This window comes from Pantoea sp. X-Soil-YNGN-775, from assembly GCF_059730575.1.
On the sequence record NZ_AP035946.1, the window covers coordinates 340,803 to 568,785 of the forward strand.

The following is a 227,983-nucleotide window of genomic DNA, read 5'->3' on the forward strand; positions in this document are numbered from 1 at the left end:
GCCTCGGTTCGCTGCATAAGCGCATTATCACCTCTAAAGGCAGGATAAAATGAAAATGAACGCGATTAACTGGCCGGAAGGTTTTGTACCGGGCTATACCGATAATTTTTGCTCAAATGAAGTGATTGTCGCCGACCTGTCGGTGCAGGAAATCTGGCGCTTGTTGAGTGAACCCGCACGCTGGTCTGACTATTACGCCAACTCAGCCAATGCGCGCTTTTACGACAACAAAGGTCCGGTACTGGAGCAGGGAGTACGCTTCTATTTCGAGACCTTTGGCTTCCCGGTTGAGGCTCAGGTGACAGAGTGTATTGCACCGGCAGAAGGCGAGGCTGCACGCCTGGCCTGGCACGGTTGGGCGGGTGAAGCGGGTGCCGCCGATCGCCTTGATGTTCTGCATGCCTGGCTGATTGAGGCTCTGCCGGGTAACCGGGTACGTATCCTGACTCAGGAGACGCAAAACGGACAACCGGCTCGCGAGCTGGCGGTCACCAAACCGAATCCGATGATCAATGGTCATCAGGACTGGCTGGATGGGCTGGTGGCAGCAGCGAAAGCGGCCAGAGTTTGAGGCGAATGGTCTGGCACTCTGCGCGGTGCCAGACCGTCAGACATTACTCCGTCCAGTCACTACGCGCTGGGCTGATCTTTGCCACGCGCAATGAACTCGTCATAATAATGCTCCATCATTTGCCGTAAGGCTTTACCAATGGCCGCATACTCATATTCGTTGAGGTTAGCCAGTGAGATCCGGCCCGCAGGTTTTTGTGTGCCGAATCCGGTGCCGGGCAACATCACGATGCCGGTCTCTTCCGCAATACGGAACAGCAGGTCGGTGGGATTAAGGGTAGCGTTGACCCAGTTAGCAAACTCATCGCCGTACACCTGACGCGAAATCGCCCCTAGATCCAGCAGGGTATAGTAGTCAACCGCCTCTTCAGTTTCATGATGAGGAATGCCGAGTTCACGATAAAGCACCGCCTGACGACGGCGAATGATCTCTGAGACGGCAGACTTATAGCCATTTTCGCCATCCATCAGGGCAAACAGGCTGAACAGCACCATCTGTACCTGCTGGGGCGTAGAGAGGCCCGCCGTATGATTAAGCGCCACGCTGCGGCTATCCGCGACCACGCGATCGAGGAAACTCAGGCCCGGCACGTCTGGCGTCAGTGAGCCATAACGCAGCTCAAGACGCTGCTTCTCTTCCGCACTCAGGTCACTCAGCTGCTGCTCCAGAATATTTTGCTGATGGGTAGCGATCACCCCCAGCCGCCAGCCGGTAGCACCAAAATATTTTGAAAAGGAGTAGACCAGAATGGTGTTCTTCGGGCAGGTCGCAAACAGCGATTTGAAATCGTGCGCAAAGGTGCCGTAAACATCGTCGGTCAGAATAATCAAATCGGGCCGCTGCTCGATAATTTTGACCATCTTGTCCAGCGAACGCTGGTCCATTTTTACCGATGCCGGATTACTCGGATTGACGCAGAAAAAGATCTTAACCGCCGGATCGAGCAGCTTATCCAGTTCGTGGTCCGGATACTGCCAGTTTTCCTCGGGAGAAGCGTTAATCATCACGCTTTCAAGCCGGTAATCCTCCAGATGGGGAATTTCGATGTACGGGGTGAAAATTGGCGCGCCCATTGCCACTTTGTCACCGGCGGTCACCAGGCCGTTGGTGCGTAAGGTGTTAAACAGATAGGTCATTGCCGCCGTGCCGCCCTCCACCGCAAACAGGTCAACATCTTCTGCCGATATCAGGCCGCCAATCATCTCTTTAACAATGTATTCACGGGTGATTTTCTCGCTCAGATGGAGCATGCGTGGCGGAACCGGATAGTTGGCGCCAAGGATTCCTTCTACCATCTCATGTAAAAATGCCGAGGCCGAAAGGCCCAACTGATCGCGAACATAGCTCACCGCACGCGATAAAAAGGCGACGCCAGGCTGCTGATGCTCACGGGAGAGAAAGGCGTCAAAACGTGCCTCAATCCCTTCAATGCGCGGCAGACCACCGATACCGTGCGGCAGGTAGGAATATGAAAGCTCGGCTTCTTCAGTGGCAAACAGTCCCAGCCGCCAGAAAGCACGGCGCGGCAGGGTGGCGAGAAAATTGGGATTGCCGCGTCCGGCATTTAGCATCATGCGGTCTGGTTTGCCTGAAGCCAGCGTAATCAGCGCATCTTTCAGTTCAAACGGACTCAGCGCGGCGTATTTTTCGTAAGGATTCGACATAGGAATAGTTCTCCGGATAAGGACGCATCGATTAGCAGGTCGCTATCAGACCAGCGCGACAATCAGCGGGCCCAGTAGGGTAAGAAATACATTGGCCAGACCGTAGGTCACCGCGAACGGTGCGGTCGGGATGGCATTACCTGCTTTGTCGAGGATTTCCCCAAAGGCAGGGTTCGCACTGCGGGTGCCAGACAGGGCGCCCGCAAAAATAGCGGTGTTGTCGTAACGCAACAGGTAACGTCCAATCAGCAAGGTCAGCATTAAAGGGACCACGGTGACGACGATACCGATCAGGAAAATAGAGAGACCGTTCTGGCGCACCGTTTCGACGGCCTGCAATCCCGACTGCAGACCGACCACGGCGACAAAGCCGGCCAGTCCCAGATCGCGCAGCAGGCCGGAGGCTGCCAGCGGCATGTTTCCACTCAGCGGTTTACGGGCCTGATACCAGCCGAACAGCAGGCCGGAAAGCAGCGCGCCACCGCCGCTGCCAAGCGTCAGTGGGACGGAACCGATACGCAGCACCAGCAGGCCGATCAGCAAACCGAAGGAGAGGCCGAGGCCGTGAAACATCAGGTCGGTTTTCAGGCTTTTAATCAGCACCGGACCGGCCAGCGCGGCCGCTCGCTGGATATCCTGCTCACTGCCGTACAGGGTGACCACATCATTGTGCTGAATGACCGTGTCATCGGTGACGGGCACCGGCAGATCGCCACGCTTCAGGGTGGCGATGTAAATGCCATGACGCACGTCACCTGAAATTTCCTTACGGAGCGCATCAATGCGCTTACCGACCAGCGCCGGGTTGGTTAGCAGCACCTCGGTGGTCTGCATCGTCATTTCCGGCCCTTCCGCAGCATCAAGTTCCTTACCGAGTGATGCGGCCAGCGCGATGATGCCCTTACGACGACCAACCAGCAGCAGCGCATCGTTTTCGTTAAGCTGCATCTCCGGGGTGACGGCGATCACTTTGTCGTCACGTTTAAGCCGCTCGACGGTGACCGGGAAATGCGGATCGGCACCGGCTTCAACCTCGGCAACGCGTTTACCGGCCGCCGGTCCGGCCAGAAACACCCGCCCGACCAGACCCGGCAGCGCGGGTTGCTGTCCTGGCGCCAGCACCGGCGCGCCCCGCATCTGCTCCAGCTCAGCTTTAATCGCATCTTCACGAATCGAACGGCCCATGATTTTAGGCAGGATATTGACGCAGATGATGATGGCGCCGAGTGAACCAAAAATGTAGGTCACGGCGTAACCAACGGCGACGTTCCCCTGCATTTGCTGTAATTGGGCGGGATCAAGGTTGAGTTTGGCGATCGCCGCGCTGGCGGTACCGATTATCGCCGACTGGGTCAGCGCACCCGCGGCGATCCCGGCCGCGATTCCCTTATCCAGCGAGAACAGCCGCGCCATCACCAACAGCGTTGCCAGCGAAGTAACCACCAGAATCAGCGCCAGGGCGATCTCGCGCAACGTGCGCCGCCCTAGCGAGGAGAAAAATTTAGGTCCGCTTTCAAAACCAACTGCATAAATAAATACTGCGAACAGCACGTTTTTAATTCCGCTGTCAATTGTAACGCCGACCTGACTAATAATGACGGCAATCAGCAGCGCGCCTGCGACACCGCCAAGCTGGAACGCACCCAGTTTGAATTTACCAATCCAGGTCCCTATAGCGAGAGAAAGAAACAGAGCCAGTTCAGGCGAGAGTCGGAAAAGTTCATGAAGCAAATCCATAGAAACGTATCCTGAAGTCAGGTTGAACGGACAGCAACAGCAAAGGCAGCTGCATCAGAGTAAAAAATATGGCGGAGCCCGTTATGGAAAAAGCATAAAAAAGTCTGGTCGCAATCAGGATTAATGCAAATTATATTTTTATCTCTATGATTTATAATAATTAATTATGTAGTAGGGTGGCGAAGATGGTCAGCAATGTAAAATCGTTGTTAACAGTAAAAATATTACACAACTCTTAAAAAACAAGATGTTGTAAATGTATTGCGCCTTGCAGAGTGTGTGTGAAGAAATAATCTGACAACTGTATTTTTACGCTTTTATCGGTTTCGAATGGCAAAAAAAAAATCCTGGTCCATATTAATTACTCCGGTCCGGACAGCCCGTTTTATGACTTATGCCTGTTTCTTTCCTGTTATTTTCTAAATACCTGATGATGTAAAGGACTAATATGACCACTGAATCTGTCAACGATATATCCAACGATTTATCACAGTTTGTCGGTACACATTTTGTTTATACCTATGATAATGGCTGGAAATATGAATGGTATGCGCGTAACGAAACCACCTGCGATTACCGCATTCATCAGGGGCTGGTAGGGGGGCGCTGGGTCACTAATCAGAAAATGAACGCGGTACAGTTTGCACCGGGCATTTATAAGGTCGACTGGCACGAACCCACCGGAACCTGCGTCAGCCTGCTGTTTGATCTGTCACGTAAAATCCTCCACGGCACCATCTTCTTCCCGCAGTGGATTGCCGGTGAAGGCCAGCATCCGGAGAAGACGATTTGCTATCAGAACGATTTTATCGAGGATATGCATCGCTTCCGTGATGAAGGACCGGCCTATCCGTACGTCATCATTCCTGAATTCGCCCAGGTCACTTATATGAAAAATGAGGGTGCGGATAACGACGCGGTAATCGATAAAGCGCCGGGCCAGTTGCCCAGCGACTTTTTTGACGGAAAATAACCGCTCAGGTTATCCGCCCTGCTGTGGGCGGGTAACCTGTTGCTGGCGTGCCAGGGTACGGGCGAGGATTGAAGAATAGAGCGGTTTGCCACCCAGAAACTGGGCCAGCAGCGTGGCACCGAGGCAGGTAATGATCATCGGCAGGATCAGCTGATAATTATCGGTCATCTCCAGCACCAGTACGATGCCGGTCAGTGGCGCCCGCACCGATGCCGCAAACAGCGCCCCCATACCGGCGATAGCGAAGGTGCCTGGATCAAGTTGATAGAGCGGAAAAAGCTGGGTCATCGCCACGCCAAATGCGGTACCGAGCAGCGTGCCAAGTGCCAGCATCGGCGCAAATATACCGCCAGGCGCACCGGAGCCGAAGCAAAGCAGGGTGGTTATCAGCCGGACGATAAAGATCAGCAGTAGCAGAGCGAGAGGGAACATCCCGTGTACCGCCTGCGGTATCAGTTCTGACCCGCCGCCCGCTCCGGGCGCAAACACCAGCGACAGCACCCCACATCCACCGCCGAGCAGGGCGCCTGCCAGTACCACGCGAGCCGTTTTACCGGCATACAGGCGGGCAAACAGATCCTGAGTCAGGAATATCAGACGGTTAAACAGCACCCCTACCAGGCCAATAATCATCCCCAGCACCAGATAAAGCCACAGCGTCTGCACCGGTGCATCAGCCAGTTTACCAACCGAAATAACCGCCTGCTCACCGTTGAAACAGCGATAGACGATGCTCGCCATGATCACGCCGGTGAACACCGCTTTTATTGAAATCAGGTTGTAGCGGAATTGGGGACGCATCTCTTCAATGATAAACAGGATACCGGCCAGCGGCGCATTAAATGCCGCGGCCAGCCCGGCGGCGGCCCCGGTCGCCAGCAGCGTATGGCGCGACTCGTTGCTGCGCAAGCCGATGATATCAATCACCATGCGGCCAATATTCCCGCCCAGCTGAACGGTAGGACCTTCCCGCCCCAGCACCATACCGGCCCCGAGCGTGCCCATGCCGCCAAAAAACTTAACCGGAATCACCCGCCACCAGCGCACCGGCCGCAGCTCTTCCAGTGCGCCTTCGATTTCCGGAATCCCTGAGCCGCCCGCTTCAGGCGCGAAGCGCTTCACCAGCAGATAGCCGACCATCGCCAGCAGGGCAGAGACAGCAAACGCAGCAGCATAAAGCGGCCAGCCCTCGATTATCGCCGGAGAAATTTTGGTGGCACGCCACTGCTGGATCGCCTCAACGGCGCGGGCAAACGCCACACCAGCCAGGCCAACCAGCGTCCCGACCAGTGCAGCACACAACAGCACCGCCAGCGGGGTTTTATCACGATAGAGGAGCGCACGGAACATTCGGCTGCGCGCAGCCAGCGTGCGGGGAACATACACCGATTGCGGTGATTCTTCATTCATGCGGGAGAGTTCTTGTTTGAATCGAGCCAGGCCTGACAGTTTACTGAGGCAGGCCTGGAAAACAAAATCTCATATCAATGAATATGTAAATGCTCAGGCGCTGAAGACTAGCCCGCCTGCGGTGGACATACCACTTGCGCCATCCGTTCGCGGTAGGCTGAGTTATCGTTATTTTTGAGCGCCTGTGCCGCAGCAATCAACGGTGCTTTATCATTTTTATCGTTCAGAAAGGTCTGGCGCAGCGCTTCATCTGACAGAGACGGCGGCAGCTGGCATTTTTCACGCAGATCGTCGGTGATCTGCTGCTGTCTGAGGGCAAATTGCAGCGTTTGGTAAGCTGAGTCTGCCAGGGCAAGCGGGCTTAACAGCAGCGAAATAACCAGGGCACTGCGAACCACATTAATCATGATGATCTCCGGCGACCGGTAACCCACAGCGGGCCCTGAGTCGTTTTCAGTTAGAATTAATCGCGATAAATGCGTAGCCTGACAGCTGAATCGTTACCAGCTTACGGCTAAAGCGTCGCGAATCACTGACTAATCATAGCAATACTGGTGCCAGAGGGAGCTGAGATGCAGCCACATTCCACTGAAATTCTCGCCGCAGACTGTTGTATTGTCGGCGGCGGCCCGGCCGGACTGATGCTGGGATATCTGTTCGCCCGGTCAGGCCTGCGGGTGGTCGTCATTGAAAAGCACGGCGATTTTCTGCACGATTTTCGCGGCGATACGATTCATCCTTCGACGCTGGAGATCATGCATCAGCTGGGGCTGCTGGAAGAATTGTTGAAACTGCCGCACCAGCGCGCGGAAAAGCTGGAAGCGGAGATCGCCGGTCAGAGCATTACCATGGCAGATTTTTCGCGGCTGCCGGTGCAGTGCCGGTTTATCGCCTTTATGCCACAGTGGGACTTCCTTAACTTCCTCGCCGGGCAAAGTGCCCGCTATGCTGGCTTTACGCTGCTGCAATCGACGGCGTTTGAAGACTTTATCTACGATAACGACAGCGTCAGCGGGGTTATTGCCACCCGCGGCGACCAGCGACTGCATATCCGCTGCAAAGTAGTGATTGGCGCGGATGGCCGCCACTCGCAGGTCAGAGCGCGCGCCAGCCTCACCAGCCAGACTTTCGGGGTGGCGCGTGATGTTATCTGGTTCCGGCTGAGTAAGCAGCCAGACGATCCGGTGTCAGGCATGGGGCATAAAGGCCCGCGGCAAAATTTCATCGTGATCGATCGCGGTGACTACTGGCAGTGCGGACTGACGATCCCGAAAGGCGAATTCGAGGCGCAGAAAGCGGCAGGGCTTGAGGCTTTTATTGCGCAGGTTGCCGCCGTCTCGCCGTTTGGCGCACCGCGTCTGGAGGAAATCAGCAGCTGGGATCAGTTTAAGCTGCTGTCGATACGCATTGACCGGCTGGATAAATGGGCGAAGCCGGGCGTGCTGTGTATTGGTGATGCTGCCCATGCGATGTCGCCGATTGGCGGCGTCGGGGTCAATCTGGCGATTCAGGATGCGGTGGCGACCGCCAACCTTCTCACCGGGCCGCTGCTGGCCGGTGAGCTGAGCCTGCGCGATCTGGAAAAGGTCCAGCAGCGTCGGCAATTCCCGACGGTGGCAACGCAGTTCCTGCAAATCAAAATGAGCCGTAATAAAGCCAGACGAAAATCACCCGGCGGCAGCAAAATTCCGGCTATTATCCGTCGGCTTCCGTTTCTGCGCTTTGTCTTTGGCCGGCTGATTGGGTTGGGGTTTCGCACCGAATCACCGGTGTTGAATAAGTAACGGAAAGAGGTAAATGATTTCGACAGCGATTAGATATCATGCGACACTGTTTCACGCTGAAATTAATGACAGCCAGCATCGCTACTTATCTGAAATTTGGGCGCTATTTACATCTTTTTAAGCTAAATTATTTTCGGTTTTTGCGCCTGTATAGGGGAGATTTCAGTGCATAACGAACAAAATGGCCGTGACGAGAAACGTCTTAATGCGGTTAAAGCACTCCTGACGCCTGATGAAGCCAGGGATGAAGTGCTGGAGAAGTTTGTGCATCTTGCCAGTCAGGTATTAGGGATCTCGGGCAGTTTTATTTCGATTATTGACGACCATAATCAATATATTAAGGCTTCACGTAACTTCGATCTTAAACAGTCGACCCGCGATGAATCCCTGTGTCGCCACGTGATTGATGGTGAGGGCCATCTGGTGGTGGTAGATACACTGCTGGATTCACGCTTTGCCGTGCACCCGTTTGTTGAAGGCGAACCGCATATTCGTTTTTATGCGGGTGTGTCACTTGAGAACCTCGACGGCGCCGTGCTGGGCACACTCTGCGTGACCGATACCCAGCCGCACGCTTTCTGCTCAGAGAAACTCGCTACCCTGAAGTTGCTGGCCAGACTGGTGACCTCGTTTCTGGATGCCTGGAACAATGCCGGTTTCGCCGATGTGATTACCCATCTGCCCAATCGCCCACGGCTAATCCGCGATATCCAGCAGCTGATGGTCACCGCACCGCACAGCCGTTTCCGTCTGATCCTGATCGACTGCATCGATATTCCGCGCGCTTATGAACTCTCCCGCACCGTCGGCATTGCGCCGATGGAGAAGCTGCTGCGACAGATGGCCGAACAGGTTGCCGCCCGACTCAATCTGCCTGCCGGTGATACGCTTTATTCCTTTGCCCCCGGTCGTTTTGCGCTGATTCAGCCGTGGTCGGGCCGCTACACGGCGCACAATATGATCGACGTGCTGCAGGGAATGAAAGCCGATCTGTCGGAAAACATTACCCTCGATCTGGCTATCTTTACCGGCGAAACCGGGTTCGTGCCCGGCCAGATTAACGCCAATGAGATGGTCCGTCAGGCGGTCAGCGCGCTGCATGAAGCGATAGATGAAAACATCAGCGCGATGTCGTTTGATGAAAGTTACGACACCCGTCGTACCGACGACTTTATGATCATGAACGATCTGGCGCAGGCGCTGAAAAAGGATGAAGGCCTCTATCTGGCGTATCAGCCGAAAGTCTGCCTTAAAACCGGTAAAACTGTCGGGCTGGAGGCGCTGATTCGCTGGCATCATGCCGAACGTGGCGAGCTGTTCCCGTCTGAGTTCGTGCCTTTAGCCGGCAAAACCAACCTGATCTCTGACCTGACTAACTGGGTCATCGATCATCTTATCGAGCAGCTCGCGCGCTGGAATCGCGAGTACAGCCTGATTCCGGTGTCGATTAACGTCAGTGAGCGGGACTTCTCCAAAGTGGAGTTTGCCGATTCGCTGCTGGCGAAACTGCAGGCGGCACAACTGCCAGCTTCGGTGATTGGCATTGAGTGTCTGGAAAATGAGCTGATCACCGAGAGCAACGTCGCTATCCGCGGTCTGGAAGCGCTGAAATCGCACGGGTTTGTTATTTCGCTCGACGATTTTGGTACCGGCTACAGTAACATCAGCTATCTGCAGGATATCCCGCTGGACGTGATCAAAATCGACATGTCGCTGATATCGCGTATGGCTGAAGATGACTCATCAAAAATCATCGTTAAACGGATTATTCAGATGCTGAAAGAGCTGAATTATACCGTGCTGGCGGAAGGGGTGGAGACCGAGGCGACGCTGTCATTACTGAAAGAGTACGGATGCGATCAAATTCAGGGCTACTTCTTCTCTAAACCGCTGCCTGCCAGCGACATCGAACACTGGCTCTATCAGAAACCGTTGTGATACTAAGCCCGCAGCAATCGCTGCGGGCTTAGCCGATCACTGCCCGTCGATAGCGTAACGCTCAACCGGTGTAATCTTTTTAATCAGCCGGGTATCAAACAAAAACTGCTCATAGGCCTGATAACGGGCACGGTCCAGCTTCGCCGGATCGGCAGCAAACAGCGGCAGCGAAGCCTGCCACGCCTGATGGTTCAGCGGCGTATTCAGTTCAGGATGCCGGGCGGCAAAAGTCTGCCAGCTGGCTTCGGGATGGGCCTGCAATTCCGCGTTGCCGCGTTTCAGCGCCCGCAGGAACTTTTTGATTTTCTCTGCCTGCGCTTCATCGCGGTTCGCGACAATAATCAGCTCGTCATAGGCCGGCACGCCATAATCCTCCACCTTAAACACCACCGGATCTTTACCCTGCAACCTGATCTCCAGCGCTTCAATATTTCGATAACCGCCAATCACCGCATCCACCTGGCCGGTCAGCAGGGCACTGGTCAGCTGGAAATTGACGTTAACTAGTTTAACCTCGCTGGCCTTCAGACCGTCATGTTGCAGCATGGCAGCCAGTGTCGCCTGCTCAATACCGCTGACCGAATAGCCGATCCGTTTGCCCTTTAAGTCTGCCGGTTTTTTTACCGTCTTATCCAGCGTAATCAGGGTATTCAGCGGGGTGTTTATCAGGGTGCCGACCCGCATCAGCGGTAATCCCTGATCAGCAAAGAAATGCAGCTGCGGTTGATAGGTAATGGCTAAATCTGCCTGCTTCGCCGCCACCAGCCGCGGGGGCAGTGCTGGATCGGACGGTGGAACCAGCGTGACATCCAGACCTTCCGCCTTAAACGCGCCAATTTGCTGCGCCACCATTATCGGCGCATGGTCTGGGTTGATATACCAGTCGAGCATCAGCGTCAGTTTTTCTGCTGCATGAAGCGGGCTGGCGAGTGCTGCGCTGATGATCAGCGCCGACAGAACAGGTTTACGCATCGGATTTTCTCGCAGGATAGAGGTCATAAGGAATTATCGGGCGCCCAGGCGATCAGGCGGCGAAGCAGGGCATCGACCGCCAGCCACAGCGCCAGCGTCATCAGCACCAGAATAAACAGCGCGGCAAAACAGATATCACTTTGCATCCGGGCGTTGGCGTTAAGCATGACGTAACCCAGACCTTCGGCCGAACCGACCCATTCGCCAATAATCGCGCCGATTGGCGCGATGGCCGCGGCCATCCGCAGCCCCGAGCCGAGCGCTGGCAGGGCGGCCAGCAGCCGGACATGGCGCAGTTGCGATCCTCGTGAAGCGCCCAGCGTGCGAGCCAGATCGAGATAACCCGGACTGACGCGGCGCAGGCCATCATAAAAGGCCGAGGTCACCGGGAAGAAAATCACCAGTACCGCCATCGCCACTTTGGCGCTCATGCCGAAGCCAAACCACAGCACCAGCAGCGGTGCCAGTGCAAAGACCGGAATCGCCTGGCTGGTGAGCACCAGCGGCATCATCCAGCGCTGCAGACGCGGCGAAAACGTCATGCCGAGCGCCAGCAGGCAACCCAGTACTACGCCAATCGCCATTCCACTCAGGATTTCAGTGAAGGTGATCAGGCTGTGATAGCCGAGCCAGCTCTTACTGGTCCAAAGCGCCTGCGCAACGGCCGCCGGTGAAGGCAGCAGAAACGCCGGCACCGGCAGCAACGTCACCAGCCACCACAGCGCAATCAGGCCGCTGCACAGCGTGATGCCACGCCACAGCGGGGCAAAGCGGCTGAGCTGTTTCATAGCGTCACCTTAGCCAGCTGTTGCAGCAAAGCGGCCTGGCTGCGAATCACGCCAGCATCATCAGGCGCGCGCGGCGGCTGACCCGCTAATGGCGGGCAGGGTTCAATGCCTGAGCCGGTCAGCACCCGCATATGATGGCTGAGTCGGCAGGCTTCCGCCGCGTCGTGAGTGATCAGCAACACGGTATGTTGCGCCAGCACCCCGGCGGCCAGGGTCTGAATCTGGCTGCGGGTCAGCGCGTCGAGCGCGGAAAAGGGCTCGTCCATCAGGACAATCGGCTTTCGTGCATATAAGGTGCGCGCCAGTGCGGCCCGCTGCCGCATGCCGCCAGACAGGGTGGCGGGCCGGGCCGTTGCGTAGCGAGTCAAACCAACCCGCGCCAGCAGATGCTGCGCCCAGTCGCGGTCCGGTTTTTCGCCGTGCAGACGACTGGCCAGGCAGACGTTTTGCTCCACGCTCAGCCACGGATAGAGCAAATCCTGCTGGCCCATCCAGGCGATCCGCCCGGCCAGCGGCAGGCCATCACTGCCGCTGACCAGCCCGGATGTCGGCGGCGTCAGGCCAGCAATGACGCGCATCAGGCTACTTTTCCCGACGCCGCTGGCACCCAGCAGCGCAGTGAAGGCCGCGGCGGGGATCTCCAGGTCGAGTGAGTCGAACAACCGATGCGATCCCAAATCCAGCCTGAGCTGACGTACAGAAATGCCCGGCGGTGATAACAGCGTTGAACGGCTCATTGGGATGACGTCAGTTGCGGGTCGAGGCCCATCTGCCAGAAGTCGGATTCCAGCCGGGTGGCGGTAGTGAATATCGTCGCCAGCTGGTCGAATCGCTCAGCCCCGGCGCGCTGTTGGGCCAGCGTTTCAAACAGATTCAACGCCGCGCGAACACCGGCCAGATAATCGGCATCGCCGTAATTCTGAATCCAGGCGCCGTAAGGATTGCCTGCGATCACCGTCGCGGGATGGTGTAACAGCGTCAGGCCGATTTCAGCATAGCCGGCAACGCACGGCATTAGCGCGGTCATCAGCTCAAGCGCATCTCCGCTGTGGCCGACGTCCAGCACGTAACGGGTGTAGTTGATTGTTTCAACGGCTTCGGCCTGGCTGGCCAGCACGGCTTCGCTGATCCCCCACTGCTGGCAGTAAGCCACATGCAATGGCAGTTCATTGACGATGGCGTTGAGAGATGCCGTTGCTGCACGTAACGCTGCCGGGTCGTGCAGTTTACTGACCAGCAGCCCATAGGCGCGGGCAAAGTGCAGCAGAAACAGATAATCCTGGGTGAGGTAATGACGAAAAGCGGCGGGAGGCAACTGGCCCTGGCCGAGCTGCTGCACAAAATCGTGCGACACGTAGGCGTGCCAGTGATCGCCCGCCTGGTGACGCAGGCGGCCATAAAAGCCGGTGTCGAAAAGCGCAAGTGACATAGGATCTCCATTAACGGTTCGTTAACATAAGGAGATCCGGGCATACGATGAAGAACAGGCAAAAACGCAGAAAATGATGCAGAAACGTTGCCGACCCGTCCCTTCGCTGGCATGACCCAGATCAGGTTCAAAGGGTTCGGCTTGTGCCATCTCAGCCCATTACAGGACACCCCTCGGAGACGTTTGTTATACGATAATTATCTGCTGAATACAACGGCACGCCGCAGTCCAGCTCAACCAGCCGCCCGCTTACTGCTGCGGGTCGGCTGACCAGAATAGCCTGTTCTGTCGATACAAGGTGACAGCGTCACTCCAGATCTTCACCATTGCTGGCGATCACTTTTTTATACCACCAGAACGATTTTTTCCGGCTGCGCGCCAGCGTGCCGTTGCCCAGATCGTCACGATCGACATAAACAAATCCGTAACGTTTACTCATTTCGCCGGTCGAGGCGGCAACCAGATCGATGCAGCCCCAACTGGTATAACCCATCACCGGCACACCGTCCGCAATCGCATCGCCCATCGCCCGGATATGTTCACGCAGATAGCTGATGCGGTAATCATCTTCAATCTCACCGGCGTCATTAAAGGTATCCCGTGCGCCCAGACCATTTTCGACCAGAAACAGCGGCTTCTGATAGCGGTCATACATCATATTCATGGTGATGCGTAAGCCAAGCGGATCAATGCCCCAGCCCCATTCACTGCGCGTCAGATGCGGGTTGGTCAGAGATTTCACCACGTTGGCGGCGCTGCTGTTAAGCTCGTTCATCTCTGCTGACGCGCAACGCGAGGCGTAGTAGCTGAACGAGACAAAATCGACGCTGTTTTTCAGAATCTCAGCATCGCCGTCGTCAATCTGCAGGCTGACCCCTTTTTCCCGAAACAGGCGGGCCGCGTAGGCGGGATAGTATCCGCGCGCCTGCACATCAATAAAGAACAGGTTTTCGCGGTCTTTTTCCAGCGCCGCCCAGACATCTTCCGGTTTGCTTGACCATGGATAGAAGTTGCCGCCCGCCAGCATGCAACCGACCTGATTAGCCGGATTTATTTCATGGGCGATTCTGGTCACCAGCGCGCTCGCCACCAGCTCATGATGGGCCGCCTGATACTTAACCTGCTCATGATTTTCACCTGCTTCAAACACCAGCCCGGCACCGGAGAACGGACTGTGCAGCAGAATATTGATCTCATTAAAGGTCAGCCAGTACTTCACCAGACCGTCAAATGCCTCAAAGCAGCTGCGGGCATAGCGGGCAAAAAAGTCGATCATCTTGCGGTTGCGCCACGAGCCATATTCAGTAACCAGATGCATCGGCACGTCAAAGTGACACAGCGTAACCAGCGGTTCGATATTGTATTTACGGCACTCTTCAAACACCGCGCGGTAAAAGGCGATCCCCTGCGGATTCGGCGTCAGCTCATCCCCATTCGGAAAGAGACGGCTCCAGGCGATAGAGGTGCGAAATACGCTGAATCCCATTTCCGCCATCAGCGCAATGTCTTCCGGATAGCGATGATAGAAGTCTATTGCGTCGTGGCTGGGGTAAAACTCATCGTCACGCAGGGTGAAACGTTGCTCCAGGCCTAACTTCACCGGCATCCGGTGCGGACCGTGGGGGATCATGTCAACGGTGGTTAAACCCTTTCCGCCTTCACGATAGCCTCCCTCAGCCTGGTTGGCGGCTAACGCGCCGCCCCATAAAAATCCTTGCGGGAATCTTAATTCAGACATGAAATCCTCTGTTTTGGGTCAGCATTGCCGGTTAGTTGGCGTTAATCGCGTTGGTTCGTTCGGTCACCAAGCCGATGATGGCGCAGCCGCAGCCGTAGAAGCCGGCTCGGTTTCAGGAATGTCCTCGAAACCTAAAATCAGCGTCAGCACAAACGACAGCACTACCGACAGCACCATCACCGCCGCCACCCAGACGATGCTCATCGGATTAGCGGGGTCGAAAAATTGTACGCTGGTGAACAGGCCGGGTGAGGCCATCGAGTGACTGGCCAGCCCGCCAATGCCGGCTACCGCGCCACAGATAAAGCCGCTGATTAAACAGGCGATCAGCGGACGTTTCAGCCGGACCGCCACGCCATACAGCGCCGGTTCTGAGATGCCTGCGATAATCGCTGATGCCGCCGCGGCCAGCGCGGTCTGGCGCAGTTCACGGTTTTTGGTTCTGAACGCCACCGCCAGCGACGAGCCACCCAGCGAAAGGTTGGCGCCGATTTCAGACGGCATGACCATTCCCTCTTTGCCGGTTTCAGCAATGGTCTGGATTATGGTCGGGGTAAATACCCGGTGCATCCCGGTCATCACCAGCAGCGGCCAGATGGCACCCATAATCGCCACTGATAGCCAGCCGAGATAGCCGTGAACGGTATACACCAGCGCCGAAATCCCGCTGCCGATCCAGATACCAATCGGCCCGATCAGGACGATGGCGATCGGTGCAGCAATCAGCACAATCAGCATTGGCTTAAGGAAGTTTTTTGTCACCGCCGGGGTGATGCGATCGACGCCGCGTTCGATGTGCGACAGAATCCAGGTCATCACCAGCGCCGGAATAACCGTGTAGGTATATTTCACCGCGGTCACCGGAATAAAGGCAAATTCCACCGGCTGGCCCTGTGCCGCTTTCGCCATCAGCTCAATGAAATTGGGATGCACCAGTACCCCGGCAATGGCAATCGCCAGCGACATGTTGGTTTTGAATTTCAGCGCAGCCGACGCTGCCACCATCACCGGCAGGAAGAAGAACGCTCCGTCGCCAATTACATTCAGGATCACCAGGGTTGATGACCCTTTTTCAAACACCCCAGCCATATCAAGAATCATCGCCAGCAGCTTGACCATCGATCCGCCGATAATCGCCGGAATTAACGGGGACATGGTGCCAACCAGCGCATCGAGAATCCCTGCGCCAATCCCTTTTAAGGTCAGTTTGCGCTTCACCGGCGCAGCGGTGCCGCCGCCAGGCGAACCTAACGACATCACCGCCTGATAAGCCTGCGAGACATTATTGCCAATGATCACCTGGCACTGGCTGTCGTTATGCACCACACCCATCACGCCATTGATGGCTTTTAATCGCGCAATATCGACCTGCGTCTGATCTTTAACCACAAAGCGCAGGCGCGTCATACAGTGGGTGAGCGCCTCAATATTGGTGAGGCCACCTAACGCGTCAACGATAGCGCGTGAAACCTCGTCATAGTTTCTGGGCATGATGGATCTTCTCTGTAGGGTAATCGGTCAGTGTTATGTTTTGTGCCCTGACTAAGCGGCAAATAGGAAACCGGTTTCACAAAATCATGAAGATGTTTATTGCATGGGACAAGCGTTAAAAATACTCAGTTTTTGATTCTGTGATGTAAGTCACCACCAGCGATAATGAAATGCGATGCCGTGCCGGTGAAAATATTTCCAATAATGAGAGGCTTAGGTAGACTGCTAACAGGCGCAGTGAAGGAGCAGTGAAATGGCAACGATTCAGGAAGTAGCAGCGCGGGCAGGCGTATCAAAAGCCACGGTATCGCGGGTGTTGTCAGGCAACGGCTATGTCGGGCAGGAGAAGCGCGAACGGGTACTGCAGGCGATAGCCGAAACCGACTACCGGCCGAATCTGCTGGCGCGTAACCTGGCGACCAAATCCAGCCAGACCATCGGCCTGGTGATCACCAATACGCTCTATAGCGGCAGTTACTTCACTGAACTGATGGCCCACTCGGCGCGGATGATGGAGCAGCAGGGGCGTCAGCTTATTCTGGCCGACGGCAAGCATACTGCGGAGCAGGAGCAGGCGGCGATCCAGTTCCTGCTCGATCTGCGCTGCGACGGAATTATCATCTACCCGCGGTTTCTCTCAATCGACGCGCTTGATGCCATCATCTCCCAACACCGGCAGCCGATTCTGGTGATTAATCGCCGCTTGCGCATTAACGACAGCTACTGCATTTACATCGATCAGCAGGCCACCAGCACCGATGCTGTCAGTCAGTTGCTGGCTCGCGGACATCGTGAGATCGCCTTTATCACCGGATCGCTGGATTCACCGACCGGCATGGAACGCTTGTCGGGTTATCAGGCCGCGCTAAAGGATGCGAAGATTGCGCCTGAGCCGCAGCGGATTGTGCAAGGGAAGTGGACAGCGCAGAGCGGCATGGCAGCGGTCGATAGCCTGCTGGCGCGCAAGGTGGCGTTCACTGCGATTGTCGCAAGCAACGATGAGATGGCGATCGGTGCCATCAAGCGCCTGACCGAATGCGGCATTGCGGTTCCGCAGCAGGTGTCGGTGCTGGGCTTTGATGATATTCCGCTGGCACCCTATATCACGCCTTCACTGTCGAGCATCAAACTGCCGGTCACCGAAATGATCAACGAAACCATTGGCCGGCTGATAACCATGCTGGATGGCGGTGAGTGGCGACCGCGGCCGCCATTTAACGGCAGCCTGATCCTGCGTGATTCAGTGGCTGACGGCCCTGCGGCGTAAAGCTTAGCCGGTAGTGATCTGAGTCACCTCAACCTGCTGCTCCTTCAGCTGCTGCAGGGTAGCGGCATCGAGCTGATCATCAGTAATGACCCGGCGGATCGGGTAACCTGAGGAGAGCGGATAAGGCTGAATCTGACCAAATTTCGAGCTGTCGGTTAGCGCATAGCTAGCGGCTCCTTTTGCCAGTACCGCATCAACCACATCACAACGCAGCATATTGCGACCGGTAAAACCGCTTTCCGGGTGCCAGCCATCGACCCCGACAAACGCCTTATGGAAATGGGTCTGCTGAATACAGTAACGGGTGAGTGGACCGACCATCGACTCGCTGCTTTTTTGTAGCAGACCGCCCAGTACGATCACTTCGCAGGCGGCTTCGCGCAATAACTGGGCGATGTAGTGACTGACGGTGATCAGGGTGATATCACTGCGTTGTGCCAGCGCGCGCGCCAGCAGAGCATTGGTGCTGCCGCCTTCAATAAATACCGACTCGCCGGCATTGACCAGGCGGGCGGCGTGATCGGCCAGCGCCTGCTTAACCGGATAGCGGGTATTCATCCGGGTGCCCACATTATCGCTGTCGATCGCCAGCGCAGAACCGTGGATCCGCCGCAATAAGCGATCGCGCTCCAGCAGGGTAAGGTCCTGACGCACCGTCACTTCTGACACGCCCGTCAGCTGCGCCAGTTCGCTGACCGCAATGGTGCCGCGGGTATTAACCAGTTGAATAATCTGATGATGTCGTGGATTCATAAGCCAGCTTCGCAGAACAATAGACGCTGCAGTTTAACAGGGAAAACACCGCGCCGGAGCCGACGCGGTGATAATTCAGGCTAAATCCAGCGCCCGCCGGCCATTCTGATTCAGATCGGCCAGCGTGAAGCGCTGCTGCCAGTTCGCTTCGTAATCTTCAGGCGGAAAATCTGCGGGCGAACGCCCCTGTTCCAGCGCCCCGGCAACCTGTCGGGCATAAGCCCGGTTCTTGTCGCACATCGGTGCGGCCGGAATGTACATCACATTGCCCCAGCCCTGCTGATCTTCTACCGGTGCCACCGCGTGAATGACATCGCAATGCCACCAGACGGAATCCCCGGCCTGTAAAGCAGGGATTGAACTGAGTCCGGCGATCAGATGAGGATGCCATTTTTCATTGATCGGCAAGACCCGCCCCGGTTCTACCCCGCACAGTTCATCGTCCGGGACATCGGATAACAGCGGACGCAGCAGCACATAGGCCATCGCCTCCGGTACCGGTACCACATGCAGCAAACCCTGGCCGGGAATCATATCTGACAGGGCGGTCCAGCCCTGGAAAGTGCGGAAAACCGAGCATTTGGTGGTATCAGGCAGATCATATTCATCGACTTCAGTGCGATGCGCGGCATCCCACGGATCGTATGCGGCAAAATCACCGCTAAACAGTTTGCCAAATACCTGCTGATAAGCGGGCAGCAGCCAGCGTTCAAGCGCGCCGGAATCAGTATGCGCACCCAACCCTTTTGAGGTAGTGCCCGGCAGCCGGCGACGGATACGATCGGGATAGATTACGCTGACATCCGGATCAAACCACTGCTGTCCCTGCGAATCGAAAGTCCATAGCCGATTGAGGAAGGATTGCACCTGGGTCATGGCGTCACTCTGACGCGCCTGCATTTGCGCCTGCGACCAGTAGATCGGGTAGATTTCTGGCCGTGACGCTTCCAGGCTGCCAAAGAAGTTATCGCCAGGACCGCGATACTGCTGGTCAAAGTCATTCAGTTCGAGGTAATCAAGCATCGACTTATCCCACGCCAGTGCCTGCTCGCGATCAAAATTCTGTTTGATGACCACGCAGCCGCGTCGTTTGATCTGCGCCCGGGTTTCATCTGAAACCTCACCTCTGGCCAGAGTTTGCATCTCCACGATGGGCCAGGCGCTGCCTGTTCGCTGCTCATCAGCCTTTGCTTCGGCAATCGCCGCTTCAATTTTGTCACACACCTGACGGAACAGCGCTTCCACATCACCAATCTGGCTACGCAACTGCTGTTTCATCTGGCGAATCGCTGCTTTGACGTCAGCAGGCAGCGGGGTAGACCGGGAATTAATTTTCATCTCAGGCTCCTTAACGTGTCAGGGTTGAGTTACGATTGAAATTTATTTAACCTTCATTCGTAAGTTACGGCTAAGATTAACATCCTTGTAACCATGAAAAACGTGCGCTGTAACACAAGTTTCTTACCGGAACGCTCTGAAAGCCGTTAACAAACTCACTATTAACATTCTCAATAATCCACACAGCGAGTAAGCTTTATGAATCAATTCAATCAGCCGAAAGGACACGACGGCGCAGGTATAGGGGCAGGCAAGATGGCGGTTAAGATGATTGCGGTGGATATGGATGGCACCTTTCTGGATGACAACAAGCAGTACAATGTCCAGCGGTTCTCACGTCAGTATGCGTTGCTGAAGCAGAAGGGCATTCGCTTTGTGGTCGCAAGCGGTAATCAGTATTATCAGTTGCAGCGCTATTTTCCCGAGATTAAAGATGAGATTGCCTTTGTGGCGGAAAACGGGGCGTGGGTCTCTGACTGCAACGAAGAGATTTTTTGTGGCGAGTTAGCCAAAGAAAAAGTCCATCAGATCCTCGATATTCTGGCGCACGAACCGGATATTGCGGTGGTGGTCTGTGGTCGTAATGGTGCTTATGTGCATTCATCCGCCTCTGATGAGGTGCTGGCGATGCTGGCGAATCATTATCACCAGCTGGAAAAGCGTGATGATTTATATGACATCGACGACACCATTTTCAAATTCTCCCTTAATCTGGCGCATGAAGACGTCGATGCGCTGCTGCAACGACTGCACAACCAGCTGGGCGAACTGGAGAACATCATGCATCCGGTCTCCAGCGGCTTTGGCTTTATCGATCTGATTATTCCCGGCTGCCACAAGGCGCACGGCATCGCGCTGCTGCAGGAAAAATGGGGCATCAGCGATTGCGAAGTGCTGGCAATTGGTGACAGCGCTAACGACATTGAGATGTTGCGCCAGGCCTGTTTCAGTTTTTCCATGGCGAATGCGGTTGATTCGGTGGCTGCGGTCGCGCGCTATCAGACCCAGAGCAACAATGACGAAGGCGCGCTGAACGTCATTTCCCGGGTTCTGGCCCGCGAATTCCCCTTCGATTGATTCTTCACGCTTAACAGCAGGGCGACGGGCAGATCGTCACCCTGCGGTCTGCTGGCTTTCGCGCGCATGGCGCTCCATCTCATCCAGCGCTGCCTGATTTTCCAGTCCCCACTGATACATCTGTTCAATCGGTTCCGCGAACCGATGACCCAGCGCAGTCAGGCTATATTCCACCTTTGGCGGCACCACCTGATACACCTGACGTGACACCAGCCCTCGCTGCTCCAGTTCCCGCAGCGTCTGAATCAGCATCTTCTTCGAAATACCCTGCAGGCTGCGTTCCAGTTCACCGGTCCTGGCACGATTTTCTGGCCAGTGATAAAGCGCGTGCAGCACCATGGTGCTCCATTTTACCGCAAACAATTCCAGCAGGCGGCGCGGCGGTGAATCGGCATAAAAGCAGAGTTTTCCCTCAACCCAGACCGGCATAACCTTTCTCCCTTTGCATGGTAACCAACGGGTAACTACTACCAAAATGGTGACCTGGTGTCTATAGTGTGCCGCTTTCTTTACCGCTATAAGCCACTACGAGGCGACAGATGAAAATTAATGCACTGGTTGCATCACAGGCCACCCAACCGTTACGAGCCGGGCAGGTTGAGATTCGCGATATACAGGCGAACGACGTCATGATTGAGGTGCTGTACTGTGGCGTTTGTCACTCAGACCTGCACATGGCACGCAATGAATGGGGCGTCAGCCGCTATCCATTAGTTGCTGGCCATGAAATTGTCGGCCGGGTAGCCGCAGTGGGTGACAGCGTCACGCAGTTTACGATGGGGCAGACCGTTGGGGTTGGTGTGATGGTTGACGCCTGCGGGCAATGTCATTTTTGTCAGCAGCAGGAAGAACAGTATTGTGAGACGGGCTTCACGCCGACTTACAACGGCATCGATAAGTATACCGGCGCATCAACCTTTGGCGGTTATGCCAGCCAGGTAATCGCCGACCAGAATTTTGTGGTTTCGGTACCCCATAACCTTGCATTGAACGCGGTGGCTCCGTTACTTTGCGCCGGCGTTACCGTCTGGTCGCCGCTGCGTCATTTCAATGTCAAAGCCGGCGATCGGGTTGGCGTGGTCGGTCTGGGTGGGTTAGGGCACATGGCGGTTAAACTGGCCAGTGCGCTGGGCGCAGAGGTCACTTTATTTACCACTTCGCCTGAGAAAGGAGCTGATGCGCGTCGTCTTGGCGCCAGCCGGGTAGTAGTTTCACGTGATGCCGCCCAGATGGCAGAGTGCCAGGCCTCACTGGATATCATTCTTGATTGTGTTGCGGCTCCGCACGATCTTGATCCTTATCTGGCGACGTTAAAAACCAATGGTCAGCTGGTACTGGTCGGCATTCCCGATCAACCGCATCCCTCACCGAACGTTACACCGATGGTGTTTCGTCGGCTCAGCATCAGCGGCACCTCGATTGGCAGCATTAAAGAGACGCAGGAGATGCTCGATTTCTGCGGCCAGCACAACATTACCGCTGACGTTGAGATGATTAGCGGCGAGGAAGTTGAAACCGCCTTCGCGCGTATGCTGACCAGCGATGTCAAATATCGCTTTGTGATTGATATGCAGAAAACCGGCTGGTAACAGCACCACGGTCTGCCTGTGGGCAGACCGTCAATTTGGGGTCATCAGCTCGCATAGTGGCTTACAGACAAGCACTCGTGAAGGAAAGGGCAGTGAATGGATTTGAATCGTTAGTGCATATAGTTACAACATACTATCAATCAAAGCAGTATCACACACTTCAGCTTCAGTGCGGACATCTTTTCTACAGTAAGACAGGCTGCTCACTGTTATTGATTCAGCACATCAACCGCGGGCAAAATCAAATCTGACCTGCCCGCTCCGCTGCTTACAGGGAAGAAATAAAATTTCGTTCACACTGACATCGTCAGGCTCGTTTATCGCAAATGCGACCATTCGGGCATAAGTCTCTGCGGGAATACCGACTTTACCAACGCAGGCCTGATTTGCCGACTGAACGTCTTTGTCGCTGATAGGGTCAGGCAGTTCTGTAGAAACCGCGCCCGGAGAGAGGAGAGTAGCTCTGAGGTTATGCTCACTGGCTTCTTTACGTAATCCTTCAGTCAGCGCACGAACGGCATATTTAGTCGCCGGGTAAACTGCCGATCTGGGGGAGATGGTGCAGGGTACTAAAACCATCATGCTGACGCTCGATTCGCAGAACGTTATTCACACCGTAGCATTGATGGTGCCTGTTAAACCTGTCAGAGCAGCTCAATCAATCCACTTTCGGTTGATTCACTCGATGACGCAGTGACAGATGCTTTATGTCGTCTGGTCAAACTGCTTGCTGATCCAGCTGGAGACCTTTATTCGCTGATTAGCCAGAAACTTACAGGGTGAATAAGCCTGGGTGATCTCACCCGCAGTCGACTCAGCAAAAAACAGCTACCCGGTGAAAATACCGGATAGCCTGTAGTCAGTCAGCCTGAGGAGGCATTACTCTTTGGATTTTTGCTCTTTTTCCTTCTCCGCATCCGCTTTATCTGCATCATCATTGTCTGCGACGTGGCTGAACGGCTTAAGTAACTGGATATCCAGAATGACGTACACCATAGTGCTGATAAACAGTGAGATCACACTACCGAACACGCCGCTGGTGGTGAAGGTGAGATAGTTGTAGATCACCAGCCAGGTGAGGCAAATAAACAGCGCCAGCGAAATGGTCAGGTTAGCGACGGAATAGTTACTGGTGCCTGCGCCCTGGGTGTGTGTCACTTTAAACAGGTTGCCGATGGAGTATTTTTCCAGCACCAGAATGGTTTTTTCCCAGTTGCGCTGCTTACGGGCGCTGGCGCGGGTCAGAAATACAAACAGAATCGAAATAAAAAAGCCGGAGAAGGCAATCAATACCGGAATCGCCTCCAGAGCATATTCAATGCTTTTATGTCCGCTGCTGCTGCTGAGATCCAGCGTTAACGAGGCACCCAGCGCGGCATAGAGAAAGATAAACAGTAACAGAAAGGTCAGGCTGCGCTTCCAGTCACCTTCGGCTTCGATGTTTTTTTGTTGGATGGCTAACTGCAGTGACTGCTGGATTTGCCCGGCCTGCGGCGAATCAGCGTCCAGAGTCTGGCAGGGCGCAGCAAAGAAGTCGTTCATGAACAGCTCATCTTCTTTGTGGATAGAGATTTTCATCGGATACCTGTGTCAGAAAGGATGTCCGGTTATTCTAATCAGCCTCGCCTGAATTAACAGGAACTTTGTGCTGAAACCCTTTCGCTGATTTTTATTTATCAAGCCAGGCCAGCGGAGCAGGCAGATTTCCACTGGTTATCCGCTCTTATAATCTGAAACTGTATCTCTTTTTTGCTGTGGCTGCCCCTCAGCAGTGTCATTATGACTTAACCGGCTAACTTTCTGTCTGATTTAATAAAAAATCAATCAGCACCTTCACTCTGTTGGTTTTCCCCGCGCTTTTCGGGTAATAAACATACACAGCTGGGTAGGTCTTCCAGTAGCGCTCCATAACGGGAATCAGCTTCTCACGGTCCGGTTGCAACCGGTGAACCGGTTCAAATAGTCTTCCAATCCCCAGTCCGTGACGTATCCCATCCGCCATAACGTCAATATCGTTGCTGATTAACTGGCCGGGCATTTCAACTGTCAGTTGCTCGCCATTATCATTCAGTAGCAGCGGAAGGATACGATTGTTGGTGATGAAGCGATAGCCGATAAGCTTATGCTGATAAAGGTCAGCGGGCACCACAGGCGTACCGTATTCTGCAAGATAGGCCGATGAGGCATATAATCCTTCCCGAAAGGGTTTCATTAGCGGGCGTGCCACTACGCCCCCCTCCAGAATATCGCCAAAACGGATACCCAGATCGAAGCGATCCTCAATGATATTTACGGTGCCATCAAAAACCGAGATTTCGAGCCGGATAGCCGGATACCGTTGGCAAAATGCGGCCATCACCGGCTTAAGTAGCAGCAGATAAGCAAAGCGAGAGAGAGTAATCCGTACCAGACCTGACGGTTCCTGATTCTGCTCCCGAATACTTTCCAGAGATTGCTCCAGCGTTTCCACCGCTCCAGCGGTTTGATCCAGCAACTGTTGCCCGATATCAGTCAGTTCAATGTGCCGTGTAGTGCGGACAAAAAGCGGATACCCGATATGTTTCTCTAACAGCTTCAGGGCGTTGCTGACCGAAGGAGGGGAAATCTCAAGCTTCCGGGCGGCAGCAGTAATGCTGCCTTCACGCGTAATAGTTTGAAAGATACGTATCTGGTTATAAAGGGCGTTATTCATCGCGTCATCCTGAAGCATTATCCGGCTCATTATTAAGTACAGGCTAAATATCCTCAAGTCAACGCCCCCCTGATTTGACTCAAAGGTGAACCTGGCTTTCCGTGGATGCAGCGGACTGCTGAGTTCAGGAGATTAAATGGGCGTTCATGGCTGGGTATAGCCGCTTTCGGCGCCATGCTGAACATAATTGACCCTCTGTCACCTCGGTTTCGCTGCGTTTCGGGCGTTTCCGTCAGGAACATTCGCGAGGATAGTTTCCATCAAAACTGACCGGATGAGGCTTGTCTCGCTGGCGAAGCCTTCAGCACCATCGGCAATTTAGCTGTTACATCAGCCTCGAAGTGAAGTGTGAAGTGATAGCCGCGATTAAATCAGCATCATAAGCTATCCAGTGAAAGGCGAACCGGATTTAGCGTCCATATTTATTCTGACTGGACCGACTCGTCTCTGTCGGCTCTGAAAGATGCCGTTATTAACATGATGATTTTCAGCGGCGTGAAGTACGGCACCAGAATACCAGGTAAAACAGGCGGCGATTGTTAGTTACAGGCTAAAATTTATTAAGCCAGTACTGCTCTAAAATAAATCCTCACACCGACCTATACTGAAGCCACTCAAGTAAAAATATTAAGTCATTGAAAATGAATAATATCCTGATTATCTCCGGCCATCCCGATCTGAATGCATCCATTGCTAATGCCACCATACTGGAAGAACTTGCTGCTGCACTGCCTGAGGCTGAAATCCGGCGTCTGGACGGGCTTTATGCTGACAGTAAGATCGATATCAAATCAGAGCAGGAGAGTCTGTTGAAAGCAGATGTGATTGTCTGGCAGTTCCCATTTTCCTGGTATTCGCTGCCGGGGCTCATGAAGCTTTGGCTTGATGAGGTTTTTATTCACGGTTTCGCGCATGGTTCAACAGCAAAACTTGGCGGTAAAAAGCTGATTCTTTCATTCACAACCGGCGCACCGGATGCACTGTATGCGCCAGAAGGGTTATTCGGGCATCGCGTCGAGGATTACCTCCTGCCGTTAGAAACGACGGCCAGGCTTTGTCATCTGGAACTGCTTGAGCCGGTTTATACCTGCGGCATCAGTTATGTCGGCAGGGACCACCAAAAAATCATGCAGCAAAAAACGCTCGCCCGGCAGCACGCATTAAGGCTGGTAGCAGTCATGAATTCGCTCTCTTCTGATACGCAAGCAGCCAGCTAAATGAGGAACTGAGATGTTCATTATCACGATTACGGTAAGCGACGCGATTTCAGCTGAACAATATGAATCACTTTTCAGCGGGCATGCCAAATGGTTCAGGCATTATTTCCAGACCGGAATATTTGTGGTTGTTGGTCCGTATGCCGATCGTGAAAGATCGGGGGTCATTATTGCGAATGTTGAGAGTCTTGAGGCCCTCACGACAATCCTGAAAGAAGACCCCTTTTATCCCGACCTGGCGACCTATGAGGTACGGCCGTTCATTGCCAAAATGATTGCAGAAAACCTGCATCAGCTTCAGCAAGGGTAAATCAAAGTCTGCCACGGAATGATCAGCGAGGATTTAACATGATGCAGTACACCACTCTGGGTAACAGTGATTTACGCGTATCCCGTATCTGCATGGGATGTATGGGCTTTGGTGATCCTGCCACCGGACAGCATCGCTGGACGCTGGGTGAAGCGGAAAGCCGCGAGATTATCCGTTACGGACTTGAGCAGGGCATCAATTTTTTCGATACCGCCATCGCCTATCAAAACGGATCCAGCGAGCGTTTTGTGGGGCGGGCGTTGCGTGACAGTGTAAAACGCGAGGAGGTAGTGGTAGCAACAAAATTTCTGCCACGAACGCCCGAGCAGATTACCAGCGGCATCAGCGTTAAACAGGCAATGACACAATCGCTCAATCAGAGCCTGCGCAATCTCGGCATGGACTATGTCGACCTCTATATCTACCACATCTGGGATTATAACTCGCCGGTCATTGAGGTGCTGGAAGCGCTGCATGCGGCAATCACCGGCGGTAAAGTGCGCGCCATTGGGATATCAAACTGCTATGCCTGGCAGCTTGCGAAAGCGAACGCGCTTGCCGGGCAGGAAGGGCTGACCCCGTTTGTTTCCGTTCAGAGCCACTATAACCTGATCATGCGTGAAGATGAGCGTGAGCTATTTGGTCTGTGCGCAGAGGACAACATTGCGTTGACGCCTTACAGCTCTCTTGCCAGCGGACGTCTTGCCAGACCGGCTAATACCCTTACGCGACGGGCTGCTGAAGATGATTATGCCAAAGGAAAATACGACAAAACTGCTGAGCAGGATCGGGTGATTATCGATCGGGTGGCTGAACTGGCCAGGCGATATGATGTTTCTATGACCGAAGTGTCGCTGGCATGGCTGCTGACAAAAACAACTGCGCCTGTGGTGGGCGCCACCCAGAAACATCATATTGACGGTGCCGTTAATGCCGTAAAACTGCAGCTTAGCCCGGAGGATATTGATTATCTGGAGGCGTGTTATCAGCCACATGCTTTAACCGGGATTATGGCTCAAAACAGCCCGAAAACTAAAGACACGAAGCAGGTATGGACGCGATAAATAACCGAGCGGCAAATTTGAACAGGAGAGAAAGGGTGAATAAAATAATGCTGGCGGCGCTGGCGACGATGTTGAGCATGACATCCGCGCTGGCGGCAACACCTGCTTTTTATGTCGCAGAGTTTCAGGCGACAGATCGTGAAGCAATAAAACCCTACAGTGCTCAGGTCGAATCGACCTTCAGGCATTACGGCGGGCGTTTCATCGTACGTGGTGGGGAACCTGATGTTAAAGAAGGTTTTGGCGCACAGGGTAGGCTCGTCATTATCCAGTTTGACAGTCTGAAAAACGCTCAGGACTGGTATAATTCGCCTGAATACCAGCAACTGATTCCCATACGCCACCGCGCCGGCAATTCAAGAACCTATATAGTTGAAGGTCTGCCGGGACAGCCGGATGCTAAACCTTAGCGAGGTTAGCCTGCAGGGAACATTACACACCGCAGCGGCAATAAAATTGGTATCAGATATGACAGAAGGAAGGGTTAAAAATATCTATCACCGCAAAGCTTATACGGCTGATATTTATCTCGCCACTTCTCGATTGATATTAAGTTCCGGAGCAAAATAATTACCACGGCGCGCTTCTTGTCTCATCCTGATGATACCCATGCGTTGCAATCAACGCTCACAGGTATCAGGGCAGAACGGCCGAGACGCCTGAAGAGTCATCCTATGATATAAAGGTATTCCGTGAAAAATATAAGCGTAATTTTCGTTAGTCTGATAATGAGCGGGGCCGCCATAGCGAAAAGCCCTTATTTTCCAGACGGCACCATAATGAATATTTTTGAGTTCAGCATCAAAGCTGATAAAAGCCAGCGATATGATGAGATCGCAAAGGAGACCATTACGAAATCAGTTGACCAGGAGGAGGGGACGCTGGCCATGTATTCCCTGAGGCATAAGGAGGATGCGCGACACGCTTATATGATCGAACTGTATAAAAACAATCAAGGTTATCAACAACACATTAATGCCGAACGCTATAATAACTTCGTTGCCCTGGCGCCTGAGATTATTGAGAAGAAAAGGCAGATAAGGGTAATACCACAGTTTCTTGGTGATAAACACGTGGTCCGGAATGCAGAAACCATAAACAATCTGGTGATAGTCGATGTAAAACCTGAATTCCAGCAGGCATTCAAAAAAATCGTCCTGCCGGAAATGGCGGAGTCAATCAAAGTAGAACCGGGCGTGCTGGCTATGTATGCCGCTACTGAGATCAAAAACCCTTTTCGCTGGTACTTCTATGAAATTTACGCCAGTGAGGCCGATTACCAGCGGCACAGAGAAACGCCACACTTCCGGACTTACATCAGGAAAACGGCAGAGATGACCCGCCTGAAATCCGCCATACCAGTAAGGCCGGTCTTGCTCAGGAATAAAGGTGGACTCAACGCGGCGCAATAGCGGGCGGCTCTGGTTAACAACACTTGTTTTGCAACAGCTGGCTGTCACTCCCCGGTTACAGCCAGAGAGGCGTTGGTTAGGTGATGACATAAAATCAACGAAAGTGTTGCCCTGAATGACCGGTCGACCAAAGCGTGTAGTACCCGCCCGGCGTGAGCGACATCCCCCCCGGGATCCGGTTCAATCAGGCTGAAAATGACTTCTCTGTCGGTAAGATACTGATCGAGACCTTCAGCGAACCCAACACGATAGCTACATATTGCGTAATTTAAACTGCTTTATGGCATCGTTAATGTTGTTGGTGTCGAGAGTGGCAATGCATTGATTACCATTGAACACCTCGTAATGGGCGTTGTGTAACTGAAACAGCAAATCTTTGCCGCGAAAATGGATGCGTTTCTGTTTTACGCCTATCCCATGCCGTCGCAACAAAGCCTGCGACAGTCGATCGGTCTCTTTTGCCATAGCCTCAGCTCCCCGGCAGTACGTGGTCACTGCCATTAAACCTGATAAAGATGAGTTTTATATTAAGAGATGTCCTTATTTTTAACAGGGTCAACGCACACATTTCCGGTGAGAATCGCGCTGATATTAACCAGCCCGGCAGGTATAACCTGACCGATAGCGGATTAATGCTAATCAGCCCACTGAAGCAGCCGCGGATGCGGTACACTTGGCCGGTGAATTCACCACTGGACACGATGCTATGAACGACAAGAAGATGATCTCGATTGATCAGTTCAACGCTGATGAACGACTGGCCGTAGAGGAAACGTTCAACGGGCTGGTGCAGAAGTATCGCCAACGGACCGGCAAAGAGCCTGATAGTAAAAAAGAGAAAGAATTCAATACCGAAGCGCGACAGCTCATCATGTCGAACAAGCTTGAGAAAGAAAGAGTACAGGCAGAAAAGGAGAAGAAAAAACCGCTGCGCCGGAAAAAGCCATCATCGCTGGCAGCAAGTGAAGTCGGTGATTTCAACTGGGCAGCCTCAGTGGTTAAAGGCCGCAGATAGCCGCTCTCTGCGTTATCAGGTCAGAATGAGCCTGAGGTATTACCCTCAGGCTGCAGGCTCAGATCGGCGCATAGTCGCCGGTACCCTCGGGCCATGGCGTTAACAAATCAAATCCATCTTCAGTCACCGCCACGGTATGCTCCCATTGTGCTGATAAAGAACGATCTTTGGTCACCACCGTCCAGCCATCCGACAGCACGCTGGTGCCGGCTTTACCGGCATTAATCATCGGCTCGATGGTAAATATCATCCCGGCTTTAAGCGGCATGCCTTCTCCCGGCGTACCGTAATGCAGCACCTGTGGATCGGTATGATAGATTTCGCCCACGCCGTGGCCGCAATATTCACGCACCACCGAGAAGCCAGCCGCTTCCGCCACACGCTGAATTGCCGCACCGATGTCGCCCAGCGTCGCGCCCGGACGAACCGTTTTAATCCCGGCTACCATCGACTGATAAGTGATATCAACCAGGCGCTTAGCGCGTACTGACGGCGTACCGACGAAATACATCCGGCTGGTATCGCCGTACCAGCCATCTTTTACGATCGCTACATCGATATTCACGATATCGCCATCTTTCAATTTTTTGCTGGCGGGAATGCCGTGGCAAACCACGTGGTTAACCGAGGTACAGGTGGTGCGGGTATAACCGTGATAACCGATGTTAGCCGGAACCACCTTCAGCTCATTCACAATGAAATCGTGGCAGATATCATCAAGCTCTTCGGTGGTGATACCGGGACGAACGTGCGGCGTAATCATCGCCAGCACCTGCGCGGCGGCATGTCCGGCCGCGCGGGCCTTTTCAATCTCTTCCGAAGTATGAATTTTAACCGTGTTCATGACACATCTCCTTGTGAAGTGAGACTTTCTTGATGAAGTAAATGTCGGATATCAGAACTGCCTTCCAGTTCTAATCGAATCAGCATCTGTGCGAGCTGCTGCTGAGTGAGTTGCGGATAGAACTCCGCCAGCATTCCCAGCTTGAGCCAGTGCTCTGCCTGCGCATTGATCGATCGACTCATCGCCTGGCTGGCAATGCGCAGATTTTCATGCATCAGGTCGGAAATTTTAACGATGCCCATGTAAACCCTATATGAAACGTATATGTTTTATATATAGCTTAATGACAACGATATGATTTGCAAGGAGACTTTCTCACCGGTGTGGAAATGCCTGGAATTTATATGAAAATCAAGAGTATGTCTTATATCAACAGATATTCATCTGCACATGAATCGGGATGCTGTTTGAACATTGAAAGATTTCTGATTTCATGCAAGGTCGGCGGGGCCGCCTCCTCACTTAAACCGTACTGCGCCTAAGCTCGTGTAAATGCCTGCGTCAGTTTGTCCGAACGCACAGGGCAGGGATAACGCCCGTGACGGTGCATAGCTGAATAAATGAGGTGCTGAGAAAGGTAGTCCTGGCGGCAGATTCCGATGACGTCACTCAGCCTCATAGCGAGTAGAGTATCATCACCTCATCGATGCGTGTGATGAGGCTATTTGCCACTGTTTCAGCAGGCAGAAGTAGACTGGTTCCGAACATTCGATGATTCCGGCGTGTCTGCTGATGCGTAAAGCTGCTGCCCACTACCCCAAAGCAGTTTACTACGGGTTTATCAAAGCGCTGCTGGTGATATGGGATGTGAACAGCCGCTTAAATTTTATAGCAGACACAGGCGGTCATGTCCTGGTGTCAACACAGTGGCGATTAAGACCTGAGACGACCCCACTAAACACTTCAGGGCGCATTCTGGTTTAATTGTTATTGTTTCACCTTTTACTCTGTGACGCCTGAATCAGTCGTGTGTTTTAGGTCGCATGACGATATGAACAATGCCCATCTTTCCGGGTGCATAAAAGTAGATTTTGATAAAGGTTGTCAGGAAGTTATGCCAGGCACGAGAAAAAATCCTATAAAATCCGTTCGTTTCCTGAAATTTTCATCTGCTCTGTCATAATGGCTGTTACATTCAGAAATGGTCCAGCAGAGAGGTTATATGTCTCAACCAAAAATAACAGAGCAAACTCAGCGAAGTAAAATCAATCCTCCGGTGTTTTACAGCTCCGCCATACTGATATTTATTATCGTTGCTTTTGCCGCAATTTTTCCTGAACAAGCTGACAAGCAGCTCAGCGCGCTGCAAAGCGGCATCTTCGCCAATGCCAGCTGGTTTTATATACTGACTGTTGCCCTGATACTGATGAGCGTCGCCTATCTGGGCATGTCCCGGTTTGGTGACATCAAGCTGGGCCCCGACCATTCTGAACCCGATTTCAGCTATGTCTCGTGGTTTGCCATGCTGTTTTCAGCTGGCATGGGCATAGGGCTGATGTTCTTTGGCGTGGCGGAGCCGGTAATGCACTACATGGCACCGCCGTCAGGCACACCGGAAAGTGTGGAGGCCGCCAAGGAGGCCCTCCGCATCACCTTCTTTCACTGGGGGCTGCATGCCTGGTCAATCTACGCCATCGTTGCATTGATACTGGCCTTCTTCAGTTATCGCCACGGCCTGCCGCTGACGCTGCGCTCAGCGCTCTATCCGATTATTGGCGAAAAAATTTATGGGCCGATAGGGCATGCCGTAGATGTTTTTGCGGTTATCGGTACCGTGCTCGGTGTAGCAACCTCGCTGGGTTATGGCGTCCTGCAGGTCAATGCCGGACTCAACCATCTCTTCGGAATTCCGGTTAACCAAACCATACAGGTGATACTGATTGTGGTTATTACCGGCCTCGCCACCTTGTCTGTGGTATCGGGACTGGATAAAGGGATCCGTATCCTTTCAGAAATTAATCTGACGCTGGCGGTGCTGTTGCTGGTTCTGGTTGGTGCGATGGGGCCAACGGTTCTGCTGCTAAAATCGTTTGTTGAAAATACCGGCGGTTACCTTTCAGAAATAGTAAACAAGACCTTTAATCTGTATGCCTATGAGCCTAAATCCAGCAAGTGGCTGGGAGGCTGGACCCTGTTTTACTGGGGTTGGTGGCTGGCCTGGTCACCCTTCGTCGGGATGTTTATTGCCCGCGTTTCGCGTGGACGAACCATCCGTGAGTTCGTTACCGGTGTATTGTTTGTGCCAGCCGGTTTCACATTGCTGTGGATGACGTTTTTCGGTAACAGCGCTATCTGGCTGATCGTGAGTAAAGGCGCCCGCGACCTGGCAGAGACCGTACAGTCCGATCAGACCCTCGCGTTGTTTAACTTTCTTGAGCACTTCCCCTTTAGTTCAGTGCTGTCGTTTATTGCTATGGCCATGGTTGTCGTCTTTTTCGTGACGTCAGCTGATTCCGGCGCGATGGTGGTTGATACCTTAGCGTCAGGAGGCACCGATAATACGCCGGTCTGGCAGCGTATTTTCTGGGCTTCAATGATGGGTGTTGTTGCCATCGTGCTGTTACTGGCAGGCGGCATGAAAGCGCTACAAACGGTCACCATTGCCAGTGCGTTGCCCTTTGCGATTATTCTTCTGGCGTCGATTTACGGGCTTTTCAAAGCGCTGCGAATTGATTATTACAAACGTGAGAGTAAGCAGATCACCACCATAGCCTCACCGGCTTCACGAAATCCTATTTCCTGGCAACGCCGGTTGAGGAACATTGCCTATTTTCCCAAGCGTTCAAATGTAAAACGATTTATGAATGAAGTTATTCAGCCTGCCATGCATATGGTCAGCGGCGAACTGCTCAAGCAAGGCACCGCTTCTCATCTCAATGATAGTGCAGACGACCGGGTACATTTTGAAGTGGATCTGGGAAATGAACTCAACTTTGTTTATGAAGTTCGCCTCCGCTCGTATATCCAGCCGACTTTTGCCCTTGCCGGATTAGGCGATGAGAAAAAAGAAGAGCATCGCTACTACCGTGCCGAGGTATACCTTAAGGAGGGCGGGCAGGATTACGACGTAATGAGCTGGACGCAGGAGCAAATTATCAACGATATTCTGGATCAGTACGAAAAGCATCTGCACTTTCTGCACCTGGTACGTTAATAACCGGGGCCTGGCTCACTGCCTCAGGCCCCGATTATGACGCATCGTGTGTCGATTCAGCCCAGGCATCTTTGCCCGGGCTTTTTTATGGTCAGATGTGTTGTCGCTGTATCCTGCTCAATCCCCGTTCACCTCGCAAAACGCTGCGCGGTGGCGCGATGAGCCGCAATGAAGAAAAAGCGCTTCCAGCCGGAAGCGCCTGTCATTATCAGAAGGACATGGTCAGGCCGGCATAATAAGCCCGGCCCGGCTCATTATAGGTTGAGGCACCTTCGGCTTCACGGTAGATACGCTTATCCAGCAGGTTGTTAATACCGGCATTGGCACGCAAATTTTTAGTGATGTCGTAATTGAGATTCAGCCCAAAGATGGAATAGGCGCCGACTTCACGGGTCGACATCGGCGAACTTGCTTCGGTGCGTGACTCTGCATTTTCACGCGGCTTCTGGCGGCCATACATTGTCCAGTTCAGGTTAGTTGAAAAGTCCTGAGTCACCTGCCAGTCGAGCAGGGTATTGATGGTGTATTCCGGGATGATCGACAGCGGATTACCGGTCTTCTTATCCTTCGACTCAATCATATACGTCGCGTTGGTACGCCATTCCAGCGTATCGCGCACCAGTGGAATGGTCATATTTCCTTCCAGCCCCTCGACCACGGCTTTACCGCCATTGGACCATTGCAGGATATTGTTGCCGTTAGAGGCAAAACCAATACGCTCGGTTCCGGCGACGATCTTGTTCTTATAATCGTTGCGGAACCAGGTAAGCCCTGCGATATAACCGTTCTGACTATACTCAATGCCCAGCTCTTTATTTATGCTGATTTCCGGGTCAAGATTTTCATTACCGAGCAAATAACAGCTGCCGCTGGTTACACCAATCGGACAACCGTTACCGCGAGTAGCCAGTAAATAGCCTTCGGTTGACTGATAGAGGTTAGGGGCTTTAAACGCGCGCGCAATACCGGCTTTCAGCGTGAAGTTATCGCCTAAACCCTGTGAGATATTGAGCGATGGGCTCCAGTTCGCACCGAAACTGTCGTGATAATCAAAACGCAGACCGGGGATCACTTCTGTGCTGTCGGTAGCCGCAATGTTGTCTTCAAAGTAGAGTGAGCTAAGAGTAGCGCTGTTTTTACTGCTGCGCGCGCCAGCATCACCGCTCACATCGCCAATGGACACATTCGGCGCACTGGTGCCATTCATCGAGCTGGGATCGTTCAGTTCATCGCGGTTCCACTCAGCCCCCAGCGTGACGGTCTGTTCACGCACTAACTCCAGCGGGAAACTCACTTCGCCACCGGCCCGGTAACTCTCGAAGCGACTGGTTGAAAAGGTGTTGCTGTTAATCCGTCCTTCACCGCTGCCGGCGGTGCCTTCGTTCAGGCGGGTATTGTTGGTTTTTTCATAATTGAAGGTCAGTTTCGACTGCCCCCAATCCCAGATACCGTTGTGGGCGATGCCGTAGGTCTGGCGGTAGAGGCGGTTAGTTTCTGATCCATCCAGCGATTCAATCAGGGCATTGCCGGCACCGTTGCTGTATTGGGTGTCGCCGGCGTAGATATTTCCCTGACGACTGTAACCGTAGCTGAAATCAATCACCTGTAACGGGGTCAGTTTCCACGACAGCACGCCGTTAATATCTTTGTTGCGCACCCCTTCGCGGCCAGCAGCAGCGGAACCGTTTTGCGACTGGTTTATATCGAACGCATCACTGTCGGTTTTGTTGATGTTGCCGTATAACCGCATGGTCAGCGCGTCACCGGCCAGCGGGCCGCTGAGGTTAAAGTTAGCGCGGCGAGTAGCACCTTCTTTGTCATCTTCCGGCTGATTGGTGAACAGCGACAGCGAACCGTGCCAGTCATTGGTCGGGCGCTTAGTAATAATATTGACCACGCCACCGGCAGCACCAGAGCCGTAGCGGGCAGCCGCCGGACCGCGGATCACTTCGATACGTTCAACCATTTCGGCCGGTACCCAGTTAGAGTCGCCACGGGAATCGCGCTCGCCTCGCCAGCTGTAACGCACTGAATTTCTCGAGGTGGTGGGTACGCCATCAATCAGGATCAGGGTGTTTTCCGGGCCCATGCCGCGAATGTCGATCTGGCGGTTATTCCCGCGTACCCCGTTAGCACTGTTACCGGTCAGGTTAACGCCCGGCATTTTGCGAATGATGTCGGAAAGGTCATTGACCGGCGGACTTTTTTCAATGTCCTGCGCGGTAATCACCGAGACGCCCGGCTGTTGCTTTAACTCCTGTTCAGCAGTGACCAGCATTGTTTGGTCATCAGCCAGCTTTTCTGTTTCAGCCTCGTTAGCTGCAGAGGCGGAGGTGCTCAATATTCCCGCCAGCAGCAGCGCAACGGGGCGCTTCCGGACATGCATAGTTACATTCACTTAGAAAATCTCCCTGAATCGTTAAGGTATGTAAGCAAATGCGTATGATAATGAGAATAATTATCATTGTATATCCGATCTGGATAACTTTACATTCCTTCACGTTAGGCCGTTTAATGTACATTGCGGGGGCTGGTGGGCGGGTGACTGAGCAGAGCAGGTCGTCAGTTCCTGTCGTTCAGCAGGGAAATGCATTTAACATCGTCCCGAAACACAGGCGACGAAAGCTGCCGGCGAACAACAGAAATCGGTGAAAGGGCTGCAACAGACCGCCTCTGCGGCAGACGGGCAGCAAAGCGATCCGGCTGTAAACGCTGGCGGATTCATTCCGTAAGCGCCGCGGAAGTCCTTTTCGCACCGGGTTTTTTAGGTAATATCACGCCCCCGATATTTTCACGATAGTTCACCAGGAACAGGATGGATAATTACAATCAGCTACTGGCTTTCATCTGGGCCTATGAATATGGCAACTTCTCTGCCGCCGCACGGGCTAAAGGATTAACGCCTTCCGCGATGAGTAAACTGATTGGTCGGCTGGAGGCCAGACTGCAGGTCAGGCTGTTCGTTCGTGGGACGCGCGCGTTAAAGCTGACGGAAGAAGGGCATGTCTATCTCAAAAGCGCCCGTGCGGTGGTGGATGCGATGGCCGAAGCTGATTCACTGGCCGAAGAGATGCCTAATCAGATCAGCGGCCAGCTAAAGATACGGACCATGACGACCTTTGCCCGCTACCAGATCCTGCCCTGGCTGCCTGCTTTTATTGCGGCTTATCCCGCGCTGAAAGTGGATATTGAAACCGGGCCGCTTTATCAGGATCAGTTCGACAAAGGTCTGGATCTGGCTATCTATGGTGGCGTGCTGGCCAGCTCGTCACGTATTGCCCGTCGTATCGGCGAAAGTCAGTGGATTACCTGTGCTTCACCGGCATACCTCAGCCGGCACGGCATCCCGTCCCATCCGCGTGAACTGATTGAACATCGCTGTTTTCACTTCAACTTTGAAAGTCACTGGAACCAGTGGGTTTATACTGAAGACGCTCAGAGCCGGATTTTTCCGGTAACGCCGGTGGCTTCACTGTCGCAGGGTGATTTACTGCGCGATCTGGCTATTCAGGGCGAGGGCATTGTCCGGCTGGCTGATTTTCATATCCACCGTGATATCGGGCAGGGAAAATTGGTGCCGCTATTGACCAATTTCCAGTCGCCGATCAGAGAGCCGCTCTATCTGATCTACGCCAAAAGAGAGCATCTCAGCCCACGCATCCGCTGTTTTATCAACTTCATGGAACAGCAACTTGCCCTGCATCCGTGGCACATTGAGACCGTCACCGGTTAACCTTCGCGCTCCTCTTCAAAGCCCACTGTGAATCTTCGTCACAGTGGGTTTGCCTGCGGCTCGAATCCCATCCAGAAGGGGTTGTGATAACGTTCTGTCGACGTTTCACCAATTTCCTGGATAGCAAAACTGATGATCCCGACGACAAAATCCTCACAGGCAGGACTGGCACTGGCGCTGGCCTTTTTTTCAGGCATGCTCAGTAGCAGTCTGCCAACGCCGCTGTATCCGGTTTATGTCAGCTTATACCGGTTCAGCGCCTCACAGATTATGGCGGTATTTGGCGTTTACGCCGCCGGTGTTCTGCTCGCACTGCTGTTTACCGCGAAAGTAAACGTCCGGCCGGAAGCCTATACCCGACCTGTTTATACCGGACTGGGATGCGTATTGATTTCATCGTTGCTGATGATGTTTGCCGATAATATTACGCTGCTGCTGATTGCCCGGTTAATAACCGGTTTAGGTTCAGGTATATTAATGGCCTATATTAACCGCTCGCTGATAAAAATATTCGCAACGGAAGTCAGTAATCATGCTGCGCTGATCGCTTCCGCCGCCTTAATTCTGGGTCAGGCCATCGGTCCGTTTATTACCGGCAATATCGTACAGCATAATTTTTACAGCTTAAAAGCCCCGTTCATTATTTTACTGGTGCTGGTTTTACTCTCCCTTTTCGCCATCTGGCGTTGCCGCGAAATTGTGAATAAACCGCTCCAGCCGGTTGCTCATCCGCAGCAAGCCCTGACGCTCCACCGCCATCGGCCGCTCACTCTCAGAGATGTTTACCTCTGCTGCATGGCGATCTTTCTGTCGTGGGCAATGGCATCAACTCTGATGTCTCAGGGTCCGACACTGGCTCACAACGGCTACGCGATCGGCAGCGTGCAGATGGTCAGTTATTGCCTGTCACTATTCCTGCTTACGGCGGGGATCACCCAGTGGCTGATGCGAAAAAGGCACCATTACTCTTCGCTAAAAATCGGGGTAAGCACGCAACTGGCTGCGATATTACTCGCCCTGGTCAGCGTGCACCTTGTCAGTCCCGCTCTGGTTCTGGTTGCGGTGATTGCTGAAGGCTTTGCTTATGGGGCGATACTGGTCGGTGCGGCAACCATTGTGAATCAGGTTGCCCGCCAGCAACAGCGGGCTCATCTTATCAACCTGCTGTATATCACCGGCTATGTGGGTAACTGGCTGCCCTTTGCGCTGAGCATTATGATGGATCACTATCCGCTGCTAAAAGCCCTGAGCGAATACTTAATAGTCTGTAGCCTGCTAGCATTTTGTATTGCTTTCGCCGCGCAGGTTTCAGCGCGACAATTATATCAATCACCGATGGCTTGACTATCCGCTACGGTGAAAGTGAAAACCATAACCTTCGATAAGCGAAGGATAAAATAATTGCTGCTGTTCCATTTAATAATGATTAACACAGCGATATAACATGGCAGGTGTAATCGTGCCAATGACACCTGCCATAAGCCTGATGAAAAAGATTATATAAGGTCAGGAATGCCTGTTGCAGCAGGCTGATGCAGTATAACGATTAATTATTTTGCGGCATCTGGCAGCAGTTGCCGAATAAAGCTGACCGAGCTTTCCATGGCCTGAACTGCTTCCGGCTGCAGCCCGGTGAAAAAGTGCCACGCATGGAACATTCCCGGCCAGACTTCCAGATTAACCCGGACGCGATGATCACCGAGGTGACATGCCAGTCGCATCGCGTCGCTTAACATCAATTCATTTTCCCCAATCTGTATAAGAATCGGCGGCAAGCCGGTCACGTCGGCAAACACCGGGGATGCCATCGGATGATTTGGTAGTGCGTCACCGAGGAAGGTGCGTGCGAGAAAATCGAGTCCAGCCCTGGTGTTCAGCGGATCAAGGCCCTCTCTGTTTGTCATGGATGCGCCGCTATGTTCAAGATTTGCCCACGGCGAAATAGCGACGCCACCGGCCGGCAGAGGTAATCCTTTATTACGGGCGGCCACCATCACTGTCACCACCATTGCGCCGCCAGCAGATTCACCCACCAGTACGATTTTGCTGGCGTCATAACCCTGTTCTGTCAACCACTTATACGCTTGTAAGGTATCAGTTATCGGCGTCGGAAAAGGATATTCTGGTGCCAGCCGATAATCTGGCATATAGATACGGGCACCCAGCATACTGGCATAGTTACCACTAATGCCGTGATAGCCCGCCGGCTCACCGACGATGTAAGCACCTCCGTGAATATACATCACGACAGCGTCGGTTTTGATGGTCGCTGGCGTAACGAGCGTCCCCGGCACGCCACCCATATCGACGTCACTAAAACTGACGTCTGCCGGTGCCTGATTTTTTGCCAGCATACGGGTATAAGCGGCGCGAATTTCACTCATCGGTGTCGTGACATCTGCACCGGTGATGACAGGCGCAAGACCAGCCAGACTTTCAGACCACGCTTTGACAGCCTGTTTAGTTTGTGGATTCAGCATAATTCTTCCTGTTTTAATTTGTTCAGTTATTTAGCGAAAACTTATAATATCCGAACATTAAGGGAATGTGCTTCCCATATCCGGGTACGGTCACGCCCATTTAACCGGAACAGCAACAATGGAAATTAACAGCATTAATGACATCGCGGCGTTTGTTGCCGCCGTTAAAGCAGGCAGCTATACCCATGCAGCAGGTTCACTTGGCATCACGCGTTCGGCGATAGGAAAGAGCATCGTCAGGCTGGAAACCCGCATGGGTGTCAGACTGCTTAATCGCACTACCCGCAGCCTTAGTCTGACTGACGAAGGTCGGGTCATGTTCGATAGATGCCGTCAGATACTGGACGATCTGGACGAGATAGATGCGGCAATGGCGATGCGCCGCATACAACCGGCTGGAACGCTACGGCTTAGCGCACCCCTGTCTTTTGGTCAGCGACATATTCTGCCACTGTTGGATATTTACCTGAAAAAGTGGCCGCAGCTTCGGGCTGAAGTGTCGTTTAGCGACAGATTTGTTGATCTGATTGAAGAAGGTTTTGATATTGCCGTACGCATAGGCGGGCCACGAGATGATTCACGTATTCTGACCCGAACCATTGCCACACAGAAAATTGTCACCTGTGCCTCACCGGAATATCTCAGCTCGCGGGGGGAACCTGAGACGCCACAGGCGTTAATCGAACACGACACTATCTTTCTGCTGAGCGCAGAAAAAAGACGTAGCTGGCGGTTCGAAACACCGCAGGGCACATTTATCTATGAAGGACCCGGCCGATTAAATCTCGATAGTTCTGAAGCAATAAGAGCCTCGGCGTTATCAGGCTTTGGTATTGTGCATCTGCCTACCTATCTGATCGGTGAGGACCTCCGCAAAGGGCGACTGATCCCCATCCTTCAGGATTATCCCTTTACTGCCGAACCGATACGCCTTATTTATCCCAGTAAACGCCATTTATCACCGCGGATACGCGCGTTTATAGATTTGCTGGTTGAGCGTTGGCAACAACAATTACCCTGGGAGTAGCGGGTCCCGGGGTCTTCTTTTTAAGAGCAATTTATCTCTCAATATCGACCGGGGAAAATCCCCGACAGAAGCCTCAGATTTTGTCAGAACGCGTCATTGTGACTCCAGACTTATTAGGTCTGGAGTCTCATCACAATACGCGTTAAAATTTGCCGCCTTGCAGCGAAGAAGAGAATAGGTAAAGGATCATTGTGACGGTTGCAGAATTACGTTCGCCCCATGTTGGCCGCCATGTGTTGATCTGGCTGGATCAGGTCAGAGCCGCCTCTTTGGGTGAACTGGATAACTTTGGTGATGAAGGCTCGGTTGAGCAGGTGATGAAAGTCTGGGTCAAATTATCACTGCTGGTCAGTCGCCGCCGCCCGGAAATCGCCGTGTCATCATTACTGAAACATGTGCTGCCAAACATCGGATCGCAGCCGCTTAAATCGATCAACCGTTTACGGCTCAACCGCCTGTATAACATTTTGATTGCCGACGGTAAGAAAGAAGAGGCGCGGCGGGTCTTCGCCCTGACTAAACAGTTCCTCGCCTGGGCCGAGATGCAGGGCTATCTGGATCATTCTCCGATCGCCTCAATGAAAAAACGTGATGTCGCCGGACGCGCGACGCCGCCGCGCAGTCGCCAGCTGACCGATGCTGAAATCTGGGTGTTCTGGCACGGACTGGATAACTGGGCTTTGTCTGAGCAGGCGCGCTGGTCGCTGCGCTTGTGTCTGGTCAGTGCGCGTCGTCCCGATGAAATTGTGCAGGCGCAAAAAGCGGAGTTTGATCTGACACTCGGCCTGTGGAAGCAGGGCACCCGCAACAAATCACAACGGGAACATATCCTGCCGATTTCGCCGCTGATGCGTCAGTGCATTGATGCGCTGATGCGCGCCGCCGATCCTGACTCACCCTGGCTGGTGCCGGCACCGCGCGATCCGCAGTTACCGCTGTCGAAAGGTGCGCTGAATCAGGCATTGCGCCGCATGATCCGCGCCCCGCGCGGGCTGGGACTCGACGCCTTTACCCCGCGCGATTTACGCCGCACCGCGCGTTCCAAACTTTCCGCGCTGGATACGCCGAACGACGTCGCCAGAAAAATCATGAACCACGCGCTGGAAGGGATAGATAAGGTGTATGACACGCACGATTATCTGACGCAAATGCGCAGTGCAATGGACGCGTACTCAGCGGCGGTAGAACAGATCATCGGCTGCGAAAGTTACCAGGCGTTACGCCATCGCTTCGACGGTGAAACGCTGACCCTGAATGAACGTTCTATTATGGCCATGTCAGCCTAAGCGTTCAGGCCTTATTTTCATAAATGGTAGCGTAGCCAGGCGAAATAGACGTTGCCATTATTGTGCGTGCCGGGAATATAGGTCATCTGAAAGTCGGGCTTAGCGTATCCTACAGACGCCAGCGGCAATATTGCCGGTAGCGGAATATATTGCCAGTTATGCCTGGCGGTAACACCAGCGGTATATCCGGCCCCCCAGTGGAATTTTTCATCCGCTAATGGCCGCCAGGTCGCTAGCCAGCCATAACCACCAAAGGGTTCCCACTGATTAAAAGAATCCCTGAAGGCCATAGCATAGAGGCCATGCCAGTTACCTTTTTGGTCATAACGAGAAATCCCGCCGCCGGCGCCCCACGGCCTTTCATTATACTTTTCAATGTGTTCACGATCGTAGGTTGCCCGGTTATGCCAGGTAATCGCCGGCAGATAAAAGTCGATGCCGTCTGGCTGCTGCCATGGGGTGGCGACGTTATTACTGAAATTCTCCCAGCTGGCGCTGACACGCTGCGCAACAGAAGCGGCACCCGCTGGCAGGGCACTGCAAACGATCCTGATAGCGGACAGTCTCCGCATATTTTTATATCTGGCGCATAAAACCATCCCGTTAAAATTGAAGTAATGGCAGTTAAAGCTGACTCTGATAGCGGGAATGCTGTCATTCAAACAGACAATTTCAGTTCAGTAAAAAATCATTAGCGGCAACTTTCGGGGCCGGTTTAATTAATAAAACTTTTTTACGCGCCCGACAGATAATTCACGCACTCACCCTCAGGCCGTTCGCCGATCTCAACGCCAGCCAGCAACTCTCGGCGACGCATACCAAGTCCTGAATAAATTCGCATCATTTGCTAACAAATTCTTGCAATGATAATCGCAATGCGTATATTTCTCATTTGTTTTAAATAAACATCACACCCGCGCCCAGGCGCTCAGGGAAGGGTTTTGGTTCCTCAAACCATAAGCAGGGCAGACATGCCAGCAGGAAGCATGGTCGTGAACAGTGGCAGCATAAAAATCATAATAATTTGAGGAATTAACGATGTCTTTTGATGTTCAGCATGCCAGGGAAAGGTGCGTGTCGGCCCGTCAGCGCCCGCTACGCTACTCCTTACTGGCCGCCATGATTGCCACCTCGCTGGCACATAATGCCGCCCGTGCCGCAGAAACGTCTCCGCCAGCCGCCAGCGACAACCAGACCATGACGGTCAGCGCCTCAGCACAAACAGAGGGCGCGGCAGCGTCATCTCCGGCCAGCGATTACAGCGTTCCGGTGACCCGCGCGGGCACCAAAATGCTCGGTACGGTGCGTGATGTGCCGCAGTCTGTCAGTATTGTCAGCAAGCAACGAATGGAAGATCAGCAGCTTCAGTCGCTGAATGATGTGCTCTCTAACACCACCGGCATTCGCGGGATCAGTGGTGACATGGACCGCACCAACTACTATTCGCGCGGCTTCATGATCGACAACTACATGGTTGACGGCATCCCGACCGCATTCGCCGCCCGCTGGAACCTGGGTGACGCCCAGACCGACATGGCGCTGTACCAACGGGTAGAAGTGGTGCGCGGCGCAACCGGCCTGCTGACCGGGCCAGGCAACCCCTCCGCTGCCATCAACATGGTGCGTAAGCACGCCGACAGCAAAGAATTCGGCGGCACCGTCTCCGCCAGTTACGGCAGCTGGAACAAGCAGCGTTATGTGGCCGATCTCTCTGCGCCGCTGAGCGATTCGGGCAACGTGCGTGGCCGACTGATTGCCGGCTGGCAGGATAACAACAGTTTCATTGAGCGCTACGGTGCAAAAAAGCAGTTTGTCTATGGCGTGGTTGACGCCGACCTGACCGATTCGACCACGCTGTCGGTCGGCTATGAGTTCAGCCAGGTGAATACAGACTCCACCATGTGGGGCGGTGCACCACGCTGGTATACCGACGGCAGTCAGATTCACAGCCGTCGCGGCTACAACACCGCGCCGGACTGGGCCTATAACGATAAAGAGAACCGTAAACTGTTTGTGAACCTGAAACAGGACTTCGATAACGGCTGGAACATCACGCTGAATGGCGCGCACAACGAGATGCGGCTCGACAGTAAACAGCTCTATCTTGACGGATTCTTTGATAAGAATACCGGCGTCGGATACTCCTCCTACGCCAACTATCCGGTGGTCGGCGGAACCGGCTACAACACCGGCAAGCGTAAGGTGGATGCGGTTGATGCCTTCGCCAGTGGTCCCTATGAACTGTTTGGCCGCCAGCATGAACTGATGGTCGGCGTGAACTACAGCCGTCAGGACAACAAATACTTCAGCACCTTCGAAAATATCTCTCCTGAGTCGCTGGGTAATTTCAATGATTATAACGGTCAGTATCCGGAATCCGACTGGACGCCACGCTTGCCCGCCAGCGACACCCAGCTGGTGCGCCAGAAATCAACTTACATGGCGACCCGCCTCTCACTCGCCGATCCGTTGCATTTGATCGTCGGTGCCCGTTACACCAACTGGAATCGCGAAACCCCGACCGGCGAGATGGAGAAGAACAACACCACGCCTTACGGCGGGCTGATCTTTGACTTCGCTGAAAACTGGTCCGCTTATGCCAGCTACACCTCAGTGTTCCAGCCGCAGGATTATCGCGACGTCAACGGCGCGTATCTGGCGCCGGTGATCGGTAAAAACTACGAAGCGGGCCTGAAATCTGACTGGATGAACAGCCGTTTTACCACCTCACTGTCGGTGTTCCGTACCGAACTGGATAACGTCGGCGAAGCCACTACCCAGACGGTAAAAGGCTCGGGTGATGTGGCCTACATTGGCCGTAAAGGCGTGGTCAGCCGCGGCGTAGAGTTTGAAGTCAACGGCGCACTGACCGATTACTGGCAGATGACCTTCGGCGGCACGCGCTACATTGCAGAAAACCGCGACGGCAGCACCTTTAATCCGCAACTGCCGCAGACCAGCTTCAACCTGTTCACCAGTTATCGCCTGCCTGCGCTGCAACAGCTGACGCTGGGCGGCGGAGTAAACTGGCAAACCCACGTCTGGAACGACGTCGGTGCACCGGAAGGCAACGGCACCTGGCGCGCCCGTCAGGGAAGCTATGCACTGGTTGATCTGTTTGCCCGCTATCAGGTCAGTAAAAACCTGACGCTGCAGGGCAATCTGAATAACCTGTTTGATAAAGAGTACGACACTAACGTCGCCAGCTCGGTGGTCTATGGCGAACCGCGTAACGTCTCGGTTACTGCCAGCTACACCTTCTGATCATCGCGGTTCATCAACGATAAAACGCCTCAGCAGAGGCGTTTTTTTTGCGATATTCCGCTGGCTGCCGGCCTCAGGTAAAGCGTAAGGCCAGATGAAAACCCTGTCCTGCTTCAACCAGAATCGCCTCCGGCTGTTGTTCAAACCTGACGTCGCCCGCCAGCAGCGCCGTTTTAACTTTGGCCAGATCGTCGCTAACAAAGCCCAGCGCTACCATCCGCGAACTGCCATCATAATCTTCCGGCAGCGGCCCAAAGCGCTGCTGCGCATAGTCTGCCGAAGCAAAACGCACCGTGGCAGCCCCTGCGCGCAACACAAAAGCGCCTTCCGGGCAGGCGATAATTTTTCCGCTGCCAAACAGGTGGCTGTAGACCTGCGCCGACAGGGCCGGGTCCTGCGCCACAATCACGAACTCACTGATATTGCGCACACCGTTTGGATGCGCCTGCCACGCCGGCTGCCACACCGCTTCCGGCGTCAGATGCTGACAAAAAAAACTGCGTCCGTTGGGGATTAAAGACGGGCGCAGCCGCACGGTGCGAAAACGCGCTTCACTCACCGCGCCATCGGGCAGGGTAACCGGCCGGTGAAAGCTGGCGGGGGGATCGCCATCCAGATCCTGCCGCTGCAGATGCTGATATTCACTTTCGGCCTCGCTACTCTTCCACACCAGTCCGCTCAGCCCAGGTGGCGCTTGCCACAGATCGGCACGCCGGGCGGCCTTGCCCGGCTCATAGCCTAATAACTCAAGATAGTTTTCGCCGAACACAGCCAGATGGTTACTAGACCCCAGCGAGTGATGGCCCCGTTCGGTCAGCTGAAACCCGAGGCGACGAAACAGCGCGCTGGCCGCATCCAGCTGATCGGCGACGTTGATCACAGCGTGATCGAGAATCGGTTGTGGGACAGGGACAGACATCAGCAGATTCCTTCTTTTGGTCATTGTGCCGCCACAATCTGCAACGCGCGTGGCGCCAGGCGGGTGAAGTAGTTCACCGCAGGCTCGATCAGCGCTTCATCAGGATCGAAACCCGCATGATGCAATCCATACGTGCTGGCGCTTCCGATACTGACAAATGCCCCAGGCACCTGTTGCAGATAGAAAGCGAAATCTTCGCCGCCCATCTGCGGGGTGGCTGCGCGCTCGGCCAGATAGCCGGTTTCCTGCGCCAGTTCCAGTGCCACATCTACCCAGGCTGGCGTATTGATCAATGCCGGTGGGCCTTCCGTCCATTCCAGTTCAGCGGTGGCACCAAAGCCGGCAGCGATGCCCTGAATTAATGCGCTAATCCGCTGCGGGATCTGCGCCCGAATCTCGCTGTTATGGGTTCGCACCGTGCCTTCCAGCTCGACGCTTTCTGGCAGCACATTCCAGGTGTTGCCGGCGGTAAAGCGCGTCACGCTCAGCACTACCGTCTCGAGCGAACTGAATACCCGGCTCGGCAGCGTCTGCAAAGCGGTCACAATGTGGCTGGCAATCACAATAGAATCGATGCCTTCCTGCGGCCGCGCGGCGTGTGCGCCTTTGCCCTTAACCCGGATGACGAAGCGATCAACGTTAGCGTAGAACGCGCCCGGGCGGGTCCGCAGCGTACCCAGCGGCAGATCAGGCGCATTGTGCAGACCAAAGATGGCCTGCACGCCCTCCAGCGCACCGGCATCGATCAGCTGTCGTGCGCCGTGAAAGGTCTCTTCCGCCGGCTGAAACAGGAACCGCACCCGGCCAGGCAGCGTGGCTTCACGCTGTTTCAGTTGCAGAGCAACACCCAGCATCACCGCAGTATGCAGATCGTGACCGCAGGCGTGCATCACGCCCGGTTGCTGTGAGCGCCACGGCCGGTCAGTGATTTCATCAATTGGCAGCGCATCGATATCGGCACGCAGTGCGATCAGCGCCGGTCCGTCGCCCATTTCCGCCACTACGCCGGTTTTCAGTCCCAGCGGCAGCAGGCGGATGCCCGCCTGTTCCAGCCAGCAGGTGATGCGCTCGGTGGTAGCGAATTCGTGACTGGATAATTCCGGATGCTGATGCAATTCGCGACGCCACTGCACCAGTTGTTCAGTTGAAAACAATGTCATGGTTATCCCTGTTGTTGCGGCAGAAAAGGTTCACCCAGCGTCAGCATCAGGCGGTTCGCCCAGGCAAAAAAGGCACTGGACTGGATCAGATCGAGCAGGGCAAGGGTGTCCAGCCCCTGATCACGCACCGCATCGATATGCTGTTGCGTCAGCCGCACCGGTGTGACCGATAGCGCCGCCGCGAAAGCGATCAGCGCCTGCCAGCGCGGGCTTTGGCCGTGGGACAACACCGCTCCCGGCGCGACGTTCAGCAGTTTCTGAATCGCATCATCCTGCTTCGCTAACTGACTGGCTTTGCGCGCATGGACCGACGCACAATAAATACATCCGTTGACCTTACTCACGACCGTTGCCGCCAGTTCCCGTTCAGCGCGCGGCAGACCGCCAGCGGTGTAGAAAATGCCTTTGTCAGTCAGGGTGCGCTGTTCCAGCAGCGGCAGGTTACGCGCCAGCAGGCGGAAATAATCGGAGTCGCTATGACCAAATTTAGCCAGTGTAGCCTGTTCATCCGCACTGAACTCCGCCAGCGGTTTCGCCGCCAGCCAGGGTTCCCAGCCCAGTTCACGCTGGGTAAAGGCGGTGACGGCCCTCTTGCCACTGGCGGTGTGCGGCGCATCGTGCCAGTGACCAGCCACCACCGGCGACGCGTCTCCCTGTGCCACATCGCCCTGTAATGCACGCAGACCGGCCAGCAACCGGCTCTGGAAACTGATAAAAGCCACCAGCTGCGCCAGCGTGACAATGCCGCGTGGGCTCCAGCCCGCCTGCTGCAATTCGGCAATGTGTGCCGGTGCGGCGCTGACCGGTTCGAAGGTCAGGCGTCGGGCAAACGCTTCGGCGGCCCGATCGCGCTCAGAGACGCCGCCCGGCTGCGACGATCGCAGGTGTAAATAGTGTGCCTGCAGGCCCGGCTGGTCATGCCACTCCGCCAGCTGCGCGGCCAATGCCAGCCGTTCAGGCAGCGGAAAATCATCCTCCTGCTGGCCGAACAGCACCGCATAACTGCCCTGGGTATGCTGGGTGGCGGCGTGGCGGGCCTGGCGCGCTTGTGCCAGGTCAGAATCGGGGGCGATATCGGCCAGTGCGTTTAGCAGATCGTCAGCTTGAGTCATAACGTGCTCCTGTTAGCGAGGTTCGCCAGCCGCACGAAGCGCTGGCGCAAGATGTTCGGCAATCAGTTCGATCGAGCGCAGCGTGTCAGCATGCGACGGCTCAACGGAGTGCACCTGAAAAGAGATATCGGTGACGCGCAATAGCGTGCTGTCCTGTGCCAGCGAGCGCTGAACCGTCGCGACATCCCCGACGTGGGCATCAAACTGCGCCAGCAGATCGTCGAAGCGTTCGCCGCGCAATTGATGTCCGCCCGCGCGATACTGTTGCGCCTGCTGGCGAATGCCCGGCTCGGCCACCTGGCGTGCATACGCCGTCGAGTCCGCGACAAAAGCGGTGCGGGAGGCGAGAATGCGGGGCGTCACGCCCGCCGGTAGCGCCGCCAGATAGGCATCAATCAGCGGGTTTTGCAGCGCATCAAGCGGTAACGCCGGTTGGTCGGCCGGGCGCGGCTGGGTGCGGGACAGCATCAGACCGTGTCCGCCCTGTGCCGCGCGTACCGCACCTTCCACTGAGAATGTGGCGATCCAGACGCGATCGGCCAGTTGTGTCGCTGCCGGATAGAGATGGTTATCAGGATGGCCGAGCGAATCGCCTCGCCAGGCGCTGAGCAGGGTATGCAGATGTTCTGCAAACGCCACGCCTCGCGCGTCAAAACGCTGACCAAATGCGTGAAATGACGACGGCGTACCGCCCGATCCCAGCCCGATTTCCAGCCGGCCATCCGCCAGCTGATCCAGCACCGCAGCATCTTCGGCGACCCGCAGCGCATTCTCCATCGGCAGGGTGATAATGGCGGTACCGAGCCGGATAGAGCGGGTGATCGCTGCAACGTGCGCCAGAAACAGCAGCGGCGACGGCAGCCCGCCTTCATCCTGATGAAAATGGTGCTGCGCCACCCAGGCGTTATCAAAACCACATCGCTCCGCGTGCTGAATCTGTTCGGTTGCCAGCCGGTAACGCTGCTTTGCAGGCACCTTATCCAGCAGGCGGGTAAAAAAGCCGAGGCGACGGGTCATGCTGACTCCTTAGTCTTCAGGGGAAGCGTGTTCAATGGAATAAGAGGAGGGATGGCGTCGATTAATTCACGGGTGTAAGGATGACGCGGGGATGAAAACAGCGTGACAACGTCACCTTGCTCTGCCACCTGTCCGGCTTTTAACACCGTTACGCTGTCGGCAATCTGCCGCACCGTGGCTAAATCGTGGGTAATAAACAGATAGGTCAGCCCCAGATCCGCCTGTAACTGCTGCAACAGATCGAGGATCTGCGCCTGTACCGTGACATCGAGCGCCGAGGTCGCTTCATCCAGCACCAGTATCTGCGGTTCGGCGATCAGCGCGCGCGCCAGCGCTACCCGCTGACGCTGGCCACCGGAGAGCTGATGCGGCCGACGCGACAACAGGCTCAGCGGCAGCGCCACTCTGTCGGTCACCGCCTCGACCCGCTGCCGACGCACTTCGCGGCTCAGGCGCTCAAAGTTACGTAACGGCTCTTCGATGATCTCAAACAGCGTCTGACGCGGATCGAGCGAGGCAAACGGATTCTGATAAACAAACTGGATTTTGCGTCGCAGCTGACGCAGTGCTTCACCGCGCAGTCCGTTGACAATATCGCCGTCCAGCGTCACCGTACCGCTGTCCGCCGTTTCAAATCCCATGACGATGCGCGCCAGCGTGGTTTTACCCGATCCGGATTCCCCGACCAGCGCATGGGTGGTGCCGCGTGCCACCTGAAAACTGACCTGATCCAGCGCCTGTAACCGCTGCTGTTTACCGAGGGCAAAACTTTTTGCGATAGCGGTAACCTGGATGGCGGGGGCAGAAAAATTCGCCCGCAGAGGCTGAGTGCGGGAACGCCGTTGCGGGGTGGCGTCCTGCAGCAACTGTCGGGTATAAGGATGCGTCGGCGCGCTGATCAGACGGGTCGCCGGAGCAGATTCCTGAATTTCACCGTGGCGGAATACCATAATCCGGTCAGCCCGCTGGGCCGCCAGCGCCAGGTCATGCGTTACAAACAACACGGCGGTTCCCGACTCACGCCGCAGCTGATCCAGCAGGTCAAGTATGCGCTTTTGCACCGTTACATCCAGCGCGCTGGTTGGCTCATCAGCGATAATCAACGCCGGCTGCAGGGCAAGCGCAATGGCGATCAATACCCGCTGCTTCATCCCGCCCGACAGCTGATGCGGAAACTGGTGAATGCGCTGTTCCGGATGGCTAAGCCCGACGCGGTTCAGCAACTCAATCACCCGCTGCTGGCGCTCGGCGCTGGAACTCGTCCGGTGCAGACGCAGAATTTCTGCCACCTGCTCGCCGATGGTTTTCACCGGATTAAGGGAATTGCCGGGGTCCTGCGGCACCAGACTGATCTGCGCACCGCGCAGCGAATCGAAACGCTTCTGCGACCACTGGCTGATATCGACGCCGTTGAGCCGGATCTCCCCGTGTTCACGGCGGCCGTTATCCGCCATCAGCCCGATAATGGCCTGCGCGGTGGTGGTTTTGCCCGATCCGGATTCACCCACCAGCGCCACCATCTCCCCGGCGTTAAGCGTAAAGCTGACATTGTGCACTACCGGTTGCCACAGATTGCCGCTGCGATAACTCAGGGTAAGTTGATCGACGGCGAGTAACGGTTGCCTGCTCATCGCTGGCCTCCTGACAGTTGCTGACTGATACGGTTAGCGGCGAGCACGACAGCCACCACCACCACGCCAGGAAAAGTGGTCAGCCACCAGGCGGTGGCCAGATAATTACGGCCTTCGGCGATTAGTAATCCCCATTCCGGGATCGGCGGCGGCGTGCCGTAGCCAAGAAAACTCAGGGTTGAGAGCGCCAGAATGGCCTGCCCAAACTGCAGTGCGGCATAGGCGATGACCGGGCTGAGCGCATTCGGCAAAATGTGACGCCACAGCACGGTGAAAAAGCGGCCGCCGCTGCCATAGGCCGCTTCGACATAGTCGCTGTGGCGGATGCGCACCACTTCAGCGCGCGCCAGCCGGGCGAAGCTGGCGATCGAGGCGGTGCCCACCGCCAGCGCCGCGTTCACCGTGCCGAAACCGAGCAGAATCAGCAGGCTCAGCGAGAGTAACAGCGCCGGAATTGAGAGCAGCACATCGACCAGCCGCATCAGTACCGATTCGGTTTTGCCGCCTGTCGCACCGGCGATCAGGCCGAGCGCGGTGCCGATAACCAACCCAATCGCCACCGCAATAAACGCCGCTGACAGCGAGTGTGACGCGCCGTAAACGATGCGGGCAAACAGGTCGCGTCCCAGCTGATCGGTACCCAGCCAGTGACCGGCCTGCGGCGCCAGACGCTGGGCGCCAGCCACGCCTTCAACCGGGCTGGCATCTGTAAACAGGCCAGGAAACAGCGCCGCCAGCATAGCCAGCAGCATCACCAGCGCCGCCAGCCATAAGCCGGGCTGCCGGCTGACAGCACCTCTCTTCGCCCGTGCCGGGCGTCGCGCCGCGGCATAATCAACCAGACTCATGGTGTGCTTCTCAACAGTTGTAAGCGCGGATCAAGCAGCGGAATCAGCAAATCCACCACCAGGTTAATCACCACAAAGCCCAGCGCTGAAATCACCACCACCGCCTGCAGCACCGCCACGTCCTGATTATTCACCGCCTGCTGTGTGAGCTGGCCAAGGCCGCCCAGACCAAACACCGTCTCGGTGATCAGCGCGCCGGCGATCAGTTCACCCAGCAGTAAACCGGCCACCGTCAGCACCGGCAGCAGGGCGTTACGCAGCACGTGCCGCCACAGCACGTAGCCTTCGCTGGCACCTTTGGCTCTGACTACCGCCACAAACGGTCGGGTTGAGACCTCATCAATACTGCGCAACAGAATCTGCGCCAGCGGCGCGGAGATCGGGATCGCCACGGTGATAATCGGCAGAATCAGTCCCTGCCACGGCGAGGGATTGATCACCGGAATCCAGCGCAGCTGAAATGAGAACAGCTGTATTAAGGCGATCCCCAGCCAGAAGGTCGGAACCGAGATAAACAGCGCTGGCAGCGATTGCAGCAGATTACGCAGGCCGCGCAGCGCCGGGTGGCGCGAGAGCGCCGCCAGCGCAAACGCCAGCAGCGTCGCCAGTAAAAATCCGCACAACGCCAGACGCAGGGTGCCCGGCAGGTTGGCCACCAGCTGCTGGCTGACCGGCACGCCCGCCTGAACCGAATAGCCAAAGTCACCGTGCAGCATGGCGGCCAGCGTATGCAGATATTGCTGCCACAGCGGACTGTCTGCGCCATAAGCCTGACGCATCTCAGCAATCTGCTGTGGGCTGAGGCCGAGATCGGGATTCTGGAACTTAATCAGTACCGCATCGCCCGGCAGCACCTGCAACAGGAAAAATGACAGGGTAAACGCGGCCCACAGGACCAGCAGCCCCAGTCCTGCCCGATGCAACAAGTAGTGGCGCATCATCAACTCCGGTTTAATGTTTTTCCAGCCAGGCGCTATACAGCGCCGGACGGCCTACCGCTTCAAACTTCACCCCTTTCAGCCAGGGTGCACCGGCATAAACCTGTGGCTCTTCGAAGATAGGAATGACGTAGGCCTGATCGAGCAGATAACGCTGCACGTCGCCGGTCAGCTGGAGCCGTTTAGCTGGATCGACCTCGGCTGAGATCGCCACCAGCAGCTGGTTAAGCCGGTCGTCACGGAAGTTTTTGACTTTGTCGCTGGAGCCGCCTTTCTGCAGCAGGTTGTCGCGGTTAGCCGGATAGAAGCTGCTCTTAATCACGTCCGGATCGGCGCGGCCAACTTCGGTGACGTTAAGCGGGGTTTTAAGCGGATCGAGATTATCCAGCGTTTTACTGCCGGCATCACCGGCCTTCACCGTCAGCGCGACACCCACCTGACGCCACTGCTGCGCCACCAGTTGCAGTACCTCTTTGTTCTGCGGCTGCGGTAAGGATTCATACACGGTGAGCGCCAGCCGCTGACCCGCTTTCTGACGAATGCCGTCGGCACCCGGCTGCCAGCCGGCCTGATCCAGCAGTGCCCTGGCTTTCGCCAGATCGAAGGTCAGTTTGTCAGCCAGATTGACGTAACCCGCCGCGCTTTTCGCTACCACCGAGGTGGCCTGCGGATAGTTAGCGGAGAACAGCGTATCCACTACCTGCTTCGCGTTGGTGGCGTGCAATAACGCCTGACGAACCCGGATATCGCTGACCAGCGGATTATCCGGGCGGAAGCTCAGGCTATCGTTGACGCCCCGGGTCGGCGCGGCATAGATCGGAAAGTTCTGTTCGCTGGCCTGTTTCTCATCATAGGCCTGAACCTGGCGGATAAAATCGGCCTGACCGGCCAGCAGCGCACCAATGCGCACGCTATCTTCCGGGGTGACCAGCACTTTAATGCCGTCAAGATTGGCCGGACCCTGCTGCTGACCGTTTACGGGTCCCCAGCGGTAATCTTTACGCGCCACCAGGTCGACTTCGCGCCCCAGCTTTTCATCGCTGATCACAAAGGGTCCGGAGCCGATAATATGGCGGGCGTCGCCCAGCTGATCGAAGCTGCGCGCCAGCGTGCTGAGTGAAACCAGCCCGGAGCCGATAGTGGCAGTGCCCTGCAGGAACCCCGGTGACGGCTGTTTAAAATAGAACTTCACCGTCAGCGGATCGATGACTTCGCTGTGATCGTAATTATTGATCACCTCTGACACCGGCAGGCGCAAAGCTTTGTTACCCAGCCCGTAGGTATCGAAGTTTTTCGCCACCGCATTGGCATCCAATGGCGTGCCATCGGAGAAGGTCACGCCGGGACGAAGTTTAAAGGTGTACTGAGTTTTATCGGCGTTGGTGGTCCAGCTCTCGGCAATCCAGGGTTCCACCTGCAAAGTTTCCGGGTTCTGCCAGGTTAACTTGTCGGTGATCTGATTCAGAATACCGCCATTCGGATAAAAGCCGCCGGCAGGAGGATAGAGATTGGTATGTGCCTGCTGCTCCAGATAAATCAGCGTGCCGCCTTTGACCGGTGCGGCCACGGCATTAACGGCAAAACTGCCGGCGAGTAAACTCAACACCAGCGCAGGCGAACGCGGCGCACGGTGAAAAAACGTCTTCATAATGAATTCCTTTGTTATCAATTGTCTCAGCAGACGGAATCATCATCGAATGACGCAACTCGCAGATAAACTAATGAATTGGTCATAGCTTATCTGAAAAAAATAAATGCCCGGCCGGAGCGATGTGATCAAAAGAATGGCTACTGCCCGCCGGGCGGCCAGGGTGAAGATTATTGCGTCGTGCGCAGCGCCTGGCGGCGCTGATTTTCACGTAAAAAACCGGCTAACAGCGCCAGCCACAGCAGACCGCAGCTGAGATTAACCAGGCTGAAACCCCGGCTGCCGCTGCTGAACCAGGCGGCTTTGGCGGCTTCAATCCCCAGCGCAATCACCAGAATGCTCACCATTCCCAGCATCGCCGCCACGCTGCCTTTGCCGGCATGGCTGGAAAACAGCGTCAGGCGATAGAGTCCGGCACTGACCAGCCCGGTGCCGAAGCCATACAGACTCAGCCCCGCCGTCAGCCAGCCATAGCTCTGCGTGTCGACCAGCACGGCACAGAGGGCGATCGCCAGGCCGCAGACCACCGGCCAGGCCCCCAGCCGCAGCGGTTGCTCAATCGACAGACGGCTGGTCAGGCGGCTTAGCGTCAGGTTACCGGCGATCATCGCCGCGAAAACCGGCAGCTGCAGCAGCGCATAACCCATCCGGCTCAGCCCGGCAGACTGGATCAGAATCACCGGCGATAACGCCACCCACGTCATGCAGGGCACGGTCACCAGGCCAATTGCCAGCGCACCGCGCATCACCTGTCTATCACGCAGCAGCGCAAGGTAGCCTTTGCCTATTGAGGCCAGCGACAGCGAGGCGGTCCGATCGCCCGAGGTTTCCGGCATCGCGTACCACAGGCCCGCCAGCGCCACTGCGGTCAGGGCCGCAAACAGCGCGAACAGGGTGCGCCAGTCACCGACCGACAGAAACGCCGCGCCCGCCAGCGGACCGGCCAGCGGTGCCAGCAGCGCGACATTGGCCATCAGCGCCATGATTCTGACGCTGCGCGCTTCGCTGAAGGTTTCCTGTACGGCGGCGTAGCCAACCGCCCCAATAAAGCACAGGCTGAATCCCTGCAGAAAACGCAGCAACACAAACTGCCCGATACTGTGCGCCCAGTGGGTTGCCAGACAGGCGAGCATAAAAAAGGCCACGCCGGACAGCATCACCGGGCGCCGACCGACACGGTCGGAGAGCGGACCCAACAGCCATTGCAGCATGATGCCCCCGGCGAGATAAGCCGACAGCGAAGCGGAGACCCATTCCGGCCCGACGCCAAACTGCTGGGTCACCAGCAGCATGCCCGGCTGGACCATGTCATGGGCGATATAGGTGGCAAATTCAAACAACACCAGCGATAACGGGAAAATGAACGGGCGGCGCGTCCGGTGGAAAACCGAAGGTAAACAAGCCATGACGTAAAGCGTCCTGAAGTGAAGATTGCTGAAATACAACAACAACGCGGCCACCAAAAGTGACCGCGTCACGTAACCCGAAATCTGCCTGCAGACGATCAGCGCCAGCGGGCAATCGGGTTTTCCAGCGTGCCGGCAAATTTAAGATTTTCAGCCGGATCGGCGAGGTTGATCATCTGCTGATTATTCGCCAGCTGCAGGCGATTCAGGCAGGATCGGGTGAAGGTCGGGGCGAACAGGTCGTAGCGCGAAAACTTGCTGGCTAATTCCGGATGTGCCTGCTGGTAATCTTTGACGCACTGCGCCACTGCCTGCCAGAAATCGTCCTCCGCCAGCGTCGCCGATTGATGCAGGATCGCACTGATGAAGCGGAAGATGCAGTCAAACACGTCGGTAAAGATCGACAGCAACTTGAGGTTTTCCGGCACCTCAACCGCCAGTCGCTGCACCTTGTCCGGCAGTACCGCATCCGGATTCATCACCGCAATCTCCTCGCCAATGTCTTTCATATAAGCACTGACCGGCACGTTATTTTCCAGCAGCATAATCAGGTTCTCGCCGTGGGGCATGAAGACCAGATCGTGCTGATAAAAGCAGTGCAACAGCGGGCTGAGATAGCAGCGCAGATAGCGTTCGATCCACTGCCTTGCCGGCACGCCGGAATCTGCGATCAGCGCCGGCAGTAAAGCCTGCTGATGCTGATCGATGTGCAGGAAAGAGGCCATGGTCATCAGACGCTGGCCGGGTTTAAGGCTGGCCACCGGGTTGTCGCGCCACAGTGCGGCGAACATCTTCTTGTAGGCAGAGTCGCCTTTAATCGCCTGCTCGTAATAACGATTGTGATACCCGACCGCCGCCACTTCCCGCAGGATGCGGAAGTCGCACGCCTGCAGCCATGCATCGTCAGCCACTAATTTTTCCAGCCACTGATTTATGGCGGGTGTGGTCGACATGTAATAGGGCGACAGGCCGCGCATAAAGCCCATGTTAAGCACTGACAGCGCGGTTTTGACGTAGCGCCGGCTCGGCTGGCTGCGGTTAAAGAAGGTACGGATCGACTGCTGCGCCTGGTAGCGATCGTCACCGCTGCCAAGGTAGACAATATCCTGATGAGCAATGTCGGCCGCAAAAACCGTCAGCAGCTTGTTCTGCCACTGCCAGGGGTGAACCGGCATCAGAATATACTCTTCCACCGCCAGCCCTTTGGCGATCAGTTGCTGATGAAAGGCGGACACCGTCGCTTCACCCAGCTCATCGCGCATCAGTTGTTCATAACTCAGATCGCTGATGCTGGAGAAGTGCGCATTGCGCTGATGTACCGCTACCCAGGTCAGCTGGATCGGCGCTGCCGCTTCAGGGGCAAACGCCAGATAGTCGCGGGCGTCAAAACCGATACGGCCATTGTTAGCGACAAAGCAGGGATGTCCTTCGGTCATGGCGGCTTCGACCGTCTGAAAATCTGCCTTCACCAGCGCCTGGCTGTCGGGATTATACTTTTGCAGCTTATACACGCTGCTGCACAGCGTGCTGCTGATCTCTTCCATGTAGGTCGCCAGCAGCGCCTGGCTAATGCCGATCTGCCGATTAAACTCAACGATGAACTGCAAGGCATCCAGCGGCAGCGCATGACCGTTTTGCTGTTTGCTGAGCGAATCCGCCGCGATTTCCCAGTGATCCAGCGCCAGCCGGGCGGCGCGGAAATGATAGCTCGCTTCGCCGCCCGGCACCGCCAGCGCATAGTTGCCCGGACGGGTTTCCGCCGGGGCGATAATTTTTTCATGCGCAAATTCGGCTATCGCTTTGCGGATCAGCAGACGGTTAGCCCGCGCCCAGTGGTCGCCCGTCAGATGCGCACCGTTGAGTAACGAGGGGATGGTATTCATAGTCGGTGACTCCTGCAGTAGCGCATATTGATAATCTTCACGCTGGCAAAACGCCAGCCAGGCGGTCTTGTGACCCATATCGATGGTGTGCTGATAACGGAAACCGGCACGCTGGTTCAGCCGATGGATTTTTTCGTTGCGCACATCCGGCTCAACCACCACCCGACCGACCTCTGGCCGGCTGAACAGATAGTCCATCGCCAGAGTGAAAACCTGCCAGCTAAAGGCCTTAATCGGCTGACTGGCGGGCGCAATCAGGATGTGCATGCCGTAATCATCCGGTGCGGCCGGATAAAACTTGCCGACCTCATCGTCACAGGCGCGATAGCATTCGATCAGGCAGATCGGCCGCTCATCGCAGCAGCCGATCAGCGCTGCGTGGGGATCGGTGGCGGTCAGCGTCTGGTAAAAGGCGCTGACCTGCTCAAGGCTCAGCTGCTGCATTCCCCAGAAGCGGGCATAGTCGCGGCTGACCCACTGGTGAATCAGCGGCATATCGGCGGCGCGTAACGGTCTGAGGCTGAAGTTGCCAGCCGGACGGGCGGCGCTGAAAATTACGTGTGATGACATATCAGTGCTCCGATTGTGCCGGGAAGGTCTGGAAGGCAATTTGACGTTCAACCGGATAGATTTCCCGTCCGGTCAGTTCGCGCAGTAACACCGAATTGCGATAGCAGGCCATGCCAAGATCGGGCGTGACGAAACCGTGGGTATGCAGTTCAGCGTTCTGGACAAAGATTTGGTTGTGATAATCGATGCTGTAGTTGCGCTGTACGTCGTAGCGCCCCTTGTCATCCCAGCGCAGCCGCTGGCTGATGCCCTCAAGGAACATCGGTGGACGATAGTGATAGCCGGTCGCCATCACCAGCCCTTCGGTCCGACGGGTGAAGGTGCAATCCTGCTCTTGCTGATGCAGCGTCAGTTCAAATTCCCCCTGCGGCAGCCAACGCATCCCGGTCAGAGCCGAGTGGGTAAACAGGTTGACGTTCAGATCGCCGTCCAGCTGCTTGATGTACATCAGATCGTAAATATCGTTGATCAGGCTGCTATTGATGCCTTTATAGAGATTTTTATGACCGGCGTTCAGTTCGTCGCGCCGGGCTGGCGGCAGATCATGGAAATAATCCACCCATTCCGGCGAGGTCATCTCCAGCGTCAGCTTGGTGTATTCCAGCGGATAGAAACGCGGCGCGCGGGTGATCCAGTTGAGCTGATAGCCAAAGCGGTCAATGTCGCTCAGCAGATCGTAGTAAATTTCCGCTGCGCTCTGGCCGCTGCCTAACACGGTGATCGAACGCCGCGCCTGCAACGCGGCTTTGTGGCGCAGATATTCGCTGGAGTGGGTCAGGCGCGCGCGATGCGGAGTGCTGCATTCCGGCATCCAGGCGGTGGGGCCGGTGCCGAGAATCAGCTGGCGTGCCAGCCACTGCTGCGTCTCACCGCTGACGGTATTGGTAACGCTAAGCCGGTAAGCGCCAATCGACTCGTCGTAGCTGACATAGTCAACGTGACGGTTCCAGCGCAGATTACTCAGTTTCGAGCTGGCCCACTGGCAGTACTGGTTATACTCTTTGCGCATCAGGAAAAAGTCTTCCCGGATATAAAAAGAGTATATCTTTCCCTTTTCCTTCATGTAGTTAAGCAGGCTATAGCGACTGGTTGGATCGGCCAGCGTCACCAGATCGGCCATAAAGGGGGTCTGCAAATGGGCGCTTTCCAGCATCATGCCGGTGTGCCAGTCAAACCCCGGATTCTGGTCAAGGAAAAGACCGTTCAGTCCTTCAACCGGTTCACTCAGGCAGGCCAGACTAAGGTTAAACGGGCCGATACCAATACCGATAAAATCATAGACAGTGTTGTTCATGTTGGCGCTCTCACTGATTGGCTGCTTGCAGCGCAGACGCCCGCAGATGCTCGCGGCCATAATGCGCAATCAGGCCGATAACGTCTTCAATATCGGCGGCAGTGGTGGAGGGGTTCAGCAGGGTGAATTTCAGATACTGCCGGCCATCAACTTTGGTTCCGGCAATCACCGCATTGCCCGATCGAAACAGCGCTTTGCGGATCGCCGCGTTAACCTCATCGATCTGGCTTTCACTGATGCCCGGCCGTGGAAGATAGCGGAAAATCTGCGTGGTCAGCTCTGGCGCATGCAGCACCTCAATGGCCGGATGCGCGCTTAACAACCGATGCGCGATTTGGGTCAGTTGCAGCAGGCTATCGAAAGCCTGACCCAGCGCCGCCGGTCCCATCACGCGCAGCGTCAGCCACATCTTCAGCGCATCGAAGCGGCGGGTGGTCTGAATACTTTTGTTCACCAGGTTTGGCGTGCCTTCCTGCTGGGCGCTGAGCGGGTTGAGGTAATCGGCGTGGTGCGTGACATGCTTCAGATTCTGGCTGTCGCGCACCAAAAACGCGCCACAGCTGACGGTCTGGAAGAAGGATTTGTGATAGTCAACGGTGACAGAATCCGCCAGTTCAATACCGCTCAGACGAGCATGATGTTGTTCTGAAACCAGCAGGCCACAGCCGTAAGCAGCATCAACGTGCATCCACAGGCCGTAACGCTGGCAGAGGCGGGCGATATCAGGCAACGGGTCGATGCTGCCAAAATCGGTGGTGCCGCTGGTGGCGACGACCGCAATCGGAATCAGTCCCTGATCGTAACAGCGCGTAATTTCCTGCTGCAGTCGCTGCACATCCATCCGGTAATGCGCATCATGATCGACCGGGATCACCGCGTCATAGCCCAGTCCCAGAATTGCCATCGATTTCTGAATGCTGAAATGGCTCAGTTTTGAAGTGAAGACTCGCCATTTTGAGGCGCTCTCCGGCAGGCCGCGTTGCTTGATCAGATGACCGGCATGATGGGCTGCGCACCAGCTATCACGTGCCAGCAACATCGCCATCAGGTTGGATTGGGTGCCGCCGCTGGTAAAAATACCATCTGATCCGGCGGGCAGGCCGATGCGGCCCAGCGTCCAGTCAATCACCTTTTGCTCGATCAGCGTACCGCCGGCGCTCTGGTCCCAGGTATCCACCGAACTGTTGACCGCCGCCATGATCTGCTCGGCCATCAGCGAGGGAAGCACTACCGGACAGTTGAGGTGCGCCAGATATTTAGGATGGTGAAACCAGACTGCATCACGCAGATAGAGCTGATTCAGCTCCGCCAGCGCGGCGTCGTTACTGCCAAGTGGGCGATCTAAATCCACGTCGCTGAACTCAGCCGCCAGTTCATGAGGAAGAATGCCGCTGAACGGTTTCTCCACGCCGCTTACCGTACGGGTCATCAGTGCCAGCACCTCCTGCGTCTGCCGCGACCAGGCTGCCAGTTGCCTATCGTTGAACAGTGACGCGGCGGGAGCGCTGACGGGAGCCAAATCCGGCACCTGCGATGCCGATTGAACAGATGAGCGTAATACCATGTTGAGTTCCTGTGCTTAACCAGTAAACCCTGCCGGCGTATAACCGTCAGTGTGGGCGTCAGCTCAACAGCTCCAGTAAACATTAAGTTAACTAACCAGATAAAAACCCTGCTTACGCAGCGGGATAGCGTTTCTATCTGTAAATTATGAAATTCCGTAGTTTATTTGTGGATAAATCAGCGTATATCGCTGAAATTTGTTATGCGTGGATTGTAAATGTTAATCATTATCATTCAATATTTTTGTGACGGGAATTTATTTGTAAATGTTTCTAATGTGGATAATGTGATTAAGATCACTTTTATCCGCTCTGGCGCTGGAGGGCAGGCGGAAAATTCTGCTATGGGAGGGGCGGTTTTGAACTGCTTTTTAACCTGGACGCCGTCAGCCGGTTTCGGTTAACTGAGGCCCGAAGCGTCTTTAGCCGGATACTGATAGGGTGACTTAATCACCAGACGGCTGACTGACTTTTCGGCTTCGCCTTCACCCGCTCGCCAGCACAGTTAATTCTCTGCACCGCACCACAACCTCGCTTTTAAATCTCAACGGCGAAAGCGGAGGTTATAAAAAAATAGCGGGATATTTCAGGCGACTTTCCGGCATCAGCCTATTTAGCCGCGGGTTTTATGTGTCGATAAAGCGATCTTTTATTGAGCGTTGGCTTTGTTGACTGCTTAAGACACTTTTCTGCAATCCATTGCTGATAATTTTGCTTTATGCCGGCAATAGTCAGTTTATCAATAACTGAATAATTCAATAAAATTCATAACTTTCTGTTTTTAAGATTGTTTTCACATCAATTCATTATCCTGCCTGGCACTGATATGAATAAAGTAAAAATAGTTAAAACAATATGATGTTTTACCAAATATAAGCCTCGCTCCACACTGGCCAGCAACCGAAATAATAAGGATCAGGTGAATGGCATATCGATTAAGTCTGTTAGACAAAGCGCCCGTTGCTGAAGGGGAATCGCCAGGCGCAGCATTGCAGCGCACCCTGCAACTGGCGCAGTTGGCTGAACAGTGGGGCTATCACCGCTTCTGGCTGGCGGAACACCACAACACCGCACAGCTGGCCAGCCCGTCACCGGAACTGTTGATTGCGTGGATCATTGCCCAGACCCGGCATATCCGCGTCGGTTCGGGCGGGGTGATGCTCCAGCATTACAGTCCTTATAAGGTGGCGGAAAACTTTAATCTGCTGGCGTCACTGGCACCGGGCCGTATCGATTTAGGGATCGGCAAGGCGCCAGGCGGATTACCCCTTTCTACCCGTGCGCTTCAGCTGGGTGTGCAGCCGTCAGAGAAGGGCAGCTTTGCCGAACAGCTGCAGCTGCTGGATAGCTGGCTAAAACCCGACAGCCACAGCAGCGCCGATGACGATGAACGTTTGCAGGCGACGCCGCTGCCGTCCCGGCCGGTGAACCGTTTTCTGCTGGGTGCCAGTGAAGAGAGCGCCCGACTGGCCGCCAGTCTCGGCTGGCAGCTGGTGTTCGCGGCGCATCTGAACGGTGACCGTCAGCTGCTGGAGCAGGTGCTCGCCACTTACTCCAGCCTCAGCAACGGTCAGCGCGCGCTGGTGGCGGTGCAGGTGGTGGTGGCCGATTCACCGGCGGGTGCCGATCTGCTGGTGGCCAACCTCCGTCACTACCACGTCGCGGTAAAAAATGGTCCCGCCGTCAACGTCGCCAGCCTCGAACAGGCCGAACGGTATGTGCGCCAGGGCGGGTATGTTGATTACCTGATTGAGCCGCGCACCCCGTCGCTGCTGAAAGGCACCGCAGCGCAGGTTCATGCCCAGCTGGATGCGCTGCACCATAACTTTGGTATCGATGAGTTCATTATTGATACGCCGATCAGCGAACCGGTTGCGCGTCACCATTCGCTGGCCCTGCTGGCAACGCATCATCTGGTCGCAGCCTGATCGTCCTTCAGCGGAGAATCATCATGAAGCCGAATGCATTACAACTGATTGAATGGCGGCGCGAGCTGCACACCTGGCCGGAGCTGTCGGGTCAGGAGTTTGCAACCACGGCACGGCTGCGCCGCTGGCTGCAGGAGGCCGGCATCCGGCTGCTTGATTACCCGCTTGAAACCGGCGTGGTGGCGGAAATTGGACAGGGTGAAACGGTGATCGCCCTGCGTGCTGATATTGATGCATTGCCGATTCACGAGGCGAGTGGCGTACGGTTTCATTCCCGTCATCCTGGCGTCATGCATGCCTGCGGCCACGATCTGCACAGCGCCGTAATGTTAGGTGCGGCGCTGCAGCTCCGGGCGATTGAGCCGCAACTGGCGGGGCGGGTACGCATTCTGTTTCAGCCCGCCGAAGAGATCGCCCGCGGCGCGCGTCAGTTTATCGACGCTGGCGTACTCGACCAGGTGCAGGCCATTTTTGGCATGCACAACGAACCAACGCTGCCGGTCGGGACGTTCGCTACCCGCGGTGGCGCGTTCTACGCCAACGCCGACAAATTCATTGTTCGCGTGACCGGCAAAGGCTCGCATGCTGCCCACCCGGAACAGGGTGTCGACAGTATAGTGGTCGCCAGCCAGATCATTCAGGCATTACAGGGACTCACCAGCCGCAGCTTCAGCGCGCTCGACAGTCTGGTACTGAGCATTACCCGGATTGATGGCGGCAAAACCTGGAATGTCCTGCCTGGTGGCGTCGAGTTCGGCGGCACCGCCCGAACCCACGATCTCCAGCTGCGGGCCGAACTGGAACAGCGGGTGCGCACGCTGGTGGAAAACTTTGCCCAGGCCAGTGGTGCAGACGCGATGCTGAGCTGGCATCCGGGTCCGCCGGTGCTGGTCAATGATGATGACTGGGCGCACTTCAGCAGCGAGGTGGCGCAACAGCTCGGTTACCGGGTGCAGCCAGCCGGACTGCATCTGCTGGGTGAGGACTTTGCCTTCTATCTGCAACAGGTGCCTGGCGTATTCGTCAGCATCGGCAGTGCCAGCGATTATGGCCTGCACCACGCCAGCTTCAATCCGGATGAAGCGCTGATCGCCCCTGCGGCAGACTACTTCGCTCAACTGGCCCAACTGGCGCTGCAACAGCTCAATGCGCGATGTCGGGAAGCCATTCTGACCTGATTTCATTATCTATCTGCTGACATTCCCTTGCGGCTGTCGTGACGACCGCCGTTCAGGCAGCGCTATGACTAAAAAAGAGAGAGCATCATGAGCACAAGACAACTTCGGCTGGGTACTATTCTGCACGGCGCGTCCGGGAACATGTCTGCCTGGCGTCATCCGGCGGCCCAGGCCGATGCCAGCATCAGCTTTGATTACGCCAGAAAGATCGCCCGCAAAGCGGAGCAGGGCAAGCTCGACTTTCTGTTTGTCGCCGATGGTTTATACATCAACGAAAAGTCGATTCCGCACTTTCTCAACCGCTTTGAACCGCTGACGCTGCTGTCGGCGCTGGCGGGCGTCACCGAGCATCTCGGGCTGGTTGGCACCGTTTCAACCTCCTACAGTGAACCCTTTACCGTGGCGCGCCAGTTTGCCAGCCTCGATCATCTCAGCGGTGGCCGCGCCGGCTGGAACGTGGTGACTTCGCCGCTGGAAGGCTCGGCTAAAAACTTCTCGCGTCAGCAGCATCCGGAGCACGCCTTACGCTATCGCATCGCCGATGAGTATCTGCAGGTGGTGAAAGGCCTGTGGGATTCGTGGGAGCAGGATGCTTTTGTGCGCGACAAGCAGAGCGGCCAGTTTTTCGATCCGGCTAAGCTGCATACCCTGAATCATCACGGTGATTTCTTCCAGGTTCAGGGCCCGCTTAACATCTCGCGCACGCCGCAGGGCCGTCCGATTATCTTCCAGGCCGGGGCGTCAGAGGACGGCAAAAAGCTGGCCGCCCGCCATGCCGATGCCATCTTCACCCACCAGCCAACCCGCGAAGAGGCGCAGGCCTTTTACCGTGACGTTAAACAGCAGCTGGTGGCGAACGGCCGTCAGCCAGAGGATCTCCACATCTTCCAGGGCGTGAGCGTGATTGTCGGTGACGACGCCGACGACGTGGAGCGTCAGTACCAGACTACCGCCGCGCTGGTGTCGATTAGCGATGCACTCAACTACCTTGGCCGCTTCTTCGACCATCACGACTTCTCACAGTATCCGCTCGATCAGCCCTTTCCTGATATCGGTGACATCGGGCAGAACAGTTTCCGCAGCACCACCGATGAGATCAAACGTAAAGCACGTGAACAGGGACACACCCTGCGTCAGGCAGCACTGGAGGCGGCAACGCCCCGTCCCCTGTTCCACGGTACGCCGGAAGAGGTGGCAGACGGTCTGCAGCTTTGGTTCGAAACCGACGCCACCGATGGCTTCATTATCAACGGCGGCACCCCGGATACCTTCGAACGGTTTGTTGACCGCGTAGTGCCGATTTTGCAGGCGCGCGGCCTGACCCGTCGCGACTATCCCGGTAACACCCTGCGCGACAGTTTTGACCTGACGCTGCCGGTCAATCAGTTCACTTCACAATAAGAGCCTGTGCTATGCAAAAAAATAAAAGACTCATCGCCCTGATTATTCTGGTAGCCAGCGGCAGCGCCCTGGCGGACGGCACCAGCGTGGCGTACAACGGCCAGCGGGTCAGCCTCGACGCCAATAAAACGCCGATTCACAGTAGCAAAAACCCGCAGGCGGTGGCGCAGCTGCCGGCCGGTCATCGCTTTGCGGTGCCGGGTTCATTTACCGTGGCGGTGGCGGCGCAGAACTCTCCGCCGCTGACGGTGTTCTCCGATGACAACAAAACCCTGCTCGGCAGCGAAGTTGATATCGCCCGTCTGGTGGCCGACAGCCTCGGCCTGAAGCTCAATGTGGTGCCGACCTCATGGGAAGACTGGCCGCTGGGTGTCGCCTCCGGCAAATATGATGCCGCGATCTCTAACATCACCGTCACCAAAGAACGTAAAGAGAAGTTCGATTTCGCTACCTATCGCAAAGACTCACTTGGCTTTTACGTCAAAACCAACAGCCCGATCACCGCGCTGACCAAAGCGGAGGATATTGCCGGACTGCGCATTATCGTCGGCTCCGGCACCAATCAGGAAGCGATCCTGCTGGCGTGGGATAAACAGAATCAGGCGAAAGGCCTGAAGCCGTTTACGCCGATTTATACCAAAGATGATGCCGCCCAGACGCTGGCGCTGCAGGCCGGACGGGCCGACGCCTATTTTGGCCCCAACGTGATTGGCGCATGGAAAGCGGCGCTTAACGGCAAAACCCGGCTGGTCGGCAGCGTCGATGGTGGCTGGCCGAAAGCGGCCCACATCGCAGTGACGGTGAAAAAGGGCAGCGGCCTGGCTGAACCGATCAGCACCGCGCTGAACGGCGTAATGAAAAACGGCGACTACCAGCAGGTGCTGAACCGCTGGGGCGAAGGGGTGGAGCGGATCGAGCGTTCCGAAATTAACCCGGCCGGACTGGGCGATTAAGGAGCAGACGATGAGTGAAGCCATTTTTCGTGAAGTTTCGCCCGAGGCGGCGGAACTGCAACCGATTCTGACCAGCCTGTTTGGCGAATATGCCGCCCGCTACGGCGACTATTTTGCCCGCCATAAGGAGCAGGAGCTGACCGAGTGGTATCTGCCGCCGCAGGGATTGTTCATTGTGCTGGAGCGTGACGGCGAGATCATCGCGATGGGAGCCTATAAGCCTTATGACCCGCAGACGGCGGAACTGAAACGCATCTGGACCCGCAGCGATCTGCGCCGTCAGGGGCTGGCGCTGGTGGTGTTGCAAGAGCTGGAGCGGCGTGCGCTGCGGGCCGGCTATCAGCGGCTGTTTCTCACCACCGGGTTCCGCCAGCCGGAGGCGGTGCGGCTTTACACCGGCCATGGCTATCAGCCGCAGTTTGATCTGAGCGGGGATCTGGAACGTTATGGTCAGCCGCCGCACGATGGCCGGCTGCGTTTTATTAAAGTGATTGGCGTGCCGGACGTCGCACAGGCGAGTTAAGGAGGGACAATGAGCAAGCATCAACATCTGCAGGTGGTGCCGGCGCGTTACCCGGCCCGTACCGTCGGGGCGATCGTCGCCCTGTTTATTCTGGCGGGGGTGATCCAGTCGGTGGCGTTTAATCCGCGCTGGGAATGGGGCGTGTTTGCCCGCTGGTTCTTCGATCCGGTGATCCTGCATGGTCTGGGTCAGACGCTGTTGCTGACGCTGCTGGGGACGGTGTTCAGCCTGATTTTTGGCGGTCTGCTGGCGCTGGCGCGCCTCTCCTCGTCGTGGCTGCTGAGCACTCTGGCGTGGGGTTATATCTGGCTGTTCCGTTCACTGCCGCTGATTGTGGTGCTGATCATCCTGTACAACTTCTCCTATCTCTACGACACCCTGTCGATTGGCATCCCGTTTACATCGCTGTCGTGGGGCGCGTTTCAGACCATTAACGTGCTCGGCCAGTTTCCGGCGGCGGTGATTGGCTTAACCCTGGTGCAGGCGGCCTACAGCGCGGAGATCATTCGCGGCGGGATTCTGGGGGTCGATCACGGTCAGGTCGAAGCGGCCTCCGCACTGGGACTGTCGGCAACCCGCCGCACCTTCCGCATCATTCTGCCGCAGGCGTTACGCGCCATCATTCCCACCGCCTTTAACGAGATCATCAGCCTGGCGAAAGGCACCGCGATGGTATACGTGCTGGCGATGCCGGAACTGTTTTACACCATCCAGATGATCTACAACCGCAACCAGGAAGTGATCCCGCTGCTGATGGTCGGCGCCGCCTGGTATCTGATTATCACCACCGTGCTGTCGGTGATTCAGCACAGCGTTGAACGCTGGCTGGCCCGCAGTGTGACCCGCGAACCGCAGCCGTCGCGCTGGCGGCAGTGGCGCAACCGCGTCACGCCTCTCAATCCAACCGAGGAGATCAGCCATGTCCGAAGCCATTGATTACCGCACATCACACACCACCGGAGCCATCAGCATTACCGGCGTCAGTAAAAGTTTTGGCAAACACAAAGCGCTGGATGCAGTGTCACTGTCGCTGGATCCGGGATCGGTAACGGTGATCCTCGGTCCTTCCGGCTCCGGCAAATCGACCCTGTTGCGCACCATCAATCATCTGGAGCGGGTGGATGAAGGGTTTATCCAGATTGACGGTGATTACATCGGCTATCAGCAGCGCGGCGATAAACTCTACGAACTGAAAGAGCAGGCGATCCTGCGTCAGCGCATCAACGTCGGCTATGTGTTTCAGAATTTTAATCTGTTCCCGCACCTCAGCGTGCTGGATAACCTGATTGAGGCACCGATTGCCCATCGACAACTCACCAAAGCGGCGGCGATTGAGCGCGCCGGTGAGCTGCTGGATATTGTCGGTCTGCGGCATAAAGCTGACGCCTGGCCGCGCCATCTGTCAGGCGGCCAGCAGCAGCGTATCGCCATTGCCCGGGCGCTGATGCTAAATCCACGAGTGATGCTGTTTGACGAACCCACTTCGGCGCTCGATCCGGAACTGGTCGGCGAGGTGCTCGACGTGATCAAAAAACTGGCGCGCTCCGGCACCACGCTGGTGATCGTTACCCACGAGATTGGCTTTGCCCGTGAAGTGGCTGATAACGTGGTGTTTATGGTCGACGGCAGAATCGTAGAACAGGGCAGTACCAGCCAGGTGCTGAACAATCCGCGCCATGAGCGAACCCGGCGCTTTCTGGCGCGCGTGCTGTGAGGGTGACGATGAAGCTGAGCCCTCTGTCATTGCTGCTGCTGTCGCCGCTGGCCACTTTCGCCGCTGAACAACCCGACATCCGGCAGAATGAAACGCCGATTCATGCGCCCGCCAATCCGGCGGCGATCGCCAAAATTCCGCCAAACTTTACTTTTATTGAGCCAGGCACCCTGACGGTGGCGACTTCCGCCACCAACTCGCCGCCGCTGTCGCTGCTGGCGTCGGATAATGTCTCGCGGATCGGCAGCGATCCCGATATTGCCCGGCTGCTGGCCGACAGTCTGGGATTAAAACTGAAGCTGGTACCGGCATCGTGGGAGGACTGGCCGCTGGGGATCACCGCCGGCCGCTACGATGTGGCGATGTTTAACATCGCCGTGACCGAAGAGCGCAAAAAGAAGTACGATTTCGCCACCTATCGCGCCGATAATCACGCTTTCGTGGTGAAGATCGACAGTAAAATCAGCGCGATCAATGCGCCCGCCGATATCGCCGGTAAACGCATCATCGTGGCGTCCGGCACCAATCAGGAGCGAATCCTGCTGAGCTGGGATCGGCAAAACCAGGCCAAAGGGTTGCCGGCAGTCACACCGATCTATCTGACCGATGACGCCTCGGCCACGCTTTCCCTGCTGTCGGGACGTGCCGATGCGATGTTCGGGCCGCACTCGATGGCAGCGTGGAAGGCGGCGTCACGCGGACAAACGAAACTGGTTGGCAGCGGGCCGTTTCGCGCCTGGGTCGCCGTCACCACCAAAAAGGGCAACGGGCTGGCACCCGCACTGCAGGCCGCCATTGATGGCACCATCAGCGGCGGTCAGTATCAGCAGGTGCTGACGCGCTGGGGCGAACAGGATGAAGCCATCGCCCACTCTACGGTGAATCCCCCCGGTATTCAGTACTGATCCTGCTCTGGCGCTTCGGCGCCGTTTATTCTGCCGGTTCTTCCCCCGTGGCAAAACGACCATCACGGCTGCGGACCACATAATTGCGCTACACTCTCCAGCGTTAGTGATCTATCCTGCCCGCCTGTCGATTCAGCGCGCGGTGGAGCAATTAACCTGGAAGCCCCATGAAAATCAGATTCCTTTCTGCCAATGAGCAAAAGCTGGCGGAGGTGCGCAAAATCCTCGAACCTGTCGGGGTCGAAGTATTGCCTATCTCCCGTCGTATCGAAGAAATTCAGACTGAAAACGAACTCGACCTGGTGCGCGATAAGCTGACCAAGGCCTTTTCACTGATTGGACGACCGCTGTTCGTTGAGCATACCGGACTCTATCTGGATGGCCTGAACGGGCTGCCGGCCGGGCTGACCCGCATCTTCTGGAACCGGCTGGATGCGGAGCGTTTTACCGCCCTGGTTCAGGGGCTCGACAGCCAGGCCGTGACGGCTAAAACCGTGCTGGGCTACTGCGATGGCCGCAAAATGTATCAGTTTTCCGGTGAGCTGCGCGGTACCATCGCCGCGGAACCGGCCGGGACACGCGGCTTTCAGTGGGATTGCGTCTTTATCCCGCAAGGTTACGATCAGACATTTGCCGAAATGGGTGAACTCAAGAATGAGATTTCGATGCGGCGCATCGCGCTCGATCGCTTCGCCACTTTTTTGAAAACGGCTCGGGGAGTCGCATGAAACCTGAACTTAAACGTGCTTATGATTCCGGTAAGCTGATTCTGTTTGCCGGCGCGGGCATCTCACGCAATCTCGGCTTGCCGGAGTGGCATGAGCTGATTGCCCATCTCGCCAATGAGCTGGGTTACGATCCGAAAATCTTCAACACCTATGGCACCCATCTGTCGCTGGCGGAATATTACAAACAGAAGAAAGGTTCGCTCGGCCCGCTGCGAAGCTGGATGGACCGCGAATGGCATCGACCGGATATTGATGTCCGGACCTCAGAAATCCACACCATGATCACTCAGGGCAACTTTTCCCGCATCTATACCACCAATTACGATCGCTGGCTGGAAGCGGCGCACGATGCGCATGGCGTCCCGTATTACAAAGTGGCTAACGCCGCCGATCTGGTGTCGCTGACCGAAGATAAACGCCACATTATTAAGCTGCACGGCGATTTCGATGATGACACCTCTATTGTGCTGGATGAAAGCAGCTACTTTGAACGACTCTATTTCGATTCGCCGCTCGACATCAAACTGACCCATGACGTGATGGGCAACTCGGTGCTGTTTGTCGGCTACAGCATCAGCGATTTCAATATTCGGCTGCTGTTTTACCGGCTGACAAAAATGTGGGGCCGCACCGGGCTGGCGACGGCGCGGCCGAAATCGTATCTGTTTACCAACCGCAATAATCCGGTAGCAAAAGAGGTGCTGGGGCAGTGGGGGATCGAGATGATCGTCTCGGAAGAGGATGACCCACGCAAAGCGCTGGCCGATTTTCTTGAGGCGCTGCTGGTGTAGCCGGCAACGCGCCTTCCCCGACAGAGTAGGTAAAGTTTGTGCCCGGTTAAGGTTATGCCGGGGATAACCGATAAACTCTATTCTCTGCTGGCAAAGCATCATCGTCGTGATATACTGTATGTATACACAGTATCAGAGGGCAAAAACATGGCTGTCGAAACAAAATTTGTAGTCGTCAGAAAGGGTGAAGAGAAGATGACGTTTGCCAATAAGAAAGAGGCCGATGCCTACGACAAAATGCTCGATATGGCCGAAGCCTTCACCGACTGGCTGTTACAGCATCAACCCGCACTGGATGAGACGCAGGCGGAAACTCTGGGCCTGCTGATCGCCGAGCAGAAAGATGCCGTGCAGCATATTCTGCGCACCAGCAAACTGCCTGAGCCGGTTGCCGCAGCAACCCGTCAGTCTGAGACGGCATCAGACAGCGCCGATGACAAGGCTGAAGAGTCGGGCAGTAAAAAAGTCCGTGCGGTAAAAGCAGCCTGATCCGATTTACGCCGGAAGCGATCCTTCCGGCGTTATTGTTTTGGCTGTCTCTTGCACCGATGCTCACCTTATGCCGCTTGCTTGCCATCCCTACCCAAAATCCCTGCCTGAAACGACCGTTGCTTACACCGCTTTGCGTTGAAAAAGCGTTATTCTGAAATTGCCACCTATACATAGCGTACGCCGTTATGCCTGCATTTAAGGCGTTTCGCGGTAAACCCGTAGCGGGTTATATTTTTGATCGCGCCTTGCTGCAAATCACGTCACCAACAACGATCTGTATCACGTTTCTTTTCGTAACTGATTGAGGCTGCGATTGAAACTGCTACAGTAGCGCCACTGGATTGTTACTGCTTCGGCAGGCAAAACCTGATTTTCTGGCTTCTGCCGGAGGTCAGGTTTTTTTGTTTCTGGGGTTCCAATGAAAATCGCCAAAATTCTTAATAATAATGTGGTGGTTGTTCAGGATAAACACGGCGGCGAGCAGGTTGTTATGGGGCGCGGGCTGGCCTTTCAGCAGCGCGTCGGCGATACGCTTGATCAGGCGCGCGTTGAGAAGGTTTTTGCGCTGCAAAGCGATGAACTGATGCATCGGCTGGGGGATCTGTTAAAGCAAATTCCGCTGGAGGTGATGACCACCTGCGATCGCATCATTCAGCTTGCCACCCAGCGGCTGGGGATCTTGCAGGAGAGCCTGTATATCACCCTCACTGACCACTGCCATTTTGCGATTGAACGGCAGCATAAAGGCCTGACCATAAAAAATGTGCTGCTATGGGAGATTAAACGGCTCTACCCGAAAGAGTTTGAACTGGGGCAGGAGGCGCGGGCCATTATCGCTCAGCGCCTGAACGTCCAGCTGCCCGAAGATGAAGCCGGCTTCATCGCCTTACATCTGGTCACGGCGCAGCTCAACAGCGAAATGCCAGAAGTGATGCACGTCACGCGGGTGCTGCAGGAGATCCTGCAGCTGGTGAAATATCAGTTACAGATTGAATACGATGAAGAGTCGCTGAGCTAACAGCGCTTTGTCACTCACCTGAAGTTTTTTGCTCAGCGAATGCTGACACGTACCGTGGTGCAGAATGACGATATCTCACTTCATCAGGCAGTGAAAGATAACTACGCCAAAGCCTGGAAATGTGCCGAAAAACTGGCGCAGCACCTGCAAAAAAGCTATCAGCGCGAGCTGACTGCAGAAGAAATTATGTTCCTCACCCTTCATATCGAGCGGGTGAGAAAAGAAGCACGCTAAAACGCGATAACTGGATTGTCCTGAAACTGGATTGTCCTGAAACTGGATTGTTACTGCTTAACGCAGGCAAAACCTGAGCGCGGCCTGAACACACAGGCTGCTCTCGGGTTTTTTTTATTTTTTTACTCAGTCATTCGGCGCCTGCGGGCCATGGCTATAAGGAAATCAAGATGGAATATCACGCGTTGGCGAAAGATATTCTCGGCCACGTCGGTGGCAGAGAGAACATCGTCAGTCTGGTACATTGCGCCACCCGGCTTCGCTTCAGGCTGCGGGATCACGGCAAAGCCGATGCCCGCAGCCTGAAAGAGAATCCGGGCGTGATCATGGTGGTCGAAAGCGGCGGTCAGTTTCAGGTGGTGATAGGCAACCACGTCCACGATGTCTGGCAGGCCGTCAGCAAAGAAGCCGGTCTGGCAGAAGACGCGCCCAGCGTACATGATAAAAAAGGTGACAAGGGCAACCTGTTCAACCGCCTGATTGATATCGTGTCAGGCATTTTTACCCCGTTTATCGGTATCCTGGCCGCCTCCGGTATTCTCAAGGGCTTTCTGGCACTGGCGGTGGTTTGCAACTGGCTGACCCCCGACAGCGGCAGCTACAAGATCCTGTTCGCCGCCAGTGATGCATTGTTCTTTTTCTTTCCGCTGGTGCTGGGCTATACCGCCGGGAAAAAATTCGGCGGCAACCCGTTTATCACCATGAGCATTGGCGGGGCGCTGACCCATCCGACCATGATCGCGGCTTTCCAGGCCAGCCAGCAGGCGGGGGCGGTGAGCGAAGATTTTTTAGGCATACCGATAACCTGGATTAACTACAGCGCCTCAGTGATCCCGATTATTCTTGCCGCCTGGCTGAGCTGCTGGCTGGAAAAACAGAGCAGCCGCTTTCTGCCCTCCTCAATGAAAAACTTCATTGCCCCGCTGATCTGTATCGTGATCACCGTGCCCCTGACCTTTCTGCTGATTGGGCCGCTGGCGACCGGAATGAGCCAGATGCTGGCAAACGGCTATCAGTGGATTTACCAGCTGGCTCCGTGGCTGGCGGGCGCGGCGATGGGCGCGCTTTGGCAGGTCTGCGTGATCTTCGGTCTGCACTGGGGACTGGTGCCCTTAATGATCAATAATCTGGCGGTGCTCGGCCACGACAGCATGGCACCGATTCTGTTGCCTGCGGTAATGGGGCAGGTAGGGGCCACGCTCGGGGTGCTGCTGCGTACCCGTGACGCACGGCTGAAAGTGCTGGCCGGGTCGTCGGTCACCGCCGGAATTTTCGGTATCACCGAGCCGGCTGTCTATGGCGTTAACCTGCCGCTGCGTCGCCCGTTCTATTTTGGCTGCGTCGCCGGGGCGATCGGCGGTGCCATTGTCGGCTTTAGTGATACTCACGTTTATTCCTTCGGCTTTGCCAATATCTTCACAATTGCCCAGATGATCCCGCCGGGTGGCGTCGATAGCACGCTGTGGGGCGGCATCATCGGCACTCTGGTAGCGCTGGTGCTGAGTTTTACTCTGACGCTGCTGGCGGGCGTGCCAGCAGCGCGCCGTCCATCAGAAACCGCGTTGCCGGTTACCTTGCGTGAAAATGAGGTGCTCTCACCGATGACCGGTAGCGTACTGGCTCTCGACCAGGTGCCTGATGCTACGTTCGCCAGCGGCCTGCTCGGCCAGGGCACCGCGATTATTCCCTCCGGAAATCAGGTTATTGCACCGTTTGCCGGCGTGGTTGCCTCTCTGTTCCAGACCCGACACGCAATTGGCTTGCTGAGCGACAGCGGAATCGAGCTGTTGATTCACGTCGGGATCGATACCGTCAAACTCGACGGCAAACCCTTCATCGCCCATGTGAACGTCGGCGACAAGGTGCAGCCGGGTGACCTGCTGCTGACCTTCGACCGTCAGGCGATTATTGACGCCGGATACGATCTGGCGACCCCGATCATTATCAGTAACAGCGATGCGTATCAGCAGGTGGTGACCGTTGCGGCCAGCGCCGTGGTTGCCGGTGCGCCGTTGCTCAGCGTAAGCCACGACTAAAAGGAGCAGGTGATGAAGAGTTTCCCGAATACATTTTTATGGGGCGGCGCACTGGCCGCAAACCAGGTTGAAGGCGCTTATCGCGAAGAAGGCAAAGGGCTTTCCACCTCTGACGTCCAGCCGCAGGGCATCTTTGGTCCCATCGTCGAGCGTGAGCCCGGCAGCAGCAGCATTAAAGATATCGCCATCGATTTCTACCATCGCTACCCGGAAGATATCAAACTGTTCGCTGAAATGGGCTTCAGCTGCCTGCGCGTCTCTATCGCCTGGACGCGGATCTTCCCGAACGGTGACGATCCGCAGCCGAATGAAGCCGGGCTGGCGTTTTACGACCGGCTGTTTGATCAACTGGCGGCACACCGCATCACGCCATTAGTGACGTTGTCACACTATGAAATGCCGTGGCAGTTAGTGAAGCAGTACGGCGGCTGGGGCAACCGCCAGGTGATTAGTTTCTTTGAACGTTACGCCCGCACCGTTTTTGCACGCTACCAGCAAAAAGTGAAGCACTGGCTGACCTTCAACGAAATTAATATGTCGCTGCATGCGCCAATGACCGGCGTCGGACTGCCGGACGGCAGCAGCAAAAGCGAAATCTACCAGGCCATTCACCACCAGCTGGTGGCCAGTGCGCTGGCGGTCAACGCCTGCCACGAGATCATTCCTGACGCTCAAATCGGCAACATGCTGCTTGGCGGCCTGGTCTATCCGCTGACCTGCAAGCCCGATGACGTGCTCAAAACCCTGCAGGAAAACCGCAGCTGGCAGTTTTTTGGCGACGTGCAGTGCCGCGGCAGTTATCCTGGCTACATGCTGCGTTTCTTCCGCGATAATGGCATCCGACTGGATATCACCGATGCCGATCGCCAGGCGCTGAAATCGACCGTTGATTTTATCTCGTTCAGCTATTACATGACCGGCTGCGTAACCGCCGACGAAGCGCATAGCCAGCGCGCGCGGAGTAATATCCTGAGCATGGTGCCGAACCCGCATCTTACCAGCTCGGAATGGGGCTGGCAGATCGACCCGGTCGGACTGCGTACGCTGTTAAATGTGCTGTGGGATCGCTATCAAAAACCGCTGTTTATCGTTGAAAACGGCCTTGGTGCCAGGGATGAGCCCGATGCAACAGGCAGGGTGCAGGATGACTATCGCATCAGCTATCTTAACGACCATCTGGTGCAGGTCCGCGAGGCGATCGACGATGGCGTTGAGGTGCTGGGCTATACCAGCTGGGGACCCATCGATTTGGTCAGCGCGTCAAAAGCTGAACTCTCTAAGCGCTACGGCTTCATCTACGTCGATCGGGATGATTACGGGAACGGCTCGCTGGCGCGCAGCAGGAAGAAGAGTTTTTACTGGTACAAAGAGGTGATTAGCACCAACGGTGCGTCGCTAAAACAGTAATCGACGCAGTACGCTGTTGTCGCGGCGAGCACCTTTTCGCCGCGATTTCGCCGCGATGCATCCTGCCGCCGCGCTACTCATGCGCCGCAGCGCCTTTCACCCCGTTGTTCTCTTACTGTTTATCCGGACGTTGCTGGACACTCCGCTAACAAGATGGTCGTTTGCCAGGTTGTCTGCTGATTATCAGCGTTGATCTTCTGCTGTATTGACCTGATAGCGCGTACTGCGACCGCCGCCTTCCAGCCGGTAAAGACAGCCTTTCTCCAGCAGATCGGCTAAATGACGTGTCGCGGTCGCCTTACTCACTTTCGCCACCTTCTGATACTGACTGGCGCTAATCCCGTGCTCAAAGCCCTGTTCGCCGCCATCTAATAGCCGGTTGAGTACTTTTACCTGCTCTTTGCTCAGGGCCAGGCCCTGATGCCGCAGCCAGAAGCGTGCTTTTGCCTGGGTGCGGGCAACGGTGCCGATCGCCTGCTGCAGGCTCTCATCCAGTATGTCGAGGAACCACACCAGCCAGTCGGTAATATCCATCCCGCCTTTCTGCGTCTGTTCCAGGATGCGGTAGTAATCCGCGCGGTGAGCCAGAATTGCCGGTGACATCGCGTACAAACGGATGCTCTGACTGTCAGCCTGCGCCAGTGCCAGATCGGTCAAGGCGCGGGTGATACGGCCATTCCCGTCATCAAAAGGGTGCAGGGTAACAAACCACAGATGGCAGATTGCGGCGCGCAGCAGCGGGTCCAGCATCACATCCTGTTCGCTGCGGTTAAACCACGCAATAAACGCTGTCAGCTGCGGCTCCAGTCCGCTGCGCGGCGGCGCTTCAAAATGGACCGTCGGACGATCGATGCGTCCTGAGATCACCTGCATCGGCTCGCTGCCGCGCAGGGTGCCGACGCTCAGACGCTGCACTGACCATTCATCGGCCGGAAATAACCAGCGATGCCATTGGTAAAGACGCGCCAGCGTGAGCGGCTGGCTGCGGTTGTTGATGGCATCCAGCATCATCGCTGCCAGCCCCTCTGATCGATCCGAAACCGGATAGGGTTGTTGTTCGGTCACGCCTAAGCGGCGCGCCAGCGATGAACGTACTGACTGCACGTTGACGCGTTCTTCTTCAATCGCCGAGGAGGAGAGGATGTTGCTGAGCAGAGTGTCGAGCGTTTGCGCCTGATTGCCGGGTTGCAGGCTGGCGCGGCCCAGCAGTAAACCGCGCTGCTGCTGCAGATGGCGCAAACGCGGTAATAGTGCGGCCTGCTGCCAGTGAAACTGCGGCCAGTCGGCCTGTTGCCATATCCAGTCAGTCGTCATATCCGGCTCATCATCAGGTCAATGAGCCGAATAAGTTTGGTTATTCGGCTCACATAATGAGTCGATTGTAACGAAGATTTGGCTCACAGACCACTTTGTCAGCCACGAGACACAAAAGAAAACAGGACCCGAAGGTCCTGTCTGTTTAGCGGGAGAACTGCAAAAAGGTGTCTGAGTAGTAGTGAACAATCCAGGCGACATACGCTAACCAGATGATCATCCCGCCTGCTAAGCCAATTTTACCGGTCATTGATTTTTCTCCACCGTGATGAGGGAACAACAACGTCTGTTTACATAAACTGACAGTAGTGGCGGCGGCCGGTATTGTTTTAGATCAAAGTAAACAGATTCATTGCCGTTGCCATAACCCCATTGAGATCAACTTCCCGTTTTTTTCATCCGGTCAGGCCAGCCGGTTGCGTAATTAAAGTTCAAAAAAACGGTGCCGATAGATGATCTCAGGAGCACCAGAACAACAGGGAGGTCGCGAAAAGGGTAAATTCCAGGGGAATCAACATGGCCAGTCAGTTAAAAGATAAAAAGAAAATGAGTACCCGAGCGCAGATGCTCATTACCGGCGGCTTGACCATTATGCTGGGATTTACCGTGACCATCGGTGTCCTCAGCTGGCAGTCAGGTAAAGAGCAGAAGGCGCTGGCAGAAAAGTATCTGCAGCAGATTGCCCAAAGCCGCGGCTTACAGGTGCAACAGGAGCTGAGTCATGCGCGTGACGTGGCCAGCCATCTGGGACAAAGCCTGATCGCGTTACCCCATGCCGGCGTTACCGACCGTAAAGTGGTCGATAAGATCATGGAGTATTCACTGCGGGCCAATCCTGACTATCTGTCGATGTCTGTGATCTTTGAACCGAACGCCTTTGATGGCCGCGATGCCGAATTCGTGAACCAGCCGGGCCAGGCTCCGCAGGGCCGTTACGCCTGGTTCGTTGACCGCGACCAGGCGGGTCAATTCGCCATGCATCCGCTGCTTTCAATCCTGACGCCAGGTCAGGGTGATTACTATCAAATCCCGCAGCAGTCGAAAAAAGATACCCTGATCGAGCCTTACAGCTATGCCTATAACGGCGTGCCGACCTTACTGACCTCGGTGGCGGCGGCAATTATCGAACAGGGCACGCTGAAGGCGATTGTCACCTCCGATATTTCACTCGCGTCACTGCAGCAGAAGATAAATCAGATCAAACCGTGGCAGGGAAGCGGCTATGCGCTGCTGCTTTCCAACAGCGGAAAGGTGGTGTCATCTCCGGTCAAAGAAGAAGCCGGTAAGCTGTGGAAAGGGCAAACCGATCATTTTACTTCGGGCGTGGTGCAGCATTTTGATGCAGTACTGGGTGAAGACGCCTTAATGACCTGGCAACCGGTGGTCATTGGCAATAGCGATAAACCCTGGTATCTCGGGGTGGTGGCACCGGTGAGTCAGGTGATGGCCGCCGCTAACCGCCAGCTGAGCTGGGCAATTGGCCTGATGATCGTCAGCATTCTGCTGGTCGGAGCGGTGCTGGGCCTGCTGTTTAGCCGTAAAGTGTTGCGTCCGATTGGTGGCGAACCGATTGAGGCGGCGAAAATCGCGCTGGCGGTAGCGGATGGCAAACTCGACAATGCCATCGCCATCAAAGCGGGCGATCGCAGCAGCCTGTTCTTCGCGCTGGAAACCATGCAAAGTCAGCTGCGGCAGATCGTCGGCCAGATTAAAGACGCCAGTGAATCGGTGCGTCAGGGCGCGGGCGAAATTGCCAGCGGCAACCTCAACCTGGCATCGCGTACCGAGCAGCAGGCGGCCGCGCTGGAGCAGACCGCAGCCAGTATGGAGCAGATCAGCGCCACCATCCGCCTGAACGCGGATAATGCGCAACAGGCAACCAGCCTGACGGAAAATGCCACCCACATCGCCAGCCGCGGTGCCACGCTGGTAGGCCAGGTGGTTCAGACCATGGCGCAAATCGATGACAGTTCTAAGAAGATCGGCGACATCACCACCATGATCAACAGCATCGCCTTCCAGACCAACATTCTGGCGCTTAACGCTGCGGTGGAAGCGGCACGCGCCGGCGAGCAGGGCCGTGGCTTTGCGGTGGTGGCATCTGAAGTGCGTAATCTGGCGCAGCGCAGTGCCAGTGCGGTGAAGGAGATCGCGGCACTGATCGAGGAGTCCAGCGTGCGGGTTGAAAGCGGCGTCAGGCTGGTGAACGATGCCGGTAAGACCATGCAGGAGATGACGCAGGCGGTTAATTCGGTGCAGGGCATTATCGGGGAGATCGTTTCCGCCTCCGATGAGCAGGCGCGCGGCATTACCCAGGTGACGATTGCCGTTAACGAAATGGATGGCACCACCCAGCAGAACGCCGCGCTGGTGCAGCAGATGTCGGCCGCGGCCAGTTCACTGGAAGACCAGGCGCAGCAGCTGGCGCAAACGGTCGAGCAGTTTCATCTGGCTTAACGTAACCGCTGATGATAAAGAAAACCCGCCGATGGCGGGTTTTTTATTGCTTACTGTTCGATCAGACGCTCACCGCTGTGCGCATCGAACAGATGCATCTTGTCCGGATTGACGGTCACCGGCAGCGTACCGCCCGGCGTCGCCTCGCTGCGCCCGCTCTGTTGCATATGCAGCGCGAAACCCTGCCAGTTCAGATGTAACAGCGTCGATTCGCCGGTAATCTCAACGATACCGACATCGGCTGGCTGACCACCCGGCGCGCTGATCAGATCGTGAGGCCGCACGCCGAGTGTTACCGGCTGATCCGTCTGCTCACCTGCCGCACGGTGCCAGCGAGGCGCTAACGGCAGCCACTGTTGACCACACAGCACCCCCGGCACGCCATTACGCGGCTGAAACTGCGCATCCAGCAGATTCATCGGCGGCGAGCCGATAAAGCGTGCCACAAAAGTATTCACCGGACGATCGTAGATTGCCAGCGGTGCGCCCTGTTGCACGATAACGCCATCCTTCATCACCACAATCTGATCTGCCAGCGTCATCGCCTCGACCTGATCGTGCGTCACATACACCATGGTGGTTTTAAAACGCTGGTGCAGCGATTTGATCTCGGCACGTAGCTCCATGCGTAACTGCGCATCAAGGTTTGAGAGCGGTTCATCGAACAGGAACACCTGCGGATTACGCACCATTGCGCGTCCCATCGCCACACGTTGCCGCTGGCCGCCCGAGAGCGCCCGTGGATAACGTTGCAACAGCTGTCCGATGCCGAGGATGCCGGCAATGCGGGCGATCTTGCTTTTCTGCTCCTCGCGCGCCACCTTTTTGACCTGCATGTGGAAGGCCAGATTCTCTGCCACCGTCAGGTGCGGATAGAGCGCATAGCTCTGAAACACCATGGCGATATCGCGGTCAGCGGGATCGAGGTCGTTGATGCGCTTTTTATCGAGCATGATCGCCCCGTCAGAGACGCTATCCAGCCCCGCCAGCAAACGTAATAAGGTCGATTTACCGCAGCCCGAGGGACCGACCAGAACGGTAAAACTGCCGTCAGGGATGGTGAGATCCAGCGGATGCAACACGCTCTGCTTACCGTAGCGCTTAGCCACCTGTACAAGTTCAACACTGGCCATAATTAGCGCACCTCATGTGATAGTTGGAGTTGTTGCCAGCCGGGATAGCGGCGCGGCGAACTGCTGATTGCCTGGGAGGCGACATCGATGCCCCAGCGCAGCGCGGTTTGCGTCGGCAGGCGATAAAGCAGCGCGGCAAGAAAACCGGCGTTGAAACTGTCCCCGGCGCCGATGGTATCAACCACCGTTACCGGTTGCGCCGCCACGTGCAGCGTTTCGGTGGCAGACCACAACCGCGCGCCATCCGCACCGCTTTTCACCACGCAGCCACCCCGGCCACTGAGCCGGGCCGCCAGCTGAGCCGCGCTTTGCTCCACGGATGCGCCACTGGCTAAGCCGAGCGTTTCGACTTCGTTCAGCAGCAGCCAGTCGCAATCGGCTAACCAGCGATGAAGCTGCTGGCGAAGTTCATCATTCCAGCCAGCGGGAGGCCAGCCGGTATCGACCGCCACCGTAAAACCGCGTTGCTGTAGCGCCGACAGCAGCGCCGGATACGCCTGATAGAGTTCCAGACAGAGGAAGGTGCCGCACAGCAGAACGATATCGCCCGCTACGGCCTGCGCGGGCAGCTGGGTCAGCACATCCGCAGCGGTCATTTGCGTAATATGGCCAAAGTTGCTGATAAACGAACGTTCGTTGTCAGGATGGGTGACGCCCACCGTCAGCGAGGTTTCACAGCGATAGCGTGGCCAGTGCGCCGCACTGTGCGGGAAATGGCTGGCGAGCCAATGACTGAACCCGTCATCGCCCTGATTGGCAATAGCGCGGTGCGGCACCTGCATCGCCTCCAGCGCCAGCGCACAGTTACCGGCTGAGCCGCCCGGACGCAGTTCGCTGTGTTGCAGCATCACTTCGGTGCCACGCTGTGGCCAGTCGCTCAGCGTGCCCATGATCAAATCCACATTGATATTGCCCACCACGTACAGCGTGGATGAAGTCGTGTTTAGCATTGTTATCCCTTACTTCCCCCACTGGCCAGACCGCTAACCAGCGTCTTCTGCAGCCAGATGGCAATAAACAGTGGCGGCACCGAGGCCAGAATGCCGATAGCGGCGATAAGCCCGTCATCGGTGGCCCGTCCGGCCGTAAAGCCAGCAATGGCGACCGGCAGCGTCTGGGCCGAAATATTGCTGGTAAACAGCAGCGCATAGAAAAATTCATCCCACGCCAGCAGCCAGCCAAACAGCGCGGCCGCGCCCAGCACTGGCTTTGCCAGCGGCAGAGTAATGCGCAGCAGCACCTGCCAGAAGCGCAGACCATCGAGGCGAGCGGCCTGCTCGATATCACGCGGCAGCGAATCGAACTGGTTCTTCAGCATCCAGGTGAGAAACGGCAGGATCAGCGAGCAGTAGACCATCACCAGCCCAGGCCGGGTGTTCAGCAGATCAAGCTGCTGGAGCAGGAAGTAGAGCGGCAGCACGAAAGCCACCGGCGGCACCATGTAGATGGCCAGCGCGCCAAACAGCCAGCCGTCGCGACCGGCGTAACGGGAGAAGCTGAAGGCTGCCGGAATCGCCAGCAGCAGGGAGATCGCGGTTGCGACGCTGGCGACCAGCAGGCTGTTGCCCAGCGCATGCAGAAAGATATTGCCTGGCTGATTCGGCGCCAGCGACACCAGCCCGTGATAGCGACTAAAATCCCACTGCCGGGGCAGCCACTCAAGCGGGACGCGCGACAGATCGCTGGCAGAACTGACGCTCATCAGGAACAGCCAGCCCATCGGGGCCAGAATAGTGATCGCCACCAGCAGCGCCGCGCCGTAGCGTAACAGCCGCCGCAGTTTAGTTTTCATAAGCAGAACTCCGACGGCGCTGACGCCATAACATCAACAGATAGAGGGTGATCAGCAGGGCGCACATCAGGGTCATCAGCATTGCGTAGGCCGCACCGCTGCCGGCCCGCAGATAACTGAAGGATTCCTGATAAACAAAGAAGCTCAGGGTTTTGGTGCTGTCCACCGGCCCGCCGCGCGTCATGACATAAATAATGTCGAAGATTTTAAAGGCATCAATGGTGCGCAGGACCAGCGCCACGCCCAGCGGGGCGACGATCGCCGGGAAGGTGATCGCCCGGAAGCGGCGCCAGGCGGACGCTCCGTCCAGTCTGGCAGCCTCAAACAGATCCTCAGGAATCGATTGCAGCGCCGCCAGCACCAGCAGCGTCACCAGCGGATAGTTCTTCCAGATATCCGCGAACATCACCGCATTAAGCGCGGCATCCGGTGAGCCGAGCCAGCTGCGGTAACCGTCGAGAATACCCAACTGGGTGAGCAGGGCGTTGATGCTGCCATAGTCCGGGTTGAAGTTAAGCCGCCACATCATCGCGTTGACGATGGTTGGCAGCGCCCACGGCAGAATCACCAGCACCCGCAGAATATTGCGTCCGGCAAATTTCTGGTTTAGCAGCAACGCCACCAGCACGCCAATCACGCCTTCAAAGGTGACCGAGACGAGAGTGAAATAGAGCGTACGGCCAATCGACGCCCGAAAGTCAGGGTCGCTAAGCGCGTAAGCGTAGTTTTCCAGCCCGATCCAGCCTGGCGTTTCCCCGCTGCCAATCAGCGCAGCATCGGTAAAACTCAGCCAGATAGTGCGCAACAAAGGCCAGGCGGTAAGCAGCAGCATCACCAGCAGCATGGGTGCCAGCAACACCCATGCCTGACGCTGTTCGCGTTGACGCAAACTCAGCATCATGACTCCTTAACGCAGACGCGCAGCGCTTTTATCCACCGCCGCCATCGCATCTTCGGCGGTGATCTTACCCAGTAACACCTGCTGCAACTGCTGCTGAAGCTGGTTCGAGAGGCGTGAATAGTCGGCCGTTTCCGGACGTGACAGCATCACGTTTAGTGACTTATCCGCCGCAGCGATCAGGCTCTCCTGATCTTTTTTTACCGCCGGGTCCTGATAAGACGATTTCCAGATCGGCAGGCTGAGGCGGGCGTACTGGTTCTGGACCGGCTGTGAGGTCATATACTGAATGTACTGCCACGCCTGCTCCGGATGGGTGCTGCCTTTAGCGATACCCAGCCCCATTGAGCCGTTTACGCCGCCCGCCTGGCCGGGTGCATCACCCGGCGCTGGCATGATGCCAACGTCGCCCGCCACCTTACTCTGCTTAGGATCATTGGCCATGTTGTACATATAGGTCCAGTTAAGCGCGAACGCCGCGTCACCGTTGGAGAAGGATTTACGCACATCCTCTTCCAGATACTCGCGTGAGGCCGGATTACTCAGCCCATCGTCGAGCGAACTTTTCATCAGCTTTAACGCTTTAAGCGAGGCCGGGCTGGAGAAGTTGAGCTTACCGTTTTGATAGAACTGGCCGCCAAAGCCCGACACCAGCGTGGTGTAGTCACACACCAGCGCTTCAGCCTGCGACCAGCTCCAGACCAGCGGATAGTTAACGATTTTTTTCTGCTTGATGATTTTGGCGTCGTCCAGTACCTGCTGCCAGGTCTGCGGCGGGGTGGTAATGCCCGCTTTGCTCAGCATCGCCTTGTTGTAATAGAGATATTTGGTATCCAGAATCCACGGCATTCCCAGGGTTTTGCCCTTATAGATCACCGTGTTCATCGCCCCCGGGAAGACCTTATCTTTCTCTTCCGGCGTAAGGCGGGCGCTGACATCCTGCAGCAGATCGAAACGGGTAAATTCAGCCGGCCAGATAGCATCGAACAGCACCACATCGTAGCCATTGCCACCAGCACCGCGCGCCGCAACAATCTTGTCGTGCAGCGCTTCATACGGCACAAACTCCAGATTGACGCTGACATCCGGATGCTGCTTTTGAAAATCCTGGGTCATGGCACGAATATCATTTTCGCTGTAGGCCGCCTGAGTCATAAACAGGGCATTGATCTGGCTGGCCGCAACGACACTGCCAGCGCTGAGCATCAGCAGGGCGGTAACGCCCGCTTTGAGTTGAGGGGTAAAACGCTGTGACATGATCTTCTCCACTTTGCAGCAACAGGATGTCGATTAATTAAATCAATTTGATTGATTTAATCAGGGGCGTAATCTGAGGCAGTTATTGCACTGGCCTGGAAAGTAATAAGCAAACGGCGTGCCATAAAAATCGCAGCAGATGAAACAATGCCGTAACAACGCTGAAACTCAGACTGCGCTTTTACGCTAAAACTGCCTATCCTGTTCGCCCGGATTTGTGTGCAGGTTCAAAGATATTATTTGCCCGCGCCGCCACTGGGACTAATACTGTCGGTCCCGCTGAAATGGAAAACAACATGAAAACCTCGGGCACTAACCTTGAACATGCGCGGGCGCACAATCGACGCGTGGTGATTGAAGCCATTCGTCTGCATGGCGAGCTGACACGTGCAGAACTGGCGCGAATGACGGCGCTGACGCCGCAGACGGTCTCCAATATTGTGGCGGAACTGGAGCAGGCAGAACTGCTGACCAGCCGCCAGCCGCGCCGCAGTGGACGTGGCCAGCCGTCGATTCCGGTGACGCTGAATCCCACCAGCGCCTGGTCGATCGGCATTCATCTCGATCATCAGACATTGCTGCTGGTACTGGTCGATCTTAGCGGCGAAGTGCACCTGCGCCGCCTCGTTATGGTGCAAAAGCCCCAGCCCGCTGCCACCCTGGCGCGCATTGCTGGCGTGCTGGATGAGATGCGAACCTTTCTCGGTGCGCAGTGGAGCAAAGTTCTCGGCATTGGCGTGGTGATGCCGGGGCCGTTTGGCGTTGAGGGCATTTCCTCAGTTGGCCCCACCACCCTGAACGGCTGGGAGCAGGTCGATATTGAAGCCGAACTCAGAACCCTTAGCGGATTGCCGGTCACGCTGGAGAACGATGCCACGGTAGCCGCCATCGGCGAACGCTTTCACGGCGTTGCGCGCCAGCTCAACTCGTTTATCTATCTCTACATTGGCACCGGCCTCGGCGCGGGGATTTTTACCGATGGTCACATCTATACCGGCCACGCCCACAACGCCGGCGAGATAGGGCACATAGTGGTTGAACCGGGCGGACGTGACTGTTACTGCGGTAACCAGGGCTGCCTTGAACGCTACGTTTCGCTGCAGGCCGCCTACGAATTTTGCGGACTCGACCCGATGCGGGCACTGCCGGAAGATCTGTTGCAGATTGAACCCGCACGGTTTGCGGCGTGGATTGACAGCGTGTTGATCCCGTTGCGCCAGGCGATCAATATTCTGGAATCGGTGTTTGATGCTGAAGCAGTGATTATTGGCGGGATGATGCCGGAGACTTTACTGGAGCAGATCGTGCAACGCTTACCGCCGCTGTATCAGTCGGTGCGCGGACGTTATCTCAATGCGATGCGCCTGAAGACAGGAATGACCGGAAGCGATACCGCTGCGCTGGGCGCTGCCGCCTTACCGATCTTTGATGAGTTTAATCCTCAGTTTCAGGTGCTGATGAAGCAGGCGTAACAACGGGCGCTGCCGGTGAGGGCAGCGCCCGGTTGATTAGCCAGGGTAGATACCGCGATCTTTACGCGCCATCAGGATGCGCTCACACGCCACGATGTACGCTGCGGTGCGCAGTGAACAATCTTTCTCTTTGGCTTTCTCCCAGACGTGGACCATCGCGTCGGTCATGATCTTGTCTGAGCGACGGTTGATCTCATCTTCGCTCCAGAAGAAGCTCGCCATGTCCTGCACCCACTCGAAGTAGCTGACGGTCACGCCACCGGCGTTACAGACCACATCCGGTACCACAATAATGCCGCGCGTCGCCAGCATATCGTCAGCATCGGGGTAGGTCGGACCGTTAGCGCCTTCCAGCACAATTTTGCAGCTCAGGATTTCGGCCCGTTCACGGGTAATCTGACCTTCCAGCGCCGCCGGGATCAGGATGTCCATTTCCGTGGTCCAGAACGCCTCTTTATCGATGGCCTGCGCGCCCGGATAACCGGCAATCTGCTTGTGGGCGATCTGCCATTCCGTCAGCGCAGCCATGTCGATGCCGTCGGCATTGAACAGCGTCGCGGTATGGTCCTGAATCACCACCACCCGCGCACCCGCTTCATCAAACAGCCGGGCTGCTTCGCTGCCGACGTTACCGAAGCCCTGCACCGCAACGCGTGCGCCTTCAACATCAATGCCGGCACGACGTGCCACCTCACGGCCGGTGATAAACACCCCGCGACCGGTGGCTTTTTCACGACCCAGTGAACCACCCAGATGAATCGGCTTGCCGGTGACAACACCGGTGATGGTTGTGCCGTGGTTCATGGAGTAGGTGTCCATCATCCACGCCATGACTTTGCTGTTGGTGCCGACGTCTGGCGCAGGAATATCTTTTTGCGGTCCAATGATGATGCCGATCTCGCTGGTATAACGGCGGGTCAGTCGCTCCAGCTCCCCGTCGGACAGTTTGAAAGGATCAACGCGGATGCCGCCCTTGGCACCACCGTACGGCAGGTTAACTGCGGCACATTTGATGGTCATCCAGGCGGAAAGCGCCATCACCTCATTGAGGTCAACATCCGGATGGTAGCGAATACCGCCTTTGCCCGGACCGCGCGAAAGGTTGTGCTGAACGCGATAGCCTTCGAAATGGCGGATTGAGCCATCGTCCATTTGCAGAGGAATATCGACAATCAATGCACGTTTTGGATGACGCAAAGTATCTATCCAACGTGAAAGATCGCCTAAATAGGGCGCAACCCGGTCGATTTGTTGTAAGTAGGTGGACCAGGCAGATGTACTGCTTTCAGACGCATAAGATAACTTATCCATAAAAAACCTTTCTTAATGAAGTTATTTATTGTGTGGAGCCGTGGAGACAGAGCGCAAATCACTGCGCCGCTATAATCTAACACTCCTGAAACAAATAAGATGGTGATGTAAGCACGCCAGCAGCGCAGATTGCGCCATTTTGGGGCATTTGCAGTGAATAATTATCCGCATTGGGTAGCCGCCATAGGCGAATAATCATGCGCAGGGAGCGCATAGTGGCTGCATAGAAAGGGAAATATCGCCATTTTTCAGATCTTTGAAGGCGTTCAAAAAGTTAAATAATTGATCATCACCATATTGACTTTGCTGCACCAATTAAGTGCATGAGAATAAGTAATCAAAGGATGAGATTAAGTAATAGATTAAGGCGGGATAGTGCAGTCTATTCAGACAATTAGCGTCGGCGATCGTGTCGGCGGGAAAATAACCGGAAATCAAAGCATGCAGGGATGAGCCAGCCTGTGTGGCTGGCTCTCCCCAGATTATTGATGCAGGGCCTGTTCCGCTTCCTGCAGTTCCTGACGGGCTTCAGCCAGTTTCTGTTGACGCTTTTCAATTTTACTGGCGCTGCGCCCTTCAGCCTGCGCTTTGGCCAGTTCCTGCTGCCGCTCCTGCACCTTTTGCTTTTTCTCAGCCACTTTCTGCTGTCGCTGCTGCAACAGACCGCTGTCAGTGCAGTGGGCGTTAACTTCGCTCAGCGCTTTTTCAAGACCGGCAACCTGGTGAGTATTATTGTGCTGGCGAGCATAGGAGAGCTGGGTTTCAATCTCCTGCTTTTTGGCGGCACAACCGGTCAGGTCACTGGCTGCCTGAGCAACGGTAAAGGTGGCAGGCAACAGGCAGAAGCTGAGGGTAAGCAATATTTTTTTCATTATCGTCTCGTCAATGAGTCTGTGTGGTGGCGTCAGTATACGCAGCCATCTTAAGAGATTCTTAACCAAAAGAAATATTTGCCAGCAGGCGGAAAACAGGGAGGGGGAACCGGGGAAAATGCTGCCTGCAGTCAGGCAGCCGAAGAGGTTTTGCTCTGGAGAATACCAACATAATGCAGATTACGATCGGGACCGCTCAGCATCACCGGCTCGCCCGCCTGACGCTGCTGTTCAAAATAGTCCTGCATCGTCTGGCTGATACCTGCACCACACCACATCACATGATGCTGATGTAAATCGGTTTTCGCCGCCGGCTCACCGGTGGTGTGCGAGGCGACATCAACGTTGAAGCCCATCGCCGACAGCCGAATCGCTTCCAGCCAGATTTCGGTTTCATCGCGTACGCTGACCGCTTCCAGAAAGAGCGGAATATTGCTTTCACTGCGTGATGCCGCACGCATCACCTTGTCAGCCTGCTGTTGCACCGACTGCTGGAAACGTCCCAGCCGTCGTACCGCACCCTGACGACGATCGGCTCGCAGCCAGTCGCTGAGCGGACGTAACAGATTAAAGATAAAATCATCGCCGCTGTAGTCGCTCGACATATTGTGCATCTGGCGCGACAACGACAATGGGGTACCAAATTCGAGTTGCCACAACATATCGCCTTTACGTGCTGTCCAGCCCGCGGTGGAGATAGCAGAGTCGCTCGCCTGTCCCTGTTTAATTTCCTGTAGCGTCGCGCCGGTTGCGGTTAAGGCAACCAGACTTCGGACTTCGCTTAACTGCGCGTCGCTCCATTGATCCTGAGTTGTCTGCGGTGATAACAGGCCCTGTTTCATCCAGCTTTTCAGATTCGCTGGATGCGTGCCCGTCATTGCGCAGACTGTTTCAGTAGTAAGAGAATACATATCGTGCCCTCTGATGAGGGGAAGGCCGCCGGTATTATCCGGGGATGAACCGCCACTATGAACCTCATAACGAGAAATTGATAGAGGGCAAACTGCGTTCAAACAGCAGCATAGCGGCGTGACGCTGCGCTTAACGGCTGAGTAAAATCGGTTAATTACTGGCTGATCAGGTGGTTATATGATCAGGTATCTGCCGAATGAAAAGCTGTGTATTTATTCAGTAAAATTTATTTACGCTAAAACAGCACTATTAAGCTGCTAATCAGCCGATTTTTAAGAGCATACCGACCCGTCAGCCGGTTACATCCTTCAGGCAAACCGTTAAAATAGGCGGCTCAAATGACCAGGAGAAAGAGTGCCAGATGCCTTATCGTTTTACACTCGCCGCCGTGACGGCTGCCGTTGTACTCACCGGTTGTGCCCGCCACGCCGTTAACGATGCGCCCAGTGAATTTGCTGCTGGCCCGACGCAGATCGATGTCTCACACATCAAAACCCGTGCCGACGATGGGTCCAACGTTTTTCTGACGGTGGACGGTAAAGATGCCGGCCCGTTACCCAATGGCGAAAGTATGCTGCTGCATGTTCCGGCAGGCAAACATCAGGTTGGCGGATATGTACCAACGCTGTTCGGCCTTGGTCGGGTTACCATTGCCCCGATTGAAGTGACAACGTCACCTGACGACGTCAAGAAAGTGGCTTATACGGTCACCCGTAATAAAGCATCATTTGTCGAAAATCCTGACGAACAGGGTTAAGCGCACCATTGATGACAGCGCTCGCCCAGCGGAAAGCCTCGCTGGGTGCAGTCGTGCCGCCATAAATTCGGGTGCGGCACAGGCACTACACGGGTACCAGATAGGGACTACATAGGTAATACATAGTTACTACAGGCCAGCGTTACTACAGGTTAAGTTCGCTGAGTGAAGGATGGTCATCGGGACGGCGGCCCTGCGGCCAGTGAAACAGTCGCTGGTTTTCAGTGATGGGCAGGTCATTAATGCTGGCGTGACGCTGCATCATTAGGCCATTGTCGTCGAAAGCCCAGTTCTCATTGCCGTAAGATCGATACCACTGGTGACGGGCATCATGCCATTCATAGGCGAAACGCACCGCAATGCGGTTATGGTGAAAGCTCCACAGCTCTTTAATCAGCCGGTATTGCTGCTCCCGCAGCCATTTCTGCTGCAGAAAAGCGACTATCTCCGCGCGACCGGTAATAAAGGTGTCGCGATTACGCCACTGGCTGTCGACGGTATAGGCCAGCGAAACCCGTTCAGCATCCCGGCTGTTCCAGCCATCTTCTGCCAGACGAACCTTTTCGATAGCCTGTTCGGCCAGGGTAAAGGGTGGCAAGGGCGGGCGAGGCTTCTCCATCATCTTCTCCTTAATCAGGCTGCGGCAGCCAGAGCCGTCGCGGCTGCGCCGTTCGCAGCACAGCGATTTATCGGATAGTTTTAGCCGGATGGCTGGCTGAGAGTGGCATCACCCTCAGCCGCTGATTTCAGTAAATCGCCGGTTTGAGTAATCAGAGTGCGATCGCATGAATCTGGCTGACAGCGCGGGCAGCTTCTTTGCCTTTCTTCACGAAGTGCTCAGTGTAGAAATCAATAAACTCCGGGGCCGGCTGGAAGTTATGCGGCGTTAACGACACCGAGAAGATCGGCACGTTAGTGGCCAGCTGAGCCTGCATCAGGCCGCTGACAACCGCCTGCGCGACAAAATCATGGCGATAGATACCGCCATCGACAACCAGTGCGGCACAGACCACCGCGTCGAATTTGCCGGTCTGAGCCAGACGTTGCGCCAGCAGCGGCATTTCAAAGGCGCCTGGAACATCCCAGGTTTTAATTTCATAGGGCGTTCCGCGACTTTCCAGTTCCTGTTCGAATCCGCTCTGGGCCTGAGAAACGATTTCGCTATGCCAGTTTGCTTTTATAAAGGCGACTTTCAACGGCTGCATGACTTACTCCAGTTAAAGTGACATCGGCAGGCTGACGGCTCAAATGAAGCGCCTGTGCCCCGAATCAATGTGTTTTGCCCGGATGGCCGCATCAATCAATCAAACGGCGGCGATCGGGCAGTCAGTAGATTGGCGCGCCCTGAAACGCTAGTCAGGACACGTCTCGTGGTCCTGAATAAGTCAGTAAGCAGGGCGTTCAGCCGCGGCGAAAAGTGATCCCGACCGCCACTACTATACTGTAATGTAAAGAATCTGTGACCGACTTTATTGATCATGCTGTGTTTCAGGCTGAACCGCGCGAGACTGATGCAGGCAATGCCGCGAAGCCTATATAGCCTTGACGTCCTCACCGCCATACCGTGACAGAATCTTCACTGCTATTCGCTTCTCCCCTACAGCGGCAACGTTAAACCTCACTCTGGCGAAACCGCTCTTTCCCCGGTAAAAATCCTTCTGCAACTGCCGTTTTGCGTAATGAGTTCCGGTTACGCAATTGCTCAAATAAAATACTGGATATTTGAACAGGTGTTTGTATAATAAATCTACTGCCCGCTGGGTATTGGTAGAGTTAGTGAGGGGTTAACCCATGATGATTTCGACTGAAAGCCTCAAATCACTGGAACAATCGGTCACAATGAGCAGCCGTGAACTGGCACAGATGACCGGCATCACGCATGGAGAAGTTAAGCGGTTAATTAAAAGTCTGGAAACCGCCCAGCGCCTGTCGCAACCGATAATCGTCAATGATTATGAGCGGGAAGGGGAAGTGCGTCAGGAGTACCGGCTGAACAAACGTGATTCGCTGCTGGCCGTGGCGCGCCTGTCGCCAGGCTTCACCGCTGAAGTGCTCGATCGCTGGCAGGATCGCGAAAGAACCACGCATCTGCCCGATTTCACCAATCCAGCGGAAGCCGCGCGCGCCTGGGCTGAGCAGTTTGAACAGCGGCAGGCGGCAGAGCAGCAGCTGGCGCTTTCTGCCCCAAAAGCGGCTTTCTTTGATAGCTTTGTTGAGGTTGAAGATTCGCTGGGTTTTCGTCAGTTGTGCAAAATGCTAAAGGTCAAAGAGCCGGATTTCCGGCAGTTCCTGCTGGAACGCAACATTATGTATCGTGCGAAAGGGACGCTGACACCACAGAATTACCATCTGCAGGCCGGTTATTTCACGCTGCACTCCGGTGTAGGTGAAAACCAGCACGCCTTCTCCCAGGCACGTTTTACCTCAAAAGGGGTGAAATGGATTGCCAGCCTGTGGGCCGGGCATGTTTCAGCGCAGCCAAAAGGCGCCGCCGCCTGACCGCGGCGTTGCTGAAATGATGCACTGGAATAAAGCAGAGAAATATCCCGTTATCATTCCATGTACGCCTGAAGTCCGTGCATAAAAAAGGCCGCAACACTGTGCGGCCTCTCAACATTCAGGCGTAAGGTTAATTACCAGCCTTTGATGGCATCGCCTTTATAAACTTCTTCAGCCTTGGCCGCTACTTCAGGTGACTGCAGCGCCGATTTCAGCTTCTGAATTTTATCACTGTCTTTATTATCTTCGCGTGAGACCAGGGCGTTGACATAAGGAGAGGCTGCACTTTCCATAAATAAGCCGTCACGGTGCGCTGATAATCCAGCCTGCGCCGAGAAGTTGGTATTGATAATCGACAGAGTGACGTTTGGATCGTCCAGCGTGCGGGTCAGCTGCGGCGTATCAACTTCAACCAGTTTCAGATGTTTTGGATTCTCAGTAATATCCAGTGAGGTCGGTAAATAGCCGACACCCTCTTTAAGCTTTATCAGGCCCTGGGCTTGCAGCAGTAACAGGCTACGTCCGAGCGTGGTCGCTTCGTTAGAGATGGTGATCGTTGCGCCATCCTGAAGCTCACTGATATTTTTGATTTTGTGCGAGTAGCCAGCAATCGGGAAAACAAAGGTCTTACCGACCACGGCAAATTTGTAGCCACGTTCTTTGGATTGATCTTCCAGGTAAGGCAGGCTCTGGAAGGCATTTGCATCGACTTCTTTATTATTCAGCGCTTCATTAGGCAACACGTAGTCGTTGAAGTTAAGCACTTCCACATCCAGCTTATATTTCTCTTTCGCTACCTGCTGTACTACCTGCCAGATCGCTTCATCCGGCCCGGTATTAATTGCCACTTTTACTTTGTTGTCGTCATCCTGATTGCAGGCGGATAATAATAAAACAGAACTGGCGAGTAACGCCGTGAACAAACCTTTCATTATCGGATATCCCTTAGGTAATAGATGCCATCAAAGATAATACAGAATCGTTATGATGCGTACTGACTGACGGATATATCTTATAACCACAAACGCCAGTATTGCTCATAAAGTAAACGCAACAAACCCAACGCTGATAATTCAGAGAACTAATACGGGCGGGGGGCGTGCGATATTCTTCCTGGCGTAGCGATGACATGCTACATAAAGCAGATGCGCCGAAATGGCGACTTTCTTCTATGCTTATCCCGCTAAGCAGACCAGACAGGTTTGCTCACAGTTAAATTAATAACAGGGATTTACCATGTCAAAACAGGATAACAACGCTTCCGGGATTAACGCGGTCGAAGTTATGCGCAGCAGTCAGGCCTGGAACGGTGAGGAGATTGAAAGTTACCCGGCAGGCCAGCCCGAACTGACGGTGATGCGGCTGTCACTGCCTGCCAACACCTCTTTACCCTGGCATACCCATCCGATGCCTAATGCGGCGTTTGTCCTGTCCGGTACCTTAATCGTTGAAGATAAACAGAGTGGCGAACAGCAAACCTTTAAGGCCGGAGAAGCGCTGAATGAAACGGTTAACAGCGCGCATCGGGGTTTTACCCTCGATCAACCGGCCGAACTGGTAATCACCTACGCCGGAGTGAAAGGGCAGCAGCTGACGGAGCCACTGCCGGGTGAACCGGAAGAGTTTTAAGGCTTAAACGGCAGGGCGCTGAGCGATGCGGCTAATCGCCAAATCCGGCCTGACGCAATACGGCTTTTGCCTGTGCCGATACTAAAAATTGCGCCAGCCGCGCTGCCTCGGGCGTGATGACCGCACAACCATAGGCCACGCGCGGGTTATACGCTGCCGGGATATCAATCACTGTCAGCCCGTCAACCTGGCGCAGGGCGGTCTGATAGCTGGAATAGCCAATAAACAGATCCGCCTGGTTTTCCCTAAGCAGCCATTCCGCCGCCAGCCTGCCGTCCGGCACCGGTACAGAATCACGTCCACCGACCAGTGGCATTGCACGCTGACGAACCGCCTCGCCAGCCGGGCCCATCCGGCTAAAAAGCGCCTGGCTATAGTCGCCTGAAGGATCGGTGCCCGCCGTTGACGTTGCCAGCCGCAGTTGATTACGGGTGAGCAGGGTGAACCAGTCGTCATCGGCTTGCAGCACCTCGTTTCGCACCGTCAGGCAGAGCGTATTGCTGGCAAACGCAATCACCGACAGCGCCTGCCCGTTATCCAGCAAGCTCTGCGGATGCGCCATATTGGCGGAGGCAAACAGATCGCAGGGTTCTCCCGCTTCAATACGTTCGCGCAGCAGTCCGGCCGGGCCAAACAGGCTGTCGACTGAGTGCGGAAAGTAGGCCATCAGCGCCGGCCAGACGCTTTTCAGGCTACCAGCCGCCAGCACGCGCATCAGTCGTTGCCCTGCCAGGAGGTTCGATAGAAGCGCTGATACCAGTCGTTCGCCAGTTTGCGCATATCCACATCCTGAAACTTCGCCGGATAGAGTTTTTTGGCCATCCACAGTTCACCAATACCCATCGCTTCCGGCATCGGATAGCCCCAGGCTTTGGCGTAATCCGGCATCAGATAGACCCGATGGTTTTTCACCGCCGAAATGGTCTGCCACTGCGGTGAGTGCTGGATTTCAGCGACCACCGACGGATAACGATCCTGGACAAAAATCACCTCAGGATCCCAGGCGATCACCTGTTCCATTGAGACGGTTTTAAATCCGGTCACGGTTGCCGCCGCCACGTTGACGGCACCCGCGTGCGCCATCATCAGACCGGTATATTTGCCCGAGCCATAGGTGGTCAGCTGCGGGTTCGCCATATAGGCGCGAACGCGTTGGTTGGCCGGAATCGCCTTCAGGCGGTCACTGACCATTTTACGGCCCCGATCGGTGGCTTCAATCAGCGCTTTCGCCTCAGCCGGTTTATTCACAATCTGACCGATAAGGGTAATACCCTCGCGTAGCCCGCTGTCGTAGGCGGTTTCTTCATCGGCCAGAGTCGGGTTCATTTTTGCTTTTTCGCCCGCCGGATCGTGGCGCAGTGAGATAGCCACCACCGGGATGCCCAGCGCGCTGATGCTGTCGATCATCGCCTGTGGCGCGTAATTGGTCACAAACACCACCTGCGGATGTAGCGCCACCAATTTTTCAGGGTCGACATGGGTGAGATCGCCCAGCGCCGCTTTCTGGCTCAGCGTCGGCGCCAGCCGGGCATAGCTGTCACCAAGCTGCTGCTTCCAGTTTGCCATCACACCGACGATTTTATCGGTCGCGTTCATCTGCACCAGCAGATTCAGCGTCTGATGCTGAAGCACCACCACGCGATCAACACGATCGGGAATCGTGACCTGACGGCCAAGCTGATCGATAATCTGTCGCGATGCCTGCGAGGTGAGCGGAAGAACTATCAGTAAACCTGCCATCAGTAACGGTAAAACGCGCTTAATCATAGTGTCCCCGGATTTTCGATATGCAAAAGATTATACAGCGCTAGCGGCAAAAGGTCCTGATGCAAATCAGCATATTCTGGCGGCGGGACGGAAAAACAGGATAAAATGAAAAGCCTTATCAGGTGCGCATAATCTATCTTATGTTAAATAGCCGGTGGCCAGCAGGTACGAATAAATTTATTATTCGACCCGTTTCACATCAGGATGATGCTCTGTTGCTGCTTCATGAAAAATGTCGCTTAGCCAGCCCGGCAGCTCTTCCTCTGTCATATCATCCGGAATTGCAATGTCGTAAAGCCGGGAAAATTTTCGTTCCGTCAGGTCTGCACGGAATACCAGCCAGCGCTCACCCTCACGTTTGACCCCTACGTGTCGGCCAAAGACGTTGTAGATCAGCATCATTGACGCCCTCTCAGGAACTGAGTAACAATCCCGCAACGGCAACTGACGTAAGCGGGATTGTTATCTTACCGATTACTCTTTGGCGATTGGCGTCTCATTTACATCAATTTTCGTCTCGCCCTGAATAGTTTTGATCCGTTGCTCAACGTCTTTTACCTGTTCACTGTTATGCAGCAAGGTATAAGTCAGATCAAAAGCGGTACTGGCACCGGGTTGTAATTGCTTAACGCGTTTTTGTTCACGTTCAATGGTAACCGGATAGGCATAGCTGGTGCCGGGTTCAATGCCGGTCACATAGCCCTGTTTCAGCGTGTCGGTATTTTTCCACAGCGACAGCACCGGTAACTGGCGGGTATCAAACTGGATCGACGCACCACTGTTACCGGCTTTATTCACCACCGCAGCCACTGACTGATGATTATCATCAGCGAGCGGTTTGACGTTAAACACCATCTCATCGAAATCTTTAGTTGGCCCCTGATAGGTTTGCCAGGTTTTCAGGCCGGCTTTGGCATAGTCGTTAAACGGGCTGATGCCGGACATTGGCGCGAGGAAGCGCGCCCCCTCTTCCAGGATCGGTGTGCCAAAGTTGCTGTGATAAATAATCTGATAATCGTGCGGGTAGTCGCCCTGATTGGTTAACACGTCATGCAGGCTGAAGCTGTTGCTGCCGGGCACGTAGCGCAGTTCGGTCTGGGTCTGCAAGTCGGCTTTTTTAAAGGTGCTTTCTTTAATTAAGCCGCGAATGCGAATTTCATGCGGCGCAGCGTCAGCCACCTCCACTTCCAGTTGTGAAACCGGCGTATTACCGGCTTTACCGTGCAGCGTATAAATTTTACCGTCGGCGGTGACCGGATGGCCGGTCCATTCATAACCGCAGCGCACCATCATCTCATTGAAACCTTCCAGCCAGCCCAGCCCGTTGCGGCTCTCCAGATTGATAAACGCCGGGTTTACCACCTCTTTCACCGGTGAATCCCAGCCCATCCGGCTGCCAAAGCCTTCAACCCGCAATATGTTCATACCGCGAGTCGGACTCAGGGTGATGGTAAGGCCGTCCTGACTACGGATCACCAGAATTTTACTACCTTCCTGCTTACCGCCGTGCAATACCTTCTGCTCAATGCTGAACGGTTTGCCTGACAGCTTCAGCTCACTGCTGGAAATCTGCCAGTTTCCTTTATCCGTGCCCTGTTCAGCACTGGTCAGCACCCAGCTTTTTGCCGTAGCAGAGCCAGAAACCACCATCGCAAGTACCGTTAACGCCAGTTTAATCTTCATTTTTTATCCCTTTTGCTGAATCGGTTTACCTTGATTTAAGGCAAATCTAGGGATTTAACGCCTGAAGAAACGTGACACGCCTCACCTGCTGAAAAAAGCGCGGATATTTGCTTCATTAATGCGCGTTAAATCACAAAAGCATGGGATCAAATGTCGAGTTACATCCGGTTACGTGAACCAGACGGCTGTTAGCTTTATACGATTCAGCGGTGAATCCGCTACTCGCCATTATTCCGTCGCGCTGCGTCCATTGCTTCAGCGATATTTCATTTTGCTCTGCCGCTTTTCGCCACCTGATAAAAAAGAAAAAATAATTATCCTGGCGCGCAACTTTTTTGGCTGACCAGCGAACCTGTTCATAAGGTCACCAGGCGACACCGCCTGCCTGTTAATGGAGAGAGAATGATGCCAATGAAAAAATCCCTGAAAACCCTGGCTGTTGCCACCCTGATGGCGCTGAGCGTGCCGGTCAGTTCTGCCTTCGCCGCTCTGCAGGTCGGTGAAAAAGCGCCGGATTTTAAGCTGGAAGCCGCGCTGGCAGGTAAAGCCACTACCTTCTCATTGCAGCAGGCGTTGCAGAAAGGTCCGGTGGTGCTCTACTTCTTCCCGGCGGCCTTCAGTGCTGGCTGCACGCTGGAAGCGCACGACTTTGCTGAAGCAACCGATGAATTTAAACAACAGGGTGCGACAGTGATTGGCGTGACTGCGGGCAATACCGATCAGATTGCCAAATTTTCGCAGCTGGAATGCCGCGATAAATTCACCGTTGCAGCCGATCCTGGTGCGAAAGTGGCAGCCGAATATAAAAGCACCATGGAGATGAAGGGCCAGAAGCTCTCTGACCGTACCTCCTACGTTATTGCGCCTGATGGCAAGATTTTGCTCAGCTACACCGATAAAAATCCTGATGCCCATATCCAGAAAGCGATGGACGCAGTGAAAAAATATCGTCAGGCCAATCCGGCTTAATTTCACCCTCTGAGTAGGTTCATCATGCTGACAGCCATCGCGGCCGCCTTTCTGGGCGGCATTATTCTCAACTTAATGCCCTGCGTGTTTCCGGTTATCTCACTGAAAGCGCTGAGCCTGATCCGCCATCACGACAAACCGGCCCATGCCCGAATGGAAGGGCTGGCGTTTCTGCTCGGCGTGGTAGTTACCATGGTTGCACTGAGCGCCGTGCTGCTGCTGGCGCGTGCCGGTGGTGCCTCGGTGGGTTGGGGATTCCAGTTACAGTCACCGCTGGTGATCGCCGTGTTGATACTGGTGATGCTCGGGTCAGCACTGAACCTGCTCGGTCTGTTTGAGGTCGGGCTGTCGGTTCAGCGGGTTGGTGGCGTAGGAAGTGACCGTGGCGGCCTGATGGGATCGGCACTGACCGGTGCGCTGGCGATTATTGTCGCCACGCCGTGCAGTGCGCCCTTTATGGCCAGCGCCGTTGGTTATGCCCTGACCCAGCCGCCGCTGGTCAGCCTGGTGATTTTTATCGCGCTGGCGCTGGGTTTTGCTGCGCCCTTTACCCTGATCTCGTTTTTCCCGCTGCTGGCCCGGATCTTACCGGCCCCCGGCGCCTGGATGATCACCCTTAAACAGGGTCTGGCTTTTCCAATGCTGGGCGCAGTTGGCTGGTTAATATGGGTGCTGGAACGTCAGGCGGGATCGGCGGCGCTGGCAGCGATTCTGGCCTGCTGTCTGTTATTCAGTTTTGCTGCGTGGCTGTATGGCATGGCGCAGAAACGCCGTATGATGGGTCGGCGTCACTGGGCGCTGCACCTCGCGACCGTCTTTTTCCTGGCGTTAGTGGTTCCGCCACTACTTAACCTGAACAGCTTCGCCGCAGCACCACAAACTGAAGAAGCCTCGCAGGCCGCCGCAGCCGTAGCCTGGTCACCGCAGAATGTCGACGCCATTAAAGGCCAGGGCAAACCGATTCTGGTTAACTTTACCGCGTCGTGGTGTATTACCTGTCAGGTCAACGATCGTACCTCGCTGTCGACGCAGGCGGTTAAAGCAGCGATGGCACGCACCAGTACTATTTACATGGTGGCGGACTCAACCAAATATAATCCTGATGTTGAACAGGCGCTGAGTGACTTTGGTCGGGGTGGTCTGCCGCTGTATGTGGTCTATCCCGCCAACGGCGGTAAGCCGGTGGTATTGCCGCAGGTGCTGACGCCGGGTATCGTCATTTCAGCTCTTGAGCAGGCAACGGAGAACGGAAAGAAAACGTGAATCCCATGATGAATCGACACCGTGGCAGCCCGCCAGACGGTTAATCTGCTGATGATAAATGCCAGAAACTGACAACCGCGCGCGGCTGTGGCCACAGCTGATGGCCCGCGCGCAGCAAGGCGACAGAGACGCCTATAACCAGTTGTTAAAAGCGATGGTTCCGGCCATCCGCGCTTTAGTGTGCAAAAAAATCAGTGACGCTACGCTGGTCGAAGATGTGATTCAGGAGACCCTGCTGGCGATTCATCGGGTACGACATACCTACGATCCTCGTCGGCCGATTTTGCCCTGGGTGGCGGCGATCTCTTCCGCCAGGGCGATAGATGCGCTGCGTCAGCGCGGTCGCCGTCAGGAAGTACAGGATGAGGATGCGCTGATTCAGCAGCCGGCCGACAGTGCTGATAGCGCCACGGCGTCAGATGAACTCACCGGTTATCTGGGTACGCTGCCGCTGCGACAGCGTGAAATTGTCGAATCGGTCCATCTGCGAGAGCAAAGTCTGGCGCAGGCGGCCGCCGAAACCAATCAATCGGTATCAGCGGTCAAATCCCTGCTGCATCGTGCAATGCTTAACCTACGAAAATATGGAAGCAATCATGAGAAATCATGACCCGTTTATTGATCGACTGAGCCAGTCCGCTCAGCCGGTACGGCGTGTCTGGCCGACGCCCTGGCGCGTCACCGGCTGGATAGCCGCGGCGTTGCCCTGCGGCGCGCTGAGCAGTTGGGCGTTTCATACCCGGCTGACCGACTGGTCACAGCCTGACGCGGCGATTGCGCTAGTCGCCCTGCTGCTCTCGCTGATCATTGCTGGCAGCAGCCTCGCTGCGGCATTTACCCTGAGTATTGCCGGAAGAAAAGTGTCCGGCATGGGCTGGCTGTTGCTGCTGGCTGGCATATGGCTGACGCTCAATCTGCTCAACATGTCCTCATCACGACCGCCTGCAGGCGCGGGTCGTTTTGGTGAAGGCATACACTGCTATCTGTTTATGCTGTCCGCCAGTCTGCCGATGATGCTGCTGTCGGTGATTGCGTTGCAGCGCACCCGCTCCCTGCATCCGGGGAAAAGTCTGGCGCTGGCCGGCTGCGGCAGCGCCTTCAGCGCTTCGATGCTGCTGTCGCTGTGTCATGATACCCATCTGCATATGATCGATTTCTTAATGCATCTGGCGGCTGGTATCACGATTGTCGCTATCACGGTACTAGTGGGACGGCGCTGGGTACGGTTAGCTCAGGCCTGATGCCCCCACGCCGCCGCCGGTGAGCCACGCGGCGGCGGCACAGTTCTGCTCCGCCGCCGATGAAAACGTCGCACTATTCCGCAACCAGCTCAATCAGATTGCCATCAGGATCGCGGATAATTGCCTCATCGAAACTATCGCCAGTCCGGCGCGGCGGCGCGATTAATATGCCACTCTCAGCCGCGCGAACTGCCATCTCATCCACCTGATGCTCATCGCCTGGCGCAATGGCGATATGCGCCCAGCCCGTCATTTCCCGGCCGGTCTGCCCTGCGTCCAGTTCGGGCAGCGTCATCAGTTCGATTGTCGCCCCTTCGCGCAGCCGCATAAAATAAGAGGCGAAGCCGGGACGGTTTTTACTGAGATAACGCTGATTACTTTCGGCACCAAACATCACCTGCCAGAAAGCGCGCTGCGCCTCTGGATCGCGGGTCCACAGCGCGACGTGGGAAATCTTCATGCGTTACTCCCCTTCGCTGTTTTTTGTCCCAGGTCCAGCGTCATTGAGATCGCACCAACAACCAGCATCAGCAGAATAATCAGCGAGAAGGCGAACGACAGATGGGTAAAATGCGCCACATAGCCAATCACGGCGGGACCACTCAGGACGCCCATATAGCCAAGCGTGGTGATCGCCGGTACCGCGATGGACTGTGGCATCACCGTCTGCTGCCCTGCGGCGGAAAACATCACCGGGACAATATTGGCACAGCCCGCGCCCACCAGGGCATAACCCAGTAACGCCAGTGGCCAGGAGCTGATAAAGGTTACGATTGCCAGGCCTGCGGCAGCAATTAACGCACCGCCCAGCACCACCGGAAAGCGTCCCAGCGACAAAATAATGCGGTCGCCGGTCAGGCGCGCCGCCGTCATTGCCACCGCGAAAAAGGTATAGCCCAGCCCGCCCAGCGCTTCCGGAATAGCCCGGACATCGGTCAGATAGACCGCACTCCAGTCGAGCACCGTGCCCTCGGTCAGGAACACCGCGAAACAAATAATACCAATAATCAGGACGCTACCGCGCGGTATCGCAAAGGCGGGACCTTCAGAAGGGTTAGCATAGCTCAGCAGTCCGGCCGCGCTGTAGAGCGTCATTAGCACCACCGCTGCAACCACCAGTAAGCAGCTGACCAGCACGCTTAACCCCATCGCCAGCAATAACGTCATGAGTCCCGCGCCTGCAATCCCGCCAACGCTGTACATCCCATGGAAACCGGACATTAACGGCACCGGAGACTGCTTCTCCACCAGAATCGCCTGAATGTTCATAGCGCAATCGGTGACGCCGATACCGACGCCAAACACCAGCAGCGCCAGCGCCAGCCACAGCGGATCGTTCAGCACCGACAGCCAGGGCATACTGATAATAATCAAACCAATCGCCACCAGAATCACCCGGCGGCAGCCGAACCGGCTGGTCAGCAAGCCGGTGACCGGCATGGCGATCAGCGCGCCCATCCCCAGACACAGCAGTAGCGTTCCCAGCACCGCTTCATTGACACCGGTATTGGCACGCGCAAACGGGACAATCACTGCCCAGGTTGCGGTAACAAAACCGGCAAGAAAAAAAACAACCCGCGTTGCCAGCGTCGGAGATACTGCAGTTTCGCGAAGCGCCATACCGATCCTTTAAGAATAAATGCCAGAGTCCAGCCGTCGGCCGTTAAGGCAGACTGTCGCTGCTGAGTCTATTGACAGCCGTCAGTTACGGCGTAATGATGCTCACTATAGCTCGATTGTGATAATTCAGAGGTGTTAATGCTCGATTATGCAGCTTTCCCGCAGCAGCGACAAGCGCTGATTCGTGAGATTTTGCAGCAAAACGGACTCGTGGTCTGCGCGGATCTGGCTCGCCAGATGGCGGTCTCGGAACACACTATCCGCCGGGATTTACATGAGCTCAGTAAAGAGGGCTTTTGTAAAAAGGTTTATGGTGGCGCAGTATTGCCGCTGCCGGATGCAGGCAGTTTTAACGATCGAAAACAGCAGGATCATGCAGGAAAAGCCTTGATCGCGCAGCACTGCGCCAGCCTGATCAACAGCAACAGCTGTATTTTTATTGATGCCGGCACCACTAACCTGGCGCTGGCGCAAGCCCTGCCAGCGGATCTCACGTTAACCGTGGTGACCAATGCACCTGATATTGCGGCGGTGCTATTAGCGCATCCGCGCGCAGAGGTGATCATGCTGGGCGGGCAGATGCAAAAAAGCACTGGCGGCTGCGTCGGGCAAACTGCCATTCAACAGCTGCGTGGCATGCTATTCGACCAGGCGTTTATCGGTGGCTGTGCAATGAGCCCGGAAGCCGGACTGACCGGTTTTGACTATGCCGATTGCGAATTTAAAAAAGTGGCGATTGAGCAGAGTAATCAGGTGATTGTCGGCCTGACTGCCGAAAAAATCCCCGCGGTGGCACGGTTTAAAATCGCGGAATGTCAGGCGCTTTCACTGCTGGTGGTGGAGAAAAAACTGGATAAAGCCTTGCTGAGTGCCTTCGGGGCGCATGACCTGACGCTGATTACCGTTTAATCCACAGCGCGCCATTTTACCGCGCTACACTGTGGTGACGGCGTAAACGCGGCTGACGATATGACGCCCGCCGCTACGCACTTATTTAGGAGATCGCGATGCAAAATGAGATGTCGGCACAATGCCATTGTGGTGCAGTGGCGTTCAGCGTGACGCTGAAAGATGGATTCAACACGGTACGGCGCTGTAACTGTTCGTTCTGCCGGATGCGGGGTGCGGTGGTGGTATTTGCCCGCCAGATAGACGTGACGCGCGGCAAAGAGCAGCTCACCGAATACCGCTTTAACAGCAAGCAGGTCGGCCACTACTTCTGTTCAGTCTGCGGAATTTACACCTTCCATCAGAGCCGTTCCCAGCCCGATCAGTATGGCGTCAACGTTGCCTGCCTGGCGGGCGTTTCACCGTTTGATTTTACCGATGTACCGGTCAGTGATGGCATCAATCATCCCAAAGATGGCGGTGCGGGCGGCGTCGCCGGGCATCTGATCTATAAACCGGCCTGAATCACAGAGGGTGCGTTCGCGCACCCTCTGTGGCGGATTAGTCCAGACTGCTCTTGCCGCTGAAGCGCGTAATCGGCTTTTGCTCTTCACCGTCGATTTGCCGCGAGAAAACCTTGAGGGCTGATAAAACCGGACTCAGACCTCGCCACAGTTCATCATCATTCAGCAGCCGGATAATGCCGCGAATGCCCGGCGCGGCTTTGCCGCTATTGGCTTCTTCCCTGGCCGGTTTAATCGCCATCGCCGCATCGCGCAGGGCGAGCAGCAGGTGGTTAAACCGCTCCGGCGGAACGCTACCCAGCGTCATCATCAACAGTGAAAGATTTTGCAGCGCGCTCTGGGTGCCAGGCTGATTGAGACCTGACACCAGAATCTTGCCAATCTCGCTGTTTGATTTCACCAGATCGTTCGCCAGTCGCAAAAATCCGTGCTGATGCAGACTTTCGATTAACTCATCCATCGCTTCTCTGGCGGTCTGCTCAGTACGGGTCGGCGTAACCTGATATTTCATCCTTTCTGCCATCAGAATTTCTCCGGTTTTTCAACGTGTTCGGGCGGTTCGCGATAGCCCTGCTGCTGCCATTTCTGTTCCACCGGCAGGTGATCCAGCGGCGTGCGTTTGCCATAACGAAAATTGTGTAACGGAATGGGATTCGGCTGGATGCGCCGTTCCACTCGCTTCATATTTACCGCCACCTCTTTATAGGCTGGCGTGTTCACGTCCGGATCATGATGTTCGCCGGTCAAGGTATTGACGCCATCCTTTCCGTGGTGGATCGGCATAAACAGTACGTTACCGGCCACCCTATCGGTGATCACTACCGGCACCTCCAGCGAGCCGCGCCGGGAGGAAATGCGAACCCACTCGCCTTCGGTCAGACCGCGCTCGGCGGCCAGCTGTGGCGAGATCTCCACAAACGCATTCGGCGACAGCGACATAAAACGGCCGCCCTGCCCGGTCTGGTTGGTGGACTGGAAATGCTCCAGCATCCGGCCATTGTTGAGCAGCAGGTTATATTCGGCATCTTCCTGCTCGGCCGGCGGCTGCCAGCGTAAGGGATAGAGCCGCGCTTTGCCGTCCGGGAAGTGAAACTGTTCGGTATAAAGAAGCGGTGTACTTTCACCGCTGGCGTTCACCGGCCAGATTTGCGACTGCCAGCCCACCAGTTGCTCGTAGCTGACGCCAGCGAAGATCTCCGCGATGCCGGCGGCTTCAGCCATAATGGCGCCCGGATTCGGGTAATACCACGGATGCCCCAGCCGCGCGGCCAGATCGGTGAAAATTTGCCAGTCCGGCCGGCTGTCGCCAAGCGGAGCCATGGCAGGCGAGAAATGCTGGATGCGCCGCTCGGTATTGACGAAGGTGCCCTCTTTCTCCACGCTCGGGCAGCCCGGTAATACCACGTCGGCGAACTCTGCGGTACGGCTCATAAAGATATCCTGCACCACCATGAACTCCAGATTACTGAAGGCTTCATGCACGTTGGTGGAATCCGCATCGGAAAACGCGGTTTCTTCGCCGGTGATATACATGGCGCGCAGTTTGCCTTCATGGGCGTGCTGCACCATCTTGAAGTTATCCGCGCCCGGCTGATCGGACAGCGCTTCAGGATCGACGCCCCAGGCGCGCGCCCATTTTTCCCGTACCGCGTCATCGCTGACTTTTTCATAGCCCGGATAAACGTTACTCAGGCAACCGAAGTCACTGGCGCCCTGCACGTTATTATGGCCGCGCATCGGATAGCCGCCGGTACCGGGCCGGCCGTAATTGCCGGTCACCAGCAGCAGGTTGGATAATGCGGTGCTGGTGTCCGCGCCGTGGCTGTGCTGGGTAATGCCCATCGCCCACAGAATACAGGCGCTGCCTGCCTGGCCGATCATCTCGGCTGCCGCTGTCAGCTCTTCCTCACTCAGACCGCAGGTTTCGCTGGCAAACGCCAGGGTAAAGGGCGCGAGCGATTCACGGTATTCTTCCACCTGATTGACCCGCTGTGCCAGAAATGACCGATCGGCATAGCCGTGATCAAACATATATTTCGCCATCGCCGACGCCCATACCAGGTCGGTGCCGGGCCGGATGCGCAGATAGCGATCGGCACGCTCGGCCATTTCATGACGACGCGGGTCAACGACCAGCAGTTTCTGACCCTGATGTTTGTGGCTCTGTTTAATGTGCGAGGCGATAACCGGATGGTTCTCGGCCAGATTGCTGCCGACAATAATGATCAGTTCAGTCTGCTGCAGATCGCGAATGGTGCCGGCATCGCCGCCGTAGCCGACGGTGCGAAACAGCCCTTCTGTCGCCGGGTTCTGACAATAGCGCGAGGAGTTATCAACGTTGTTGGTGCCAAAAATCAGTCGTGCAATCTTCTGCGTCAGATAGGCTTCTTCATTGCTGGCTTTACTTGAGCCAATAAATCCAATCGCATCGCCGCCATACTGCTGGGCAACCCGGCGTAAACCGACGGCGACGCGCTGCAGCGCTTCGTCCCAGCTGGCGGGCCGGAAGCGGCCATTTTCACGAATCAGCGGCGTGGTCAGACGCTGCGGGCTATTGACGAAGTCCCAGCCAAACTTACCTTTCACGCAGGTTGAGATGCCGTTTGCCGGTGCATCCGCCACCGGTTGAACTTTCAGAATGTGGCGATCGCGGGTCCAGATCTCAAAACTGCAGCCCACGCCGCAATAGGTGCAGACGGTTTTGGTGCGTTTGATTTCGGCCTGGCGCAGCGCCACATCGATTTTTGACACGCCGGTGATCGGTTCCATGCCGATACTGTTTTCCAGCGTTTTGACGAAGTCGATTAGCGGACGTTTCAGTCCTTCATCCATCGCGGTGAACGGTCCTGCATCCGGCTGCATGGTTTTTTCCAGCAGCGCATTACACGGGCAGACCGTGACACAGTGTCCACAACTGACGCAGCTTGAGCCGGCAATCTCGGTGCCGCCATCCCACAGCACCCGCGGATGCGCCTGGGTGTAGTCTATCGACAGCGTTTCATTGACCTCAACGTTCTGGCAGGCCTCCACGCAGCGGCCACATAAAATGCACTGGTCAGGATCGTAGGTATAAAACGGATTGGAGTGATCTTTAGCGTACGGCTTAGGCTGATGTGGATAGTACTGAATCGGAATATGCATATCCGCTACAGCATTGTGTAAAGTGCAGTCACCGGTATTGTGTTCACAGACCGTGCAGTAGAGTTCGTGGCGGTTAAGCAACCGATCCATCCCCTCTTGCTGTGCCACTTCCAGCGCAGCGCCTTCACTCTGCACCTCTAATCCGTCATGGGTACGTAAGGTACAACCGCGCACCCGCTCGCCATTGGCATCGACCCAGCACACATCACAACTCTGTAACGGTGCCAGGGCCGGGTGATAACAGACATGGGGCAGTTTTTTTCCCTGCGCATCAAGAAAATCAATCAAGGGTTGATCAGCTAACCCGGTTAACCGTTCACCATTAAAAATAATGGTGCAATGTGCTCCGCTCATATAAGCCTCATGAAGAGATTGCGAATAGCTTCCAGCCGAAAAATATCCCTGTATTTATAGGGTTGACTCTTCAGCTTAGTGAGGATTAACAGCTGCGCCACGGATACCGCTACGCTTGTTGCGGTTACTCTCTGAATCGTAAAACGTTTTAAAATGTAATGACTTTTTACCGCGCGGGAAAAGCCGACAGCCGCCACCGACGCAGCTGTTTCTTTTGATTAGAGTTATTGCTTAACACAGTGGAGGAATAGCCTGCCCTCGAGCCTTTCAGTGCAGCGCTGCCGTCACAGCAGCACGGCTCGACTGGCGTTTATCCTGAACCCCCTTCAGGCGGCACAGAACAGAGGGGAACCATATTGCTGTGACGCCAGCGCCAGCCGCAGCCAGGGCGCGGTGTCGGGATTAAGCCGTTCAGACAGGTAACGCTCACAGGCGACCAGATCGTGACCATATCGATTGCGAAACGCGCCGGGCGTCAAAGTGAGGTATTTACGAAAGGTACGGGTGAAATTCTGCTGGCTGCTAAAGCCGTTTTCCACCGCAATATCCAGCAGCCCCTTATTGGTGGCGATTACTGCCACCGCCGCGCGCATCACCCGGCGCAGACGGATATATTCGCCGAGGTTATAGCCGGTGCGGTCGCGGAAGGCGCGCTGAAAATGCCAGTGACCGTAACCGCTTTTGCTGGTGATGGTTTTCACCCGCACCCGTTCATCAAACAGGTTTTGTTCAATCCACGGCAGAATATCGCTGACCACGGCGTCCATCGCCCTGACGCTACTGCTGCCCGTCGCAGGCAATGTTGCCTGTCTGCTTAGCTCCTCACACATAGGCCCTCCGCGCTGAAAGTGACTGAATCGCAACCGGCATGCTGTCCGGCTGAAGCAGTGACGATTATTCCGCTCAGCGTCGCAGATGGATAGTTATACAAACGGATAGGTTAAGGCGGCACCAACGCCTTTAAAGCCACCTGCTGCTGCGGAGCAGAGGCTGGGTAAGAGGGCATTAATTAGTATGTTGTAACTATGAGCAGTAACGTCGGTTGCCGCCAGACGGCAGCGATAAAGAATTCTCTCAGCAGGATAATAATTCCCGGCGATGTAGTACTGGCTTTCGTCACCCGGCGCTAACCATCATCCGCCCTTTTTCACCCGGGATGATGAATACTAAGAATTGCTGGCCCTGTTTTTATCCTGCGATAAAAATGCGGCTGCCACTGAGATGCCAGACATAATAAAAAGTAATTACGTCCGGGCAGAATCTTTTTGTCACAATGCTCTGTTTACTGCCTGGGCCGATCGCCTTATTACGCTTAACAGCATTATGGATTATTTCCGCTGGGTAGTTGCACTATTCAACTGTGGATTTATCTGACAACAAAAAATGACGTAAAGATGACAGAAATAATCCGCTTTGAAGCCCGTTGCACGGCGACTGAAACATTGTTTCATCGCGCCATCGGTCGCCACTTAGCTCATCATTTAACCATTATTTTCAATAATTTATCCGTATCTTATAAAGGATGTAATTTATAGATGATAATGAAAATTGTTATGATAAGATTCTGTAAACACCGGTGGTTTTCTGTGGCTGACAGGCTAAGAGTGAAATAACTGCTGATCACTTTACACCACCCAGGTTTGATACTTCTCTCAACTGCTGGCTGGAATGAGATCTCTATGAATCACATCGTATATATCGTTGATGACGACGCTGCGGTAACGACAGCCCTGAGTAATCTGCTCAGTTCCGACAATTACGAGGTTATTTCTTTTTCTTCCGCTGATGATTTCCTGGCGCACGACTTCGCCCCGCTTCCCTGCTGCCTGATTCTGGATATTAATATGCCGGGCGCGGATGGGTTTGAAGTCGCTCAGGTGTTGATTGATCGCGGTTACACCATCCCCACCATCTTCTTAACCGGCTTTGGCACCATTCCTGTTACGGTGAGGGCGATGAAAACCGGCGCCTATGAGTTCCTGACCAAACCGGTTGATCCTGACCGTATTCTGCAGGCGGTGTCAGAAGCCATGCGCATTGCGGAACAGAATATGGCGACCTCGCAGGAGAAACGTGAGATGACCCTGCGCCATCAGACGCTGACCCCCCGTGAAAGTGAAGTCATGTTGCTGGCGATCAGCGGGCTGCTGAATAAACAGATTGCCGCAGAGATGGGCGTCAGTGAGATTACCGCCAAAGTGCATAAGCGGCGGGTGATGGAGAAGATGAATGCCCGATCGTTATCCGATCTGGTGCGGGCAGCGGAACGGCTGAATATCGCCAACACCCGACGCCGCTGAGGCTGTCGGGTAGCCGGTAGCATCAATAAGGTTGCCCGATCCAGCCTCACCCTCGCTTGCATGATGCAGAACGATCACCCACCCACCCGGCGACTGCGCGCGGCCAGGTTATTCCCTGCGGCAGTCGCCAGCTAGCCATCGGTCAGGCTGGTGCGACTGCCCTCGTCGTCAGACAACTCACTGCGTATCAGATGCAGAAAGGCATCAACATCGATCGGCTTGCGGAAAAATGTGAGCGCGCCCAGCGCAATGGCGTACCACAGAGTGGTCTCTTCCAGATCCGCTGAGATGAAAATCACCGGCGGCAACGCGGGTCGCTGTTTCAGCAGCGTGAACAGCTCAAAACCGCTCATCCCTTTGAGTCCGACGTCAATGATCAACATGCTCACCTCAGAAAGCGCATTGTCATCTGCCAGTAACGCCTCGCCCGACTCGAAGAGTCGTGTGGTGTAGCCGTCAGAATGCAGCAAATTGCTCAGTCCACTGCGGACTGAGCGTTCATCATCAACAATGACAATACGCTGTGACAGCGTCATGCAGTTATCCTCTGAAAGTCCTTACCTGCCTGGCAAAGGACTTAGGGTGCTTTATCGCCGCCCGGCGGCGGTGTACCACTGATTTTGGGTACACATTCGTGGCGGAACCACGCCAGCGTCACTGGCTGTCGACGGATTAAGCGTTTTCCCAGCGGAATCAACTGCTCACCCACCAGCATGCCAAACAGCCCCACCAGCGCAATCACCGGCGGTGCCGGGGAATTCACATCGATCAGGACATAGACTATCCCGGCGAGCAGCCCGACAATCAGCGAAACAGCGTACGATTTCATCATGATCGGCTTACCTGATGTGAAGTGAGAGTGGCTGGATCGGCCGGCTGCAGCAGCGCGGTCGCCGGTCTGGCCGCGGGCAGCCAGGCATGCATCAACGCGCCGCCCAGCAACATGCCCAGCAGGCCGACCAGGGCAATGGCGGGCGGTGCGGGCGACCGGACATTGAGCAGCGCATACAGCAAGCCGATCAGCACGCCTGCGCCGAGTGAAATAATAAGAGGAAACATATCAGGCTCCTGTTCTGCGGCGGTGCTGACCGGCATCAGATGCCGATCAGCAGGCTGCAACTTTGCGTACAGGCGCGTGAACAGGCGCCAGCGTGCGGTGCTCGCTCTTCTGACGTGATGGCGCTTTATGCACCATGGTGTAGGCGTAATCCACGCCAATGCCGTAAGCACCAGAATGCTCTTTGGCGATGTTCATTACCGCGTCATAGGTATCGCGGTTAGCCCAGTCACGCTGCCACTCCAGCATCACCTGCTGCCAGGTAACCGGAACCACACCGGCCTGAATCATGCGTTGCATGGCATAGTCATGTGCCTCTTTGGTGGTGCCGCCTGACGCATCAGCCACCATATAGATCTCATAATCCCCTTCCAGCATCGCGCACAGCGCAAAGCTGTTGTTACACACTTCGGTCCACAGACCGGAAACCACCACTTTTTTCTTACCGTTGGCCGCCAGCGCATCACGCACTTTCTGGTCATCCCAGGAGTTCATCGAGGTGCGCTCTAAAATGTCCTGACCGGGAAATACATCCAGCAGCTCCGGATAGGTGTGACCCGAAAAGCTTTCGGTTTCTACGGTGGTGATGATGGTGGGAATGTTGAAAACTTTGGCCGCTTTCGCCAGCGCAACGGTGTTGTTTTTCAGGACCTGACGATCGATTGACTGCACGCCAAACGCCATCTGCGGCTGCTGGTCGATGAAAATGATCTGGCTATTGTGTGGCGTCAGGACTTCAAGCTTAGCGTTGGACATGTGTTCACCCATAGAGGTTAAGTAACTGGATTTCCGTAAACCGTAACGGAGCAAAATGAACAGCCAGAACGCGTAAATGCAGGCTTTCTCTTCAGGCTGCTGGCTGTCTGGTCGCAGTGTAGGCCGACCGGCGAAGCCAGACTATTATCTCTGCGTATAACTATACGAAGGTATAGGTATCCCTTCGTATAACTAGACGCTCCGACTGACCACTCACCATAATCCGTTCTATTCGTGCCCTGCTCCCTGCAGCGCACTTCCCTGTCCCGCGGCAAGTCGGACAACCCCATTCAGGAGGATCTATGGTTACGCTGGGTAAAGCAGAACTGATATTAACCAATGGCAAATTTCACACCGTTGACCGCAGCAATCCGTTTGCCGAGGCCGTCGCCATCCGCGAAGGCAAATTTGTCGCGGTCGGCTCGCTGGCGGAAGTGATGGAATACCATTGCGACGGCACCAAAGTGATCGATCTGAAAGGTCACACCGCCGTGCCGGGTCTGAACGACTCACACCTGCATCTGATCCGTGGCGGTCTGAACTACAACCTCGAATTACGCTGGGAAGGCGTTCCTTCGGTTGCCGATGCGCTGCGTATGCTGAAGGAACAGGCGTTGCGTACGCCGTCACCACAGTGGGTGCGGGTGGTAGGTGGCTGGACGGAATTCCAGTTTGCGGAACGCCGGATGCCGACGCTCGACGAGATCAACGAAGCTGCGCCGGACACGCCGGTGTTTGTGCTGCACCTCTACGATCGCGCCCTGCTTAACCGCGCCGCGTTAAAAGTAGTGGGCTACACCAAAGAGACCCCTAATCCGCCGGGCGGTGAAATTCAGCGCGACAGCAACGGTAACCCGACCGGCATGCTGATTGCCCGCCCCAATGCGATGATCCTCTACGCCACGCTGGCCAAAGGACCGAAGCTGCCGCTGGAGCAACAGATCAACTCTACGCGCCAGTTTATGCGCGAGCTGAATCGCCTCGGCCTGACCAGCGCCATTGATGCCGGCGGCGGTTTCCAGAATTATCCCGAAGATTATCAAGTCATTGCCGAACTGCATCAGAAGAAGCAGATGACGCTGCGCATCGCATATAACCTGTTTACCCAGCGGCCAGGCCACGAACTGGAAGATTTCGAAAAGTGGACCGATATGCTGACGCCGGGCCAGGGAAGTGACTATTTCCGCCACAACGGCGCGGGCGAAATGCTGGTGTTTTCGGCGGCCGACTTTGAGGATTTCCTTGAGCCGCGTCCTGACTTAGCGCCAGGCATGGAAGATGAGCTGGAGCGCGTGGTGCGTCATCTGGTCGAGCATCGCTGGCCGTTCCGCCTGCACGCCACCTATGACGAATCGATCAGCCGGATGCTCGACGTGTTCGAGAAGGTCAACCGCGATATTCCGTTTAACGGGCTGCACTGGTTCTTCGACCATGCGGAAACGGTCACCCAGCGCAATATTGATCGTATCAAAGAGCTGGGCGGCGGAATTGCGGTCCAGCATCGCATGGCGTTTCAGGGTGAATACTTTGCCGAACGCTACGGCATTGAAGCCACCCGGCATACCCCGCCGGTGGCACGGATGCTGGAAACCGGCGTGCCGGTCGGACTCGGCACCGATGCCACCCGCGTCGCCAGCTATAACCCGTGGACCGCACTTTACTGGCTGGTTTCCGGGCGCACCGTCGGCGGCATGCAGATGTATGACGTCAACGCCCGCCTCGACCGTGAAACCGCACTGATGCTCTGGACCCAGGGCAGCGCGTGGTTCTCCAGCGAACAGGGTAAAAAAGGCCAGATTAAAGCGGGTCAGCTGGCGGATATGGCGGTATTAAGCAAAGACTTCTTCAGCGTGCCTGAAGAGGAGATCAAAGGCATTGAATCGGTGCTGACCGTAGTGGATGGCAACGTGGTTTATGCCGCCGGTTCATTCACCTCCGAAGCGCCGCCGGCCATTCCGGTTCTGCCAGAGTGGTCTCCGGTGGTCAACGTGCCGGGCCATTACCGCAGCGCTCCGCCAGTGGCGCAGAGCCGCGTCGGCATGATGCCTGCTGCTCACCACTGTAGTGGACCGTGCGGCGTACACAGCCACTCACATGATATCGCGCGCGGGTCCAGCGTGCCGGTCGCCGAAGATAACGCCTTCTGGGGCGCGCTCGGCTGCAGCTGCTTCGCGTTTTAATCATGAAGACCTTATTCACTCAGCCGCCCCGGGTTAACGCGGGGCTGTTCTTCCTGCGACTGGCGGGCAGCCTGCTGCTGTTACATGTGCACGGTCTGCCTAAAATTCTGCATTTCAATGAAGAACTGACGCGTATCGAGGACCCGTTTGGACTGGGTCCGATGATGAGTCTGCTACCGGCCATTCTGGCGGAGGTGGTGTGTCCGATATTTATCATCCTCGGCTGGGGTACCCGCCTTGCCTGTCTGCCGATTATTGCGGTGCTGCTGGTGGCGATGCTGGTGGTTCATCCCGGCTGGTCGATTGCTGAAGGCCAGTTTGGCTGGCTGTTGCTGATCATCTTTACCACCCTGGCATTAACCGGGCCAGGCGGCTGGCGGCTGGGTGCCAGCGCTCAACAGGAGGTGCGCCATGGCGCAGGTTAATGACATTCACCAGCTGGATCAGGAGGTCAGCGACGCGCCGAAGGCGAGCGCTGTTTCTCCGATGCAGCCGCTGCGTCAGCCGGTATTTCGGATGCTGTGGATTGCCACGGTGGTCTCCAATATCGGCTCGTGGATGAACGATGTCGGCGTCAACTGGACCATGCTAACGCTGAGCGCCGATCCGCTGGCGGTGGCGCTGGTGCAGGCGGCCAGCAGTCTGCCGATGTTTCTGTTCGCCCTGCCGTCGGGCGTGATGGCGGATATCGTTGACCGTCGCAAATACCTGCTGTTCTCCCAGCTGTGGACCTTTATCGCCGCCGCCGGGCTTACGGTACTGGCCTATACCGGCCACGTTACGCCAACGGTATTGCTGGCCGCCGCCTTCCTGCTCAGCGCCGGTGCCGCGATGAGTTCGCCACCGTTCCAGGCGATCGTCCCGGATCTGGTGAGCAAATCGGAGCTGGGTCCGGCGATTGCGCTGAACTCGCTGGGCATCAATATCAGTCGCGCCATCGGCCCGGCGCTGGGCGGATTGATCCTCTCCTTTACCGGTCCGTGGATGGTGTTTCTGCTGAATGCGCTGTCGGTGCTCGGCGTGGCGTGGGTGCTCTATCGCTGGAAGGCGGAACCCAGCGTCCAGCGCCTGCCGCCGGAGCACTTCTTTCCGGCCGTACGCGCCGGACTGCGCTATGTTCACGCCGCACCGGTGTTACGCAACGTGCTGGTGCGCACGGTCGCCTTCTTCCTGTTCGGCAGCGCCGGCTGGGCTTTGCTGCCGCTGGTGGCGCGGCGGGAACTCGGCCTCGGTCCGGGTGGTTACGGCATTATGCTCGCCTGTATCGGCATCGGCGCGATTACCGGCGCGGTGATGCTGCCGCGCCTGCGCCGCCGCTTCAGTTCCGATCGGCTGATGGTGCTGGCCAGCCTGTTATTCGCCCTGACCATGCTGGCGCTGGCTTTTGTCCGTCATTTCTGGCTGCTGAATGCCTGTGAGTTCTTTACCGGCTTCGCCTGGATTGCGGTGCTGTCAACGCTGAACCTGGGCGCGCAGCGCAGCGCAGCCAAATGGGTCAAGGCGCGTGCGCTGGCGGTCTACCTGACGGTCTTCTTTGGCTCAATGACGCTGGGCAGCACAATCTGGGGACAGCTGGCTTCCCACTTCAGCATTCCGGTTTCACTCTGTATCGCCACGCTCGGTATGGTACTGGCCAGCAGCACGGTATGGCGCTGGCGGCTGGATCAGGACCCCGATCTGAATCTCGATATGATCGGTGATGGCGTTAACGCCCCGGTGCTGGATATTCGTCATGAACGCGGTCCGGTGATGGTGAATTACGAATACCGGATTAATATTGAACAAGCCCATGCCTTTGCCGTCTGCATGCAGGATATGCGTCGCGTCAGGCGTCGGGGCGGTGCCATCAACTGGTCAGTCTATGAAGATATTCTCCAGCCTGGCATTTTCGTCGAAACCTTTGTGGTGGGCTCCTGGGTAGAACATTTACGCCAGAAAGAGCGCTATACCATCAACGATCAAAAAATCCAGCGTCGGGTTAACGCCTTTCATCAGGGTGAAAATCCGCCTGAAGTTCGATACCTGGTGGCACCAGCCTGACCGGCTGTACAGCAACCTTCCATTCATCACGTCACGTAGAGGGCAATACCATGAGCACACTCAAAACCACCGACGGCACCCAAATTTATTTCAAAGACTGGGGCACCGGTAAGCCTGTACTGTTCAGCCACGGCTGGCCGCTGGATGCGGATATGTGGGACAGCCAGATGAATTTTCTGGCAGAGCGCGGTTACCGGGTTATCGCTTTTGACCGTCGTGGCTTTGGCCGTTCCGAACAACCCTGGACCGGCAACGATTATGATACTTTTGCTTCTGATATTAACGATCTGATTACTCATCTCGATCTGCAGGATGTCACGCTGGTGGGTTTCTCAATGGGCGGCGGTGATGTGACGCGCTATATCGGCCGTTATGGCACTGCTCGCGTGGCGGCGCTGGTGCTGCTGGGCGCGGTAACCCCGGTGTTCGGCAAAATCGCTGATTACCCGCAGGGCGTCGATCTGTCGGTGTTTGCCGGTATCCGCGATGGCCTGCTGAAAGATCGTGCGCAGTTCATCAGTGATTTCGCCACGCCGTTCTACGGTCTTAATGCCGGTCAGACCGTTTCGGAAGGCGTGCTGACCCAGACGCTGAACATTGCGCTGCTGGCCTCACTGAAGAGCACCGTTGATTGTGTTACCGCCTTTTCCGAGACCGATTTCCGTGCCGATATCGCCAAAGTAGATGTGCCGACGCTGGTGATCCACGGCAGCAACGACCAGGTGGTGCCGTTTGAATCCACCGGTAAAGTGGCCGCAGAGATGATTGAAGGATCAGAACTGAAGGTCTATGACAATGCGCCACACGGTTTCGCGGTGACGCATCAGGATCAACTGAATCAGGATCTGCTGGCGTTTTTGAGCGCGCGTTAACAGCAAAAAACTGCGCGGTGCAGGCCGCGCAGTTTTTTTATTAACGGTATTGATTAACGGGTCGGATGATTGACTTCATTTGGCCGCAGGTCGAACACCAACACTTCTGCCTCTTTACCGCCACTGAAGGTCAGTGATTTCTCGTCACGCACCCGCGCACCGTCTCCGGCATTAAATTGCAGTCCATTAACGGTGATACTGCCGCGCGCCACATGAATATAAGCGTAGCGATCGTCCGGCAGCGTCAGGGTGTGCTGCTCATCTCCGTCGAACAAGCCTGCATAGATGCGGATATCCTGCCGCACCCGCAGCGCGCCGTTTTCCCCTTCCGGCGAAATGATCAGTCGCAAAGTACCGCGTTTATCCGCTTCACTGATCGAAACCTGCTGATATCCCGGCGGGCTGTTTTTCTCTGCCGGCACCACCCAGATTTGCAGGAAGTGCACGCCATCGGTACTGGAGTGGTTAAACTCACTGTGCGTCACGCCACTGCCGGCGCTCATCAGCTGCACGTCGCCGGGCACGATAACTGAACCGGTACCCATCGAATCTTTGTGCGCCAGTGCGCCTTCCAGTACGTAAGAGATAATCTCCATGTTGCTGTGGGGATGCGCACCGAAGCCCCGTCCTTTCGCCACCCGGTCATCATTAATCACCAGCAGATCAGAAAAGCCAACCTGTTTCGGGTCCCAGTAGTTGGCAAAGGAGAAGGTGTGACGTGAATTCAGCCAGCCGTGATCACCGACGCCGCGTTGTTCTGACAATCTTTGCTCAATCATATTCTGCCCCTTAACGTGCTGTTTAATGGTGTGAAGCGCGAGTGCCCTTCGTTAGAAACAGCATATAAGTAAACCTGATCGTCGAACAATGGCGTCAAAAGCCAATCACTGTCACGGATTAGTGGACAATAACACTAAGCGGTATTTCGCATGAAAGTGGGAGGCTGATAAGTGAGGTGTTAGCTGCTGGCGCGCAGGATTAATTCGCCGGTCATGATGATGCGCTGCGGCGACGCGTCGGGCCGGGCAATTTTCTGCAGCACCAGTTCGCACGCCTGACGGCCTATCTCACGTGACGGCTGGGCCAGAGTGGTCAGCGGCGGCGAAACCATGCCGGCCAGCTCGGTGCCGTCAAAACCAACCACGGCGATATCGTCCGGGATGCGCAGGCCAGCCTGCTGAATAGCCGCCATTGCACCGGCGGCAAGCGTATCAGAGACGGCAAACACCGCGTCTGGCCGGGTTTCAGCCTGCAGTAACAGATTCATCGCCGCCTGACCGGCGCTGAAACTCAGCTCACTGGCGTAGGCGATCGCCTGCCAGCTCAGCCGTTGTTGACCGAGCTGTTGCAGATAACCCTGCTGACGCAGCCGGGCATAGTTGTAACTCAGATCGTGATTGATCAGGCCGATGCGCTGCCGTCCCTGTTCAGCCAGATACCCGACCACCTGCCGGGCGGCAACGCGATCGTCAATACCGACACAGGAGGTCGCGCCACTGTCGTCATATTCCGCACACTGCACCCACGGCGCAGTGCCAATCAACTGACTCAGCTCGGCCAGTTTACTGAACGCATCCATGGTGATGATGCCATCTACCATTTTGCCGGAGAGCAACTGCAGGCTGGAACGCGATCGCTCGATATCTGAACCTGAATTGCACAGCAGAATGCGATAACCGTTTTTCTCAGCCTGCTCCTCAATCCCTTTCACCACTTCAGCGCAAAACGGGTTAGAAATATCCGAGACCATCACCAGAATCATGGAGCTGCGGGCGGTACGCAACTGACGCGCCAGCAGGTTAGGCTGATAATTACTCTCTTTGATCGCCTGCAGCACCTTCTGGCGATTGCGATCTTTGACACTGTCGCTGTTATTTAACACCCGTGAAACCGTGGCAACCGAGACCCCGGCCAGCCGGGCGATTTTCTGAATCGACATTATGGCAACCCTTGCTCAAATCGGTGACAGGCAGGCTAACACATTTTTCTGCACCGCTGCGTCGCCCGCCCGACCTTCAGGGACTCAGTCCAGCCCCAGCTGCCTGCGTACCGGCGCCGCGGCGGCGGCAAAATCGTCAAAAGCGCGATCGGCGACCGGAATAATATGGCGATGGATAAACTCTGCGCCTTCACGCGCGCCGATCTCGCCCTGTTTCAGGCAGCATTCCCATTCCAGTACCGCCCAGCCTGGGTAATCGTACTGCGCCAGTTTGCTGAAGATGGTTTTAAAGTCGATCTGCCCGTCGCCTGGCGAGCGGAAACGTCCGGCCCGCGCCAGCCACGGCTGATAGCCGCCGTAAACGCCACTGCGGCCATTGCGCAGAAACTCGGCATCCTTTACGTGAAACGCTTTAATCCGCGAATGATAGATATCGATAAACTGCAGATAATCGATGTGTTGCAGATGGAGATGGCTGGGATCAAACAGGATATTGCAGCGCGGGTGATGATTGACCTGCGCCAGAAATCGCTCAAACGTCACGCCATCATGCAGATCTTCGCCCGGATGAATTTCATAACAGAGATCGACGCCGTGCCGGTCAAAGGTGTCCAGCACCGGTAACCAGCGGCGCGCCAGTTCGGCGAAGGCTTCATCGAACAGCGCCGGGCTTTGCGGTGGCCACGGATAGAACCACGGCCAGGCCAGCGATCCGGAAAAAGTCGCATGCGCCTGCAGGCCAAGTTTTTCCGAGGCCGCCGCCGCGCGCTTTAGTGTGGCTATCGCCCACTCGGTTCGCCTGGCCGGATCGCCGCGCAGCGCAGCCGGAGCAAAATTGTCGAAGGCAGCATCAAACACCGGGTTCACCGCAATCAGCTGCCCTTCCAGGTGGGTTGAGAGTTCACTGACTTCCAGCCCATAGCCTGCCAGCAGACCGCGGATATCATCACAGTAGGTCTGGCTGGTGGCCGCCTGCTCAACATCAAAAATCGCGGGCTGATGACAGGGGATTTGCAACGCTTTATATCCCAGTCCCGCCGCCCATTCAGCCAGTCCGGCCAGTGAATTAAACGGGGGTCGATCGCCAATAAATTGCGACAAAAATATGCCCGGCCCTTTTACTGTTTTCATCTCCGCCTCCTTAAATAAAACACTCAATCCCGATACCTGAACGAGAACAGAAAAATAATCGCAATCAGCGCCGCCGCTACCGCCGGGATCCACCAGAAAATCGCCCAGCTCTCCGCGCTGGCATTGCCCGCCACCAGCTGGTTATAGAGCGCGCCGGAGATCTGCGATCCCAGCAACATGCCAATGCCATAAGTAAACATCACCACCATGCTCTGTGCCTGACCTTTGACCTTTTCACCGGCAATGCGATCGGTATAAATAAAGCCCACCACAAAGAAAAAGTCATAGCAGACGCCGTGCAACAGGATGCCGAGATAGATCAGGCTGCGCGTCTCGTCACTCATCCCCAGCGCAAACAGCGCATAGCGAACAAACCAAGCCGCCATGCCAATCAGCAGCATGTATTTGACGCCAAGCCGACGGAACAGCAGCGGGATGATCAGCATAAAGACGATTTCCGACATCTGCCCCAGCGACATCAGCGTACTGACGTTCTGAATCCCGGCATCCGCCAGCCAGGATGCGGTGAAGGCGTAATAGGTGCCGAGCGGAATCGAAATCAGCGTGGCGCACAGCGCGAACACCAGAAAATGACGCAGCTTAAGCAACGCAAAGGCATCGGCACAGAACAGGTCCCGCACTTTGAGCGGCAACCCTTTGGCCGGGGCCGGCGTATGCGGCAGCGTCAGGCTGTAGATAGCCAGCACCAGCGAACTCAGTGCCGCCAGCTGGAAAACCGCAGTACTGGCGGAAATGCCGGTTACGCCAATAAATATCCCCGCCACGATCCAGCCGATAGTGCCAAACACCCGGACAACCGGAAAACTTTTCTCACTGCTGGCCAGGCTGTGAAAGGCAATGTTATTCGACAGCGCCAGCGTCGGCATAAAGCAGAGGGTATAGCCGAATAACAGCGCAATCAGCAGCGCGCCGTTTTCAGCGATCAGCGCCTGCGGCACAAACCACATAATCACCGCGCCCGCCAGATTCATTACCGCCATCACCTTTTGCGACGGAAAGAAGCGATCCACCAGCATACCAAGCACGAAAGGCGATAAAATCGAGGCGATCGGCCCGGCCGAAAACGCATCGCCAATCAGCAGCGACATATTATGCTGGGTCATGACCAGACCCAGGGTGACTGACCAGCTGCCCCAGATGAAAAACTGCATAAACATCATCAGGGAAAGACGTGGAACCAGCAGCCGCTGCTGCATGCGCTGACGCGCACTCTCCTGCACTGTCGCTATCATCAGAACCTCGCCATTTATCATCGATTACCGATTGGTAAGCTGTAAAGTAATCGATTACAAATGATCAAACTTTCGCCGCGATCACAGTTCATCCGGCCGGGAGCAGCGCCGATCGGAAAACGCGATCGCGGCGAGGTTTTAGCTGAAGTAATCGGCAAGGTGTTAAGAGCTGGCGTTAACAATCCGGCTGCGGCGAAAGCGGTAACGCTCATACAGCACTGAATAGAGCCCGCCAGACACCACCAGAATTGCGCCGATGACGGTAGTGGATTCAGGCAGATTCCCCAGCAACAGGTAACCCACCGCCACCGACCACAGCAAAGTGGTGTAATCAAACGGTGCCAGCAACGAGGCTTCAGCGTAGCGCAGGCTTAAGGTCATCAGAATCTGCGTGATGCCGCCCAGCAATCCACAACCCACCAGCAGCAGCAGTTGCGATCCGTGCGGTATTTTCCAGCCGCCGATCAGGGTGATCAGTGAGGTTAAGGCGGTGGTCACCGCGAACCAGAAGGCAATTGCGCCCGGCTTCTCTTTCCCGTTGAGAAACCGTATCTGCACCAGCGCGCAGGCGGTACAAAACGCCGCCATCAGCGCCAGTAAAATCCCGGCAGAAGCGGATAGCGAGAAGCTGGCATTGAGTGACAGATGGCCGGAGAACATCACCATGATGCCGCTGAATCCGGCCACCACCGCCACCCAGCGATGATGTCGCACCTTTTCACGCAGCAGCAGCGCCGCCAGCAACACGGTAAACAGCGGAGCCGCATAGTTAATCGCGGTGACATCGGTCAGGGAAATATACAGCAGCGACAGGTAGCTGAAATAGAGGCCGCCGGTGCCCGCCAGCCCGCGCAAAAAATGCCCGCGAACATTCCGGGTGCGGATGCCGTCCAGTACGCTGCCCTGTACCCGCAACCAGATCATCAGCGGCACCAGCGCCAGCACCGACCGGAAAAAGATCACTTCACCGACCGGAATAGCGCCGTCCAGCCCTTTTACGCAGGCCAGCATCAGCGTCGAGCTTAACGCAGCCAGGATTTTCATCACTATGCCAGCAGAGGCATTCATAACGGCAGGCACCTATCGGGACGAGTAAAATAAGCAGCATTATCAGTGCGCTTACGCGACGTGAACTTTAATACTGACATAATGGCGCACCGGGATGTGCCGGGATTGGCTGACAGACGGCATTTAATGTTTTTTTACCGCTGCCGGACAGCAGGAATGATTCAGGGGAAGATCGGGATGGAAGATGGATGCCGCAAGGGAGAGCGGGTTCAAATGTTACGACCGTGTTGCCAGTCTTTTATGATCATCAGGTAACGCCGCGCTTCGTCAGCTTTAACTGTCGCCATCGGATTTTTTTTCAGTTCGCTGGCGCTGGTGTCGCTCAGAATATTATGTGGCATAAACCCTTCAGGAGGGTTTAACCGGTTTTTAGGCAAACAGCCTGATGAGCTGTTAACCAGTCACAGAGCGCGGATTCAGGCACTTTCGACAAGCTGAAATGCAAAATAAGGTGCGCGTTTCAGCCATAGGATAGTGACAGCGCCGCTAAGGTCCGTTCTGTCATCATAATCTCCCGGTTCCCCGCTCCCAAAGTCCGAAATCCGCAGGATCTCTACCCGCTTAATGTCGCTACGCTCTGCTGTTACACTGTGTCATCTGCCTGACAGCCGGGCGCCCTCTCTTAAGGAACGGGAGTAATTGATGTCCTCGTTACGTTTATTGTTATCTGAGTCGAACGATCCCTGGTTTAACCTGGCGGTGGAAGAGTGCATTTTCCGTCAGATGCCAGCGACCCAGCGGGTACTGTTTTTATGGCGCAATGCGGAAACGGTGGTCATCGGCCGGGCACAAAACCCGTGGAAGGAGTGTAATACCCGGCGGATGGCAGAAGATGGCATCAGGCTGGCGCGTCGCAGCAGCGGCGGCGGCGCGGTGTTTCACGATCTCGGCAACTGCTGCTTCACCTTTATGGCCGGTAAACCGGGCTATGATAAGAGCGTTTCAACCGCAATTATCCTGTGTGCGCTGGCGAAGCTGGGCTTGCCGGCCGAAGCGTCAGGACGTAACGATCTGGTGGTCAGCACCGCCGACGGACTGCGCAAGATATCCGGATCGGCTTATCGGGAAACGCCCGATCGCGGCTTTCACCACGGCACTATTCTGATCAACGCCGATCTGTCACGGCTGGCAGATTATCTTAATCCCGACGTTAAAAAATTGCAGGCCAAAGGCATCACCTCGGTGCGCGCCCGAGTGGCGAATCTGGCAGAGTTAAGCCCCGGCATCAGCTATGAAGCAATTTGTGCGGCGGTGACCGAAGCTTATTTCGAACATTTTAATGCCGACTGCGAGCCTGAGTACATCTCACCGGCGGCGCTGCCCGATCTGCCGGGCTTTGAACAGCAGTTTGCCCGCCAGAGCAGCTGGGAATGGAATTTTGGTCAGGCACCGGACTTCTCCCATCTGCTGGATCAGCGGTTTAGCTGGGGCGGCGTTGAAATTCATTTCGACGTGGAACGCGGTGTTATCTCGCGCTGTCAGATTTTTAGCGACAGCCTTAATCCGACGCCGCTGGAAACGCTGGCGCAGCGGTTACAGGGCATCGCTTACCGGCCCGAGGCGCTGGAGGCGGTGTTGATTCAGCTCAGCGCTGATTTCCCGCAACAGCAGCAGGAACTGAATGAATTGCAGCAGTGGCTGGTAGCCAGCCTGCGTTAAAGGCGAAAAAGGCCGTTCGTGAGAACGGCCTGACCGGCTTAAAGATTGACGAATTTGTGCAGCACGCGCACCAGCTGGGTGACAAAGCCATATTCGTTGTCATACCACGAGACGGTTTTAACCAGTTGCAGATCGCCCGCTTCACTGATTTCGGTCTGGCTGGCATCGAAAATTGACCCGTAAGGCAGGCCAATCACGTCGGAGGAGACAATCGGATCCTCGGTATAGTTAAACGACTCGTTGTTTTCGCACGCCTGCTTCAGGGCGGCGTTAATCTCATCGACTGTTACCTTCTTCTCCAGAATCGTCACCAGCTCGGTGACCGATCCGGTTTTGGTCGGCACGCGCTGCGCATGCCCTTTCAGCTTGCCTGCCAGTTCAGGGATCACCAGACCAATCGCCTTCGCCGCACCGGTGGTATGCGGAATGATGTTCTCTGCTGCCGCGCGCGAGGCCCGGAAATCTTTGCCGCGCGGCCCGTCCACCAGCGCCTGGGTGCCGGTGTAAGCATGGATGGTGGTCATGGTGCCGACTTTGATACCGAAACTGTCATGCAGCGCTTTCGCCATCGGCGCCAGGCAGTTAGTGGTGCAGGAGGCAACTGAAACAATGGTGTCTTCAGCGCTAAGCGTATCGTGGTTGACGTTAAACACCACGGTCTTCATCTCCCCCGCTGGCGCAGAGATCAGCACCCGTTTCGCCCCCGCATCGATATGTGCCTGCGCTTTTTCTGCCGAGGTATAGAAGCCGGTACATTCAATCACCACGTCTACGCCCAGCTCGCTCCACGGGATGTTGCGCGCCTCTTTCTCGGCGAACACGGTAATGTTTTTGCCGTCCACCTGCAGCGCTTTGTCACCCGCCTCAACGCTGAACGGAAAAGCGCCGTAGTTGGTGTCATATTTCAGCAGGTAGGCCAGCATTTCCGGCGAGGTTAAATCGTTAATAGCCACGACTTCAACCGCTTCCTGCTGCTCAAGAATGCGTCTGAGGACCAGACGGCCGATACGTCCAAAACCATTAATGCCGATCTTCTTCATTTGGATCTCCAGCATGTCAGTATGTCAGGGGTTTTTGTTACGCGTTCAGCATCAGCGTAGTAAGCCGCGCGCCGATGTTATGGGCTAAAAATAGCATCAGGCCAGGCTGAAGAAGGGGCAATCTATGCGCCGGAGAGGCAAATGGATAACAGCAGAGAGAAAGATGCAGAACAGAATAAGTCAGTGGAGATAAACACAGCCATTATTTTAATTTCAGGGCGGACTAAAAAAACAAAAAACCCGCACAAGGCGGGTTCTGTTAATTATCAATTTCAGGCTTATCTGCTCAGGTTATTACCGTCATCGCGATTGTAAGCGTAATTGACAATTAAAATTTACAGCGGGCTGACGTTAGCTGCTGATGGGCCTTTAGCGCCGTTTTCAATAGTGAATTCGACCTGCTGACCTTCATCCAGAGTTTTATAATCGTTACCCTGAATTGCAGAGAAATGTACGAATACATCTTTGCTGCCATCCTGAGGAGAGATAAAACCGAAACCTTTACCAGCGTCAAACCATTTTACTAAACCAGTCATTTTATTAGACATCAATACTTCCTTAATTTATGAGCCACTAAGTGGCGAAGATGGCCTGTCTTTCAGAGGGATACTTACTAGGCACTTAGGAGGAGACTCACGAAGAAGGGGTATCTTTTGATATCGCTTGCACTGAGGACTGCTTTACTAAAACTGCTTTCATAAGGTCTGTGTTCCAAACCGATGACGCTATTAAGCCACGCCTCACCGCTTTTATCAAACACTATTTTAATTTAATTTTAACATCCAGACGTCCGGAGCGCTTTTAATCGCAGCGCCAGGTTTTTCATTCGGGGAAAATTCGCGCTTCGCCTGGTGACAAAATAAGATGGTATATCGGGAAAATAAATAACCCGGCGCGGGATGATGCCGGGAATATTAAAGCTAAAAAGGGTCAGATTAAGCGCAACGATAAACGCCCTTCCTCATCGTTGCGCTGCCGATTCGGCGTTTAGGCCGGTTCAGGCTGCTGGCGTGCGGCATGACGCGCGGTGACGCTGAACACCAGCAGACCGGCAATTCCCAGCGCTACGCCAACCCAAGCGGTTGAGATCCAGCCATAGCCCAGCGACACGGTCAGCCCGCCCAGCCAGGCCCCCATCGCGTTGGCAATGTTCAGCGCTGAATGGTTCATTGCGGCCGCCAGCGTTTGCGAATCATTGGCGACGTCCATCAGGCGAATCTGCAGCGACGGCAGCAGTACCGAACAGGTGCCGATCAGGAAAGTTGCCAGTAATCCGGTTGCCACGTGTTGCACCAGCAGTGGGAAGGCGGCCATCACCAACACGTTCCACAACAGCGTCCAGCCAATAATATTCAGTACCGCACCGTCAGCAAGCCGACCGCCCACCAGGTTACCAATAATCATCCCCAGTCCGAACGCCACCATCGCCCACGGAATCAGCGCAGCTGACATTCCGGCCAGGTTAATCAGGGTTGGCGCGATATAACTGAAGATGGCAAACATACCGCCAAACCCTACCGCACCCACCAGCAGCGTCAGCAGTACCTGAGCATTTTTCAGCGCACCCAGTTCGCGCAGCGGGTGCGCATCCGCATCGCCTGGCATGTAAGGCACGTAGCGACCAATCAGCAGACAGGTCAGCACCCCGATTGCACCAACAAAGGTAAACACCACGTGCCAGCTGAACAGCTGCCCGATCCACGATCCCAGCGGTACGCCAATCAGCGTCGCGACCGTCAGCCCCAGCATCAATGACGCCAGCGCTCGTCCGCGGCGTTCGATCGGCACCAGCGAGGCGGCCACCAGTGACGCCACGCCAAAGTAGGCGCCGTGCGGCAGACCGGTCAGAAAGCGCGCCACCAGCAGCCCGTGATAGCTGTCAGCCATGGCGCTGGCGACATTCCCCAGGCTGAACAGTGCCATCAGGATCAGCAGCAGAGACTTGCGCGCCATCCGTGCGGCGAGCACGGCAATCACCGGCGCGCCCACCACCACACCCAGCGCATAGCTGGCGATGGCATTACCGGCCTGCGGCTCGGTGATGGCTAATGAGCGTGAGACGTCGGGCAGCAAGCCCATCATGATGAACTCGCCGGTGCCGATGCCAAAACCTCCCAGCGCCAGTGCCAGCAACGCCCAGCGGGCAAAGCCGGCTGCGTCGGTTTGACGATTATTTTTTAACAACATATTTTCCCAATGGATTGAACAGATAACAGAACCGCAGAGCCGGATAACGGGCACCCCGTCGCCCGGTCAGCGCCGGCAGACTATAGAAAGGAAGCCCCGCCTTAGCAACCCGATAATGTGACACAGCGCACACTTTACCCGGCGATACAGCGCTTATCCGGCGACTGCGATAGCGCAACAGCCGGTAAAAATCTGGCTGAGAGATGAGATCTGGTTCACACTTTTGTCAGCGGCAATGTTGCCATTGGGATTCAGATTAGGGAAACGCCGTGACGTGAACAGGTCTCAACAACTCAGACATGACATGCGATTAGCACTCTGCTGTGTGCCCGCTATCCTGTTAATTTTTGGCATTGGCCTCGCGACCCAGCATCTCAGTGAAGCCAGCGTGATGGCCAGCGGTGCGTTGCCGCTGGCATTTGGTGCCAGTAAAACCTGGGAGGGATCGTCAGCAAAATTGCTGCTGGCGACGCTGCTCAGCCTCGGGCTGTGTGCATTTTTCGGTGCGCTGACCAGCAGCCTGCTGCTGTTTATCAGCGGTTCAATGCTGTTCGCCGCCGGCTATGCGGTAATAAGCGGCATTAACGGCACCGCTGGCTGGGTGGTACAACAGTCGGCCATCGGCTGGATGATATCCGGCTATTTCCCAGGCGACATCAGTCACGCCGCCAGCCGGGCCGGGCTGGTGTTGCTCGGCGGTGCGGTGCAGCTGATGCTGATTTGCCTGCTGGTGCGTGGCGGAGACTTCCGGCTGCAATCGCTGACCCGCTTTACCTGGCGCAGCGCTGTCCGGCGGCTGAAACACGCCTCGCGGCCAAAAATACATCTGCGCTGGTCGGTGGTGTTTGCCGTGATCGCTATGGGCACGGCGCTGCTGACGGTTCACCGTTTCTCGCTGCAGAACGGCTACTGGACCGGCATGACCCTGCTGCTGTGCCTGCGCAGTCATTTTCGTGAATCACTGCTACGCGTGCCCGCCCGCACCCTTGGCACTCTATCGGGTTGCCTGGCGGCAGGCATGCTCAGCCACTATCTGCATCAGCCTGCGCTGCTGGCGGCGGCATTTATCCTGTCCGCCTATATCGCCTTTACGCTTTCTTACCGGCTGGCAAACGGCTCGTACTTTGTATTCACCTTCTTCGTCACGCTGATGGTGGTACTGATGATTTCGCTCACCGGTCTGGTGCAGGGCAATGTGGCGGAGGATCGTCTGCTGGCAACCGCCATCGGCAGCGGCTTCGCGCTGGCCGCGATTTTGCTGACCCGACTGGCGGCAGCCGTGCAGGCGAAGCTGAGCGGAAACGCGGATTTCGAGACGCTCTACTGACAGTCCTACGCGGCGGATTACGGCTCCTGAAACGGTTGCCGGGAAGGATCGAGCACAGGCCTGGTCACGCCCGGCACAAACTGCCTATCCTGAGCGCCGACAAAGCGGGTCGGCATCGCCGCATCGGTCTCAACCAGATCAACAGCCTCATCCACCAGAATCACATTCTTCAATTCACGATAAGCAGCCAGCACAATCAGTGCTGGCTGCGAGTCATGCCGGCATCACCGGCATTGCGCTTCGCCCACTGCAGCTCCGCCAGTAATTTGCCGCCACCAGCAAGGCAGAGATAACCGTTTTGACCCGGCCGGGCAGCGCATCCTCGCATTACCGATCGGTTACACAACCGTCGCACCGGCACCGATATAGCGGCAGACGCCTGCCGGTTCAGCAATCGAGTCAAGGTCGCCACGGGTAGCGCAGAGTGACGCTGTCACTTTTACGGCAGCGCCCTCGGCGAGCGCACATCGTCAACCAGCGGCATCTGCCAGCCCGGTGGATGCGGATCGCCAGATTTAACCTTGTGTTAAGTCGTCAGGCGTTTTTGCGCCATGATCTACTGCTGAGCGGGATTCAGCCCAGCTTTTCAGATGCTGTAGCACCTCACCCCAGCGGGTATTGCAAAACGGCAGATGCGGATCGCGATCGGACCAGCCACTGTGACTCAGCGCCACAATTGTTTGATCGGGTCCGAAATCGGCCAGCGTGAAGCGCAGGGTTTTCCCCGCCGGGCTATCAGGCTCGTCGACCGAAACCTGCACCAGCTCTTCGTCCGGGACCATTTTTTCGGTTCGCCAGCTGATATGGGCGTGCGGATTGGGTCGCAGGGTCAGAATTTCGCCCGGTGCAATCGTTCCTTCAACCACACCCAGATGCCAGCTGGCGAGTTGGGTGATATCGGTCAAAGCGGCATAGACCTGGCTGCGTGCAGCGGTAATTTTGATGGCGTGATGTAGTGTAATCATATGAACTCCCCCAACAGCGGGTGAAAGCCGTTACAGAAAGTATATGTGTCAATACGCAGTGACGTTGATTCTGTTTAGCCCTCTCCCGTTTTGCGCCACCTGTTATCGATGTCAGACCCGACGCCACGCGAGCTGGCGTCGGGTAAGGCTTGCGTCTGCCAATGTCACGCTTCACTGCGCCAGGTTTTCCCCCGCCGCTTAGAGCTCGCCGGTATTGACCCGACGACCAATGTCTTTGAGCTGCGAATATTTCTCCAGCAGCTGCGGACCATCATCCAGACTCATGGCAAACATCCACATATAGGTCATCACCGAATAGAGGTGACCAGCCTGAATGTTGCCGCGACCGGACATGGCAAAGATGGTCACGCCAAACAGCAGCGCCGCGACGCTGCCTATCGCCAGATAACCCAACGCTTCCCGATCGGATAAGCGAATACGCAGGCTGGCCAGCACCTGATAGTGACGTCCCAGCGCCGAAGGGCTGGCAGCGCCGACCAGCTGCACCTCTTTTTCCAGCCGGTTATTCAGCCGACCAAACAGCGCGTCATTTTTGCGGGTAAAACCTCGCAGGAAACAGGCGAAGAACAGCAGGATCGCCAGGCAGCCCGCGCCGGTCCAGAACTCAATCACCAGCAGCATCACCGCTGCCCCGCTCATCGACGCCAGCGAGGTGATCAATACCGGCAAATGCTTCTCAAAGAAGTCGACAAACTCGCGTGACAGGGCGACGCGCGCTGCAATAGTCGAGGCGTTATGTTGCTCATGTCGCTGTGCCACAATCACCGGCACCGCCAGTTCGGCATAAATACGGGCGAAGGTGCGGGTATCCACGCTGCGCCGTGCGGCACCGATCGCCCACATCACAAACACCATCACCGCATACAGCAACGCATGCCACGCCTGGCCAGTCACAATGGCATTGATGGCAAAACCGGCCAGCAGTGGATAGAGCAGGTACATCATATTTTCTGCTACCACCAGCAGTAGCGTCAGCATCAGCTTTCGGCTGTGTCGGCGTCCGAGCCTTTTTAATGTCAGAATAGCGCTGCGTGCGGCGGGAACCGGCAGCAGAAGTTTCGGGGAAGGCATAAAATTATTTTCTGATAAGATGAATCCTGAGCGGTTGCTCAAGAGCGAAAAGCAGTGTATTTGAGCAATTGCTCAAAGTCAACGAGAGAGCGATGATGAAACAGTCGGCGGAAGCGCTAAGAATTAAAATCCTTGAGGGTGCAGTGGCGTTATTTATTGAGAAAGGCATCGGGAAAGTGACCACCCGGGAATTAACCGAATCCGTGGGTATTTCGCGCAGCCACATCTATCACTATTTCAGTAACTGGCAATCGCTGTGTCTGGCGGCGCTTGAACGTTTCATGCACAACGAATTTGCGCACTTCTCCGCGATGCTGGCAGCCGTCCCGCCGCAGCAGCGCCTTGGGCTGTTGTTTGAAAGCTATCTGCCCAACTCGCCGGACGCGGTCTGGCAGCTTTACGCTTCGTTCTGGCAACTGGCGAGTCATGATCCGGATTATGCGGCGCTGGCGGAAGAGATGACGGAAAAATGGCAGGGGCTGATGGAGAGTCTCATCGCTGCTGAGGTCAAAAACGGCACGCTGCGCGTAACCGATGTGGCTCGCACCGCACGCCAGCTGAGTGCCATGCTCAATGGCTACGCCGATCTGCTGACCATCAATCCTTCCGCAGCCAAAGCCGCTGAGGCGCTGGACGATCTGAATCATTTTGTCGGACAAATGCGCGGATAACGTCTTTTTAACCGTTGCGGTTAACGCCAGCAAAGCAGGTTGTTTTTAATTAATTGTTAATAAAAGGTTTAATATTTTAACGAATTGAATGGCTGACTGCGATTATTTAAACCGCCCGACAAAACGACAATAATGCCGGCTTTTCTTTTTTTAGCGGCGCTTTTTCGGATAACGTTTTCCCGCGGAAACGGCTGTTTACACAAATGGTTATCCGTCATCTCAAGTCCATGAGGCCGGGTAACGCCGTGTTTTTACGTGCTTTATTAAAAGCCTCTGAACAGATCCCAGCTGATAAAAACGCTCATAAAGCAATCAAGCTGTTGATAAACATAACAAATAATCCGTAAACCGCCGATAAAATTAATCATTGAGTCGGACCTTAAAAACCAATATATTGGCCGCGTTTTATCGACAGCCATTACTTTTTTTATTCATTTATTCAACTGCGACGTTACACCCGTCCCGGTTGTAGGAGAGATATGATGACGGATAAAGTCCGTATTGATAGTTTGAATGCGCAGACCTTAAACGGAAACAATGAAACCTATTTAGCCCGTCAGGCTGAATTTGAATCAAACGTTCGAAGTTACCCACGTAAATTGCCGTTCGCAATTGCGAAAGCACAAGGTGTCTGGATCACTGACGTCGAGAATAATCAATATCTTGATTGTCTTGCCGGTGCCGGAACGCTGGCATTGGGCCATAACCATCCAGACGTTCTGCAGAGTATTCAAAATGTCATTACCAGCGGCTTGCCGTTACATACACTCGATCTGACTACACCGTTAAAAGATGAGTTCTCTGAGTACCTGCTCTCTTTACTGCCGGGCCAGGGCAAAGACTATTGCCTGCAGTTCACCGGTCCGTCTGGTGCGGATGCGGTTGAAGCGGCCCTGAAACTGGCGAAAAAGCACACCGGCCGTTCCGGTATTATCAGTTTCTCAGGCGGTTATCACGGTATGACCCACGGCGCGCTGTCGGTGACCGGTAACCTGTCACCGAAAGAAGCGGTCGACGGCATGATGCCGGAAGTGCAGTTCATGCCGTATCCGCACCTCTATCGCTGCCCGCTGGGCCTTGGCGGTGAAGCGGGCGTTAAAGCGCTGAGCTACTACTTCGAAAACCTGATTAATGACGTTGAGAGCGGCGTGCGCAAGCCTGCGGCGGTGATCCTTGAAGCGGTTCAGGGTGAAGGCGGCGTTAACCCGGCGCCGGCGGAGTGGCTGCAGCGCATCCGTAAAGTCACCCAGGAACACGGCATTCTGCTGATCCTTGATGAAGTGCAGGCAGGTTTTGCCCGCACCGGTAAGTTCTTTGCCTTTGAACACGCCGGCATTGAGCCGGACATCATCGTGATGTCCAAAGCGGTCGGCGGCGGTCTGCCACTGGCGGTACTCGGCATTAAAAAACAGTTCGACGCCTGGTCACCGGGTCATCACACCGGCACGTTCCGCGGCAACCAGCTGGCGATGGCAACCGGCCTCACCACCCTCAAGCTGCTGAAAGACAATAACGTTGCTGACAAAGTCGCGGCGCAGGGCGAGTGGCTGAAAGGCAAACTGGGCGAACTGCAACAGCGTTATCCGGTGATCGGTAACGTGCGCGGCCTGGGTCTGATGATCGGTATCGAGATGGTGAAACCTGACGAAGCCGCCGATCACATGGGCAGCTTCCCGGCCGATGGCGAACTCTCGGCGCTGGTTCAGAAGAAATGTTTCGAAAACGGCCTGATTCTGGAGCGTGGCGGACGTCACGGTAGCGTGCTGCGTCTGCTGCCGTCACTGCTGATCACCAATGCAGAACTGGACGTGTTTATGGATAAATTTGAAAACGCCCTGCTGTCAGCTGGCGTGAAACCAGTTTGAGTGGAGTGAATGCAATGTCCCGGTTAAACCCGATTCTGGCGGCCTCAGCACAGAGCACCGAGGCCTACCAGCAGGCGATTGCCCAGAGTAGCGCGGCGGTCGTTAAGTGGCTGGAACAACCTGAGATGTATCAGGGCAAAACCGTCGCTGAGCTGCGTGAACGTATTACGCTGGACTTCAATCCTCAGGGCCTGGGTAACCAGGCCGCGATTGAACGCGCTATCGAATACTTCCTGAAAGACAGCCTGTCGGTGCATCACCCACAGTGTGTGGCTCACCTGCACTGCCCAAGCCTGGTGATCAGCCAGGCGGCAGAAGTGTTGATCAACGCCACCAACCAGAGCATGGATTCGTGGGATCAGGCACCTTCCGCCACCATCATTGAGATGAAGCTGATTGAATGGCTGCGTACTCAGGTGGGTTACCAGCCTGGCGATGCTGGCGTGTTCACCAGCGGCGGCACCCAGAGCAACCTGATGGGTCTGATGCTGGCGCGTGATGCCTGGTTTGCCCGTCAGGGACATTCGGTGCAGCAGGATGGTCTGACCGGCGATCTGAAAAAGATTAAAGTCTTCTGCTCGGAAAACGCGCACTTCTCGGTTCAGAAGAATATGGCGCTGCTCGGCCTAGGCTATCAGTCGGTGACGCTGGTTAAAACCGATCGCTTCGCCCGCATGGATCTGGACGATTTACGGCACAAACTGGCTCAGGCGCAGGCCAACGGCGAGCAGGTGCTGGCAATTGTCGCGACCGCCGGCACCACCGATGCCGGTGCGATCGATCCGCTGCGCGAGATCGCCACGCTGGCAGCAGAACAGCAGATCTGGGTTCACGTCGATGCGGCCTGGGGCGGTGCGTTGCTGCTGTCCGAACAGTATCGCGACTATCTGGATGGAATTGAGCTGGTGGACTCCATCACGCTCGACTTCCACAAGCAGTTCTTCCAGACCATCAGCTGTGGTGCCTTCCTGCTGAAAGAGGCGCGTCACTATGAGCTGATGCGTTATCAGGCGGCCTACCTGAATTCAGAGTTTGATGAAGCGCAGGGCGTGCCGAATCTGGTGTCGAAGTCGCTGCAGACCACCCGTCGTTTTGATGCACTGAAACTGTGGATGGGTCTTGAAGCGCTGGGTCAGAAACAGTATGCCGCGATCATCGATCACGGCGTGACGCTGGCGCAGCAGGTTGCTCAGTACATTGAGCAGCAGGCCGCGCTGGAGCTGGTGATGCAGCCGCAGCTGGCGAGCGTACTGTTCCGCTATCGCCCGGCCCATCTGGCGCACCTCAGCGACGCGGATATCGCGCTGCTGAATCAGCGTATCGGTGATGCACTGCTGGAGTCAGGCCGTGCCAACGTCGGCGTCACCGAATTCAACGGCGTCACCTGTCTGAAAATGACGCTGCTGAATCCGACCGTTACGCTGGAAGATATTCAGATCCTGCTGACGCTGGTGGAAACCACCGCCCAGCAGCTGGTGTAAGTGACCGGTTGTTAAAAAGGCTCCCACGGGAGCCTTTTTTATGCCGGCAACAGCCGGTTTAGCGCGATGGCGGCTCATCCAGCAGCCGCAGATGGTCATCTTTGTTGAGGGTCATCAGCGCCACGATGCTGATCAGCGCGGTAATCATCACGTACCAGGCGGGAATATCCAGATTACCGGTCTGCCTGATTAAGCCGGTGATAATCAACCCGACACAGCCGGAGAAGACCGCGTTAGAGAGCGAATAGGCCAGCCCCAGCCCGGTATACCGCACGCGGGTAGGAAACATCTCCGCCAGCATCGCCGGTCCCGGTCCGGCCAGCAGTCCGACAATCCCGCCAGCAATAAACACCACCAGCGCCTTCAGCCCGAGGCCGCTGCTCGTCGCCTGCAGCACGTTTAGCAGCGGCAGCGCCAGCAACAGCAGCAGTACCGCCGCCGTTACCATCACCGCGCGGCGGCCAATTTTATCGCTCAGTATGCCGGCCGGAATGATGGTTGCGGCAAAGCCGAGGTTCGAGATCACCGCAATCAGCAACGCCTGATTAAACCCGGTATGCAGCGAAGCCTGCAGGTAGGTCGGCATAATCACCAGGTAGGTATAGCCGGCGGCCGACCACACCATCAGCCGACAGATACCAAGCAGAATAGTTTTCAGCGTCGCGCCGAGGCTGGCCTTAACTATCCCGGCCGCCGGTTCTGCCTGTTGCCGGATAAACGCCGGGGTCTCCTCCATCTGCACCCGCAGCCAGAGCGCCAGCGCACCTAAAGGCAGCGCGAGGAAAAAGGGAATACGCCAGCCCCACGCCAGCATCTGCTCCGGGGTTAACAGCAGTGACAGCAGCGCCACAATGCCTGCGCCCGCCAGCAGTCCCAGCGCCACGGTAAACGACTGCCAGGCCCCGAATAGCCCACGCTTACCGCGCGGCGCAAATTCGGTCATCAACGAGACCGCCCCGCCATATTCGCCGCCCGCGAACAGCCCCTGCAGGATACGCAGCGCGGTAATGATCAGCGGAGCCAGCACGCCCAGGGTAGCGTAGGTCGGTACCAGCCCGATGGCGGTGGTCGCCAGCGTCATCATAATCAGCACAAAAATCAGCGTCGGCTTACGCCCGATGCGGTCGCCCATCCGGCCAAAGATAATCGCGCCGAGCGGACGGAAAAAGAAGGCGATGGCGAACGAGGCATAGGTCAGTAAGATTCCGGTCAGCGCCGACTCCCCCTCAAGCCGAAAAAAATTCTGCGCAATCAGGGTGGCGAGAAAGCCGTAAACGGCAAACTCATACCATTCAATAAAATTCCCCACCGAACCGGCCAGCAAGGCACGTTTACGGCTGGCGGAACTGAGCAGCTTATCAGCGGCGTCGGACATGGCAGGTGATCCTTTTTGTCGTGGCATCAATCGCTTATGATTAGCACAATCGCTGATAAATTGCCCGGGCATCTGTGGTCGGCGTTAACTCAGCCACAAAAAGCCGCGCCAGGGCACGGTTAACCGGCTTTTTGGTCCGGGGTGCTTGCACTACGGCGCAACGATCGGCAGGATGTGCGCAATTAACTGAACCGGGCGGATAAACCATGAACGCACATACTTCAAAAGATCCTCTGCACGGCGTGACGCTCGAGATGCAGGTAAACAGTTTAGTGGCGCAGTATGGCTGGGCTGAACTGGGAAAACGGATCAACATTAACTGCTTTAAAAGCGATCCCAGTGTGAAATCGAGCCTGAAGTTTTTGCGCCGCACGCCGTGGGCGCGGGCAGAAGTTGAAGCGCTCTATCTGGCGTCGTTAGCGGAGAAAACCCAGCCGGCAGCTGCGCCCGAAGAGGATCCCTGGGCGGGCTGGCGAGGCAATAAGCCGGAGTAATCGCGGTTGCCAGAGCAATAAAAAAAGCCCGCGTCGGGTAACCGGCGCGGGCTTTTTGACGATCAGGCGATGATTACAGCGCCATATCGTGTTGCGGTGATGCGGCCGATTTTTCAGCCGGCGCAGCTGGTGCGGCTGGTGCGGCTGGCGCATGGTTATCCATATGGATCACCGGCGGCGTGGTCAGTTGCAGCGTTGACGCGGTGTCATTCCACACCTGCTGCAGCAACGGCACGTTGTCATTCAGTTTCTGGCCGTAACCCGGGATCATTTTATGAATCTTCGCCTGCCATTCGGCTGACTTAAACTCTTCCGGGAACAGTTTCTGCATCACGTTCAGTGCGATTGGGGCCGCAGTTGAGGCACCCGGTGACGCACCCAGCAGTGCAGCAACGGTTTTCTGCTGATCGGTCACAATTTCGGTGCCCAGTTTCAGCACGCCGCCCTTCTCTTCATCTTTTTTGATGATCTGTACGCGCTGACCGGCCTGAATCAGTTTCCAGTCCTCTTTCTTCGCATCCGGATAGTACTCTTTCAGCGCAGCAAAGCGGTCATCGTCAGTCAGCATCACCTGACCCACCAGGTATTTCACCAGGTCGAAGTTATCCATCCCAACGTGGGTCATCGGGATCACGTTGTGGGTGGTGGTGGTGCTCAGCAGATCAAACAGGGAACCATTTTTCAGGAATTTGGTTGAGAAGGTGGCGAACGGTCCAAACAGCACCACGCGCTTGCCATCCAGGTAACGGGTATCCAGATGCGGAACCGACATCGGTGGCGCACCGACAGAAGCCTGACCGTACACTTTGGCCAGATGACGATCGGCGATCGCGCTGTTTTCAGTCACCAGGAACGAGCCGCCCACCGGGAAGCCAGCATAGTTTTCAGCTTCAGGAATGCCGGTTTTCTGCAGTAACTTCAGCGCGCCGCCGCCGGCACCGATAAAGACATATTTCGCATCAACCGCACGCTCAGTGCCGTTTTTAGCGTCTTTAATGGTGACGTGCCACGAGTTGTCGCCGTTGCGTTTGAAGTCAGTCACTTCGGATGAAGTTTCCAGTCTGAAGTTATCATTTTTCTTCAGGCTGCCGATCAGCTGGCGGGTAATTTCACCGTAGTTAACGTCGGTGCCGACCGGCGTCCAGGTCGCGGCCACTTTCTGCTGTGGATCACGCCCTTCCATCACCAGTGGCGCCCACTGCGCGATCTGCTGATGATCGGTAGAGAACTTCATGCCCTGGAACAGCGCGGTTTTCTGCAACGCCGCGTAGCGTTTGGTCAGGAAGTCGACGTTGTCGCCCCAGACAAAGCTCATGTGCGGTGTCGAGTTAATGAAGCTGCGCGGATCGTGCAACACGCCTTCTTTAACCTGCGCGGTCCAGAACTGGCGAGACACCATAAAGGCTTCGTTGATTTCCAGCGCTTTGGTAACGTCAATCGAGCCGTCTTTACGCTCAGGCGTATAGTTCAGCTCCATGTTGGCAGAGTGACCGGTACCGGCGTTGTTCCAGCCGTTAGAGGATTCCAGCGCCACGCCGTCGAGTTTTTCCACCATTACCTGTTTCCAGCCTGGCTGTAACTCTTCCAGCATGGTGCCCATTGAGGCGCTCATGATGCCGCCGCCAATTAACAGTACGTCGGTTTTCTCTGGTGAAGTTTCAGCATGAAGCGCTGAAGAAACAAGCAATGCTGCGAGGGAAAGTGCAGGGATAACTTTTGTTGATTTAATCATTTCGCAATCTACAGTTAACTTAATCGTACTGGTTAAAAAAAGTCCTCAAAGTTTAAAATAATGTTATTTATGAGTTAATGTGAAAATAGTTATAAAATTAAAAATAACCATGCTGCCTTAATTTAATTACAAAAGGCATACGAAAGTTGCTAACTATTTTAACCACACATTAAGGGTGTGCTTTGAAATATTCAATCCCTTAAGGCAAATAATCTGACCGATTTTTTCCTGCAGCCTGCGCGGCTAAACCTGTACTGGTGCGGCGTCTTAGCGTATGTTGCCTGGCGAACCACTCACCCGTGCTGAACACCGATGAAAAGCCAATCACAAAAAAGATACGCCGTGAATAAACGCCCGATGAAACTCAGTACGTTGACCACGCTGATGATGACGGCGGTAATCTTTACCGTCCTGTTGTGCGTCCATCTGCTCTATTTCATCCAGATAGATAATTTTGCGCAGTCGCACCTGAAAGATAAAGCGATGGCGGTGGCACGCACCGTGGCCGACAGTCCGGAACTTCAGCGCGGACTGCGACGCCCCGATGGCCGCGAGCTGATACAGCCGGTTGCCGAGGCGGCACGCAAACGCAACGACCTGCTGTTTGTGGTGGTCACCGATATGAACGGCATCCGTTATTCGCATCCTAATCCCGACGCGATCGGCAAACATTTCATTGGCGACGATCTCAATCCGGCGCTGGCTGGGCGGGAAAATGTCGCGGTCAATCACGGTGTGCTGGTCGAAGCACTGCGGGTGTTCACCCCGGTTTATGACGACAGGCATCAGCAAATTGGCGTGGTGGCGATCGGGATTGCACTCAATGATGTGGCGGCGCAAATTGCGAAAAGCCGCTGGAACATCGTCTGGACCAGCTTATTTGGCGGCATTGTCGGTTTACTGGGTATTTATATTCTGGTCAGACGGCTGAAGACTATTTTGCTCGGGCTGGAACCGCATGAAATTTCCAGCCTGTTTGAGCAACGCCAGGCGATCCTTAACTCGATTAAGGAAGGGGTGATTGCGGTAGATGAGCACTCCCGCGTCAGCCTGATAAACCAGGCTGCGCAACAGCTGATGCACGAAACCACCCGCAAAATGCCCCTGAGTGGCGAAAGCCTGCCGGAAGAGAGCGTACTTCACCGCCACCAGCAAGATGCGCTGCACCAGGGCAAAGCCTGGCACGATCAGGAACTCACCATCGGCGGACGTATTCTGATCAGTAATACCGTGCCGGTGCGCAGCCGCGAGCGGATTATTGGTGCGGTGACCACCTTCAGGGACAAAACCGAGATTAGCCAGCTGATGCAGCGTCTGGACGGCATGGTAAACTATGTCGATGCGCTGCGTGAACGCTCCCATGAATTCATGAATAAGCTGCATGTTATTCTGGGCCTGCTGCACATGAAAAACTATGCACAGATGGAAGAGTACATTCTGAAGACGGCGAACAACTACCAGACTGAAATAGGTTCGCTGTTACAGAAAATCAAATCACCGGTCATTGCCGGCTTTTTATTGAGCAAAATCAACCGGGTGACTGATGAAGGCCATCAGTTGATTATTGATGAAGCCAGTTTTCTGCCCGACTGCGGCAGCGAACAACAGAGCGCCGTGCTGATTACCGTGCTGGGTAATTTAATTGAAAACGCACTGGAGGCGCTGGACCCGGAACACGAAGGGGAAATCCACCTGATGCTGCATTATCAGAATGGCTGGCTGGCCTGTGAAGTCAGTGATGATGGCCCCGGTATTGACGGATCGCAGCTTGACGCCATTTTCGAACGTGGCGTCTCGTCGAAAGGAGACGATCGCGGCGTGGGGCTGTTTCTGGTTAAGCAGCAGACCGAAAGCCTGGGCGGCAGTGTCAGCGTCGAGTCGGAGCCGGGTGTGTTCACCCAATTTTTAGTACAACTCCCGTGGGAGAGAGGAAGAAAAGTCGAATGATCAATGTCTTAGTTGTCGATGATGATGCTATGGTTGCCGAGCTGAATCGCTGTTACATCGCTCAGATCCCCGGCTTTACCTGCTGTGGCACCGCCTCGACATTACAGCAGGCCAAAGAGCAGTTACTGCAGGCAGATTCACAGGTCGATCTGGTGCTGCTGGACATCTATATGCAGCAGGAGAACGGTCTCGATCTGCTGCCCGAACTGCGCAGTGCCGGACGCCCGGTTGACGTGATCATCATCTCTTCCGCGGCTGATGCGGCCACCATCAAAACCTCGCTCAATTACGGTGTGGTCGACTACCTGATTAAACCGTTCCAGTTTGCTCGCTTTGAGGAAGCGCTGACTGGCTGGCGGCAGAAAAAAGCGCTAATGGATAATCATCAGTTTTATCAGCAGTCGGACGTTGATCAGCTATTGCACGGCAATCCGCCGGGTGCCAGTGAGCAGAAACGACTGCCTAAAGGCCTGACACCTCAGACGCTGCGCACCTTATGCCTGTGGATTGATGCCCATCCGGGCACCGAATTTTCCACCGATGAGCTGGCAACGGAAGTGAATATCTCGCGCGTTTCCTGCCGGAAATACCTGATCTGGCTGGCGCAGATTAATATTCTGTTCACCAGCATTCACTACGGCGTCACCGGTCGGCCAGTCTATCGCTATCGTCTGCAGCCGGAATACCACACCCTGCTGAAGCAGTATTGTCAGTAAGCCAGCCGGTAATCCTCGTCCAGCAGGCGGAAGGAAAAGTGACGTTGTGACGAGCAGATGACCTGCTTATCGCGGGTCACAAATATCGCTTCAATAGCGGGCAAATCGGCGAGGCAGGCGATGCCTTTTTCCACGCCCATGCCATACAGCAGCGTGGTGTAGATATCGCCATCAATCGAACGATCGGAGATCACCGTCACGCTCAGCAGTTCGTTATCGAGCGGATAACCGCTGCGGTCATCCAGAATATGGTGATAGCAGACGCCCTCCCGTTCGAAATAGCGCTCATAAATACCGGATGTCACCACCGACTTATCGGCCACGTGGATCACCCCGATCAGCGCATCCGCCACGCCGAACGGTTTTTTCAAACCAATCGCCCAGCCGGGTGACGCCTCTTCTTCCGGGGAGCCTACCGTCTGAACGTTACCGCCGAGGTTAATCAGCGCGCTGTTGACGCCCTGCTGACGCAAAAACGCCTGTACCCGATCGGCGATATAGCCTTTGGCGATCGCCCCGAGATCGATTTCCATCCCGGCTTTTGCCAGCATCACACTGTTCGACGCCGGGTCGAGAATCACGTCATGCGGATTGGTCAGTGCCAGACAGGCCTGTAACCGGTCAGCCGGCGGCACGCTGTGCCCCTGAAAACCGATTTTCCAGCACTTCACCAGCGGACCGATCGCCAGGTTAAAACGGCTGTCGGGCAGCAGGCTGACGCCATGGGCGCAGGCGATCAGATCGAATACCGGCTGACTCACCACCACCGGATGCTGGCCCGCCGCCTGGTTGATTGCCATCACTTCAGAACCGGAACGGTTGACGGTGAACAGGTTCTCCTGCTGTTTAATCAGGCGGAAGACCTGGCCGGCGAGGGTTTCATTGTGTTCGAACAGTTTGAGCAGAATGGGCGAACCCATCAGAACCGCGGAGTAAGCATAGACACGCGCATCAGTTAACATAGGCGACTCTGCTTTAAGCAAGGAAACCGGCACCCGCTGAGTGCGGATGCCGGAGAGAGCGATTATCGTTTCGCGTAAGCTGCCGCGTTACCGCCCGCCAGAATACCAAAGATGATGATATCGGCGACGGCGTTACCGCCGATGCGGTTAGCGCCGTGGATGCCGCCGACCACTTCACCGCAGGCCCAGGCACCGTTAATCACCTGCTGCTGGCTATCCAGCACCGCGGTAGTGGTGTCAATGGTCACACCGCCCATGGTGTGGTGAACGCCCGGCGCCACGCGGATGGCGTAGAACGGACCTTCGCTCAGCGGATGACGCAGCGCGGTCTGACGGCCAAAGTCTTCATCTTTCTGCTGGATGACAAAGCCGTTGTAGCGGGCCAGCGTCGCTTCCAGCGTGCGGTGTTCCATATTAAGTTTCACCGCCAGTTCTCCGACCGTTGGCGCGCTGACCACAAAGCCTTTGGCGATATATTCATCGGCCGCTTTGTTATTCATCCGCACCTGCTCATCAAACACGATCCACGCACTCTTCTCAGGCAGCGCAATGATTTGCGCCGAGACTTTGTCACGGGTTTCCATTTCGTTGTAGAAACGTTCGCCCGCCTGACTCACCAGGATAGCGCCGCCACCGCGAATGGACTCAGACACCAGATACGAGGTGGTCTGTTCAACCGTCGGGTGAATCTGGATTTCGCCCATATCGACCGTGCCGGCACCGATTTTGGTCAGCATAGCGATTCCGCTACCGGTCGCCCCTTTGTGGTTGGTGGTGACGAAGCCATCCAGTTCTGGACGGTATTTCACCACCAGCTCGCGGTTAGCACTGAAGCCGCCGGTCGCCACAATCACGCTTTTCGCATTCAGAATGCGGCTGTCATTGTACTCATCGACCACTTTCACTCCGGTCACCGCGCCGTTCTCATAGAGGATTTCAGCGACAGAGGTTTCCAGCAGCACTTCAATATTGCGGGCGTTGATATTTTTCACCAGCCCGCTGATCAGGAATCCGCCGACCGCTGAGCGATCCGCCGGACGGTGAGTACGATCGATGCTCATACCGCCGGTGATGGTGATGTCGTTCAGTTCAATGCCGTGGTCGGCCAGCCAGTCAATCGCTTCCGGCGCCAGGTCCACGAACTCACGCAGCAACACCGGGTTGTTTTTGAATTTGCCGCCTTTCAGCGTCTCTTCATAGAACAGCTCTTTGCTGTCCTCGATGCCTTTCAGTTTCTGGAAGCGGGTTTCCGCCGCGTTCATGCCGACCGATGCTTTGATGGTGTTACCGCCGATGGTCGGCATCTTCTCGATAATCACCACGCGCGCGCCTTCATCGTGCGCCTGAATCGCTGCCGCCAGGCCCGCACCGCCGCTGCCTACCACTACCACATCATAATTCTGCGGTGCGTTAGGGTTGCCGCCCTCTTCAATCACATGTGCTTTGCTGGAGGTGGTCAGGGCGCGCGAAACCGCTTTCTTCAGCGCTTCACTCTGGGTGGTCGCACCGGTGATCGCATCAACGTGCGGGCTGTTGGCCACCAGAATACGGTTACGCAGGCTCTCAAAGGTGGTGGTGAAGTCGACGTCCAGCGTGTCATCCGGCACCAGTGAGATGTCGGTGATACGGTCGGTATCCAGCGTGACGTTGATTTTCAGCTTCAGTGCTTCAGCTTCCACTTTCTCCTGATAGACGCCCGCTTTGTATTTGCGGCCCGATTCGCTCATGTCGCGGATCATCGCGTCAACCAGCGAGAAGCGCCACAGCGGTTCCGGGATTTTCAGCTCTTCACGTTTGTTACTGTCGATATAGAGATCGAGATGCTCGTTGTTGATGATGCGGTCAGCCCAGTTCGGGTAGGCAATACAGGCTTTGCCTATCGCCACCAGATCGTAACCTTTTTCCAGCGCCATCTCGGCGTCTGATTTATTCACCACCCCGCCGACGCCAATCACCGGCACTTTGGCCAGCACCGGCGAACGCATCGCGATATATTTTTCGATTAGCGGAGTGGGATCCTGGGTATCCACAATCGACGGACGCAGCAGCTGGCCAACCGAGAAGTGGACGTAATCCAGTCCGCGTGCCGCCAGTTTCTCCAGCAGATAGAGCGTGTCGTCAAAGCGGATGCCGGGCACTTCAATCTCTTCCGGCGAGAAGCGATAGCCGATGATGAAGGAGTTATGCGCAAAGCGCTCCGCCATCTTATGGGTGATTTCCAGCACTTCCAGCGGGAAGCGGGCGCGGTTGTCGCGGCTGCCGCCCCATTTGTCGTCGCGCTGATTTGAGTTCGGTGAGTAGAACTGCTGGATCAGGTAGGTATTGGCACCGTGGATCTCCACCCCATCAAAACCGGCCTTAATCGCACGGTTCACCGCGTCACCAAATTTGGTGAGCATGGTATCGACTTCTTCCGCCGTCAGCGCCAGCGGTTTAGTTGCGCCTTCACGCGGTGCCGCGATTGCGCTCGGGGCGACCGGCGTTTTGCCGCCGATCAGCTCCGGTTCGACCATGCGGCCACCATGATAAATCTGCAGAATCGCGGTCGATCCCTCTGATTTTATCGCGTCAGCAATGCGTTTCAGGCCAGGGATTTTGTTGTCGCTGTCGATGGCAATCGCGCCTGGGAAGGCCGGGCCACGGTTGTCGATAAAGCAACATTCGACGATCACGGTGCCGATGCTGCCCGCGCGGGCACGATAGTATTCCACCAGCTCGCTGGTCACCGTACCGTCATAAAAACCGGTACAGGTGGTCATCGGTGCCATCACTAATCGGTTTTTTAACACCGCGCCGTTAGGCAGCGTCAGGGGAGTGAGAATCGGGGTGAGAGTATTCATGCGATAAACTCCAAGATTTAAAAGTCTGGAAATTTTTAGCGGACGCAAAGTATCGCTTAATTAAGTGGTCCGATGTCATGACCCAAATATACCATTTTCTTTGCTTATATAAGCGATAAATTTACTTTTTAAACTTTTAAACCTTTTAGAGTTTTTATTTGCCGAAAACAGCAAGTGAAGTTATATTAATTGTTAACCAAGGGTTACCAAAAATCAACCCTTGGTTTACATTAAAAACAAAGCCTTGTGTATCAACAATTTATAACATACACTCGCCAGCGCACCGGCTTGCCAGCAGCCGATCCGGATCACAAAAAGGCTGCTACAGCCAGCAACGGGATATAAAATAAAAATAAATGTTAAAAATCAGGAATAACGATTTATTTTTATTGATCTGGATCAAAAATCTATATTTTCAGAAATCGCATCATATTCACATCGGATTAAAACGCTGCTGGATTTAACAGCAGAGTGCCAAAAAAAATTCAGGCATCACGGTTTATTCACGTCATAACGAATAATAAAGAAAGCAGTCAGTGAAGTACCGGGGCGCAAATCGCATTCTTCTCAACTTGCAGACAAATACTATGAAACCACTCTCAGCTGTGAATGAACCGCCAAAAGCAGCCCCTGCTGCGGCTGGAAAAAAGAAAGCTATCATGCTGGCGTTACCGGTGTTGGTCGCCGTGCTCCTGCTGCTGGTGCCGGTACCGGCCGGTCTCGAACCCTACGCGTGGCACTTTTTCGCTATCTTTGTTGGGGTGATTGTCGGACTGATTTTTGAACCGTTACCGGGCGCGGTGATCGGTCTGACCGGCGTGGTGGTCATCGCCCTGTTCAGTCAGTTCCTGTTGTTCAGCCCGGCGGAGCTGGCGAACCCGAAATTCAAACTCGCCAGTGAGTCGTTTAAGTGGGCGGTCAGCGGCTTCGGCAACTCCACCGTCTGGCTGATTTTCGGTGCCTTTATGTTCGCCGCCGGGTATGACAAGACGCAGTTTGGTCGTCGACTGGCGCTGATACTGGTGAAATACCTCGGTCGTCGCAGCCTGACGCTCGGCTACGCCATTACCTTTGCCGACCTGTTGCTGGCACCGTTTACGCCTTCAAACACCGCGCGCAGTGGCGGGACTATCTACCCAATCATTGCTAACCTGCCGCCGCTTTACGGCTCTAAACCTAACGACCCAAGCGCCCGTAAAATCGGTTCTTACCTGATGTGGGTGGCCATCACCGCCGCCTGTATCACCAGCTCAATGTTTCTCTCTGCGCTGGCCCCGAACCTGCTGGCACTGGCGCTGGTGAAAAGCGTGATCGGTTTCGATATCTCATGGGGCATGTGGTTCCTCGCCTTCCTGCCGCTGGGTGTGTTACTGATTCTGACCATGCCGCTGCTGGCGTACTGGTTCTACCCGCCTGAAGTGAAAGTAAATGACGAAGTGCCAAAATGGGCCATCGCTGAACTGGCAAAACTGGGCAAACTGACCCGTAACGAAATCCTGCTGCTGGTGTTTGTGGTCTGTGCCCTGCTGATGTGGATTTTCGCTACCGCCTGGATTGAACCGGCTATGGCGGCGCTGCTGGTGATTATTCTGATGCTGTGGACCGGTGTCCTGAACTGGAATGACATCACCAGCAACAAAGCGGCCTGGAATACCTTTGCCTGGTTCGCCACCCTGGTGGCACTGGCCGATGGTCTGGCCCGGGTCGGCTTTATCGCCTGGTTAGGTAAAGAAGGCGGCATGCTGTTGCAGGGATACGACCCACAGGTTTCCGCTGTGGTGCTGTTAATCGCCTTCTTCCTGCTGCACTACCTGTTCGCCAGTACCACCGCGCATACCACCGCGCTGTTACCGGCGATGCTGACCATCGCGGCATCGATTCCGGGCATCAACATGCCGGTCTTCTGCCTGATGCTGTGTACCTCACTGGGTGTGATGGGCATCATTACCCCTTACGGTACCGGACCCAGCCCGATTTATTACGGCAGTGGTTATCTGCCAACCAAAGACTACTGGCGTCTGGGCACCATCTTCGGTGCCATCTTCCTGGTGTCGATGATGCTGATTGCCTATCCGTGGATGGTGTGGATGTTCTGACGGATACAACATGCAGATCAACGCGTTATAAGATACCATTCCATGCCTTACCCGCCGCCATCCCGGCGGCGGGTAAATATAATAAACGATTAATTCGCCTATGATGCTGACCCTCGCCGCCTGACAGCGGCGGCTCAGCGGATCATTAAGTGAGAAAAAATGTCGAACAAACCTTTCTTCTATCAGAATCCCTTTCCTCTTACCCACGAGGATACCGAATACTATCTGCTGAGCCGTGAGCACGTTTCCGTCGCCGAATTTGACGGCCAGGAAGTGCTGAAAGTGGCACCGCAGGCCCTGACATTACTGGCGCAGCAGGCGTTTCATGACGCCTCGTTTATGCTGCGTCCGGCGCATCAGCAGCAGGTCGCCTCGATTCTGGACGATCCGGAAGCCAGCGATAACGACAAATATGTCGCGCTGCAGTTTTTGAGAAACTCCGAAATCGCTGCCAAAGGCGTACTGCCGACCTGTCAGGATACCGGCACCGCCATCATCATGGGTAAAAAAGGCCAGCGGGTCTGGACCGGTGGCGGCGATGAAGCGGCGCTGTCACAGGGGATCTATAACACCTACATCGAAGATAACCTGCGCTATTCGCAAAATGCGGCGCTGGATATGTATAAAGAGGTCAACACCGGCACCAACCTGCCGGCGCAGATCGATCTCTATAGCGTGGATGGCGACGAGTATAAGTTCCTTTGCATCGCCAAAGGCGGCGGCTCAGCCAACAAAACCTATCTTTATCAGGAAACCAAAGCGCTGCTGAGCCCAGGCAAGCTGAAAAATTATCTGGTCGATAAGATGCGCACGCTCGGCACCGCTGCCTGCCCGCCGTACCACATCGCGTTTGTGATTGGTGGTACCTCGGCAGAAAGCACCCTGAAAACCGTTAAGCTGGCCTCCACACATTATTACGATGGCCTGCCAACCGAAGGGAATGAGCACGGCCAGGCGTTCCGTGATACCCAGCTGGAGCAGGAACTGCTGGAAGCCGCGCAGCAACTCGGCCTTGGCGCACAGTTTGGCGGCAAATATTTTGCCCATGATATTCGGGTGATCCGTCTGCCACGCCACGGCGCTTCCTGCCCGATTGGCATGGGCGTTTCCTGCTCGGCAGACCGCAACATCAAAGCCAAAATCAACCGCGAAGGCATCTGGATTGAAAAACTGGAAGCCAACCCGGGTCGTCTGATTCCTGAAGCGCTGCGTCAGCAGGGTGAAGGCGAAGTACTGCATGTCGATCTCAACCGTCCGATGGAGCAGATACTGGCACAGCTGTCGGCCTACCCGGTCTCCACGCGTTTGTCGCTGAGCGGCACCATCATCGTGGCGCGTGATATTGCGCACGCCAAGTTGAAAGAGCGCATCGATAACGGCAAAGGCCTGCCGCAGTACATTAAAGATCATCCGGTCTATTACGCTGGCCCGGCCAAAACGCCTGAAGGTTACGCTTCTGGCTCACTCGGCCCAACCACCGCTGGCCGCATGGATTCCTATGTTGATCTGCTGCAGGCACACGGCGGCAGCAAGATTATGCTGGCCAAAGGAAACCGTAGTCAGCAGGTTACCGATGCCTGTCAAAAACATGGCGGTTTCTACCTGGGCAGCATCGGGGGTCCGGCTGCGGTACTGGCGCAACAGAGCATCAAGCGTCTGGAATGCGTGGAGTATGCTGAACTGGGTATGGAAGCGATCTGGAAAATTGAGGTGGAGAACTTCCCTGCCTTTATCCTGGTCGATGACAAAGGCAACGATTTCTTCCAGCACATCGAGCGGCAACACTGCGCGAAATGCGTTAAGTAATGAAAAAGCCCGACGATTGAACTGCACCCCAAAAGTTGGACACCCGACTGATTAAGGTGCAGTTCAGTGAGCAGTCCTAAGTTTCCCCTTGAATTACGGCTCGCCGTTGTCACGCATTATCTCAACAGCAGGGATGGTTATCGTGAGACGGCTAACCGTTTTGGCGTGGGCCGCACGGCGGTTCGCCGCTGGGTTTCCGCATGGCAGCAGCACATCATTGACGGGCTGACATGGAAAACGGGTGACTACACTCCTGAGTTCCGGCTGAAGGTTGTCCGCGCCGTCATCAATGATAAACTCTCGCTTCGCGATGCCACCGCTCAGTTTAACCTTCCCAATGAGAGCACCGTTTACCAGTGGGTCAAACGCTTTCAGGCGTCCGGAGCCGGGGCGCTCTCAGGCCTGAAACGCGGAAGACCGAAAAAGCCGGAACCCATGCATAAAGACATCACCTCCCCGCCAGCACCATGCGATAACTCCCCTGACGCTCAGGCCGAACTGCGCTACCTTCGCGCCGAAATCGCCTTGCTTAAAAGAGCCGAAGGGCTGGACAGCGGTAAGTTTCAGCACCGAAAAGCCCTTATCATTCAGGAACTGCGCCGGGAGCACGGCCTGAATGACCTTCTGAGGGCGGCTGGCATGGCGCGAAGCACGTTCTACCATAACCTCTGCGCTCTCAGGAAAACTGATAAGCACCAGACTCTATAAGAACGAATCCTTGAAATTTATCTCCACCATAACGGCCGGTACGGTTATCGCCGGATAACGCTGACGCTCCGGCACGGCGGTTGCTCCATTAATCACAAGACAGTTCAGCGCCTGATGGGCGAGCTTTCGCTCCGCGCCGTTATCCGCGTCAGAAAATACCGCTCATGGAAAGGTCAGGTGGGTAAAATCGCCCCTAACCGCCTGCAACGTGACTTCACGGCCAGCTGCGCCAACGAGAAATGGGTGAGTGACGTGACTGAGTTCGCGGTTAACGGTGAAAAGCTTTACCTCTCCCCGGTGATTGACGCCTTCAACAGCGAGGTTATCGCATACAGCCTGTCGGAAAGGCCCGTGATGGCGCTGGTTGATACGATGCTTGATAAAGCATTTATGCGGCTGACGCCGGGAGATGCGCCCGTACTGCACACTGACCAGGGCTGGCAGTATCAGATGACGGCTTATCAGGACAGGCTCAGGGCGGCAGGTGTTGTGCAGAGCATGTCGAGAAAGGGCAACTGCCTCGATAACGCGATGGCAGAAAGCTTTTTCGGCACGCTCAAATCTGAATGCTTCTGTCTGGAGGAATTCAGCAGCGTTCCTGCGCTGAGAGAGGCCATTGACGACTATATCCACTACTACAACCATGAGCGAATCAGCCTGCGGCTGAACGGACTCAGCCCTGATGAATTCAGGTTACTGCGGCTGAACGGACTCAGCCCTGTTGAATTCAGGTTACTGCACCTGAAAGCTGCATGACCAGGGAGCGTATTTCATATGACTGTTTCTGCCCCGTAGCAGTAGAAGGCAACTGTAGTGGTCAACAAAAACTGGCCACGGCTTTAGAATTTTTCCAGAACAATCTTTCTGATTCATTCGGCGTCAAACCACCATTATATTGATGGGGTCTGAGCTGGCAGTAATATCCTGTGATGTAATTCCTTATTGCCGTGCTGGCCTGGCTAAAATTCGCGTAGCCATTATCCGGTACCCACTCTGTTTTCAGGCTTCTGAAGAACCGTTCCACTGGGCTGTTATCCCAGCAATTTCCCCGGCGACTCAGGCTTTGCTTTATCTGATATCTCCACAGTAATTGTCTGAAATTCCTGCTGGCATAGTGGCTTTGATCCGGGTGATACAGTAAATTAGCCGGCTTTCCTCGCGCTTCCCAGGCCATGGACAACGCTTTAGCTGTCAGTGCAGAATCCGGGAAAAATGACATAGCCCAGCCAGCCGGTTTACGGGAAAAAAGATCAAGCACTACAGCCAGATAAGCCCAGCGTTTACCCGTCCAGATATAAGTCACATCACCGCACCAGACCTGATTAGGCTCGGTTACAGCAAACTGGCGTTCCAGATAATTGGGGATCTCTACGTATTCCTTAGACGCCTTCTTATATCGATGGCCAGGCTGCTGACAGCTGATGAGACAAAGCTCTTTCATCAGCTTTGTTGACCTACCCCCAGGATTAGATACAACCTTCAGTTAGTAATGTCGGTTGGTTTTTGTTCATATTTCCTGTTTCGCCAGTCCGTTGCGAATTCAGCTGGTGTCTGGTAATCCAGCGATGAATGGGGACGGCACTCGTTATAATCCTGCCGCCAGTCATTAATTGTTTTCCGGGCATGAAGAATATCGCTGAACCAGTGTTCATTCAGACACTCATCGCGAAAGCGTCCTTTAAAACTCTCAATAAATCCGTTCTGCGTTGGCTTACCTGGCTGGATAAGCCGTAGTTCCACACCATGCTCAAAGGCCCATTGATCGAGTGCGCGGCAGGTAAATTCCGGGCCCTGATCGGTTCTTATTGTCGTAGGATAGCCCCGAAATAGCGCGATGCTGTCCAGAATACGCGTGACCTGAACGCCTGAAATACCAAAAGCAGCGGTGATCGTCAGACACTCCTTCGTGAAATCATCCACACAGGTCAGGCACTTGATCCTGCTACCGTTGGCCAGAGCGTCCATAACTAAATCCATCGACCATGTAAGGTTCGGCGCATCCGGGCGCAGAAGCGAAAACCGTTCGGTCGCCAGCCCTTTACGGCGTCGTCTGCGTTTTACGCTCAGTCCATTAAGGTGGTAAATACGGTATACCCGCTTGTGATTGACGTGAAGGCCCTCCCTACGCAGCAACTGCCAGATGCGCCGATAACCAAAACGTCTGCGTTCAAGCGCCAGCTCAGTAATACGCCCTGATAAATGGGCATCAGCCGCCGGTCGCTGAGCGTCATAGCGGCAGGTCGACAGGGACAAACCTGTGAGTCTGCAGGCACGTCGTTGCGACAGACCGGTCGCATCACACATCAACACCATGACTTCGCGCTTCTGGTCTGTCGTCAGTACTTTCGCCCAAGAGCCACCTGAAGCGCCTCCTTATCCAGCGTGGCCTCGGCGAGCAGCTTCTTGAGTCTGGCGTTCTCTTCCTCAAGTGACTTCAGGCGCTTAACCCCATGCACCTCCATGCCGCCATACTTCTTACGCCAGGTATAAAACGTGGCGTCGGAAATGGCGTGCTTACGGCAGAGCTCACGGGCAGAAACCCCGGCTTCAGCCTCGCGGAGGATACTGATGATCTGTTGGTCGGAAAAACGCTTCTTCATGGGGATGTCCTCATGTGGCTTATGAAGACATTACTAATATCGCGGTGTATTAATCAACGGGGAGCAGGTCAGATATTTCCTGCAGAATGAACCAAATGTGCTCAAATGGATGGGTTATTATCAGTTGAGAATGTTGTGGTGATAATTATTTTTCAAGATAATTACTTAAAAGCCTTTTAGGTTCTAATACTGTAATCAGGGAGAGAATAAGAGTGAAATGTGGATTTTGTGGTACGAATGTACCTGACGGCTATACGGTTTGTACCGGATGCCATGCAAAATACAGGGTATGTGGCATTTATGGCGTACCTGCCGTTCTGTCAATGTTTCTGGGATTTATGATCTTCGTAATGTCGTATGCGTTCTTCAGTGAAGGTGGATTCAGATACGGTATGCCAGTGCTGATTACCGGTATCCTCCTTTTCCTTCTCGGGAGAAAAGGTCTGAAGCGCATCAGTAAAAACCCCCATCGTTACAGCGCATGGTACCGGCAGTGAATAATCATGCACTGGTAACAGGCGCGACTGCTTCTTTGTTCGTAATACACCTGCATGACATTGATATCGAATGAAATGGTTCTAAAAAAACAGAAACTCTGTCAGCCCAATGTACCGGGTGACAGTGTCACAGGTTCGGACAGCGAAGCCAGCTTTAACCCGGACAAGATCAGGTTTGATCATGTGCTTTCACTTGCGGCATCCCTGCCCTCAGCTGCGCGCCACAATCTTCTTCATGCACTGGTGAGGCCCATACAGTCTGATTACCTTCTGGCGGTAGCGGCGGATGGTCAGGATGCGCGTCCGACCCTGGATGAAAGGCAGTTCTTTTTTCAGAGTTTGTTTGATTACATCAGTTTTGAACAGCTGAGCCATCAAAAACTGATGCCTGAAGAATACCCACTGTCGCTGGCTACCGACATGGTGCTGCCGTGGCCGTGGAGCATGAACAGCTATAAGGGGTGCCTGAGTATAGGGAGTCAGCAGGGAAATCCCTGGCAGTTCGACGATTCAAATCACGTTGTTGTGCTGTGGCTTCCTTGGCGTATTGGCTTTGTAAAGGGAGGAAATCACTCGCTGGCCGCAGGCATCCTGGCAGGTGAAGGGACACTGTTGCCCGACCGGGTTTTTGACATGCAGGAGCTGCTTCGTCGCGTATCCACGGATGGTGTGTGGTGGTATGCCGATGAGAGTCATCTTGAGAAAGTGCGCGACTGGCGTACAGCTGCATTCTTTGAGCTGGGAAGGCTGATCAACTGACCAGCCTGATGTGTCAGTTTGTCTCTGCTGATGATGCATTATATGCGCTGATATAGGTCTCCATCTCCTTAGTAGGTGGCGGAGCCATCGGAGACGTCATGACAAGCCATGGCAGATACCATGCGAGCATATTGAGAGACAATATGATTACCAGCTTGTCAAAACCATAAATCTGTATAAATACGTGGCACATAAATCCGAGATATAGCGTGCTGAGCGGCAGATTGATGAATAAAAAAAAGCGCCAAACATACCGGTACAACCGGCCTGCAAAAACAATGACGCCATTTTTTTCCGACAGATAGGTACGCCAGCGGGTAAAGTAGCGGGACGGAAGATTATGGCGAAGGCAGATGCGGGTTAGTTTTTCCTGAAGGTGCGGATCCGAAAAGCCGGTCAGCTTTCTTCGCGACATCTGATTGAGCTCCGCCCGGGCCAGATTACGAGTTTCACGCGAAAGATAAGGCTGAGAGAGCATCTTTTCCAGGTGCTGGCGTCTTTTGTTGAAAAATGCCCTGAAGAGGCCGGCGGCTTCATACCGGCTCAGCCAGTCAAAAACCAGATTGATGATACGGTACAGAACAAAAGCAACCACTACCGGCCCACCTTGCTGTAGGAACAGCTCGATAAAATCCTTAGCCCCTGTCACTGATTAATCTCCCTCTATTTAATTTTAACGTCCGGGCGGCAATGATCGCAGCACGGCAGCCGCTTCCGCACCCTCCCCACTGAACCGCACTGCCAGCGTCGCCGCCACGTCCAGCGCAAAAACCCGCATATACACATCTATTGATCGCGCATCCCTGTGTCCGGCCAGCGCCTGGATGACCTTAGGGGGCTGCCGGTGATACTGGGGCAATAAATTCTCGTGATCTGAATGGGGAAACGGCTGAAGGAATTTTCGATTCTAATGCGTGATGCCATTTCCGGGCGCACTGCGCCCGGGAGAGTTCTTTCTGAGCAGGGTAAGACCGTTCATGCAGTCTTTAATGCGAAAACCTGTCCGGGCTCAGGCACCAGTAAATTCTGTCAATAAGACCGCTGTGGTCATTTTAACAGAAGCATTCAATTGCCCCTTTCAGAGAACTGCAATTAGGGCGCTATGTAGCTATATACGTTCTGGTCGTGAAAAACGCCGTTAAGTAATTCTGCCTTCCGCATTTTGCCCTCAAGGACAAAACCGCAGCGTCGGGCAACTTCATTACTTTTTAAGTTGCTTACTGAGCATTTAATTACAAACCGGTTTATTAATTTTCGTTCCGAATAATCTTTCACCAGCGCGTTCAGGGCTCTGGTTATGACGCCCTGGCCCTGCACCTTCATATCGAGCCAGTATCCGATATATGCGGTTTTATTCGCGCTATCGATACTGTTGAATGAGAGTAGGCCCACTGCCGCATCGTTAAACAAAATAACATAGGTTTTACCCTCATTTTTCTGATGAGCTAAAAGACAGGCATCAAGAAAGCCGGACTCATCATCTGCCGTTTTAACAAACCGAGGCCATGCCATATATTGACTGAACTCCTCACGGTTTCTATCAACCACACTGAAAAGCTCAGCGGCAAAGCGGGACGAGGCAGGCGCCAGCTGAATGTTTTCATCAACGCAAAGGGATTTTTCGGCATGCATAAGATCGAGCATGGCCGCAGGTAAAGCTGGCGAAGGGAGCCTTGCCGTAATGATTTCTTGGTTCAGCAGGGCATAAACCGGCGGTCTGGTCCGAGTCCACTCGTTAGCCGTCTGTAAATCATATGCGCCGCAGCCGCGGATAATAAATAACTGATTTTTTTTAAGATGAAGCGGACCTTTCGGGAAAAGGCAGTCGTTTTCAAAGCAGTTAAAACCGGCGAGTATCTGAGCCGTATCATCCGGAGTATGCTCATCATTACCTAATGGTAAAAGCGAATGATGCCAGTTATGTACGGAAGGAATCCAGTTTATCCCAAGGTTTGTCTGAATAACCTCCGAGTCGTAGCGGTTTTTCACGCTGACCGTTTTCCCTATCGCATATCCGTGATCTTCACTGAGCGTTCTACCGGGTTCGAAAATGAGTTTCCACTTTTGAGTTAAAGCAGGATCATACTCAGAGAGAACGCTGTAAATGTCCCTGAAAAACACGGCAGGCCCCATTGTCGGTATAGCCGTATCCGGTGAAAACGAGTCCGCCGGGAATCCACTCCCCATATCGAGGTGGCCTCCATCAGGCATGTTTTTTACCAGAAATGGAAGCCAGTCCCGGAGACTGTCAGTGACTTTAGAAGGGTTCTCAAGGTTGGATCCGGTATGCAGGTGAAATCCTCTGAGGCTGATATTCGGACAGGAAGTCAGGAGAGGAATGATTTCATCCCGAAACTCTTCAGCGGTAACACCGAATCGGGAACGCTGTGTGCCGCTATAGAGATGCGAAAGCCTTACGCCAACGCTGAATTTCTGGTTGTAACCGGACGTTAAGCGAATGATTTCATTCAACTCATGAGCACTGTCAATATGGACCAGTGCCCCATTATTCAGGGCGAGGGAAAGATCCTCTGCGTTTTTATAGGGGCCGTCCAGAATAATCCGATCGCCGGTAAAACCGGCCTTAAGGGCCAGCTTGAATTCATCTGCTGAGCAGACCTCTGCACTTAATCCCTCTTCAGCAATCAAGCGCAGAAATATCCCCAGAGAACAGGACTTAACCGAAACCGCAATAACGGCATCCGGGAAATACTCCTTACAGGCTGCAGTAAGATGCCGGGCTCGTTCCAGGGCTGCATCTGCATCAAAAATGAAAAAAGGCCAATCAGAGTGAGACGGGCGCGCAGCAATCGCTTCAGCCGCAGAAATGATGTTCGGGTTAACTATTTTTTGCGCCATAACTGTATGGTTACCCCCTGATAGTCACGTTGATTGTTGAGAGGTTCCCGGATAGCAAGAAACCGCTCATAAAAGGCGTTCTGAGTAGTTTCATCCAGCTGGCGAGTATATTCGTTCTCAGCGGTTATGTAGCTCAGCAGGCTTTTTTTAAGCTCCTCGCCGGGCTGTGATGACAGCTCATGGTTTTTCTCGTGATATAGCTCAAGACTCGCACTGGCAAAAAAATCCTGCCAGTACTGCAGAGTCCATTCAGGATCGGGCCTGAAACCTATTGCATTGTAAACTCCGTTAATGATTTCTTCGCCGGGGGTTTTCCTGTAATAAAAATTTGAAGTACAGATAATGCCTTCCGGTTTCAGCACACGGAAAACTTCAGCCAACGCCTTTTCTCTTTCCTGAATAAACGCGAAATTGCATCCACCGAGAATATGCGTAAAGGTATCATCGCTAAAAGGAAGGCTGCACGCATCAGACACCTGATAGCGTAATTTATCCTCAGCGCCAAGCACAGCTGCTTTTTCACGTGCAGTGTTGATAGCTACTTCAGAAATATCAATTCCTTCAGCAGAAGAACCTGTTTTGCTGAAACAGTATCGGGAGCTGTAACCGGTTGAACAGGCAAGATCCAGCAGGACCGAGCGATTACTCATATCCGCATGTTCGATCCAGTAATCAACAGTATATGCACTACCTGGTGGCGTATTATCCTGCTTCATTAACGCCACGAAGTCCGGATAACTCATGGAGCGCAGATATTCAGGGGTAATGACTTTATCAGCATGTTCAATCATGTAACTTCCTCATTATATTGTTTCTTTATCACGGATAACCAACGAAGCACTACCAGACCACATAAAGAAAATGCAACGGTCGGTAATATAAGGTAACTGACAGGAGGTATTCCTTCAGGCAAAAATGAAATAATACTCAGTACGATGACTGAAAAAATTCGGCCACTGAATGATACAGCGCCGACAATACCTGAAACATAAGCAGTATGACGGTCATTCAACTCGGAAAAGAAAAGACTTTTTGCTCCAATTGGTACGGTGCAGATAAAGCCGTGTATAAGGGAGAATGCGATGACCGCCAGGAAGGTTTGCCCGGCAGTGACAAGCCCATATAAAGCAATACACATAACCGAAGAAACAAATGAAAAGTGTTTTATCAGTTTTGTGTATCTCTGGTCAGATACATGATGCCGGGACATGAACGCATTAGCGATATACTGAGATGAGAATGCCCCGACATGACAAAACATTAGCACCAGTAATTGTACGTTATCCATGTGGCCGTGGCCTTGTCTGGAAAGTATGATTGGTTGCCAAAAATGAAAAATAATCTGGATGCCTGCGCTGAAGAAACAGGTCAGAAGAATAAACTGAGAACCGCCCGGTGTATTTTTAAAGATCCACAATGTTTCATGCGCATTCTGAATGAAACTTTTCTTTTTATGCCCTTCGCTTAACACACTGTCTTTTTCAGGGATAATTAAAAAGGTAAGTGTAATGACCACCATCATTAAGCAGGAAATTATATAGCCCGAAGCATAATTTCCCGAGAAATAAATCGTGGCAATGCCGGCTATGCCCGTGATTACGCTTCCAAAGGAGTTAACCTTCTGGCAAAGGTGAGCATAATGCGAAAACCGGTCCTTCTCGTTTTCTAGAGAATGGTATACCCATCCGTCAATAGCCCCGGTGATCAGGCAGATGCCTGCTGCATATACAATCTCAGAAAGGGCGAGGTAAACCATGTCCGGCGACTGCAGGCAAAGAGGATAGAATAAAGCCGTGAGAACAACCCCCGCCACGACAGAATATTTTCTGTGGTATTTGTCCGCCAGGACAGCACACGGAAAATCGAGAGCCAGAATTGTTACTGAAAATATAACCTGCAGCATGGCAAGATGGGGCAGGCTGACACCGGTAGATAAAAGAAATATAGCGTGATAAACACCTATCAGCATACGGACGGCATTATATGAGCCGTAAGTAACCGACAGCGTTTTCGGGATGTTCATGAAAGTTCACCGCAGATAACACACTTTTTATTTTTCGTAAGGGTTCTTTCTTCAGTAAAAAGTCGATCACTCCATATCCCAACGCGACGATTAACTGAAAGGGGCTGCCCGTAGCCACCCAGAAACTTCAAAACATCGTTTGCGCACAGCGCAGATGAGAGAGCATTCACCGGCGGAAAGGTTGCCACCTTAAAATTGTTATTAATTGCCCTGCAGGCTTCTTCTATTTTATTGTCACTCATTTCAGGCAGATCGCCCACAGATGAATTACAGGCATAACAGCCAGTTTCTCCCGGTTTATACAGCGGGCCGAAAACGGCGATGTCATTAACATAACCTGCATTGATGTATGCTTGGCCATTTTTGACGCACCACTCATTTAACCATGGCACAAGATAATAAGGCTCATCAGCTGAAATGATCCACATATCGGCTTTTGGAAGTCGCGATATGTCTGATTTTGTTTTGATAGTCATCGGTATTTCAGAAATAACCGTGCTGCTGTTTCTTTTTTTCAGTTCCCGCATAAGTACAGACGTTTTAGGACAGCCTATGTCATCCTCTGTAAATAAAATCTGGCGGGTTAGGTTTGTCATTTCAACCTCATCATTATCAACTAAGATAATTTCACCTATCCCTGAGGTTGCCATTATTGCAGAAACATGATTGCCTATTCCTCCGCATCCTAAAATCAAGACTTTCTTTCCTGAGAGCCTGTTCTGTACAACTTCAGGATCGACACCATAGCTTTGATAGTGCAGGTGATTGCGGGAATACCGGTTCAGGAAAATATTATCCGAGGTTTCTGCAGGCATCAGAAAGTGATTTGATAAAAGGAAACTAACTACTCGATCAAAATCCTGTTTACTCATCCGCTCCGCAACGTGCTCGTATACCTCCGATACGGTTTTCTTTTCTGTCCACTGTGAGGCAGCCAGGACCAAGTTTTCCCAGTAGATTCTGTCAGTGATGACATGCTGTTTTGAGCCGGCACCAAATATTGCATCATTCTGACGTAAAAGTACCCGTGTATATTTTCCTAATAAATATTTTTGCTCCATGCGTCCCTCTCAATCAAAGAATTAGGACGCCCTCCGCAATTATGTCAGAGGGCGGTTGTATCACTGATTAGTTATTCATTGAATGATCCATGGAATCCTCCTTAATAATCGTGATTTATAAAATTGCCACCTAGGTGACCCGGTAATAATTCAATGTCTTTCAGCAAGTGTAAACAAGCAAGTAACCAATTCTGCGATCTGTACCTCAAAATAAATTTAACTGTCACTTGTGTTATTTTAATTCTGGAATGAATGATAAAATTTATTGAAATCTTTCGTTTTTTATAAAAAACTATATTTATCAGAATAATATCTATTCATTTTTTCATATACCATTATTTTTTATTATTTTCTGGAAGTTATGATTCTATAATTGGTGATTTATACTAATGTTTTGGTGGGCATCTATGCTTATATGTGTTCTAAGAGGCGGGCCTTTAACCCGGATTCAACTTCCGGGATATGTCAGAGTTTTCAGGGCGTTAAGGTGTAGTGGCATAGTAAATTTGGCCACCTGAATAGAGGTGATATCATCACCTCATAGTCAAAACAGGTGACATTATGACCGGACGTAACAGACGCAATTTTAGCCCCGGGTTTCGCCTCGAAGCTGCTCAGCGTGTACTCGATCAGCACTACACCGTTGCCGCCGCTGCCACTGCGATGAATGTCGGGACATCCACGATGGACAAATGGGTTCGACAACTGAAAGATGAGCGAGCGGGAAAATCACCCATAGCTTCCCCCATGACACCTGAGCAGATTGAGATACGCGAGCTAAAGAAAAGACCTCAACGCGTTGAAATTGAAAGAGATATATTAAAAAATGCTACCGCGTTCCTGATGTCAGACTCCCTGAACAGTTCTCATTAGTTGAGAAACTCAGGGCGCGGTTTCCCGTTGCCGTTGTGTGCAATGTGTTTGGGGTTCATCGCAGCAGCTATAAATACTGGCGGCAACCAAAAAAGCCTGATGCCACGCGAGTGACATTACTCAGTCCTGTTCGTGAAAGTTATCGCGAAAGTAACGGCTCCGCAGGCGCACGTAATATTGCAGCGATGGTCACGAACAAAGGTGTAAAACTTAGCCGCTGGCGGGCAACAAAGCTGATGAAAGAGCTTCGTCTCATCAGTTGTCAGCAGCCTGGCCATCGATATAAGAAGGCGTCTAAGGAATACGTAGAGATCCCCAATTATCTGGAACGCCAGTTTGCTGTAACCGGGCCTAATCAGGTCTGGTGCGGTGATGTGACTTATATCTGGACGGGTAAACGCTGGGCTTATCTGGCTGTAGTGCTTGATCTTTTTTCCCGTAAACCGGCTGGCTGGGCTATGTCATTTTTCCCGGATTCTGCACTGACAGCTAAAGCGCTGTCCATGGCCTGGGAAGCGCGAGGAAAGCCGGCTGATTTACTGTATCACCCGGATCAAAGCCACTATGCCAGCAGGAATTTCAGACAATTACTGTGGAGATATCAGATAAAGCAAAGCCTGAGTCGCCGGGGAAATTGCTGGGATAACAGCCCAGTGGAACGGTTCTTCAGAAGCCTGAAAACAGAGTGGGTACCGGATAATGGCTACGCGAATTTTAGCCAGGCCAGCACGGCAATAAGGAATTACATCACAGGATATTACTGCCAGCTCAGACCCCATCAATATAATGGTGGTTTGACGCCGAATGAATCAGAAAGATTGTTCTGGAAAAATTCTAAAGCCGTGGCCAGTTTTTGTTGACCACTACACGCCCGGTTGGCAGGTTCACCACAAGATCCCACTCGATGACAGTGGAACAAATGCCCTGAATAATCTGATACTGATCCAAAACTCGCCATATCACTCCGCGCTTTCAAAGACACAGGCGATAATCACTAAAGACCTCCCATACAACGCCAGCACTAACGTTTTATGGCCTTCGCCGAACGGCGTAATTTACCCTGTAGGGAAGTGAAAACGAGATGAATAACACAATTCAGATAATGGGTATCTTCAAAAATTTGATGATTTCCGATAGTTACCCGATAGCCAGCCCAATAGCACCAGATGTTATTACGGACTTGAAGCGCAAGCCTGCGCCAATGGAATGGGATGAAACTAAACGTGGTGTTTACTCGGATATTCAGAAACTAGTGATGAATCGCCAGGACTACGCCGATATGCTCGAAGTCATGGATGGTCTGGAATACAACGGACTCACCCTGTATAGCCTGACGCAGGCAGAGAATGGTGAGTTGGCATGGTCAAATATCTATATTAGGAACATTGATACGCGCGATAATGACGTCTACGTTGATCCCAATCTGACAGACAAACTGCTGATTGGTGAAGATGGAATGTCCGTATTCGTGTACAGCTTCAAAGAGAAGTGTTTTCAGATTCGTGACAAAGCATCAACTGATTACGTTATTGAAGAGTACGAAACCTTCAGCGACCTCTTATCGGCCCTTATCGACATAGTAAAATAAAATTATCTCTGTCTTAGGGGCATTGACAATAGAACACCCAAAGTTGATAGAACACAGAATTATAAAGTGCTGTTGAAGCCCCCCGACCAATCTATGTCAAGTTGGTCGAGGGGATCCTCCGATGAAACAGTGTCCAATATTACGGGGTCAGTTCAAATTACGGTGCTTTTTTTGCTGGCTTAATAGCGCTGTAATCGTTGCAGCGCCGTCTCAATCGGCTGGTCGCCGCTGGTCAGCTCGATAATCTGATACTTAATCGCCGGAGTTTCAATCAGGCCAGCCAGCGTGGCGGCGACATCATCACGCGGGATTTCCCCGTACGGGATCGCCAGATCGGCCTGTACCCGACCGGTGCCGGCTGCATCGGTTAGCGTTCCCGGACGCAGGATCACCCACTCCAGCCCGCTCGCCACCAGCCGCGCATCCGCCAGCCTTTTGACCCGCATATAGTTTTCAAATCCTTCCGAAATCGCTTTACCGCGACCGGCATCCGGAAACGCTGAAACCAGAATAAAGCGGGGTACACCCGCCTGTTCTGCCGCCGCGACCGCCAGTTCCAGCCCGTCACCGTCAATCGCATTGGTCAGTGCAATACCCGCGCCACCGGCACCGGCGGTGAAAACCACCACCTCGTGACCGGCCATCTGTTGCGCCAGCTCGTCAACCGTCAGCTGCTGAATATCACCCGATACCGGCTGTGCGCCAGCGGCCTGCAGGGTAGCAGCCTGCTCCGGTTTCCGGTGCAGCGCCGAAACCGCGTGCTGCTTAGCGCTCAGCTGGCGGGTCAGTCGCAGACCCACTTTACCCGCCGCGCCGATAATAAAACATGCCGCCATAATTTCAGTTCCTCTGTTAATTCAGCGAGAGCAGAAGTATAGCCATCAGCCAGAGACAAACCAGGCGCCTGATGCGGCGCCTGTTGACTTACTGCGGGATCACTTTTTCCGCTTTCAGCTTATCGAACAGCTGAGTAAAGGAGTCAAGCGTGCTGCGATAGCCGGTAAAGCCCGCTTTGCGGCTTTTGCTCATGTCGGTGAAGGCTTCCATCGGACGACCGAGATCGGCGTCGGTGTGCCACCAGGACGCGAGCTTATTGAGGTCCGCTTCGCGCAACTGATGACGCTGAGCAATCTCCTGCCAGGCGCTGGCCGCTTCCTGCATCCGCCCTTCCAGCGGCATCATTTGCGCCGGGTATTCGGCCGCCTCGATACCGAAATAGTCAGCCAGCTTCGGCCACATCCAGTTCCAGCGGAACACATCACCGTTCACGGCGTTGAAATCCTGATTGGCCGCTGCGGGAGACGTCGCCGCCCAGTGCAGCTGTTCAGCCAGCAAACCGGCGTCGGTCATGTCAGCCACGCCATTCCACTGCTCTGGCGAGCCGGGGAATATAAACGGCCAGCCTTTCTCTTTGCACAGCGTGGCATACACCGCCAGCGTCTGGCCCATGTTCATTGCGTTACCGACCGCGTAACCGATAATGGTGTGCGGACGATGAACGCTCCAGCGGTAGTCATATTTTTCCGCACCGGCAAACAGCTCATCTTCCTGCGCATAATAGAAGTTGTCGACCGGCTGACGGCCCTGTTCTTCACGGAACGGCGTCACCGGCACCGCACCTTTGCCGTAGGCTTCAAACGGACCCAGGTAGTGCTTAAGACCGGTTACCAGCGCGACGTGTGCGCCCTTCAGCCTTTCGCCCAGCGCCTCAATGACGTTGCGCACCATGCCGCCATTAACCCGAATGTTCTCTTTTTCGTTCTCCTGACGCGCCCAGACGCTGAAGAAAACGGCATCCGGTTTCACCGACTTCAGTGCCTCGCGCACCGCGTCAGCATCGGTCAGATCGGCTGTCAGACTGGTCGCGCCTTCCGGCACCGCGCCGCGTCCGCGTGACAGACCGGTCACGTCCCAGCCCTCCTGCTGCAGTTTATCCGCCAGTGCTCGGCCGATAACGCCGCTGATACCCACAATCAAAGCCTGTTTTTTCATTTGATTTCTCCTCGTTTTGCGTAATGCTAAGCCTAATAGAGAATTGAGTTCTTATCTCTGGCATTAATTCACAGCATTCTCAACCTGAGTTCATTAATCGATGCACGATCAGCGCCTCAAAGATATCCTGCCTTTTGTTGCCAGCGTGGAATGCGGCAGCTTTACCGCTGCCGCTGAGCGCCTGCATGTTACCGGCTCGGCGGTCAGTAAAAGTGTCAGCCGGCTTGAAACAAGATTAGGTTCCCGCTTGCTGGAACGCACCACCCGCAGCCTGCAATTGACCGATGCCGGCAGCGCCTATTACCAGACCTGCCTGCGTATTCTGGAAGATCTGGCCGAGACCGAAGCAGTGCTGGCGGCGCAGCGCACCATTCCCTCCGGCCGCCTGCGACTGGCGGTGCCTAACACCTATGGCCGGCTTAACGTGATGCCGTTGCTGATGCCGTTCTGTCAGCAACACCCGGAACTGGCGCTTAACCTGAGTTTTTCCGATCGGTTTGTCGATCTGTTTGATGAAGGGGTGGATGTCGCGGTGCGGATTGGCGGCGCGCCCGACCTGCCCGCCTCGCTGGGCTGGCGTAACATGGGCCGTGAGCAGATGCTGTTCTGCGCCGCGCCGACCTATCTCGATCGTGAAGGCCGGCCGCACAACCAGGCCGGGTTGCTGAATCACCGCGCCATCCTTTATCAGCGCGTTGACGGCAGCACCAAACCCTGGCTGTTTACTACTGAAGATGGTCAGCCGAACTGGCGCGATGTGCCTTACCGGATGGCGTTAGGTGATGTGGATGCGCAGATGCAGGCGGTGAAGGCGGGACTGGGGGTGGCACAAATGCCTTCCTGGCTGATTCGCCAGTCAGTCGCTGCCGGAGAACTGGAGATCGTTCTTCCCCAGCTGCAACCCGACGGACTGACGCTCAGCGTGGTGTGGCCTCGTCGCAAACAGTTTCTGCCCAAAGTGGATGCGCTGCTCTCTGCCCTGAGCGGGCTGGTGATCCGCTAATCTGACGGCGCGGACCTTCCGATCGCGCCCGTCGTCCGCCTGCCGGCTGTTATTTTAATTTCCCCCAGCGTTTGGGATGTTTATTTCATCCTGAGGTGTTTCACCTGGAAATAAGACAATTCCAGCCCCTTTGTTTCGACATTTCCGCCTGCTCTTCTCATGGTGACGCTTTATTCCCCCGCGAAATAACCGGCTTAAATTTAAGCCCTTTATTCATGTTCTGATGGAATCCCATCAAAATAAAAAGGCCGGAAGGCTTGAGCTCACAAAATGAAAACTAAATTCCAAATATAATTTAACCTGAAATATAAATATCAGTAGGGTGAATGCTCCTTCATGTTCTGACGTTTTACCTGGCCTGTTTTCACCTGGAGTTTTCATGGAAAAAGAACTGTATATCTCGTCGAACCCGGCATCTGGCCCTAATAGCGCCACCCGTACCGAGCCGTTTGTGAAGATTATTGCCCTGGTAGCGACGCTGGGCGGACTGCTGTTTGGCTACGACACCGGCGTGGTGTCGGGCGCGCTGCTGTTTATGCGGGGCGATCTGCACCTCACCCCGCTGACCACCGGACTGGTCACCAGCTCGCTGCTGTTTGGTGCCGCTTTTGGCGCACTCGCCGCTGGCCACCTGGCGGATAGCCTCGGCAGACGCCGCATCATCATCGCGCTGGCACTGATTTTCGCCTTTGGCGCAGTGGGCTCAGCCATCGCCCCGGATGTGGAGTGGATGATCGCCTCACGCCTGTTTCTCGGATTCGCGGTAGGCGGTGCCGCCGCGACGGTGCCGGTCTATATTGCGGAAATCGCGCCAGCCAATAAACGCGGCCAGCTGGTGACGCTGCAGGAGCTGATGATCGTCAGCGGCCAGCTACTGGCCTACATCTCCAACGCCACCTTCAACGATATCTGGGGCGGCGAAAATACCTGGCGCTGGATGCTGGCGCTGTCGATTGTGCCCGCCATTCTGTTGTGGGTTGGCATGATATTCATGCCGGAAAGCCCGCGCTGGCACGTGATGAAAGGCCGCAGTCAGGCGGCCCGCGAGGTGCTGGAGAAAACCCGCGCAGCCGAAGATGTGGAATGGGAACTCGAAGAGATCGAAGAGACGATTGAAGAGAACCGTCAGCAGGGCAAAGGCCGGCTGCGCGATCTGGCTACGCCGTGGCTGATGAAAATATTCCTGCTCGGCATCGGAATCGCCGCCATTCAGCAGCTGACCGGCGTGAATACCATCATGTACTACGCGCCGACCATGCTGACAGCCGCTGGCCTGAGTAACGATGCCGCGCTGTTTGCCACCATCGCTAACGGTGCGATTTCAGTGGTGATGACCCTCGTCGGCATCTGGTTGATTGGCAAAGTCGGCCGTCGTCCGCTGGTGCTGATTGGTCAGATGGGCTGCACCTGCTGCTTATTCTTCATCGGGCTGATCTGCTGGCTGATGCCGGAATATCAGCAGGGTGCGGTCAATCTGCTGCGCGCTTATCTGGTGCTGGCGGGAATGCTGATGTTCCTCTGCTTCCAGCAGGGTGCGCTGTCGCCGGTAACCTGGCTGCTGCTGTCGGAAATTTTCCCGGCCCGGATGCGCGGTATCTGCATGGGTGGCGCAGTCTTTTCACTGTGGATCGCTAATTTCGCCATTTCGATGGCCTTCCCGCTGTTATTAGCCGCCTTTGGTCTGTCGGGTGCGTTCCTTATTTTCGCCCTGATCGGCATCGGTGGTTCTGTTTTCGTCATGAAGTTTATTCCCGAAACCAAAGGAAGAAGTCTTGAGCAGGTAGAGCACTATTTCTACGCGCTTTATAACGGCCACAAATAAGGCTGCCGCATGGAGCCCGCAGAGATATCACTTTCGCTTAACGACGGTCAGAGAGGAAATAGCGACCTTCACCGATTAAATAACTGAAGACGATTAAACCCGATTATTACGCACCCATGACTTTCAGGAAATGACTATGAGCTTATCTATTCCACAGGCACGTTTTTGTGTAAACCGCAAAATTGCGCCCAATCTGAGCATCGAACGCTTTTTTAAGCTGGTGACGCAGCTGGGTATTCATAAAGTCGAACTGCGCAACGACATGCGCAGCGGACGCGTGACCGACGATCTGACCGGTGAACAGGTTAAGGCGCTGGCGCGCCAGTCAGACATTGAGATCGTGACCATCAATGCGGTCTACCCGTTTAACCAGCTGAACGATGAGGTGCTGCAGCGCACCCGCCAGCTGCTGAGCGATGCCCGGGCGGTTGGTGCCGAGTCGCTGGTGCTCTGCCCGCTGAACGATGGCACCCCAATCAGCGCGGCGGATACCGTTGCTGCGCTGAAAACCTTAGGGCCGCTGTTTGCCGACTACGGCATTCAGGGACTGGTGGAGCCACTTGGCTTTCCGCAAAGTTCGCTGCGCTCGGCAATTCAGGCGCAGGCGCTGATCAAACAGGCCGATGTACCGTTCCGGCTGCTGATTGATACCTTCCACCATCATCTGTTTGAGGATGCTGAAAACGGCTTCGAACAGGAGATTGATGTGCAGCAGATCGGGCTGGTTCACCTGTCTGGCGTCACCGATCCGCGGCCGGTCGCCCAGCTTACCGATGAAGAACGCATCATGCTCAGCGCCGACGATCGCTTACGCAGCAAGCAGCAGGTCGAGCGGCTGGAAAAAATGGGCTACACCGGCCTTTACGCCTTTGAACCGTTCTCATCGGTGATGAATGACTGGCAGGAAGCAGACATCATCCGCGAAATTCGCGACAGCATTCAGCTGTTGAACCACTCAGCCTGATTAAGGAAGCACTATGACTATCAATATTGGCGTTATCGGAACCGGTGCGATCGGTCGCGAACACATCCGTCGTTGCAGCACGGTATTGCAGAATGCGCGGGTGGTAGCACTCAACGACATCAATCGTGACAACTGTCAGCAGGTTGTCGATCAGCTGACGCCTGAAGCGCGTATTTATGATAACGCGATTGAGCTGATCAACGATCCGCTGGTCAATGCGGTGCTGGTCACCTCCTGGGGTCCGACCCATGAAGCCTTTGTGCTGGCGGCTATCGAGGCTGGCAAAGCGGTGTTCTGCGAGAAGCCGCTGGCGGTCACCGCCGAAGGCTGTCTGAATATTGTTGAGGCAGAGATCAAGGCGGGTCGCCAGCTGGTGCAGGTCGGATTTATGCGGCCGTATGACAGCGGCTACCGGGCACTGAAAGCGGTGATCGACAGCGGCGAGATTGGCGAACCGCTGATGCTGCACTGCGCGCACCGTAACCCGGAAGTGGGTGACAGCTACACCACCGATATGGCCATCACCGATACGCTGATCCACGAACTGGATGTGCTGCGCTGGCTGCTGAACGATGACTATGTCAGCGCACAGGTGATCTTCCCGCGCAAAACCCGTAAGGCCTCGTCACACCTGCGCGATCCGCAAATCGTGTTGCTGGAAACCGCCAAAGGCGCGCGTATTGATGTCGAAATTTTTGTTAACTGTGAATATGGCTATGACATTCAGTGCGAAGTGGTGGGTGAAAGCGGCATTGCCCGCCTGCCTGAACCGATGTCAGTGCAGCTGCGCAGCGCTGCGAAGCTGTCGACCACTATCCTGACCGACTGGAAAAAGCGTTTTATTGACGCCTATGACGTCGAGCTGCAGGCGTTCATTAATAACGTTATCTCTGGTGAGATGACCGGTCCCTCGGCCTGGGATGGCTATGCGGCTGCGGTGGCGGCCGATGCCTGCGTCGCGGCGCAAAATTCCGGTCAGATTGTGCCGGTTACGATGGCCGATAAACCGGCGTTTTATCGCTAAAGCCAACGCTGCACGGCGGGTTCCGCCGTGCATTTGCTCAGCCCTGCGTTCCTTTTTTCAGCGGCTCCTCACGCATCAGCAGCGACAGGATAAAGGCCAGCACCATGACGCAGGCCGCCATCATAAATGCCGCATGAATCGCCGCGCTAAACGCCTGCAGATAATCGTGCCGGATATCAGCCGGCAGCTGGTTCAGTGCCGCGGGCGAGATTCCGGGAGGCAGCTGGGTTCCGGCCGGCATCAGCGCTTCAAGCTGCGATTTCAGCACCTGACTGAAAATGGTGCCAAACAGCGCTACGCCAATTGAGCCGCCAATCGAACGAAACAGCGTCACCGACGAGGTGGCTACGCCGGTCAGCGCCGGTTCAATGCTGTTCTGCACCACCAGCACCAGTATCTGCATCACCATGCCCAGCCCCATCCCCAGCACCGCACTGAACAACTGAAGCTGCCACAACGGCGAAGTAAGGGTAATAGTGGTCAACAGTGCCAGCCCGGCGGTCGCCAGCAAGGTACCGACGATCGGGAACAGGCGATAACGCCCGGTTTTGCTGATGATGCGTCCGCTGATAATAGAGGTGGTCAGCAAGCCGCCCATCAGCGGCAGCAGCTGCAGGCCCGCCTCGGTTGGCGTGGCGCCTTTCACCACCTGCAGATAGAGCGGCAAAAAGGTGACGCTGCCAAACAGCGACAGACCAATAATGAAGCCGATCAGGCTACTCAGCACAAAGCTGCGGTTGCGGAACAGCGTCAACGGAATAATCGGCTCCCACGCCCGCCGCTCTTCATAAATAAAACCAATGCAGCCGACCAGGCCGAACGCCAGAATGCACCACAGTTGCGGGTCGGACCATGGCCGGATGGTGCCCCCCTCGCTGGTAAACAGGGTAATGCCCAGCAGCGCCATACTCAGGCAGATCGCCCCTGGATAATCAATTTCGTGCCGGGTGCGTTTACCGCCTGAATTAAAGACGATGCCGATCACCAGCAGGGCGAACAGACCGAGCGGCAGATTGATATAGAAGATCCAGCGCCAGGAGACATGCTGCACAATCGCACCGCCCAGCAGCGGTCCCAGCACCGTGGCCAGCCCGAACACGCCGCCGAATAAGCCCTGATATTTTCCTCGTTCAGCCGGGGGGATCACATCAGCCACCGCCGCCATACTGACCACCATCAGCCCGCCGCCACCCAGTCCCTGCAGCGCACGGGTCAGCACCAGCTGCGTCATATTCTGCGCCAGACCACACAGCGCGGAGCCCAGCAGAAACAGCACGATCGCAATCTGCAGCACCCGTTTGCGGCCAAACAGATCGCCGAACTTTCCGTACAGCGGCACCACAATGGTCGATGACAAGGTGTAGGCCGTGACGATCCATGACAGCCGATCCAGCCCTCCCAGCTCGCCGGTGATGGTTGGCAGCGCAGTGGAGACGATGGTCTGATCCAGCGCCGCCAGCAGCATCACCAGCAGCAGCGCGCTAAATAATAGCCGCACCGGGGGCGCTTTCCCGTTGGGCTGTTCCTGCATTCCGGTCACCTTATCAAACAAAATTCACCCTATCCTGTTGTTTTTGATGGAAACATAATGGTGTCTGGTAAAAAAACGCCCCTCAGAATTCCACAAATACAGCTGTTTTCCAACGGGATATCAACAGACTGGTTGAATAAACAATCGGTTCACCACCGCAGAAGTTCGCATTATCGCGGCTCAGCGCCAGGTGCAATCTGGCGCTCCCAGGCAGAACGCACAGGACTCAGGCGACGGATTGCTGCGTAGTTTTCGCCGCAGCAGCTTAAGCAGACTGGCCATCCAGCGCGGTTCATTCATGCCCTTGCATAAATCGTTCATCATGGATGAACACACGTGCCGCATTGGCGCGCAGACGTTCATAAGTCGTATGGTCGCCCCGGCGTTGCGCAATGATCATCATTGCTGCACTGACTTCAGGATTGTTATGAACCGCGAGCCACTTTTCTCCCCAGATGTAAAACTCCCCTACCGCCTGAGATCTTTGCAAAAATCCTGGCGTATTGGCTATCAGCAGGTGTTGATCGTAGTCCAGCCGTTCTGCCTGCGTCATCGTTCGCCAGCTCACCATCGGCAACGTGGGTAGCAATCCCTGGTTCATCTCCGCTTCAGCCTGGGTCAGCATCGATTGCGTAATAAAACCTGCTTTCAGTCCAACAACAATCACCCAACCCCCCAGCAAAAGCGGAATCGTGACTGCACGTCCAAAGCCAGATATGTTGACAGGCTGCAGAACTGAATCGGGTAAACCCGTACGAAACAATACAAGCAGCAGCATGAGATGAGGCGTGGAAAGATAGAGTGGATACTCCAGCATCATATGGATCACCACAGGCAGACCCGTCAATGGTAGCAGCCAGCCAGCCCTGTCCGGATCGAGTGAGTCACGCAGCCGAAGGATGAGTGGCCAAATCCAGATACCGGCTAATAACAGCAAGCCTGCCAGGGCAATGATTCCGCCTTCGGCCCAGACATACAACGCTTCATTATGCGGGTGCGTAACGGTGTCACTCTTTTGTACTAAACCCAGGGCCGCCACCGCCGATGGGAATTGCGCTTCGAAGCTACCCAATCCGCTGCCGGCCCAAGGGTGCTGTTCAATCATTTCAGCCGTCGCTTCAAGCATCAGAACGCGTTCAACGGTAGATTTTTGGTGTATCAAATCGGCGTGCTGTCCTGCGGGCATTGCCCATAAGCCAATGCCTGAACAGCATCCTGCTAACGAGACAATTAACATGCCTTTCCACAACGCCGCTTTAACATTGATTCGCGGCTGGCGTCGCCAGTCGGCTAATCCGGTCAGTAGTATGGATAGAATCACACCGATCATTCCGGTTCGGCTCTGGCTAAGCGTTATTGCCGCGCATAGCGGATACAGGGGAAGTAGCCAAACGAGTCTGCTTCTGCGTGTGGCTGCGGTAAGCGCAAGATAAAGCGTTACTGCTGCGCCCGTAGCCAGCCAGCTTGCCAGCAGGTTACGCTGCTGAAAAATGCCATAGGGTGAAGTGCCATAAAAATCCATCAAACGCAGGGCGATCTCCGGCAGCCAGGCCTGCATCATGGCTTCGCCAGCCTGCAGCAGAGAAGATAAAACCACCAAAGCAAGTAAAATGCGTCGCTTAGATGACGTAAGGCTCACCTGACAGAGAGCCAGACAAAACAGCAGCGCTCCAGCGATTCCTGTCAGACGTGGCACGGCATGGTTTCGCCACAAAGCGGATGATGTCCAGCACCATGGCAGCCACAGCATAGCGACTGCCAAAAAAGCGATGAACATGAAACGTGATATCAGGATCTCTCCGCTTCGCAACACATTCAGGAGTGCAGATAAACTGCACAAAAGCATCACACTCCATGCAAGGATGTTCTGAGGCATTTCCAGCCCTGTTCCGCCATTATTTCCGAAATAAATCGGCAGAATAACAATCAGGTAAAGCGTGATGAGAGTCAGCGTTAATGCGCCGCGTGAGAGAAAAAACAGCTTCAACTCAGCTGCCCATTTTCGTTGCGTCTTGCGGATTATGTTCATTTTCAGTTCAGTCGGGATGTTAAGTTGCTTTAAGCGCGGGAAGTGATAATAAACACCGGGCATGATGGTTTCATATTGTGGCAATTAAAAAATGACGACCGTAACGCCAGGCGTTATTAAACCGTCACCAGCATCTTCTGATGCTGGCTGCTCTTCGCCCGTTTATCTATGCCAGAGGAGTTATCATTACAGAAAGATGAAACAATTCCGCGCCTGAACGCGGCGTGTTCAGATGAGCAGCGCAGCAGGCAATATACAGCTTTCCACCCACCAGCCAAAAACCCTGACGGTAATTAATATAATTTCATTACCAGAATATTTATCATTATCAGTAAAGCCTGTTAAAAAATTAGCAGTCGGCGGTTCTGCTACACAATCTCTCCAGGCAGGGTATGGCGGTATACAGTTGTGTTATTGCTCGCATCGCCCAGGCCTCTTCTTTACGATCGCTGATGCCGAGTTTGTCGACGGCTTTATATTTATGGGCGAGGACTGTTTTGCTATCAATATTTAACACACGGGAAACATCGCTGGTTCTTTTGCCTTTCCCCAGTTCCGCCATAACCCGAAGTTGCCGTTTACTCATCCATTTCCTGACAAAAAACCGCTTAAATTGTTTTTGTACCAGGCACGATGAAATCATCTCCGCCAATTGCTGAACGCTCACTGTAGAGGGAATTAATGAAATACCTTCTACAATGGCATCCTCGCCGCAAAAAGTGACAGGCAATTCCTCGCTGATAACAACCTGTTTAATTTTATTGTGATTCCTCCGAATTTTCAGAATATCCGGAATACTTTCATAAAGCTCATTAGCGGTGTTAAATAGCCATATAACTGCCTTTGGATTAAACTCATCGACTACAGACTGAACCTCTGCTTCCTTAGACGTTACCTTGAGATGTACAGAGTGATTCTTAGCTAAAATATGCCGCACGCCCATTACGGCGTAATCATTGCCGGCAATCATCATCACCTTATCAATCTCCACAGAGGAGATATTCATGCGCGGTTTCAAATAATATTCACTGCCGCTTTTTTCATCTGACAGGTATCTGACGTTATTTCTGATGTTGCCGTCCCAAAAGTCAGGAATAACTAAATTATTGCAATGATGGCGAACGCTAGCATTTCTCATATCCAGAGCCTCTCAAATTCGTACCGGTTTATCGCCACCGTTAAAAGGGTGAGATCAACCAGTCACGAACGGTATCGGTGATGAGAGTAATTATGTCCCGCCAGCGCCGGGACCAGTTCATTATATTTTATATGGCTTGATATATAAATTTATACTCTGACAATATAAGCGTTAGCAGCTTAAATCTCTGGATGAACGACTTTCTGAATCAGCAGGTCGACGCGGCGTAAACAACATAGCATGACTCAGCAGCGGCTGCAGGTTCAGGCAAAGGATCAATCAGGTTAGCCTGAAGTCATGGCTTTACCGTTTAACGCATAAATGTCGGGGCCCCACCATATTGCCAATCAGATACCCATTGTTCAGTTTAATCACAACCAGGTGGTCGGTCTGCTCTGAGGTATGCGAGTAGATATATTTAGTGAAAACGGCATCATCCAGATCATCACCTTTGTATTTAGCGACGTTAACTTTGCTTAACGCAAAATTTTTCTGGTCGGTTTTGTCAAAAGAAAAATGCATAAATCGTTCAAATGAGTAAAGTTTACCCGTTTCTGCAATTTTACGCGCTTCGCCGGAAAACATAACGTTGCCCTGCCCGTTACTGGAAAAAGTAACGGACATAGTGCCTTTCAGGTATTCCCAGACACCATCGTTCGGTACAGTATAAAATGTTGATACGCAATCTACTCTGTTATCTCTTTTCTTCAAAAAACCAAAAAACGCCAGAGTGATCGCCAGAATAATAATGACGACAAATACAGTCCTAAACCTTTGGAAATTCATAAACATCATAGCATCCTGCGAATTTTTGACTGCCATCTTTTTGATAAGTACACCGGGTTATAAACGCTGCGCCCTGGCCATTTAAAACAACCTCATCGGAAGGATGATAAATATATACATCATTACCGATACAAGGCGCATATTTATCTATCATCTCTTTAGCAAGTCTTAATTTAACTTCAGCGGTTTCAGGTGAATTTTGATAAAGCATATAAACATTGCAACGCCCAACGCTGCCTATTTTGAAAACATCATTTTCATCCCATTCACCACGATTGATTAATGCGTAACCGATTATCGTAATGGCCAGTAAACAGACAGCAGAGGTTATAATAATCTTGTTACCCGGCTTTTTATTCTCAATGGCTACCGGCTTCCCGACGACACCCAGCTGCTGAACCTTCAGATCTTCAGGCATTAAAAAGCCCGCGCGGGTTATTGTTTTGATCAACTCACCTTGAAAACCAAGTTGTTCAAATTTTTTTCTGAGCAAGGAAACATACTGATTCAAGGTATTATTGGACGCATTAGCGCCGTAATTGCTCCATATCTCATCAAAAATATGCTCCCGGCTCATCACCTTACCCCGGTTTTCCAGCAACAAGCACAGTATTCGTGAGGCTGTCAGCGGAAGTTGCGTTTTTTCATTTTCACTTAAACGATGCCAGATAGCGTTATTGGCTTCATCGTAAAAGAAATCCTCTTCAATGATGTACATCATTCCTCTTCGAACCCATGATTAACAAAAACAGGATCTATTTTTTGCGTTCTAAACCGACCCGATGAAACCGGATACTCTTACGGTTAAATTCTACGACCGCGATCACGGTATTTTCTCTGACTGCCGCATTCTCCCTGAGTTAAGACAGGCGGCAAGGTGGCCTGTTCTTCGTGACAATGATCAACGCTTTCGCGTGAGACAGTCACCTGATCCCTGTATGCCCTGAACAGCAGAATATGACGGTTTCTGCCGTTTTAAAATTATGTACCGCAACAGTAATATCATCAGGCTACAAAGTATTCAGTCTGATTTTAAAAAATTGCGTACATTTAAGCAGGTACCGGGATTGATACTAACCGATGCAAAAATATCAATCAAAGAAGATGGAGGGACAGGACTGAACAGCAGCGGCAGTTCGCTGACTTCATGCCGTCTGAAGATGATGATGCAGTCCGCACCGGCACGCTCAACGCTATGCAAGAGAGGCCCCCCCTTCATCAGATGAAACCCTTCGACAGACTGATACCTCACCACTGATATCACTATGCATAACCGGGCGGCAGCCGGCCCGGTTTTAGCAGACAGAGTCTCATTCCGCGTTATGCGCGCGGGTTCCTTTCCAGCAACTCAGTGCGGGCGCTGATTCCAGGTTATCAGCCGCGAAAATGCTGGCTACCGTCGGCAGCCGACACCAGACCGATGAAATAATTTACGCGCTTTACTGTCATCTTTAGGCCTGTGTTTAAAAAAGCGTTTTATCAGGATAGGCGCATTTTGGCTGGTCAACACCACATCATTAATACTCACCTGGACAGGCAGACTTAAGCAGTGATGCAGTTCCGCTCAGACACTGTGCTGAGGCAGCTTCTCTCCTCGCAGGTGGTATTCCATTACCGTATAAGGACGTACACCTGGCGGCAGAGGATGTTCACCATAGACGGTTTTGGCCAGGGCATAGGCAACGACCTCTCCCCCTTCGCCGGGCAAACGCATACCATCCTTAACGATCGCAGGCATATCATCATCAGCACGTAAAATCATGGGAGGCACCCGGCTGATGATTGTTCCGTCGACAACCTCTTCAGTCATCGAGAGCATGACCGGCTGCCCCGCTGACACGGCTTTCCCGTTGCGTACCCGATACCAGACAATGCCGTTTGCCGATTTCAGCGGCTTGCGCCCTGTCGCCAGCGAACGAATTTTTCTCTCCCCCTGCATCACCTTTTGCGCGACAGCAACCTGTACGGCTTTAACAAAGTCAGCCTGTGCCCGTCCGGCTTCTTTTGGCTTCAGGCGAACGGCTGTGCTCAGGCCATCTTTGATGCCTGCCTGGAAGGTGACATTATCAATATCGATACCGGCATCGCGCCAGTCATCCAGCCGGGCATGAAGTCCTTTAGCCATCATCACTCCGGCAATATAGGCCTGACGGTTCGCCGCGCTTTTCAGGTCTGGCGTGATTTGCTGGTGCATTTTTTCACGCAGTTCTGCCAGCGTGGTGGCAGCTTGTTTCAGCTCATCACTGCGGCGGTTAAGCGCCTGTTCCAGCTCGCTGGCTGCCTGTTCCTTCTGTTTGAGTGAATTCAAAAGCTCTGTGACCGTATTTTGACTTCCGGTCAGGGCATTGTTTTTATGGATCAGCTCGACCTGATTTTTGGCCAGATTTTGCTTTAACACCAACTGTTCCCGATCGCGTTCTGAAAGCTTTTGCTCAAGCGCCTTAATATTTTGCTGCTGTTGCTGACGCTGTTTAACATCCGCAGCAGTCAGCAACTGTAGCTTGTCCTCCCGCTGTTTCAGAACGGTGTTCAGATCGCTAATCTGAACGTTCAGCCTGGCAACCTGTTGCTGGCTTTGTTGTAACGCATCTTGCAGGGCGGCAACCTCCGGTGATTCGGATGAGGCGGGTTTTTTTACCTGGGCACTTTCTGCTACTGCAGGATGACTGCTGGCTACTGCTGCAGGATGATTGCTGGCCTGTGCCAGGGCATCCTCCAGTCGCTTGTTCAGCTGTTTAATGGTTTCAACATCTGTTTTATGCTGGCTGGACAGCCTATTTATCCGCTGCTGCAAAATTAAATCAGCAACCGGCTGTTCTTTCCTTTTTCCAGGCTGTTTCAGACTAGAAATGCCCGTTTCCGTTTCATTTGTTGCCGGTTGAGGTGCTGACTCAGCATGATGATGAGCCGCCACCATCGCTTCGAGGCTCCAGCTTTCATCAGACGGCTGTGACAACAGGGACTCGGCGGCAGATGAAGAGATCGTTCCCGCAGCAACCCACTCAGGCAGGATCAAAAAGAGAGCAACGGCAACCAGTCTGAAAGATGAAGTGAAGCAGCGCACAGCTGTTATCCTTAGCGAACGTCAATAGCCTGGTTAATCAGGGTCTGGGCCAGCGCGCCCTTGATGCGATAACAAAGGTTGACCAGCGCGTACTGAAAGCGCGGACGGGCCAGCTCTGCCACCTCCGGGCTGACGTCATCTTTCACCGACAAAAACCCGGCGGAACTTTTCATTAGCCCGTCGTATTGCGCCAGATATTTGCGATATTCGGTCATGTTGACGGTGCGCAGGGATTCCAGATCGCGATTGCACTGAGCAAGGGGAGATAAAGACGACCTCACTTCATTTGTTACTGACTCAGGCGAAACCTTTTCTCTTTCTGGAGTGGGTTGGGATTTGAGCGCCACATTTTCCCGTGCGCTGCAACCCGCAATGCTCGTCATCATCACCATGGTGATCAAACAAAACCCGAAAATAATAAATTTTTTCATTTTATTTTTCCCGAAACACTTATTGATAGTTCACCACCAGCGGTGCTGAGCCAGAAAAAGCCCCTTCCGTTGGCGTGCCTTCAAGTGTTGCAGTAATTTTCAGCGCACTGATCCCCGACGGAACCGCCTGCGTCGTACTTAATTCTTTATTATTAATTTTTAAGCCTGCCTGCATACCATTGGACAAGGGAATGCTATTAGTGCCATTAACAGACTGAAAACTAATATTCATCGCTGCGGTACAGGAAAGATTAACGCTATTTTCAGCCTTTGCTCCCGCGGCACTCTTTTTGGCAATATCACCAAAAGGGATATCTACAGAAGCATTTTTAAACGAACAGGTTTCATTGCTCGGCATCGGGAATAAACAGGCCCCGGACATTGATGGCGGAGTCCAGAACCTGTTATATAAACCAATGTGATGCAATACCACGCCAAAACATACATCTTTTGGATAAACATGCTGCGTACCGCCAGCTTGTGAAAATGAACCTGTGATATTACCAACGTGACTTGAAAGCTCACGTAGCGTCCATGCGCCATTAATATCATTTGGTGAAATGAATGTAGGGAGCCCGGTACCTGTACCGTCTGTCGTGTGAATGGTGAAAATAGCCAGCCGGCAATGCGTGCCACCCCAATAATCAGCATCACATTTGTCTGCAAAATCTGGCATATCCATTAATTTAGTATCAGCTAGTTTGTCATCAACAAAGATATTTCCAACGGCGACAGATGCTTCGTAGTATTGAGACGCCGGCCCTACTTTATAAACATAGGGCCATGTTATCATCGCAGCCCGAGAATGCGTGATAATATTTAAAATAAAAAAAATACCCATTAATATTTTTTTTGTGTTCATTTTTTACGTCCAGATTAATTAAATAAGACGAAACCCAAAATAAATATTTAAGTCATGGGGCGTCCTGGTTTTATTGATGTCAGCGAACAAAAAACTATGGATATTCCAGTAAAAACGTGGTCACAGCTTCAAAGGTGCCCTTCCCGACAGTTCTGTTTTTAACCCCTGCATCACTGGCCTGAATATAAGATGAAAACTTCAACTCAGTGGTGCCGGAATTTAACGCATATCCTTTGGTTTGCTGATTAACCGCAATATCGCCGCCATCCGCGGCCTGAATACCAATGGCCAGATGGTCAACACCATTGCGGCTGGACAAGGCGAGTAGCCCTGGCTGTTCTGCATCTTCAGTACCGGTAAAGGTCACTTTCACCTGGCTCCCCAGCGACAGGTCGCAGTCCTTTAGCAGAATATGAAACGGAAACTGCCAGGTACGCGGCGGGGTGTAAAAATAAAAGTTTTTATCCGGAATGGTGCCGAAATCAACCAGCACATTCTCGCCGTCGCCACCGGTGGCTACGGTACAGGGTTCCGCCACCAGCGTGCCTTTGAAGTCCACATCCGAAGAGGCCGCCTGCACCGGCATATGCAGCATAACGCTCAACAAAACCAGCAACATAAATAGCCTGTTCATGCGACCTCCACGGTGAGTTTCACCGTCGCGCTAAAAGGACGGGCGTCTAACTCTGTAGCCGGATCTTTAACCGGAACCGCCGTCAGTACGGGTACCGCTTTATAGCCGAAGCGAACGGCCTGATTAAGTTTTTGTGGCTTGCCATTGCTTTGTAGCTGGATGCCCAGTCCGTTGACGTCCGTTTCTACCGCTGCTTCATCAAATGCGACGGCCTTGCCTTCAATTTTTAGTGTCAGGTCGGGTACATCAGCCCCCGCATAGTTAGTGCACGACACCGTAAAAGGGACGGGTTGCTGATAACGCTTGCCATCGATTTTATGGATCCCAACTGCGTCACCAAAATTCACCAGCTGCCGGCCGTTGTTGGCATTGATGGAACACTCAACCACCCTTAGCGTACCGTGAAACTTTGCCGGGCCTTCAATTGGAGCGGCATACAGCGCAGGCGCAAGTAATAATCCGCCAATCAAAACCGAATAAAACCAGCCGCTACAGGTTTTGTTTACCATTTCCATTCCGTTACCTCAGGGTATTTGCACCGCCAGCGTGGCCGTTGCGTTAAAATCCCCGCCGGCAAATTTAGCCCCTGGCTCTCTCACCAGCATGGCCAGCATTTGATAGGTTCCTGCCCCTTTACTCAGCGGATACCAGGTGCTGGGTACAATGTTTGACATATTACTGTCATTAATCGCCACGATAACGCCTAAACTCGGGACATCGGTTGACAGCGCTAAATTATTAAAGGATGAGGCATTACCTTTAAACTGATACTCCACTCCGCCGGTAAACCCGTTGGTGCAGGAAATGGTCATCGAGAAAGGTTGCGCACTGGCACCTGATGAAACAGCCATGTTGGTGCGCGTCTTCCCTTCTGTAATGTCATCAACTTTTACATCGCCAAAATCGACATCTACAGCACTGGCACTGCAGCTACCGGCGATCAGGGTTCCGTGAAACTTCACCGTCGCATCAGCCATCGCCGCCGGAGCCAACAGGCTTGACAGCAGCAGCACCGCACTCACGTTAACCGCGAGATTCTTTATTTTTTTCAGCATGATTTTCTCCTCTTCTCAGCTCATCTGCAGAACCAGCGTGGCCGAGGCGTTAAATTCCCCGCCGGGAAGCTTGACCCCAGGCTTTGTCGTCAACCCGGCGGTGATGTTGAAGCTACCGGTATTGGATGACAGACCAAACACCTGCTTCACGTCATAAAATGTGTTCAGATCCAGCGCACCGTAAGCCGTGGCGCTGACGTTACTTAATGTGATGCCCAGACCGGGGACATCGGTTGTCAGCGCCTGGTTATCAAACGATGACGGCGTACCGACAATTTTCATTTTTACGGTACCGGCTGGCGGGCTGTCGCAGGTGATTGAAACCGGAACCTGCGCCGTGGCGGAGTAGACCTGATCAACCTGCACGTCGCCAAACTCGACGCTGACGGTCTGTCCGTTGTTCACGCTACAACTGCTTGCCACGATCGTCCCGCTGATGTTGACAGTCAGTGAATCGCTATCCGCCTGCGCTTCTCCGATCACGGTCATCAGGCTGCAAAGCAGCAGGACGCGCACGAGGCGTTTAAAAAAGGGGCTTGTCATATCAACCTCAGTCATAGCTCAGCCGGAAATCAGCCACTGCACGGAACGCGCCCGGCACCATCGGCCCCGGAACACGTTCAGCAACCACCGTCCACGACAGGCTGTTATCGCCCGGGGTGAGAAGTTGAGGCACACCGTGGCTCCCCAGACGAATGTCACGGTTGTGGCTATCGGTCAGGCGCAGAGCAATGCCCTCAACCCCGTTAAGCTTCATCAGCGAAGGATTGCTAAAGTCTGCCGGTGCAGTAAAGGCGACACTGACCACCGGCTGATCCAACCCCTGAACCGTACTGTCGGTGCGCTCATCCATCAGGTGCCCGGATGCCACCAGACAATCCTGCAGCCGCACGCTAAAGGGTACCGGCTGACTGCGCGCGCCAGGCTGGCTGAGATCACCGGAAGCCAGCGTGCCGAGGTCAACCGTCTGGTCCAGCGAATCCATAACCAGTCGGCAGGGGGAGTCGACCAGTTGACCGTAAACGTGCAGCAGGCCATGTTCTCCATCCACGTCCTTAAAGGATGCTCCGACGCTCATTTCGGTTCCGGCTAACAGCATCACAGCACTCAGCAGCAGGGTACCTCCCAGCGTGCCCGTCAGAGCGGATTTCAGCATGCCGGCGCCCGTGCCTGATGTCTCTTTTTTCATATCTGTTTTCCTTATTCCTGCACGGCGGGCCGGGACGTTTTCTGCCTGCCGTGATTATTTAGAGGTGTTTGATGCGACTTTGCAGACAGAGCCATTACAGCTAAAAGTCAGCACCGGCCGGCCGCCCCAGTCGTTGATGTAGGCGATATGTGGCTGACTGCCCAGCGCGGCAGCGCGCACCCCAAGGTCAGCAGAGCTTTGTGGTGCCAGCATCAGCGGCTTCATCTCAGTTTTTCCGTCTGCCACCAGCGTGACGTAATACGGCGTCGGGTTAGTCACCTGATAGCGATCTCCCTGACGCGTCAGGGTCAGCTGTTCCTGCCACGGTGTCTCGCTGCTGGCACCTTTCTTCACCAGGGCAGTCGGGCGATAAAACATTTTCACTCGCGTCTGGAGCGCCAGCTGCAGCACGTTTGCCTTCTGGCTCTTTGGCGGGATTTCACGCAGGTTAAAGTAAAACAACGACTCACGATCCTGCGGCAGTTTTGCTGTGGCATCTGCCGACAGCTGGATTTTCACCAGACTTTTCGCACCCGGTTCAACCCGCTGCAAAGGCGGTAAGGCCATCAACGGCGACTGAATTTTTTGCCCGTTGCTGTCTTCGACCCACGCCTGAGCGAGATACGGCAGTTTGGTATTATCATTGCGGATGTTGACGCTCATGCTCTTCTGGCTGCCATCAAAAATCACCCGGGTTCGGTCAAGTGCCACAGCGGCATTGGCTGCCTGCATAGCCGTCAGGCTCATCAGCGCTACGGTAACCGCAGCCTGCACAGAAGGAAGTAGCTTACTTTTCATGTTGAGTGTCTCTCTGTTATTCAGTGGTGTGAGTGCCGTCCCTGGCCGCACCGCCCTGTGCTTCCTGTTTTACCTGCCGCTCTCCGGCAACAGGCTCTATGCCTGACATTTAGTGGTCAGATTGTTGTGATAGTCCCTGTCCAGCCTTCACTGTCTGACAGGTCAGGAATAACGGTAATCCGCTATCCGCTGCAGGCAGCTTCTGTGGCACCCTGAACTGACAAACCGGGGTTTCATTTTCACGCACTTCCATCTGCACACCCGGTTCAACGCCCGCCAGCCACACGCTGCCGTTGTCATCCACTACGCCTACCTGATGCGTATCGCGCCAGACTACCGAACCGAACGCCGGGCTACTGCCATCGGCAAACTTTATGACGGCCATCAGCTTGCGGCCCATCATCACATCCAGTTTGCGGTAACCAATGGCTCCCTCGGTCATGGTCAGTTCGGTGAGCGGATGACTGACTTCCATATCATCGCCAAGACTGTCTACATCCACCCCGGCACTGCTGCGCCAGTAGCCATTCATTCCGGTGACGACCGCCTTACCAAAGTGATTGGTGTGCTGCACAACCGAACTGTTTTTCAGCGGGACACCGGCAGCCTCACCGGTATCCAGCATCAGACGGGTTCCGCCGTTAGTACTGACCGGATGCAGTGCCGCACCGTGGCGGGTAGCGGTAGCCCCTCCCTGTACCGAAAGCCCCACTGAGCTATATTCCCCTTCGCTGTAGCTGGCACTCAGTGATCCACGCGCCACGTCGCCGTTATGGGTCAGGTAGCCACTGGCTGTTTTACGGTTTTTCGCATCGGTGCCGGCCTGCAGGCTGTAACTGTTGTTGTTATCAATGCTGTCATACCAGCCAGCGGTCTGTGAGATGCCGCTGCGGGTACTCTGCGCGTTGTAACTGACGGATCCCCCGTTGCTCCACGGAATGCTCAGGCTCAGGTAGGCACCGTCGTCTTTAACTCCCCAGTACTGGCTGCGATATCCGGTCAGACTAATGCTGATATTTTTCCAGCTGCCAATGTCGAGGTACTGCGACAACGTTACGCTGTAGCGATCCTGATCCGGACGATCCCAGTAGGTCCGGTGGCTATAGTTGCCGAACAGACTCATTTTGTAGTCGCGTAGAGCCTTGCTCATGGTGATGGTGTACAGCTCTTTCTGACGGCCGCGCGTCATACCCCATGACCGGTCATCGAAGCGTGTCTCCAGATAGTCACTCATCGACATAAAGTCTTTCTCGGCGAAGCGGTAACCCGCAAAGGTCACCTGCCCATCAATTTTTTCAAACCGTTTGGAATAGCTCAGGCGGTATGATCCCCCCTGTTTTTTCTCCCCGTTGGGCAGAGTGGCCTGCGACTCGGTCACGTCGAATGACACTGCCCCAAAGGCCAGCAAGTCACGCCCAATACCCACAGCCAGCGCGGCATAGTTCTTTGAGCCCACCAGACCGCCAAACAGTGACCAGCCGTTAGAAACCCCCCAGGAGAACTCACCGGTGGCGAACGGATCGCCCTGCACACGGTGCTTCCAGTCTGTCGGCTTCCCGGCAGCCAGCTTGTAGCGCACCATTCCCGGACGTGTCAGGTAAGGGATCTGTGCCGTATCGACTTTAAAGGTCTGCACGCGTCCATCCTGCTCTTCAACCCGCACATCCAGTGTTCCCGCGACGGACTGACTCAGCTCCTGAATACGGAACGGACCCGGTGCCACCTGGCTCTGGTATATCACCCGTCCTTGCTGACTGATGGTGACCTTCGCGTTGGTTCTCGCCACCCCGGTTACCTCAGGCGCATATCCTTGCAGGTTAGGCGGCAGCATATTGTCATCGGTGGCAACACTGGCCCCGACAAAACGAAAGCTATCAAACAGTCCGGAATCGAGATCGGCCTCACCGAGCGTCAGCTTTGCCCCCAGCCCTGGCAGAGCCCGATAGAGGTAATACCGGCTCCACTGAAAATTCTGGCTGGTGTGGCCGCCGGTACTGTACCGTTGCCCCTGCCAGTCAGCACGCAGGCGCCATGGGCCAATATTGGCTCCCGCGGTCCCGTTACCACTGACACTGCTGCTGTCGCCGTCACGGGCTGCAAACTGCTGCGTGGCGTTGAGGTTATAGTCAAACAGCAGCCCCGCAATGCCCTCATCCCAGCGCGAAGGAGGATCCCAGTCAGGCGAGGAGTACTCCAGATAAGCCTGAGGAACGGACACACGGAGTGATCCACTGCCCAGATCGCCGGTAGCGGTCATGCCTGGCACCGAGGCCATATTCAGGCACTGCTGGCCGTTCAGTGTTTTCCACGCCAGCTTCCCGGCGACGTCTTCTTTCAAACCCAGCAACTCCACCATCTCGGTGGTCAGACAGGGTTCGCTGCCGTGCGGATCATCTGGCGGAACCGCAAAGGTCACCGTCACTTCGCGGACTTCAGATCCGTTGACTTTCAGCGTCAGTGGATAATCACCCGGCATCACATATCCGGAACGGGCAAAGTGGCTGACGTCAATGTTGCTGCGGTCTTTGACATCCATCACATCAGTGTTGAATTCGGTCACCTCCGCAGCTGCGGGTATCGCTTCCTCACTCAGGGAATCCGCTGACGCAGGCAGGCTGTCTTGCGCCGTTACCCTGCCAGCCGTGCCGCTCAGGGCCAGCGCCAGCATAATTGCCTGCGTCAGCGGATTTAGCGCGGGAAACCTGCCGCCATGACGAAAGGGTTTCATTAGTCGTACTCCATAAAATATCGCAGGGTGGTGTAATAACTTCCCGGTTGAAGTGGATGGCTATCGCCCATTAGTTGCATGCGGTAGTGCAGCGCCATCTTGCCTGGGACAATTTTTATCGGTGGCACGGGTTGATTTGGTGTAACCGGTGTGCCGATCTCATCCAGAATGGCCACCCCTTCGCCGCTCCCGCTCCCCTGCAGAGCGAATAAATTCGGACCATCCGTCGCCCCTTCAAATGTGATCCGCACATCCTTCCAGGGTTGATGCGTCTGGCTGGCGTTTTGATTGAGTACGCAATTGACCAGATGCACGGTGAAAGGCACTTGCGGACCATGACCGTCATTAATCAATTCACTGGCAGGTACGTTTCCCAGTTCTATACTTTGATCGGCATCCGATGTGGCAATCGCGCAGGGGGTGTCGATAATGCTACCCTGCACCTGGATATGCCCATGCCCATGCCCCGCAGCCACTACCGGATGTGCCATGCACAGCAACACCATCACTGCATAAAAGTGTCTGTTCATCATCATTCAGGTGTGTCGGTGTATGACGGTGCCCGCAGGCGGGCACCGTAGGATTTCAAAGACTCTGAGACTTACTGATAAGAGAGTACGAAGTCAGCGGCACCAGAGAATGAACCTGGAACCACAGGCTGGCCGTCACCTTGCAGGTAAGCAGACATAGCGATAGTGGTATTGTCCGCCGTCAGGGTAGTTGCAGCAGATTCCTGACCCAGCTTGATTTGTTTTTCAGATGCGTCGTTGATAACGATCGCCGCACCACTTGCAGTACCTGAAACACCCCATGCGTCAGGCATGTTAGTGTCTGCGGTACCACTCCAGGTGGCGGTGACCGTTTTATAGGTGCTGATATCACAATTTTCGAGCGCAATTTCAAACGGAACCGGAGTAGATTTACCGTTATTTGCCAGAGCTGAATTAGATACCTGTCCCAGGTCAACGGTCTGATCTGCGGTAGCTGGAGAGATTGAGCATGGTGAGTCAATAATTTCACCTTTAAAATGTACGGTACCGTGACCCTGACCACCAACAGTGCCCGATGCCGCAGCATTTGCGAAACCGCTTACCATAGCCATGCTTAAACCCATTGCCAGTGCAATTTTTGAAAACTTCATTTATATTTTCCTGTTTAACGTTATTGCCAAAAAACAAAGTCACACTCGCCTGATTCCAAAATAACAACACCATATCCTGGTCAGGCGAATACATTTGACGGCGGCAATAATATAAAAACGAAAAGTTTTGTCAAATTATGGCAAAAAGAGTAATACTAAAAATAAAGTCCTTTAAAAACAATTACTTATAATAAGACTAACGCAAAAACAAAATAAAAAACAGATCACCAATGAAATTAAAGACAATACGTCCTCACCGATCAGATCAGAAGGACAAAACAATATTTTATAGGGGATTCATCGCATGAATCGACTTAGAAAAACAACCAGAAGAATAAAAATCACTTTCATTAGCAACAATAAAACAACACAACGCCGCGCAAGTCGGGATTAAAAAAATTAAATGTTAAAAATTAATATAAACTTAAAGCTTTTGATTAGGAATATTCTACTGATCGCATTTATCATGCCTGAGGATTCGATTTACACAGTCAGGTAAAATTATTACGAATATTCCTAATGGACTGTCGGATGCGCCTTTCTGCCGCCGATCAATATAGGAAATTTCGCCTCAGGATATTGGGTTGTTTTTTTCGCCTTTACTCTTCGCTACACGCCTTTACCTGATTTTTCTGCCATCAACCTTATTGCGGCCGATAATTTTGCCGTAAAACGATCCGATCTTGCCTGCATTGGATCAGCGGAAAGCCCATTTTATAGTCAGTGCCCGACTGGAAGCAGGACGCGTTGAGCGTCGGGGAGGAAGCAGGAAGCAGGAAGCAGGAAGCAGGCTGCTGATAACATGATCGACAGTCAGCAGAATGCCGGTTTTTTGCTGATGGCAAATCTGACGTTGGCGTTTTGCACCCGCTGCAGATGTTTCATAAGGTGAAGAAAGGATTAACGGTTCATCACTTATCTTGCTTCACGCACTCCTTTAAGCAGAGCCTGCGTCGCATCAGACGCGTTTCCGGATGGCGAACAGACCAGCCCGAACTCACGGTGTATCGGCGGTGTCAGCGGCACCACACACAGGTTACGCAACTCCTCCGGCAGGGCAGATTCAGGCACCAGGGCGACGCCCATATCTTCACCCACCAGCTTACAGGCGCTGATCCAGTCGCGTACCGTCACGCGGATGTCAGAGAGTTGCAAACCCGCCTTTTCCATCAGGCTTTTGCCATTCACTGCACATCCGCCGGTCGCCAGAATAAAGGGCTGGTCTGCCAGTTCCGCCAGCGTAATGCCATCCGTCCTGGCCTGCCGTGCCTGCCGGCTACCGGCCTGCATCACCACTACCCACGCATCCTGCCCGATGGCAACCTCAGCACGACCGGGGAGAGCGTTCATCACCACGCCCAGTTCGACCCTGTCTGCAGCCAGCCACTCTTCGACCTCCTCATCTGAGCCTTCGAGGATGACCACTTCAATATCAGGATGCAGACGCTTAAAGTCCCGTAGCAGGCCGGGCAACAAGGTGGAGGTCACGGAAGGAAAACTGGCGAGCCGGATGCGCCCGCTGTTTAACCCCCTACTCTTGTCAGCCAGCACGCGGATTGCCTCCAGCTGCGACAGCATGTTTCTGGCGTGTTCGATAACCTGCTGACCCAGCGCGGTAACACCGATGTACCGTCGCTCGCGGACAAATACCGCAAAGCCCAGAGACGCCTCCAGCTGGGCGATAGCCTGGCTGGCACCGGACTGAGTCATTCCTGTCTGTTCTGCGGCACGCGTGATGTTGCAGGCGTCCGCCACCGCAACCAGCAAGCGCCAGTGTAAAAGATTCATCATGATTATCAGTAGCTCAGCTAATAGTTACCTTCTGGATCATTAATTTTACAGCGCACTGAGCGTCAAATACAGTGAGTTCAGCAACGCGCAGGACGTTGCCCGACGGCTTTTCACTTTAAACGGAGAAAATATGAAACTTTATTACGCCCCGGACACTTGTTCGCTGTCACCGCACATCGTGCTGCGCGAACTGGAACTTGAGTTTGAGCTGGTGAAAGTCGACAACCGAAGCAAGCTCACCGCTGACGGACGCGACTTCCGCACCATAAACCCTAAAGGTTATGTCGCGGCGCTTGAACTGGACGATGGACAGATACTCACTGAAGGCCCGGCCATTGTGCAGTATCTCGCGGACAGCAAACCGGAAAAGGGGCTGGCCCCGCCAGCGGGCAGCTGGGCCCGGGTGCGTCTGCAGGAATGGCTTAACCTTATCACCAGTGAAATCCACGCGGGTTCGGCACCGTTGTTCAACGCCACGCTGCCCGAAGACGTCAAAGCGATTTTTCGAGAGAAGCTGTTCCGGCAGTTTGATTTGCTTGCGGCAGCGCTCAACGAAAAAACCTACCTGACCGGATCGACCTTCAGCGTTGCTGATGCCTACCTTTTCACGGTGCTGGGCTGGTGTAAATTCTTCTCATTCGACCTGCAGCGCTGGCCTGCGTTGTCGGCATATATGGAAATGATCAGCGCGCGTCCGGCTGTGCAGGCCGCATTACTCGCTGAAGCGTCTCAGTAAGATCATCCGCCGCTTAATGCATCTCACAACCGTTGAGCGGCTGCCAGCGGGAAAGTCCGCTTATCGATTAAGCGGACATGACCCAACCCGGTGTGCTCAACGTCTCTATGCATAAATGCCATTGTCTCAGCCTGACAACGCGTGCAGGTTCAAACTCACCTTTATTATCCTCCTTCGTTCTGCCGCTGATTTTTCATAAATTCAGCCCGGCTTAAGCCGATCGCTTTTTCACTTGATGAGCATCATCGCTGCTGTGTTCATCAGACAAAGCAACCGGTTAGCCTATTAATATCGCTCTGATGTCATTAACATTGGTTAACGTTGGCCCGGTGATCAGCAGATCATTAATCGCATGAAAATAGCGGTAACTGTCATGCGCATTCAGATAGCCAAGCGCATCAAGCCCACAGGTTTTACCGCGCAACAGCGTATCAGGAAAAATCATCGCACCGGCCGCATCCTCGGTGCCATCAATACCGTCACTGTCTCCCGCGATGGCCCAGATTCCACTTTCCCCGCGCAGTGCGCAGGCCAGCCCAAGTAGAAACTCGGTGTTACGCCCGCCTTTACCTGCCTTTCCCTCGCTTACCGTCACCGTGGTTTCGCCGCCTGACAGCAACACTGCTGGCCCCTTCAGCGGGTAGCCGTGCTGCTTCACTGATTTTGCGATGCCCGCCATGACGGTGGCGACCTCCCGGCTCTCACCTTCAATGGCGTCGCCGAGTATCAGTGGTGTAATACCGTGACGACGTGCCGCACTGGCTGCGGCCTGCAACGCCATCGCGGGTGTGGCAATCATCCTGACCTCACCGACCGGCTGCCTGCCTGACAACGCCGACGGCTGGCTCAGCAGATGGCGAACCGCGGCGGAGACCGGAATAGCGTAGCGTTCGAGCACCTTCAGCGCATCTTCTGGTGTGCTGCTGTCAGCCACCGTCGGACCGGATGCCACATCCGCCGGATTATCACCCGGAACATCGCTGATAATCAGCGAAACCACCTGTGCAGGCTGCGCCAGTGCCGCCAGCCTGCCACCTTTTACTGCCGACAGATGACGCCTGACCAGATTCATCTCTCTGATGCTGGCACCGCTGTGCAGCAGTGCCCGGGTAACAGACTGTTTATCGGCCAGCGTGATACCCGGCGCGGGTAATGCCATCACGGCGGAGCCACCGCCTGATATCAGCGCCAGCACCAGATCGTCGGATGTCAGGCCGCGCAGGGTTTCCAGAATCAGCATCGCCGCCGTTTCACTCATCGCATCTGAGACCGGATGAGAAGCCTCCAGAATGCGGATACGCCCGGCAGGCACGGCATGACCGTAGCGCGTCACCACCACGCCACTGACCTCTACATCTGGCCAGGCGGCATCGACAGCCGCTGCCATAGCGGCCGACGCCTTGCCGGCCCCGACGACAACACAGCGGCCAGCGGGTTTCGGCGGCAGCGCGGCCGGCACGACAGGCCCGGGACGGGCGCTGTCAACCGCCTGCTTAAAGATATCCTCCAGTATCGCTGCGGCCCGATCGTTTCTCATTATCAGGCACTCTCGGCAACGGTTGAACGGGATTCGATAAACTGCACCACGGCACGCGTGACATCAGCCGTTTTGGCCGTGCCGCCCACGTCGGGCGTCAGGATGCCGTGGGTGCAGACGTGTTCGATGCCTTCCATGATCAGCGCAGCGGCCTGATGCTCGCCCAGATGCTCCAGCATCTGTACCGCCGTCCAGAAGGTGGCGATCGGGTTGGCGATGCCTTTACCGGTGATATCAAAGGCTGAGCCGTGAATCGGCTCGAACATGGAGGGAAAACGTCGCTCAGGATCGATATTCGCGGTAGGCGCCACGCCCAGGCTGCCCGCCAGTGCACCCGCCAGGTCGGATAAAATATCGGCGTGCAGGTTGGTGGCGACGATGGTATCCAGACTCTGTGGATGCAGCGTCATGCGGTGTGTCATGGCATCAACCAGCATTTTGTCCCATTGCACATCCGGAAACTCCTGCGCCACCTCAGCGGCAATTTCATCCCACATCACCATGCCATGACGCTGCGCATTGGACTTCGTTACCACCGTCAGCAGCTTACGCGGGCGCGATTGCGCCAGTTTAAAGGCATAACGCATGATGCGCGTGACGCCGACGCGGGTAAAAATCGCCACTTCGGTGCCGACTTCTTCCGGCAGCCCCTTATGGGCGCGGCCACCGTTACCCGAATATTCGCCCTCGGAGTTTTCGCGCACGATCACCCAGTCGAGATCGCCCGGCCCGCGGTTGCGCAGCGGCGACGTAACCCCGGGCAGAATTTTGGTTGGCCGCACATTGGCGTACTGATCGAATCCCTGGCAAATCGGCAGACGCAGCCCCCAGAGGGTGATGTGGTCAGGCACATCCGGTGCGCCCACCGCGCCGAAATAGATCGCATCGAATTTTTTCAGCGTCTGCAAGCCCTCTTCCGGCATCATCACGCCGTAGCGTTTGTAGTAGTCAGAACCCCAGTCGAAAGTCTGAATATCAAATTTCAGCTGCGGATCGCGCTGTGACAGCGCCCTGAGAACATCAATGCCGGCTGAGATGACCTCAGGACCGATACCGTCAGCAGGAATAGCGGCAATAGAATAGTTACGCATGGTATTTCTCCGTGTCGATTAATGAGTGTGAGGTTGATGAAGTTCTGTGGTCTGTGGCTTTTTCGCTTTTCCGGCCAGAATCAGTACCGTCAGGGCTGAAACCATCAGCAGTCCGGCCACGAAATAGAGTCCCCAGGTGTAGCTGCCGGTTTGCTGGCGGATGATGCCAATCATCATCGGCCCGACAAATCCGCCGAGGTTGCCAATCGAGTTGATAGCAGCAATGCCCGCCGCCGCTGCCGGCCCGCTGAGAAACAGGGTTGGCATGCTCCAGAGCGGCGGCTTGGATGCGCTGATCCCCACCGTAACCAGCGTCAGGGCGATAATCACTGAGAAAAGGGTCGTGACGCTGCCGGCGTAAATCAGTCCGGCCGCTGCCAGCAGGCAGGCAGCAATAACGTGCCAGCTGCGCTCATGGGTCCGGTCGGAGTGGCGCGCCCAGAGGATCATACCGAGAACACCAAGCACCGCCGGGAAGGCATTAAGAAAGCCGATCTCTAACGATGAAGCACCGAAGCTGTGAATAATCTGGGGTGCCCAGATACCCAGGGTATAAAGGCCGGCTGAGGTGCCAAAGTAGACCAGCGCCAGCGCCAGTACCCGCTTATCCGCCAGACCACGCCATGCGCTGCTGTGGCTCTGGCCCACCGCCCGCGCCTGCTCTTCAGCCTGCATGGTGTTTTGCAGCCAGGTCCGCTCTTCTTCAGTCAGCCATTTGGCTTTGGCCGGTCGGTCAGTGAGCCAGAACAGCACGACGATGCCCAACAGTAAGGCCGGGACCGCCTCCAGCACGAACATCCATTGCCAGCCGGCGAAGCCCATCAGCCCGTGCATTTCCAGCAGTGCGGCGGAGATCGGTGAGCCAAGCGCGGTGGAGAGCGGCGCTGCGGCCATGAAAATGGCGGTAACCTGCGCACGTTTTACCGCCGGGAACCAGTAGCTGAGATAAAGAATGATGCCCGGAAAGAAACCGGCCTCGGCCACGCCGAGCAGAAAGCGGAGAATATAGAAACTGGTGGTGCCCTGTACAAACGCCATACAACCGGAGACCAGTCCCCAGGTGATCATGACGCGGGCAATCCAGATTCGGGCACCGACCTTATGCAGAATCAGGTTAGACGGGACCTCAAACAGAAAGTAACCGAGAAAGAAAATTCCGGCACCAAGCCCGAAGACCATCGGCGAAAAGCCCAGGTCCTGATTCATGGTCAAAGCGGCAAAGCCGATATTAACCCGGTCGAGAAACGCGATAAAATACAGCAGCATGATAAAAGGAATAATCCGCAGCGTTACTTTGCGCATTACCTTTTTTTCGAGGTCATTATGCATAGCAGGATGCTCCACAGTCAGGTAGGGTTGTTATTGTTTTGTTGTGAACTCAGTATGCTGTTTTGACAGGCGTTATCATCGGCAAGGGTTTATATAAATAATTTGAATAATCTGAATGCGGGCAATAAATGGATATAAATCAGCTGAGATGCTTCGTGGTATTGGGTGATGAACTTCACTTTGGCAGGGCTGCCCGGAAGCTTGAAATGATGCCTGCGTCACTCAGCCGTTTTATCCGGCTGCTGGAGGAGGATTTAGGCATACGCCTGCTGAATCGTTCGACCCGCAATGTTTCCCTGACCCGGGAAGGCGCTGAGTTTCTGAGTGAAGCCAAATCCGTGGTGGCAGATTTTGATGGGTTGCGGCTGAGGTTTCGTAAGAATATGACATCGCAGAAAAAGACCCTGCGGATCGGCGCGATTGACAGTGCGGCAAGAGGATTACTGCCGAAACTGCTCAATCTGTTTGTTAGCGCGTTTCCCGATGCGGATATCCATATCAGCGAAGATAAATCACACAGCCTGATCCCACGACTGACTTCCGGCTGGCTGGATCTGGTGTTTGTTCGGCCACCCGAACAGACCGACGTCACTCTGACCACCCGCTTTATTGCCAATGAAACCTGCGTGCTGGCGGTGCCTGCCGATCACCGGCTGGTGGATTACCAGCAGGTGAGTATCGAAGATTTTTGCGATGAGCCCGTCATCGTGCCGGAAAGACGTACCCGACCTCACAGCCATGACCTGACGATGAACCTGTTCAGAGCGGCGGGCAGGTATCCGGTGATAGCGCAGTATGCCGAGGAAAAACAGACCATCCTGAGCTTCGTTGCCGCCGGGCTGGGCGTGGCGCTGGTTCCCTCCTCTTACCGCAACATGAACGCGGACGGTGTAAAGTACCTGCCGCTGGCGCCAGCCGACGACATCCAGGGATTGCCGCTGTGTGTGATGTGGCACCAGGGAAACCGGGACAGGTATGTCAATGCTGTGCTTAACCTGCTGGCGGACAACAGTGAGACACTGACGAAAGACCTGTAGTCACAGGATTCACCGGTCAGCTGAAATTCGCCGCTGACGCTACGGCGTTGATCGTTTGCCCCCACAGATCCGACAGTCCCGGTGAAACCGCGCCTGTTTCAGGCCGAACGGCACGACGCGCAATCTCCCGTTTATTCCCATTGCCTCGTGGTGCGTAATGTTTACTGCGCCGCGCCATGTGCCGCGATAAAAGCGCCTGATTGCCGGAACCTTACCGCGATAATCGCGCTCCTCTCGCTGTGGCGCAGCAGACGTGCGGTTACTGACGCCCTATGTTGCAACAGCCGTTTGTCGGTTCGCGTTCTGGCTGGAGGGTCAGCCGGGACTTCGCCCGCAGGCCCTTAAGGTATTCGCCAACAGTATGCGCCAACAGGGCGGCAGCGGTGCCGCCTGGTGCCAGTAGCGAGCATCGCTAAATCCTCACCGGATCCCTTATCGGACAGCAAAATATGACAGCTATAGCGTCGTTCTGTTGCCCGCATTATCCTGCTCAAAAATTTTATGCTGCACTAAACGATCGCGCAGCCAGATTTGCGCTTTGCCGGCTGTCGCCTGTTTTGACCACAGCAGATCCACCGCCACGATCCAGTCGGTGTGAGGATATTCCCGCTGGCGTAATTCTATCAGCCTGCCTGTTTGTAATTCGCGATGAACGAATTCGCGTGGCAGCGACGCCCATCCCAGCCCCGCCAGTGCAGCATCCAGCATTGCACTGTAGCTTTCCACGCGCCACAGCATCGGGCTGCCCAGATATTCGGTGGTGGCGATCTTTTTTTCCTGTGAGCCAAACGTGATGTGACGCCAGTTGTGCAAATCGGCAAAGGAAACCGGGATCTGTTGAGCAAGCGGATGATCAACACTGACAACGTGTACCATCACCAGCTTACCCAGTTGAGTGAACTGAATGGTTTCACTCTCAACAGAATGGGAAAGGGTGATACCCAGATCAACCTCACCGCTTTTCACCATTGCTTCCACATCGCCGCGAAACGGTTCCTTGATATGGATATCAACTTCAGGAAAGGTCATAGAGAATTCATATAGCACCGGCGCAATCGTGACGTAGGGCAATTCAATTGCAAGGCTGACATGGCTCTCAATCTGGTGGTTGAAGGCATTTACCCGCTGATCAAAAGCATGACATCGCCCCAGTATGGTTTTGACATATTCCCGCAGCACTTCCCCTTCTGGCGTAAGCCTGACCTGCCTTGGCGTCCGCTCAAATAGCGCAATGTTAAGCTCAATCTCCAGATTGCTCATCGCCATGTTCACCGAAGACTGAGATTTCTTCAGATGACGCGCTGCAGCCGAGAAGGAGCCAGATTTGGCAACCTGTTCAAACGTCATAAGTTGTTCTAATGAATATTTCAAAATACCTCTCAGCTTTCAATTTTTGTGAAAACAGCTCACTTACTTTAAACATTTTTTTACCGATAGAGTGGATTCTCTGTTTAATAAATTGCGATTGGGATGCTTATGGAAACGTTGATTGCAGAAAAGCCAACTCAACACTCGCTGAGTGTCGGGCGGATAGCGTCGCTGGGCTTCCAGCATGTGCTGGTTATGTACGCCGGTACGGTAACGGTGCCTTTAATCCTTGCTTCGGTGATGGGCTTAAACGCCTCTCAGACGGTTACGCTGGTCAACGCCTGCCTGCTGACATCCGGACTCGCCACGCTGCTTCAGTCGGTTGGCTTAGGCCGCTTTGGTGGCAGGCTGCCGTTAATCCAGGGGTGCTCGTTTATCGTGCTGGCACCAATGGCGATGATTGGTCAGACGTTCGGAATTACCACTGTTTTTGGTTCTGCAATCGCCTGTGGATTGTTTACCGTGCTTATCGCGCCGCTTTTCAGTCGCTTAGTGCGCTTCTTTCCACCGATTGTGATTGGGTGCGTTATCACTATTATTGGCATTTCGCTGATGCCGGCAGCGGCGATCTGGATTGGCGGCGGCAACCCTGATGCAGCGGATTTTGCCAGTCCCTCTCACCTGTTACTCGGTCTGGCTACGCTGCTGATCACGCTAATCTTCTACTGTAAAACGCGCGGAATCATCAGGAATTTCAGCATCCTGGCGGGCATGCTGGCGGGAACCCTGATCGCTTTCACCGCCGGATTAACTGATTTCTCCGCCGTCAGTCACGCCGCATGGATCGGTATCAGTATGCCCTTCTCCTTTGGTCTGCCGGTGTTTTCACCGGTGCCGGTTTTTGTCTCCTGCCTGGCGATGATCATTGTCATGACAGAAACAACCGGCAACGTCCTGCTGATTGATAAGCTGATCGGTCGTCCGACAACGCCACAACGGCTTGCCGATACGCTACGCGCCGACGGGCTTTCAACCATGATCGGCGGTTGTCTTAACAGTTTTCCCTATAATGCGTTTTCGCAAAACGCCGGGCTGATCATGCTCACCCGTATTACAAGTCGTTCCGTGCTGGCTGCCGCGGGTCTGATCCTGGTGCTGCTCGGCCTGTTTCCTAAACTGGGTGCCATTGTTGCCGCCATTCCTCGTCCGGTACTGGGCGGCGTGGGCTTGTTAATGTTTGGCATGACGCTGGCGGCCGGCATCCAGCAACTCAAAGACGTCAGCTTTGTCAATGAAAATAATATTCTTATTGTGGCGGTATCAATAAGCGTCGGCGTCCTCCCCATGGCTTTCCCGGCCTTATTTCATTCTCTTCCGTCATCATTAAGATTAATTTTTGACAGCGGCATTTTTATGGGCGGATTCACCGCTGTTTTACTCAATGCATTACTGAACAGCAGAAAGGGAGAACAAAATGAATAACCCGACGGATATAAAATTCCTTAAAATGTCGAATGAGGTTGGCAAGCGCGCTATCACGTTAGGTAAACATCCTTTTGGTGCGGTGCTGGTTGCCCCTGACCGGGAAACCGTGCTGTTGACACAATGTAATATTGATAGCGTTAATCATGCGGAATCGACACTGGCACGCATCGCGGCAAGCAATTTTTCTGCGGAATATCTCTGGAACTGCACGCTTTACACCGCGGTAGAGCCTTGCTGTATGTGCGCCGGTACGATTTACTGGGCCAATATCGGCCGGGTGGTGTATGGCATGAGTGAAGCGCGTTTGCTTGAATGTACCGGCAATCACGATGAAAATCCGACCATGAGTGTTCCCGCCGCCTATATTTTTGAGCACGGCCAGAAGAGAATCGAGCTGACAGGTCCGGTAGCGGAAATTGAAGAAGAAACGCTTGGGTTGCAACAGGCGTTCTGGGCAACCCGACGCAAGGCTTAATTTTATACGGCTACTCTGCCGCTATTTTAGCGCCAGCCAGATTATTGCTCTGTCAGCCTTTTGCCGGGCAGATTAAGCGTAATATCAAATAAGCGACGGGTCTCCACTGCCAGCAGTCATATTATATTCATTGTTAAGCCTCTGCCGTTGATCATAATTTGTTGGTTAACGGCAACGCTACCTCCCGACATTTTTAACTCGTCTCAAGACGGGCTGCGTCTGGTTTGACTTATTTAAAACGAACTGTAATTTGATGGTCATTAACACCCAATTATGCGGTCAGTCTGCGGCCGCTCATCGCTTTTGCCAGACCAGCTGCCTTCACGGCCACCGACGCCCCGATTTATCAGGGAAACGATACCGGCTTAGCTAAGGGCCTGCTGGCTGCGGTGCAGGATCGAAAAACTGATATGAGCCATCACGGCGCGCTTTTGCCTGGTACATCGCGATATCGGCGTGCTCAAACAACACTTTTGCCGACACCGTTCCGGACTCCGCAAGGCTGATGCCAATTGATGCACCGATAGCAACTTGCGTGCTATTGATAACCAACGGCTGTTTCAGGCTGTCAAGAATGCGCTGCGCGATGGCAGATGCCGCCTCACTGCTGCTGCACTTTGCCGCCACCACAAATTCGTCGCCGCCCAGTCGGGCCACCGAGTCACCCGGCCGCATGCAGTGCTGTAACCGTTCGCTGACCTGCTGCAGCAAGGCATCTCCCGTGGCGTGCCCCATCGAATCATTGACCGCCTTAAAGCCATTTAAATCAATAAACAGCACAGCGGTGTAAGCCAGATCGTCGTCCTGCGCCAGCATGCAGCTAACCTGATCGTTAATCCAGGCGCGATTAGGCAAGCCGGTTAGCGTGTCGCGGGTAGCCAGTTTCTCAAGCTTACGGATCCGTTCCTTGTCACGCGTGATGTCACGCGAAACCAGCACTGCGCCAATGTTACAGCCGGTGGCAGGATCGCTGACGCCGCAGGCCTTGGTGCCCAGCGTTATGTAGTGGCCATCGCGATGCAGCTTGCGTACTTCGACCACGTCCGGAAGCACGCCGCCGTTGAACAGGCGTAGCAGCGCATCCATGGCTGGCGCACGGTCGTCGGGGTGCAGGTAATCCACCACCCGCTGGCCGATTATCTCACCGGCGGACCAGCCGATCATTTCGCTGTAGGAGGGCGAGATTGAAACGTACCGACCGTCGGTGTCGCAATGGGCGATCAGGTCTGTGCTGTTTTCAATCAGCAGCCGGTATTCCGCTGCCGTACGCAGCGCATCCTCCAGCGCTTTGCGCTGCCCGGTGATATCAAGAATGAAGCCGCTGTACTGCAGGCGAGACGCAGCCGACGGGCAGCCCGGCAGACCTGAAACAATCACATACCGCGTCATGCCGTCCAGACAACGGATCGGCACTTCGAGATGAAAAGGTTTCACGCCTTCCAGCGCGGTAGTCAGTTGCAACGCGATTCGGGCATCATCATCAGCCTGTGCAAACCGCAACCATGCACTGAGCGTAACGCCTTTCAGTGCTGGCATCAGGCCCGTCGGACTCTCCTGACTGGCGATGCAAATTCCCTCGGCGTCCGTGGACCAAACAGCGGAAAAAGTAGGTTTGATCACAGTGTTCATGGTGGTCGGCTCCGTGGTTGGCTGACGATACTACACAAGCTTAAAACTCATCGTGACAGACCTCGTGATCGCCAATAATAACCGCCCCGCCCGCCAGAAAGAGGCATCGCCACGCGGTTCAGTCGGGCAAATGTCAGTCCTGCGCAATGTCTGAGGCACCGGCCTGTGCGGCAGCGATTTGTGCGGTAATCATTTGTCAGCCGGAAGGTGCAAAAAATCAGCGATGACGGCATTCAGCATCAGAAGAATGCGTCGGAGTTTATCGGCTGGGCAGCCGGTAATCTTTAATCAGGCGAGCTTTAAACCGCGTTGCCGCCTGCTACGGTCACGGTTTTTATCGATGGCTGGGTGGCGCGACAGAGACAAAGCGTTCATCGCTTTCAATGATGCGCGCCTGAGTCGTTCAGTTCTGCCCGCTCGCGGTAAGGATCCGGTCAACGCACTGTTCAGCGGATAATTTTGCGGTGTCCAGTTGCAGATGCGCTCTGTTCCAGGGTTCATAATGGCGATTGATCACCGCCTGCCAGTCAGGCACTTTTAAGCCCGGGATGTCGGATTGTCTGTTCTCTACGCGCGATCGATGCTGTTCAGCATCCGAACAGAGAATTTCAATTTCCAGAAACGGAATATCTGACGATAGGGCTATCTCCCGGAAAGCATCACGTATCAGGTTAAGGTCATTCACCGAATCAGTGATCACGGTTGATCCCAGTCTGAGATTGTCCCGCGCCAGCGCATACAGTATGAAATAGCCCTCAGGCCCAATCTCCCTGAAATGCGCCGATCCGTTCCGCAGCGCCTGTTCGACCGTATCAACGCGTAAATAAACCGCGTTTAATCGTTGGGATAATCGCTTTGCGATAGTGCTTTTTCCGCAACCCGGCAGTCCACTGAAAATGAAGAACATCATCACTCCTGTTAAATTAGCGCTGCAACGGTAAACCTCACGCGTCTGCACTGCTAACAAACCCCGTTCGCCTGAATGAGTCTCGGGTAACAGCCCGCTTTGTACCACAAGCAGGCTGTCAGTGCCTGACTGCAACGTCGAACTTTTGGCTTATCTTTTTTGTTGCTCATATTTCCAGTAAACCGGCTGCCCAAATTTGCGCAAGAAGTAATCTATGACCGTGCGCGTATTTAATGCAGGAAATTTGCTGCCCGGATACAGCATGAAAATCGACTGGCCGGCTTCACCTGTAGACACTTCATAATCCATGAGCAGCTCGGTGAGGTGACCGGACTTAAGCAGGCTACCTATCTGCCAGTCCGGAAAAAGGACAATACCGGCTCCGTCCTCGGCCATCCGGATTAGCGATTCAGCACTGTCAGACATGACTTTGGGATGCTGGCTAATGTTGTACTGTCCCTCTTTGCCTGAAAAACACCAGCGTGGTATTCCCATATGCCCACGATAAACAAGCAAATGGTGTTGCCGTAAATCTTCCGGCACCTCAGGTATGCCGTATTTATGCAGGTATGAAGGACTGGCAGCAAGATGCCAATTCTGATCTGCAATAAACCGCCCATGCAACGCCGAATCTTTCATGCCAGCGATACGTAACACCAGATCAGAGGCGTCAGACAGCGGATTAACAAATTCGTCAGTGAGACTCAGATCGATCGACAGTTTTGGATAAAGCTCACTGAGTTCCGCCATCAGGGGAGATATGTGCCTTATACCGAAAGAAACCGGCGCATTAAATCGTATCCGCCCTGATGGGACATTCATGCGTTCGCTGACAAGCGCTGACGCACTGCTGACCTGGTCAAGTATCTGCCGAAAAGCGCTGGCATAAATTCGCCCCTCTTCAGTGGGCACCACAGCACGTGTACTCCGGTAAAGCAGTTGGGTTTCCAGAGAAGCCTCAAGTAGCTGAAGAGTGCGTGAAACAGAGGAGACCGCTATCCCTTCCCGCCTCGCCACTTCAGAAAAATTTCCCGTTTCCATAATGCTCATAAACAGCTGCATGGCACGAATATTAATGTGAGTTAAGTCTTTCATCTGAGCGTAATCTGCAAAGGTGTTTGCAGGATTATGCTCTTTTTCGCAATAGACTTCCTGACTAATATTTCCCTTCTGACGGAGAAACTGATTATGAAATGGTTAAGTCTTTTATTGGTTATCGTGGCAGGAATGGGGCTTGGAACAGAGGCGGGTATTCTGGGGCCGCTTGGTGGTGTAGTCGGTCATTACTGGGCCACGCTTTGCATATTCGCCACAGGAACGGCACTGCTTTTCTTTATTTCAATTTTTTTTGGCCGACGTCGTCCTGTATCCATTATGACTTTGCCTGGCTGGCATCTCTCGGGCGGGCTATTAGGCCCCTGCTACGTCGTCATTATGACCGTTGCTGCGCCAGTAATTGGAGTGGCAATGACGATGACAGGCATCCTTGCCGGGCAGATAGCTAAAAGTCTGCTTATCGATCACTTTGGCTGGTTTGATACCCGGCGTCGCCCGGTCAACATGAGGCGAGTCATTGCACTGTGCTTAATTGCTGGCGCGCTGGCTCTTATTGCCGGAGGAAAATGAATGTTGATGATAATGATTTTATTAAGCCTGACAGGCGGTTGCCTGCTCAGCATCCAGGCTGCCATAAACGGGAAGCTGGGGCAGGAAATAGGTGCGCTTCATGCCACATTTATTAACTTCCTGTCCGGAACCGTACTTTCAGTTTTGCTGGTGATGTTTCTTGAGCCCGCCCACACGCAGTCACTTATGGATGTGCCTAAGTGGCAACTTAGCGGAGCTTTTTTCGGGATTTTGTACATCTTATTAATGATTTTCGCGGTTCGCCAAATCGGAACCGCGGTTGCAACCGTCGGCGTTATTCTCGGCCAGCTGGGTATGAGTTTACTTATTGATACTTTAGGGTTGTTTGGTAACAGCGCTATACCACTGACCTGGAACCGCATTGCAGCACTCGTTCTGCTGATAATCGCATTGTATTTCATCTTTACCAGCAACCGTGATCAGTCACAAGCATCTGGCTGATATCTGAAATTTTTCAGGAGAGCATTATGGATTTATATCTCAAAGGTAAAAAGGCTGTCGTCACCGGGGCCAGTCAGGGACTGGGCCGCGCCATTGCACGCACACTGGCTGAAGAAGGTGTAACGGTATTTGCTACAGCACGTAACGCCTCTCTGCTGAACGAATTAAAGCAGGAGTTCATTTGCGCTGGCCTGCCTGAACCGGTTATTTTTGTTCAGGACCTGATTTCACATGAAGCACCTCACGCCATAGCCGACGCGGCACTTCAAACCATGGGTCGGGTTGATATTCTTGTTAATAATGCCGGTGCCAGCTGTCCACTGGAACCGGTGGCTCCTGACGAGGTCTGGGATGAGGCGATGAACCTCGGCTTTACCCGTCAGCGCCAGTTGACGCAGTTTCTCTTACCACACTTTATCGACAATCAGTCAGGGAGCATTCTGAATATAACGGGCACGACTGAGCCAACACAGGTCAATGCGTCTGCGGTTTCAAAAGCAGCCATCGCCGTATGGTCGAAAGGACTTTCTGAACAGATTGGGAAACACGGTATTACCATTAACTGCCTGCAGCCGGGGCTGCTTGATACTGCCCAAATCCGCAGACTTTTTCCTGGTGAGGCGCGTAAAGAATTCGCCGAGCGAGAGATTGCAATGAAAGATTTCGGCGAGGCTCAGGACGTCGCTAATATGGCGACCTTTCTCGTCTCTCCCCGTTCACGGTATATCACCGGGACCGTCGCCGTAGTTGATGGCGGCATGCGCCGCTGGTCCTTCTGACAAGCAGAAATGCCCGCTCTGGTCAGGTCTTCAGGGTCATCAGGTTAGCGGCCAGAATGCTATTCAGTTGTCTGGCGTTCTAAGCAGACCAGTGAGCAGGTAATGGTCTGCTTTTACACAGGTATACTTCAGCCAGCCACTGTCATTTTTCAGCGCTGGCTATGGCTGCAACGGCACGGTAAGCCCATGAGGCGAACACGTTACGGAAAAGCATACGGCAATGCCTGCTCAGGCTTAGCCGAGTGAAGCTTTTAGCGCATCTATAAAAACATTAACGCGCTGTGGCAGATATCGCGAGGTGGGAAGCAGTGCCCACACCGGTAGATTCTGCGCGTCAACATCCATGAAAGTCACCTCCTGTAACGTACCTTCGCTAAGTTCTTTTTTGACGTCCCATAAAGTAAGCTGCGCCAGCCCCATTCCCTGAACACAAAACTCCCGAATGCTTTCAACGTTGCCTGAACTGAACCGCCCATCCACGCTCAGGCTTGTACTCTGACCGCTGGATTGAAATGTCCACTGCAGGACATTTGTAAGCCTCAGGCAGTTATGCTCAGTCAGCTCACTGAGTGTGGCAGGAACACCGTACTGCCTGAGATAATCTGGTGAGGCGCAGACTACACGCGGATTATCCACAATTTTGCGGGCTATAAGGCTGGAATCTCGCAAGGGCGCAATTCGCACCGCGACATCAATTCCGCGTCCGACAATATCGACCACGTCTTCGCTGAACTGCAGATCGATTCGTAGGTCAGGGTTGGTTTCAAGTAGTTCAGGAATCAGTGGAAGCAGGTAGCGCCGCCCGAACCCTGACGGCGCAGTAACCCTCAGCAGGCCAGACGCGCCTTTCGAATCGGGGGAAAAAAGACCCTTTGCACCCTCTTCGGCCTCAACCAAAGCACGGGCATACGGAATAAACTCTATCCCTTCCTGGGTAAGGGATACCGAACGTGTTGTTCTCTGGAGCAGACGAGTCCCCAGTTCACGCTCTAACCCGGCAAGTCTGCGTGAAACGGCCATTGCCGAGATGTCCAGCCGTCTCGCAGCCTGGGACAGGCTGCCGGCTTCAGTGATGGTCAGAAAAAGCTGTACGTCACAGACGTTCATGATGTTTTTACACTACCCGTGAAACGTTATTATCAAGCCCTGTAGGGAGGTTGATTTATACTTTTTAAAGCATGTTTGATTGATCATCTAAGAGTGCATTGAGCTTTATGCCCGCCACATTTTCTCTGTCAGCCGGATTTCATTTAAGCACAACCCAATATGCATCAGCGGCGTACGGTGATTATATCAGTTTATGATATACCAGCTTATCAGTCCCATGCGTTTATAGCTGCATCATTAAAAGATATCTTTCCCTTACTGTTACTTATCTGATCCGGGGAAAAATATGTCTGCATCACCGCTTTTTAACAGCTTTACGCTCAAAAATATCAAACTGAATAATCGCCTGGTAGTGGCACCGATGACCCGCGTGTCGGCCTCGGAATGCGGTATCGCCAGCAATCGCATGCTTTCTTATTATGAAGACTTCGCCCGGGGTAATTTTGCTCTGATCATTACGGAAGGAATTTATATTGATAATGCCTGGTCACAGACCTATGCGTATCAGTCGGGCACTGTTTCATCCATGCAGATCGCTGCATGGCGCAAAATCACTGAGGCAGTTCATGCTCAGCAGGGAAAGGTTATCGCACAGATCCAGCATTCCGGTGCGCTTTCTCAGGATAATTTCCATACGGAGGGTACAGTTAGCGCCTCTGCTGTTGAGCCTGAAGGCACGCAACTCACTTTTTACCGTGGCAAGGGCAAGTACCCTGTTCCGCGTGAGCTTAATGACGCCGAAATTCAGCAGATTATCCATAGTTTTGCGGATGCAGCGGCGAACGCGGTCCATGACGCCGGTTTTGATGGCGTGGAAATTCATGGAGCTAACGGCTATCTGCTTGATCAGTTCTTTACCGATTACACCAATCTTCGCGAAGATAAATGGGGTGGCGATACGGCGGGGCGTCTTACATTAATCCTTGAGGTCATTAAGGCTGTGCGTACCCGACTCGGCGCTGAGTCGATTATTGGCATCCGGATTTCTCAGAGTAAGGTAAATGATTTTCATCATAAATGGGCTCACGGAGAAGACGATGCGCGTACTGTTTTTACGCTGTTAGCCCAGTCAGGCATTGATTACCTGCACCTGACTGAATATGAAGCCTGGCAGCCTGCATTTGAGAGCGGACCGCTATCACTTGTCGCGCTGGCTCATAAATATGCGCCTGATTTAACAATTATCGCCAATGGCGGCCTGCATGAACCACAGCGTGCAATAGAGGTGCTATCAGCAGGCGCTGATCTGATAGCACTGGGCCGGGGGGCGCTGGCGAACCATGACTGGCCAAACCGCGTAAAAACCGGTAGGCCGCTGGCAGAATTTGATCGTGACATCCTCGGTCCTGTAGCAGACATTAAAGATAGCGAATTACCAGCAAGCTGCTGATTGACAGCGAAAAAACTTTGGTCGATAGTCAATCCAAAACGGGGGATCGCTTGATGAAGGGGGCTCTGTCTGGGAAACGATTCGTCTTGTGCTGGCTCAACCGCGTAGTTTCCCTATAAGTTGCATCTATTTTTAAGGTCCAGCACGAGAAGATCTGAATGTCGGAGCTAAATCTGGTGACGTCAAAAAGGGGGGCAACGTCCGCTTTTCGCTCACAGCGGACCTTATGTTCTAACTTTATGCCCGCTTTGTACCACAAGCAGACATGGTGCGCTTCATCTTAGCTAATGTGAGAGTCACCCCAGCCAATCAGTCAAAATAGGGTTTTAAAATTTCTTCAGTCCAGTGCATAAAAGCCCTGACACGCCGGGACAGATTTCGTCGATGCGCGACGACAAAACTGGCACTGAGCGGCTCGGGACGCAGATCGGCAAGGATTTCCACCAGTGCACCGCGCTCAATATAGGGCGCGAGTGTGGAGTAACCGCCCTGGATTAAGCCCAGCCCGGCCAGCCCCGCCTCATGATAGGCCGGTACGCTTTTGACCCGCATCGCGCCGGGTAACACCAGAAATTTGTAGCCGTCACCCGTCGGATATTCCCATCCATCAGGCTTCGAACCAAAGCTCCGCTGGTAATGCACCATCTGGTGTTTCTGATTGAGAAGATCGTCAATCGTCTGCGGCATCCCGAAGCGCGCCAGATAGTCCGGACTTGCTGCATTGATCATGCGTAGCTGCCCCAGAGGGCGGGCAATCAGCTGGTCATCTACGATCGGCCCCAGGCGGATGACACAATCAAATCCCTCATGGACCAAATCAACACGGCGATCGGTGCTTGAAAGCTCGATCTCCAGTTCAGGGTGGGCTTCCAGCAGCTGAGGCAGAGCCGGGATCACCACGCTTTGTGCCAGCACGGCCGGCATATCAACCCGTATCCTGCCGCGCAGTGACATCCCATCGTGAGAGAACATTGACTGCAGCTCTTCGGCTTCCGATAGCAGGTCTCGTGCGCGTGAATAAAACGCCCGCCCATCTTCGGTTAACTGCACCGTCCGCGTGGTGCGGTGCAGCAGCGTGGCACCGGTCTCCTTTTCAAGTTCACGCACCACCAGTGAGGCGCGTCCTTTCTGAATACCCAGGCTTTCAGCTGCCTGAGTAAAACTCTTCATCTCCGCCACACGGGCAAAAATAATCAGCGCCTCGAGGTTTTTCATTGTTCTTCCTGAGAGTAACAGTGCGTTATTTCTTCGGTTATTTATCACCATATTAATAGCTAATAGACTGCTTTCACACCGCGGATAACGCACCAGGCGATCTGACCGCCAGGGGGAATCGTCTCTCTGAAGCGATTGATGCCGTTGCGATCGGGCGTCTCTGCAATAGCAATGGCGCAGGTTCCCGCCTCATGCAGATAACGATTGAGTCTGCCGGGGCAGCGAGTGAAAGGCGGTTCGCCATCATTCAGCCTGCTGACCCGCAACACCCATTCGACCTCTTTACCCCGCTCCAGATTAGGCTCACGCCCGTCGCGGTGGCTTACGCTGGAATTTATCCACGCTCAGGAAGGATAGAGAAAAATGAACAAAGGTTATTTAATCGCTCATGTCACCGTATCAGACCCTGTCGCCTACGCTGAATATGCCAGAGCGGCTGGCGAGGCTATGCAGGCGTTTAATCCAAAGATTGTTGCCTGGTCAGGGCAGTATGAAAATCTGGAGGGAGAAGCGCATGAACGGCATGTGGTTTTTGAGTTCGATTCTTTTGCCGAGGCCAGACGTTTTTATCAAAGCCCTGCCTATCAGGCGGCCAGGTTGCTGCGGGCAGGCGCTGCGCGTGGAACGTTCGTGCTGGTTGAAGGAGCCAGCCTTTAAACGTTACCTCATCTGTTTTGCGTTCGCGGCGAATCCGGGGTGCAGAATCACGTCAGCACCCGGAGTACCACCCGGATTAGCCGGAAAATACCACGGTTAATCATCTGATGAGCGACGCTACCTGACTAAAAAGCGGTAAGGTAGCGCGCAATCGGCTACGGCAACTGACGGGGTTAGTTCCGCACAGCGTTTGTATCTGCCTGTTCTGTTTTGCGTAAAGCAACGCCGGTAAAGTTTTCAAACAGACGCTCACCGTCCGGCCATTCACCATAGCCTGCGGCCGTATGCAGATGTCCCGCGCCGCTGAACAGTCGGGTTTCGCATCCCCATTCCAGCGCCAGCGAGCGCGCCCGTGCTTCGCTGAGGTGCTGATCATTATCGCTGTGAATCAGCAGCGCACTGTACCCTAACCGGCCCGACGGCAAGGGGCGCTGCTGTCGGATAGGCACGATGGCGGTTTCAGCATCGACGTCTGCCGGCGCCACCAGAATCAGCGATTTTATCCGGCTGGATGCGTGGGTTGCGGCCCACTGGACCACCGCTACCGCGCCACAGCTGTGGCCCAGCAGCACAATGTCGCCCTGGGTTTCAGCAATCACCTGATCAAGTCGCTCAACCCATGCAGCAGAAGGCGAGTTCCAGTCATCCTGCTGAACGCGGACAACGTTGCTGTATTTCCTTTCCATAAAAGACTGCCAGTGTTCCGGGCCTGAATTGGTATATCCCGGCACAATAAGGTAGGTGGTGGTCATTCGTTTCTCGCGTCAGGGGAATTGGCGGAAGAAAGGAGGATGACGGTTCCAGCCGTCATACCCTTTCCTCTTGTCAGGGATTTCATCAGATGCAGGAAACAAATGCCAGAGGTCAATTCCCGGCTCACTCTTCAAAGAGATCTCTGTGCGCGACATCCGCGTTATCCCGGCTAAGATCCGCTTCCGTTCAGGCCCGGAGGGTGAATTTGCGCGGGCGGGTAACAGAGTATGGCGTTGCGATCCTCGCGGATTAAAGCGCCATCACCCACTCATCATCCCCTTTCCGGAGGCAAAGCGTGCGCATCCTGTCTCTGTCAGGAAAGCAGGCGCAGGCCAAAGATATTGCGCCCTTTGTCGTGCCGGTAGTAAGCACTGCCTCCGTGTAAGGCGGCGATGGCGCGCACCAGTGACAATCCCAGCCCGCTTCCGGCGGTGTGACGGACGTTATCGCCGCGCCAGAATCGTTCGAATAATTTTTCTGGCTCCGCCAGCTGTTCCCCGGCGTTCGACACCTCAATCTCAACGTAGCCAGCCTGATGAAAGCTATTGACCCGAATCGTGTCCTGTTGTGGCGAGTAGCGAATAGCGTTGATCAGCAGGTTACTCATCGCTCGCTGGAACAGCATTTTATCCGCGGTGAGGCTGCCTTCGGCGTTGAGTTCAATCACCTTCTCCTGCTCTTCCGCAACCGGCTCAAGAAAGTCGATCAGCGCTTCCAGCGCATCATGCAGCGGGAATTTCTGTTTATTGAGTCTGATATTGTGGTGGGTGGCGCGCGCCAGGAAAAGAATGTTTTCAGTCAGCCGCGACAGGCTCTCCAGCTCTTCAATGTTGCCTTCGAGCAGCGTCTGGTACTCAGCGGCTGAGCGTTGATGCCCCAGCGCAACCTGATTCTGGCCCAGCAACACATTAATCGGCGTGCGGATTTCGTGAGCCAGATCGTCAGCAAACTGCGTCAGGCGGATAAAGTCTGTCGATAAGCGCTGGCGCATAGCATTAAGCGCGTTGCCAATCGGCAGCAGCTCCTGCGGAATAGCCTGAAGCGGCACCGGCTGATTTAACCGGTCACTGGCCGTTTCTGCCACCATCTTACTTAACCGGCCGATCGCCCGTAGTCCCCGGCGAATAAGCAGCGGACTGACGGCGGCGCACAGCAAAATGGCCGCCAGTGAAACCAGAATGCTTTGCTGGCGATAACGCTCCAGCATCAGCGCTCGCTCGCGTGCGACCCGGGCGAGCGTAATGGTGACCGGCCCGAGCGATGAATTTGCCCGCAGGCTTAACGCCGCCGCTTCGGTATTGTCCGCGTTGATCCAGCGGTGCAGTTGTTTCTCACTGGGTGGACTGTTGACCGGCGTGGGCGAGAGGTCGGGCAAGATAATCCCGGTATGATTAATGCTGACGTTTTGCTCATGCTGCGAGCGGATGCTAAGGATATCCTGATGGATATCGACCATCCGATTGAAATAGAGCGGCAGCGAACTGGGATGCGCGCCATCTTCAAGCAGCTGCCTTAACTGCGCCGCCCGGTTAATCAGCGTTTGATCGTCACGCCAGACCAGTTCGCTGCGTAAGGCGTTATACAGGATCAGGCTGATGCCGCCGCAGGCCATCGCCATAATCAGCGTAAAAATCACCGTCAGCCGCAGCGTCAGAGAAGGGCTATACACCATCGACCGCCTTTTCTGACAGGCAATATCCCATGCCTCTTACCGTCGTAATCAGCTTTTGAGGAAAAGGATCGTCGACTTTACGGCGCAGGCGGCGGATAGCGACATCGACAATATTGGTTTCACTGTCGAAATTGACGCCCCAGATCTCGCTGGCCAGCAGGGTGCGCGGCAAAATCTCACCGTGTCGGCTGGCGAGCAGCCATAACAGCATGAACTCTTTGCGCGTCAGCGTCAGTGTGACGCCGTCACGCATCACCTGAAAGCGCGCGGAATCCATCACCAGATCGCCGACCCGCAGCAGGCTACTGTGCGGTTGCTGCTGCCGGAGCTGATTCCTTACCCGGGCCAGCAGTTCAGCAAAGGAAAACGGCTTGACCAGGTAATCATTTGCCCCCAGCTCCAGCCCTTTCACCCGGTCATCTACCGAGTCTCTGGCGGTCAGGCAAATCACCGGAATATGACTGGCGGTACGCAGGGTTTTAAGTACCTGCCACCCATCCATTCCTGGCAGCATAATATCCAGTATTACCAGGCTATAGGGATGCGACAGCCCAAGGTGCAGGCCATCCCGCCCGTCTGCGGCGTGATCCACGATGTAGCCCGCTTCCTCCAGCCCCTTACGCACCCAGGCGCTGGCCTTCTGGTTATCTTCAATCAGTAATAGTTTCATCGGCGCAGTTTGCCATGAAATTTATCACCGCCCCAACGTTTCAGCGCCAGATGACAATATGGTCATCTTTCTGACAGGCAGAAGGAACCACCGTACCGGTATAACAGCAGGACGATTAACACCGGAGTATTAAAAAAATGAAAAAGAGTCTCACTGCGCTGGCGCTCGCCACGCTGCTTGCCGTTCCCGCAGTCAGCTTCGCTGCCAGTAAAAATCCGCTGAGCGTTCATGTGCTGAACCAGCAAACCGGGCTTCCGGCCGCAGAGGTTGAGGTGATGCTGGAACAGAAACAGGGAGAAAGCTGGAAAGTGCTGAACACCGCCAACACCAACCAGCAGGGTCGTATTGATGCCCTTTGGCCAGCAAAGCCGTTTGCAGCGGGTGACTATCGGGTGATTTTTAAAACCGGTCACTATTTCGCGGCACATCAACAGCAGAGCTTCTTCCCGGAAATCCCGGTGGAGTTCCATATCACCAATACCACGACCACCTATCACATTCCGTTACTGCTCAGCCAGTACGGTTATTCCACCTATCGCGGGAGCTGAAATAAATGAAACGTTTACTGCTGGCAGTGATGCTGACAACCGGACCTGCCGTGGCGCTCGCTGCTGAGCCCGCCTCCGTTTATGACATGACCCAGGCGCTGAGCAATCAGCTGGCAACCGAGGCCCTGTCTGCCTGCCATAGCATGCATCGTCAGGGCGTGGTGGCGGTGGTGGATCGGGGCGGAAATCTGGTGACGCTGATGCGGGATGACAACGTGGGACCTCACAATACCCAGGCGGCCTGGCGTAAAGCGTTCACAGCGCTCTCCACCAAAACCCCAACCAGACAACTGACCATCAAGGCGCAATCATCACCGGAAAGCGCCAACCTGAACACGGTTAATGAGCTATTACTGCTGGGCGGCGGCGTACCGGTGCAATATCGCGGCCAGTGGATCGGGGCTATCGGCATGGCAGGCACCGGTGGCGCAGAGTCCGACGATCAATGTGGCACCGAAGCAATTAACAAAGTGCTGGGTAACGGCAAGCAACAGTAATCACCCTGCGGTGCGGCGGATGTTATTGCTGTCAAACGCGGGGAAGAAACGCTTCCCCGCGCTGTTAGATCAGTTGCCGCCGGAACGTCTGCTTTGTGCCAGCAGCGGACACTGCTAATCCCCTTATACGCACTTAAACAGTTTGCAATGCTGCTGATTTATTCCTCAGATAAAAATAGCACTAATGGAAAGATGTCACTTCGCTTCCTTATGTATATCTCCATCCATCGATATTTATTAATCAAGGATGCACAAATATGCTGAGAGGTAAAAGAGCTGTGATCACCGGTGGCGGCAGTGGATTTGGTCAGGCGCTGTGCGTGTGGCTGGCGCGAGAAGGTATCGAGGTGGATTTTTGTGCGCGGCGGGCAGAGGATATTCACGATACCTGGAGCATCATCGCTGCTGAAGGTGGCGTGGCAAAAGGGTATATCTGTGATTTAACCCGACCTGAATCCCTTTCTCAGTTTTCTTCACAGCTGTTAACTTCAGAAAAGCCTATAGACATTTTAATTCTGAATGCTGCTCAGTGGTTGTCAGGGAGATTAGATGATCAGCCTGACACAGAAATTATCAATACCGTCAGTTCAGGCCTCACAGGTTCGATTCTACTTACTCAGGCTCTGCTGCCTGGGTTAAGACGTTCAGAAAATGCTGATATTGTCTCAATTATATCTACATGTGGAGTCCCGAATTTTACGGATTCTATTGCGCACCCAGCCTTTTTCGCCAGTAAACATGGGCTTAGCGGATTTACAACCAAGCTGGCACAACAGTTATCTGAAGAAAATATACGTGTTACCGGGTTGTACCCTCCGGATTTCGAAATTACAGGGATAGACACTTCTGTCGATAGTCAATCCAGAATGGGTGAACGTCTCATGAATGGACGAGCGGTCTGGGAAACAATTCGTTTTGTGCTGATACAGCCTCGAAGTTGCCATATAAGTAGCATCTATTTTCAGGGTCCAACTCGCGAAGATCTGAACACCAGGAGCTGAAGGGGATGACGGAGAGCAAAATGGTCAACGTCCGCTTTTCGCTCATAGCGGACCTTGCCATGCACATGTGTCCGCTTCGTGCCAAAAGCGGAAGTAACTTCTGATAGTTTGTGTGGATCAACTGGGAGCATGTCAATTGTCGATGCAACCCAGACTTTACGACAACTTTAGTTTTAATCAGTAGGCTGAACAGAGCGCTTATCGAGTGCTAAAAGCCAGCCTGGCTGCAAAGCATAAAAAGAGTCCCCCGGTTGCACGATCCATTGCTCTGATGACGCGGCTTTTTTTCAGTATGCCGGACGCAAAGTGTGTAGACATGATAAGAGTGACTGACCACAGCGTGCCAATCAGGACATGGATGCTGACAAGTATAAATGTCCAGATTAAGGGTGAGTGCCCGGCAGGTATGAACTGAGGTAAAAACGACACATAAAAAATGCCAATTTTTGGATTGAGTACATTTCCAAGCATCCCTTTTACAAACCAGTTTCCCTGAGAAGATGTATTGCCATCATTTTCACTGAATGACGATCGGGGACGCCTGAGCAACTGTAAGCCCAGCCAGCACAGGTAGCCCGCTCCGCAGATTTTCAGAATTGTGTAAGCAAGCTCTGAAACCGCTAGCAGAGCCCCAAGCCCGAGTGCGACAAGCGCCCCCCAGATGAAACAGCCGGTATCGATTCCAATGGCGGCCTGAAAAGCTTTCTTCCCACCTTCGGCACAGGCAGTTCGAAGGATCAGTGCTGTATCAAGACCAGGAGTAAGGGTAAGCAACAGTGCTGCAAAGGAGAAAGCGAGAAGTGAATCGGTGACTGACATTTTCTTTATCCGAAAGAGCGGATGCTACCTACTTATTTTTGGCTGATCAATAGGTTGAAAAATAGTTCTGGAAAAAATAACAAAAAATTGATGGTGAGGGGATCAGATTATCCTCGTTAAGGCCGTATTCAGTTTGTCTTCAGATAATATGTCGGCTCTTCGCTCTTAGCGGACATTGCATCCGGAACGTCCGCTTTGTGCCAGGAGCGGACTTTCAACACATGGCGGTTAACTGGTTTATTTCGCTGAACACGACGTCTCTGGTCAGCACCCGGAATAGTCATTTCACTGCGTGCTGATTAGTACCCGGAATTTATGGCTGTGACTATTTTTGGCTTTATGCCAGCACGACTCCCTGTTGCACTATCCCCTGAGCGACTCCTGCGGCGGCAGGTTTGCACTGGAGCGTATTTCAGAAACGCAGGGTAAAGATATTGCGCCATCGGCATGCACGTCACCACCGTGACACCCGGCTCATTCCTTACGGACCGCGTGGGACGTTCGATGGTATGAAGCGCCCGAATGATGCCTGACACGCTATTCGGGCATATTCGTCAGGCACGGGAGGCGAAAAGCGGAAAACAATCCGGAAATTCCGGCAAGCCTGCGCAGACCATACTGGCGTTGAGAGGAACCCGACGCCACCGGCGCATCTGTTGTAAGGCAGTGATGCCCAGGGGTTAGCCGGTCAAAAACTGGCGGCCCTTAATCAGGAAATTGTCTGGTGGAAGGATCTTACGCGTTCAACCGCTGACGGCTGAAACAGACGGCCACTGATCTGACTTTCCGGACTGAAGACGCGATCAGATTCCGATGCATAGACGGTGCACCACGTAAGCGAAAACAGAGAGTTTAGCGGCTTGCTGGTCGCTGCCTCGCAGCCAGCTGAGCCTGTTGTGTCAGCGTTGAGATCCGCGGGGGCGGACGCGCGGAGCAATCCGAGCCGTGCCGGATAAGCCGGGTACTCAGCGCTGTCCCGACAGCCAGGCAGACATTATGTGACGCGCAACGATAAAGCTATGGATCATGGCTACGCCGCTGTGACTGTTGCCCGGCATGCTGTAAAAATTGCCGCCCATCCCGGCGACGCTAAGCGGTGTCCCCATTGCATACCGGGCAGAATGACGACGTTGATTCAGGCGCAAAAAGATAAATGCTGGCGATACATTTAGATTAAGTTAACCGGGTCAGAGAAATGAATAGTAAGCCAGCGGCGCTTTGCACGTTATGAAAGCGTTGAATAGCATCGGCATAGGATGACATCATCAACCTGAGGCAAGCATGAAAAAATCGATCGTTCCTGAAGACTTTAAGCATTATTTCGATGACTGGCACTTCTCTCCGGTCATCGATGCAGAGGGTACGGTGTATCTGTCAGGTGTAACTGCAGCGCGAAAGGATAAACCCATTAGTAAGGATCCAGAAGAACAGTTTCACGATGCCTTTTATAAGCTTGGCGTTTATTTAAAAGCCGCCGGTTTAGGCTATGAACATATTCTGGAGATGACAACGTTTCATATTGACCTGAAAAAACATAGCGCACTGTTTTCTCATGTTAAAGATAAATATATAAAAGCGCCTTATCCGGCATGGTCTGCCATAGGCGTGTCGGAATTTATCCCGGAGAATGCACTGGTGGAAATGCGGATTGTGGCTAAAAGAGGATAATAGTTATAAATCCTGCGATACAGATGAGGTCTGTCAGAAGCGAAAAGTGGACTCCGCCAGCGCTTGTTTCTGACTACTCTGCCTGACTCAGAAAAAGGTTCTTGATTATTTTATCCCTGGCTATCGTCACCTGACTACCGGGGGTATGATTACCGGACTGGCATCAGCGATTTACCCCATTTAACTGCATCGTTAGCATAACACTGATTGCCAGTGAGATAATCTACTGATAGCCCTTTAGCAGAGCTCGCAAGACTACCCGGCATTTGACTCTTTACGTTCCTCCTCATCGACCTCACGTGGAAAATAGATGAAGCCTGACGGCGCCCCCTTGACAGGGAAAAATAAATAGTCGTTAAACGTCATTATCCATTACGCACGGGAAGCCGGGCCGGATAATGCCATCTCTTAGAAAATCCGTTAATTTACTTTTTCTTTAACTACATAAACACCACTATCGCGCCTCAACCTTTTAACCCTCTTACCAGGCCCTGTCTTTTAACAATAAATAAAAAAGATGACTGCAATCCTTACGCTCACATCTGGCACAAAGCGGCTATCAGATTTGCTATCCCTGAAATAGCCAGAAATTCAATGCCCGTCTTACTAAGGCGATGATACAAATACCGGCGTTTGCTGTACGGGCGCAACAGAAAAATGACGCTACATGTGTTTTATCTTCTCTGCCGGAGACCGGCCAGACCGACATTTAAACTCCCGATTAAACGTCGACAGACTTTCAAATCCTGCTGCGGCCGCAGTCATCTGCTGACGAACCATCAGCATATGCGGCTGGTAAAAGCGGGCTGATTTTACATACTGCATAGCCAGCATCCTGATATTGCGTGTGAAATGATGACGAAGCAATCAGATTCCAATGCACAGGCGGTGCACCATGTAAGCGAAGACAGCGGGCTTATCAACTGGCTGCTGCCTCGCAGCCAGCTGAGGCTGTCATGTTATCGTTGGGATTCGCGGGCCTGGCTCGCGAAACTCTCCGGGCCGTGCCGGATAAGTCGTGTACTCAGCGCAGCCCCGATAGCCAAGCAGGCGGCCATTGTGAGAAGCGCAACAATAAAGGCATGGGTAATGGCTGCGCCGCTGTGACTGCTGCCCAGCATGCTGTAAAAAATGCCGCCAATCACGGCGACGCTAAGCGCCGTGCTGATCTGTAAGGTGGCGCTGGTTATTCCCGCAATCATGCCTGAGAACGATGGCGCGACCTGGCCCGTAACCATCCGCACCAAAGTTGGCATCGCCAGTCCCTGCCCCATACCGGTCACAAAAAGCAACGCGGCGAGCGGCAGCATGGCGGGCGGTTTGCCCGTCAGCGTCATGGCAATCAATCCTGCCATGCCCGCCAGCCCGGCGGTTTCACATCCCATCCCGATTGCGCTCAGGTAATGACCGGTAAATCGCCTCAGCCAGGGCGTCAGTAACGGACCGATCAGAAAACCCACGCCAAACGGCAGAAAAATCGTGCCTGCGCTCAGCGCATTTAAATGCAGTGCGCCCTGCAGATAAACCGAAAACAGAAGGAAGAAGGTGCCAATGGAATAAAACAGTAAAACAATTACGAGTCCCTGCCCCAGCCCTGGGGCGCGTAATACGTCCGGATCCAGCAGGGGCGATCCGCCCTTCTGGCTGAGCCGTTGCTCATAGCGCCATAACAGCACGGCCAGCAGCGGGAAGGTAAGCAATAACATCCACGTCCACCAGGGCCATTCCGCTTCACGCCCTTCAATCAGCGGTACGATCAGCGCGCTTAGCGTTAATGTGGCCAGCAGTGTACCTACAGGATCAAGCCGCTGCGCCACCCGCGCCCGCGTTTCTTTCAGCAGCGGCAGACCAAAAAGAACGACCAGGAGTGCCACTGGCAGGTTAACCAAAAAAATCGCCCGCCATCCCAGATGGAACAGGTCGGCTGAAATCAGGATCCCACCCAGGACCTGTCCGATCACAGAGGCCAGACCAAACACCGCGCCATAGATACTCAGTGCTAAGGGTCTCTCCGCTTCGGGAAAAATGACCTGTACAGAAGCCAGCGCCTGAGGGGCCATAATGGCAGCCGTGGCGCCCTGTAATATCCGTCCGGCTATCAGTACCCAGGATGATCCGGCAAAACCGCACAGCAACGATGCCGCAGCAAACCCAATCAGCCCGATAAAGAACATCTTTCCGCGACCGTAGATATCACCCAGCCGGCCACCGGTGATCAGGGTCACGGCATAAACAGCAGCATAGGATGAAATAACCAGCTGTTCCGCCGAGGAAGTGGTGCTCAGCTCATTCTGAATAGCAGGCAGTGCCACGTTAACAATAAAGAAATCGAGCGGCGGCAAGAATGCCCCGACCAGTAAGATAATAAACATCGCCCAGCGGCGCGGCTCAGCGTGCGGGATGCTGTGTGCCGACATAGATCACTCCTTATGGAACAGTTTCCCAGGTAAGGACACGTGGTAATCGGGAATGTTGAGTTCGCAGGGCAGGTCACCCCGCTGAAACGTAACGCCGTCCCGGTCAGCGCATGCCACCGGAGGCGAGGATCACCTCACCGCTGATCCATGCCGCCTCGTCTGAGGCGAGAAAGGAGACGATCGGCGCAACGTCCTTCACCTGTCCGATGCGGCCGAGCGGCGTCTGCTCCTCATTCCATCTCTGGAAGTCTGAGTTCATCGCACCAGCGCTATGGCTTCCTTCGGTTTCGATCAGGCCAGGATTGACTGCATTGACGCGGATTTGCCGGGGGCCCAGCTCTCTGGAAAGCACACCGGTGATGGCGTCGATCGCGCCTTTGGCCCCGCTATAAATGGCGCTCTCCGCAAGAAAAACGCGGGTGACGAACGAACTGATGTTGATGATGCTGCTGCCTTTACCCAGGTGCGGCACGGCTGCGGCGCTGACCAGTAAGGGGCCCAGCACATTGATGTCGAACTGCCTGCGGTAAAGCGCCTCGGTGCTTTCCTCAATGCTGGCAAACTGATAAACACCGGCGTTGTTCACCACAATGTCCAGCCGTCCGAAAAATTCGAGTGTGGTGTTAATGAGTAACTCAACCTCTGGCTGGCGGGTGACATCCGCCGCGACGGCCGTTGCCTTTCCGCCAGCAGCTTCAATCGCCGCAACTACCTTTTCTGCCCCGTTTCTGTCTGAGAGGTAATTGATGACAACGTCTGCACCGTCAGCAGCCAGCTGGCGGGCGATCCCGGCGCCTATACCTTTTGAACCACCGGTAACGAGGGCAACTTTGCCTTTGAGTCTGTTCATACTTTCGCTTCCTGTAAGAGCCGCCTGAGGCGACGGAGTGAAAGAACCTATGGTGATACCTGCAAAGTTGTTTGAGAACTGACACTTTTGTATATTGGCCGTTCATTTTTGAACGGTGGGTTCAGCGTATGGAGTGGGGAGATGTTCAGGTCTTTCTTGCCGTCATCCGTAACGGCTCGTTCGGCAAGGCGGCATTGAGTCTGGGCGTAAGTCATCCGACGGTCGGACGCCGCATTAAAGCACTGGAGGATGAGGCGCAGCAGGCGCTGTTCCGTCGCACAAAAGAAGGTCTGGTGCTGACCGATGCCGGTGATGGCGTCATGAAACTGGCAGAGGCGATGGAAAATTCCGCGCTGGCACTGGAGCGACGTCTGGCGGGTAATCACGACCGTCTTGAAGGAATACTGCGCATCTCCGCCGCAGAATGGTTTACTAACACTGTACTGGCACCCGTGCTGAGTGAACTGACGCGCCGTCATCCGGCAATTGTGCCGGAGGTGATTGCCAGTTTCCGCCTGCTTGATCTGTCGCGCCGTGATGCGGACGTCGCGTTTCGTATCGTTCCCTTTACCGATCCGGATATCGTCCAGCGCCGCCTGATGAGTGTGCCCTACGCGCTTTACGGGACGCCAGAAACGGCACAGGCGCTGCTGACAGAGCCCTCATCGGTGGGTTTGATCCTGATGAATACCGGACAGTCACATTTTCCTGACGTCGCCTGGCTGCTGGAGAAGTTTCCGCAGTCACGACCTGCCTTTAAAAGCACAAGCCGGGCTGTGCAGGCACAGATGTGCCTGCGGGGAATGGGCGTCGCCGTACTGCCTCAACCGCTGGGTGATACCACACCTGGCCTGCAGCGCATAGCAACGTCCGATTTTCCACCTTCACGGGATATCTGGGTCGGATACCATCAGGATCTGCGTCATATGGACCGCCTGCGCGCCTTGCTGGACCTTGCAGACAGGATGCTGATCTGAACGTCATGTCGCTCAGGTCGCCGCTTCTCAGGCCGGTCTCTCCGTGTGAGATGCTTTCACTTCCCCGTGCCTGCGGACCACTTCATCAATAATTGTGCGCATAAATCCTTCCACAAAATTCGCGTCAAGACCTGCACTCTGCCCGATTTCTCTGAATCGGGTGAACTGCAGGGTTTCTCTGCCTGTGTCAGTTCCTGGCAGATGATGTGCGGCTTTGAGCTCACCCACTTTATGCGTGCAGCGGAAACGCTCAGCAAGGATATGGATAAGCGCAGCATCGAGATTATCGATCGTCAGCCGATACGAGAAGAGCTCTGCCTGATGATCATGAGAACACATTGCTTCACCTCTGACATTAACCTGATTTAATTGTGGGTCAGACTGACGGCGAAATGCTATTAGCCGCCAGATTATGAGTGGCCGTTAAACCGCCAGTTTTAGGGTTCAGCAGTGAGCCCTGTTTCGACGACTCTTTTTTATGGTCAGGGTGATGGCCGAAATCAGGAAATAGAAGACGCCAAAAGCCGCGTAAGGCACAACCGTGGTCACATCCAGAGCCATATTACTGCTCGCCTGTTTAAACATAAACACACCCGCTAATGCAGATTGCGCGCCGCTTAATATCATTGCCCACTGTCCATTAGCCTGTTTCCAGCGACGAACGGACGCCGAGAGCTGCAGTACACCTGAAAATATGGCCCACAGCCCAAAAACTTTAATGGTGGCATTCATACTGATAGAGAGCGCCCAGATAATAGCAGCGGCGACAAGCAGGCTGACGATAAAGTTAAATTTCTGGGGGGGGTTAACTGACAATCCGCCGGATCGACTGGCATCCAGATAATTCGCGATAGCATCCCATGCCGGATAGAGAACAAGCAGAACAGCACCAGTCGCGGGATTATTTTTTCCTATCAGTACCGCAAGGGTAATCCAGACAAGCGATCCCGCCGCACGAATATAGTAGTAAGAATGAAGCCATTGATTCTGAGCTTTGGCAGATAGTAATGTGTTGGTTCGCATGATGACTCTCCAGATTGATTTTACTTATTACAGATAATGCAGGTGAGAGGATTCACCTGATTTAATCCAGTATTCATTTCGTCAGGTAATAAAATAAGCAGGCACTAAATTCCCCAGGCTATCTATTTCTGATAGTGTATTTACAGAAACAGACCTTTAATTAACAGAATGGCGTGCCCGTTAAAGCCATCGATGAAAATCTGTTATCATATTTAATTACTGTGCTCAGTTTCAGCCACGGCCCGCCTGGCGATATCCCGTCTGGTTTAAATGACGAAGCCGGCGTATACGCAATGGATTGCCGCGGTAAAAAGGCACCGGCGCCCGGACAAATTCAGGTGCGATCCAGATATAAATGATTGAAGGTGTCAGGGTTACGGGCGGGTAAGGTTGCGGGCAGGCAAAGAAAAAATCTGAAACAAGCGAATAACAACAGGAATCACATCTTAATTCAGGATGTTTTCTGTTTATTTTCTCATATACCCCTGAATCGGCCTGCTTAACCGACTCACTGCTATTAGCGTCAGACGCTTCACTGAAAGCATTATCAGTCAGGTTGCATGCGGTTAGATTTTCCCTGATAGGTTTTGCAGAAACAGGGGCTGTCCGGGCCGGCTGTAATAGCATTTTTCTGCTGGCGAGCAGTTGTGCAAGCATCGAGTCAATATCTGCCCGGCGCGGGGGCTCAGTGGCAGACTGTTTTTGCATGACGGGCTCTTTTGAGGCTTCAGAGCGGGAAAGCCGGACCTGCTCTTGCAGCTGAGACTGAAAACCTGAGGCAATTGGATCGGGAAACCGATCATTCATTCTTACGGTATTCAATGCTGCAAAATCTGGCATGGAAGACAGTGCTCGAATAGTCGTCATCTGTAACCTCTCCGTCTGAGTCAGGGTGCAGTGAAATAGCCTTCATCAGGGTATTTCTTCAATCGTTAACTTTCGTGAGGCGAACTCAGGTCCGCACCGTAAAATCATCCGACCTATCAGAAGGTAGGCTCGGCAGTGATAAACACACCGGCTGATGATGCCCTGCTTCATATGGGGCATGTAACCGCTCATTTTAATTGTTGCGAAACCCGGTCGCCGTAACTGCCCTGCGGTTTCGCGTTTTAATAAGCCAGTGAGCCTGGCTGCTGACGGAATAAAACCGGTCAGACGGCCTTTAAATCCGCCAGGCAACACCTTATCTGCGTTGACTCAGTGTGATTTCACCAATCTTCCGATGGCCGGTTTCACAATTTCCAGAAATACGTCAGCGTTATTAAAAGCACGCGCAGAGATAATGGCACCATGTACCGTCGCCATGAGCGATTTAGCTTCAGTGGCTGCATTTTCCCGCAGAGTAAATACGCCGCTCTTCTCGCCTCTGCTCATTACGCCAGTGAGCCAGTCCGTGAGATCGGCAAAATGACCACTGACTTCCTGAGCCACTTCTTTGGGTAAAACCGGTAATTCAACAGCCAGCGTCACACAAATACAGAAAGGGGAGTTGTTCTCTTTTATGCAGGTTGCCCAGAAGTTTACATAGCTGTTTATTTCGCCCAGCGCATCTCCGACGAAATGCTGACTGGTAGCTGCCATTCCTGCCTGTGCCTGCTGACGATAGTCACTGACAACCGCCTGAACCAAACCCGCTTTACCGGGGAAATGGTGATGAATACTGGACTTGCGAATCTGAACCCGTTCAGCTAAATCAGCATAGCTGAAGCTGTTATATCCACCGGAGGTAAGCAGTTCCCGGGTATGGTGCATAATTTCTTCGGCTTTCTGTGAACGTTCTGTACTCATCCGGGCTCCGGCAGCAAAAATAAAAATAGCGTCAAATCTCTAAACGGCCCTGAACCTACTGACCGTCAGCCGGGTTGTCAAGAGCCCCTGACGTGGAGCTTTTGCGGATACCCGCCATACTGCTGAATACGCCATCGCGCAGGATCAACGCGTGAAACAGCGCAGCGGCAAGATGTAAAAGGACGGTCACGAACAGCGCCAGTGCTACCCAGCTGTGAAGCGGCCGCAGCAGCGCCCAGGTGTCGTTGCTTACCGGAATAATGGGCGGCAGCACCAGATGACCCAGCGTGACAGGATAGCCCGCCGCCGACAGCATCGCCCAGCCGAGCAGAGGCTGAGCCAGCATCATGGCATACAGCGCCCAGTGTGAGAGGTGCGCTAATGCTTTCTGCCAGCCCGGCAGCGTGGCCGGAAGTGCAGGCGTCGAGGTAGTGAACCGGATCCACAGACGAACAATGACCAGAACTAAAATCATCAGGCCCAGCGGCTTGTGAATGGCAACCAGCAGGCCGTGCAGGGACGAAACCGTAGACACCATCGCAACGCCAATAAACAACATGGCCATAATGGCCGCCGCCATCAGCCAGTGGATGACCCGCAGGGCCGGGTGAAATCTGTTATGCCGTTTCATCAGTGAGTTTCCGCCTGTTCATGAGTGCGTGCATTGTAAGATTTGGCGTAAGCGGATGACCGGGCATTCAGAAGCGGGTCATCTGAGGCAGTAATGCCATCCGGTAAAATCAGCGGGTCAAAATTAATGTCATTACAGGCACCCTGCTGCTGTGGCGTCATTTTGTTAATGGTCAGCGTGCCAGCATTGATCTTCTGACGATCGGCTGCCCAGTCAATCGATGCGTCGTTGCTTTTATCATGCGGGCCTGCAACGGTGATAATCAGGTCCCATTTCTGCGGCCCCTGCGCCAGCCGCTGCTCAAGGTCGCGCTGAAGGAAATCAGTGTTTTCTTTCTCTTTCTCATCCAGCGGCTGATAGTCGGCGTGTGGCACCATACTCCAGCGCACCAGATGTGAGTGGCCTTCTGGATCAATAAAATTAAATGCGTTCAGGCTGTTAAAGCGATCGCGGGTCCAGCCTGAAGAGGGCACATATTGCTTTGCCCAGGCAAAGAACGTTTTGATTTCCGGATGCTGCTGCACAAAAGCCTGCATTCTGGCAGGGTCGCGTTTACCGGTTTGTGCGTCCGGCAGCGAGGCTATCTGGAGATCGTAAAATCCCTGTACGCTCTGCACCGGAAAAAACGGCATCGCATTCATACCGGTGCGCCACTGCTCACCATTTTTCTGATAAAACGCCAGCGCCATACTGCGCACCGGTACCGCATAATCGGGCGCATTCGGATTGCCGCCCGCAATAGCTAAACGGCCTGTCACAGGCGTGTCGCCTGGCGCGAAAAGAGCCGCACGCGAAAGGAAACTGGCGTTACCGTTAGCAGCAAAATCACCCAGAATACAGACGCCTTTAGCATGATTGCGGCGATAGCCCGGATGGTGGCCGCCAGATTTTTCTAACGTTGCCACCAGTTTGTCGGACGTCAGCCGGCTGGTCTTCAGCCACCCGCCAGCCCACAGGAACAGAACAATCAGCAGCAAAGGGACCAAGGCAATAAGCGCCAGGCGCACTATTATCTGACGGACTGTAAGAGAACGTTTATGCATGAATATACTCAACATGGCAGAAGTTAGAGTTATCGCTCATCCCATTATCTTTTACATGTGATAACAGGCTGACTTTCTAAGATACGCAGGGCGCTTTCAGTAAATCTACTAGTAGGTAGGCTGGCATGTCAAAGCATGATTGCGCTCTTTTTAAACCTGCCGTGCTTTTGCCGCAGCAAAGTGCTGTAGCGATGACAGAGAAAATGCCATAGCGATTACAGGGGTACTTTTCGGCCCCTGCCGGGAAGCAGCAGTAAGATCTCCGGCATCGTTACGGAGATCATTTTCGGATTCAGCAAAGAAATGCCGGTAAAGCACGCAGCGTTTCCTGCGGATTTTCTTTCGCCTTAAAGTGGCCGCCGGCAACTTCCACGTCTACATCCTGCCAGGCCCCGGTGCCAGGTTTCTGCACGGCGAAGAGGCTCAGGGGAAAAAACAGAACGCGAAAGGATGAACAGGGCACGGCCCCGGAACGGAACGGCACGGTGCCGGGCCGGTCCTCAGCGGCCACATCCTTTTGTGGCCTGTGAACGCCCGCTGCAGGGGTTGACCTGGCTGTTGCCATCAGACACTAGCCGTCAGACCCGAACCCCGCAGGGATTCGGCGGAGCTTACCGGCCCAGCCGGTTAGCTCAGTGGGGCTGACTACCCGACCGTGCCGGGGAGCCGGAGGGGGCCATCAGGTTGTTGACACCAATGTCCGCTAAGTGCCAGTAGCGGACGTTATTCCGATAACAAAGAGCTGAACAATAAAGAATATCATTAGCTAAACATCAGATTTTTAGTATATCAATGACGACTCTCAGTGCCGGCGACACATTGCGGTGAGGATAATACAGGAATGAACCTTCCAGGCGCTGGCTGTAACGTGGCAACGCCCTGATAAGATTGCCTTGTTCTAAATCATCAGCGACCAGTTCCTCCGGGACATAAGCCAGCCCCAGCCCCAGTCTGGCTGCTTTTGCTTCCATGTAGCTGTCGGAAAAGGCCCACTGGCCTTGTGGTCGGTGCGTTATTTTTTTACCGTCCTGAAGGAGTTCCCACTGATAAAGGCTTCCATCGGCAAACTGGTAGGCGATACAAGGATGAATCACTAAATCAGCCGGTGTTTGTGGAAAGCCATAACGACGAAAATGCTCGGGCGTACCTACAACCACCATCTCCATGTCAGGTGTAATACGCACCGCAACCATACCCTGTCCTACCTCCGGCCCCAGCCGCACACCGGCATCATATCGCTCAGCGATAATATCGACGAACCGGCTCTCACTGATGAGTTCAAGCCTGATATCAGGATAACGTTGCTTAAATAGCGCCAGCTTCGGTAATAGAACTTTATCAATGGCATGCTGGCTGGCATTGATGCGTACCGTACCGGACGGGGTATTCCGGTAATACGCCAGCGTGGCAAGCCCCGTATCTAACGCATCAAATCCAGATTCTGCTGTCTGATACAGTTGCTCACCTGCCTGTGTTAATGACAGCCTGCGCGTAGTGCGAACCAGCAGCTGTAAACCCAACCTTTCTTCAAGTTCACGGACAGAACGACTAACGCCTGATTGTGCAAGTCCAAGACGTTGTGCAGCTGCAGTGAAACTGCCCTCCCGCACCACCTGCATAAACAAGTAGAGCTCATTATAGTTTTCCCGTTTCGCCATCTGCGCGTCCTCAGAATATCTGGCCGCAAATGATGACGGCTGCAGCCTTTCATTTATAACAATATGCTATTAATCCTAGCAATTTTCACCCTCTAATCAGCACTATTTTTGCTAACTATAATGAGTGCATTGCATCAAAGCACAGCAGTACTGTCCGTATGAAACCTGTACTTCACTTTTCTTTTCAGGGGAATTTAAATGAATGTTTTCACCAGAAAGCTGACAGCCGCGCTACCCGCCATGCTGCTATGCGCATCATTAAGTGGAGTGACAACAATGAGTTATGCTGATACATCTAATCCGAACTCGCCTGTTTCAATGGTGGAAAAATGGGATAAAACCTTTGCAGAGAGCGATAAGGTTGATCATCGCAAGGTGACATTCCAGAACCGTTACGGGATCACATTAGTAGGGGATCTATACCTCCCCAAAAATCGGGGCGAACGTAAACTGGCTGCGATTGCATTAAGTGGTCCTTTCGGTGCGGTCAAAGAGCAATCAAGCGGCCTGTATGCACAGACTCTGGCCGAACAGGGATTTGTTACGCTGGCATTCGATCCTTCTTACACGGGTGAAAGTGGCGGCTATCCGCGTAATGTCGCCTCTCCGGATATCAATACTGAGGACTTTAGCGCGGCGGTTGATTTCCTTGGATTACAAAAAGAAGTGGATCGCCAGCGTATTGGATTACTCGGTATTTGCGGCTGGGGGGGCATGGCGCTCAATGCGGCGGCGATGGATACACGTGTAAAAGCCGTTGCGACCAGCGTGATGTACGATATGAGTCGGGCAATGGGACATGGCGTTGGAGATGGCAAAGACCGTTATTCAACAGCCGATCGCCGTGCCGTATTACAGTACCTGAACGAGCAGCGCTGGAAAGATGCTGAAAGCGGAACTATCGCCCGCGGTAGTCACGATATTAATGTGGATAAGAATGGCAGCGTAAGCGCTTCTGAGCGAATTCTGCCGGAAACATTACCCGCGAATCCACACCCGGTACTGAAAGAGTTCTTTGATTATTACAGAATGCCGCGCGGCTTCCATGAGCGTTCTGTTAACTCTACAGGCGCATGGAATGCAACGATGCCTTTGTCGTTTATGAATATGCCACTGCTTAGCTACGCAAATGAAATCACCATTCCTGCGTTGATTGTGACCGGTGAAAAGGCACACTCGCGCTATTTTGCAGAAGATGCCTTCAAAGCGGTTGGCAGCACTAAGAAAGAACTTGTTATCGTCCCCGGCGCAAACCATGTGGACTTATACGACAACGCGGCCGGTAAGATCCCTTTTGCCAGGTTTGAACAGTTTTTCAAAACCAGCTTAAGATAAAAACGCGGCTCAGAATCGGTTAAAAGCCACCTGTAATACCCAGGTGGCTTTGATTCTGGATCTATCCCGACCTGATGTTACATAGAATTCTTATAATATCGCACTTCATTCTCACCCACTCTGCTCGTTATTCCATAAATAGCGTTTGTTTCGTTTATGCCTGAATAAGGTCGGGCGCTATTCACAGATTCTGCTAATAGTCATCATGCGCTATTAAAGATCACAATAGATACCGGGGCGAGCCTGACAGCAGAAGATAAATATTATGACAGGATACGCAATGGTATCCCGTCGGCATTTCTACATTGTTCCGTTTTAATTGTTCCGATTTAAATTTATTACCGATCGGCGTCAGTTAAGGCTTCAGGATAACCTTGGTCCATCCCTCATCGCGATCGTCAAAGTGCTTATATCCCTCAGGCGCCTCAGCAAGCGAAAGACGGTGTGAGATTATGTCGCCCGGGCTGGCTTTACCCTGATGAATTAAACGGGCCAGCTGACGATTATAGGCTTTGACGTTTGCCTGACCGGTGCGGATTGACTGTCCTTTAAACCAGAAACTGCCGAAATCAAACGGCATCTTCCCTTCTTTGGCAAGGTCTGATGCAGCGCCCGGATCCTGAGGGATAAATACACCAACTACACCAATGCCGCCGGTTGCTTTAGTTGACGCAACGAGGCTGTTCATGGTGACTGAATTGTCTTCATGGCCATGTTTGTTACAGCACTGATAGCCCACACATTCACAGCCACAGTCGGTGCCGCGTCCGTCAGTTAAATCGAGAATTGTTTGCACGGCGTCATCGCCGGTCGCATTGATAGCCGTCGCCCCCAGTTTCTCTGCCAGCGCTAAACGGTCCTGGTGTGTATCCACCACAAAGACCTGTGAAGCGCCTTTTATAATGGCTGAGTGTGCGGCCATCAGACCCACCGGCCCCGCGCCGTAAATGGCTACACTTTCACCAGGCTTTAATCCGGCGAGTTCTGTCGCATGCC

General features: G+C 54.4%; 207 protein-coding genes, 7 pseudogenes and 1 riboswitch (1 of these 215 running past the window's edge). Of the genes and pseudogenes, 85 read left to right on the top strand and 129 right to left on the bottom strand.

Annotated elements, in window-relative coordinates; translation table 11 throughout:
• The first annotated feature begins 55 nt into the window (after positions 1-55).
• Entirely contained in the window at positions 56-571 is a 516-nt protein-coding gene (locus tag AC6I8I_RS21525; RefSeq protein ID WP_089561838.1) for an SRPBCC family protein, read from the top strand.
• Positions 572-630: 59 nt separating this feature from the next.
• Here the strand turns inward: AC6I8I_RS21525 and AC6I8I_RS21530 are convergent, their stop codons facing one another.
• Both AC6I8I_RS21530 and aspT read right to left on the bottom strand, forming a co-directional pair.
• Complete coding sequence (locus tag AC6I8I_RS21530; RefSeq protein WP_497828904.1) at positions 631-2,235, bottom strand: bifunctional aspartate transaminase/aspartate 4-decarboxylase; 1,605 nt, start codon at positions 2,233-2,235, stop codon at positions 631-633.
• Positions 2,236-2,280: 45 nt separating this feature from the next.
• Positions 2,281-3,972: an aspartate-alanine antiporter gene (gene aspT, locus AC6I8I_RS21535; RefSeq protein ID WP_089561825.1), complete on the bottom strand. Its 1,692-nt coding sequence runs from the start codon at positions 3,970-3,972 to the stop codon at positions 2,281-2,283.
• Positions 3,973-4,420: 448 nt separating this feature from the next.
• On the opposite strand from aspT, the gene AC6I8I_RS21540 reads away from it, so the two are divergent.
• Positions 4,421-4,945 (top strand): phenolic acid decarboxylase, encoded by a 525-nt coding sequence (locus tag AC6I8I_RS21540; protein WP_497828679.1) that lies wholly within the window; start codon positions 4,421-4,423, stop codon positions 4,943-4,945.
• A gap of 9 nt (positions 4,946-4,954) precedes the next feature.
• Here AC6I8I_RS21540 and clcA read toward each other — a convergent pair whose 3' ends face one another.
• A complete protein-coding gene (gene clcA / locus AC6I8I_RS21545) occupies positions 4,955-6,355 on the bottom strand; it encodes a H(+)/Cl(-) exchange transporter ClcA (protein ID WP_497828680.1) in 1,401 nt (466 codons plus the stop codon).
• 107 nt (positions 6,356-6,462) lie between these two features.
• The gene (locus tag AC6I8I_RS21550; protein ID WP_312054005.1) at positions 6,463-6,762 is read right to left on the bottom strand and encodes a YicS family protein; all 300 of its coding nucleotides are present in this window, start codon (positions 6,760-6,762) and stop codon (positions 6,463-6,465) included.
• A gap of 165 nt (positions 6,763-6,927) precedes the next feature.
• Between AC6I8I_RS21550 and AC6I8I_RS21555 the strand changes: the two genes are divergently transcribed.
• Both AC6I8I_RS21555 and AC6I8I_RS21560 read left to right on the top strand, forming a co-directional pair.
• Entirely contained in the window at positions 6,928-8,139 is a 1,212-nt protein-coding gene (locus AC6I8I_RS21555; RefSeq protein WP_497820916.1) for an FAD-dependent oxidoreductase, read from the top strand.
• 165 nt (positions 8,140-8,304) lie between these two features.
• Positions 8,305-10,077 (top strand): sensor domain-containing phosphodiesterase, encoded by a 1,773-nt coding sequence (locus AC6I8I_RS21560; RefSeq protein ID WP_312054008.1) that lies wholly within the window; start codon positions 8,305-8,307, stop codon positions 10,075-10,077.
• A gap of 36 nt (positions 10,078-10,113) precedes the next feature.
• Here AC6I8I_RS21560 and AC6I8I_RS21565 read toward each other — a convergent pair whose 3' ends face one another.
• The 6 genes from AC6I8I_RS21565 to ascF all read right to left on the bottom strand — a co-directional run bounded on the left by AC6I8I_RS21565 (position 10,114) and on the right by ascF (position 16,495).
• Complete coding sequence (locus AC6I8I_RS21565; protein WP_497828681.1) at positions 10,114-11,049, bottom strand: ABC transporter substrate-binding protein; 936 nt, start codon at positions 11,047-11,049, stop codon at positions 10,114-10,116.
• A 23-nt stretch (positions 11,050-11,072) separates the two neighbouring features.
• Complete coding sequence (locus AC6I8I_RS21570) at positions 11,073-11,837, bottom strand: ABC transporter permease (RefSeq protein WP_497820918.1); 765 nt, start codon at positions 11,835-11,837, stop codon at positions 11,073-11,075.
• Positions 11,834-12,574, bottom strand: a complete 741-nt coding sequence (locus AC6I8I_RS21575) for an ABC transporter ATP-binding protein (protein ID WP_497828682.1) — start codon at positions 12,572-12,574, stop codon at positions 11,834-11,836. The genes AC6I8I_RS21570 and AC6I8I_RS21575 overlap by 4 nt, the downstream gene beginning before the upstream one ends.
• Complete coding sequence (tenA, locus tag AC6I8I_RS21580) at positions 12,571-13,266, bottom strand: thiaminase II (RefSeq protein WP_497828683.1); 696 nt, start codon at positions 13,264-13,266, stop codon at positions 12,571-12,573. Before tenA ends, AC6I8I_RS21575 begins: the two co-directional genes overlap by 4 nt.
• Positions 13,267-13,347: 81 nt before the next feature.
• A riboswitch (TPP riboswitch) is annotated at positions 13,348-13,450 on the bottom strand.
• Positions 13,451-13,573: 123 nt separating this feature from the next.
• Entirely contained in the window at positions 13,574-15,004 is a 1,431-nt protein-coding gene (locus AC6I8I_RS21585; RefSeq protein ID WP_312757411.1) for a 6-phospho-beta-glucosidase, read from the bottom strand.
• Between the two features lie 63 nt (positions 15,005-15,067).
• The gene (gene ascF, locus AC6I8I_RS21590; RefSeq protein ID WP_497828684.1) at positions 15,068-16,495 is read right to left on the bottom strand and encodes a PTS cellobiose/arbutin/salicin transporter subunit IIBC; all 1,428 of its coding nucleotides are present in this window, start codon (positions 16,493-16,495) and stop codon (positions 15,068-15,070) included.
• 253 nt (positions 16,496-16,748) lie between these two features.
• On the opposite strand from ascF, the gene AC6I8I_RS21595 reads away from it, so the two are divergent.
• Complete coding sequence (locus AC6I8I_RS21595) at positions 16,749-17,762, top strand: LacI family DNA-binding transcriptional regulator (RefSeq protein WP_312054018.1); 1,014 nt, start codon at positions 16,749-16,751, stop codon at positions 17,760-17,762.
• Between the two features lie 3 nt (positions 17,763-17,765).
• Here the strand turns inward: AC6I8I_RS21595 and AC6I8I_RS21600 are convergent, their stop codons facing one another.
• Both AC6I8I_RS21600 and AC6I8I_RS21605 read right to left on the bottom strand, forming a co-directional pair.
• Positions 17,766-18,515, bottom strand: a complete 750-nt coding sequence (locus tag AC6I8I_RS21600; RefSeq protein WP_312054019.1) for a DeoR family transcriptional regulator — start codon at positions 18,513-18,515, stop codon at positions 17,766-17,768.
• A 75-nt stretch (positions 18,516-18,590) separates the two neighbouring features.
• On the bottom strand, positions 18,591-19,853 hold the full coding sequence (locus tag AC6I8I_RS21605; protein ID WP_497820923.1) for a DUF1479 domain-containing protein: 1,263 nt from the start codon (positions 19,851-19,853) through the stop codon (positions 18,591-18,593).
• A 255-nt stretch (positions 19,854-20,108) separates the two neighbouring features.
• On the opposite strand from AC6I8I_RS21605, the gene AC6I8I_RS21610 reads away from it, so the two are divergent.
• Complete coding sequence (locus tag AC6I8I_RS21610; RefSeq protein WP_497828905.1) at positions 20,109-20,930, top strand: Cof-type HAD-IIB family hydrolase; 822 nt, start codon at positions 20,109-20,111, stop codon at positions 20,928-20,930.
• Between the two features lie 36 nt (positions 20,931-20,966).
• On the opposite strand, the gene AC6I8I_RS21615 is transcribed toward AC6I8I_RS21610, so the two are convergent.
• On the bottom strand, positions 20,967-21,359 hold the full coding sequence (locus AC6I8I_RS21615) for a winged helix-turn-helix transcriptional regulator (RefSeq protein WP_312757418.1): 393 nt from the start codon (positions 21,357-21,359) through the stop codon (positions 20,967-20,969).
• Positions 21,360-21,469: 110 nt separating this feature from the next.
• Here AC6I8I_RS21615 and AC6I8I_RS21620 point away from each other — a divergent pair, with 110 nt between their 5' ends.
• The gene (locus AC6I8I_RS21620; protein ID WP_497828685.1) at positions 21,470-22,519 is read left to right on the top strand and encodes an NAD(P)-dependent alcohol dehydrogenase; all 1,050 of its coding nucleotides are present in this window, start codon (positions 21,470-21,472) and stop codon (positions 22,517-22,519) included.
• Between the two features lie 225 nt (positions 22,520-22,744).
• Here AC6I8I_RS21620 and AC6I8I_RS21625 read toward each other — a convergent pair.
• The 3 genes and pseudogenes from AC6I8I_RS21625 to AC6I8I_RS21635 all read right to left on the bottom strand — a co-directional run.
• Positions 22,745-23,077 (bottom strand): annotated as a pseudogene (locus AC6I8I_RS21625) (SDR family oxidoreductase); the annotation flags it as partial.
• Positions 23,078-23,398: 321 nt separating this feature from the next.
• Positions 23,399-24,097 carry a RipA family octameric membrane protein gene (locus tag AC6I8I_RS21630; protein ID WP_312054026.1) on the bottom strand — a complete coding sequence of 233 codons (699 nt, stop codon included), beginning with the start codon at positions 24,095-24,097 and terminating at the stop codon, positions 23,399-23,401.
• A gap of 214 nt (positions 24,098-24,311) precedes the next feature.
• Complete coding sequence (locus tag AC6I8I_RS21635) at positions 24,312-25,211, bottom strand: LysR family transcriptional regulator (protein WP_312054028.1); 900 nt, start codon at positions 25,209-25,211, stop codon at positions 24,312-24,314.
• Between the two features lie 641 nt (positions 25,212-25,852).
• Between AC6I8I_RS21635 and AC6I8I_RS21640 the strand changes: the two genes are divergently transcribed.
• From AC6I8I_RS21640 to AC6I8I_RS21660, 5 genes are all read left to right on the top strand, one after another.
• The gene (locus AC6I8I_RS21640) at positions 25,853-26,428 is read left to right on the top strand and encodes an NAD(P)H-dependent oxidoreductase (protein ID WP_312054030.1); all 576 of its coding nucleotides are present in this window, start codon (positions 25,853-25,855) and stop codon (positions 26,426-26,428) included.
• Between the two features lie 13 nt (positions 26,429-26,441).
• The gene (locus AC6I8I_RS21645; protein WP_312757425.1) at positions 26,442-26,738 is read left to right on the top strand and encodes a YciI family protein; all 297 of its coding nucleotides are present in this window, start codon (positions 26,442-26,444) and stop codon (positions 26,736-26,738) included.
• A 41-nt stretch (positions 26,739-26,779) separates the two neighbouring features.
• Positions 26,780-27,802 carry an aldo/keto reductase gene (locus AC6I8I_RS21650; RefSeq protein WP_312054106.1) on the top strand — a complete coding sequence of 341 codons (1,023 nt, stop codon included), beginning with the start codon at positions 26,780-26,782 and terminating at the stop codon, positions 27,800-27,802.
• A gap of 35 nt (positions 27,803-27,837) precedes the next feature.
• Positions 27,838-28,212: a DUF1330 domain-containing protein gene (locus AC6I8I_RS21655; RefSeq protein WP_312757426.1), complete on the top strand. Its 375-nt coding sequence runs from the start codon at positions 27,838-27,840 to the stop codon at positions 28,210-28,212.
• 282 nt (positions 28,213-28,494) lie between these two features.
• Positions 28,495-29,214, top strand: coding sequence for a putative quinol monooxygenase (locus tag AC6I8I_RS21660; protein WP_409519750.1), 720 nt, complete (start codon positions 28,495-28,497; stop codon positions 29,212-29,214).
• Positions 29,215-29,466: 252 nt separating this feature from the next.
• Here the strand turns inward: AC6I8I_RS21660 and AC6I8I_RS21665 are convergent, their stop codons facing one another.
• Positions 29,467-29,679, bottom strand: a complete 213-nt coding sequence (locus tag AC6I8I_RS21665; protein WP_497828686.1) for a hypothetical protein — start codon at positions 29,677-29,679, stop codon at positions 29,467-29,469.
• 241 nt (positions 29,680-29,920) lie between these two features.
• On the opposite strand from AC6I8I_RS21665, the gene AC6I8I_RS21670 reads away from it, so the two are divergent.
• Positions 29,921-30,229 carry a hypothetical protein gene (locus AC6I8I_RS21670; RefSeq protein ID WP_312054038.1) on the top strand — a complete coding sequence of 103 codons (309 nt, stop codon included), beginning with the start codon at positions 29,921-29,923 and terminating at the stop codon, positions 30,227-30,229.
• A gap of 58 nt (positions 30,230-30,287) precedes the next feature.
• On the opposite strand, the gene map is transcribed toward AC6I8I_RS21670, so the two are convergent.
• Positions 30,288-31,073: a type I methionyl aminopeptidase gene (map, locus tag AC6I8I_RS21675; protein ID WP_312054039.1), complete on the bottom strand. Its 786-nt coding sequence runs from the start codon at positions 31,071-31,073 to the stop codon at positions 30,288-30,290.
• A complete protein-coding gene (locus AC6I8I_RS21680; protein WP_312054041.1) occupies positions 31,070-31,315 on the bottom strand; it encodes a ParD-like family protein in 246 nt (81 codons plus the stop codon). Before AC6I8I_RS21680 ends, map begins: the two co-directional genes overlap by 4 nt.
• 920 nt (positions 31,316-32,235) lie before the next feature.
• Here AC6I8I_RS21680 and AC6I8I_RS21685 point away from each other — a divergent pair.
• A complete protein-coding gene (locus tag AC6I8I_RS21685) occupies positions 32,236-34,227 on the top strand; it encodes a BCCT family transporter (protein ID WP_312054043.1) in 1,992 nt (663 codons plus the stop codon).
• 208 nt (positions 34,228-34,435) lie between these two features.
• Here AC6I8I_RS21685 and AC6I8I_RS21690 read toward each other — a convergent pair whose 3' ends face one another.
• Positions 34,436-36,613 (bottom strand): TonB-dependent siderophore receptor, encoded by a 2,178-nt coding sequence (locus AC6I8I_RS21690; RefSeq protein ID WP_312054108.1) that lies wholly within the window; start codon positions 36,611-36,613, stop codon positions 34,436-34,438.
• Positions 36,614-37,042: 429 nt separating this feature from the next.
• On the opposite strand from AC6I8I_RS21690, the gene AC6I8I_RS21695 reads away from it, so the two are divergent.
• Positions 37,043-37,960, top strand: coding sequence for a LysR family transcriptional regulator (locus AC6I8I_RS21695; protein WP_497828687.1), 918 nt, complete (start codon positions 37,043-37,045; stop codon positions 37,958-37,960).
• A 132-nt stretch (positions 37,961-38,092) separates the two neighbouring features.
• Entirely contained in the window at positions 38,093-39,304 is a 1,212-nt protein-coding gene (locus tag AC6I8I_RS21700) for an MFS transporter (protein WP_497828688.1), read from the top strand.
• A gap of 206 nt (positions 39,305-39,510) precedes the next feature.
• Here the strand turns inward: AC6I8I_RS21700 and AC6I8I_RS21705 are convergent, their stop codons facing one another.
• The gene (locus AC6I8I_RS21705) at positions 39,511-40,440 is read right to left on the bottom strand and encodes an alpha/beta hydrolase (RefSeq protein ID WP_497828689.1); all 930 of its coding nucleotides are present in this window, start codon (positions 40,438-40,440) and stop codon (positions 39,511-39,513) included.
• 118 nt (positions 40,441-40,558) lie between these two features.
• Here AC6I8I_RS21705 and AC6I8I_RS21710 point away from each other — a divergent pair, with 118 nt between their 5' ends.
• On the top strand, positions 40,559-41,467 hold the full coding sequence (locus AC6I8I_RS21710; RefSeq protein ID WP_497828690.1) for a LysR family transcriptional regulator: 909 nt from the start codon (positions 40,559-40,561) through the stop codon (positions 41,465-41,467).
• A gap of 191 nt (positions 41,468-41,658) precedes the next feature.
• Positions 41,659-42,753, top strand: coding sequence for a tyrosine-type recombinase/integrase (locus AC6I8I_RS21715; protein ID WP_312757440.1), 1,095 nt, complete (start codon positions 41,659-41,661; stop codon positions 42,751-42,753).
• A gap of 17 nt (positions 42,754-42,770) precedes the next feature.
• On the opposite strand, the gene pagP is transcribed toward AC6I8I_RS21715, so the two are convergent.
• A complete protein-coding gene (pagP, locus tag AC6I8I_RS21720) occupies positions 42,771-43,325 on the bottom strand; it encodes a lipid IV(A) palmitoyltransferase PagP (RefSeq protein WP_497828906.1) in 555 nt (184 codons plus the stop codon).
• 466 nt (positions 43,326-43,791) lie between these two features.
• Between pagP and fhuE the strand changes: the two genes are divergently transcribed.
• Positions 43,792-46,017: a ferric-rhodotorulic acid/ferric-coprogen receptor FhuE gene (gene fhuE, locus AC6I8I_RS21725; protein WP_497828691.1), complete on the top strand. Its 2,226-nt coding sequence runs from the start codon at positions 43,792-43,794 to the stop codon at positions 46,015-46,017.
• A 73-nt stretch (positions 46,018-46,090) separates the two neighbouring features.
• Here the strand turns inward: fhuE and AC6I8I_RS21730 are convergent, their stop codons facing one another.
• The 12 genes from AC6I8I_RS21730 to AC6I8I_RS21785 form a co-directional block, all read right to left on the bottom strand.
• Positions 46,091-46,936, bottom strand: coding sequence for a VOC family protein (locus AC6I8I_RS21730; protein ID WP_497828692.1), 846 nt, complete (start codon positions 46,934-46,936; stop codon positions 46,091-46,093).
• A 20-nt stretch (positions 46,937-46,956) separates the two neighbouring features.
• Positions 46,957-48,096, bottom strand: a complete 1,140-nt coding sequence (locus tag AC6I8I_RS21735) for an amidohydrolase (RefSeq protein ID WP_497828693.1) — start codon at positions 48,094-48,096, stop codon at positions 46,957-46,959.
• 2 nt (positions 48,097-48,098) lie between these two features.
• A complete protein-coding gene (locus AC6I8I_RS21740; protein ID WP_312054057.1) occupies positions 48,099-49,208 on the bottom strand; it encodes an alkylhydroperoxidase domain protein in 1,110 nt (369 codons plus the stop codon).
• Positions 49,209-49,220: 12 nt separating this feature from the next.
• Positions 49,221-50,225, bottom strand: coding sequence for a putative FMN-dependent luciferase-like monooxygenase (locus AC6I8I_RS21745; RefSeq protein WP_312054058.1), 1,005 nt, complete (start codon positions 50,223-50,225; stop codon positions 49,221-49,223).
• Complete coding sequence (locus tag AC6I8I_RS21750) at positions 50,222-51,856, bottom strand: dipeptide ABC transporter ATP-binding protein (protein WP_312054059.1); 1,635 nt, start codon at positions 51,854-51,856, stop codon at positions 50,222-50,224. Before AC6I8I_RS21750 ends, AC6I8I_RS21745 begins: the two co-directional genes overlap by 4 nt.
• Positions 51,853-52,704, bottom strand: coding sequence for an ABC transporter permease (locus AC6I8I_RS21755; protein ID WP_497820935.1), 852 nt, complete (start codon positions 52,702-52,704; stop codon positions 51,853-51,855). Before AC6I8I_RS21755 ends, AC6I8I_RS21750 begins: the two co-directional genes overlap by 4 nt.
• Entirely contained in the window at positions 52,701-53,642 is a 942-nt protein-coding gene (locus AC6I8I_RS21760) for an ABC transporter permease (protein WP_497828907.1), read from the bottom strand. Before AC6I8I_RS21760 ends, AC6I8I_RS21755 begins: the two co-directional genes overlap by 4 nt.
• A 13-nt stretch (positions 53,643-53,655) precedes the next feature.
• Entirely contained in the window at positions 53,656-55,290 is a 1,635-nt protein-coding gene (locus AC6I8I_RS21765) for a TIGR04028 family ABC transporter substrate-binding protein (protein ID WP_497828694.1), read from the bottom strand.
• Positions 55,291-55,460: 170 nt separating this feature from the next.
• Positions 55,461-56,696 (bottom strand): MFS transporter, encoded by a 1,236-nt coding sequence (locus AC6I8I_RS21770; protein WP_497828695.1) that lies wholly within the window; start codon positions 56,694-56,696, stop codon positions 55,461-55,463.
• A gap of 98 nt (positions 56,697-56,794) precedes the next feature.
• Positions 56,795-59,149 carry a GNAT family N-acetyltransferase gene (locus AC6I8I_RS21775; protein WP_497828696.1) on the bottom strand — a complete coding sequence of 785 codons (2,355 nt, stop codon included), beginning with the start codon at positions 59,147-59,149 and terminating at the stop codon, positions 56,795-56,797.
• Position 59,150: 1 nt separating this feature from the next.
• On the bottom strand, positions 59,151-60,443 hold the full coding sequence (locus AC6I8I_RS21780) for a lysine N(6)-hydroxylase/L-ornithine N(5)-oxygenase family protein (RefSeq protein WP_497820939.1): 1,293 nt from the start codon (positions 60,441-60,443) through the stop codon (positions 59,151-59,153).
• 10 nt (positions 60,444-60,453) lie between these two features.
• On the bottom strand, positions 60,454-62,007 hold the full coding sequence (locus AC6I8I_RS21785) for a pyridoxal phosphate-dependent decarboxylase family protein (protein WP_312757462.1): 1,554 nt from the start codon (positions 62,005-62,007) through the stop codon (positions 60,454-60,456).
• 216 nt (positions 62,008-62,223) lie between these two features.
• On the opposite strand from AC6I8I_RS21785, the gene AC6I8I_RS21790 reads away from it, so the two are divergent.
• The 15 genes and pseudogenes from AC6I8I_RS21790 to AC6I8I_RS21860 all read left to right on the top strand — a co-directional run bounded on the left by AC6I8I_RS21790 (position 62,224) and on the right by AC6I8I_RS21860 (position 77,313).
• Positions 62,224-62,409: a hypothetical protein gene (locus tag AC6I8I_RS21790; RefSeq protein ID WP_312054074.1), complete on the top strand. Its 186-nt coding sequence runs from the start codon at positions 62,224-62,226 to the stop codon at positions 62,407-62,409.
• A gap of 519 nt (positions 62,410-62,928) precedes the next feature.
• Positions 62,929-63,933, top strand: a complete 1,005-nt coding sequence (locus AC6I8I_RS21795) for an MsnO8 family LLM class oxidoreductase (RefSeq protein ID WP_312054075.1) — start codon at positions 62,929-62,931, stop codon at positions 63,931-63,933.
• Positions 63,934-63,956: 23 nt separating this feature from the next.
• Positions 63,957-65,111: an amidohydrolase gene (locus AC6I8I_RS21800; RefSeq protein ID WP_497828697.1), complete on the top strand. Its 1,155-nt coding sequence runs from the start codon at positions 63,957-63,959 to the stop codon at positions 65,109-65,111.
• An 87-nt stretch (positions 65,112-65,198) separates the two neighbouring features.
• Complete coding sequence (locus AC6I8I_RS21805; RefSeq protein ID WP_069729313.1) at positions 65,199-66,512, top strand: LLM class flavin-dependent oxidoreductase; 1,314 nt, start codon at positions 65,199-65,201, stop codon at positions 66,510-66,512.
• Positions 66,513-66,523: 11 nt separating this feature from the next.
• Positions 66,524-67,465 (top strand): ABC transporter substrate-binding protein, encoded by a 942-nt coding sequence (locus AC6I8I_RS21810; RefSeq protein WP_497828698.1) that lies wholly within the window; start codon positions 66,524-66,526, stop codon positions 67,463-67,465.
• Positions 67,466-67,475: 10 nt separating this feature from the next.
• Positions 67,476-67,988 (top strand): GNAT family N-acetyltransferase, encoded by a 513-nt coding sequence (locus AC6I8I_RS21815; RefSeq protein ID WP_312054080.1) that lies wholly within the window; start codon positions 67,476-67,478, stop codon positions 67,986-67,988.
• Positions 67,989-67,997: 9 nt separating this feature from the next.
• Positions 67,998-68,924 (top strand): amino acid ABC transporter permease, encoded by a 927-nt coding sequence (locus AC6I8I_RS21820; protein WP_497828699.1) that lies wholly within the window; start codon positions 67,998-68,000, stop codon positions 68,922-68,924.
• Entirely contained in the window at positions 68,908-69,702 is a 795-nt protein-coding gene (locus tag AC6I8I_RS21825) for an amino acid ABC transporter ATP-binding protein (protein ID WP_312054082.1), read from the top strand. The genes AC6I8I_RS21820 and AC6I8I_RS21825 overlap by 17 nt, the downstream gene beginning before the upstream one ends.
• Positions 69,703-69,710: 8 nt before the next feature.
• Positions 69,711-70,607 carry an ABC transporter substrate-binding protein gene (locus AC6I8I_RS21830; RefSeq protein ID WP_312054084.1) on the top strand — a complete coding sequence of 299 codons (897 nt, stop codon included), beginning with the start codon at positions 69,711-69,713 and terminating at the stop codon, positions 70,605-70,607.
• Positions 70,608-70,774: 167 nt separating this feature from the next.
• On the top strand, positions 70,775-71,335 hold the full coding sequence (locus AC6I8I_RS21835; protein ID WP_312054085.1) for a non-canonical purine NTP pyrophosphatase: 561 nt from the start codon (positions 70,775-70,777) through the stop codon (positions 71,333-71,335).
• The gene (locus AC6I8I_RS21840) at positions 71,332-72,126 is read left to right on the top strand and encodes an SIR2 family protein (RefSeq protein ID WP_031377692.1); all 795 of its coding nucleotides are present in this window, start codon (positions 71,332-71,334) and stop codon (positions 72,124-72,126) included. The genes AC6I8I_RS21835 and AC6I8I_RS21840 overlap by 4 nt, the downstream gene beginning before the upstream one ends.
• 147 nt (positions 72,127-72,273) lie before the next feature.
• Positions 72,274-72,615 carry a YebG family protein gene (locus AC6I8I_RS21845; protein WP_312054090.1) on the top strand — a complete coding sequence of 114 codons (342 nt, stop codon included), beginning with the start codon at positions 72,274-72,276 and terminating at the stop codon, positions 72,613-72,615.
• Between the two features lie 421 nt (positions 72,616-73,036).
• Positions 73,037-73,870 (top strand): annotated as a pseudogene (gene licT, locus AC6I8I_RS21850) (BglG family transcription antiterminator LicT).
• Between the two features lie 170 nt (positions 73,871-74,040).
• A complete protein-coding gene (gene bglF / locus AC6I8I_RS21855) occupies positions 74,041-75,906 on the top strand; it encodes a PTS beta-glucoside transporter subunit IIABC (protein WP_497828700.1) in 1,866 nt (621 codons plus the stop codon).
• Positions 75,907-75,918: 12 nt separating this feature from the next.
• On the top strand, positions 75,919-77,313 hold the full coding sequence (locus tag AC6I8I_RS21860; RefSeq protein ID WP_497828701.1) for a glycoside hydrolase family 1 protein: 1,395 nt from the start codon (positions 75,919-75,921) through the stop codon (positions 77,311-77,313).
• 183 nt (positions 77,314-77,496) lie between these two features.
• Here AC6I8I_RS21860 and AC6I8I_RS21865 read toward each other — a convergent pair whose 3' ends face one another.
• The gene (locus AC6I8I_RS21865; protein WP_497828702.1) at positions 77,497-78,627 is read right to left on the bottom strand and encodes a Fic family protein; all 1,131 of its coding nucleotides are present in this window, start codon (positions 78,625-78,627) and stop codon (positions 77,497-77,499) included.
• A gap of 516 nt (positions 78,628-79,143) precedes the next feature.
• On the opposite strand from AC6I8I_RS21865, the gene AC6I8I_RS21870 reads away from it, so the two are divergent.
• A complete protein-coding gene (locus AC6I8I_RS21870; RefSeq protein WP_312757481.1) occupies positions 79,144-81,084 on the top strand; it encodes a methyl-accepting chemotaxis protein in 1,941 nt (646 codons plus the stop codon).
• Positions 81,085-81,134: 50 nt separating this feature from the next.
• On the opposite strand, the gene AC6I8I_RS21875 is transcribed toward AC6I8I_RS21870, so the two are convergent.
• The 5 genes from AC6I8I_RS21875 to AC6I8I_RS21895 are packed head-to-tail and all read right to left on the bottom strand — an operon-like array spanning position 81,135 to position 86,164.
• Positions 81,135-82,217 (bottom strand): ABC transporter ATP-binding protein, encoded by a 1,083-nt coding sequence (locus AC6I8I_RS21875; RefSeq protein ID WP_312055703.1) that lies wholly within the window; start codon positions 82,215-82,217, stop codon positions 81,135-81,137.
• 2 nt (positions 82,218-82,219) lie between these two features.
• Positions 82,220-83,167, bottom strand: coding sequence for a carbohydrate kinase family protein (locus AC6I8I_RS21880; RefSeq protein WP_497828703.1), 948 nt, complete (start codon positions 83,165-83,167; stop codon positions 82,220-82,222).
• Positions 83,168-83,169: 2 nt separating this feature from the next.
• Complete coding sequence (locus tag AC6I8I_RS21885) at positions 83,170-84,009, bottom strand: carbohydrate ABC transporter permease (RefSeq protein WP_312055701.1); 840 nt, start codon at positions 84,007-84,009, stop codon at positions 83,170-83,172.
• Entirely contained in the window at positions 83,999-84,907 is a 909-nt protein-coding gene (locus AC6I8I_RS21890; protein ID WP_312055718.1) for a carbohydrate ABC transporter permease, read from the bottom strand. Before AC6I8I_RS21890 ends, AC6I8I_RS21885 begins: the two co-directional genes overlap by 11 nt.
• Positions 84,908-84,916: 9 nt before the next feature.
• Positions 84,917-86,164: an extracellular solute-binding protein gene (locus AC6I8I_RS21895; RefSeq protein ID WP_497828704.1), complete on the bottom strand. Its 1,248-nt coding sequence runs from the start codon at positions 86,162-86,164 to the stop codon at positions 84,917-84,919.
• A gap of 296 nt (positions 86,165-86,460) precedes the next feature.
• On the opposite strand from AC6I8I_RS21895, the gene AC6I8I_RS21900 reads away from it, so the two are divergent.
• The gene (locus AC6I8I_RS21900) at positions 86,461-87,636 is read left to right on the top strand and encodes an ROK family transcriptional regulator (protein ID WP_312055699.1); all 1,176 of its coding nucleotides are present in this window, start codon (positions 86,461-86,463) and stop codon (positions 87,634-87,636) included.
• A gap of 36 nt (positions 87,637-87,672) precedes the next feature.
• Here AC6I8I_RS21900 and AC6I8I_RS21905 read toward each other — a convergent pair whose 3' ends face one another.
• From AC6I8I_RS21905 to AC6I8I_RS21915, 3 genes are all read right to left on the bottom strand, one after another.
• A complete protein-coding gene (locus AC6I8I_RS21905; protein WP_312055698.1) occupies positions 87,673-88,947 on the bottom strand; it encodes a Glu/Leu/Phe/Val family dehydrogenase in 1,275 nt (424 codons plus the stop codon).
• 482 nt (positions 88,948-89,429) lie between these two features.
• Entirely contained in the window at positions 89,430-89,819 is a 390-nt protein-coding gene (locus AC6I8I_RS21910; protein ID WP_312055697.1) for a DUF1090 domain-containing protein, read from the bottom strand.
• Between the two features lie 131 nt (positions 89,820-89,950).
• Positions 89,951-90,730 (bottom strand): MerR family transcriptional regulator, encoded by a 780-nt coding sequence (locus AC6I8I_RS21915; protein WP_497828705.1) that lies wholly within the window; start codon positions 90,728-90,730, stop codon positions 89,951-89,953.
• 362 nt (positions 90,731-91,092) lie between these two features.
• Between AC6I8I_RS21915 and AC6I8I_RS21920 the strand changes: the two genes are divergently transcribed.
• On the top strand, positions 91,093-91,488 hold the full coding sequence (locus AC6I8I_RS21920) for a hypothetical protein (RefSeq protein ID WP_312055695.1): 396 nt from the start codon (positions 91,093-91,095) through the stop codon (positions 91,486-91,488).
• A 145-nt stretch (positions 91,489-91,633) separates the two neighbouring features.
• On the opposite strand, the gene AC6I8I_RS21925 is transcribed toward AC6I8I_RS21920, so the two are convergent.
• Both AC6I8I_RS21925 and AC6I8I_RS21930 read right to left on the bottom strand, forming a co-directional pair.
• Complete coding sequence (locus tag AC6I8I_RS21925) at positions 91,634-92,107, bottom strand: nuclear transport factor 2 family protein (RefSeq protein ID WP_312758001.1); 474 nt, start codon at positions 92,105-92,107, stop codon at positions 91,634-91,636.
• Positions 92,108-92,258: 151 nt separating this feature from the next.
• A complete protein-coding gene (locus AC6I8I_RS21930) occupies positions 92,259-92,693 on the bottom strand; it encodes a 6,7-dimethyl-8-ribityllumazine synthase (protein ID WP_312055694.1) in 435 nt (144 codons plus the stop codon).
• Positions 92,694-93,279: 586 nt separating this feature from the next.
• Between AC6I8I_RS21930 and AC6I8I_RS21935 the strand changes: the two genes are divergently transcribed.
• A complete protein-coding gene (locus tag AC6I8I_RS21935) occupies positions 93,280-93,987 on the top strand; it encodes a phage antirepressor KilAC domain-containing protein (RefSeq protein ID WP_312757493.1) in 708 nt (235 codons plus the stop codon).
• A gap of 134 nt (positions 93,988-94,121) precedes the next feature.
• On the opposite strand, the gene AC6I8I_RS21940 is transcribed toward AC6I8I_RS21935, so the two are convergent.
• A complete protein-coding gene (locus AC6I8I_RS21940) occupies positions 94,122-94,919 on the bottom strand; it encodes a MetQ/NlpA family ABC transporter substrate-binding protein (protein ID WP_312055692.1) in 798 nt (265 codons plus the stop codon).
• 304 nt (positions 94,920-95,223) lie between these two features.
• Here AC6I8I_RS21940 and AC6I8I_RS21945 point away from each other — a divergent pair, with 304 nt between their 5' ends.
• Positions 95,224-95,616, top strand: a complete 393-nt coding sequence (locus AC6I8I_RS21945; protein WP_497828706.1) for a cupin domain-containing protein — start codon at positions 95,224-95,226, stop codon at positions 95,614-95,616.
• Positions 95,617-95,647: 31 nt separating this feature from the next.
• On the opposite strand, the gene AC6I8I_RS21950 is transcribed toward AC6I8I_RS21945, so the two are convergent.
• The 4 genes from AC6I8I_RS21950 to AC6I8I_RS21965 all read right to left on the bottom strand — a co-directional run bounded on the left by AC6I8I_RS21950 (position 95,648) and on the right by AC6I8I_RS21965 (position 99,066).
• Positions 95,648-96,331, bottom strand: coding sequence for a molybdate ABC transporter substrate-binding protein (locus AC6I8I_RS21950; RefSeq protein WP_497828707.1), 684 nt, complete (start codon positions 96,329-96,331; stop codon positions 95,648-95,650).
• Entirely contained in the window at positions 96,331-97,383 is a 1,053-nt protein-coding gene (locus AC6I8I_RS21955; RefSeq protein WP_312055689.1) for an ABC transporter substrate-binding protein, read from the bottom strand. Before AC6I8I_RS21955 ends, AC6I8I_RS21950 begins: the two co-directional genes overlap by 1 nt.
• A gap of 180 nt (positions 97,384-97,563) precedes the next feature.
• Positions 97,564-97,782 (bottom strand): DUF7661 family protein, encoded by a 219-nt coding sequence (locus AC6I8I_RS21960; protein WP_497828908.1) that lies wholly within the window; start codon positions 97,780-97,782, stop codon positions 97,564-97,566.
• A 75-nt stretch (positions 97,783-97,857) separates the two neighbouring features.
• Entirely contained in the window at positions 97,858-99,066 is a 1,209-nt protein-coding gene (locus AC6I8I_RS21965; RefSeq protein ID WP_497820952.1) for an aldose 1-epimerase family protein, read from the bottom strand.
• A gap of 405 nt (positions 99,067-99,471) precedes the next feature.
• On the opposite strand from AC6I8I_RS21965, the gene AC6I8I_RS21970 reads away from it, so the two are divergent.
• From AC6I8I_RS21970 to AC6I8I_RS21985, 4 genes are read left to right on the top strand one after another with little or no spacing between them, the layout of a single operon-like run.
• Positions 99,472-100,035, top strand: a complete 564-nt coding sequence (locus AC6I8I_RS21970; protein ID WP_497821064.1) for a peroxiredoxin — start codon at positions 99,472-99,474, stop codon at positions 100,033-100,035.
• 24 nt (positions 100,036-100,059) lie between these two features.
• The gene (locus tag AC6I8I_RS21975) at positions 100,060-101,298 is read left to right on the top strand and encodes a protein-disulfide reductase DsbD family protein (RefSeq protein ID WP_497828708.1); all 1,239 of its coding nucleotides are present in this window, start codon (positions 100,060-100,062) and stop codon (positions 101,296-101,298) included.
• Positions 101,299-101,356: 58 nt separating this feature from the next.
• On the top strand, positions 101,357-101,908 hold the full coding sequence (locus tag AC6I8I_RS21980; protein ID WP_312055686.1) for a sigma-70 family RNA polymerase sigma factor: 552 nt from the start codon (positions 101,357-101,359) through the stop codon (positions 101,906-101,908).
• Positions 101,895-102,539, top strand: coding sequence for an NrsF family protein (locus tag AC6I8I_RS21985; RefSeq protein WP_497828709.1), 645 nt, complete (start codon positions 101,895-101,897; stop codon positions 102,537-102,539). Before AC6I8I_RS21980 ends, AC6I8I_RS21985 begins: the two co-directional genes overlap by 14 nt.
• 73 nt (positions 102,540-102,612) lie before the next feature.
• Here AC6I8I_RS21985 and AC6I8I_RS21990 read toward each other — a convergent pair whose 3' ends face one another.
• Positions 102,613-102,999: a VOC family protein gene (locus tag AC6I8I_RS21990; protein ID WP_312055684.1), complete on the bottom strand. Its 387-nt coding sequence runs from the start codon at positions 102,997-102,999 to the stop codon at positions 102,613-102,615.
• Positions 102,996-104,159 carry an MFS transporter gene (locus tag AC6I8I_RS21995; protein WP_312055683.1) on the bottom strand — a complete coding sequence of 388 codons (1,164 nt, stop codon included), beginning with the start codon at positions 104,157-104,159 and terminating at the stop codon, positions 102,996-102,998. Before AC6I8I_RS21995 ends, AC6I8I_RS21990 begins: the two co-directional genes overlap by 4 nt.
• 138 nt (positions 104,160-104,297) lie before the next feature.
• On the opposite strand from AC6I8I_RS21995, the gene AC6I8I_RS22000 reads away from it, so the two are divergent.
• Together AC6I8I_RS22000 and AC6I8I_RS22005 are read left to right on the top strand one after the other, a co-directional pair.
• On the top strand, positions 104,298-105,068 hold the full coding sequence (locus tag AC6I8I_RS22000; protein WP_312055682.1) for a DeoR/GlpR family DNA-binding transcription regulator: 771 nt from the start codon (positions 104,298-104,300) through the stop codon (positions 105,066-105,068).
• 98 nt (positions 105,069-105,166) lie between these two features.
• Positions 105,167-105,571, top strand: a complete 405-nt coding sequence (locus tag AC6I8I_RS22005) for a GFA family protein (RefSeq protein WP_312055681.1) — start codon at positions 105,167-105,169, stop codon at positions 105,569-105,571.
• Positions 105,572-105,608: 37 nt separating this feature from the next.
• On the opposite strand, the gene AC6I8I_RS22010 is transcribed toward AC6I8I_RS22005, so the two are convergent.
• The 3 genes from AC6I8I_RS22010 to AC6I8I_RS22020 all read right to left on the bottom strand — a co-directional run bounded on the left by AC6I8I_RS22010 (position 105,609) and on the right by AC6I8I_RS22020 (position 109,896).
• Positions 105,609-106,094, bottom strand: coding sequence for a helical membrane plugin domain-containing protein (locus tag AC6I8I_RS22010; RefSeq protein ID WP_312055680.1), 486 nt, complete (start codon positions 106,092-106,094; stop codon positions 105,609-105,611).
• A complete protein-coding gene (gene fdhF, locus AC6I8I_RS22015) occupies positions 106,094-109,066 on the bottom strand; it encodes a formate dehydrogenase subunit alpha (RefSeq protein ID WP_497828710.1) in 2,973 nt (990 codons plus the stop codon). The genes AC6I8I_RS22010 and fdhF overlap by 1 nt, the downstream gene beginning before the upstream one ends.
• Positions 109,067-109,392: 326 nt before the next feature.
• Positions 109,393-109,896, bottom strand: coding sequence for a helix-turn-helix domain-containing protein (locus AC6I8I_RS22020; RefSeq protein ID WP_312055678.1), 504 nt, complete (start codon positions 109,894-109,896; stop codon positions 109,393-109,395).
• A gap of 849 nt (positions 109,897-110,745) precedes the next feature.
• On the opposite strand from AC6I8I_RS22020, the gene AC6I8I_RS22025 reads away from it, so the two are divergent.
• A complete protein-coding gene (locus AC6I8I_RS22025) occupies positions 110,746-111,366 on the top strand; it encodes a response regulator transcription factor (RefSeq protein ID WP_312055677.1) in 621 nt (206 codons plus the stop codon).
• Between the two features lie 131 nt (positions 111,367-111,497).
• Here the strand turns inward: AC6I8I_RS22025 and AC6I8I_RS22030 are convergent, their stop codons facing one another.
• Genes AC6I8I_RS22030 through AC6I8I_RS22045 form a run of 4 tightly spaced genes read right to left on the bottom strand, consistent with a single transcriptional unit; the run spans position 111,498 to position 113,179 of the window.
• The gene (locus AC6I8I_RS22030) at positions 111,498-111,902 is read right to left on the bottom strand and encodes a response regulator transcription factor (protein ID WP_312055676.1); all 405 of its coding nucleotides are present in this window, start codon (positions 111,900-111,902) and stop codon (positions 111,498-111,500) included.
• Positions 111,903-111,943: 41 nt separating this feature from the next.
• Positions 111,944-112,198 (bottom strand): XapX domain-containing protein, encoded by a 255-nt coding sequence (locus AC6I8I_RS22035; protein ID WP_497828711.1) that lies wholly within the window; start codon positions 112,196-112,198, stop codon positions 111,944-111,946.
• Complete coding sequence (locus AC6I8I_RS22040; protein WP_312055674.1) at positions 112,195-112,425, bottom strand: DUF1427 family protein; 231 nt, start codon at positions 112,423-112,425, stop codon at positions 112,195-112,197. Before AC6I8I_RS22040 ends, AC6I8I_RS22035 begins: the two co-directional genes overlap by 4 nt.
• 46 nt (positions 112,426-112,471) lie before the next feature.
• Entirely contained in the window at positions 112,472-113,179 is a 708-nt protein-coding gene (locus AC6I8I_RS22045; protein WP_497828712.1) for a hydrolase, read from the bottom strand.
• Between the two features lie 302 nt (positions 113,180-113,481).
• Here AC6I8I_RS22045 and AC6I8I_RS22050 point away from each other — a divergent pair, with 302 nt between their 5' ends.
• Genes AC6I8I_RS22050 through AC6I8I_RS22065 form a run of 4 tightly spaced genes read left to right on the top strand, consistent with a single transcriptional unit; the run spans position 113,482 to position 118,271 of the window.
• Entirely contained in the window at positions 113,482-115,359 is a 1,878-nt protein-coding gene (locus tag AC6I8I_RS22050) for an amidohydrolase (protein WP_089561783.1), read from the top strand.
• A 2-nt stretch (positions 115,360-115,361) separates the two neighbouring features.
• Entirely contained in the window at positions 115,362-115,784 is a 423-nt protein-coding gene (locus tag AC6I8I_RS22055) for a DoxX family protein (RefSeq protein ID WP_312757520.1), read from the top strand.
• Positions 115,771-117,399 (top strand): MFS transporter, encoded by a 1,629-nt coding sequence (locus tag AC6I8I_RS22060; RefSeq protein WP_312055673.1) that lies wholly within the window; start codon positions 115,771-115,773, stop codon positions 117,397-117,399. The genes AC6I8I_RS22055 and AC6I8I_RS22060 overlap by 14 nt, the downstream gene beginning before the upstream one ends.
• A gap of 50 nt (positions 117,400-117,449) precedes the next feature.
• A complete protein-coding gene (locus AC6I8I_RS22065) occupies positions 117,450-118,271 on the top strand; it encodes an alpha/beta fold hydrolase (RefSeq protein ID WP_312055672.1) in 822 nt (273 codons plus the stop codon).
• A 53-nt stretch (positions 118,272-118,324) separates the two neighbouring features.
• Here AC6I8I_RS22065 and AC6I8I_RS22070 read toward each other — a convergent pair whose 3' ends face one another.
• From AC6I8I_RS22070 to AC6I8I_RS22095, 6 genes and pseudogenes are all read right to left on the bottom strand, one after another.
• A complete protein-coding gene (locus AC6I8I_RS22070) occupies positions 118,325-119,050 on the bottom strand; it encodes a pirin family protein (protein ID WP_497828713.1) in 726 nt (241 codons plus the stop codon).
• Between the two features lie 179 nt (positions 119,051-119,229).
• Entirely contained in the window at positions 119,230-120,210 is a 981-nt protein-coding gene (locus AC6I8I_RS22075; protein WP_316553946.1) for a LacI family DNA-binding transcriptional regulator, read from the bottom strand.
• Positions 120,211-120,294: 84 nt separating this feature from the next.
• Entirely contained in the window at positions 120,295-121,341 is a 1,047-nt protein-coding gene (locus AC6I8I_RS22080; protein WP_497820964.1) for a sugar phosphate isomerase/epimerase family protein, read from the bottom strand.
• 23 nt (positions 121,342-121,364) lie between these two features.
• Complete coding sequence (locus AC6I8I_RS22085; RefSeq protein WP_312055668.1) at positions 121,365-122,594, bottom strand: MFS transporter; 1,230 nt, start codon at positions 122,592-122,594, stop codon at positions 121,365-121,367.
• Positions 122,595-122,756: 162 nt separating this feature from the next.
• Positions 122,757-123,662, bottom strand: a complete 906-nt coding sequence (locus AC6I8I_RS22090) for a DMT family transporter (protein WP_497828714.1) — start codon at positions 123,660-123,662, stop codon at positions 122,757-122,759.
• A gap of 263 nt (positions 123,663-123,925) precedes the next feature.
• Positions 123,926-124,003, bottom strand: a pseudogene (locus AC6I8I_RS22095) (type II toxin-antitoxin system Phd/YefM family antitoxin); the annotation flags it as partial.
• Positions 124,004-124,304: 301 nt separating this feature from the next.
• On the opposite strand from AC6I8I_RS22095, the gene lplA reads away from it, so the two are divergent.
• Positions 124,305-125,321 carry a lipoate--protein ligase gene (lplA, locus tag AC6I8I_RS22100; RefSeq protein WP_497828715.1) on the top strand — a complete coding sequence of 339 codons (1,017 nt, stop codon included), beginning with the start codon at positions 124,305-124,307 and terminating at the stop codon, positions 125,319-125,321.
• 38 nt (positions 125,322-125,359) lie between these two features.
• On the opposite strand, the gene gap is transcribed toward lplA, so the two are convergent.
• Complete coding sequence (gene gap, locus AC6I8I_RS22105; RefSeq protein WP_312757532.1) at positions 125,360-126,361, bottom strand: type I glyceraldehyde-3-phosphate dehydrogenase; 1,002 nt, start codon at positions 126,359-126,361, stop codon at positions 125,360-125,362.
• A gap of 141 nt (positions 126,362-126,502) precedes the next feature.
• Here gap and AC6I8I_RS22110 point away from each other — a divergent pair, with 141 nt between their 5' ends.
• Positions 126,503-126,676 carry a hypothetical protein gene (locus AC6I8I_RS22110; RefSeq protein ID WP_497828716.1) on the top strand — a complete coding sequence of 58 codons (174 nt, stop codon included), beginning with the start codon at positions 126,503-126,505 and terminating at the stop codon, positions 126,674-126,676.
• A 20-nt stretch (positions 126,677-126,696) separates the two neighbouring features.
• Here AC6I8I_RS22110 and cspE read toward each other — a convergent pair whose 3' ends face one another.
• A complete protein-coding gene (cspE, locus tag AC6I8I_RS22115; RefSeq protein WP_031374430.1) occupies positions 126,697-126,909 on the bottom strand; it encodes a transcription antiterminator/RNA stability regulator CspE in 213 nt (70 codons plus the stop codon).
• A gap of 439 nt (positions 126,910-127,348) precedes the next feature.
• Positions 127,349-128,548 (bottom strand): MFS transporter, encoded by a 1,200-nt coding sequence (locus AC6I8I_RS22120; protein ID WP_409519752.1) that lies wholly within the window; start codon positions 128,546-128,548, stop codon positions 127,349-127,351.
• A 304-nt stretch (positions 128,549-128,852) separates the two neighbouring features.
• Here AC6I8I_RS22120 and AC6I8I_RS22125 point away from each other — a divergent pair, with 304 nt between their 5' ends.
• Positions 128,853-129,875: an FUSC family protein gene (locus AC6I8I_RS22125; RefSeq protein ID WP_312757535.1), complete on the top strand. Its 1,023-nt coding sequence runs from the start codon at positions 128,853-128,855 to the stop codon at positions 129,873-129,875.
• A gap of 17 nt (positions 129,876-129,892) precedes the next feature.
• Here the strand turns inward: AC6I8I_RS22125 and AC6I8I_RS22130 are convergent, their stop codons facing one another.
• The 4 genes from AC6I8I_RS22130 to AC6I8I_RS22145 all read right to left on the bottom strand — a co-directional run bounded on the left by AC6I8I_RS22130 (position 129,893) and on the right by AC6I8I_RS22145 (position 131,932).
• On the bottom strand, positions 129,893-130,048 hold the full coding sequence (locus AC6I8I_RS22130) for a hypothetical protein (RefSeq protein WP_312055662.1): 156 nt from the start codon (positions 130,046-130,048) through the stop codon (positions 129,893-129,895).
• A gap of 23 nt (positions 130,049-130,071) precedes the next feature.
• Positions 130,072-130,203, bottom strand: coding sequence for a hypothetical protein (locus AC6I8I_RS22135; RefSeq protein ID WP_312757539.1), 132 nt, complete (start codon positions 130,201-130,203; stop codon positions 130,072-130,074).
• A gap of 187 nt (positions 130,204-130,390) precedes the next feature.
• Positions 130,391-130,840: an SRPBCC family protein gene (locus AC6I8I_RS22140; protein ID WP_312757540.1), complete on the bottom strand. Its 450-nt coding sequence runs from the start codon at positions 130,838-130,840 to the stop codon at positions 130,391-130,393.
• A gap of 198 nt (positions 130,841-131,038) precedes the next feature.
• Complete coding sequence (locus AC6I8I_RS22145; protein WP_312055660.1) at positions 131,039-131,932, bottom strand: ABC transporter six-transmembrane domain-containing protein; 894 nt, start codon at positions 131,930-131,932, stop codon at positions 131,039-131,041.
• Positions 131,933-132,027: 95 nt separating this feature from the next.
• Here AC6I8I_RS22145 and AC6I8I_RS22150 point away from each other — a divergent pair, with 95 nt between their 5' ends.
• The 3 genes from AC6I8I_RS22150 to AC6I8I_RS22160 all read left to right on the top strand — a co-directional run bounded on the left by AC6I8I_RS22150 (position 132,028) and on the right by AC6I8I_RS22160 (position 135,949).
• The gene (locus AC6I8I_RS22150) at positions 132,028-132,603 is read left to right on the top strand and encodes a TetR/AcrR family transcriptional regulator (RefSeq protein WP_312055713.1); all 576 of its coding nucleotides are present in this window, start codon (positions 132,028-132,030) and stop codon (positions 132,601-132,603) included.
• Positions 132,604-133,082: 479 nt separating this feature from the next.
• Positions 133,083-134,468, top strand: a complete 1,386-nt coding sequence (locus AC6I8I_RS22155; protein ID WP_312055659.1) for a diaminobutyrate--2-oxoglutarate transaminase — start codon at positions 133,083-133,085, stop codon at positions 134,466-134,468.
• 14 nt (positions 134,469-134,482) lie between these two features.
• Entirely contained in the window at positions 134,483-135,949 is a 1,467-nt protein-coding gene (locus AC6I8I_RS22160) for a pyridoxal phosphate-dependent decarboxylase family protein (RefSeq protein WP_312055658.1), read from the top strand.
• A 58-nt stretch (positions 135,950-136,007) separates the two neighbouring features.
• Here AC6I8I_RS22160 and AC6I8I_RS22165 read toward each other — a convergent pair whose 3' ends face one another.
• Positions 136,008-137,324, bottom strand: coding sequence for an MFS transporter (locus AC6I8I_RS22165; protein ID WP_497828717.1), 1,317 nt, complete (start codon positions 137,322-137,324; stop codon positions 136,008-136,010).
• A 206-nt stretch (positions 137,325-137,530) separates the two neighbouring features.
• On the opposite strand from AC6I8I_RS22165, the gene AC6I8I_RS22170 reads away from it, so the two are divergent.
• On the top strand, positions 137,531-137,818 hold the full coding sequence (locus AC6I8I_RS22170) for a VF530 family protein (RefSeq protein WP_312757543.1): 288 nt from the start codon (positions 137,531-137,533) through the stop codon (positions 137,816-137,818).
• Between the two features lie 73 nt (positions 137,819-137,891).
• Here the strand turns inward: AC6I8I_RS22170 and mqo are convergent, their stop codons facing one another.
• The gene (gene mqo, locus AC6I8I_RS22175) at positions 137,892-139,550 is read right to left on the bottom strand and encodes a malate dehydrogenase (quinone) (protein WP_497828718.1); all 1,659 of its coding nucleotides are present in this window, start codon (positions 139,548-139,550) and stop codon (positions 137,892-137,894) included.
• A 312-nt stretch (positions 139,551-139,862) separates the two neighbouring features.
• On the opposite strand from mqo, the gene AC6I8I_RS22180 reads away from it, so the two are divergent.
• Both AC6I8I_RS22180 and dcuR read left to right on the top strand, forming a co-directional pair.
• Entirely contained in the window at positions 139,863-141,497 is a 1,635-nt protein-coding gene (locus AC6I8I_RS22180; RefSeq protein WP_497828719.1) for a sensor histidine kinase, read from the top strand.
• Complete coding sequence (gene dcuR / locus AC6I8I_RS22185; protein WP_312055653.1) at positions 141,494-142,213, top strand: two-component system response regulator DcuR; 720 nt, start codon at positions 141,494-141,496, stop codon at positions 142,211-142,213. The genes AC6I8I_RS22180 and dcuR overlap by 4 nt, the downstream gene beginning before the upstream one ends.
• On the opposite strand, the gene AC6I8I_RS22190 is transcribed toward dcuR, so the two are convergent.
• Positions 142,207-143,175: an FAD:protein FMN transferase gene (locus AC6I8I_RS22190; protein WP_497828720.1), complete on the bottom strand. Its 969-nt coding sequence runs from the start codon at positions 143,173-143,175 to the stop codon at positions 142,207-142,209. The two genes, dcuR and AC6I8I_RS22190, sit on opposite strands and share 7 nt — an antisense overlap.
• 62 nt (positions 143,176-143,237) lie before the next feature.
• Positions 143,238-146,015: a flavocytochrome c gene (locus AC6I8I_RS22195; protein WP_497828721.1), complete on the bottom strand. Its 2,778-nt coding sequence runs from the start codon at positions 146,013-146,015 to the stop codon at positions 143,238-143,240.
• Between the two features lie 587 nt (positions 146,016-146,602).
• On the opposite strand from AC6I8I_RS22195, the gene AC6I8I_RS22200 reads away from it, so the two are divergent.
• The 3 genes and pseudogenes from AC6I8I_RS22200 to AC6I8I_RS22210 all read left to right on the top strand — a co-directional run bounded on the left by AC6I8I_RS22200 (position 146,603) and on the right by AC6I8I_RS22210 (position 151,381).
• Entirely contained in the window at positions 146,603-148,111 is a 1,509-nt protein-coding gene (locus AC6I8I_RS22200; RefSeq protein ID WP_031374416.1) for an anion permease, read from the top strand.
• Between the two features lie 159 nt (positions 148,112-148,270).
• On the top strand, positions 148,271-149,917 hold the full coding sequence (gene fumA, locus AC6I8I_RS22205; RefSeq protein ID WP_497828722.1) for a class I fumarate hydratase FumA: 1,647 nt from the start codon (positions 148,271-148,273) through the stop codon (positions 149,915-149,917).
• A 66-nt stretch (positions 149,918-149,983) separates the two neighbouring features.
• Positions 149,984-151,381: pseudogene (locus AC6I8I_RS22210) on the top strand (IS3 family transposase).
• Between the two features lie 61 nt (positions 151,382-151,442).
• Here the strand turns inward: AC6I8I_RS22210 and AC6I8I_RS22215 are convergent.
• Positions 151,443-152,081, bottom strand: a pseudogene (locus AC6I8I_RS22215) (IS3 family transposase); the annotation flags it as partial.
• A gap of 23 nt (positions 152,082-152,104) precedes the next feature.
• Positions 152,105-153,225 (bottom strand): IS3 family transposase gene (locus AC6I8I_RS22220; RefSeq protein ID WP_497828723.1). Its coding sequence is split into 2 segments (ribosomal slippage): positions 152,105-152,967 and positions 152,967-153,225, totalling 1,122 coding nucleotides; the frame shifts between segments, so codons are not numbered across the junction.
• Between the two features lie 551 nt (positions 153,226-153,776).
• On the opposite strand from AC6I8I_RS22220, the gene AC6I8I_RS22225 reads away from it, so the two are divergent.
• A complete protein-coding gene (locus AC6I8I_RS22225; protein WP_227021900.1) occupies positions 153,777-154,481 on the top strand; it encodes a DUF6710 family protein in 705 nt (234 codons plus the stop codon).
• Between the two features lie 13 nt (positions 154,482-154,494).
• Here the strand turns inward: AC6I8I_RS22225 and AC6I8I_RS22230 are convergent, their stop codons facing one another.
• The 6 genes and pseudogenes from AC6I8I_RS22230 to AC6I8I_RS22255 all read right to left on the bottom strand — a co-directional run bounded on the left by AC6I8I_RS22230 (position 154,495) and on the right by AC6I8I_RS22255 (position 160,424).
• On the bottom strand, positions 154,495-155,130 hold the full coding sequence (locus AC6I8I_RS22230) for a hypothetical protein (RefSeq protein ID WP_094106471.1): 636 nt from the start codon (positions 155,128-155,130) through the stop codon (positions 154,495-154,497).
• A 24-nt stretch (positions 155,131-155,154) separates the two neighbouring features.
• Positions 155,155-155,331, bottom strand: a pseudogene (locus AC6I8I_RS22235) (tyrosine-type recombinase/integrase); the annotation flags it as partial.
• A gap of 242 nt (positions 155,332-155,573) precedes the next feature.
• The gene (locus AC6I8I_RS22240; protein WP_497828724.1) at positions 155,574-157,340 is read right to left on the bottom strand and encodes a GNAT family N-acetyltransferase; all 1,767 of its coding nucleotides are present in this window, start codon (positions 157,338-157,340) and stop codon (positions 155,574-155,576) included.
• Complete coding sequence (locus AC6I8I_RS22245) at positions 157,325-158,131, bottom strand: class I SAM-dependent methyltransferase (RefSeq protein WP_089562619.1); 807 nt, start codon at positions 158,129-158,131, stop codon at positions 157,325-157,327. The genes AC6I8I_RS22240 and AC6I8I_RS22245 overlap by 16 nt, the downstream gene beginning before the upstream one ends.
• The gene (locus AC6I8I_RS22250) at positions 158,128-159,363 is read right to left on the bottom strand and encodes an MFS transporter (protein ID WP_089562620.1); all 1,236 of its coding nucleotides are present in this window, start codon (positions 159,361-159,363) and stop codon (positions 158,128-158,130) included. Before AC6I8I_RS22250 ends, AC6I8I_RS22245 begins: the two co-directional genes overlap by 4 nt.
• Positions 159,360-160,424, bottom strand: a complete 1,065-nt coding sequence (locus AC6I8I_RS22255) for a HesA/MoeB/ThiF family protein (RefSeq protein ID WP_497828725.1) — start codon at positions 160,422-160,424, stop codon at positions 159,360-159,362. Before AC6I8I_RS22255 ends, AC6I8I_RS22250 begins: the two co-directional genes overlap by 4 nt.
• Positions 160,425-160,985: 561 nt before the next feature.
• Here AC6I8I_RS22255 and AC6I8I_RS22260 point away from each other — a divergent pair.
• From AC6I8I_RS22260 to AC6I8I_RS22270, 3 genes are all read left to right on the top strand, one after another.
• Positions 160,986-162,157, top strand: a protein-coding gene (locus tag AC6I8I_RS22260) for an IS3 family transposase (protein ID WP_497828726.1) whose coding sequence is annotated in 2 segments (ribosomal slippage) — positions 160,986-161,253 and positions 161,253-162,157 — 1,173 coding nt in all. Because the reading frame shifts where the segments join, the coding sequence is not laid out codon by codon here.
• Entirely contained in the window at positions 162,102-162,371 is a 270-nt protein-coding gene (locus tag AC6I8I_RS22265; protein WP_227021899.1) for an HNH endonuclease, read from the top strand. The genes AC6I8I_RS22260 and AC6I8I_RS22265 overlap by 56 nt, the downstream gene beginning before the upstream one ends.
• 7 nt (positions 162,372-162,378) lie before the next feature.
• Positions 162,379-162,885 (top strand): YrhA family protein, encoded by a 507-nt coding sequence (locus tag AC6I8I_RS22270; protein ID WP_089562607.1) that lies wholly within the window; start codon positions 162,379-162,381, stop codon positions 162,883-162,885.
• Between the two features lie 179 nt (positions 162,886-163,064).
• Here the strand turns inward: AC6I8I_RS22270 and AC6I8I_RS22275 are convergent, their stop codons facing one another.
• Positions 163,065-163,721, bottom strand: coding sequence for an SDR family oxidoreductase (locus AC6I8I_RS22275; protein WP_497828727.1), 657 nt, complete (start codon positions 163,719-163,721; stop codon positions 163,065-163,067).
• Positions 163,722-163,809: 88 nt separating this feature from the next.
• Positions 163,810-164,877, bottom strand: coding sequence for an SDR family oxidoreductase (locus AC6I8I_RS22280; RefSeq protein ID WP_312055647.1), 1,068 nt, complete (start codon positions 164,875-164,877; stop codon positions 163,810-163,812).
• Positions 164,878-164,977: 100 nt separating this feature from the next.
• On the opposite strand from AC6I8I_RS22280, the gene AC6I8I_RS22285 reads away from it, so the two are divergent.
• The 4 genes from AC6I8I_RS22285 (at position 164,978) to iolG (ending at position 169,690) form a co-directional block, all read left to right on the top strand.
• The gene (locus tag AC6I8I_RS22285; RefSeq protein WP_312055646.1) at positions 164,978-165,880 is read left to right on the top strand and encodes a LysR family transcriptional regulator; all 903 of its coding nucleotides are present in this window, start codon (positions 164,978-164,980) and stop codon (positions 165,878-165,880) included.
• A gap of 379 nt (positions 165,881-166,259) precedes the next feature.
• On the top strand, positions 166,260-167,702 hold the full coding sequence (locus AC6I8I_RS22290) for a sugar porter family MFS transporter (RefSeq protein WP_497828728.1): 1,443 nt from the start codon (positions 166,260-166,262) through the stop codon (positions 167,700-167,702).
• Positions 167,703-167,838: 136 nt separating this feature from the next.
• Positions 167,839-168,666 carry a TIM barrel protein gene (locus AC6I8I_RS22295; RefSeq protein WP_312055644.1) on the top strand — a complete coding sequence of 276 codons (828 nt, stop codon included), beginning with the start codon at positions 167,839-167,841 and terminating at the stop codon, positions 168,664-168,666.
• Positions 168,667-168,679: 13 nt separating this feature from the next.
• Positions 168,680-169,690: a bifunctional inositol 2-dehydrogenase/D-chiro-inositol 1-dehydrogenase gene (gene iolG / locus AC6I8I_RS22300; RefSeq protein ID WP_497828729.1), complete on the top strand. Its 1,011-nt coding sequence runs from the start codon at positions 168,680-168,682 to the stop codon at positions 169,688-169,690.
• A gap of 37 nt (positions 169,691-169,727) precedes the next feature.
• On the opposite strand, the gene AC6I8I_RS22305 is transcribed toward iolG, so the two are convergent.
• The 18 genes from AC6I8I_RS22305 to AC6I8I_RS22390 form a co-directional block, all read right to left on the bottom strand.
• Entirely contained in the window at positions 169,728-171,221 is a 1,494-nt protein-coding gene (locus AC6I8I_RS22305) for an MDR family MFS transporter (protein ID WP_497820976.1), read from the bottom strand.
• 292 nt (positions 171,222-171,513) lie between these two features.
• Positions 171,514-173,313: an O-antigen ligase family protein gene (locus tag AC6I8I_RS22310; protein WP_312757558.1), complete on the bottom strand. Its 1,800-nt coding sequence runs from the start codon at positions 173,311-173,313 to the stop codon at positions 171,514-171,516.
• Between the two features lie 286 nt (positions 173,314-173,599).
• Positions 173,600-174,388 carry a LuxR C-terminal-related transcriptional regulator gene (locus tag AC6I8I_RS22315; protein ID WP_312757560.1) on the bottom strand — a complete coding sequence of 263 codons (789 nt, stop codon included), beginning with the start codon at positions 174,386-174,388 and terminating at the stop codon, positions 173,600-173,602.
• Between the two features lie 303 nt (positions 174,389-174,691).
• Positions 174,692-175,183 (bottom strand): FidL-like protein, encoded by a 492-nt coding sequence (locus tag AC6I8I_RS22320; protein WP_497828730.1) that lies wholly within the window; start codon positions 175,181-175,183, stop codon positions 174,692-174,694.
• Positions 175,155-175,895 carry a winged helix-turn-helix domain-containing protein gene (locus AC6I8I_RS22325; RefSeq protein ID WP_312055638.1) on the bottom strand — a complete coding sequence of 247 codons (741 nt, stop codon included), beginning with the start codon at positions 175,893-175,895 and terminating at the stop codon, positions 175,155-175,157. The genes AC6I8I_RS22320 and AC6I8I_RS22325 overlap by 29 nt, the downstream gene beginning before the upstream one ends.
• A gap of 843 nt (positions 175,896-176,738) precedes the next feature.
• On the bottom strand, positions 176,739-178,238 hold the full coding sequence (locus tag AC6I8I_RS22330) for a hypothetical protein (RefSeq protein WP_497828731.1): 1,500 nt from the start codon (positions 178,236-178,238) through the stop codon (positions 176,739-176,741).
• A gap of 11 nt (positions 178,239-178,249) precedes the next feature.
• Positions 178,250-178,669: a YuaE family lipoprotein gene (locus AC6I8I_RS22335; RefSeq protein ID WP_497828732.1), complete on the bottom strand. Its 420-nt coding sequence runs from the start codon at positions 178,667-178,669 to the stop codon at positions 178,250-178,252.
• Between the two features lie 19 nt (positions 178,670-178,688).
• Positions 178,689-179,531: an MrpH family fimbial adhesin gene (locus AC6I8I_RS22340; RefSeq protein WP_497828733.1), complete on the bottom strand. Its 843-nt coding sequence runs from the start codon at positions 179,529-179,531 to the stop codon at positions 178,689-178,691.
• A 94-nt stretch (positions 179,532-179,625) separates the two neighbouring features.
• On the bottom strand, positions 179,626-180,165 hold the full coding sequence (locus AC6I8I_RS22345; RefSeq protein WP_312757569.1) for a fimbrial protein: 540 nt from the start codon (positions 180,163-180,165) through the stop codon (positions 179,626-179,628).
• Positions 180,162-180,680 (bottom strand): fimbrial protein, encoded by a 519-nt coding sequence (locus AC6I8I_RS22350; RefSeq protein ID WP_497828734.1) that lies wholly within the window; start codon positions 180,678-180,680, stop codon positions 180,162-180,164. The genes AC6I8I_RS22345 and AC6I8I_RS22350 overlap by 4 nt, the downstream gene beginning before the upstream one ends.
• 9 nt (positions 180,681-180,689) lie before the next feature.
• The gene (locus AC6I8I_RS22355; RefSeq protein WP_233988549.1) at positions 180,690-181,220 is read right to left on the bottom strand and encodes a fimbrial protein; all 531 of its coding nucleotides are present in this window, start codon (positions 181,218-181,220) and stop codon (positions 180,690-180,692) included.
• 15 nt (positions 181,221-181,235) lie between these two features.
• Entirely contained in the window at positions 181,236-181,709 is a 474-nt protein-coding gene (locus tag AC6I8I_RS22360; RefSeq protein ID WP_497828735.1) for a fimbrial protein, read from the bottom strand.
• Positions 181,710-181,770: 61 nt separating this feature from the next.
• Positions 181,771-182,409: a fimbrial protein gene (locus AC6I8I_RS22365; protein ID WP_497828736.1), complete on the bottom strand. Its 639-nt coding sequence runs from the start codon at positions 182,407-182,409 to the stop codon at positions 181,771-181,773.
• 54 nt (positions 182,410-182,463) lie between these two features.
• Entirely contained in the window at positions 182,464-183,207 is a 744-nt protein-coding gene (locus AC6I8I_RS22370; protein WP_409455995.1) for a fimbria/pilus periplasmic chaperone, read from the bottom strand.
• Positions 183,208-183,316: 109 nt separating this feature from the next.
• The gene (locus AC6I8I_RS22375) at positions 183,317-185,935 is read right to left on the bottom strand and encodes an outer membrane usher protein (RefSeq protein ID WP_497828737.1); all 2,619 of its coding nucleotides are present in this window, start codon (positions 185,933-185,935) and stop codon (positions 183,317-183,319) included.
• Entirely contained in the window at positions 185,935-186,471 is a 537-nt protein-coding gene (locus tag AC6I8I_RS22380) for a fimbrial protein (protein ID WP_497828738.1), read from the bottom strand. The genes AC6I8I_RS22375 and AC6I8I_RS22380 overlap by 1 nt, the downstream gene beginning before the upstream one ends.
• Positions 186,472-186,536: 65 nt before the next feature.
• Positions 186,537-187,076, bottom strand: a complete 540-nt coding sequence (locus AC6I8I_RS22385; protein ID WP_312055628.1) for a fimbrial protein — start codon at positions 187,074-187,076, stop codon at positions 186,537-186,539.
• 915 nt (positions 187,077-187,991) lie between these two features.
• Positions 187,992-188,867 (bottom strand): LysR family transcriptional regulator, encoded by an 876-nt coding sequence (locus AC6I8I_RS22390; RefSeq protein WP_497828739.1) that lies wholly within the window; start codon positions 188,865-188,867, stop codon positions 187,992-187,994.
• A 130-nt stretch (positions 188,868-188,997) separates the two neighbouring features.
• Here AC6I8I_RS22390 and gstA point away from each other — a divergent pair, with 130 nt between their 5' ends.
• Positions 188,998-189,603, top strand: a complete 606-nt coding sequence (gene gstA / locus AC6I8I_RS22395; protein ID WP_497828740.1) for a glutathione transferase GstA — start codon at positions 188,998-189,000, stop codon at positions 189,601-189,603.
• Positions 189,604-189,880: 277 nt separating this feature from the next.
• Here the strand turns inward: gstA and AC6I8I_RS22400 are convergent, their stop codons facing one another.
• Genes AC6I8I_RS22400 through AC6I8I_RS22410 form a run of 3 tightly spaced genes read right to left on the bottom strand, consistent with a single transcriptional unit; the run spans position 189,881 to position 193,560 of the window.
• Positions 189,881-191,140 carry a glycerate kinase type-2 family protein gene (locus AC6I8I_RS22400; RefSeq protein WP_312055625.1) on the bottom strand — a complete coding sequence of 420 codons (1,260 nt, stop codon included), beginning with the start codon at positions 191,138-191,140 and terminating at the stop codon, positions 189,881-189,883.
• A gap of 2 nt (positions 191,141-191,142) precedes the next feature.
• Complete coding sequence (locus AC6I8I_RS22405; RefSeq protein WP_312055624.1) at positions 191,143-192,231, bottom strand: tartrate dehydrogenase; 1,089 nt, start codon at positions 192,229-192,231, stop codon at positions 191,143-191,145.
• 18 nt (positions 192,232-192,249) lie between these two features.
• On the bottom strand, positions 192,250-193,560 hold the full coding sequence (locus tag AC6I8I_RS22410; protein WP_069727982.1) for an MFS transporter: 1,311 nt from the start codon (positions 193,558-193,560) through the stop codon (positions 192,250-192,252).
• Positions 193,561-193,688: 128 nt separating this feature from the next.
• Between AC6I8I_RS22410 and AC6I8I_RS22415 the strand changes: the two genes are divergently transcribed.
• Positions 193,689-194,597, top strand: coding sequence for a LysR family transcriptional regulator (locus AC6I8I_RS22415; protein WP_312055623.1), 909 nt, complete (start codon positions 193,689-193,691; stop codon positions 194,595-194,597).
• A gap of 456 nt (positions 194,598-195,053) precedes the next feature.
• Here AC6I8I_RS22415 and AC6I8I_RS22420 read toward each other — a convergent pair whose 3' ends face one another.
• Positions 195,054-195,944 (bottom strand): LysR family transcriptional regulator, encoded by an 891-nt coding sequence (locus tag AC6I8I_RS22420; RefSeq protein ID WP_497828741.1) that lies wholly within the window; start codon positions 195,942-195,944, stop codon positions 195,054-195,056.
• Between the two features lie 129 nt (positions 195,945-196,073).
• On the opposite strand from AC6I8I_RS22420, the gene AC6I8I_RS22425 reads away from it, so the two are divergent.
• Together AC6I8I_RS22425 and AC6I8I_RS22430 are read left to right on the top strand one after the other, a co-directional pair.
• A complete protein-coding gene (locus AC6I8I_RS22425) occupies positions 196,074-197,387 on the top strand; it encodes a nucleobase:cation symporter-2 family protein (protein ID WP_312055621.1) in 1,314 nt (437 codons plus the stop codon).
• Positions 197,380-197,865 (top strand): nucleoside deaminase, encoded by a 486-nt coding sequence (locus tag AC6I8I_RS22430; protein WP_312055620.1) that lies wholly within the window; start codon positions 197,380-197,382, stop codon positions 197,863-197,865. The genes AC6I8I_RS22425 and AC6I8I_RS22430 overlap by 8 nt, the downstream gene beginning before the upstream one ends.
• Before the next feature lie 369 nt (positions 197,866-198,234).
• Here the strand turns inward: AC6I8I_RS22430 and AC6I8I_RS22435 are convergent, their stop codons facing one another.
• The 3 genes from AC6I8I_RS22435 to AC6I8I_RS22445 all read right to left on the bottom strand — a co-directional run bounded on the left by AC6I8I_RS22435 (position 198,235) and on the right by AC6I8I_RS22445 (position 201,496).
• Positions 198,235-199,494, bottom strand: coding sequence for a diguanylate cyclase domain-containing protein (locus AC6I8I_RS22435; protein WP_312055619.1), 1,260 nt, complete (start codon positions 199,492-199,494; stop codon positions 198,235-198,237).
• A gap of 403 nt (positions 199,495-199,897) precedes the next feature.
• The gene (locus AC6I8I_RS22440; RefSeq protein ID WP_312055711.1) at positions 199,898-200,401 is read right to left on the bottom strand and encodes a P-loop nucleotide/nucleoside kinase family protein; all 504 of its coding nucleotides are present in this window, start codon (positions 200,399-200,401) and stop codon (positions 199,898-199,900) included.
• Between the two features lie 150 nt (positions 200,402-200,551).
• A complete protein-coding gene (locus tag AC6I8I_RS22445) occupies positions 200,552-201,496 on the bottom strand; it encodes a LysR family transcriptional regulator (RefSeq protein ID WP_046289312.1) in 945 nt (314 codons plus the stop codon).
• A 93-nt stretch (positions 201,497-201,589) separates the two neighbouring features.
• Between AC6I8I_RS22445 and AC6I8I_RS22450 the strand changes: the two genes are divergently transcribed.
• Genes AC6I8I_RS22450 through AC6I8I_RS22460 form a run of 3 tightly spaced genes read left to right on the top strand, consistent with a single transcriptional unit; the run spans position 201,590 to position 203,268 of the window.
• Positions 201,590-202,027 carry a DMT family transporter gene (locus tag AC6I8I_RS22450; protein WP_312055710.1) on the top strand — a complete coding sequence of 146 codons (438 nt, stop codon included), beginning with the start codon at positions 201,590-201,592 and terminating at the stop codon, positions 202,025-202,027.
• A complete protein-coding gene (locus AC6I8I_RS22455) occupies positions 202,028-202,489 on the top strand; it encodes a DMT family transporter (RefSeq protein WP_497828742.1) in 462 nt (153 codons plus the stop codon).
• A gap of 26 nt (positions 202,490-202,515) precedes the next feature.
• Positions 202,516-203,268: an SDR family NAD(P)-dependent oxidoreductase gene (locus tag AC6I8I_RS22460; RefSeq protein ID WP_031374402.1), complete on the top strand. Its 753-nt coding sequence runs from the start codon at positions 202,516-202,518 to the stop codon at positions 203,266-203,268.
• A gap of 234 nt (positions 203,269-203,502) precedes the next feature.
• Here the strand turns inward: AC6I8I_RS22460 and AC6I8I_RS22465 are convergent, their stop codons facing one another.
• Positions 203,503-204,375: a LysR family transcriptional regulator gene (locus AC6I8I_RS22465; protein WP_031374401.1), complete on the bottom strand. Its 873-nt coding sequence runs from the start codon at positions 204,373-204,375 to the stop codon at positions 203,503-203,505.
• A gap of 286 nt (positions 204,376-204,661) precedes the next feature.
• On the opposite strand from AC6I8I_RS22465, the gene AC6I8I_RS22470 reads away from it, so the two are divergent.
• Complete coding sequence (locus AC6I8I_RS22470; RefSeq protein WP_497828743.1) at positions 204,662-205,765, top strand: oxidoreductase; 1,104 nt, start codon at positions 204,662-204,664, stop codon at positions 205,763-205,765.
• Positions 205,766-206,074: 309 nt separating this feature from the next.
• Here AC6I8I_RS22470 and AC6I8I_RS22475 read toward each other — a convergent pair whose 3' ends face one another.
• On the bottom strand, positions 206,075-206,980 hold the full coding sequence (locus AC6I8I_RS22475) for a LysR family transcriptional regulator (protein WP_497828744.1): 906 nt from the start codon (positions 206,978-206,980) through the stop codon (positions 206,075-206,077).
• 363 nt (positions 206,981-207,343) lie between these two features.
• Here AC6I8I_RS22475 and AC6I8I_RS22480 point away from each other — a divergent pair, with 363 nt between their 5' ends.
• Entirely contained in the window at positions 207,344-207,637 is a 294-nt protein-coding gene (locus AC6I8I_RS22480; RefSeq protein WP_031374399.1) for a DUF1330 domain-containing protein, read from the top strand.
• A gap of 173 nt (positions 207,638-207,810) precedes the next feature.
• Here AC6I8I_RS22480 and AC6I8I_RS22485 read toward each other — a convergent pair whose 3' ends face one another.
• From AC6I8I_RS22485 to hprR, 3 genes are all read right to left on the bottom strand, one after another.
• Positions 207,811-208,389 (bottom strand): RBBP9/YdeN family alpha/beta hydrolase, encoded by a 579-nt coding sequence (locus AC6I8I_RS22485; RefSeq protein WP_312055615.1) that lies wholly within the window; start codon positions 208,387-208,389, stop codon positions 207,811-207,813.
• Between the two features lie 314 nt (positions 208,390-208,703).
• The gene (locus AC6I8I_RS22490; RefSeq protein ID WP_497828909.1) at positions 208,704-210,059 is read right to left on the bottom strand and encodes a heavy metal sensor histidine kinase; all 1,356 of its coding nucleotides are present in this window, start codon (positions 210,057-210,059) and stop codon (positions 208,704-208,706) included.
• A complete protein-coding gene (gene hprR / locus AC6I8I_RS22495; protein WP_312055614.1) occupies positions 210,052-210,732 on the bottom strand; it encodes a response regulator transcription factor HprR in 681 nt (226 codons plus the stop codon). The genes AC6I8I_RS22490 and hprR overlap by 8 nt, the downstream gene beginning before the upstream one ends.
• A 137-nt stretch (positions 210,733-210,869) precedes the next feature.
• Here hprR and uraH point away from each other — a divergent pair, with 137 nt between their 5' ends.
• The 3 genes from uraH (at position 210,870) to AC6I8I_RS22510 (ending at position 212,778) form a co-directional block, all read left to right on the top strand.
• Complete coding sequence (gene uraH / locus AC6I8I_RS22500) at positions 210,870-211,280, top strand: hydroxyisourate hydrolase (RefSeq protein WP_312055613.1); 411 nt, start codon at positions 210,870-210,872, stop codon at positions 211,278-211,280.
• A gap of 5 nt (positions 211,281-211,285) precedes the next feature.
• Positions 211,286-211,777 (top strand): GlcG/HbpS family heme-binding protein, encoded by a 492-nt coding sequence (locus tag AC6I8I_RS22505; protein WP_312055612.1) that lies wholly within the window; start codon positions 211,286-211,288, stop codon positions 211,775-211,777.
• 257 nt (positions 211,778-212,034) lie between these two features.
• On the top strand, positions 212,035-212,778 hold the full coding sequence (locus AC6I8I_RS22510; protein ID WP_312055611.1) for an SDR family oxidoreductase: 744 nt from the start codon (positions 212,035-212,037) through the stop codon (positions 212,776-212,778).
• Positions 212,779-212,976: 198 nt separating this feature from the next.
• Here the strand turns inward: AC6I8I_RS22510 and AC6I8I_RS22515 are convergent, their stop codons facing one another.
• On the bottom strand, positions 212,977-213,597 hold the full coding sequence (locus AC6I8I_RS22515; protein ID WP_312757607.1) for a LysE family translocator: 621 nt from the start codon (positions 213,595-213,597) through the stop codon (positions 212,977-212,979).
• 965 nt (positions 213,598-214,562) lie between these two features.
• Positions 214,563-214,703, bottom strand: a complete 141-nt coding sequence (locus tag AC6I8I_RS22520) for a hypothetical protein (RefSeq protein ID WP_156475007.1) — start codon at positions 214,701-214,703, stop codon at positions 214,563-214,565.
• A 175-nt stretch (positions 214,704-214,878) separates the two neighbouring features.
• On the opposite strand from AC6I8I_RS22520, the gene AC6I8I_RS22525 reads away from it, so the two are divergent.
• On the top strand, positions 214,879-215,265 hold the full coding sequence (locus AC6I8I_RS22525) for a Rid family hydrolase (RefSeq protein WP_083069412.1): 387 nt from the start codon (positions 214,879-214,881) through the stop codon (positions 215,263-215,265).
• A gap of 663 nt (positions 215,266-215,928) precedes the next feature.
• Here the strand turns inward: AC6I8I_RS22525 and AC6I8I_RS22530 are convergent.
• The 3 genes and pseudogenes from AC6I8I_RS22530 to AC6I8I_RS22540 form a co-directional block, all read right to left on the bottom strand.
• Positions 215,929-216,120, bottom strand: a pseudogene (locus AC6I8I_RS22530) (helix-turn-helix transcriptional regulator); the annotation flags it as partial.
• A gap of 104 nt (positions 216,121-216,224) precedes the next feature.
• Positions 216,225-217,682, bottom strand: a complete 1,458-nt coding sequence (locus AC6I8I_RS22535) for an MFS transporter (protein ID WP_083069410.1) — start codon at positions 217,680-217,682, stop codon at positions 216,225-216,227.
• A gap of 103 nt (positions 217,683-217,785) precedes the next feature.
• Positions 217,786-218,532, bottom strand: coding sequence for an SDR family NAD(P)-dependent oxidoreductase (locus AC6I8I_RS22540; protein ID WP_061704204.1), 747 nt, complete (start codon positions 218,530-218,532; stop codon positions 217,786-217,788).
• 128 nt (positions 218,533-218,660) lie between these two features.
• Here AC6I8I_RS22540 and AC6I8I_RS22545 point away from each other — a divergent pair, with 128 nt between their 5' ends.
• Positions 218,661-219,509: a LysR family transcriptional regulator gene (locus tag AC6I8I_RS22545; RefSeq protein WP_061704203.1), complete on the top strand. Its 849-nt coding sequence runs from the start codon at positions 218,661-218,663 to the stop codon at positions 219,507-219,509.
• A gap of 27 nt (positions 219,510-219,536) precedes the next feature.
• On the opposite strand, the gene AC6I8I_RS22550 is transcribed toward AC6I8I_RS22545, so the two are convergent.
• From AC6I8I_RS22550 to AC6I8I_RS22580, 7 genes are all read right to left on the bottom strand, one after another.
• The gene (locus AC6I8I_RS22550; protein WP_073999548.1) at positions 219,537-219,848 is read right to left on the bottom strand and encodes a chorismate mutase; all 312 of its coding nucleotides are present in this window, start codon (positions 219,846-219,848) and stop codon (positions 219,537-219,539) included.
• Between the two features lie 105 nt (positions 219,849-219,953).
• Positions 219,954-220,532, bottom strand: coding sequence for a DUF308 domain-containing protein (locus tag AC6I8I_RS22555; RefSeq protein ID WP_061704201.1), 579 nt, complete (start codon positions 220,530-220,532; stop codon positions 219,954-219,956).
• Between the two features lie 231 nt (positions 220,533-220,763).
• Complete coding sequence (locus tag AC6I8I_RS22560) at positions 220,764-221,399, bottom strand: hypothetical protein (protein ID WP_312057413.1); 636 nt, start codon at positions 221,397-221,399, stop codon at positions 220,764-220,766.
• 330 nt (positions 221,400-221,729) lie between these two features.
• Positions 221,730-222,320: a TetR/AcrR family transcriptional regulator gene (locus tag AC6I8I_RS22565; RefSeq protein WP_061704200.1), complete on the bottom strand. Its 591-nt coding sequence runs from the start codon at positions 222,318-222,320 to the stop codon at positions 221,730-221,732.
• A gap of 55 nt (positions 222,321-222,375) precedes the next feature.
• The gene (locus tag AC6I8I_RS22570) at positions 222,376-222,951 is read right to left on the bottom strand and encodes a cytochrome b (RefSeq protein WP_061704199.1); all 576 of its coding nucleotides are present in this window, start codon (positions 222,949-222,951) and stop codon (positions 222,376-222,378) included.
• Entirely contained in the window at positions 222,951-223,994 is a 1,044-nt protein-coding gene (locus AC6I8I_RS22575; RefSeq protein WP_061704198.1) for a catalase family peroxidase, read from the bottom strand. Before AC6I8I_RS22575 ends, AC6I8I_RS22570 begins: the two co-directional genes overlap by 1 nt.
• Before the next feature lie 773 nt (positions 223,995-224,767).
• A complete protein-coding gene (locus AC6I8I_RS22580) occupies positions 224,768-225,652 on the bottom strand; it encodes a LysR family transcriptional regulator (RefSeq protein WP_497828745.1) in 885 nt (294 codons plus the stop codon).
• Positions 225,653-225,850: 198 nt separating this feature from the next.
• On the opposite strand from AC6I8I_RS22580, the gene AC6I8I_RS22585 reads away from it, so the two are divergent.
• Positions 225,851-226,987, top strand: a complete 1,137-nt coding sequence (locus AC6I8I_RS22585; RefSeq protein WP_312057409.1) for an alpha/beta hydrolase — start codon at positions 225,851-225,853, stop codon at positions 226,985-226,987.
• 355 nt (positions 226,988-227,342) lie between these two features.
• Here AC6I8I_RS22585 and AC6I8I_RS22590 read toward each other — a convergent pair whose 3' ends face one another.
• Positions 227,343-227,983, bottom strand: partial view of a glutathione-independent formaldehyde dehydrogenase gene (locus tag AC6I8I_RS22590; RefSeq protein WP_312057407.1) — the 3' portion only. Its footprint extends 493 nt past the window's final position; 641 of the gene's 1,134 nt are visible here — the last part of the coding sequence; its start codon lies beyond the right edge, outside the window; the stop codon is at positions 227,343-227,345.

What these genes read in the sequence shown, in the direction of transcription:
- AC6I8I_RS22520 (WP_156475007.1), bottom strand. Translation starts at nt 214,703, where the DNA reads ATGGGGACACCGCTTAGCGTCGCCGGGATGGGCGGCAATTTTTACAGC.
- AC6I8I_RS22475 (WP_497828744.1), bottom strand. Translation starts at nt 206,980, where the DNA reads ATGAAAAACCTCGAGGCGCTGATTATTTTTGCCCGTGTGGCGGAGATG.
- AC6I8I_RS22045 (WP_497828712.1), bottom strand. Translation starts at nt 113,179, where the DNA reads ATGTCCAACGCTAAGCTTGAAGTCCTGACGCCACACAATAGCCAGATC.
- AC6I8I_RS22545 (WP_061704203.1), top strand. Translation starts at nt 218,661, where the DNA reads ATGGAGTGGGGAGATGTTCAGGTCTTTCTTGCCGTCATCCGTAACGGC.
- AC6I8I_RS21985 (WP_497828709.1), top strand. Translation starts at nt 101,895, where the DNA reads ATGAGAAATCATGACCCGTTTATTGATCGACTGAGCCAGTCCGCTCAG.
- map (WP_312054039.1), bottom strand. Translation starts at nt 31,073, where the DNA reads ATGAACACGGTTAAAATTCATACTTCGGAAGAGATTGAAAAGGCCCGC.
- AC6I8I_RS22170 (WP_312757543.1), top strand. Translation starts at nt 137,531, where the DNA reads ATGAACGCACATACTTCAAAAGATCCTCTGCACGGCGTGACGCTCGAG.
- AC6I8I_RS21745 (WP_312054058.1), bottom strand. Translation starts at nt 50,225, where the DNA reads ATGACCCGTCGCCTCGGCTTTTTTACCCGCCTGCTGGATAAGGTGCCT.
- AC6I8I_RS21965 (WP_497820952.1), bottom strand. Translation starts at nt 99,066, where the DNA reads ATGAAGATTAAACTGGCGTTAACGGTACTTGCGATGGTGGTTTCTGGC.
- AC6I8I_RS22270 (WP_089562607.1), top strand. Translation starts at nt 162,379, where the DNA reads ATGAATAACACAATTCAGATAATGGGTATCTTCAAAAATTTGATGATT.
- AC6I8I_RS21760 (WP_497828907.1), bottom strand. Translation starts at nt 53,642, where the DNA reads ATGCGCCACTACTTGTTGCATCGGGCAGGACTGGGGCTGCTGGTCCTG.
- AC6I8I_RS21755 (WP_497820935.1), bottom strand. Translation starts at nt 52,704, where the DNA reads ATGAGTCTGGTTGATTATGCCGCGGCGCGACGCCCGGCACGGGCGAAG.
- AC6I8I_RS21960 (WP_497828908.1), bottom strand. Translation starts at nt 97,782, where the DNA reads ATGCTGATCTACAACGTCTTTGGCCGACACGTAGGGGTCAAACGTGAG.
- AC6I8I_RS22250 (WP_089562620.1), bottom strand. Translation starts at nt 159,363, where the DNA reads ATGAACATCCCGAAAACGCTGTCGGTTACTTACGGCTCATATAATGCC.
- AC6I8I_RS22150 (WP_312055713.1), top strand. Translation starts at nt 132,028, where the DNA reads ATGAAACAGTCGGCGGAAGCGCTAAGAATTAAAATCCTTGAGGGTGCA.
- AC6I8I_RS22190 (WP_497828720.1), bottom strand. Translation starts at nt 143,175, where the DNA reads ATGTTAACTGATGCGCGTGTCTATGCTTACTCCGCGGTTCTGATGGGT.
- AC6I8I_RS22035 (WP_497828711.1), bottom strand. Translation starts at nt 112,198, where the DNA reads ATGATGAAATCGTACGCTGTTTCGCTGATTGTCGGGCTGCTCGCCGGG.
- iolG (WP_497828729.1), top strand. Translation starts at nt 168,680, where the DNA reads ATGACTATCAATATTGGCGTTATCGGAACCGGTGCGATCGGTCGCGAA.
- AC6I8I_RS21750 (WP_312054059.1), bottom strand. Translation starts at nt 51,856, where the DNA reads ATGAGCAGGCAACCGTTACTCGCCGTCGATCAACTTACCCTGAGTTAT.
- AC6I8I_RS21630 (WP_312054026.1), bottom strand. Translation starts at nt 24,097, where the DNA reads ATGAAAATCTCTATCCACAAAGAAGATGAGCTGTTCATGAACGACTTC.
- AC6I8I_RS21650 (WP_312054106.1), top strand. Translation starts at nt 26,780, where the DNA reads ATGCAGTACACCACTCTGGGTAACAGTGATTTACGCGTATCCCGTATC.
- AC6I8I_RS21860 (WP_497828701.1), top strand. Translation starts at nt 75,919, where the DNA reads ATGAAGAGTTTCCCGAATACATTTTTATGGGGCGGCGCACTGGCCGCA.
- AC6I8I_RS22265 (WP_227021899.1), top strand. Translation starts at nt 162,102, where the DNA reads ATGAATCAGAAAGATTGTTCTGGAAAAATTCTAAAGCCGTGGCCAGTT.
- AC6I8I_RS21550 (WP_312054005.1), bottom strand. Translation starts at nt 6,762, where the DNA reads ATGATTAATGTGGTTCGCAGTGCCCTGGTTATTTCGCTGCTGTTAAGC.
- AC6I8I_RS22585 (WP_312057409.1), top strand. Translation starts at nt 225,851, where the DNA reads ATGAATGTTTTCACCAGAAAGCTGACAGCCGCGCTACCCGCCATGCTG.
- AC6I8I_RS22020 (WP_312055678.1), bottom strand. Translation starts at nt 109,896, where the DNA reads ATGTGTGAGGAGCTAAGCAGACAGGCAACATTGCCTGCGACGGGCAGC.
- AC6I8I_RS22155 (WP_312055659.1), top strand. Translation starts at nt 133,083, where the DNA reads ATGATGACGGATAAAGTCCGTATTGATAGTTTGAATGCGCAGACCTTA.
- AC6I8I_RS22025 (WP_312055677.1), top strand. Translation starts at nt 110,746, where the DNA reads ATGAATCACATCGTATATATCGTTGATGACGACGCTGCGGTAACGACA.
- AC6I8I_RS21820 (WP_497828699.1), top strand. Translation starts at nt 67,998, where the DNA reads ATGAGCAAGCATCAACATCTGCAGGTGGTGCCGGCGCGTTACCCGGCC.
- AC6I8I_RS22440 (WP_312055711.1), bottom strand. Translation starts at nt 200,401, where the DNA reads ATGTTCTTCATTTTCAGTGGACTGCCGGGTTGCGGAAAAAGCACTATC.
- AC6I8I_RS22315 (WP_312757560.1), bottom strand. Translation starts at nt 174,388, where the DNA reads ATGAGAAATGCTAGCGTTCGCCATCATTGCAATAATTTAGTTATTCCT.
- AC6I8I_RS21770 (WP_497828695.1), bottom strand. Translation starts at nt 56,696, where the DNA reads ATGGCTTGTTTACCTTCGGTTTTCCACCGGACGCGCCGCCCGTTCATT.
- AC6I8I_RS21925 (WP_312758001.1), bottom strand. Translation starts at nt 92,107, where the DNA reads ATGGAGAAGCCTCGCCCGCCCTTGCCACCCTTTACCCTGGCCGAACAG.
- AC6I8I_RS21990 (WP_312055684.1), bottom strand. Translation starts at nt 102,999, where the DNA reads ATGAAGATTTCCCACGTCGCGCTGTGGACCCGCGATCCAGAGGCGCAG.
- AC6I8I_RS21790 (WP_312054074.1), top strand. Translation starts at nt 62,224, where the DNA reads ATGTTAATCATTATCATTCAATATTTTTGTGACGGGAATTTATTTGTA.
- AC6I8I_RS21555 (WP_497820916.1), top strand. Translation starts at nt 6,928, where the DNA reads ATGCAGCCACATTCCACTGAAATTCTCGCCGCAGACTGTTGTATTGTC.
- uraH (WP_312055613.1), top strand. Translation starts at nt 210,870, where the DNA reads ATGAAAAAGAGTCTCACTGCGCTGGCGCTCGCCACGCTGCTTGCCGTT.
- AC6I8I_RS21870 (WP_312757481.1), top strand. Translation starts at nt 79,144, where the DNA reads ATGGCCAGTCAGTTAAAAGATAAAAAGAAAATGAGTACCCGAGCGCAG.
- fumA (WP_497828722.1), top strand. Translation starts at nt 148,271, where the DNA reads ATGTCGAACAAACCTTTCTTCTATCAGAATCCCTTTCCTCTTACCCAC.
- AC6I8I_RS22570 (WP_061704199.1), bottom strand. Translation starts at nt 222,951, where the DNA reads ATGAAACGGCATAACAGATTTCACCCGGCCCTGCGGGTCATCCACTGG.
- AC6I8I_RS21730 (WP_497828692.1), bottom strand. Translation starts at nt 46,936, where the DNA reads ATGTCTGTCCCTGTCCCACAACCGATTCTCGATCACGCTGTGATCAAC.
- gstA (WP_497828740.1), top strand. Translation starts at nt 188,998, where the DNA reads ATGAAACTTTATTACGCCCCGGACACTTGTTCGCTGTCACCGCACATC.
- aspT (WP_089561825.1), bottom strand. Translation starts at nt 3,972, where the DNA reads ATGGATTTGCTTCATGAACTTTTCCGACTCTCGCCTGAACTGGCTCTG.
- AC6I8I_RS22125 (WP_312757535.1), top strand. Translation starts at nt 128,853, where the DNA reads ATGCGATTAGCACTCTGCTGTGTGCCCGCTATCCTGTTAATTTTTGGC.
- AC6I8I_RS21945 (WP_497828706.1), top strand. Translation starts at nt 95,224, where the DNA reads ATGTCAAAACAGGATAACAACGCTTCCGGGATTAACGCGGTCGAAGTT.
- AC6I8I_RS22350 (WP_497828734.1), bottom strand. Translation starts at nt 180,680, where the DNA reads ATGGAAATGGTAAACAAAACCTGTAGCGGCTGGTTTTATTCGGTTTTG.
- AC6I8I_RS21950 (WP_497828707.1), bottom strand. Translation starts at nt 96,331, where the DNA reads ATGCGCGTGCTGGCGGCTGGTAGCCTGAAAAGCGTCTGGCCGGCGCTG.
- AC6I8I_RS21710 (WP_497828690.1), top strand. Translation starts at nt 40,559, where the DNA reads ATGGAAATTAACAGCATTAATGACATCGCGGCGTTTGTTGCCGCCGTT.
- AC6I8I_RS22225 (WP_227021900.1), top strand. Translation starts at nt 153,777, where the DNA reads ATGACATTGATATCGAATGAAATGGTTCTAAAAAAACAGAAACTCTGT.
- AC6I8I_RS21815 (WP_312054080.1), top strand. Translation starts at nt 67,476, where the DNA reads ATGAGTGAAGCCATTTTTCGTGAAGTTTCGCCCGAGGCGGCGGAACTG.
- AC6I8I_RS21645 (WP_312757425.1), top strand. Translation starts at nt 26,442, where the DNA reads ATGTTCATTATCACGATTACGGTAAGCGACGCGATTTCAGCTGAACAA.
- AC6I8I_RS21920 (WP_312055695.1), top strand. Translation starts at nt 91,093, where the DNA reads ATGCCTTATCGTTTTACACTCGCCGCCGTGACGGCTGCCGTTGTACTC.
- AC6I8I_RS22110 (WP_497828716.1), top strand. Translation starts at nt 126,503, where the DNA reads ATGGATAACAGCAGAGAGAAAGATGCAGAACAGAATAAGTCAGTGGAG.
- AC6I8I_RS21540 (WP_497828679.1), top strand. Translation starts at nt 4,421, where the DNA reads ATGACCACTGAATCTGTCAACGATATATCCAACGATTTATCACAGTTT.
- AC6I8I_RS21970 (WP_497821064.1), top strand. Translation starts at nt 99,472, where the DNA reads ATGCCAATGAAAAAATCCCTGAAAACCCTGGCTGTTGCCACCCTGATG.
- tenA (WP_497828683.1), bottom strand. Translation starts at nt 13,266, where the DNA reads ATGTCACTTGCGCTTTTCGACACCGGCTTTTATGGCCGCCTGCGTCAC.
- AC6I8I_RS22345 (WP_312757569.1), bottom strand. Translation starts at nt 180,165, where the DNA reads ATGAACAGGCTATTTATGTTGCTGGTTTTGTTGAGCGTTATGCTGCAT.
- AC6I8I_RS21690 (WP_312054108.1), bottom strand. Translation starts at nt 36,613, where the DNA reads ATGCATGTCCGGAAGCGCCCCGTTGCGCTGCTGCTGGCGGGAATATTG.
- AC6I8I_RS21825 (WP_312054082.1), top strand. Translation starts at nt 68,908, where the DNA reads ATGTCCGAAGCCATTGATTACCGCACATCACACACCACCGGAGCCATC.
- AC6I8I_RS22320 (WP_497828730.1), bottom strand. Translation starts at nt 175,183, where the DNA reads ATGATGTTTATGAATTTCCAAAGGTTTAGGACTGTATTTGTCGTCATT.
- AC6I8I_RS22290 (WP_497828728.1), top strand. Translation starts at nt 166,260, where the DNA reads ATGGAAAAAGAACTGTATATCTCGTCGAACCCGGCATCTGGCCCTAAT.
- AC6I8I_RS22080 (WP_497820964.1), bottom strand. Translation starts at nt 121,341, where the DNA reads ATGAAAACAGTAAAAGGGCCGGGCATATTTTTGTCGCAATTTATTGGC.
- AC6I8I_RS21595 (WP_312054018.1), top strand. Translation starts at nt 16,749, where the DNA reads ATGGCAACGATTCAGGAAGTAGCAGCGCGGGCAGGCGTATCAAAAGCC.
- AC6I8I_RS22160 (WP_312055658.1), top strand. Translation starts at nt 134,483, where the DNA reads ATGTCCCGGTTAAACCCGATTCTGGCGGCCTCAGCACAGAGCACCGAG.
- AC6I8I_RS21565 (WP_497828681.1), bottom strand. Translation starts at nt 11,049, where the DNA reads ATGCGTAAACCTGTTCTGTCGGCGCTGATCATCAGCGCAGCACTCGCC.
- AC6I8I_RS21585 (WP_312757411.1), bottom strand. Translation starts at nt 15,004, where the DNA reads ATGTCTGAATTAAGATTCCCGCAAGGATTTTTATGGGGCGGCGCGTTA.
- AC6I8I_RS22355 (WP_233988549.1), bottom strand. Translation starts at nt 181,220, where the DNA reads ATGCTGAAAAAAATAAAGAATCTCGCGGTTAACGTGAGTGCGGTGCTG.
- AC6I8I_RS22450 (WP_312055710.1), top strand. Translation starts at nt 201,590, where the DNA reads ATGAAATGGTTAAGTCTTTTATTGGTTATCGTGGCAGGAATGGGGCTT.
- AC6I8I_RS22050 (WP_089561783.1), top strand. Translation starts at nt 113,482, where the DNA reads ATGGTTACGCTGGGTAAAGCAGAACTGATATTAACCAATGGCAAATTT.
- AC6I8I_RS22245 (WP_089562619.1), bottom strand. Translation starts at nt 158,131, where the DNA reads ATGATTGAACATGCTGATAAAGTCATTACCCCTGAATATCTGCGCTCC.
- AC6I8I_RS21740 (WP_312054057.1), bottom strand. Translation starts at nt 49,208, where the DNA reads ATGACTCAAGCTGACGATCTGCTAAACGCACTGGCCGATATCGCCCCC.
- AC6I8I_RS21700 (WP_497828688.1), top strand. Translation starts at nt 38,093, where the DNA reads ATGATCCCGACGACAAAATCCTCACAGGCAGGACTGGCACTGGCGCTG.
- AC6I8I_RS21895 (WP_497828704.1), bottom strand. Translation starts at nt 86,164, where the DNA reads ATGTCACAGCGTTTTACCCCTCAACTCAAAGCGGGCGTTACCGCCCTG.
- AC6I8I_RS22535 (WP_083069410.1), bottom strand. Translation starts at nt 217,682, where the DNA reads ATGTCGGCACACAGCATCCCGCACGCTGAGCCGCGCCGCTGGGCGATG.
- AC6I8I_RS21620 (WP_497828685.1), top strand. Translation starts at nt 21,470, where the DNA reads ATGAAAATTAATGCACTGGTTGCATCACAGGCCACCCAACCGTTACGA.
- AC6I8I_RS22180 (WP_497828719.1), top strand. Translation starts at nt 139,863, where the DNA reads ATGAAAAGCCAATCACAAAAAAGATACGCCGTGAATAAACGCCCGATG.
- AC6I8I_RS22075 (WP_316553946.1), bottom strand. Translation starts at nt 120,210, where the DNA reads ATGTCGATTCAGAAAATCGCCCGGCTGGCCGGGGTCTCGGTTGCCACG.
- AC6I8I_RS21775 (WP_497828696.1), bottom strand. Translation starts at nt 59,149, where the DNA reads ATGTCATCACACGTAATTTTCAGCGCCGCCCGTCCGGCTGGCAACTTC.
- AC6I8I_RS21680 (WP_312054041.1), bottom strand. Translation starts at nt 31,315, where the DNA reads ATGGGCATCGTTAAAATTTCCGACCTGATGCATGAAAATCTGCGCATT.
- AC6I8I_RS21995 (WP_312055683.1), bottom strand. Translation starts at nt 104,159, where the DNA reads ATGGCGCTTCGCGAAACTGCAGTATCTCCGACGCTGGCAACGCGGGTT.
- AC6I8I_RS22070 (WP_497828713.1), bottom strand. Translation starts at nt 119,050, where the DNA reads ATGATTGAGCAAAGATTGTCAGAACAACGCGGCGTCGGTGATCACGGC.
- AC6I8I_RS21885 (WP_312055701.1), bottom strand. Translation starts at nt 84,009, where the DNA reads ATGAAAACTAAACTGCGGCGGCTGTTACGCTACGGCGCGGCGCTGCTG.
- AC6I8I_RS21845 (WP_312054090.1), top strand. Translation starts at nt 72,274, where the DNA reads ATGGCTGTCGAAACAAAATTTGTAGTCGTCAGAAAGGGTGAAGAGAAG.
- AC6I8I_RS22340 (WP_497828733.1), bottom strand. Translation starts at nt 179,531, where the DNA reads ATGAACACAAAAAAAATATTAATGGGTATTTTTTTTATTTTAAATATT.
- AC6I8I_RS21665 (WP_497828686.1), bottom strand. Translation starts at nt 29,679, where the DNA reads ATGGCAAAAGAGACCGATCGACTGTCGCAGGCTTTGTTGCGACGGCAT.
- AC6I8I_RS21670 (WP_312054038.1), top strand. Translation starts at nt 29,921, where the DNA reads ATGAACGACAAGAAGATGATCTCGATTGATCAGTTCAACGCTGATGAA.
- AC6I8I_RS22370 (WP_409455995.1), bottom strand. Translation starts at nt 183,207, where the DNA reads ATGAAAAGTAAGCTACTTCCTTCTGTGCAGGCTGCGGTTACCGTAGCG.
- hprR (WP_312055614.1), bottom strand. Translation starts at nt 210,732, where the DNA reads ATGAAACTATTACTGATTGAAGATAACCAGAAGGCCAGCGCCTGGGTG.
- AC6I8I_RS22305 (WP_497820976.1), bottom strand. Translation starts at nt 171,221, where the DNA reads ATGCAGGAACAGCCCAACGGGAAAGCGCCCCCGGTGCGGCTATTATTT.
- AC6I8I_RS22145 (WP_312055660.1), bottom strand. Translation starts at nt 131,932, where the DNA reads ATGCCTTCCCCGAAACTTCTGCTGCCGGTTCCCGCCGCACGCAGCGCT.
- AC6I8I_RS21695 (WP_497828687.1), top strand. Translation starts at nt 37,043, where the DNA reads ATGGATAATTACAATCAGCTACTGGCTTTCATCTGGGCCTATGAATAT.
- AC6I8I_RS22375 (WP_497828737.1), bottom strand. Translation starts at nt 185,935, where the DNA reads ATGAAACCCTTTCGTCATGGCGGCAGGTTTCCCGCGCTAAATCCGCTG.
- clcA (WP_497828680.1), bottom strand. Translation starts at nt 6,355, where the DNA reads ATGAATGAAGAATCACCGCAATCGGTGTATGTTCCCCGCACGCTGGCT.
- AC6I8I_RS22390 (WP_497828739.1), bottom strand. Translation starts at nt 188,867, where the DNA reads ATGATGAATCTTTTACACTGGCGCTTGCTGGTTGCGGTGGCGGACGCC.
- AC6I8I_RS21765 (WP_497828694.1), bottom strand. Translation starts at nt 55,290, where the DNA reads ATGAAGACGTTTTTTCACCGTGCGCCGCGTTCGCCTGCGCTGGTGTTG.
- AC6I8I_RS22485 (WP_312055615.1), bottom strand. Translation starts at nt 208,389, where the DNA reads ATGACCACCACCTACCTTATTGTGCCGGGATATACCAATTCAGGCCCG.
- AC6I8I_RS22510 (WP_312055611.1), top strand. Translation starts at nt 212,035, where the DNA reads ATGCTGAGAGGTAAAAGAGCTGTGATCACCGGTGGCGGCAGTGGATTT.
- AC6I8I_RS21605 (WP_497820923.1), bottom strand. Translation starts at nt 19,853, where the DNA reads ATGAAAATTAATTCCCGGTCTACCCCGCTGCCTGCTGACGTCAAAGCA.
- AC6I8I_RS22285 (WP_312055646.1), top strand. Translation starts at nt 164,978, where the DNA reads ATGCACGATCAGCGCCTCAAAGATATCCTGCCTTTTGTTGCCAGCGTG.
- AC6I8I_RS22055 (WP_312757520.1), top strand. Translation starts at nt 115,362, where the DNA reads ATGAAGACCTTATTCACTCAGCCGCCCCGGGTTAACGCGGGGCTGTTC.
- AC6I8I_RS22465 (WP_031374401.1), bottom strand. Translation starts at nt 204,375, where the DNA reads ATGAACGTCTGTGACGTACAGCTTTTTCTGACCATCACTGAAGCCGGC.
- AC6I8I_RS21975 (WP_497828708.1), top strand. Translation starts at nt 100,060, where the DNA reads ATGCTGACAGCCATCGCGGCCGCCTTTCTGGGCGGCATTATTCTCAAC.
- AC6I8I_RS22405 (WP_312055624.1), bottom strand. Translation starts at nt 192,231, where the DNA reads ATGCGTAACTATTCTATTGCCGCTATTCCTGCTGACGGTATCGGTCCT.
- AC6I8I_RS22455 (WP_497828742.1), top strand. Translation starts at nt 202,028, where the DNA reads ATGTTGATGATAATGATTTTATTAAGCCTGACAGGCGGTTGCCTGCTC.
- AC6I8I_RS22040 (WP_312055674.1), bottom strand. Translation starts at nt 112,425, where the DNA reads ATGTTTCCTCTTATTATTTCACTCGGCGCAGGCGTGCTGATCGGCTTG.
- AC6I8I_RS21880 (WP_497828703.1), bottom strand. Translation starts at nt 83,167, where the DNA reads ATGCTAAACACGACTTCATCCACGCTGTACGTGGTGGGCAATATCAAT.
- AC6I8I_RS21910 (WP_312055697.1), bottom strand. Translation starts at nt 89,819, where the DNA reads ATGAAAAAAATATTGCTTACCCTCAGCTTCTGCCTGTTGCCTGCCACC.
- AC6I8I_RS22030 (WP_312055676.1), bottom strand. Translation starts at nt 111,902, where the DNA reads ATGACGCTGTCACAGCGTATTGTCATTGTTGATGATGAACGCTCAGTC.
- AC6I8I_RS22435 (WP_312055619.1), bottom strand. Translation starts at nt 199,494, where the DNA reads ATGAACACTGTGATCAAACCTACTTTTTCCGCTGTTTGGTCCACGGAC.
- AC6I8I_RS21575 (WP_497828682.1), bottom strand. Translation starts at nt 12,574, where the DNA reads ATGAGCCGTTCAACGCTGTTATCACCGCCGGGCATTTCTGTACGTCAG.
- AC6I8I_RS22310 (WP_312757558.1), bottom strand. Translation starts at nt 173,313, where the DNA reads ATGCCCGGTGTTTATTATCACTTCCCGCGCTTAAAGCAACTTAACATC.
- AC6I8I_RS22360 (WP_497828735.1), bottom strand. Translation starts at nt 181,709, where the DNA reads ATGACCGTGATCGGAGAAGCGCAGGCGGATAGCGATTCACTGACTGTC.
- AC6I8I_RS22415 (WP_312055623.1), top strand. Translation starts at nt 193,689, where the DNA reads ATGGATATAAATCAGCTGAGATGCTTCGTGGTATTGGGTGATGAACTT.
- AC6I8I_RS21875 (WP_312055703.1), bottom strand. Translation starts at nt 82,217, where the DNA reads ATGGCCAGTGTTGAACTTGTACAGGTGGCTAAGCGCTACGGTAAGCAG.
- AC6I8I_RS21685 (WP_312054043.1), top strand. Translation starts at nt 32,236, where the DNA reads ATGTCTCAACCAAAAATAACAGAGCAAACTCAGCGAAGTAAAATCAAT.
- AC6I8I_RS21640 (WP_312054030.1), top strand. Translation starts at nt 25,853, where the DNA reads ATGAATAATATCCTGATTATCTCCGGCCATCCCGATCTGAATGCATCC.
- cspE (WP_031374430.1), bottom strand. Translation starts at nt 126,909, where the DNA reads ATGTCTAATAAAATGACTGGTTTAGTAAAATGGTTTGACGCTGGTAAA.
- AC6I8I_RS22420 (WP_497828741.1), bottom strand. Translation starts at nt 195,944, where the DNA reads ATGACGTTTGAACAGGTTGCCAAATCTGGCTCCTTCTCGGCTGCAGCG.
- AC6I8I_RS21615 (WP_312757418.1), bottom strand. Translation starts at nt 21,359, where the DNA reads ATGCCGGTCTGGGTTGAGGGAAAACTCTGCTTTTATGCCGATTCACCG.
- AC6I8I_RS22060 (WP_312055673.1), top strand. Translation starts at nt 115,771, where the DNA reads ATGGCGCAGGTTAATGACATTCACCAGCTGGATCAGGAGGTCAGCGAC.
- AC6I8I_RS22165 (WP_497828717.1), bottom strand. Translation starts at nt 137,324, where the DNA reads ATGTCCGACGCCGCTGATAAGCTGCTCAGTTCCGCCAGCCGTAAACGT.
- AC6I8I_RS22525 (WP_083069412.1), top strand. Translation starts at nt 214,879, where the DNA reads ATGAAAAAATCGATCGTTCCTGAAGACTTTAAGCATTATTTCGATGAC.
- AC6I8I_RS21705 (WP_497828689.1), bottom strand. Translation starts at nt 40,440, where the DNA reads ATGCTGAATCCACAAACTAAACAGGCTGTCAAAGCGTGGTCTGAAAGT.
- AC6I8I_RS21890 (WP_312055718.1), bottom strand. Translation starts at nt 84,907, where the DNA reads ATGCTGAGTTTGCGTCAACGCGAACAGCGTCAGGCATGGGTGTTGCTG.
- AC6I8I_RS21865 (WP_497828702.1), bottom strand. Translation starts at nt 78,627, where the DNA reads ATGACGACTGACTGGATATGGCAACAGGCCGACTGGCCGCAGTTTCAC.
- gap (WP_312757532.1), bottom strand. Translation starts at nt 126,361, where the DNA reads ATGAAGAAGATCGGCATTAATGGTTTTGGACGTATCGGCCGTCTGGTC.
- AC6I8I_RS22335 (WP_497828732.1), bottom strand. Translation starts at nt 178,669, where the DNA reads ATGAAAAAATTTATTATTTTCGGGTTTTGTTTGATCACCATGGTGATG.
- AC6I8I_RS21930 (WP_312055694.1), bottom strand. Translation starts at nt 92,693, where the DNA reads ATGCAGCCGTTGAAAGTCGCCTTTATAAAAGCAAACTGGCATAGCGAA.
- AC6I8I_RS22240 (WP_497828724.1), bottom strand. Translation starts at nt 157,340, where the DNA reads ATGGCGCAAAAAATAGTTAACCCGAACATCATTTCTGCGGCTGAAGCG.
- AC6I8I_RS21780 (WP_497820939.1), bottom strand. Translation starts at nt 60,443, where the DNA reads ATGAACAACACTGTCTATGATTTTATCGGTATTGGTATCGGCCCGTTT.
- AC6I8I_RS22550 (WP_073999548.1), bottom strand. Translation starts at nt 219,848, where the DNA reads ATGTGTTCTCATGATCATCAGGCAGAGCTCTTCTCGTATCGGCTGACG.
- AC6I8I_RS22580 (WP_497828745.1), bottom strand. Translation starts at nt 225,652, where the DNA reads ATGGCGAAACGGGAAAACTATAATGAGCTCTACTTGTTTATGCAGGTG.
- AC6I8I_RS22460 (WP_031374402.1), top strand. Translation starts at nt 202,516, where the DNA reads ATGGATTTATATCTCAAAGGTAAAAAGGCTGTCGTCACCGGGGCCAGT.
- AC6I8I_RS21785 (WP_312757462.1), bottom strand. Translation starts at nt 62,007, where the DNA reads ATGGTATTACGCTCATCTGTTCAATCGGCATCGCAGGTGCCGGATTTG.
- AC6I8I_RS21935 (WP_312757493.1), top strand. Translation starts at nt 93,280, where the DNA reads ATGATGATTTCGACTGAAAGCCTCAAATCACTGGAACAATCGGTCACA.
- AC6I8I_RS21955 (WP_312055689.1), bottom strand. Translation starts at nt 97,383, where the DNA reads ATGATTAAGCGCGTTTTACCGTTACTGATGGCAGGTTTACTGATAGTT.
- AC6I8I_RS21980 (WP_312055686.1), top strand. Translation starts at nt 101,357, where the DNA reads ATGCCAGAAACTGACAACCGCGCGCGGCTGTGGCCACAGCTGATGGCC.
- pagP (WP_497828906.1), bottom strand. Translation starts at nt 43,325, where the DNA reads ATGCGGAGACTGTCCGCTATCAGGATCGTTTGCAGTGCCCTGCCAGCG.
- AC6I8I_RS22280 (WP_312055647.1), bottom strand. Translation starts at nt 164,877, where the DNA reads ATGAAAAAACAGGCTTTGATTGTGGGTATCAGCGGCGTTATCGGCCGA.
- AC6I8I_RS21900 (WP_312055699.1), top strand. Translation starts at nt 86,461, where the DNA reads ATGAAAACCTCGGGCACTAACCTTGAACATGCGCGGGCGCACAATCGA.
- AC6I8I_RS22565 (WP_061704200.1), bottom strand. Translation starts at nt 222,320, where the DNA reads ATGAGTACAGAACGTTCACAGAAAGCCGAAGAAATTATGCACCATACC.
- AC6I8I_RS21795 (WP_312054075.1), top strand. Translation starts at nt 62,929, where the DNA reads ATGGCATATCGATTAAGTCTGTTAGACAAAGCGCCCGTTGCTGAAGGG.
- AC6I8I_RS22120 (WP_409519752.1), bottom strand. Translation starts at nt 128,548, where the DNA reads ATGTTGTTAAAAAATAATCGTCAAACCGACGCAGCCGGCTTTGCCCGC.
- fhuE (WP_497828691.1), top strand. Translation starts at nt 43,792, where the DNA reads ATGTCTTTTGATGTTCAGCATGCCAGGGAAAGGTGCGTGTCGGCCCGT.
- AC6I8I_RS22255 (WP_497828725.1), bottom strand. Translation starts at nt 160,424, where the DNA reads ATGGAGCAAAAATATTTATTAGGAAAATATACACGGGTACTTTTACGT.
- bglF (WP_497828700.1), top strand. Translation starts at nt 74,041, where the DNA reads ATGGAATATCACGCGTTGGCGAAAGATATTCTCGGCCACGTCGGTGGC.
- lplA (WP_497828715.1), top strand. Translation starts at nt 124,305, where the DNA reads ATGTCCTCGTTACGTTTATTGTTATCTGAGTCGAACGATCCCTGGTTT.
- AC6I8I_RS21940 (WP_312055692.1), bottom strand. Translation starts at nt 94,919, where the DNA reads ATGAAAGGTTTGTTCACGGCGTTACTCGCCAGTTCTGTTTTATTATTA.
- AC6I8I_RS21525 (WP_089561838.1), top strand. Translation starts at nt 56, where the DNA reads ATGAACGCGATTAACTGGCCGGAAGGTTTTGTACCGGGCTATACCGAT.
- AC6I8I_RS22010 (WP_312055680.1), bottom strand. Translation starts at nt 106,094, where the DNA reads ATGGCAGAAAGGATGAAATATCAGGTTACGCCGACCCGTACTGAGCAG.
- mqo (WP_497828718.1), bottom strand. Translation starts at nt 139,550, where the DNA reads ATGATTAAATCAACAAAAGTTATCCCTGCACTTTCCCTCGCAGCATTG.
- AC6I8I_RS22385 (WP_312055628.1), bottom strand. Translation starts at nt 187,076, where the DNA reads ATGAAGTTTTCAAAAATTGCACTGGCAATGGGTTTAAGCATGGCTATG.
- fdhF (WP_497828710.1), bottom strand. Translation starts at nt 109,066, where the DNA reads ATGAGCGGAGCACATTGCACCATTATTTTTAATGGTGAACGGTTAACC.
- AC6I8I_RS22400 (WP_312055625.1), bottom strand. Translation starts at nt 191,140, where the DNA reads ATGAGAAACGATCGGGCCGCAGCGATACTGGAGGATATCTTTAAGCAG.
- AC6I8I_RS22380 (WP_497828738.1), bottom strand. Translation starts at nt 186,471, where the DNA reads ATGATGATGAACAGACACTTTTATGCAGTGATGGTGTTGCTGTGCATG.
- AC6I8I_RS22555 (WP_061704201.1), bottom strand. Translation starts at nt 220,532, where the DNA reads ATGCGAACCAACACATTACTATCTGCCAAAGCTCAGAATCAATGGCTT.
- AC6I8I_RS21635 (WP_312054028.1), bottom strand. Translation starts at nt 25,211, where the DNA reads ATGAATAACGCCCTTTATAACCAGATACGTATCTTTCAAACTATTACG.
- AC6I8I_RS22295 (WP_312055644.1), top strand. Translation starts at nt 167,839, where the DNA reads ATGAGCTTATCTATTCCACAGGCACGTTTTTGTGTAAACCGCAAAATT.
- AC6I8I_RS22005 (WP_312055681.1), top strand. Translation starts at nt 105,167, where the DNA reads ATGCAAAATGAGATGTCGGCACAATGCCATTGTGGTGCAGTGGCGTTC.
- AC6I8I_RS22410 (WP_069727982.1), bottom strand. Translation starts at nt 193,560, where the DNA reads ATGCATAATGACCTCGAAAAAAAGGTAATGCGCAAAGTAACGCTGCGG.
- ascF (WP_497828684.1), bottom strand. Translation starts at nt 16,495, where the DNA reads ATGCCCAGAAACTATGACGAGGTTTCACGCGCTATCGTTGACGCGTTA.
- AC6I8I_RS22445 (WP_046289312.1), bottom strand. Translation starts at nt 201,496, where the DNA reads ATGAAAGACTTAACTCACATTAATATTCGTGCCATGCAGCTGTTTATG.
- AC6I8I_RS22425 (WP_312055621.1), top strand. Translation starts at nt 196,074, where the DNA reads ATGGAAACGTTGATTGCAGAAAAGCCAACTCAACACTCGCTGAGTGTC.
- dcuR (WP_312055653.1), top strand. Translation starts at nt 141,494, where the DNA reads ATGATCAATGTCTTAGTTGTCGATGATGATGCTATGGTTGCCGAGCTG.
- AC6I8I_RS21530 (WP_497828904.1), bottom strand. Translation starts at nt 2,235, where the DNA reads ATGTCGAATCCTTACGAAAAATACGCCGCGCTGAGTCCGTTTGAACTG.
- AC6I8I_RS22540 (WP_061704204.1), bottom strand. Translation starts at nt 218,532, where the DNA reads ATGAACAGACTCAAAGGCAAAGTTGCCCTCGTTACCGGTGGTTCAAAA.
- AC6I8I_RS22480 (WP_031374399.1), top strand. Translation starts at nt 207,344, where the DNA reads ATGAACAAAGGTTATTTAATCGCTCATGTCACCGTATCAGACCCTGTC.
- AC6I8I_RS22135 (WP_312757539.1), bottom strand. Translation starts at nt 130,203, where the DNA reads ATGCGAGGATGCGCTGCCCGGCCGGGTCAAAACGGTTATCTCTGCCTT.
- AC6I8I_RS21735 (WP_497828693.1), bottom strand. Translation starts at nt 48,096, where the DNA reads ATGACATTGTTTTCAACTGAACAACTGGTGCAGTGGCGTCGCGAATTG.
- AC6I8I_RS22470 (WP_497828743.1), top strand. Translation starts at nt 204,662, where the DNA reads ATGTCTGCATCACCGCTTTTTAACAGCTTTACGCTCAAAAATATCAAA.
- AC6I8I_RS21570 (WP_497820918.1), bottom strand. Translation starts at nt 11,837, where the DNA reads ATGAAACAGCTCAGCCGCTTTGCCCCGCTGTGGCGTGGCATCACGCTG.
- AC6I8I_RS22195 (WP_497828721.1), bottom strand. Translation starts at nt 146,015, where the DNA reads ATGAATACTCTCACCCCGATTCTCACTCCCCTGACGCTGCCTAACGGC.
- AC6I8I_RS22065 (WP_312055672.1), top strand. Translation starts at nt 117,450, where the DNA reads ATGAGCACACTCAAAACCACCGACGGCACCCAAATTTATTTCAAAGAC.
- AC6I8I_RS21810 (WP_497828698.1), top strand. Translation starts at nt 66,524, where the DNA reads ATGCAAAAAAATAAAAGACTCATCGCCCTGATTATTCTGGTAGCCAGC.
- AC6I8I_RS21600 (WP_312054019.1), bottom strand. Translation starts at nt 18,515, where the DNA reads ATGAATCCACGACATCATCAGATTATTCAACTGGTTAATACCCGCGGC.
- AC6I8I_RS22505 (WP_312055612.1), top strand. Translation starts at nt 211,286, where the DNA reads ATGAAACGTTTACTGCTGGCAGTGATGCTGACAACCGGACCTGCCGTG.
- AC6I8I_RS22560 (WP_312057413.1), bottom strand. Translation starts at nt 221,399, where the DNA reads ATGACGACTATTCGAGCACTGTCTTCCATGCCAGATTTTGCAGCATTG.
- AC6I8I_RS22515 (WP_312757607.1), bottom strand. Translation starts at nt 213,597, where the DNA reads ATGTCAGTCACCGATTCACTTCTCGCTTTCTCCTTTGCAGCACTGTTG.
- AC6I8I_RS21805 (WP_069729313.1), top strand. Translation starts at nt 65,199, where the DNA reads ATGAGCACAAGACAACTTCGGCTGGGTACTATTCTGCACGGCGCGTCC.
- AC6I8I_RS22140 (WP_312757540.1), bottom strand. Translation starts at nt 130,840, where the DNA reads ATGATTACACTACATCACGCCATCAAAATTACCGCTGCACGCAGCCAG.
- AC6I8I_RS21905 (WP_312055698.1), bottom strand. Translation starts at nt 88,947, where the DNA reads ATGGATAAGTTATCTTATGCGTCTGAAAGCAGTACATCTGCCTGGTCC.
- AC6I8I_RS22325 (WP_312055638.1), bottom strand. Translation starts at nt 175,895, where the DNA reads ATGATGTACATCATTGAAGAGGATTTCTTTTACGATGAAGCCAATAAC.
- AC6I8I_RS21835 (WP_312054085.1), top strand. Translation starts at nt 70,775, where the DNA reads ATGAAAATCAGATTCCTTTCTGCCAATGAGCAAAAGCTGGCGGAGGTG.
- AC6I8I_RS21915 (WP_497828705.1), bottom strand. Translation starts at nt 90,730, where the DNA reads ATGTATTCTCTTACTACTGAAACAGTCTGCGCAATGACGGGCACGCAT.
- AC6I8I_RS22575 (WP_061704198.1), bottom strand. Translation starts at nt 223,994, where the DNA reads ATGCATAAACGTTCTCTTACAGTCCGTCAGATAATAGTGCGCCTGGCG.
- AC6I8I_RS21610 (WP_497828905.1), top strand. Translation starts at nt 20,109, where the DNA reads ATGGCGGTTAAGATGATTGCGGTGGATATGGATGGCACCTTTCTGGAT.
- AC6I8I_RS22090 (WP_497828714.1), bottom strand. Translation starts at nt 123,662, where the DNA reads ATGAATGCCTCTGCTGGCATAGTGATGAAAATCCTGGCTGCGTTAAGC.
- AC6I8I_RS22430 (WP_312055620.1), top strand. Translation starts at nt 197,380, where the DNA reads ATGAATAACCCGACGGATATAAAATTCCTTAAAATGTCGAATGAGGTT.
- AC6I8I_RS22200 (WP_031374416.1), top strand. Translation starts at nt 146,603, where the DNA reads ATGAAACCACTCTCAGCTGTGAATGAACCGCCAAAAGCAGCCCCTGCT.
- AC6I8I_RS22365 (WP_497828736.1), bottom strand. Translation starts at nt 182,409, where the DNA reads ATGAAAAAAGAGACATCAGGCACGGGCGCCGGCATGCTGAAATCCGCT.
- AC6I8I_RS22000 (WP_312055682.1), top strand. Translation starts at nt 104,298, where the DNA reads ATGCTCGATTATGCAGCTTTCCCGCAGCAGCGACAAGCGCTGATTCGT.
- AC6I8I_RS21830 (WP_312054084.1), top strand. Translation starts at nt 69,711, where the DNA reads ATGAAGCTGAGCCCTCTGTCATTGCTGCTGCTGTCGCCGCTGGCCACT.
- AC6I8I_RS21840 (WP_031377692.1), top strand. Translation starts at nt 71,332, where the DNA reads ATGAAACCTGAACTTAAACGTGCTTATGATTCCGGTAAGCTGATTCTG.
- AC6I8I_RS21800 (WP_497828697.1), top strand. Translation starts at nt 63,957, where the DNA reads ATGAAGCCGAATGCATTACAACTGATTGAATGGCGGCGCGAGCTGCAC.
- AC6I8I_RS22275 (WP_497828727.1), bottom strand. Translation starts at nt 163,721, where the DNA reads ATGGCGGCATGTTTTATTATCGGCGCGGCGGGTAAAGTGGGTCTGCGA.
- AC6I8I_RS22085 (WP_312055668.1), bottom strand. Translation starts at nt 122,594, where the DNA reads ATGATAGCGACAGTGCAGGAGAGTGCGCGTCAGCGCATGCAGCAGCGG.